The following is a 229210-nucleotide window of genomic DNA, read 5'->3' on the forward strand; positions in this document are numbered from 1 at the left end:
TTCATCAAGGATGCGCTTTCGCGGATCCTTTCGTAACGAACTGATTGCGACACACCTTCGTGCTCGCATGGATGTCATTGATGCTGTCGGGGCACTGCTCTAGCGTGGAGTTAACCGTTCCAGGGAGGACTTCAGATGAATGCGGATGAGCTCGGGGGAGACCCTCAGTTCGTGACCGAACTCCTCTTCACCGACGGTCTGCCGGCGATGGATGACGAGGTCGGCTACCGCGGTGCGGTCGCCGCTCGTGCAGCCGGCATCACGTACCGTCAGCTGGACTACTGGGCCCGCACCGAGCTGGTGGAGCCCACCGTCCGCGGCGCGAGCGGTTCCGGCTCGCAGCGCCTGTACGGATTCCGCGACATCCTGGTGCTCAAGCTCGTCAAGAGCCTGCTCGACACGGGCATCTCGCTGCAGCAGATCCGCACCGCCGTCGAGGAGCTCCGCCGTGCCGGCATCCGCGACCTGGCGGGAACGACGCTCATGAGCGACGGTGCCTCGGTCTACCTCTGCACTTCGAACGACGAGGTCATCGACCTGGTCAGCCGCGGCCAGGGCGTCTTCGGCATCGCGGTGGGCAAGGTTCTGCGCGAGGTCGAGTCCACGCTCGTCGAGTTCGACGCCACGGCACCCGATCCGGTCGACGAACTGTCCGCACGCCGGACCAAGCGCTCCGCCTGACACAACAGGCACCGACGCATCACGAAGAACGGCCACCCTCGATGTCGAGAGTGGCCGTTTCGCTGTGCGCGTGGATGATCAGTTCTGGGCGCCGACTTCCGGGACGGCGATGCGTCCGGTGCGGATGATGCGGTCGAGCAGCTGATCGAAATCTGCGGCGAGCTCCTGCGCGGAGTCACCCGGCCAGATGTGCAACGGCTTCGCGGCGCCCTGCGCCTGCTGCAGCGAGGTGCGTTCAGGAAGCTGGGGTGCGAGCACGAGCGGCCCGAACATGTCGCGCAGTTCCTTGATGCGGAACTGGTGCTCGATCGACTGCGGGCGAACGCGGTTCACCACGATGCCGAGCGGCTGCAGGCGAGGGGAGAGTCCTCTGCGGATCTCCTCGATCGCGCGGAGTGCGCGGTCAGCGGCGGCGACTGAGAACAGGCCGGGCTCCGTGACGACCATGACGCGGTCGCTGGCGGCCCATGCCGTGCGGGTCAGTGCGTTGAGCGAGGGGGCGCAGTCGACGAGCACGAGGTCGTAGTCGGCCTCCACTGCCGCGAGGGCCTCTTCGAGCTTCCAGACGTCACGCACGCTCGGGTGCGGTCCGTCGAAGTTGATGGCGGAGGGGCTGCCGATGAGGACATCGATGGTGCCAGGGTGCACCTTCGCCCATCCGCTGGAGGTGATCGCCTGTCGGACGACCTTCTCCTTCGGGTTCGCCAAGACATCGGCGATGTTGAGACGGCCGGCGACCTGGATGTCCATGCCGGTCGACACGTCGGATTGCGGGTCGAGGTCGACGACGAGGGTGCGGACACCCCTGGCGAAGGCCGCTGAGGCCAAGCCGAGGGTCACCGTGGTCTTGCCGACGCCTCCCTTGAGGGAGCTGACGCTGAGTACGTGCACGGACTCCACGTTACCTTCCTCTAGGCTGAGGGAACACTCAGCCCCGCCCCATGTGCGTCGATTGTGCCGCACATCGAGCTTTCAGAGGTGTGCATGTTCAAGAAGATCCTTGTGGCGAACCGCGGCGAGATCGCGATCCGTGCCTTCCGTGCCGCATTCGAGGTCGGTGCGAAGACAGTGGCCGTGTTCCCGTACGAAGACCGGGGCTCGATGCACCGGCTCAAGGCCGACGAGGCCTACGAGATCGGGGAGCGGGGGCATCCGGTCCGCGCCTACCTGAGCGTGGATGAGATCATCCGCGTCGCGAAAGAGGCCGGCGCAGACGCCATCTACCCCGGCTACGGTTTCCTCTCGGAGAACCCCGACCTCGCCGAGCAGGCGTCCGCGAACGGGATCGTCTTCATCGGACCGCCGGCGAACGTCCTCGAGATGGCCGGCAACAAGGTGGAGGCCAAACGGCACGCCGTCGAGGCCGGTGTGCCGGTGCTGCGATCGACTGAGGCATCCGACGACGTCGAGGAGCTCGTCGCGCAGGCGCAGGACATCGGGTTCCCGCTCTTCGCGAAGGCGGTCGCCGGCGGCGGTGGTCGAGGTATGCGGCGGGTCGAGACCGCCGAGGAGCTCGCACCCGCTCTCGCCGAGGCGATGCGTGAGGCCGCCAGCGCCTTCGGCGACGCGCGGATGTTCCTCGAGCAGGCCGTCGTGCGCCCGCGACACATCGAGGTGCAGATCCTCGCCGACAAGACCGGCGAGACCGTGCACCTGTTCGAACGGGACTGCTCGGTCCAGCGACGCCACCAGAAGGTGGTCGAGATCGCTCCGGCTCCCAACCTCGACGACAGCGTGCGCACCGCTCTGCACGGTTACGCGGTCGCGTTCGCACGCTCGATCGGCTACGAGAACGCGGGCACGGTCGAGTTCCTGCTGGAGACGGCGGGGGAGCGCACCGGCGAGGTCGTGTTCATCGAGATGAACCCGCGTATCCAGGTCGAGCACACCGTGACCGAGGAGGTCACCGACGTCGACCTCGTGCAGAGCCAGATGCGGATCGCCGCGGGCCAGACACTCGCAGAGCTCGGTCTGCAGCAGCAGAACCTGCGTCTGCGCGGAGCCGCCCTGCAGTGCCGCATCACCACCGAGGACCCGACCCAGGGGTTCCGGCCGGACACCGGGAAGATCACCACGTACCGCTCACCCGGTGGAGCCGGCATCCGTCTCGACGGCGGCACCGTGCATCAGGGTGCGCAGATCAGCCCGCACTTCGACTCGATGCTCTCGAAGCTCACCTGCCGCGGTCGTGACTTCCCGGCAGCTGTCGCCCGTGCTCGCAGAGCGCTGGCGGAGTTCCGCATCCGCGGAGTCTCCACGAACATCCCGTTCCTGCAGGCGCTGCTCGAGGATGAGGCGTTCATCGCCGGTGACGTGAGCACCTCGTTCATCGACGAGCGGCCTGACCTGCTGCGCGGACGCGTGTCGAAGGACCGCGGCACGAAGATCCTGAACTGGCTCGTCGATGTCACCGTGAACAAGCCGCATGGTGCGCACCCCGGTTCGGTCGACCCTCGCACCAAGCTGCCGACTGCCGACCTCACAGCCGAGCCCGTTCCAGGGTCACGGCAGCGCCTGCTCGAGCTCGGCCCCGAGGGCTTCGCACGAAGCCTCCGTGAGCAGTCCGCGCTCGCGATCACCGACACCACCTTCCGCGATGCCCACCAATCGCTGCTCGCCACCCGCGTGCGCACCAAGGACCTCGTCGCAGTCGCCCCGTACATCTCGCAGCTGACGCCAGGACTGCTCTCCGTCGAGGCCTGGGGCGGGGCGACCTACGACGTGGCGTTGCGCTTCCTGGGCGAGGACCCGTGGGAGCGGCTCGACAAGCTCAGGGCTGCGCTGCCGAACGTCGCGATCCAGATGCTGCTGCGCGGACGCAACACGGTCGGCTACACGCCGTACCCGACGGCGGTCACGGACGCCTTCGTCGCCGAGGCTGCAGCGAGCGGCGTCGACATCTTCCGCATCTTCGACGCACTGAACGATGTCGAGCAGATGCGGCCGGCGATCGAGGCGGTCCGCCGCACCGGCACCGCCATCGCCGAGGTCGCCCTCTGCTACACCGGTGACCTGCTCGACCCTGCTGAGGATCTGTACACGCTGGACTACTACCTGGCGCTCGCGGATCGGATCGTCGAGGCCGGTGCCCACATCATCGCGATCAAGGACATGGCGGGGCTTCTCCGTCCTGCTGCGGCGGCGAAGCTCGTCGCGGCACTGCGCGAGCGCTTCGATCTGCCGGTGCACCTGCACACGCACGACACCGCCGGCGGGCAGTTGGCCACGCTTCTCGCGGCAAGCGCCGTCGGCGTCGACGCGGTCGATGCGGCATCCGCCCCGTTGTCCGGCACGACCAGCCAGCCGTCGCTCTCGGCGCTCGTCGCCGCGCTCGCGCACACCGAGCGGGACAGCGGACTCGATCTCGGCAACGTCTCGGATCTCGAGCCCTACTGGGAGGCGGTCCGTCACCAGTACGCGCCGTTCGAGTCCGGACTCCCCGGACCCACAGGTCGCGTGTACCACCACGAGATCCCGGGCGGCCAGCTGTCGAACCTGCGCCAGCAGGCCAAGGCTCTGGGACTCGCTGACGACTTCGAGCTCATCGAGGACATGTACGCCGCTGCCGACCGCATCCTCGGCCGTGTGCCGAAGGTCACGCCGTCATCGAAGGTGGTCGGCGATCTCGCCCTGCACCTCGCGGCGGTGAAAGCCGACCCCGCGGACTTCGAGGCGAACCCCGAGAAGTACGACATCCCGGACTCCGTCGTCGGTTTCATGGCCGGAGAACTCGGCGAACTCCCCGGCGGATGGCCTGAGCCGTTCCGCACGAAGGTGCTCGCCGGCAGGACCGTGCGAACAGGACTGACCGACATCACGGCGGAGGACGAGGTGGCACTCGCCGGTGAGAGCCAGGAGCGCCGTGCGCGACTGAACACGTTGCTCTTCCCTGCACCCACGCGCGAGTTCTCGCAGATGCGCGAGCTGTTCGGTGACCTGTCGGTGCTCGACACCGGCGACTACCTCTACGGCCTGGTCGCCGGCCAGGAGCATCTGATCGAGATCGACCGGGGAGTGCAGCTCTTCATCGGGATCGAGGCGATCGGAGACGCGGACGACAAGGGTATGCGCACCGTCATGACGACCCTGAACGGACAGCTGCGCCCGGTCTTCGTGCGCGACCGCTCCGTCTCGGTCGACGCGCACGATGTCGAGAAGGCCGACACCTCCGTTCCCGGTCAGGTGGCGGCACCGTTCTCGGGTGTCGTGACGGTGAAGTCCGAGGTCGGCAGCGCCGTCCGCGCAGGAGAACCGGTCGCATCGATCGAGGCCATGAAGATGGAGGCCGCGATCACGGCCCCCGTCGACGGGGTCGTCGAGCGGCTCGCGATCTCGGCCACGCAGCAGGTCGAGGCCGGCGACCTTTTGCTCGTCATCCGCCCAGCGCACTAATCTTGGGCGGGCGAGGGTCGCGCAGTGCGCACCCGAGACCCCGCACAGGCTTGGAGCGACACCGTGATCTCGAAGAACAACGAAGAACCCCGCGAGGAGGACTCGCTGGGGGTGCTCGATGACACCGCATCCATCGATACGACTGCCATCGGCATCCTCAGCGGGACCGCGCAGGTCAGTGTCACCCTCCCGCAGGAGGAGGACGACGACCTGGCCGACGACGGAGTGCTCGACGGTGAGGTCATCGTCGACCTGATCGTCGACGAGGCCCCGCTCGAAGTCGTGACCCCGGTCGCGGCCGCGAAGCCGGCGGCCATCTCGGTCGCTGCGCCAGTGGTGACCGAGGATCGGATCGAGACGGTCGACGGAGAGATGGCGGATGTCGAGCCCATCGTGAAGCCGACCATGGTGCCCACCGTGAAACCGAGGTCGAAGCACAAGAAGAAGAAGGCTGCGCACGAGCGCACCCCCACCGTGGACCCGGCGGCCGAAGCACCTGCGGAGCAGGCGGAGCTGGAGGAGGCCGCCGGTGAGACGGCACCCGCTTCGGCAGCGCAGCGTGAGAACATCGACGATGCCGTGCTCGTCGACGAGGATCGGCTCCAGGAGCCGGTCATGATCGAGGCGACCTGGATGCCCGCTGCGGAGGTCGTGGAGACCGACGCGGACGTGGACGCCGAGGAGGCTCGTGCATCCGAGGAGCTGCGTGCGGCTGAGGAGGCTCGTGCGGCTGAGGAGGCTCGTGCGGCTGAGGAGGCTCGTGTCGCCGAGGAAGCTCGTGCAGCCGAGGAAGCGCGCGCAGCGGAGGAGCTGCGTGCAGCCGAAGAAGCTCGTGTGGCTGAAGAGGCTCGCGTCGCGGAAGAGGCTCGCGCCGCGGAAGAGCAGCGTGCGGCTGAGCACGCGCGAGCTGCCGCTGACCGAGCTGCCGCTGACCGAGCTGCCGCTGAGCAGCGGTCCGCTGCCGAGTTCCTCGCCAGGGCGAAGGCGGATGCCGTCGTCGAATCGTCCGAGCAGCCAGCATCCGGCGTGGAGACGCCGAGCGAGAAGGAGATCAGTGTCGTGAGCACACCCCCGCAGAAGGCGGTGGCGACCCAGCCGACACGCGCCTCGGCGCGCGCCGACGTCACCCTCACCTCGAAGCGACTCGACGACCTGAGCGAATCCGGCAGAGAGAGCGCCGATCTCCTCACTGCCGATCGTCTGCTCGACCCGCATCGGCTGACCAAGCCGGAGCCCGAGGGAGCGTGGAGCCACTTCCTCTACACGATCTCTGGACGCCGCATCAACATCGGCGACGGACGTCGGGCCAAGGAGCGCAAGGCGCTGTCCGCACGTATCGCGGCACCGCTCATCGGCGGCGCCCGGTTCGTGCCGGTGCTGTCACGCAAGGGCGGCGTCGGCAAGACGACCATCACCGCACTGCTCGGTATGGCGCTCGCGGATGCACGCGATGATCGGGTGATCGCAGTCGATGCCAATCCGGATCGCGGCACGCTCGCAGACCGCGTCGTGCGCCCGAATCACACGAAGTCGGTGCGCGATCTCGTGCGCATCCACGATGAGGTGCGGGGCTACCATGACATCTCCGCGATCGTCGCCCGCGACGCCACGCGGCTCGACGTGCTCGCATCCGACCCGGATCCCCGCATCGCAGAGGCTTTCAGCGATAGCGACTACCGCGATGTCGCAGGGGTCGCAGCGCACTACTACTCCCTCGTGCTCACCGACACCGGCACCGGCATCGTGCATTCCGTGATGTCCGCGACGCTCGATCTCGCCGATCAGATCGTAATCGTGTCCGGCCTCAGCGTCGATGAGGCGCGGCTCGCGTCGGAGACGCTCACCTGGCTCGAGACCAACGGCTATGAGGAGCAGGCGCGTGAGGCGGTCATCGTGCTGAACCAGTCGACGCCCGGCGCACCGCTCGTCCGCCTGAACGAGCTGCAGTCCCACTTCGCCACCAGGGCGAAGCACGTGGTGCGCATGCCGTATGACGCGCAGATCGCAGGCGGTGGCACGATCGTGTTCGCGCACCTGCAGCCAGAGACCCGCGCAGCAGCGCGTGAACTCGCAGCGCTGCTGGTCGAGGGCCTGCGGGCGAAGGCCGCCTGATGACGGTCCGCGAGATCCGCATCTTCGGCGACCCCGTGCTGCGCACCGTCTGCGCGCCCATCGACGTGATCGATGACGGCGTCCGCGCACTCGTCACCGATCTGATCGACACGGTCGAACTGCCGGGACGTGCCGGCGTCGCCGCTCCCCAGATCGGCGTCGCGCTGCGCGCCTTCAGTTACAACATCGACGGTGACATCGGTTACGTGCTCAACCCGGTGCTCACCGAGGTGCGCGGTGAGCCGGTGCCCACGGGTGAGGGATGCCTGTCGGTGCCGGGCCTGTGGCACGATGCGCTGCGGCATCCGTGGGCGCGCGTCGAGGGCATCGATCTCGACGGTCAGCCGGTCGTGCTCGAAGGGGAGGGACTGCTCGCGCAGGCGCTCCAGCACGAGACCGACCACCTCGACGGCAAGCTGTACCTGTCACGGCTGGATGCCGAGACGCGCCGCACCGCGATGCGCGAAGTGCGCGAGAGCACCTGGTTCTGAGGCGGGCCGCTCCACGCTCGTCGCCTCGACTTTGCCGAACGGCCCCTTTTCACGCGAACGGCCCCCGTGTGCGCGTTCGCACGGGGGCCGTTCGGCGCGAAAGGGGTGGGTCGACTGCGGGGCGGTCGACCGGCGAGGTCAGCCCCCGATCGCGACGTTCGTGGTCGAGACGGGCTCGTCGTAGATCGCGGCGATCTCGTCTGCGAAGTCGCTCATGATCACGTTGCGCTTGATCGAGAGCTTCGGCGTCAGGTGTCCCGATGCCTCGGTCCACTCGGAATCGAGCACCGTGAACTTGCGGATGGACTCCGCTCGCGAGACACGCGAGTTGGCAGCATCCACCGCGCGCTGGATCTCGTCGCGCACTGCTGCGTTCTTCGCGGCATCCGCGAGTGACATGTCTGCGGGCAGGCCGTTGTTCGACAACCAGTTCGGGAGCATCTCGGGGTCGAGCGTGACGAGCGCCGAGATGAACGGACGCTGGTCGCCGACCACGACCACCTGTCCGATGATCGGGTTCGCGCGGATCGGGTCCTCGAGCGCGGCCGGAGCGACGTTCTTCCCGCCGGCCGTGACGATGATCTCCTTCTTGCGCCCGGTGATCGTGAGGAAGCCCTCCGAGTCGAAGCTGCCGATGTCGCCGGTGCGGAACCATCCGCCTTCGCTGAACGCCTCGGCCGTGGCGTCCGGGTTGTTCCAGTACTCGCGGAACACGTTGACGCCACGCACCTCGATCTCGCCGTCGTCTGCGAGACGAACGCCGACGCCGGGGAGCGCGGGGCCGACGGTGCCGATCTTGGACTTGTCGGCCAGGTTCACCGTCGCGGGTGCCGTCGTCTCGGTCAGGCCGTACCCCTCGAGGATCACGACGCCGAGGCTGTGGAAGAAGTGGCCGAGGCGCGAGCCCAGCGGCGCGGAGCCGGAGACGGCATAGACGACGTTGCCGCCCATTGCCTCGCGCAGCTTGCTGTAGACGAGCTTGTTGAACAGGGCGAACTTCAGCTTGATGCCGAAGGGGACCTTGCCGCCGGCTTCCACGATCTTCGAGTGCTCGATCGCGACGTCGGCGGCTGCCCGGAAGATCTTGCCCTTGCCGCCGGCTTCCGCCTTCTGCTCGGCGGAGTTGTAGACCTTCTCGAAGACGCGGGGGACTGCGAGGAGGAAGGTCGGCTTGAAGGATCCGAGTGCGGGGAGGAGCTGCCGCGTATCGGGCTGGTGGCCCGTACGCACGCCGGCATGGATGTCGAGGATCGAGATGAACCTGGCGAACACGTGCGCGGTCGTGATGAACAGCAGCGTCGATGCGCCTGGCGTCTGCACGACCGCGTCGAGCGCCTTGGCGGAGTTACGTGACAGCTCGACGAAGTTGCTGTGCGTCAGCACGCAGCCCTTCGGCCGACCGGTCGAACCCGAGGTGTAGATCAGGGTCGCGATGTCCGAGCCGTTGGCGAGCTGGCGGCGACGCTCGATCTCGGCGTCATCGACCGACACGCCCCGGGCGGTCAGGGTGTCGATGGCGCCGAGGTGCAGCTGCCAGGTCTGACGGATGAGCGGGAGTTCGCTGCGCACCTCGTCGACGCGGGCGAAGTGCTCCGGCGACTCGACGATGAGCGCGCTCGCGCCGGAGTCCTCCATGATCCACTGGATCTGGGAGGGGGAGCTCGTCTCGTAGATCGGCACCATCACTGCGCCGGCATAGAAGAGGGCGAAGTCGATCAGCGTCCACTCGTAGGTCGTGCGCGCCAGGAAACCCACCTTCTCGCCGGGCTGGATGCCTGCGGCCACGAAGCCCTTGGCGACAGCGATCACCGCAGTCTGGAAGTCGGCGGCGGAGATGTCTCGCCAGCCGGCGCCATCCGGGACCGAGAACAGCGCACGGTCGGGTGTGGCTTCGACGCGCTTCACCAGGAGGTCGGCGATGTTCGCATCGGGGTCGGCTGGGACGATCGCGGGAACTTCAAACTGGACCACGGCAGCTCCTTCGGTACCGGTCGGAACGGGTTGCGATCGAGTCTAGGGCATGGCACCGGGTCGCACGTCCGGTGGGACTCAGTCGCGGATCGAGGTGCGGATCGAGAACTGCGGAAGCGGATGCCGGGTGCGGCGCTAGACTTCACCTCGATGTTCTACTGGCTGATGAAGTACGTCGTGATCGGCCCGCTGGTCAAGGGGATCTTCCGTCCCTGGATCGTGGGCCGCAACAACGTGCCCGCGAGCGGTGCGGCGATCCTCGCCAGCAACCACCTCTCGTTCGCCGATTCGATCTTCCTGCCGTTGGTGATCGACCGACGGATGTCGTTCCTCGCCAAGAGCGACTACTTCACCGGTCGCGGCCCCAAGGGCTGGGCGACGAAGTTCTTCATGAAGGCGACCGGTCAGCTGCCGATCGATCGATCGGGCGGCAAGGCCTCTGAAGCATCACTCAACACCGGACTCCAGGTGCTCGGCGGGGGAGACCTGCTCGGCATCTACCCCGAGGGCACGCGCAGCCCGGACGGCAAGCTCTATCGCGGCCGCACCGGCATCGCTCGGATGGCGCTCGAGGCACGCGTTCCGGTGGTCCCGGTGATCATGGTCGACACCGACACCGCCATGCCGATCGGTCAGCGCCTGCCTCGCATCGTGCGGGTCGGCATCGTGATCGGGGAGCCACTGGACTTCTCTCGATACGCCGGCATGGAGAACGACCGCTACATCCTGCGATCCGTCACCGACGAGATCATGGTCGCGCTGCAGCGGCTCGGTGAACAGCACTACGAAGACGTCTACGCCTCCACGGTGAAGGACCGTCTCCCGTCCCGCGTCACACAGCGCTCCTGACGCGTCTGGGACCCCCGAGCGACCACTAGGCTGGTGGTCATGCTCCAGCACCACATCGACGCCCTTGACGCGTGGCGCTCGCTCCCCATCAAGCAGCAGCCGCAGTGGCAGGATTCCGCTCGGGTCGCCGACGTCTCCAGCCAGATCGCCGGGCTTCCGCCGCTGGTGTTCGCGGGCGAGGTCGACAACCTCCGCGAGCGCCTTGCTCGTGCCGCATCCGGCCAGGCCTTCCTGCTGCAGGGCGGCGACTGCGCCGAGACCTTCGCGGGCGCGACCGCCGACCAGATCCGCAACCGCATCAAGACGGTGCTGCAGATGGCCGTCGTGCTCACGTATGGCGCCTCGATGCCGATCGTCAAGATGGGCCGCATGGCCGGGCAGTTCGCCAAGCCGCGCTCCAGCGACACCGAGACCCGCGGCGACGTCACGCTGCCGGCGTACCGCGGCGACATCGTCAACGGCTACGACTTCACCGAGCTCTCCCGGCAGCCCGACCCCGGTCGCCTCCTGCAGGGGTACCACACCGCCGCGTCGACGCTGAACCTCATCCGTGCGTTCACGCAGGGTGGCTTCGCCGACCTCCGCGAGGTGCACTCGTGGAACAAGGGCTTCGCGCAGAACCCGGCCAACCAGCGCTACGAGCGGATGGCGGCCGACATCGACCGCGCGATCAAGTTCATGGAGGCCGCCGGCGCGGACTTCGACGAACTCAAGCGCGTCGAGTTCTTCACCGGTCACGAGGGCCTGCTCATGGACTACGAGCGCCCGATGACCCGCATCGACTCGCGCACGGACACGCCGTACAACACCTCGGCTCACTTCCTGTGGATCGGAGAGCGCACCCGCGAGCTCGACGGTGCGCACGTCGACTACTTCTCGAAGATCCGCAACCCCATCGGTGTCAAGCTCGGTCCGACGACCTCGCCAGACACCGCGCTGGCGCTGATCGACAAGCTCGACCCGAACCGCGAACCCGGCCGGCTCACGTTCATCACCCGCATGGGTGCAGGCAAGATCCGCGACGCACTGCCCCCGCTGCTCGAAGCCGTCCGCGACTCGGGCGCCACGCCGCTCTGGGTCACGGATCCGATGCACGGCAACGGCATCACGACGCCCACCGGCTACAAGACTCGTCGGTTCGATGACGTGGTCGACGAGGTGCGCGGCTTCTTCGAGGCGCACCGTGCAGTCGGCACGTTCCCCGGTGGCATCCACGTCGAGCTCACCGGTGACGACGTCACCGAGTGCCTCGGCGGCTCGGAGCACATCGACGAGGCCGCACTCGCGACCCGCTACGAGAGCCTGTGCGATCCCCGCCTGAACCACATGCAGTCCCTCGAACTGGCCTTCCTGGTCGCCGAGGAGCTCGAGAAGCGCTGAGCGCCGATCGGACCGACGACACCGCCCTTCCCGAGCGATCGGGGAGGGCGGTGTCGCGTCACGCAGGCACAGACCGAGGTCACCGCGTGAGCGGGTCGTGATCGGTCGATGACGCGTGGAGCGGCAGGGGTCGACCGCTCAGAACGCTCCGCCGATGGTGAGCGTGATCGTCGTGCCCTTGGGCTTCTTCCCGGTCGCCGACTGCGCCTCGACCCGCGTCATGCCGTTGGGCGCTGCGTCCCAGAAGCGGTTGTAGTCGAATGCGAAGCCGGCGCGCTCGAGCGCGCGCTTCGCCTCATCGCGTGTGAGGTCGACGACGTCGGGTACGGGGAAGAGCTCAGGGCCGAGGGACACGATCAACTGGATGTTGTCGCCTGGGCGCCAGTTGCCTTCTTCCGCGCGATCCGCGTAGCCGATCACGCGGCCCTGAGCGATGCTGTCGCTGTACTGCTCGATGCGCTCGGCGACCACGGTTAGCTGCTTGTCGGTGAGCGCCTGCGTCGCCTGGTCCACGCTCATGTCGGTCACGTTCGGAAGGCCGCCGAGCGAGACCACGAGCGTCGCCGTGTCGTCTTCCAGCACGTCGCAGCCGTCGCCGCAGGTGTATGCCTCTGCGCCGGAGCGTGGCGTGATGCTGGCATTGATCACGACGCCGGCTTCGGCATCCGAATACAGCGGAATGTCGTCCGCCAACTGCAGGTTCAGCGACTCCAGCAGGGTCCGCGCCTCATCGGCGGTCTTCCCGTTCAACGTCTCGACAGAGTGCGAGGCCGGGCCGAGGGAGATGAACACGGTCACCTCGGTGCCCTTGTCGAGCCGCTCACCCGCATCAGGGTCGGAGCGGATCGAGAGCCCCGCATCCACATCGATGGAGTTCTCCTCGGCTCTCACCGGAGTGAATCCGTCCTCGGTGAGCTGGGCCGATGCGTCTTCGAAGCTGAGTCCCTTGACATCGGGCACGGCCACCAGAGAACCGGGACCAGAGCCGAACCACCAGCCGACGCCACCGGCGAGCACGGCGAACAGGAGCACGAGCGTGAGCAGGAAGGCGCCACGTGCTCGTCGCTTCGAGGCACGGCGGCGCAGGATGGTCGCATTGTCGATCGCCTGCGGCGAGGGTGCGGTTGCGCCGGGCATGACCATCGTGCTGCTGCTGGGCATGACCTTGGTGAGGTCGCCCGAGTCGGAGCGTGAGCGCATCGCCTGCGTGGTCGCCGCCGCGCGAGCCGGCGTGATCCCGAGATCGCGTTCGATCTCGCGAAGCCGCTCGAGCATCTGCTGCGCGTCGTCCGGACGTTCGTCGGGCGACTTCTCGGTGGCCCAGAGCACGAGCTCGTCGAGCGGCTCCGGGACGGCGGGGTTGCGCACGCTCGGACGCGGCACCGATTCGGTCGCATGCTGGAAGGCGATCTGCATGGGCTGCTCGCCCTTGTACGGCTGCTCGCCGACGAGCATCTCGTAGAGCATGATGCCGAGGGCGTAGATGTCGCTGCGTGCGTCGGCTGTGCCGCGCGTGACGAGCTCCGGTGCCAGGTAGCCGATGGTTCCGAGCAGCTGCTGGCCGGTGGCCGTGTTCGCCGTGGTCGCCCTGGCCAGGCCGAAGTCGCCGATCTTGATGCGACCGTCCTCGGCGAGGAGGACGTTCTCGGGCTTCACGTCACGATGCACGATGCCGGCGCGGTGCGCCGCTGAGAGCCCGGCGAGGACCGCATCCATGATCGTGATGGTCTGCGGGATCGTGAGCCGCTTCTGCTCGCGCAGGAGTTCGCGCAGCGTGATACCCGGCAGGTACTCCATGACGAGGTAGGCGAGCTCGCCGTCCTGGCCCTGGTCGAAGACGTTGACGACGTGGGGATCGGCCAGTCTCGCCGCCGAGCGGGCCTCCTGGATGAACCGGCTCTGGAAGGCGGAGTCATCGCTGAGGTGCGCGTGCATGACCTTGAGGGCGATGCGACGCTCGAGCCGGAGGTCGGTCGCGACGTAGACCGTGGCCATGCCACCGCGGGCGATCCTGGCTCGTACCCGGTATCTGCCGTCGACAAGCCGCCCGATGAGGGGATCGGCTTGCGAATTCGACGTCACGTCAGAATTCTATTGAGAACTGCCTGGGAGCCTCGGGAACGCCTCACCCCTCGGGGCCCCTGGTTTTCCGTTCGGCTGTCACCCATGCTGGGCGAGCCACGCGTAGGACTGGGTCTCCCACTGTCCGTACCGCTGTGGGAACGCCGAGATCTGCACGGCCTGAGCCGCGTCGGTGAAGGCCATGCTCTCCCACCCAGGGATGTCGAGCAGGCCCCGGGTCGCCGACCCATTGGGGTCGCTCTGACCGCCGTAGAAGACGCGGGTGCTCCGGTCGGCATCGAGGATCTGCTCCGGTGCGCCCCAGCCGGTGCTCGGCCGCTGCTGGAAGATGCCGAGGGAGTCCCGGTCACCCCAGTCGAGATTGCGCATGCCGGATTCGACCATGGCTGTGGCGAGAGCGATCGCCACGCCGCGGTCGGAGACGCCGAGCTCGCGACCGATGCGGATGATGAGTGCGGCGTTCGCTGCCTGCTCAGCAGTCAACGTCGCCTGCAGCTGGCCATTCGGGGCGACGGCGGCAGGGGCGGCGGCAGGAGCCGGAGCCTGGCCGACGATGAGTGTCTGACCTGGGTAGATGATCGACGAGGCATCGAGACCGTTGAGGCTGAAGATCGCCTGCGTGGTCGTGCCGTACTTCTTCGCGATCGCAGACACGGTGTCGCCGGCGACCACCGCGTGCGAGCCGGCGGCAGGGGGCGTGGCCTGCGCGACGGGGGCTGCCGCAGCAGCGGGTGCAGCCTGCGGGGCATTGCCGCCCACGGCGAGCTGCTGCCCCGGGTAGATGACGGATGCCCGAGTGAGCCCGTTGGCGGTCAGGACGGCATCCACAGAGGTGCCGTACTTCCGCGCGATCGCGAACACGCTGTCTCCCGCGACGACGGTGTGGGTCTGTGCCGCGGGCGCGGGCGCGGGCGCTGCGACAGGGAGCGCGGCGGCGGGCGCCTGCAACGTGATCGTCTGTCCGGGGTAGATGACGGATCTCCACGAGAGACCGTTCCAGGTCAGCACGTCGACCGTGCGCAGGCCGAAACGACCCGCGATCGTGGCGATGGTGTCCCCGGCCTGCACCACATAGCTGGCCGGGGCCGTCTGCAGCGGGACCACGCGGCTGGCGCCGCTGAGGCGTTCGATGGGCTGCGTCGAGGCTGCGGTGTCGGCCGCGGCAGGACCGGCGGCCATGGTGCCTGCGAGTGCCCCCAGCACTGCTGCCGGAACCCCCAGGTGCAGATAGCGCGTACGACGCGCGGCGGTGTCGAGTCTCACGACGTCCCCTTTCCGAGCTCCTGACACGCTGACACGGAAGTAAACAGAAGTCAACGCAAGTGACACAAGTGACGAATGTGAAAGAGGTGCCGGAAATGCGCTCATTCCGCAGAGATGAGATAGTTGCAACGTGTCTGAGAACGTTGCTGGAACCCCCGCGCCCGAGTGGCTGACGATGCCCGACCTGGTCGAGGTGCTCGACGACTCACTCGGTCGAGTGCGTCGACTCATCGACGAGCACTACCTGATCGGCTCGCGCCGCACCGGCGTGTTCGCCGTGCCCGCGGTGTTCATCGTCGACGGTCACCCGCTCAGCTCGCTGCGAGGCACGGTCATCGTGATGCAGGATGCCGGGTTCACCGATGACGAGATCATCGACTGGCTGTTCGAGGAAGAGGAGTCGCTCGGCCGCTCGCCGATCGCCGCGCTCCTCGACGGACACAAGAGCGCCGTCCGCCGGTTGGCGCGCACGCTCGCCTGACCCACTCGGCAGCGCAGTGCGCGCTGTCAGGCTGATCTGACGGTGGCTGCGCGAGCCAGGTCGCGAAGGTCGCCCACAGCCGCGTTCTCGAGTCGTGCTCCGCTGAGTGCTCTGTCGGCTTCCTTCGCATAGTCGGCGATCATCGTCTCGACCCTGTCGAGGGCGCCGGAGCCGACGATCGTCGCCTGCAGGAACGACACCTGCTCCGGCGTGAGCTCCGGATCCCCGAGCAGCTCGTCGAGCACCGACCGCGCCGAGGAATCGAGCGCCTCCCTGGTGAGTGCGATGAGGACCGTCCGCTTCCCCTCGCGCAGGTCGTCGCCGGCCGGTTTCCCCGTCACGGACGAGTCGCCGAACACACCCAGCACGTCATCACGCAGCTGGAAGGCCATGCCGACCGGAAGCCCGAAGCTGCTGAGGGCTGACAGCTGCTCGGCGTCTGCGCCGGCGATCGCCGCGCCGAGGCGCAGCGGCTGTTCGATGCTGTAGCGCGCCGACTTGAGGGAGACCACCCGCAGCGCTCGTGCCGCATGTGTGTCGTTCGGGTTGACGCTCCACGCGGACTCCTCGGCGATGTCGAGGTACTGGCCGGTCGTGACGTCGCGCCGCATCCGCGCGTACTCGGAGCGGACTGCGCGAGCGCGTGGGTGGCCGTCGAGGGCCGACTCCAGCAGGTCATCGCTCCATGCGACGAGGAGATCGCCGAGCAGGATGGCAGATGCCCGCCCGAAAGCCTCGGCGTCGCCCGCCCAGGAGGCCGCGCGGTGCGATGCCTCCAATGCGCGATGCGCCGCAGGACGGCCCCTTCGGGTGTCGGAGTTGTCGATCAGATCGTCGTGCACCAGAGCCGCCGACTGGAAGATCTCGAGTGCAGCGCAGACGTCCCAGAGCGTGTCGGTCTCGACGGCGTCACGGTCGGCGAGTCGAGCGATCGTCCGCCACCCGGCATGGCAGAAACGCGCCCGGAGGCGTTTGCCTCCGATCAGGGTGTCGGCGGCTGCCTCGAGGAGAGCGGCGGCATCCGGCCCGTAGTCGAGTGATTCGGCTCGCATCCGCGTCAGGAACAGGTCCAGTCGGGCGGCGACGGCGTCTGCGATGGAGGAGGGGGACGGCACGACTCCCAGCATACGTAAAGCAAGGAGGCATCGAACTGCTAGCCCCCGATGCCGGAGCGCGCGTAGAATGGGGGAACGATACCCGAGGGGGATGAAATGCCACTCTCCGAACAGGAGCAGCGTTTGCTCGACGAGATGGAACGCCATCTCCTCCACAATGACGCCGACGTCGTGAGCGCGCCTTCGGGCGATCGTGCGCTGAGCTACCGCAACCTGGTCTACGGAGCGCTCCTCCTGCTGGTCGGTGTCGGCGGACTGGTCGCCGGAGTGATCCTGGGCGATGTCCTCGGCATCGTGATCGGCGTGATCGGCTTCGCAGCGATGCTGGCCGGCGTCATGTTCGCGGTCACCCCGGTACGACGCACGACTCCGGTCACGCCCAAGGCGAGTCCCTCCGCGAAGCGGCAGGAGTCCGGATCGTTCATGGACCGTATGAACGATCGATGGGATCGCCGCCAGGACGGTCACTGACCTCCACTGCTTCTTCCTGAAGGCCCGGATGCTCTGAGCATCCGGGCCTTTTTGCGTGTTCTGAGGGCACGCGCACGGCGGGGCATGGGGGTGAGAGTTCCCTCCACTGGCCCTCCACCGTCCTCCACCCCGGTTTTCCGCGGATCCTCGCGGCGCACGAGGGGAGCGTGGGCAGCATTCGGCTGATTGGCCGTAGGAATGTGGAGGAAAGTGGAGTAATGTGGGGCGCACCTCGAGTTGGCCGGACGGAGAGGGGGTGATGGCCGATGTTGCTGGGAACGCACTCACCGAAGCTGGACGACAAAGGAAGGGTCATCCTTCCCGCGAAGTTCCGCGAAGACCTCGGTGGCGGCATCGTCGTCACCAGAGGGCAGGAACGCTGCCTCTACGTCTTCAGCACGGCCGAATTCGAGACCATGCACGAGCGGATCCGACAGGCGCCGCTCGCGAACAAGCAGGCGCGTGACTTCATGCGTCTGTTCCTCTCCGGTGCCAGTGCTGAGATGCCGGACAGCCAGAACCGAATCACCATCCCCGCCCACCTGCGTCAGTACGCAGGACTGCAGAAAGAGCTCATCGTCACCGGAGTCGGCGCACACGCCGAGATCTGGGATGCCGAGAGCTGGAACACCTACCTCGCCGCTGGTGAGGAGACCTACGCCGATCTGGAGCAGGAGGTGATTCCGGGACTCTTCTGACCACGGCTGTGATGCCCCGCCGCTCCCGCCCCGACACACTTCCCCGGTGCCGGGTCGCGAAGCGGAGGGGGATCAGAGCCGAAGGTCACCCCGAGAAAGATCATGAACCTCCGAGACATTCACACCCCAGTCCTGCTCGACCGCTGCGTCGAGCTGCTCGCCCCCGCCCTGCAGGCGGACGGCGCGGTCCTCGTCGACGCCACGCTCGGGATGGGCGGCCACTCCGAGGCCCTGCTGGAGCGGTTCCCGCACATCCGGCTGATCGGTCTCGACCGCGACACCGACGCGCTGCGCATCGCGGGGGAGCGGCTCGCCCGCTTCAACGACCGCGTCACCCTCGTGCACACCGTGTACGACGAGATCGGCCTGCATGCGCAGGGCGCCTCCGGCATCCTGTTCGACCTCGGCGTGTCGTCGCTGCAGCTGGACGAGGCCGAGCGTGGCTTCGCCTACTCGAAGGACGCACCGCTCGACATGCGGATGGACCAGACCAAGGGCGTCACCGCGGCAGAGGTCATCGCGACCTACAACGAGGGCAACCTCCGACGCATCTTCGAACGCTACGGCGAAGAGAAGCTGGCCGGACGCTACGCGCGGTTCATCATCGAGGCACGCCAGAAGAAGCCGATCGAGCGCTCCGGCGAACTCGTCGAGATCCTCATCGCCGCCACCCCGGCCGCGGCCCAGCGCGCCGGTCACCCGGCCAAGCGCGTGTTCCAGGCGCTGCGCATCGAGGTGAACACCGAGCTCAACGTGCTCGCCGACGCGATCCCCTCCGCGATGGACGCGCTCACGGTCGGCGGCCGCATCGTGGTGATGTCATACCAGTCGCTGGAAGACCGCCTGGTCAAGCAGGCGTTCGCCGCGGCATCCGCCTCGACCGCCCCGGCAGGGCTCCCGGTGGAGCTCCCCGAGCATGCACCACGCTTCAAGATCCTGACCAAGGGCGCCGAACTCGCCGGCGACGACGAGCGCGCCCGCAACCCCCGGGCGATCCCGGTGCGGCTCCGTGCCGCCGAGAAGCTGCGGGAGACCTCATGAGCCTGAACGCCACCGTCCGGCAACCGGCGCAGCCGCTCGCACCGACCCGCACACCGGAACGACGCCTGCGACCCGTCGCGGAGCCACGGCCGCGCCGTAAGCCGAAGCTCGCCTACGCGCTCGTGGCCCTCGGCGGAGCGCTCGCGATCGGCGCGGTGCAGATCGCGCTCTCCCTGGCCATCACCCAGGACTCCTTCGCGCTCGCGAGTCTCTCCTCGCAACAGCGCGAGCTCAACCTGCAGACCCACGCGCTGCAGGAGGAACTCACCGGGCTCAACTCTCCGCAGGTCCTGGCGACCGAGGCGTCGAAGCTCGGCATGGTCGTCGCGGGTTCGCCCTCCTACCTCCGGCTGAGCGACGGCATGGTGTTCGGCGTCGGTGCCGGCGCGGACTGGACCTCGACCGTCGACCCGAGCGGTGCTGGAGCGGTGAGCAACGCCCTCATCACCGCACCGCCGGCCGAGACACCGGTGAATGCGGACGGCACCCCGACCACGACTCAGGACCTCCCGCCGGCCATCACCGACGGGCTCCCGAGCCCCACCACGCGCTAGCCGACGAACCACGACCACCCACGATCCGACGGAGAGAATCCCATGACGACACGAGCCACCCGCGGACCGCGGCGCCGAACCGTCGTGGCACTCGCCGTGATCCTGGCGGTCCTCGGTGCCTTCGTCGTGCGTCTCGTCGACATCCAGGTCGTCAGCGCCGACGAGCACGTCACCGATTCGCTCGTGCACATCGGCAAGGGCAACACGATCGCCGGTCAACGCGGATCCGTCACCGACTCGAACGGCGTCGTGCTTGCGTCGAGCGTGCTGGTCTACGACGCGCAGCTGAGCCCCCTGGTGATCCGGACCATGGAGGAGAAGGATCCCAAGGTGCCGTGGACCGAGGCATCCGATCAGATCGCAGCGATCACCGGCCAGACCGGCGACGAGGTGCGCGCCCTGGTCGCCGATGCGCTGGCGAAGAACGAGAACAGTCAGTACGCACCGCTCGCGAAGTCGCTCGACACCGAGCAGTACATCGCGTTGCGCGACCTCGACCTGGCGTACCTCCACTTCGAGTCACGCGAGGTCAGGGTCTACCCGAACGGTGCGGTCGCAGGCAACGTCGTCGGCTTCCTCGACGGCAGCGGCACCGCGCAGGCTGGTGTGGAGAAGATGGAGCAGTCCTGCCTCGCCCCGGTGAACGGAGAGCAGACGTACCGCACCGGCAAGGACGGCGTCGTCATCCCCGGCAGCGAGCGCATCGTCGATGCGGTCGACGGAGGCAGCGTGCAGCTCACGATCAACAGCGACCTGAACTGGTACCTCCAGCAGATGATCGCCGAAGAGGCGCAGAAGCAGGGCGCCAAGGGCGGAACCGTCACGGTCGTCGAGGTCAAGACCGGCAAGATCCGGGCGGCGGCGGAATGGCCCTCCCTCGACCCCAACGACCTCAGCACGATCACCGGGGACGGATGGGGAAGCGAGATCTTCCACCACGACTTCGAGCCGGGGTCGACGTTCAAGGCCATCACGGCTGCCGCGGCGATGGAAGGCGCCGGTCTCACACCGCTGAGCACCGTCAGCGCCTCCTCGCGGGAGAAGTTCCCCAACGGCGCCGTCATCAACGACGCCTTCACGCACCCGGCATACAACTACACGCTCGCCGGTGGACTGATCGACTCGTCGAACGTCGCCCTGTCGAAGTTCGGCACGATGGTGAGCCCGGACGTGCGCTACGACTATCTGCAGCGATTCGGTGTCGGCAAGAAGACCATCGACATCCCGTCCGAGGTCGGTGGGACCCTGCACCCGGTGAGCGAATGGGACAACCAATCGCTGTACACCACCACCTTCGGCCAGTACTTCACCGTCACCGCAGCTCAGGTCGCCGGCGCCTACCAGGCGATCGCCAATGGCGGCGAGAAGATCGACCTGTCGTTGATCGAGTCCTGCACGAAGGCTGACGGCACGGTCGTCGCGGCCGACACGCCGGAGCACACGCGGATCATCAAGGAGCAGACCGCAGCCGACATCACCCGCATGCTCGAGAACGTCGCGGTGCAGGGCGGCAATGCCGAGCGCATCCAGGTCCCCGGTTACCGGGTGACCAGCAAGACGGGTACCGCACAGGTTCCCGACGGCAACGGCGGCTACAAGGCTGGCGTGTACTACACGAGCATGGTGGGCTTCGCGCCCGTCGACGATCCGCAGTACGTCGTCGTGGTCACGCTCGACGAGCCGACTAAGGTTGTATCGTCCGCCGCGACCGCATCGGCCTTCCAGAAGGCGATGACGCAGGTGATGAAGACCTATCGCGTGATGCCGTCCTCCGTCCCGATGGACGCGTTGCTTCCCAAGTTCGAATAGCCGGCGAAAGCCGCGCCTGGAGATGTCATGATCGCCCTGTCGCTTGCTGAGATCGCCGAGATCACCGGCGGTGAACTGCGCCTCGCCGGAACCGATTCGGCCGAGACCGTCGTCGACGGCGTCGTCGACACCGATTCGCGGGTGATGGAACCCGGGTCGATCTTCGTCGCCAAGCCGGGTGCCGAGACCGACGGACATCGCTTCGTCGGTTCGGCGATCAAGGGCGGAGCCGTACTGGCCATCGTCGAGCATCCGGTCGACGACGAGGTGACGCAGATCGTCGTCGCCGATGTGATCGATGCGCTCGCAGAGCTGGCGCGCGAGGTCGTCGCCCGCGTCCGTGCGCTCGGCAGACTCCGGATCGTCGGCATCACGGGGTCGAACGGCAAGACCACAACGAAGAACTTCCTCGCCCGCATCCTGCAGGACGATGGCGAGACGGTCGCTCCGATCAACTCGTACAACAACGAGGTCGGCGCCCCGGTCACGATGCTGCGTGTGACGGAGCGGACCCGATTCCTGGTCAGCGAGTTCGGCGCTGCGGCGCCCGGCAGCATCGCCCGCCTCGCGGGGCTGGTCGAGCCGGACATCTCGGTCGTGCTGATGGTCGGCATGGCGCACGCCGGCGGTTTCGGCGGCATCGAGGAGACCGCCAAGGCGAAGGCCGAGCTCGTCGCCGCCGCGCGCCCTGATGGCACCGCCGTGCTCAACGTCGACGATGCCAGGGTCGCAGCCATGCGCGCCCTCGCAGAGTCGCGCGGCATGCGCGTCGTCGGATTCGGACAGAGCTCCGCCGCCGACATCCGCGCCCACGACATCGAGGTCACCGCTGCCGGCACGCACTGCGTGATCGAAGCGCGCGGCGAGCGGTACCCGCTGCACCTGCGCGTGCTCGGCGCGCACCACATCACGAACGCGCTGGCCGCCATCACCGCCGCCGGCGTGCTCGGTGTCTCCACGGCAGACGCCATCGCGCGTCTCGAGACGGTCGAACTCGCAGAACGCTGGCGGATGCAGCCGATGGGCAACGATCGCGTGCGCATCATCAACGATGCCTACAACGCCAGCCCGGACTCGATGGCGGCGGCGCTGCGCACGCTCGCTCAGATCACGGGGCCGGGTGAGCGGACGGTCGCCGTGCTCGGCGCGATGAGCGAACTCGGCGAGAGCGCCGGAGAGGAGCACGACCGGATCGGTCTGCTCGCGGTACGGCTGAACATCCAGCGGATCGTCGTCGTCGGGCACGAGGCGCGGCGGCTCTATCTCTCGGCGGTGGGCGAAGGCTCCTGGGACAGCGAGGCGGTGCACCTGCCCGATCAGGACGCCGCGTTCGAGTACCTCCGCACCGAGCTGCGCGACGGTGATCGCGTGCTCGTGAAATCATCCAATTCCGTGGGCCTCCGGCATCTCGGCGATCGTCTGGGAGAATTGTTCTCGTGAGGTCACTCATCATGGCGGCCGCGATCTCGCTCGCCTTCAACCTGTTCCTGACCCCCGTCTTCCTCCGGCTCTTCCGGAAGTGGGGCTGGGGGCAGGTCATCCGCACCCCTGAGGCGCTCGAGAACCCGAATCACGAGGCGAAGCGCGGCACCCCGACGATGGGTGGCGTGATCTTCATCGTCGGCACCATCGTCGGCTATTTCACCGGCGTCTACGTCGGTGGCGGAGTGCCGGCGCTCTCAGCGCTGCTGGTGATCTGGCTCATGGTCGGCTTCGGCGCAGTCGGGTTCATCGATGACTACATGAAGGTGCGCAGCCAGCGCAGCCTCGGACTCTCCGGCTGGCGCAAGATCATCGGTCAGCTGATCGTGGTCATCCCGTTCGGCATCGTCGCCCTCAACTTCCCGAACAAGTTCGGCCAGACCCCGGCGAGCGAGTCGATCTCGCTCTTCCGTGACATCAGCTGGCTCAACCTCTTCGCGTTCGGCGTGATCCTCGGTTGGGTCCTCTATCTGGCGTGGATCGCCGTGATCGGTGTCGCGACGTCGAACAGCGTGAACCTGACGGATGGTCTTGACGGCCTCGCTGCGGGCGCCGGTGTCATCGTCGTCGGCGCGTACAGCGTGATCGCGTTCTGGCAGTTCAAGCAGCCCTGCGTGGGCGAAGGCGTCGACATGGGCGCCCTCGCCGGGTGCTACGAGATCCGCGATCCGTTCAATCTCGCGATCATCGCAGCGTCGTTCGCCTCCGGTCTCGTCGGCTTCCTGTGGTGGAACGCTCCGAAGGCGAAGGTCTTCATGGGCGATGTCGGGTCCATGGCCATCGGCGGCGTGATCACCGCGATGGCGATCCTGACCCGCACCGAGCTGCTCCTGCTCGTGATCGCCGGTGTCTTCGTGCTGTCGTCCGGTTCGGTGATCCTGCAGCGTGCGTACTTCAAGATCACCCGTGGCAAGCGGCTCTTCCTCATGAGCCCGTTCCATCACCATCTCGAGATGCGCGGGTGGGCCGAGGTGACGATCGTCGTGCGGCTGTGGATCATCGCCGGCCTCCTGGCGGTCTCGGCGGTCGGTCTGTTCTACGTCGAATGGCTGACGCGTGTCAGCTGATCGCCTGCGCACCCTGACCAGTTGGCATGCCGACTGGAAGGGGCTCCGCGTCGCGGTGCTCGGTCTGTCGATGACGGGCTTCTCGGTCGCAGACACGCTGACCGAGCTCGGCGCCGACGTACTGGTGCTGAGCGAGTCCGCCGATGAGGAGTACTCCAAGCTGATCCCGGTCATCGGTGCCCGTCTGGAGCTCACGGCGCTCGATTCGGTGCCGCAGAGCCTGGCGGACTTCGCGCCTGAGGTCGTCATCGCCTCGCCGGGGTTCTCGCCCTCGCACCCGGTGATCCGTTGGGTGCTGGATGCCGGCATCGCTCTCTGGGGTGATATCGAGCTGGCCTGGCGCGTGCGCGACAAGGTGACGCGCGATGACGGTTCCGCCGCCGACTGGGTGCTGATCACCGGAACCAACGGCAAGACCACGACGACGCAGCTGACGGCGTCGCTGCTCGTCGCAGGCGGTCTGCGCGCGGCGCCGTGCGGCAACATCGGCGTGCCGGTACTCGACGCCGTCCGCGACCCGGCAGGATTCGACGTGCTCGTCGTCGAGCTCTCCAGCCACCAGCTCTGGTACCTCGGGCAGTCTGCTGCCGAGGGGGAGCTGTTCCCGCACGCGGCCGTGTGCCTGAACCTCGCCGACGACCACCTCGTCTGGCATGGCAGCGCCGAGGCATACCGCGACGCGAAGGCGCTCGTCTACCGCAACACCCGCGTCGCCTGCATCTACAACAAGGCCGATGAAGCCACCAGGAGGATGGTCGAAGAGGCCGAGGTGGTCGAGGGAGCTCGCGCCATCGGCTTCGATCTCGGCATCCCCGGACCGAGCGACCTCGGTGTCGTCGAGGGGTTGATCGTCGACCGGGCATTCCTGGACGACCGCTCGCGCAGTGCGCTCGAGCTCACCACCCTCGCCGACCTCGATGCCGTCGGCCTCGCAGCGCCGCACATCGTGCAGAACATCCTCGCGGCATCCGCGATCGCCAGGTCGCTGGGCGTCGCCCCCGAAGCGATCCACACCGCCCTGCAGGGGTTCCGCCTCGATGCGCATCGCATCCAGGTGATCGCTCGTCACGGCGGCATCACCTGGATCGACGACTCCAAGGCGACGAACCCGCACGCGGCCGCATCCTCGCTGCGCGCATACCCCGGTGCGGTCTGGGTCGTCGGCGGCGATCTCAAGGGCGTCGATCTCTCCGACCTCGTCTCGGACGCCGGACGAACGGCACGCGCCGCGGTCGTGATCGGTGTGGAACGAGCCGAGGTCATGGCGGCATTCCGACGACACGCGCCCGCGGTGCCGGTGTTCGAGGTGGATGCTGGCGAGACTGGACACGTCATGAATCGCGTCGTGGAGATCGCGGTCGAGATCGTCGACGGTGAGGGAACAGTCCTGCTGGCTCCCGCCGCTGCATCCTTCGACCAGTTCACCAGTTACGCGGATCGAGGCCACCGTTTCGCCGAAGCGGTGCGTGAGTGGATCGACCGGGGGAGCGCCCATGACGCAGGTGGCCCGGCCCCCGCGCTCTGAGTCAGGCGGTCTCGCGGCGCGCGTCTCGCTCGGTCGCCGATTCGTCCCGGTGTCCTCCGAGTTCCTGATGATCACGTCGACGGCGCTGCTGCTGACGCTGTTCGGACTCGTGATGGTGCTGTCGGCCACGAGTGCCGGTGCGATCGAGAGCGGTCAGAACCCGATGAGCGGTGCGCTCCGTCAGGGCATCTTCGCTGTGCTCGGGGTGCCGCTGATGTTCCTGATCAGCCGGCTGCCGGTCAAGTTCCTCAAGCGCATGGCCTGGCCGGCGCTGTTCGGCGCGGTCGCACTGCAGCTGCTGGTGTTCACACCGCTCGGCATCGAAGACGGCGGAAACCGGAACTGGATCTCCATCGCCGGCTTCAGCCTGCAGCCCTCCGAGTTCCTCAAGCTCGCCCTCGCACTGTGGGTCGCGTACGTGCTGCTCCGCAAGCACGCCATGCTCGGCACCTGGCATCAGGTGTTCATCCCGGTGGTGCCGGTGGGCGCCCTCGCGATCGGCACGGTGCTCGGCGGTAAGGACCTCGGTACCGCGATGGTGCTGGTGCTGATCCTGCTCGGCTGCCTGTTCTTCTCCGGCGTGAAGCTGCGCCTGTTCATCATCCCGGTGATCCTCGGGGTCGTCGCGGTCCTCGCCTATGCGCTGTCCAGCGACGACCGGATGCGGCGCATCACCGCCACCTGCGACGACATGAGCCTGTACTACACCGACTGCTACCAGTCGATCCATGGCATCTGGGGCATGGCCAGCGGTGGGATCTTCGGCCTCGGCCTCGGCAACTCCCAGGAGAAGTACGGCTGGCTTCCCGCCGCAGGCAACGACTTCATCTTCGCGATCGTCGGCGAGGAGCTCGGCCTGATCGGCTGCATCGTCGTGCTCGCCCTCTTCACCTTCTTCACGATCGGCGCCTTCCACGTCATCCGCAAGACCGACGATCCGTTCATCCGCGTCGCCGCGGGTGGGATCACGGTCTGGATCGTCGGACAGGCCGTTCTGAACATCGGTGTCGTGATCGGTCTGTTCCCCGTGATGGGCGTGCCTCTGCCGTTCATGTCGCAGGGCGGCACCGCACTGCTCGCGGTGCTGATGGCGTGCGGGGTACTACTGGCGTTCGCCCGCACACTCCCGGTGGAATCCGGCCAGCGCGAATCACGCCCGTCTGCTCGCAGGGCTCCTTCGGCAGGGCGGGGTAGGGTCGCTCAGTGACCTCGTACCTGCTCGCCGGCGGTGGCACCGCCGGCCATGTCAATCCCCTGCTCGCCGTCGCCGACGCCCTTCGTGAACGCGACTCCGCCGCCGAGGTGCTGGTGCTGGGCACCGCTGAAGGACTCGAGTCGCGGCTCGTGCCGGAGCGCGGCTACGAGCTGCTGATCGTGGACAAGGTGCCGTTCCCTCGCCGTCCGAACCGTCAGGCGCTGCGCTTTCCCGGCCGCTTCCGTCGTGCGATCGCCCAGGTGCGCGCGCATATCCGCGAGCACGGGGTCGATGTCGTCGTCGGATTCGGCGGCTATGCCTCGGCGCCCGCCTATGTCGCAGCGCGCCGTGAGCGGATCCCGTTCGTCGTGCACGAGGCGAACGCGAAGCCCGGACTCGCGAACGTGCTCGGCGCCCGCTGGGCCGCAGCTGTCGGCGTCGCATTCACCGGCACCCCGCTGCGCGGTGGTGAGGTCGTCGGCATGCCGCTCCGCCGAGAGGTGATCGGTCTCGATCGGGCCGGCTCGCGCGCTGAGGCGGCTGAGGCGTTCGGCCTCGATGCCGCGAAGCCGGTACTGCTCGCGTTCGGCGGCTCGCTCGGCGCGCAGCGTCTCAACGAGGCTCTCGCCGACTCGTGGCGTGACGTCCTCGACGCCGGCTGGCAGCTGCTGCACGTGACGGGGGAGCGCAGCGATCTTCCCGATCCCGGCATCGAGGGCTATGCCCTGCGTCGCTATGTCGACCGCATGGACCTCGCCTTCGCGCTGGCCGACCTGATCCTGTCGCGCTCCGGTTCCGCCACGGTCAGCGAGGTGAGCGCACTCGGGATCCCGGCGCTCTACGTGCCGTACTCGGTCGGCAACGGCGAGCAGCGGCTCAACGCCGGCTCCGCCGTCGCCGCAGGCGCGGCACAGCTCCTCGACGACGAGACCTTCACGGGCGACGCGGTGCGGGCCACCGTGATCCCGCTGCTCAACGATCGTCCTCGGATCGCCCGGATGGCCGCGGCCGCGGAGCACGTCGGCACCCGCACGGGCACCGAGAACGTGCTCGCGCTCATCGATCGTGCCCTCGGCACCCCGAACTAGACTGGCCTCGACATGATCAGACCCGACCTCACCCTCCCGATCCCCGAGACGATCACCTCCGCGCACTTCATCGGCATCGGCGGTTCCGGCATGAGCGGACTCGCCAGGATGTTCCTCGATGCAGGCATCCGCGTGTCCGGTTCCGACCGTGCAGACAGCGACAACCTGCGGGCACTGGCTGCAGCCGGCGCCACGGTGCACGTCGGCCACGAGGCTGCGCACCTCGGCGACGCCGACACCGTCGTGCACACCGGTGCGATCTGGCCCGAGAACCCCGAGTTCGTCACGGCCAAGGAGCGCGGGTTGCATGTCATCCACCGCTCACAGGCGCTGCACTGGCTGATCGGCTCGCGTCGTCTCGTGTCGGTCGCAGGCGCGCACGGCAAGACCACCTCGACCGGGATGATCGTCACGGCGTTGCATGAGCTGGGCGCAGACCCACACTTCGTCAACGGCGGCGTGATCGAGCAGCTCGGCATCTCGAGCGCGACCGGCTCCGATGAACTCTTCGTGATCGAGGCCGACGAGTCGGACGGCACGTTCCTGCTCTATGACACCGCGATCGCGCTCATCACGAACGTCGATCCCGACCATCTGGACCACTTCGGCTCGGAGGAGGCGTTCCATGACGCATTCGTCCGCTTCGCCGATGCCGCGAGCGAGGCCGTCGTGATCTCCAGTGACGACCCCGGCGCGCTTCGCGTCGGAGCCGGTCTCTCGCATCCTCACGTGCTCTCCTTCGGGCAGGCGGCAGATGCCGACGTGCGTGTGACGGACATCGTCGCCGACGGGCCCGTCGCAGCGACCATCACGCACGGCGACGAGAGCGCACGGATGCAGCTCGCCGTTCCCGGTGTGCACAATGCCATCAACGCCGCGGGCACCGTGACGGTGCTGCGTGCGCTCGGCTACCCGCTCGCCGACGCCGTTCGCGCCGTCGAGGGATTCGCCGGCACGGTCCGCCGTCTGGAGCAGCACGGCGTCGAGCGCGGCGTCACGGTGTACGACGACTACTCGCACCACCCGACCGAGGTCCGAGCGGCCCTCGAGGCGATGCGCACGATCTCCGGCGGCGGGAGGATCATCGCGATCCAGCAGCCGCATACGTACTCGCGGACGCAGCACATGTACCAGGAGTTCGCCGACGTGCTCGAGGAGCTCGCGGACCATACCGTCATGCTCGACGTCTACGGCGCCCGCGAGGACCCGGTGCCCGGCGTCACGGGTGAACTGGTGAGCGGCGCGTTCCGCGACCCGTCGCACGTGCACTTCGTGGCCGACTGGCAGGAGGCGGCCGACTATACGGCGTCGGTGGCCGACGAGGGCGACTTCGTGATCACGCTCGGCTGCGGCAACGTGTACCAGATCATCCCGCAGGTGCTGGAGTCGCTCCGCCGGCCTGTCGAGGCCTAGCCGATGCGACGCCCCCCACCGCTTCCGACCCGGGAGAGCCCAGGGGACGACGAGGCAGTGCCAGGCGCACGCTCTCGTCGACGTTCGTCGTCCGACGGGGTCGTCAGCCCGGTGCCGATCGCCGGACACACGGACGAGGACTCGGCGGCGACGGAGGAGTCCGCTCCCGAGCCCACATCGACGCGTGACGTCTGGCGTGCTGCCCGTGCACGACGGAAGGCCCTGCGCGGCGAGATCCGCCGGTTCACCCAGCGTTCCCGGCGACGCCGGATCGTCTGGCTCAGCAGCATGGGAGCGATCGTCCTGCTGATCGGCGGCAGCGTCGCGGCAGCCTACAGCCCGCTCTTCGCAGTCGAGAAGATCACCGTGGTCGGGGCCGCATCGCTCGATCCGGCCGTGATCGAGGCGGCACTCGCCGATCAGGTCGGCACGCCTCTGGCTCTGGTCGACTCGAGCGAGGTCAAAGCCGCGCTGCTGGCATTCCCGCTCATCGAGACCTATGCGCTCGAGGCCAAGCCGCCGCACGACCTGACCGTGCGGATCGTCGAGCGGACGCCGGTCGGTGTCATCCGATCGGATGCCGGGTACACCCTGGTCGACGCCGCCGGCGTCGCGCTCGCGACGACGACGGATCAGCCGGCCGGTCAACCGCTCCTCGACGTCACCGGCGGGACGCAGTCATCGGCGTTCGAGAGCGCCGGTCTGGTGGTGCGGTCGCTGCCCGCCGACATCCGCGGTCAGCTGACCGGTGTGCGTGCGAGCACGGCGGACGACGTCACGCTCACACTCAGCACCGGCCTCACCGTGGTCTGGGGGAGTGCGGAGGACTCTCCGACGAAGGCGCTCGTGCTCGCGCAGGCGCTGAAGGCGAAGCCGGATGCATCGACGGTCGACGTCTCGTCTGCTGAGACCGCGGTCGTCGGCTGACCCGATCGGGCCGGTTTTCGAGGCATTCCGACGGGAATGAAGCGACACGCCCGTGTCGCTGCGCGCACGCGCTCACGCGGCGCATACCTTCGATCAAGAGAACGCAATACCGGGAAACACTTTACACCTCTAGTTGAGGTTTAAGGTTCAACCCAATCCAAGGCTCGACTAATCGGAGGCCGGCCATGAGCCAGAACCAGAACTACCTCGCCGTGATCAAGGTCGTCGGCGTCGGCGGTGGCGGCGTCAACGCCGTGAACCGCATGATCGATCTCGGGCTCCGCGGAGTCGAGTTCATCGCCGTCAACACCGACGCACAGGCGCTGCTCATGAGCGATGCCGACGTCAAGCTCGACGTAGGTCGTGAGCTCACTCGCGGACTCGGCGCAGGTGCCGACCCCGAGGTCGGCCGTCGCGCTGCGGAAGACCACGCCGAGGAGATCGAGCAGGCGCTGACCGGCGCCGACATGGTCTTCGTCACCGCTGGCGAGGGTGGCGGAACCGGTACCGGTGGCGCACCCGTCGTCGCGCGCATCGCGAAGTCGATCGGCGCCCTGACCATCGGTGTCGTCACCAAGCCGTTCTCCTTCGAGGGACGCCGCCGCCAGAGCCAGGCCGAAGAAGGCGTGGCGAAGCTGAAGGAAGAGGTCGACACCCTCATCGTGGTGCCGAACGACCGTCTTCTCGAGATCAGCGACCGCGGCATCTCGATGATCGAGGCGTTCGCCACCGCCGACCAGGTGCTCCTCGCCGGTGTGCAGGGCATCACCGACCTGATCACCACCCCCGGTCTCATCAACCTCGACTTCGCCGACGTGAAGTCGGTCATGCAGGGGGCGGGTTCCGCGCTCATGGGCATCGGTTCCGCGCGCGGCGCGGACCGCGCGATCAAGGCGGCCGAACTGGCCGTCGAATCGCCGCTGCTCGAGGCGAGCATCGAGGGCGCCCACGGCGTGCTGCTCTCCATCCAGGGCGGATCGAACCTCGGCATCTTCGAGATCCACGACGCCGCGGATCTGGTGAAGGAAGCCGCTCACCCCGAGGCCAACATCATCTTCGGTACCGTCATCGACGACACGCTCGGCGACGAGGTGCGGGTGACCGTGATCGCCGCCGGATTCGACGGCGGGGAGCCTTCGCTGCGTCTCGACCCGATGGTCGTCTCGCGCCCCGCGGCAGCGACCACGCTGCCCGAGGTCGCTCTCCCCGACGAGACGGCGTCCAAGCCCGCTGCCGAGGCTGAGCCGGCGCAGCAGCGCGTTCCGGCGACCAGCATCGAGCCGGCGTTCGCGGATGACGACATCGACATCCCCGAATTCCTGAAGTGACCGATCTGAGGACGCGGCTGTCGGCGATCGATGCACGCATCGCCGACGCCGCGCGCCTCGCCGGTCGGAATCCTGCAGAGATCACCCGCATCGTCGTCACCAAGTTCCACCCGTCGTCGCTCGTTCGCGAGCTGCGGGAACTGGGCGTCTCCGAGGTGGGGGAGAACCGTCAGCAGGAACTCTCGGCGAAGCAGAGCGAACTCGCGGAACTCGACCTGCGTTGGCACTTCATCGGTCAGGCGCAGACCAACAAGGCGTCGGCGATCCGTCGCAGCGCGGACGTCGTCCACTCGATCGATCGCGCCCGGATCGCTGACGCACTCGACCGCGCAGCCGAAGACGACACCCGTCTCGACGTGCTCGTGCAGGTCAATCTGACAGACGACCTCGGTCGAGGCGGTGTCGAGCCAGCGGATGCGATCGCCCTCGCCGAGCACGTGCTCGCGCTGCCCACACTGCGTCTGCGCGGCGTGATGGCGGTGGCTCCACTCGACGAGGAGCCGGCATCCGCCTTCGCTCGACTTCGTGACGTCGCGGACGGCATCCGAACCGTCGACGCAGATGCGACGTGGATCTCCGCCGGAATGACCGGCGACTTCGTGGAAGCCATCGCCGCAGGCGCGACACACCTGCGGATCGGCTCCGCAATCACCGGACCCCGGCCCGACCGGGGTTAACCTCTAACCAGACCACCCGACACGTTCGAACCGGAGGACACGATGGGTAACCCGCTGAAGAAGACCATGGTGTACCTCGGCCTCGCCGACGAGGAAGAGACCTATGAAGACGAGCAGCAGGCTCCTGCCCGCGCTCACCGCGAGCGTGACCGCGACCGTGACCGTGACGAGCCCGCTCCGGCGCCAGTCACGCCGCTGCGCCGTCCTGTCGCCGTCCGCCAGCCTTCGGTGGGCGCTGTGAACGAGATCCTCACGGTGCACCCGAAGCAGTACCGCGATGCTCAGCTGATCGCTGAGAGCTTCCGCGAGGGCGTGCCGGTCATCATCAACCTCTCGCAGATGAGCGATGCCGACGCACGTCGTCTGATCGACTTCGCCAGCGGACTCTCCCTCGGCCTCTACGGCCGCATCGAGCGCGTCACCTCGAAGGTGTTCCTGCTCTCGCCGGAGAACATCGCTGTGTCGGGTCACGGCGGCATCGCCAGCGCAGACGCCGAGTCTGCGGGCTTCGACCAGTCGTAGCCCGTGGGGTTCGTCTCTGTCATCGCAAGCATCGTCCATCTGGTCCTGCTGCTGTACATCTTCGTGCTCTTCGCGCGCCTGATCCTCGACTACATCCCCCTGTTCAACAGGGAATGGCGTCCCAAGGGCTTCGGGCTCGTCGCAGCGGAAGCCGCATACACGCTGACCGATCCGCCCATCCGGTTCTTCCGGCGGATCATTCCTCCGCTTCGTATCGGCACGTTGTCGCTGGACTTCGGGTTCGCGATCACCATGCTGATCGTGCTCATCCTCATGAACATCGTCCGGCTGTTCATCTGATCCGGAGTTCCCCGCTCCCGGGTGTCGTGACATCGCGGCGCAAAGGCGCGGGGACTATGCTGGCACCCAGGCGCGACCCCCGGGTTCGCGCCACATCACGACCACGCCATACAAAACTGGCAACCGAACTCATCGAAAGAGGAGCCACTCATGGCACTTACCCCGGATGACGTCGTCACCAAGCAGTTCCAGCACGTCCGCTTCAAGGACGGCTTCGACCCCGACGAGGTCGACGACTTCCTCGACGAGATCGTCATCGAGTGGCGCAAGGCCCTCGAAGAGAACGTCGAGCTGAAGGCCAAGCTGGCCGCATACGAGTCTGGTGAGACCCCCGCAGCCGAGTCGGCTGCCGCAGAGGCTCCCGCCGCTGAGGTCCCCGCAGCTCCGGCTCCCGTGGTCGAGACGCAGGCCGAGCCCGCGCCGTCCGGCTCCGCCACCGCCACCGCAGGCATCATCGAGCTCGCTCAGCGTCTCCACGACGAGCATGTCGCCGAGGGTGAGGCGAAGCGCAACCAGCTCATCGCCGATGCCGAGAACGAGGTCAACCGCATCCGCAGCGAGGCCGAGGCCAAGCAGCGCGAAGAGGCTGCCCGTCTGGAGCGCGAGCGCAACACGCTCGAGGCCCGCATCACCGAGCTCCGCAACTTCGAGCGTGACTACCGCTCGCAGCTGCGCGGCTACATCGAGGGTCAGCTCCGCGACCTCGACGAGAAGTCGGCATCGACGGACTCCACGCCTGTCTCCGCGATCGGACTGTAGGTCGTAGGTCTTGACACGTAGCCCCCTTCGTCGGTCGGCGGCCGGTGCGCTCGTTGCGGTTCTCGCAGCGTTCGTACTGGCCGCCGATCAGTTTGTGAAGTACCTCACCGTCACGTACCTGCCGTTGCAGGAGCCCGTGCCCGTGCTCGGTGAGTTCCTGCAGCTGTACTCGGTGCGCAACCCCGGTGCCGCGTTCTCGCTCGGTTCCGAGGTCACCTGGATCTTCACGATCGCCCTCGCAGTCGTCGCGGGCGTCATCATCTGGAAGGCCTTCGGACTTCGCTCGCGTCTCTGGGCCGTCGTGCTCGGCTGCCTGCTGGGCGGCGTGCTCGGCAACCTCGGAGACCGACTGTTCCGCGACCCCGGCTTCCCTGTCGGCCACGTCGTCGACATGATCTCGATGCCCTGGATGATGCCGGCGATCTTCAACGTCGCCGACATCTTCATCGTCACTGGCATGATCTCGGTCGCCCTGCTGGTCGTCTTCGGCCTTCGCTTCGACGGCACGCGTGAGCGCGACCACGTGACGGTGGAGACCGAGGAGCAGGCGGAGGCCGTCGCGGTCGCTGAGGCGGAGCAGCGTGCTGCTGAATCCCAGTCGGCCGAGACAGCGGACGACGCGCCAGCCGGTGGCGCCGCACCCACCGCCGGAGGGCGTTGACGGTGGAGTCCCGCTCTCTGCCTGTGCCCGATGGGCTCGAGGGCACCAGGGTCGATGCAGCACTTGCGAAGATGCTCGGATTCTCGCGCACCTTCGCGGCCGATGTCGCCTCGGCCGGCGGCGTTCGGTTGGACGGGGTCACGCTCGACAAGTCCGATCGTCTGCGCGGCGGTGGATGGCTCGAGGTGGAGTGGCAGCCGAAGGAGGGACCGAAGATCGTTCCGATCCCGGTTCCGGATCTCGGGATCGTGTACGACGATGACGACATCGTCGTCGTCGACAAGCCGTCCGGTGTCGCAGCGCACCCCTCGCTCGGCTGGGAGGGACCGACCGTCGTCGGTGCACTCGCGGCCGCCGGGTTCCGCGTCTCGACGAGCGGTGCACCGGAACGACAGGGCGTCGTGCATCGGCTCGACGTCGGCACGAGTGGTCTGATGGTCGTCGCGAAGTCGGAGCACGCGTACACGGTGCTCAAGCACGCGTTCAAGGAGCGCACGGTCGAGAAGATCTACCACGCGGTGGTGCAAGGACATCCCGATCCGCTCGCTGGGACGATCGAGGCGCCGATCGGGCGCCACCCGAACCACTCGTGGAAGTTCGCGGTCGTTCCGGACGGCAAGCCCTCTGTCACGCATTACGAGACGCTCGAGGCGTTCCCGGGAGCGTCGCTGCTCGAGATCCACCTCGAGACGGGGCGCACACACCAGATCCGCGTGCACATGGCAGCGCACCGGCATCCGTGCGTGGGGGATCCGCTCTACGGCGCCGACCCCACGCTGTCCGCCCGGCTCGGACTCACCCGGCAGTGGCTGCATGCGCACCAGCTGGCGTTCACGCACCCGGGCACAGGGGAGTGGGTGCAGTTCGAATCGCCGTACCCTGCAGACTTCGTGCACGCCCTCGACGTGCTGCGCGGGGAGTAGCCGCCCTCGAGGTCTCGAGAGCACGGAGCCGCTTCTTGGCTCGCTGCGCCGCTCCTTGGGTCGCTGAGCTGCCCCTCGGTCCCTGAGCCGCCCTTGGGTCGCTGAGCCTGTCGAAGCGTCAGAGGCATCGGCGACACTGGATCCATGGACATCGAGGTGCGCCCCGCAGTGGAGTTCGACGACGTCGCCGGCGTGTGCGGCACAGCCCGGCGCCCTGATGCGGCTCGATCTGGAGAAGGCTCGGAAGTCGATGAAGAAACCGTGAACCGTTCGACGGGACACGGACAATACACAGCGTGAGCACAGACAGCGAGATCATCCAACGGTCTCTCGAACACCCGCCGGCCTTCGCGCAGCTGTTCGACCGACATTCCCGCGCGATCAACGCCTTCGCGAGCTACCGAATCGGCCGGCATGCGGCTGAGGACGTCTTGAGTGAGACCTTCCTCGTCGCGTTCCGACGTCGCGCAGATTTCGATACGGGCATCGAATCGGCCGCGCCCTGGCTGTTCGGCATCGCCTCGCGCCTGATCCGTCGGCATCGCGCCGTCGAGGCGAAGCACTGGCGGTCATTCGCCGCCGCGGTGACGGGCGAGGAACACACATCGGATGGCGGTGTGGACGAGGCCATGGCGAGGATCGATGCCGAGCGGAAGGTGCAGGCGATGCGGACGCGGATCGCGTCCCTTTCGCCGCGGGACCGCGAGACCCTGCTGCTCTACGCCTGGCAGGGACTCACGTACGAGCAGATCGGGGAGGCGCTCGGTGTTCCGGTCGGGACCGTCCGCTCGCGGTTGAACCGCGTGCGGCGTCGGCTGGACCCAGGGCGCAGGGCACAAGACGTCGCACAGGTCATCGAGATCGTGGAGCAGGGAGAGTCCAATGAACGTGTTTGAGGAAGCGCAGAAGGCCCGTCCCGAGATCGACGGCGCTGAGGAGAACGTGGCGGCCGCGCGAGCGATGCTGATGGCCGAGATCCGCGGAGAGTCGGTTCCGCTCTCGACGCGTGCCAGACGTCGTCCGTGGATCATCGCCGGCAGCGTGCTTGCGGGTGCCGCCGCGGTGACTGCGGGTGTGCTCGTCGTCGGCGGCCTCACGACGCCTGAGCCAAGCGTCGAGGCTGTCCCGACCGTGGTGCCGTCGACAGCGCCGAGCCCGAGCACGGATCCGCAACCCACGCCGCAACCCACTGCTGAACCGCTGACGGTGACGAGTGCGTTCGGTGCCGCGGGAGCTGCAGCCGCCAGCTTCTCGGGGCTCACCGTCGCGCCGGGGCAGTATCTGCGTCTCCAGGTGGCGGTGAACGACATCGTCTTCTTCGAACCGGCGAACGGGTGGGGCGAGTATTCGGCCGATCGCTCGAACGCCACCAGCGCGTGGGGCGTCACAGGGTCGTACGACGTGTACGTCCCGGCAGACCCGTACGCGGACTGGCGATACGCCGGAGGGCCCTCTCAGATCGGCGATCTCTACGGTCCGGACGCCGCCCAGCGCTCCCAGCTCTATCAGCAGGAGACCGCGCACACGTCGTACGAGCCGTACGGCCAGGCCGGCGGCGCCGGTGCCCCGTGGTCGACGGCCGGAGGCGACTCTCTCGCCGCGTTCTTCGATTCGATGCCCAAGGATCCAGCGCAGCTGATCTCCTGGATCGATGAGCATCAGGAGACGCCGCCAGGATCCGACAACTCGAAGGTGGGCTGGTTGCTCATCGAGCTGCTCGCCCGCAACGCAGGATCGTCCGAGGCGCGCGCGGCGATGTATACAGCATTGAGCATGCTCGACGGGTTCGAACTGATCGGTGTCGCGGGCGACGACTTCACTGTCGCCCTCACCACGCCCACAGTCGACATCTCCGGCAACCCGAGCACGGTGCGTCGCACTGCGACGATCGACACGATCACGGGTCTCGTCGAGGAGACGACCGTGACGACCGGCGCAGGGTCTGCAGTGGTGCCCGATGCCATCCCGGACATTCGGCGGACGTACGTGGTGTCCGTCGTCGATGCGGCTCCGTGACGGATTTGGAACCGTTCGTCCGTTCTCGGGCAATACATAGTGTGAGCACAGACAGCGAGATCATTCAGCGGTCGCTCGGACAGCCCCGAGCGTTCGCCGAACTGTTCGATCGGCATGCCGAGACGGTCGGCGGGTACGCCGCCCGTCGTCTCGGCGTCGATGCGGGCGAGGACATCCTGAGTGAGACGTTCCTGGTCGCGTTTGCACGACGGACGTCGTTCGACACGTCATGGGACTCGGCCCTTCCCTGGTTGTACGGGATCGCCTCCCGGCTGATCAGGAAGCACCGGGCGAAGGAAGCGAAGCACTATCGGTCGAGCGTCGCGTCCGCGCATCGCGAGGAGCACATCTCGCACGGGGACCTCGAGGCGACGACCGCTCGCCTCGACGCGGAGATCTCCACCCGGGAGCTGGCACCTCGGATCGCCGGCCTGTCAGTGAAGGAACGCGACACGCTCCTGCTCTACGCGTGGGGCGATCTGACCTATGAGGAGGTTGCACTCGCTCTCCGCGTGCCGGTCGGCACCGTCCGCTCGCGGATGAACCGCATCCGGACCCGGTTGAACCCGGACAGATCGACGGGCCGAGCACGAAACGTGAATGCAGAGAAGGAAGGAGCAGTCGATGGACGTTTTCGAGCGCGTGCGTGAGGTCAACGCAGGAGCAGGACTCACCGAGGACCGCATCTCCGGTGCCCGATCCCGGTTGCTCGACGGGATCGATGCGGGCCGGACCGCGGAGCGGAAGCGGCTCGCGCGGCGGCCGATGCTCGTGATCGCGGGAGCCGTGGCGACGGTCGCCGCCGTCACCGCGACGGTGGTGGTGATCAACCAGCCGGTCGCGCCGGCCCCGCGGGTGGAGGCTGTTCCCGTCTCCCCGGGCGATCCCCGGACGCCCGGGGAGAGGATCCCGAAACCGGTCCCGACCGTCGGGACCGGGGCGACAGAAGTGTTCCCCGGTACGACTCCGCAGCCAGGACAGTATCTGAAGATCACGGCGACGGAGGAGAGCATCTTCTATCGAGACGGCAACGGCGGAGTGAACCAGTGGTTCTCGAATTTCGGGACACCACCGATCGCCGCAGCAGTGATGAGGGGCTACTCAAGCACGACCATGCCGGCTGACCGGTCGGGAGAGTGGATCAGCTCGCGCGGACCGTCGAGCGAGTTCGTTCAGGCCTTCGGCGCGGATGAGGGGACGCTGGGCTCGGCATGGTCGAGTGTGCTCCCATACAGCCCAGCTGTCATCGAGAGCCGCTCCGTCGGTGGACTCGACTACGGATACACACCCGGAGTCGGAGGTCCGAACTACTACGACGCCCAGCCCCGGGACCCGCAGGCGCTCTGGAACTACTGGTACGACTTCTTTTCGCAAGCGCAGAGCGGCAGAGAGGAGTCCGTGCTGTATTCGATTCTGGATGTGCTCAAGTCGAACATCGCCCCTGCCGACGTCCGGTCAGCGTACCTGGAGGCGCTGCAGACATCCGGGCGCGCTGCGGTCGATTCGACGAACGGTTCCGTCGTGACCTATGCGGTGCAGTTCAGCGACGCGGACGCACGTACCGAGCGGATCTCGATCGACACCTCGACGGGCTGGGTGATGGGATACACCATCAAGTATCTGAACGCAGATGGCGGGCTGGTGCCGGGCGGCGTCCCGAACGTCCGGGTAACCTACGCGCTCTCTATCGTGCCCTCCGCACAGTAGCTCTTCGAACTGGCTGAGCCCCGACACCGACCTCCGGTGTCGGGGCTCCGCCGTAGACTCGATGCATGGCATCCGACTCCTTCGCCCACCTGCACGTGCACAGCGAATACTCGATGCTCGACGGTGCTGCGAAGATCGCTGCGATGACCCAGGCAGCCGCCGATTACGGCATGCCGGCCATCGCCGTGACGGATCACGGCAACACCTTCGCCGCGTTCGAGTTCTATAAAGCGGCGAAGAATGCGGGCGTCAAACCGATCATCGGGCTTGAGGCGTACGTCACGCCCGGCACCCATCGCAGCGACAAGTCGCGGGTGCAGTGGGGCTCGCCGGATCAGAAGAGCGACGACGTCTCCGGTGCGGGTGCGTACACCCACATGACGATGTGGAGCGAGACCACCGAGGGGATGCACAATCTCTTCCGGCTCAGCTCCCGGTCGAGCATGGAGGGGTACTACTTCAAGCCCCGGATGGACCGCGAGCTGCTGCAGACCTATTCCAAGGGATTGATCGCGACGACGGGCTGCCCGTCCGGGGAGATCCAGACCCGCCTGCGCCTCGGCCAGTACGACGCAGCGCGCGCGGCCGCCGCCGAGTTCCAAGATCTGTTCGGCAAGGAGAACTACTTCGCCGAGATCATGGACCACGGGCTCTCGATCGAGCGCCGGATCATGACCGACCTGCTGCGTCTCGCGAAGGACCTGAACATCCCGCTGGTCGGCACCAACGACTCCCACTACACGCACCAGCACGAGGCCGACGCCCACGAGGCCCTGCTCTGCGTGCAGTCCGGCTCGACGCTCGACGACCCCAACCGCTTCAAGTTCGACGGCGACGGCTACTACATCAAGACCGCCGCCGAGATGCGACAGTTGTTCCGCGACCACCCAGAGGCGTGCGACAACACCCTGCTGATCGCCGAGCGCTGCGAGGTCGAGTTCAACACCGCGGCGAACTACATGCCGCGATTCCCTGTTCCCGATGGCGAGACCGAGGACAGTTGGCTGATCAAGGAGGTCGAGACCGGCCTCGAGTACCGGTACCCCAACGGCATCCCGGACAAGGTGCGCAAGCAGGCAGAGTACGAGACCGGGATCATCCTGCAGATGGGATTCCCCGGCTACTTCCTCGTCGTCGCCGACTTCATCAACTGGGCCAAGAACAACGGCATCCGTGTGGGGCCAGGGCGTGGTTCCGGTGCCGGATCGATGGTCGCCTACGCGATGCGGATCACCGACCTCGACCCGCTCGAGCACGGCCTGATCTTCGAGCGGTTCCTGAACCCCGACCGTGTCTCGATGCCCGACTTCGACGTCGACTTCGATGACCGTCGCCGCGGCGAGGTCATCGAATACGTGACCAAGAAGTACGGCTCGGAGCGGGTCGCGCAGATCGTCACGTACGGCACCATCAAATCGAAGCAGGCGCTGAAGGATGCCGGACGCGTGCTCGGCTTCCCGTTCAGCATGGGGGAGCGGCTGACGAAGGCGATGCCGCCGCCCGTCATGGGCAAGGACATGCCGCTCGACGGCATGTTCGACTCGGCGCACCCGCGGTACAAGGAAGCGAGCGAGTTCCGCGCACTGATCGAGACCGACACCGAGGCGAAGACGGTCTTCGACCGCGCCCTCGGGCTCGAGGGGCTGAAGCGCCAGTGGGGCGTGCACGCAGCCGGCGTCATCATGTCGTCCGAGCCGTTGCTCGACATCATCCCGATCATGCGTCGCGAGCAGGACGGGCAGATCGTCACGCAGTTCGACTACCCGTCATGCGAGTCGCTCGGCCTGATCAAGATGGACTTCCTGGGGCTGCGAAACCTCACGATCATCTCCGATGCGCTCGATAACATCCGCACGAACCGCGGCGAGGAGCTCGACCTCGAGCACCTCGAGCTCGACGACCGCGGCGCGTACGACCTGCTGGGGCGCGGAGAGTCGCTCGGTGTCTTCCAGCTCGACGGCGGACCGATGCGTGCGCTCATGCGCCTGATGAAGCCGGACAACTTCGGTGACATCTCGGCACTCATCGCGCTGTACCGGCCGGGCCCCATGGGCGCGAACTCCCACACGAACTACGCGCTCCGCAAGAACGGCGCCCAGCCGATCACGCCGATCCATCCGGAGTTCGAGGAGTCGCTCGCCGACATCCTCGACGAGTCCTACGGCCTGATCATCTATCAGGAGCAGGTCATGGCGATCGCCCAGCGCGTCGCCGGGTTCTCGCTCGGCCAAGCCGACATCCTCCGTCGTGCGATGGGCAAGAAGAAGAAGTCCGAACTGGACAAGCAGTTCGAGGGCTTCCAGGCCGGCATGCACGCCAACGGGTATTCGGATGGCGCGGTCAACGCCATCTGGGAGATCCTGCTCCCGTTCTCCGACTACGCGTTCAACAAAGCCCACTCCGCGGCCTACGGCGTGGTCTCCTACTGGACGGCATATCTGAAGGCGCACTACCCCGCCGAGTACATGGCTGCGCTGCTCACCAGCGTCGGCGACTCGAAGGACAAGATGGCGCTGTACCTGAACGAGTGCCGTCGCATGGGCATCAAGGTGCTGCCGCCGGACGTGTCCGAGTCGATCAACTACTTCGCCGCAGTCGGCGACGACATCCGCTTCGGGCTCGGCGCAGTGCGCAACGTCGGCAGCAACGTGGTCGACGGCATCGTGCAGGCCCGCAAGGACGAGCGCTTCACCTCGTTCCATCACTTCCTCGACAAGGTGCCGCTGCACGTCGCGAACAAGCGAACGGTCGAATCCCTGGTCAAGGCCGGAGCCTTCGACTCCATGGGCGACTCGCGTCGCTCGCTCTACGACATCCACGAGGATGCCGTCGAGGCCGCCGTGGACCGCAAGCGCAACGAGGCCCAGGGTGCCATCGGGTTCGACTTCGACAGCCTCTACGACGGCACCGAAGAGGTCGCGCCGGCCAAGGTGCCGGCGAAGCCGGAGTGGGTGAAGAAGGACAAGCTGGCCTTCGAGCGCGAGATGCTCGGACTGTACGTGTCCGACCATCCGCTCGCCGGGCTCGAAGTGCCGCTCGCGAAGCACGCCTCGATCTCGATCCATGACCTGAACAACTCGGAGGACATCCAGGACGGCGACCAGGTCACCGTCGCCGGCCTCGTCACCAGCGTGCAGCATCGCGTCGCGAAGGCCAGCGGAAATCCCTACGGCATGATCACCGTCGAGGACTTCAACGGCGAGGTGACCGTGATGTTCATGGGGAAGACCTACACCGAGTTCCAGCACACGCTGCAGCAGGACTCGATCCTCGCGGTCCGCGGACGCGTGTCGCGCCGCGACGACGGGCTGAACCTGCACGCGCAGTCCGCGTTCGCACCCGACGTCGGCTCGTTCGATGCGGCGGGGCCGTTGTCGCTGGTGTTCGCGGAACAGCGCGCGACCGAGCGCGTCATGACCGAGCTCGCCGAGGTGCTCCGGCGCCACAACGGCGACACCGAGGTCGTGCTCCGCGTGCACCGCGGCGGCACCGCGAAGGTGTTCGAGGTGCCGATGCCGGTGAAGGTGTCGGCCGACCTCTTCGGTGACCTCAAGTCCCTGCTCGGACCGACCTGTCTGGGGTGAACGGGTAGGATCGTGAGCCGTCGGACAGCATGACGGCCCTCCCTGTCATGCACCGCGCCGAAAGGATGACTGATGAGCACCGAACTCCCTGAGATCCCGGATGCCGAGAGCGACACCTTCCTCGACGAGGACGGTGTCCTCTACGACGACGACGTCACGCCCGAGTACGGTGTCCTCGGCTTCACGTTGCGTGAACTGCTGATCGTGGGCGTCTGGGCCGTCTCCTTCATCGTGTCGTTCTTCCCGCTCGCCGGTGGTCCGTCGATCTGGGGCACCGGCATCCAATGGATCCTGCCGATCGGCGTGCCGACCGTCGCCGTGTTCCTCCTGGTGCTGCGTCGTTTCTCGCCGGACGGGATCCGCCGGGTCGGCTCACTGGGCATCGACCAGTTCGCCTCCGTCGCGTTCTCCGTGTCTGCGGTCATCTGGGTCGGGACGCTGTGGAGCGCCGTCGCCGGACTGATCGAGTTCGGTGTCTTCGGGCTGTCGTGGAGCGGGATCGTGCAGCTCGTCGCGTCCCTGGCCCTGGTCGTGCTCACGGTGTTCGCGCCGATCGTCCCCGGGCTGAAGGAAGACTTCCAGGGTCGGCTCGTCACACTCGCGCACCGTAACGCGAACCCTGTGCGCCCCGTCATCGCACGGCCCCGCCCTGAGCCCGAGCCCGCAGTCGACACGAACGAGGCAGAGGTCGCAGCAGGTGCCGAGCAGCCGGGCGATCAGACGGACAGTGGTCTCGCGTCGACGGACGACCGGTTCTCCGGATCGCCCGCAACGGCTGTCACGACCGCCTACGCGCAGCCGGTCGAGCTCGACGTCGAGCTCTCCGGGCAGCAGGCCACCGACGAGATCGCTCGATTCGACGTCGCGGATCAGGTGCCGATCGCCGCGCACGCCTCCGGCGGCGACACCGGTACCGAAGACACGGCGGCCGATGACGAGTACGTCCCGAACTACTCCCGCCGGTCCCGTGGCCAGGAGATCGCGTCAGACACCGCCAGCATCGAAGCCCTCCTGGAGACGGCGCAGACCATCGAGCACACGGGTGCCGTCGAGGGTGATGCCGAGCCGTTCACCGAGACCGAGGACTGGACCGACGACAGCCTTGCGGACGAGGCGAACAGTTCTCGTCACGTCGACCCGGCGCAGCCGTTCTGGATCCTCGCTCCGTCTGAGCGAGACGTGCACGATGAGCGCGGAGAACCGTTGTTCCGAATCGGTCCGAGCGCGTGGGCGCTCGTGATCGAGGATCGCGGCGGCGCTTTCGTGGTCCGCCATGACGACGGCCGCATCGGTTACCTCCACGACATCTCGGACATCACGAAAGGCTGACAGTGCGAACGATCGATCTGCGGGGGCGCGAGCTCTCGCCAGCCGCCATGCTCGCCGCAGTTCCGCGAGCGACCCAGGCTCGCGCTGAGGCACTCGACACGGCGACGCGTATCGTCGACGACGTGCGGGAGCGCGGAGAGCAGGCGCTGCGCGAGCAGGCCGAGAAGTTCGACCGCGTCACCGGTCACGCGATCCGGGTGCCGTCGGATCACATCGACGACGCGCTCGAGCACCTGACCCCCGAGGTCCGCGCCGCGCTGGAAGAGGCGATCCGCCGCGTGCGCCTCGCGTCAGCCGCGCAGGTCCCTGCCCAGCAGGTCACTCAGATCGGCGAAGGCGCGCGCATCACGCAGCGCTGGCAGCCCGTGCACCGTGTCGGCGTGTACATCCCCGGTGGCAAGGCGGTGTACCCGTCGAGCGTCATCATGAACGTCGTGCCCGCGCAGGTCGCAGGCGTCACCGAGATCGCACTCGCCTCCCCGCCGCAGTCGGATCAGGACGGGCGCATCCACCCGACGATCCTCGCTGCGGCAGCGCTCCTCGGTGTGACCGAGGTCTACGCCATGGGGGGAGCCGGGGCGATCGGCGCCTTCGCCTGGGGCGTCCCCGAGGTGGGGCTCGACCCGGTCGACGTGCTCTCCGGGCCGGGGAACAACTACGTCGCTTCGGCGAAGCGTGCGGTGGCCGGCGTCGTCGGAACCGATTCCGAGGCGGGTGCCACCGAGATCCTCGTCGTGGCCGATGCCGCGGCAGACGCGCGACTCATCGCCGCCGACCTGGTCAGCCAGGCCGAGCACGACGAACAGGCGTCGGCTGTGCTCGTGACCGATTCCGAGGAACTCGCAGCCCGCGTCGCCGTGGAGGTCGAGACCTTCGCCCTCGCGACGCGTCACTCCGAGCGTGTCGGTGCCGCACTCGCCGGCCCGCAGTCCGCGATCGTGCTCGTCGATGACCGCGACATGGCGACGGCGTTCAGCAACGCGTATGCGCCGGAGCACCTCGAGCTCCACCTCGCCGATGCAGAGGATGCCGCAGCATCCTTCACCAGTGCGGGTGCCGTGTTCGTGGGCGACCAGACGCCGGTCAGTCTCGGCGACTACATGGCCGGCAGCAACCATGTCCTGCCCACCGGCGGCCAGGCTCGTTACGCGCCGGGACTCGGTGCCTACACGTTCCTTCGTCCCCAGCAGGTCATCTCGTATGACCGCTCCGCCCTCGCCGCCGTGCGGGCAGGCGTCGTCGCTCTCGCCGACACGGAGGTACTGCCGGCGCACGGCGAGGCGATCGAGGCCCGCTTCACGGCGTAGGTTAGACAGATGCACTGCCCGTTCTGCCGTCATTCCGACTCCCGTGTGATCGATTCGCGGACCAGCGATGACGGTCTGTCGATCCGTCGACGCCGACAGTGTCCCGAATGCGGTGGACGTTTCACCACGACGGAGACGGCGAGCCTCAACGTGATCAAGCGTTCCGGCGTGATGGAGCCTTTCAGCCGCGAGAAGGTCATCTCCGGCGTGCGCAAGGCCTGCCAGGGGCGCCCGGTCACCGAGGCGGATCTCGCGATCCTCGCGCAGCGCGTCGAAGAGGCCGTCCGCCAGACCGGAGTGTCGCAGCTCGACACGAACGAGATCGGTCTGGCCATCCTCGGACCGCTGCGTGATCTCGACGAGGTCGCCTTCCTGCGGTTCGCCAGCGTCTATCAGGCGTTCGACTCGCTCGAGGATTTCGAAGCGGCGATCACCGACCTTCGAGCCGATCACTCGGAGCAGGAGCCCGCCGACCGGTAATCTGGGCAGTGATGTATCCGCTGCTCTTTCGCGCTGTCCTGTCGCGCTTCGATCCCGAGTTCGCCCATCACGCCGGCATGGCGGTGGTTCGAGTACTCGGTGTCCAGCCGTTCGCTCGTGCGACCCGTGCCCTCACCGCACCGGATCCGTCGCTTCGGGTCGAAGCGCTCGGGCTGACCTTCCCGTCTCCGTTCGGTGTCGCCGCGGGCTTCGACAAGAACGCTGTCGGCGTTCGGGGCCTCGCCGCGCTCGGTTTCGGTCACGTCGAGGTCGGCACCATCACGGCGATCCCGCAGGAGGGCAATCCCAAGCCTCGACTGTTCCGGCTCGTGGAAGACCGCGCCGTGATCAACCGGATGGGCTTCAACAACAAGGGCGCGGACGCGGCCGCCCGCAAGCTCGCTCGGCTGCGCCGTGGTGCCCCTGACACGGTCATCGGGGTCAACATCGGCAAGAGTCGCGTGGTCGATGTCGAGAACGCGACGGAGGACTATGTCGCCTCCGCCGTGCGTCTCGCGCCGCTCGCCGACTACCTCGCCATCAACGTGTCGTCGCCGAACACACCTGGACTGCGTGGCCTGCAGGCCGTCGAGACCCTGGCTCCGCTGCTTCGCGCCGTGCGCACGGCGGCCGGGAAGACGCCGCTGCTGGTGAAGATCGCCCCCGATCTGCCGGACGAGGAGATCACGGCGATCGCGCAGCTCGCCGTCGCCGAGGGGCTCGACGGGATCATCTCGCATAACACCACGATCAGCCGGGACGGGCTCCTGAGCGATGATGCGGTGGTCGAAGCCGCCGGTGCAGGCGGGCTGTCCGGCGCTCCGCTCAAGGAGCGGTCCCTGCAGGTGCTCCGAGTGGTGCGCGCCGCGGTCCCTGAGGACTTCTGCGTGATCGCGGTTGGGGGAGTCGAGACTGCATCCGATGTGCAGGAGCGCTTGGATGCGGGCGCGACCCTCGTCCAGGGCTACACGGCGTTCCTCTACCGCGGTCCGTTCTGGGGTCGCGAGATCAACCGTGGACTCCTCGGGCGCTGACAGCGCACGCCCGCGCGCGAAGAAGGCCCCTCGCTCCGCAGAGCGAGGGGCCTTCTCGATGACAGGGGGTCAGGCCGGGTACTGACCGCGCTTGACCTGCGGCTTCGGCAGGCGCATGAAGCGCATCTGCAGGGCACGCATCGCCGCATACCAGCCGAGACCGCGCTCGAGACGGTCCTTGCCGAACTTCTCGCCGGCTTTGCGCTTCACACGGAAGGCCAGGAGGATCATGCCGCCGATCGCGATGATCAGGTACGCCATCATGACGAGGTACGCGTAGAAGGCGACCGCCAGTTGCGCGGGCACCAGCGATGCGAGGATCACCAGGACCATGACGGCCATGACGAACTCGGCGGGGTGCCAGCCGGCATCCACGTAGTCACGCACCCAGCGACGCTGCGGACCCTTGTCGCGCACCGGAAGGTACTTCTCCTCGCCGGCGGCCATGCCGGCCTGCGCGCGATTGCGTCGCTCGTTGAGCTCGGCGCGCGCTGCCGCCTTCGCTTCCTTCGTGTTCGCGACGAGCGGGCGACGGCGCGCGGCTTCCTGCTCGGCGCGGCTCGGCGTCGCACGCCCCTTCCCGACACCGGTCGTCTCGGCGTCGTCGTTCGTCGGAGGGGAGACAGGGGAAGTGGCCACGAGAATCCTCGGTTCGCTGAAGGTGGATCACCTTAAGATTACTCGCATGACTTCTCCTGTTCTCCCCAGTTCGTCCGACTCCGCTGTTCTCGAGTCCGTGGCGACCGGAATCCCGGCCGCGCTCTCCGATCTGGGCCACCTCGTGCGCATCCCCGGCATGGCGTGGCCGGCGTTCGACCAGACGCAGCTCGAGCGCAGCGCCGATGCCGTCGCAGCGCTCGCGAAGGACACCGGTGTCTTCGACGAGGTGCAGGTGCTGCGGGCGGCGATCCCCGGCACCGACGAGTACGGGCAGCCAGCGGTGCTGGCCACGCGCGCCGCCCGCAACGGCAAGCCGACGATTCTGCTCTACGCACACCACGACGTGCAGCCTCCTGGAGACGACGCGCTGTGGGAGACGCCGCCGTTCGAGCCGACCGTGCGCGACGGTCGCCTCTACGGTCGCGGTGCGGCAGACGACAAGGCCGGGATCATGGCGCACATCGCTTCGATCCGCGCGGTGTCCGAGGTGCTCGGCGACGACCTCGAGCTCGGTATCGCGATGTTCATCGAGGGTGAGGAGGAGTACGGCTCCCGCTCATTCGCGCAGTTCCTGTCCGACAACAAGGACGCGCTGCGGGCCGATGCCATCGTGGTCGCCGACTCCGGCAATCTGGACTCCGTGACGCCCGGCCTCACCGTCTCGCTGCGAGGGAACGCGCGGTTCACGTTGCGCGTGCGCACTCTGGATCATGCCTCGCACTCCGGCATGTTCGGGGGAGCGGTGCCCGACGCGATGATGGCGACCACGAAGCTGCTGGCGACGCTCTGGAACGACGACGGCTCTGTGGCCGTCGACGGCATGACCGCGCGCGACACCGAGACGCCCGACTACTCCGAGGAGACGCTGCGCGACGAAGCCGGTCTGCTGCCGGGAACCTCGCCGATCGGCGACGGCACGATCCTCAGCCGCATCTGGAACAAGCCGGCCGTCACCGTGATCGGTATCGACGCGACCAGCGTCGCTTCGGCATCCAACACGCTCCTGCCCGAGGTCACCGTCGTGATCAGCTCCCGCGTCGCACCGGGGCAGTCCGCATCCGACGCCTACGACGCGCTGGAGCGTCACCTGCGGGCGCACGCCCCGTTCGGCGCCGAGCTGACCTTCTCGGACCTCGACTTCGGCGACGGCTTCCTCGTCGACACCAGCGGCTGGGCTGTCGGGCTGACCCGCGACGCGATGCGCGACGGCTACGGCGTTCCGCCGGTCGACCTCGGCGTGGGGGGATCGATCCCGTTCATCGCCGACCTCGTCCGCGAGTTCCCGGAGGCGCAGATCCTGGTGACCGGGGTCGAGGATCCCTACTCGCGCGCGCACAGCCCGAACGAATCGCTCCACCTCGACACGTTCCGCAACGCGGTCGCGACCGAAGCGCTGCTGCTCGCCCGCATGAACCGCCGCGAGGCCTGACACCCGTCGACGCGCGCACGGCTCTTTCCCGATCTCGCCGCCTCCGCGACATGCGGCGATAGAATTGCGGGAAAGCCGTGCGACGCGGCCCGTCACAAGGAGCGACATGAGCGACACCACCCTGACCTCAGACACCACCAGCACCAAGGCCCACGGCATCAGCCTGACCGATGCCGCCGCGGTCAAGGTCAAGAACCTCCTCGAGCAGGAGGGCCGCGACGACCTGCGTCTGCGCGTCGCCGTGCAGCCCGGCGGATGCTCCGGCCTGATCTACCAGCTCTACTTCGACGAGCGCTACCTCGAGGGCGACGAGACCGTCGACTTCGATGGCGTCGAGGTCATCGTCGACAACATGAGCGTGCCGTATCTCGACGGCGCATCGATCGATTTCAAGGACACGATCTCGGAGCAGGGCTTCACGATCGACAACCCGAACGCAGCAGGCAGCTGCGCGTGCGGAGACAGCTTCCACTGATCGTTCGTCGGAGGCGCTGAACCCGGCGTCTTTTGCCCAGGACAGCGCCTGATCCGGTCCGTGAACCTGCGTGGTTGGCATGAATCAGGTGTGAGGTTGCTCTAGACTTGGATGTGCCCTGTCCGCAATCTGAAAGGTGCATCGTGCCCTCGAAACACCGCCTTCGTTGGGCCGCTCTCCCTCTGGGAGTCGTGGCAGCCGTGGTCCTGGCGGGATGTACCACCACTGAGTTGAACGGCTATCTCCCCGGGTTCGTGGATGGCGGGCCTGCGGCCACCAACCAGACCGAGCGAGTGTCGTCCCTCTGGGTCAACTCCTGGATCGTCCTCCTCGCCGTCGGCGTCATCACCTGGGGCCTGATGGCCTGGGCCGCGATCGCGTACCGCCGTCGCAAGGGTCAGACCGGTCTCCCGGTCCAGATGCGCTACAACATGCCGATCGAGATCTTCTACACGATCGTGCCGCTCATCCTCGTGCTGGGCATGTTCTTCTTCACGGCCCGCGATCAGGCCGAGATCGAGGCGAAGTGGGACAACCCCGACGTCGAGATCACCGCGATCGCCAAGCAGTGGGCGTGGGACTTCCAGTACGACGCCGACTCCGAAGACGACACCGTCTGGACGATGGGCATTCAGGCCCAGCCAGACAAGGACGGCAACATCGACCAGTCGCAGCTGCCCACGCTGGTGCTGCCGGTCGATCAGAAGGTCACGATCAACCTGCAGTCCCGCGATGTCATCCACTCGTTCTGGATCATCGACTTCCTCTACAAGAAGGACATGTACATCGGGAAGGACAACTCCTGGTCCTTCATCCCGACTCGTGTCGGCGAGTACTCGGGCAAGTGCGCGGAGCTGTGCGGCGAGTACCACTCGATGATGCTCTTCAACGTGAAGGTCGTCGAGCAGGACGAGTACGACGCGTATGTCCAGTCGCTCAAGGAGCAGGGCAACACGGGCGACATCACGGACGAGTACGACCGTCTGTCGAACTTCCCGGGCACCACGCCCCAGACCGACTCCGAGGAAGGAGAGGAGTAAGCCATGTCGACCACTGAAGCCCCCCGCACCGACGAGGCCCCCCGCTCCCGACCCAACGCCCTGCCCGCCCGCCAGGCCGCTCTCATGAGCTCCTCGCGCGTCGAGCAGAAGGGCAACATCGTCGTCAAGTGGATCACCTCCACCGACCACAAGACCATCGGGTACATGTACCTGATCGCCTCGGTCCTGTTCTTCCTCCTCGGCGGTGTGATGGCACTCGTCATCCGTGCTGAGCTCTTCGCGCCGGGAATGCAGATCATCCCGACCAAGGAGCAGTACAACCAGCTGTTCACGATGCACGGCACGATCATGCTGCTGATGTTCGCGACGCCGCTGTTCGCCGGATTCGCCAACGCGATCCTGCCGCTGCAGCTCGGAGCACCTGACGTCGCGTTCCCGCGTCTGAACGCCTTCGCGTTCTGGCTGTTCCTCTTCGGCTCAACGATCGCCGTCGCCGGCTTCCTCACCCCGCAGGGCGCTGCCTCGTTCGGTTGGTTCGCCTATCAGCCGCTCGCGAGCGCCTCGTTCTCGCCGGGTGCGGGTGGAAACCTCTGGATGGTCGGTCTCGGCATCTCGGGCTTCGGCACGATCCTCGGTGCCGTGAACTTCATCACGACCGTGATCACGATGCGCGCGCCCGGTATGACGATGTGGCGCATGCCGATCTTCTCCTGGAACACGCTCATCACGAGCCTCCTGATCCTGATGGCATTCCCGGTGCTCGCCGCCGCGATCTTCGCCGCTGCGGCGGACCGCATCCTCGGCGCACACATCTACGACCCGGCCAACGGCGGCGTCCTGCTCTGGCAGCACCTGTTCTGGTTCTTCGGTCACCCCGAGGTGTACATCATCGCGCTGCCCTTCTTCGGCATCGTCTCCGAGATCTTCCCGGTGTTCAGCCGCAAGCCGATCTTCGGGTACAAGACCCTCGTCTACGCGACGATCGCGATCGCCGCGCTGTCCGTCGCCGTGTGGGCTCACCACATGTACGTGACCGGTTCGGTGCTGCTGCCGTTCTTCGCGCTCATGACGATGCTCATCGCAGTGCCGACTGGTGTGAAGATCTTCAACTGGATCGGTACGCTCTGGCGAGGATCCGTGACCTTCGAGACCCCGATGGTGTTCGCACTCGGCTTCCTGGTCTCGTTCGTCTTCGGTGGTCTGACCGGTGTGATCCTCGCGGCTCCGCCGCTGGACTTCGCGCTCTCGGATTCCTACTTCGTCGTCGCACACTTCCACTACGTCGTCTTCGGCACCGTGGTGTTCGCGATGTTCGCCGGGTTCTACTTCTGGTGGCCGAAGTGGACGGGACGGATGCTCAACGAGCGGCTCGGCTACGTGCACTTCTGGATGCTGTTCATCGGCTTCCACATGACGTTCCTCATCCAGCACTGGCTGGGCGTCGACGGCATGGTTCGCCGGTACGCCGACTACTCGGCAGCCGACGGATGGACCTGGCAGAACCAGGTCTCGACGATCGGCGCCATGATCCTCGGTGCCTCGATGCTGCCGTTCTTCCTGAACGTCTGGATCACGGCGCGCAAGGCGCCCAAGGTCACGGTCAACGACCCGTGGGGCTACGGCGCTTCGCTCGAGTGGGCGACGTCCTGCCCGCCGCCGCGTCACAACTTCACGTCGATCCCGCGTATCCGCAGCGAGCGGCCCGCCTTCGACCTGAATCACCCGGAAGCTGCGGAGTTCGCCACGACGGCTCCCGGCGAGCGAGAGGTCCACTGATCCATGCGCGATAACGTCATCCTCTGGTGGGTGCTGACTGCATTCTTCGCCCTCATCGGCGTCGTGTACACCGGCTGGCACATCCTGGCGACACCGTCCGAGAACTTCGCTGAGCGGATCGAATGGGTCGGTACGGTCGCGCTGTTCTTCGCGGCGTTCATGGGCGCGATGGTGGCCTTCTACCTCGACCGCACGCACACCGCGCAGGGTGGTGAGCTGCCGGAAGACATCCTCACCTCGGACATCGACGATGGTGACCCGGAGCTCGGCGAGTTCAGCCCTTGGTCCTGGTGGCCGATCGTGCTCGCCGGTTCTGCCGCGGTCTTCGTGGTGGGACTGGCCGTCGGTCACTTCCTGCTCCCGATCGGGCTCGCGATCTTCGTGGTCGCGATCGTCGGCTGGGTGTACGAGTACTACCGCGGCAACTTCGCCCGCTGAGACACGATGAAGAAGGCCCCCGGTTCGCCGGGGGCCTTCTTTGTTGTCGTGTCGTGGGCGATCAGGCGTGGGTGCGAATGCGTGCGATCCCGGTGAGCGGATCCACGGGCCGCCGGTGCACGCCATCCGCGTCCTCCACCGGATACCCCTCGCGCACCCAGTATTCGAAGCCGCCGATCATCTCGCGGACGTCGTATCCGAGGCGGGCGAACTCCAAGGCGCCCTTGGCGCCGGCGTTGCACCCGGGGCTCCAGCAGTAGACGACGACTGCGGCATCCTTCGAGATTTCGCGCGGCGCGCGCGTCGCGATCTCGCTGTAATGCATGTGCATCGCCCCGGCGACGCGACCCTGGGCCCAGGCCTCGTCAGAGCGCACGTCTATCACCACGATGTCCTCGCCGGCCGCCCGAGCGGCATGGACGTCGCTGGCATCGGTCTCGGCGGCGAGCTTGGCTGCGTAGAAGTCGGCACGATCCATCATGACCTCAGCCTAGAAGCGTCGGTGGGTTGCGCACCGTTCGGATCCGGTCTTCGTGCGCAGGAATCCGGTCAGAGCTCGACCGTCATCTGCACCCGGCGACCGTAGCGGTCGAGGCCGAGTGCTGCTTCGATCTCGACGAGTCCGCGCAGGAACGCGGTCTCCGGAATGCTCTCGAGGAACCCGCACGAGGAATAGAACGGGGCGTTCCAGGGAATCTCCGCGTAGGTACGGAGCGTGAGCCGCGTGTAGCCGCGCTCACGGGCCTCGTCCATGGCTGCGGTGACCAGGGCTCGTCCGTGCCCGTTGCGCGCCGCAGCCGGCGTGACAGAGAGCTGCTCGAGGTGTGCCAGACCGTCGACGTCGAGCACATGCACGAAGCCGACGGGGGAGCCGGAATCGGAGTCCTCGACCATCAGCACGAAACCGGGGGAGTCGAGTCGGACAGCCCCTGCGTCGGCACGTGGCCAGTCCCAGGCGCCGAGCGCGTCGATGAGGAGTGCATCCGCTTCGGTCTCGATCGCCTGGATCATCTCGGCATCCGAAGCCTCCGCTGCGCGCAGCCGACGGTTCATCAGTCGTCGCCGGCGACCGCGGCGATCGCTTCGATCTCGACGAGCTGGTCGTCGTACCCGAGCACCGTGACCCCCAGAAGCGTGCTCGGGACGTCGTGCGCCCCGAACGCATCGTGGATGACATCCCACGCGGTGACGAGGTCCGCTTGGCGTGTGGAAGCGACCAGGACGCGCGTGCTGACCACATCGGTGAGCTGTGCGCCCGCGGCATCGAGTGCGGTGCGCAGTGTCACGACGCATCGGGCGGCCTGAGCGGCATAGTCGCCGGGAGCGGTCGTACTCCCGTCGTCCTCGAGAGGGCAGGAGCCGGCGAGGAAGATCAGGCGCGAACCGGCCGGAGCGGTCGCGGCATAGGCGTATGGAGCCTCTGCGAGGTCGGAGGAACGGATGAGTCGGACTGCAGACGTCATGCTTCGATCCTTTCACGGACATACGCAGAAGGCCCTGTCCGTCTGGACAGGGCCTTCATACGGGGGAGCGGTGCCGTCAGGCGCCCTCCTCCGACTTCTTCTTCCGCGGCTTCTTGACCGGTTCCGTCGCGATCACCGTGCTCGGCGTGTTCGGTGTCTCGTCGACGTGCGTCTCATCGACCGTGAGCGGAGCGTCCGGGAAGCCGGCGCGCTCGTGAGCGCCCTGGATCTCGGCGGTCTCAGCTTCGGCGGCGTGTGCCGTGACGTGGTGCTGGTGCGCATCGGCAGCTTCGATCTCCGCCTGCGTGAGCGGGGCCAGGCGGTCCTCGAAGAACCAGCGCGAGATCGAGGAACGGAGGTTCTCCGTCCACGAGATCCGGCCCTTGGCGTTCGGGCGAACCACGAGGGGCTCGTATCCGTCAACGTCGATGAGCTTCCAACGGTCGTACTGGTCGACCGGCTGGTGCACCTCGATGAACTCGCCACCGGGGAGGCGCACGATGCGTCCCGACTCGTAGCCGTGGAGCACGATCTCGCGATCCTTCTTCTGCAGCGCGATGCAGATGCGCTTCGTCACGAAGTAGCCGAGCACCGGAGCGATGAAGAGCAGCGCCTGGAGCGTGTGGATCACGCCTTCCATCGTGAGCATGAAGTGCGTCGCGATGAGGTCGGACGATGCTGCAGCCCACAGGACCGCGTAGAACAGCACACCGGCCACACCGATCGCGGTGCGCGTCGCGGCGTTGCGCGGGCGCTGTGCGATGTGGTGCTCGCGCTTGTCTCCGGTGATCCACGCCTCGATGAACGGGTAGATCGCGACGAGCACGATGAAGAGACCGAGCACGACCAGCGGCAGCAGGATACCGAACGACCAGGTGTGGTCGAGGAAGACGATGTCGAGGTTCGACGGCGCCAGACGCAGCGCACCATCGGCGAATCCGATGTACCAGTCTGGCTGGGTACCGGCGGAGACGGGGGAGGGGTCGTACGGGCCGTAGTTCCAGATCGGGTTGATCTGGAAGAACGTGGCGATCAGCACGATCGTGCCGAACACGATGAACAGGTAGCCGCCCATCTTGGACATGTAGACCGGCATCATCGGGTAGCCCACGACGTTCTCGTTCGTCCGGCCGGGGCCGGCGAACTGCGTGTGCTTGTTGATGATCATCAGCATGAGGTGCACGACGATCAGCGCGATGACGAGCATCGGCAGCAGCAGGATGTGCAGCGTGTAGAGGCGTCCGACGATCGCGGTTCCCGGGAATTCGCCGCCGAACAACAGGAACGACGTCCAGGTGCCGATCAGCGGGATGCCCTTGACCATGCCGTCGATGATGCGGAGGCCGTTGCCCGAGAGCAGGTCGTCGGGGAGCGAGTAGCCGGTGAAGCCCTCTGCCATCGCGAGGACGAAGAGGACGAAGCCGATCACCCAGTTGAGCTCACGCGGCTTGCGGAATGCACCGGTGAAGAACACGCGGAGCATGTGCACGCCGATACCCGCGACGAACACGAGTGCAGCCCAGTGGTGGATCTGGCGGACCAGCAGGCCACCACGGATGTCGAAGGAGATGTTCAGCGACGACTCGAGTGCAGCCGACATCTCGATCCCACGCATCGGGACGTAGGCGCCCGTGTAGTGCGTGGGGACCATGGAGGCCTCGAAGAAGAACGTCAGGAAGGTTCCGGAGAGGAACACGACCACGAAGCTCCACAGCGCGATCTCGCCGAGCATGAACGACCAGTGGTCGGGGAAGATCTTGCGGCCGAGCTCCTTGACGAAGCCGGAGAGGCTGGTGCGCTCATCGATGTAGTTCGACGCGGCACCGACGAAGCGACCGCCGAGCGGCGCCTTGGTGTCCTTGTCCTCGTTGGACAGCGTTGCGGTGCTCAATGGCGCTCCCAGAAGCTCGGGCCGACGGGTTCCTTGAAGTCGCTGCGTGCGATGAGGTAGCCCTCGTCGTCGACCGTGATCGGCAGCTGCGGCAGCGGACGTGCTGCCGGTCCGAAGATGACCTTGGCGTGATCGGTGACGTCGAACTGCGACTGGTGGCAGGGGCACAGCAGGTGGTGCGTCTGCTGCTCGTAGAGAGCGACAGGGCAACCGACGTGGGTGCAGACCTTGGAGTACGCGACGATGCCGTCGTACGACCAGTCCTTGCGGTCTTCGGCCTCGATGAGCTGCTCGGGGCGGAGGCGCATCATCAGCACGATGGCCTTCGCCTTCTCCTCGAGGTAGCCGTCTTCGTGACCGAGTTCGACGAGCTCGGCAGGGATGACGTGGAACGCCGAGCCGAGGGTGACGTCAGCAGCACGGATCGGGGTGCCGTCGGGGTCGCGCACCAGGCGCGATCCTTCCTCCCACATCGTGTGCTTGAGCAGGTGCACCGGGTCGCCCGCAGTGGGGTCATCCGGCGTGGAGTGCGGAGCGAGACCACGGAACAGCGTGACGCCGGGGATGATCGACGCGACGACCGCTGCGAACAGCGAGTTGCGGATCATGGTGCGGCGTCCGAAGCCGGACTCCTCGTTCGCCTCGGAGAATGCCTTGATGGCAGCCTCGCGAGTCGCATCGGTGCCGCGCGTCGTGTGGCGGAACTCGATGTGCTCCTTGTCCGACATCAGCGCCTTGGACCAGTGGATCGCGCCGATACCGATGCTGAGCAGGGCCAGCGCGATACCGAGTCCGATGAACAGGTTGTTCTGGCGGATGTCGATGAGCGCGCCGCTCTCGATCGGGAACAGCATGTAGGCGGCGACCGCCCAGATGCTGCCGGCGAGCGACAGGTAGAACAGCGTGTAGACGGTGCGGTCAGCCGTCTTCTCGACGCGGGGGTCCTTGTCGGTCATCCGCGCGCGGTGCGGCGGCAATCCCGGGTTGTGCACGGGATCGCTGACTGCGACGCCCAGCCCCGGCGAGGGCTGGTAGGCCCTGTCGAGAGCCTTCGAGTCGTCGTCGTGTGCCATGGTGCTCCTCGTACGTTCCTCTTCGATGAATAAGCGTCAGTTGGACTTCGCCGTGATCCACACGGTGATGGCGACCAGTGCGCCGATACCGAAGATCCACACGAACAGGCCCTCGGACACGGGTCCGAGCGAACCGAGCGAGAATCCGCCGATCTGCACGGACTGCTGCTGGTAGAGGAGCGCGGAGATGATGTCGCGCTTGTCCTCGTCCGACAGGTTCATGTCGCCGAAGACCGGCATGTTCTGGGGGCCCGTGACCATGGCTGCGTAGATGTGCAGCGCGCTGGTCTCGGTCAGGGCGGGGGCGTACTTGCCCTCGGTGAGCGCTCCACCGGCTGCGGCCACGTTGTGGCACATCGCGCAGTTCACGCGGAACAGCTCGGCGCCGTGGGACACGTCGCCCTTGCCGTCGATGGTCCGCTCCGACGGGAACGTCGGGCCGGGGGCCTCAGCCTGCACGTAGGACGAGATCGCGAGGATCTGGTCTTCGGTGAACTGCGGCTTCTTCTGCGGAGCCTGCGGTCCCTGCATCTGCAGCGGCATACGGCCGGTGGAGAGCTGGAACTCTGTCGCGAGCTCGCCGACGCCGTAGAGGCTCGGTCCGTTCGCGGTGCCCTGCATGTCGAGACCGTGACAGGTGGCGCAGTTGGCCTGGAACAGCTTCTCGCCGTCCTCCACGGTCAGCTGGGTGGTCGCAGCGCTCTGGGTGTCGGTCGCGGCGAACGCGGCAGACGCACCGGCGTACACGGCGCCGGTGATCATGAGTCCTGCTCCGATGAGGGCGACCGCAGCCAGGGGGCTGCGACGACCGTTCGAACGGCGCTTCTTCTCTCGTGCCATCTCGGGGATCAGCTCCGCTCTTATTTCAGGAAGTAGATAACGACGAACAGCACGATCCAGACGACGTCGACGAAGTGCCAGTAGTAGGACACAACGATCGAGGAGGTCGCCTCCTTGTGCCGGAAGTTCTTCACCGCGTATGCGCGTCCGATGACGAGCAGGAACGCGATGAGTCCGCCGGTGACGTGCAGTGCGTGGAAGCCGGTGGTGATGTAGAACGCCGACGCGTAGGAGTCAGCACTGATCGGCATTCCCTCGGCGACGAGCTGGGCGTACTCCCAGACCTGGCCGGAGACGAAGATCGCGCCGAGCGCGAAGGTGAGGAAGAACCACTCGACCATGCCCCAGCCGAACAGGCGGCGACGGCCGGCACCGTTCTTCTGGCCCTTGCCGAGCTTGTAGGCCTGCAGGTCCTCTGCCGCGAACACGCCCATCTGGCACGTGAAGGAGGAGAGGACGAGGATCGCGGTGTTCACGAACGCGAACGGGACGTTCAGGAGTTCGGTCCGCGCTGCCCACAGTTCAGGGGAAGTGCTGCGGAGGGTGAAGTAGATCGCGAAAAGTCCCGCGAAGAACATCACCTCACTGCCGAGCCACACAATGGTGCCGACAGCTACCGGGTTGGGCCGCTTGATGGTTCTCGCCGCCGGGGCATACGTCGCTGAGGTCGTCACCCTTCCATTATGGCCGATCCGCGGGGGTGATTCTTGCACCGCGAGCTCTGTTTTTGGCGACGTTCCACTTAGGTAACCCTAAGAAGACGCTGCGAATCCTCGGTGAATCCGCGGGAAACGGGGGATGCCGACATGGCGGTCACGCGTGAGCAACGATCTGCACGTTTTCCCGCGCCGATAGGATCGCACACATGGCTGATTCCCTGACCTGGTCCGATGTGCTCACTTCTCTGCTGGAGCGTCGCGATCTCAGCGTCTGGGAGTCCACGTGGGCGATGCGTCAGATCATGCGGGGAGACGTCACCGAGGCGCAGCTCGGAGGCTTCCTCATCGCGTTGCGCGCGAAGGGCGAGACGATCGACGAGATCGTCGGGTTCCGTGACGCCATCCTCGAAGCCGCCGTCCCCCTTCCCGTATCGCCGGACGTTCTCGACATCGTCGGCACCGGTGGCGACCGGGTCGGCACGGTCAACGTCTCGACCACAGCCGCGATCATCATCGGCGCGACCGGTATCCCCGTCGTCAAGCACGGCAATCGTGCTGCGAGTTCGGCGTCCGGCTCATCCGACGTCCTCGGCGCACTCGGTCTCGAACTCTCGCTCAACCCCGCGCACGTGGCATCCATCCTCGACCGCACCGGGATCACGTTCGCGTGGGCCGGCGCCTTCCACCCCGGGTTCAAGCACGCCGGCGCCGTCCGGGCTCAGCTCGGTGTCCCGACCGTCTTCAATATGCTCGGACCGCTCTGCAACCCGGCACGCGCCGAGGCCAACGCAGTCGGCGTGGCGCAGCTCGAACGCGTCCCGCTGATCACCGGCGTGTTCCGCACCCGCGGAGCGACCGCTCTGGTGTTCCGCGGTGACGACGGGCTCGACGAGCTCACCACCACCGGGCACAGCCGGATCTGGGAGGTCACCCGTGGTGACATCCACGAGCACGACCTCGACCCTCGCGATCTCGGCATCCCGATCGCCGATCTCGCCGATCTGATCGGTGGATCACCCGAGCACAACGCCGAGATCCTGCGGCGCACGCTCCAGGGCGAGCGCGGCGCGGTGCGCGACATCGTGCTGCTGAACGCAGCAGCCGGCATCGTCGCCTTCGAGCTCTCGCAGGATGCGACCCAGGTGCAGCGCCCCATTCTCGAGCGGCTCCGGGAGGGGCTGGAACGCGCGACGGCTGCCGTCGACGATGGCCGGGCCGCCGCGAAGCTCGACCAGTGGATCGGTGTGAGCCGCGAACTGGCCTCCGCATAGGGCGCGTCATGGACCCCGTCGCCGCTCTGTTCGAGATCGCTTCGCTGCTGGAGCGCGAGCGGGCGTCCCGATATCGGGCGAAGGCGTTCCGTCAGGCGGCGGCCACCCTGCAGACCCTGCCGGAGGATGTGCGATCTGATCCGACGCTTCTGCGCGCGAGCAAGGGCATCGGCGAGTCGACGTTCGCCGTGATCCGCCAGGCGCAGGAAGGCCGTGTGCCGGAGTATCTCGTCGAGCTGCGCGGCGAGGTCGAGCCGGAGAAGGTGTCGGCGTTGCGGGCGAAGCTCCGCGGTGATCTGCACGCGCATACGGATTGGTCGGACGGCACGACACCGATCGCGGTGATGGCTGCGGCCGCCCGTGCGCAGGGGCACGAGTATCAGGCGATCACCGACCACTCGCCTCGGCTGCGAGTCGCGCGTGGCCTCTCGGCTGAGCGGTTGCGCGAGCAGATCCCGCTCGTGCGGGCGGAGTCCGGCAATGGATTCACCCTGCTCGCCGGCATCGAGGTGGACATCCTGGACGACGGGGCGCTCGATCAGGACCCTGACCTGCTCGGCGAACTCGACGTCGTGGTGGCATCGGTGCATTCGAAGCTGCGGATGGATCCGCGTCCGATGACGGCTCGGATGATCGCTGCCGTCTCGCATCCGCGGGTGAATGTGCTCGGCCACTGCACCGGCAGACTCGTGCAAGGCGAACGGGGGACCCGACCGCAGTCCCTATTCGACGCGGCGTCGGTGTTCGCAGCGTGCGCCGAGAACGGCGTCGCGGTCGAGATCAACTCCCGCCCGGAACGCCAGGATCCGCCGGATGAGCTCATCGCGATCGCGCTCGAAGCAGGATGTCTCTTCTCGATCGACTCCGACGCGCACGCGCCGGGTCAACTCTCACTGCTCGACCACGGCGCTGAACGCGCCGAGCGTCTCGGCGTGCCGGCGGCTCGGATCGTGACGACCTGGGGCCTGGACCGGCTGCTCGCCTGGACCGAGTAGCGACTCAGCTCGCCGCGGCGGAGACGGCAGCGATCGCGCGGGTCATCGAGCCCCCGAGATTCCACTTCTCGGCAAGGGCGACCGCCGCGTCGTGCTCTGCGGGGTCGAGTGCGCGCAGGGGAACGCCCGGAGCGGTGATCGGCAGAGACGTGGCGACGGCGACGACGGTCGGTGCGACGTCGAGGTATGCCGCAGCAGCCAGGATCTTCGCGCTCACGCCGGCGCTCATGCCTTCGCCGGCCTCGGCCGCAGCGCGGATGCTGGCGAGGTCGCCGTGGGTCTTGAGCAGGGTCGCCGCTGTCTTCTCGCCGACACCGGCGACGCCGGGGAGGCCGTCGGAGGCGTCACCGCGCATCGTGGCGAAGTCGACATACTGCGAGGGCAGCACGCCGTACTTCGCGACCAGGGTCGCGTCGGTGAAGATCTCGAGGTTGCTCATGCCGCGTGCCGTGTAGATGAGGCGCACGTCACGGGCATCGTCGATGAGCTGGAAGAGGTCGCGGTCGCCCGTCACGATGTCGACGGGCATGTCGGCGTTCGTGGCGAGGGTGCCGATCACGTCGTCGGCCTCGTGTTCGGCGACACCGATGATCGGGATACCGATCGCGGCGAGCGTCTCGCGGATGAGCGGTATCTGGGCCTCGAGCGGATCGGGGACCTCTTCGACATCCGGCCCGGCTGGGACGACCTCGACGACGCGGTGCGCCTTGTAGCTCGGGATCAGGTCGACGCGCCACTGCGGGCGCCAGTCGTCGTCCCAACAGGCGATCACGTGCGTGGGCTCATACAACGTCACGAGCTTGGCGATGATGTCGAGCAGCCCGCGCGCGGCATTGATCGGAGAGCCGTCCGGCGCCGTCACCTTGTCGGGCACGCCGTAGAAAGCGCGGAAATAGAGGCTGGCGGTGTCGAGCAGCATCAGACGATCGGTCACGGGCACAGTTTGTCACGGCCACAGACGCGGCGAGACCCGGCGCGCCACGGTCAGGGCCGCGGCGGTCTGCGGCGGCCGGGAACTTGAGACGGTCCGTTCGCCGTCGACACCAAGAGGCATGACGACATCACTGCGGAGACTCTCCTCGTTCGTGCTCGGCGGAGCGCTTCTCGCCTCCGCGTTGGCGGGATGCGCGACAGCGGCTGGCGGGTCTCCCGTTCCTGAATCCACGGCTGTTCCGAGCGCGGACGCTTCGTACGCACCGCAGGCCGCATGGCTCGACGCATCGTCCATCGCCGTGAAGACCTGGAGCGACGCCTGCGCGCCGCACATCGGCGACTTCATCACCGGAGATCAGTCGATCGAGATCGTGCTGGTCGACGACGAGGATGCCGTCTGTGCGAGCGTGCAGACCGCCCATGGCACATACGTCGGCCTTCCGGCTGGCCTCGACTCGTCGGTTCCGGTGGATCTCATCGTCACCGAGGCGAACGGAAACCGCAGCGAACTCACGCTCCCTGGTCTCGCTGAGGGACAGCTGCAGCCGGCGGATCGGATGTCGGAGATGGTGCCAGCCGCCACCTGGATCACCGACAGCGAACTGGCAGTGCTCACATGGGGATCGTCGACGTGCATGCCCGGCTCGGGTGATTTCCAAGCCCTCGATGCCACGCAGGGCGTCGTCACCTTGCACAGCCACACGGACACCGTCTGCACGATGGATCTCGTACCGCAGATCACATTCGTGTCTGCGGCGGGGGTCCAAGCGGATGCGACGTTGGTCCTCGCGGATCACGTCGACGCTGTCGGCCAGCCGATCATCCTCCAGGTCGCACGTTGAGCGCCTCAGCAGCCTGGTGATGACGGACGCGCTGCGCAGGTGTGCGCGACGAGCGCGGTGTGCGCCTCGAAGATCCGGATCCGGCTCACGGGCCCGTCGGTCGTGAGCTCGCCTGCAACAGGGAACCAGCCATCGCCGAGATCGATCTCGGCGGTGTACCGGACATCGACGTCGGCGAGGTAGGCACCGCGCTGCCGGTAGACGTGGCTGGTGGACGTCGGCGTGAACTGCGCCTGACCCAGCGCGGCCCAGGTCTGACCGCCCGTGCGTGTACTCGCGGAGGACCCGTCGCCGTAGTGGAAGTCGTATCCGGACGGGGTGAATCGCACCATGAGCGGGATGCCGAAGAGCGCGCCGGTCTGCGTGCGGGTGGAGGCCGCGGCCACGAAATTCGTCGGCATGCCGGCGACGCCGAGGTTGCCAGGTTCGCCCACGGTCGTCACGGCGTCGGGCGCGAAGGCGGCGAGGTCGGTCATGGCGATCGCCGGAATCCCTGGCGGCGCGGAAGGTGGCGCATCTCGTTCGAACTTCGGGCGGAAGCAACGGCGCGCGCTGTCCCAGCCGTTCAGGCATTCGTCGAACTCGGTCTCCTCCGCCGATCGCGGGTTCTCGTCGCCTTGATCGGAAACGCCGGACCGCGTCGTGGGCTGGCTATCAGGCGCCTGCCTGCTACCCGAGACAGCGACGGTTGCGCCGTCCGTTCCAATGAGGAAGTCACTACCGCCGTCTCCGCCGTGAGTCGCAAGACTGACGAGCCCGTCAAGCGCAAGCAAGAGGATCAGTATCCGGCGCATGCTTCGTCCTCAGCGCGATTCGATGCATCGATAAGAAGGGAACCATTCAGGTCAATAAACTCAAGGTCGATCGCGTACACGTCTGGTCGATCGGGGTTGACTACCGACGCGCCCTCGACGTTCAGAACCTGAACGTCGCCTACGTCTAAGCAAGCCAGGGCTTTCACGGTGCCGGTTTGGGTGTCCGCGCGCCGTCCTGTGAAGTCAAGGACGACCGCGTCGCCGGCAATGGTCTGACCTTCCGCATGCATCCGCGAGAAGTTCTCCTTGTCCGCTCGCTGGAAACTCCCGCTTGAAAACGCATAGATCGTCTCGAAGGACGTCGGATCTGCGATGTCGACTGCGTTCAGAGCATCGTTGTACGCCCGGTACGTCTCCTCCGCCGCAGCGAACGCCTCATCCTCGGACGCGAACGCCGGTGTCGGACTCGGCGTCGGTGCCGGCGTGGGGGAGCATCCGAGGAGCGTCGAGGCGGCGAAGGTGAGAGTGCACAGGATGAGAGGGCGAAATGGCCTGCTGGAAGTCATCCGGATACGGTAACCAGATCGCACGCGCGGGCGCCGGAGTTATCCACAGGTGTCCGATCGTGACACGACGCACACCCGCATCCGATCTTCTGATAATCTGAAGTGTCACTCGTGGCGTGCACTTGCATGCGCTCGTGACGAGAAAACCAATCCATTCGCTGACGAGCAAGTTGTCGGTCGTGCGCGGCCGTTGCTTCCAGCCTGAGTTCCCATTCAACAAGGACAACCCACTACATGACTACCGCAACGACCGCCCCGGCCACCAAGCAGGTCGCCATCAACGACATCGGATCTGCTGAGGACTTCCTGGCCGCGGTCGAGAAGACCCTGAAGTTCTTCAACGACGGCGACATCATCGAAGGTACGATCGTCAAGATCGACCGCGATGAGGTCCTCCTCGATGTCGGATACAAGACCGAGGGTGTCATCCCCTCGCGCGAGCTTTCGATTAAGCACGACGTCGACCCCAACGAGGTCGTCGCCGTCGGTGACCTGGTCGAGGCCCTCGTTCTCCAGAAGGAGGACAAGGAAGGCCGTCTGATCCTCTCCAAGAAGCGTGCTCAGTACGAGCGTGCCTGGGGAGACGTCGAGAAGATCAAGGAGAACGACGGCGTCGTCACCGGCACCGTCATCGAGGTCGTCAAGGGTGGCCTCATCGTCGACATCGGCCTCCGTGGCTTCCTTCCGGCCTCGCTCATCGAGCTGCGCCGCGTCCGTGACCTCACGCCGTACCTCGGCCAGGAGATCGAAGCGAAGATCCTCGAGCTCGACAAGAACCGCAACAACGTCGTGCTGAGCCGCCGCGCGCTGCTCGAGCAGACGCAGTCGGAGTCGCGCACCACGTTCCTGAACAACCTGCACAAGGGTCAGGTCCGCAAGGGTGTCGTCTCGTCGATCGTCAACTTCGGTGCGTTCGTCGACCTGGGCGGCGTGGACGGCCTCGTGCACGTCTCCGAGCTGTCCTGGAAGCACATCGAGCACGCCTCCGAGGTCGTCGAGGTTGGCCAGGAGGTCACCGTCGAGATCCTCGAGGTCGACCTGGACCGCGAGCGCGTCTCCCTGTCGCTGAAGGCGACGCAGGAGGACCCGTGGCAGGTCTTCGCCCGTACCCACGCGATCGGACAGGTCACGCCGGGTAAGGTCACGAAGCTCGTTCCGTTCGGTGCGTTCGTCCGCGTCGCAGACGGCATCGAGGGCCTCGTCCACATCTCCGAGCTCTCCAGCAAGCACGTCGAGCTGGCCGAGCAGGTCGTCTCCGTCGGCGAAGAGGTCTTCGTCAAGGTCATCGACATCGACCTGGAGCGTCGCCGCATCTCGCTGTCGCTCAAGCAGGCCAACGAGTCGGTCGACCCCAACGGCACCGAGTTCGACCCGGCCCTCTACGGCATGGTCGCGGAGTACGACGAGAACGGCGAGTACAAGTACCCGGAGGGCTTCGACGCCGAGACCGGTGCTTGGAAGGACGGCTTCGACGCTCAGCGCGAGGCATGGGAGCAGGAGTACGCTGCAGCCCAGGCTCGCTGGGAGGCTCACAAGGCTCAGGTCACCAAGGCGGCCGAAGCAGAAGCAGCAGCCGGCGAGGACTTCGGCGGCGGCCAGTCCTTCACCAGCGAGGCCGCAGGCGCGGGCACGCTGGCTGACGACGAGGCACTCGCGGCTCTCCGCGAGAAGCTGTCGGGCGGCAACGCTTAAGCATCACGCTCTGGAACGGGCCGTCACCTTCGGGTGGCGGCCCGTTTCGCGTTCCGTCCCTAGACTTGCTGCATGCCTCTCATCGCACTCACCGGCGGCATCGCGTCGGGGAAGTCGACCATCGCGCGGCGTCTCGCCGAGCACGGAGCCGTCATCGTCGACGCGGACCAGATCGTCAGAGACGTCCAATCGCCAGGCTCACCCGTGCTGCAGCGCATCGCCGAGGAGTTCGGAACCGGTCTCATCACCGCGGACGGTGCGCTCGACCGTGCAGCCCTCGGCGCTGCCGTCTTCGGCGACCCCGAGCGCCTCGCGCGACTCAACGCCATCGTGCACCCGGCTGTGCGAGCCGAGTCGCAGCGCCGGTTCGAGGAAGCTCGCTCTGCTGACCCGGGAGCCGTCGTGATCTATGACGTCCCGCTGCTCGTGGAGGCGCGCGTCGACGACCCGTGGGACATGATCGTCGTCGCCCACGCGCCTCAACCCGAACGGCGCCGGCGGCTGATCGAGATCCGCGGGATGGATGCGCAGGCTGCCGATGCTCGCATCGCAGCGCAGGTGTCCGACGAGCAACGACTTGCGATCGCGGATGTGGTGATCGACACCGCCGGCACGATCGCCGAGACGCGCACGCAGACCGACGCGCTCTGGGAGCGGATCCGCCCGCGGTGACCGCCGAGCCCTTCACCGGCCATGCACCGGGTTCCGGCAGCTACCGTCGCCTGATCGCCGGTCTGTTCTTCGCAGGCGTCGCGACCTTCGCGCAGCTGTACTCCACACAGGCGCTGCTGCCGCAGATCTCCGTCGACCTCCGGATCTCGCCGGCCACCGCCGCGCTCAGTGTCTCCGCCGCGACGCTCGGACTCGCCGCGGCCGTGATCCCGTGGTCGATCGTCGCCGACCGTATCGGACGCATCCCTGCGATGGCGATCGGCGTGATCGCGGCCACGCTGCTCGGGCTGTGTGCGCCGCTGAGCACCGGCATCCCGCTGCTCCTCGTGCTGCGCGCTGCTGAGGGCGTCGCGCTCGGCGCCGTGCCGGCCGTCGCGCTCGCCTATCTGAGCGAAGAGGTGCGCCCGAGGTACGCCGCTGCGGCCGCGGGGAGCTACATCGCAGGCACCACGGTCGGCGGACTGTTCGGCCGGGTCGTGGCCGGCGTCATCGGCGAGATCGCCGGGTGGCGCACCGGCGTCTGGGCGGTCGCGATCGCCTGCGCCCTGGCCGCAGCGCTCTTCCTGTGGCTGACCCCGAAGTCGCAGGGCTTCGTGCCGCACCGGCTCCGCTCCGAGAGCAGTGGGCCGGTGTGGAGCAGGCTGCTCCTCCCGCTGCGCTCGACCACGCTGCTCGCCGTCTACGCCCAGGGCTTTCTTCTGATGGGCGCATTCGTCGCGATGTTCAACTACCTGGGCTTCCACCTCTCGGCTCCGCCGTTCCTCTTGCCTGCCTGGCTCGTCACACTGCTGTTCGTGGCCTACCTCGCAGGCACGGTGTCGTCACCCTGGGCCGGGGGATTGGCATCGCGGCACGGGCGATATCCGGTCATGATCGGATCCACGCTGATCATGGCTTCCGGGGCGCTCCTGATGCTCGTGCCGCAGATCGCCGTCGTGCTGGTCGGACTCATCCTGTTCACGGCCGGGTTCTTCGGGGCGCACGCGATCGCCTCCGGCTGGGCGCCCGTCGCGTCAGCGCCGGAGACCAGGGCACAGGCATCGTCGCTCTACTACTTCGGCTATTACGCGGGGTCGAGTCTGTTCGGATGGGCTCTGGGACTCGTCTTCGGGGGCGTGAGCTGGCTGTGGTTCGTCATTCTGATCACGATCATGTGCGCCGCGGCGGTCACGATAGCCGTCGTCGGGCTGCGATCTGCCGGCACGGGGCGCGTCTGAGCAGCGGCCTCTGGAAGAGTGGGGGAATGACCCACCCCCTCCTCGCGGCATACGACGAACAGCTGCGCACTGATACGGAAACCGCGCAGGCGCTGTCGACCACAGTGAGCGGCCCGTTGCGCATGGCCGTGTTCTCCGGCGGTCGGGGGTTCGTCAGCTACGCAGACCTGCAGGACGCGGATGCCGCGCAGATCGCTGCGCTCGTCGAGATGGCGGTCGAGTACTTCGCTGCGCAGGACGGCATCGTGGAGGTCGAGTGGAAGACCCGAGGTCATGACCGCGCGCCAGGGCTGGTCGAGGCGCTCACCGCACGTGGGTTCGTCGCCGAGGACACGGAGTCGATCATGATCGGCGAGGCGGCGTCGCTGGCTCAGGAGGTCGCGGTACCAGAAGGCATCCGGATCCGCCGCGCCCGCACTGACGCGGACGTCTGGGCGATGGAGGAGATGCAGGGCGCGGTGTTCGGCGATCCGCACTGGCAGGTGCGCGCGGAGACGACCACGCAGCGGCTGCGAACGGATGACGATGTGGAGCTCTGGATCGCAGAGGCAGAGGGTCGCATCGTGAGTGCTGGGCGCCTCGAGCCGGTCGCCGGCACCGAGTTCGCAGGGCTGTGGGGCGGCGCGACGCTGCCGGACTGGCGCGGACGCGGGATCTACCGCGCACTCACGGCGGAGCGGGCGCGTTCTGCGTTGGCTCGTGGCAAGCGCTACCTGCACTCGGACTCGACCGAGTTCTCCCGGCCGATCCTGGAGCGATCGGGGCTCATCAAAGTCTCGACGACGACGCCCTATGTCTGGGTACCTCCGGCCGACTGAGCCTTCGCGCGACGACGGTGCGCGCGCCGTCGAAGCAGCACGACCGCGACGACGACGAGTCCGATCAGCAGGATGCCGGCGACGACCGGCACGATGATGGCCGCGGCCGCGAGCAGGAACGACGCTCCGTCCTCTGCCGTGCTCAGGACCGGCGCCGCGAGACCACCGGTGGTCGCGTTCGCGGCGACGCGCGCCGTCGCCTTCACGACGTGAACGGCCAGCGCGATCAGGATGCCGGAGACGACGGGAACCCACGAACCGTCGGTGAAGAACGACCCGGGGTCGGCGACGGTCTGCGCGCCGGCACCCGCGCCGAAGGCGATGCCACCGGCGGCGGGGCGGATGACACTCTGCGCGATGTCGTTCACCGAATCGAGTGCCGGCACCTTGTCGGCGACGATCTCGAGGAGCAGCAGCGCGCCGATGATCCACAGGGTGATGTCGCTGGACAGCCACGCCCAGCCCCCGGGCAGCTCGACCGCAGGTAACAGCCGGTCTGCGAGTCCGAGCAGGAACAGCGGCATCCAGGCGTTCAGGCCTGCGGCTGCCGCGAGGCTGGAGCCGACGACGAACTCGATCACGCTCTCACTCTAGGTGGGGGGAGTGCTGGTTCCGCTTGATCCCGGGCGTGGGGACGCGCCGGGGGAGAGTCTGCTGGGGATGCTGTTCCGCGAGCCACGGGGAATGCGGGACGCCCTCGACGACGGCGTGACATGCAACCGGCCCCGATGTCGGAGGTGCGGCCTACGCTGGAAGTATGCAACCCACGCGCAGTGTCCGCCCTTTCGAGGTCATCAGCGAATACGCTCCGGCCGGCGACCAGCCGCAGGCGATCGCCGACCTCGCGGCGCGTATCAACGCAGGCGAGACAGACGTCGTGCTGCTCGGTGCCACAGGTACCGGAAAGTCCGCGACGACCGCATGGCTCGTCGAGCAGGTGCAACGCCCGACGCTCGTGCTCGCGCACAACAAGACGCTCGCCGCTCAGCTGGCGAACGAGTTCCGCGAGCTGATGCCGAACAACGCGATCGAGTACTTCGTCTCGTACTACGACTACTACCAGCCAGAGGCATACGTTCCGCAGACGGACACCTTCATCGAGAAGGACTCCTCGATCAACTCCGAGGTCGAACGACTCCGCCACTCGACGACGAACTCGCTGCTCAGCCGGCGCGACGTGGTGGTCGTCTCGACGGTGTCCTGCATCTACGGTCTCGGCGCTCCCGAGGAGTACCTGCGCGCGATGGTGGCGCTGCAGGTGGGGGAGCGGTACGACCGCGATGCGCTGATCCGCCAGTTCATCGCGATGCAGTACAACCGCAACGATGTCGACTTCTCCCGAGGCAACTTCCGGGTGCGGGGAGACACGATCGAGATCATCCCGGTGTACGAAGAGCACGCGATCCGCATCGAGCTCTTCGGCGACGAGATCGAGGCGCTGTATTCGCTGCACCCGCTCACCGGCGAGGTGATCGAGAAGCTCGACGCCGTGCCGATCTTCCCCGCTTCGCACTACGTGGCCGGCACCGACGTCATCCAGCGCTCGATCGGCACGATCGAGCACGAGCTCGAGGAACGCCTCGCCGAGTTCGAGCGCCAGGGAAAGCTCCTCGAGGCGCAGCGACTGCGCATGCGCACGACCTTCGACCTCGAGATGCTCCAGCAACTCGGTTTCTGCTCCGGCATCGAGAACTACTCGCGCCACATGGACGGGCGGATGCCCGGTGAGCCACCGCACACGCTGTTGGACTTCTTCCCCGACGACTTCCTGCTCGTGATCGACGAGTCGCACGTGACCGTGCCGCAGATCGGGGCCATGTACGAGGGCGATGCATCGCGCAAGCGCACGCTGGTCGATCACGGGTTCCGCCTGCCGAGCGCGATGGACAACCGTCCGTTGCGCTGGGACGAGTTCAAGAACCGCATCGGTCAGACGGTCTACCTCTCGGCGACGCCGGGCAAGTACGAGATGGGCATCGCTGACGGCATCGTCGAGCAGATCATCCGTCCGACGGGGCTCGTCGACCCGCAGATCATCGTCAAGCCGTCGAAGGGGCAGATCGACGATCTGCTCGAGGAGATCCGGATCCGCGTCGAGCGTGACGAGCGCGTGCTCGTGACGACGCTGACCAAGAAGATGTCAGAGGAGCTCACCGACTTCCTCGGCGAGCACGGTGTGCGCGTGCGCTACCTGCATTCCGACGTCGACACGCTGCGCCGCGTCGAGCTGCTCAGCGAGCTGCGTGCGGGCGTGTACGACGTGCTGGTGGGCATCAACCTGCTCCGCGAAGGGCTCGACCTGCCTGAGGTGTCGCTGGTGGCGATCCTTGATGCCGACAAGGAGGGCTTCCTGCGCTCCGGTACGTCGCTGATCCAGACCATCGGTCGTGCGGCCCGAAACGTCTCGGGCGAAGTGCACATGTACGCCGACAAGATGACCGACTCGATGGCGAAGGCGATCGACGAGACCGACCGTCGCCGTGAGAAGCAGGTCGCCTACAACCTCGAGCACGGCATCGACCCGACACCGCTGCGCAAGCGCATCGCGGACATCACCGAGGTGCTCGCGCGCGAAGGCGCCGACACGGCCGACATGCTCGCCGGTCGCGGACGCGCGACGGGCAAGGGCAAGTCGCCGACGCCCAATCTGCGCCGCACCGGTATCGCTGCGGAAGGCGCCCAGCAGCTGGAGGCGACGATCCAGGATCTCTCCGACCAGATGCTCGCTGCGGCCGCAGAGCTGAAGTTCGAACTTGCCGGGCGTCTGCGTGACGAGGTGCAGGACATGAAGAAGGAACTGCGAGCCATGGAGCGCGCAGGGCACGCCTGAGTCGAGGACGAGAGGCAGCGGAGATGGACGCATCGGGGGAGGAGCTCGCCGACCGTGTGCGGGCGCTCCTCGGCGTCGGTGACGATGTCGAGGAGAAGCGCATGTTCGGAACGCGTGCGTTCCTCATCGACGGGCACATCCTGGTCGGTGCGCGCTCCGGTGGCGTGCTTCTCGTCCGGGTGCTGGAGGAGAACGGCGCGGCACTGGTCACGCGACCAGGGGTCGCGACCGCGGTGATGGGACCACGTACCATGGGCACCGGATGGCTCGATGTGTCGCCCGAGGCGACCGCCGATGACGAGCTCTTGATGGAGTGGCTCGACATCGCTCGGGAGGATTCCCCACTGCTGCACTGATTCGTGCGTTGCGCATGCAGAGTGTTGCCCTCCGAAGGACTCAGGGGCAGTGCATCAGAGGCTTCGGCCCTGAACGATCGATCTCGTGCTCGCTCATGGGCGCGCCGCACAGCGGGCAGGCACGCTCTGCGCGTTCGGCCGGAGTGGGCGGCGGCGTCTTCTCGTAAGGGCCGACGGATGCTGGGCCCGCGAGGCGGATCAGGTTCGTGTTCACCCAGGCGTACAACCCGCCGGCATCACGGATGCGGTCGCGAAGCGGGGGACGAGTGTGATCCTTGGACATGTTCATTAGTGTACTAATGATTAGTGTCAATGTATAGTTGCCATCGTGACGGCATCCGATGATCTCCTCCGTCTGGAGAACCAGCTCTGCTTCGCGCTCGTGACCGCGGCGCGCAACGTCGTCGCGATCTACCGGCCGATCCTCGAGCCGCTCGGCCTGACCCACCCGCAGTACCTGGTGATGCTGGCGCTCTGGGAGCGGGACCCCCGCACCTTGAATGATCTCGCGGCGGAGCTCGCGCTCGAGCCGGCCACGGCATCGCCGCTCGTGAAGCGGCTCGAGGTCGAAGGATTGATCGCTCGCCAGCGCAGCAGCGAGGACGAGCGCAGGCTCGACATCACCTTGACATCCGCAGGTCGTACGCTGCGCGAGCGGGCGATGGATGTTCCTCGACAGGTCATGTCAGCGGTCGGGATGGACGTCGACGAGATATCCGCGCTCCGCGACGGACTCGGCCCGTTCGTGGGTCGTCGGGTCGAGCTCGGCTGAGGCTCCCAGGCAGGGGCGGCCCCAATGTCGGTGGCCCCTCGTAGACTTGTGCGGTGCCTATCGTCCCCGTCGTCACCCCAGGAAAACTCAGTGTTCGTGGTGCCCGCGTTCACAATTTGAAGAACGTCGACATCGACATTCCGCGCGACTCGCTCGTCGTGTTCACCGGCCTGTCCGGTTCGGGAAAGTCGAGTCTCGCATTCGACACGATCTTCGCCGAAGGGCAGCGTCGCTACGTCGAATCGCTGAGCGCGTATGCGCGCCAGTTCCTCGGCCAGGTCGACCGTCCTGATGTCGACTTCATCGAAGGCCTGAGCCCCGCGGTCTCGATCGACCAGAAGTCCACGAACCGCAACCCGCGGTCGACCGTCGGCACCATCACCGAGATCTACGACTACATGCGTCTGCTCTGGGCGCGCATCGGCATCCCGCACTGCCCCGAGTGCGGCGAGCGGATCCAGCGTCAGACGGTGCAGCAGATCGCCGACCAGTTGATGGAACTGCCCGAGCGAACCCGCTACCAGGTCGTCGCGCCCATCGTGTCGCAGAAGAAGGGCGAGTTCGTCGACCTGTTCCGCGAGCTCGGAGCGAAGGGCTACTCGCGCGCCATCGTCGACGGCGACCTCATCCAGTTGGCCGAGCCGCCGACGCTGAAGAAGAGCTACAAGCACGACATCGCCGTCGTGGTCGACCGTCTCGTCGCCTCCGACGACATCCTCGGCCGCGTCACCGACTCGGTCGAGACCGCGCTCGGCCTCGCGGGTGGTGTGGTGCAGATCAACTACGTCGACGGAGACGGCGACGACGCGTGGCAGACGTTCTCCGAGAAGCTCGCCTGCCCCAACGGGCACGCGCTCACGCTCACCGAGATCGAGCCGCGTACGTTCTCGTTCAACGCTCCGTTCGGCGCGTGCCCCGCGTGCTCGGGCCTCGGCACCCGCATGTCTGTCGACGTCGATCTGATGCTCGGCGACGAAGATCTCTCGATCCGCGAGGGCGTCATCATCCCGTGGACCACGCAGGGCAAGGGACTGTTCCAGTACTACGAGCGGCTGCTCGAGGGACTGTCACGCGATCTCGACTTCTCGCTCGACACCCCGTGGAAGAAGCTGCACTCCGATGTGCAGGACGCCGTTCTTCGCGGCGAGAACTACAAGGTCACCGTCAAGTGGAAGAACCGCTACGGCCGCGAGATGCGCTACGCCTCCGGCTTCGAGGGTGTCGTGCCGTACATCGAGCGCCAGTACCTGCAGGCCGAGTCGGACACGCAGCGTGGCCGCTGGGGCGAGTACCTCCGCGAGGTCCCGTGCCCGGTGTGCAACGGCGACCGCCTCAAGCCCGAGGTCCTCGCAGTGCAGGTGCACGGACACTCCATCGCAGAGGTCTCGCACCTGAGCCTCGCCGACGCGCGAGAGTTCATGGAGAAGCTCCGTCTCACCGACCGAGAGGCGCAGATCGCCGCGCAGGTGCTCCGCGAGATCCGCCTGCGACTCGACTTCCTGCTGCAGGTCGGCCTGTCGTACCTCGACCTCAGCCGTTCAGCGGGCTCGCTCTCGGGCGGCGAGGCGCAGCGCATCCGGCTCGCGACGCAGATCGGGTCGGGCCTCACCGGCGTGCTCTACGTACTCGACGAGCCGTCGATCGGTCTGCACCAGCGCGACAACCGTCGACTGATCGACACGCTCATCAAGCTGCGCGATCTCGGCAACACACTGATCGTCGTCGAGCACGACGAGGAGACCATCGAGGCCGCCGACTGGGTCGTCGACATCGGGCCCGGCGCCGGCGTCAACGGTGGCGAGGTCGTGCACTCGGGCCCGTACTCGGCCCTCCTGGATGACAGCGCGTCGATGACCGGCGAGTACCTGTCGGGACGCCGCGAGATCCCGATGCCGAAGAAGCGTCGCAAGATCGACCGGAAGCGGTTGCTCAGCGTCGTCGGCGCCCGCGCCAACAACCTGCAGAACGTGACGGCTGACTTCCCACTCGGCGTGCTGACCGCCGTCACCGGAGTCAGCGGCTCGGGCAAGTCATCGCTCGTGAACGACATCCTGTACCAGGTGCTCGCATCGCGGCTCAACGGTGCGCGCACCGTCCCCGGCAAGCACACGCGCGTGACCGGGCTCGACAACCTCGACAAGGTCGTGCACGTCGACCAGGCGCCGATCGGCCGCACGCCTCGGTCCAACCCGGCGACGTACACCGGAGTCTTCGACCGCATCCGCTCGCTGTTCAGCGAGACGCCGGAGGCGAAGGTGCGTGGCTACCAGCCCGGACGGTTCAGCTTCAACGTCAAGGGAGGCCGCTGCGAGGCATGCTCCGGTGACGGCACGATCAAGATCGAGATGAACTTCCTGCCTGATGTGTACGTCGACTGCGAGGTCTGCCACGGCAAGCGCTACAACCGCGACACGCTTTCGGTGCACTACAAGGGCAAGAACATCGCCGAGGTGCTCGAGATGCCGATCGAAGAGGCAGCTGAGTTCTTCGAGCCGATTCAGGCGATCCACCGCTACATGAAGACGCTGGTCGACGTCGGCCTCGGATACGTGCGGCTCGGCCAGTCGGCGACGACGCTCTCCGGCGGTGAGGCGCAGCGAGTGAAGCTCGCCACCGAGCTCCAGCGCCGCAGCAACGGTCGCAGCATCTACGTGCTCGACGAGCCGACCACCGGTCTGCACTTCGAAGACGTCCGAAAGCTCCTCGAAGTGCTGAACGGTCTCGTCGACAAGGGCAACACGGTGATCGTCATCGAGCACAACCTCGACGTGATCAAGTCCGCGGACTGGGTCATCGACCTGGGGCCGGAGGGCGGATCCGGCGGCGGCCAGATCCTCGCCACCGGCACGCCGGAGCAGATCGCACGCGTCGAGGAGAGCCACACCGGTCAGTTCCTCGCGGAGATCCTCGGCGAAGGGCGCGCTGCACGGAAGGCCAGTTGATGGCCGACGTGCTCGCGTACAAGCCGAGGCCGGGGGAGATCCCCACGAACCCAGGCGTGTACCGGTTCCGTGATGCCTCCGGGCGTGTGCTGTACGTGGGAAAGGCGAAGAACCTCCGTCAGCGCCTGTCGAACTATTTCGCGCCGCTGCGCACGCTGCACGAGCGAACCCGTCGCATGGTCACGACCGCCTCCTCCGTGGAGTGGACGGTCGTGCCCACCGACGTCGACTCCCTGCAGCTGGAGTACATGTGGATCAAGGAGTTCGATCCGCCCTTCAACGTGCGGTACAAGGACGACAAGTCCTACCCGTTCATGGCGGTGACGCTCGGCGACGAGGCGCCACGCGTGATCGTGACGCGCAACCACAAGATCCCGGGCGCGCGATACTTCGGTCCGTACCCGAAGGTATGGGCCGTGCACGAGACCATCGACCTGATGGTGAAGGCGTTTCCGATCCGCACCTGCAGCGACGCCAGCTACAAGCGCGCGATGCAGACCGGGCGGCCGTGTTTCCCCGGACAGATCGGCAAGTGCGGCGGCCCCTGCTCGATGACGGTGACCATCGAAGAGCACCGGGCGATGGTGAACGACTTCGTCGCATTCATGGCCGGCGGAGACGAGCGGTTCAAGCATGACCTCACGAAGCGGATGCAGGCGGCATCCGCGGCGATGGACTACGAGGCGGCCGCGAAGTACCGTGACAAGCTGTCCGCGATCGATGCCGTGCTCGGCAAGAGCGCCCTCGTGCTCGCTCATGACGAGGACGCTGATCTCTTCGGCATCGCCGAGGACGAGCTGGCTGCGACCGTGCAGCACTTCGTGATCCGTGGCGGCCGTGTGCGAGGTGTACGAGCCCTCACGATCGAGAAGGAGATCGACATCACCCCTGGTGAGCTCGTCGATCAAGTGCTGCAGCGGGCGTACGGCGAGGCGCAGGACGTGCCGCGCCGCATCCTGGTGCCCACGATGCCGGACGACGCAGCGGACCTCGAAGCCTGGCTCCGTGAACGACGCGGGAAGAAGGTCGAGCTCGCCGTCGCGCAACGCGGACAGCGAGCAGATCTCATGCGCACGGCGACCCTGAACGCGCAGCAGGCGTTGATCCGCTACAAGACTCGCCGCACCAGCGACTACGTCGCTCGCACGCAGGCGCTCACCGACCTGCAGGACGCACTCGGCATGGACGAGGCACCGCTGCGCATCGAATGCTTCGACATCTCGCACCTCGGCGGCACGAACGTGGTCGCCTCGATGGTCGTGTTCGAAGACGGGCTGCCCCGCAAAGACCAGTACCGCTCGTTCAACATCGCCGAGACGACCGATGACACCGACTCGATGTATCAGGTACTGCGCCGTCGGCTCGCCTACCTCGACCGCCCGGAACCCATCGTGGTCTCGGATGCTGCGGTCGTCCCCGACTCGGGGGTGCCTGACGCATCGTCCACCGACGCAGTGCTGGTCGAGAACGCGGCGCTGACCCCCGACGGCGTGATCGTCGACGTCACGGCGGACGTGGTGGTGGAGAGCACGGTCAAGCGCAAGCCGCGGTTCGCGTACCCGCCGCAGCTGCTCCTGGTCGATGGTGGCAAGCCGCAGGTGGAGGCCGCCGCCCGCGCGCTCCAAGATGCCGGACACTCCGAGATCGCTGTCTGCGGCATCGCCAAGCGCCTCGAGGAGATCTGGCTGCCTGGGGAGGACTTCCCGGTGATCCTGCCTCGCACGAGCGAGTCGCTCTACCTGCTGCAGCGGCTGCGTGACGAGGCACACCGCTTCGCGATCACGCACCAGCGCAAGCGCCGCCGCAACGACATCACGACCGTGCTGGAAGAGGTCCCAGGGCTCGGCGCATCACGCATCAAGGTGCTGCTGAAGCACTTCGGATCCGTCACTGCGCTGCGTTCTGCGCAGCCCGGCGAGATCGAGGAGGTCCAGGGGATCGGTCCTGTGCTGGCACAGAACATCCACGCGCATCTCTCCACTCGATAGGCTGGTGGCCGGAGGGGGAGAAGGAGCAGGAAATCCATGACTGACAGCAGCGACAAGGGCCAGTTCCTCATTGTCACCGGTATGTCCGGGGCAGGTCGGACCACTGTCGCCAACGCGCTGGAAGACCTCGGCTGGTATGTGGTGGACAACCTCCCGCCGCAGATCCTCAGGCCACTTCTCGAACTCACCGACATGGGTGGCGACGCGTTGCCCAAGGTCGCTGCGGTCGTCGACATCAGGGGCAGGAACCTCTTCGACGACTTCCCAGAGGTGGCGAGGGCGCTGCGCTCCCGTGGCTCGCTCCGCGTGCTGTTCCTCGACTCTGCCGACGACGTGCTGGTACGGCGCTTCGAGTCGGTGCGGCGTCCGCACCCGCTGCAGGGCGACGGCACGCTGCTCGATGGCATCCGCACCGAGCGCAACCGGCTCGCGCCGATCCGCGAGGCTGCCGACATGGTGATCGACACCTCGTCGCTGAACATCCACCAGCTCGCGACCAAGGTCTCCGACCTGTTCTCCGAAGAGGGCGAGGCGAGACACCGCGTGACGCTGCTGAGCTTCGGGTTCAAGTACGGGCTTCCCACCGACGTCGATCTGGTCGCAGACATGCGCTTCCTGCCGAACCCGTTCTGGAACGAGGAGCTCAGAGGACTCACCGGCCAGGACGAGGCCGTCCGCGACTACGTGCTCTCCAGGGAGGGGGCAGGCGAGTTCCTCGAGGCATACTCCGCGGCGCTCGTCCCTGTGCTCGAGGGATACCAACGCGAGAACAAGAGCCACTCGACCGTCGCGATCGGATGCACCGGCGGCAAGCACCGCTCCGTGGCGATGTCCGAGGAGCTCGCGCGTAGGCTGTCCGCGATCCCCGGTGTCGCGGTCAACGTCCGTCATCGGGACCTCGGGCGGGAGTGAGCAGGCCACCGGCCGAGTAGGCTGGAGGTTTGCGCCGCGACCCGGCGCGTGAACGCAGAAGGAGTGTCGTGGCACTAACCACCGACGTCAAGGCTGAGCTCGTCAGCATCCGCAACGCACCCCCCACAGTGCGAGTCGCCGAGGTGACTGCCATCCTCCGGTTCGCCGGTGGATTGCACTCCATCGCGGGTCGGGTGGCCGTGGAAGCAGAAGTCGATGCCGAGACACTGGCTCGCCGCGTCGCACGTGACCTCGCCGAGATCTACGGCGTGCGTCCGGAGATCGCTCAGGTGCAGTCGAGCACCGCCAACGAGGGCGCCCGCTGGGCTGTCCGCGTGATCGGCGCGGGGGAGACCCTCGCGCGCCAGACCGGACTGCTCGACCAGCGTCGTCGCCCCGTCCGCGGTCTGCCCAACCGTCTCACCACCGGCTCGCGTGCGGAGATCGCCGGTCTCTGGCGGGGAGCGTTCCTCGCCGCCGGAACGCTCAGCGAGCCAGGACGCTCCGCCATGCTCGAGGTCGTGTGCCCCTCGTCGGAAGCAGCCATGGCGCTCGTCGGCGCCGCGCACCGGCTCGGCGTCGCGGCGAAGGCCCGCGAGGTTCGGGGCATGCCGCGCGTCGTCGTGCGCGAGGGCGAGGCGATCCGCACGGTGCTCGCCGAGATGGGGGCGCACAAGACCGCCATCGCGTGGGAGGAGCTGCGCCAGCGCCGCGAGGTTCGCGCCGGCGTCAACCGCCTCGTCAACTTCGACGACGCGAACCTGCGCCGCTCGGCTCAGGCCGCCGTCGCCGCATGCGCCCGCGTCGAGCGCGCGCTCGAGATCCTCGCAGACGAGGTCCCTGATCACCTCCGCGTGGCCGGCGAGCTCCGCCTCGCACATCGCGACGCGAGCCTCGACGAGCTCGGGCACCACGCCGACCCGCCGCTCACGAAGGACGCCGTCGCCGGCCGCATCCGACGCCTGCTGGCGATGGCCGACAAGCGCGCTCAGCACGAGGGAATCCCCGGAACCGAGGCAGCCGTCCCCGCCGGTCTCGACGTCTGACCTGCCGCGAACGTCATGGAAGCCGACCCCTGTGGGGGTCGGCTTCCGGCGTCATATGGGGGAAGGTTCGGGTGCCTCGATGCGTTGTCGTCACTAGGATGAGTTAAGTCCGCTCTGCGTCGCACATCGGTGGCGCGGAGGATCGGCAAGCGCCGCGGCGCGGCGCGGATTGGATGAAAGCGACATGGCGATTTACACGCTCCCCGACCTTCCCTACGACTTCGCAGCCCTGGAGCCGCACATCAGCGGCAAGATCATGGAGCTGCACCATGACAAGCACCACGCGACCTACGTCGCCGGCGCCAACACCGCGCTCGAGCAGCTCGCTGAGGCGCGCGACAGCGGCAACCTGGCGAACGTCAACAAGCTCGAGAAGGACCTCGCGTTCAACCTCGGCGGTCACGTCAACCACTCCATCTTCTGGACCAACCTGTCCCCGAACGGCGGAGGCGAGCCCGAGGGCGAGCTGAAGGCCGCGATCGACGAGTACTTCGGCTCCTTCGCGAAGTTCCAGGCGCACTTCACCGCTGCAGCCACCGGCATCCAGGGCTCCGGCTGGGCCGTCCTCAGCTGGGACTCGATCGGCTCGCGACTGATCATCCAGCAGCTGTTCGACCAGCAGTCGAACACGGCGCAGGGCACGATCCCGCTGTTCCAGCTGGACATGTGGGAGCACGCGTTCTACCTCGACTACCTGAACGTCAAGGCCGACTACGTGAAGGCCGCGTGGAACATCGCGAACTGGGAGAACGTCGCCCAGCGCCTCGAGGTCGCCCGTCAGCAGACGAACGGCCTGCTGGTACTGTCGTAATCGGGTCGCGTCCCGACGAGCTTGGCTCGTCGGGACGCCATCTCAGCCAAAAACCCCCCGCGTTCCGCGCCCAGAAATGCCGTGCGGAGCGCATCACGAGAAACAGGGAGACCTGAGTGTCTGTCAAGATCGGTATCAACGGCTTCGGCCGTATCGGACGCAACTACTTCCGCGCGGCTCTCGCGCAGGGAGCGGACATCGAGATCGTCGCGGTCAACGACCTCACCGACAACAAGACCCTTGCCCATCTGCTGAAGTACGACTCCGTGGGCGGTGTCCTCGACGCGCAGATCAGCTACGACGACGACAGCATCACGGTCGACGGCAAGCAGATCAAGGCATTCGCAGAGCGCGACCCCGCGAACCTCCCGTGGGGCGAGCTGGGCGTCGAAATCGTCATCGAGTCGACCGGCTTCTTCACCAAGGCAGACCTCGCACGCAAGCACATCGATGCAGGCGCGAAGAAGGTCCTCATCTCGGCACCGGGCACCGGCGTCGACGGCACGTTCGTCATGGGCGTGAACGAGGACACGTACAACCCGGAGACGGATCACATCATCTCCAACGCTTCGTGCACCACGAACTGCCTGGCTCCGCTCGCGCAGGTCTTCAACGACGCATTCGGCATCGACCGCGGCTTCATGATGACGGCGCACGCCTACACCGCTGACCAGAACCTGCAGGACGGCCCGCACAGCGACCTCCGTCGCGCACGCGCCGCCGCGATCAACATCACCCCCGCCTCCACCGGTGCCGCCAAGGCCATCGGCGAGGTGCTCCCGGAGCTCCAGGGCAAGCTGAGCGGCTCGTCGTACCGCGTTCCGGTTCCCACCGGCTCGATCGTCGACCTGACGCTGATCACGGACCGTGAGAACCTGACGGTCGACGAGGTCAACGAGGCGTACAAGAAGGCTGCTGCCGAGGGTCGCCTCGCCGGCTTCCTGCAGTACAACGAGGACCAGATCGTCTCGAGCGACATCGTGCACAACCCGCACTCCTCGATCTTCGACTCGACGCTGACCAACGTCAGCGGCAACCTGGTCAAGGTCTCCAGCTGGTACGACAACGAGTGGGGCTACTCCAACCGTCTCGTCGACCTGACCGAGTACGTCGCCGAGCGCATCTAAGCTCCGACACATGACTCTGCGCACCCTGGACTCACTGGGTTCGCTCGAGGGCAAGCGCGTCATCGTCCGTTGTGATCTCAACGTCCCGCTCCGGGACGGGATCATCACGGACGATGGCCGTGTCCGCGCCTCGTTGCCGACCCTCAACGCACTCATCAACGCGGGCGCCCGCGTCGTGGTGTGCTCGCACCTCGGACGCCCCGATGGGGCGCCCGACCCCCAGTACAGCCTCGAGCCGGTGGCTCAGCGGCTGTCCGAACTGCTCGGCGCCCCTGTCGCGTTCGCGCGCGACACCGTCGGAGAGTCCGCAAAGGATGCCGTGGAGTCCCTCGAAGACGGCGGAGTCGTCGTCATCGAGAACCTGCGTTTCAACGCGGGCGAGACCGCGAAGGACGACGCGACTCGCGCGGCCTTCGCGGCCCAGCTCGCCGATCTCGGCGACGTGCTCGTGTCCGACGGCTTCGGCGTCGTGCACCGCAAGCAGGCGAGCGTCTACGAGCTCGCCGAACTGCTGCCGTCCGCAGCAGGTCTGCTGATCGCGGCCGAGCTCGACGTGCTCGATCGTCTGACCGAGAACCCGGAGCGCCCGTACGCGGTCGTGCTCGGGGGATCGAAGGTCAGTGACAAGCTCGGCGTCATCTCGCACCTGCTGCCGCGCGTCGACCGCATCCTGGTCGGCGGCGGCATGCTGTTCACGTTCCTCAAGGCGCAGGGCCACGCTGTGGCGTCCAGCCTCTTGGAAGAGGACCAGCTCGAGACCGTCCGCGGTTACATCGCCGAGGCTGCTGAGCGCGGTGTGGAGCTCGTGCTCCCGACCGATGTCGTCGTGGCTGCTTCGTTCGGGGCGGACGCCGCGCATGAGGTCGTCGCGGCCGACGCGATCGAGTCGACCGCGTTCGGTGCATCCGGTATCGGCCTGGACATCGGGCCGGAGACGGCGGCGAACTTCGCCGAGGTCATCCGCGGCTCGAAGACCGTGTTCTGGAACGGGCCGATGGGCGTGTTCGAGTTCCCGGCGTTCGCTGCCGGAACCAAGACGGTCGCACAGGCGCTCACCGAAGTCGACGGCCTCAGCGTCGTCGGCGGTGGCGACTCGGCAGCGGCCGTGCGTCAGCTCGGATTCACCGACGACCAGTTCGGTCACATCTCGACCGGCGGCGGCGCAAGCCTCGAGTTCCTCGAGGGCAAGAAACTACCCGGCCTGGAGGTGCTCGGATGGGCGTAACCGCTCGTACCCCGCTGATCGCGGGCAACTGGAAGATGAACCTCGACCACCTGCAGGCGGTCGCCTTCGTGCAGAAGCTGCACTGGACGCTCAAGGATGCCAAGCACGAGGACGGATCGGTCGAGGTGGCGGTCTTCCCGCCGTTCACCGACATCCGCAGCGTGCAGACGCTGATCGACGCGGACAAGATCCCGTTCGCGCTCGGTGCGCAGGACATCTCGGCGCACGATTCCGGTGCGTACACCGGAGAGGTGTCCGGTGCCTTCCTGGCGAAGCTCGACGCGAAGTACGTCATCATCGGTCACTCGGAGCGTCGTGAGTACCACGCGGAGTCCGATGACGTGGTCGCATCGAAGGTGCAGGCCGCGCTGAAGCACGGGCTCGTTCCGGTCATCTGTGTCGGCGAGACGTCCGAGGACCTCGAGAAGTTCGGCGCGAGCGCGGTGCCGGTCGGTCAGCTCGAGGTTGCCCTCAAGGGGCTCTCGTCCTCGGCTGACATCGTCGTGGCGTATGAGCCGGTCTGGGCCATCGGCTCCGGACAGGCGGCGACGCCGCAGCAGGCGCAGGATGTCTGCGCCACGCTGCGCGGTGTGGTCGCGAAGGTCCTCGGCGACGAGGCGGCGGCACGCACCCGCATCCTCTACGGCGGATCTGTGAAGGCCGCGAACATCGCGAGCTTCATGCGCGAGCCCGATGTGGACGGCGCACTGGTCGGCGGGGCGAGCCTCGTGGTCGACGAGTTCGCGGCGATCATCCGCTTCGAGAAGCACGTCGGCGTATGAGTGCGGCGGGGCTTCGGCCCCGCTGCACCGTATACTTGACCGTTACGGGGGCGCTCCTGCCCCAGCGAAAGGCTCTTTCTCGTGGCAATTCTTGAGTTCGTCCTGCAGGTGGTGCTGGGTATCACCAGCGTCCTGCTGACTCTCCTCATCCTCCTGCACAAGGGGCGCGGCGGCGGTCTGTCCGACATGTTCGGCGGAGGCATGACCTCGGCGGTCGGTTCATCCGGCCTCGCCGAGCGGAACCTCAACCGGTTCACTGTCGTGCTTGCTCTGACGTGGTTCGTCGCGATCGTGGCACTGGGCCTCATCACGAAGTTCGAGGTGATCTGATGGCGACCGGTGGCAACGCAATCCGAGGTACTCGTGTCGGTTCCGGCCCCATGGGGGAGCAGGACCATGGGTATCACGCAGACCGCATCGCGGTGACGTACTGGGACGGGCTCGGCAACGAGACCACCCGCTACTTCGCTGCGGGTCTCCCTGAAGAGGAGATCCCGGAGACGATCGATCACCCGCAGTCAGGTCTTCCTGCAGGTCGCGACAAGGCGAACCCTCCGGCTCTCGCGAAGGCGGAGCCGTACAAGACGCACCTCGCGTATGTGAAGGAGCGTCGCACCGACGAAGAGGCCGTCCAGCTTCTCGACGATGCACTGACCCAGCTGCGCGAGCGCCGGGGTCAGTGACCTCCATCTGACACGAGAACGGGGCCGCCGCGAGTGATCGCGACGGCCCCGTTCCGCGTTCTCCCTCAGCGGCAGCCGGCTGCTGCGTCGATGTAGCTCTGCGGCGGATAGCCGTACGCCCAGACGCCGTTCGCGTCGTCGTTGTAGCCCATGCTGATCGCCCACGCGGTGGCCCACTTCTCGATGCTGTCCTGCGTCGACGCGTCGTACATGTCGGCGCATTTGACGCTGATCGCGTGCCCCACCTCGTGCACGACGAGTGCTTTGCTCCGGTCGGCCGGCCACTGCTCGGCGACAGAGTTGGAGAGCAGGATCACCGCACGTCCTGGTTCATCCCACCACCAGGTCGTGTAGCCGCCCATGCCCCCGTCGTCGCCGTATCCGTTCACGATCGGGGCCCAGTCGAACTCGAGCAGCACGCCGGGGGCGATGGAGCGAGCGAACGCCTCGATCTCGAGGCGGGCGTTGTACAGCGGCCCCGCCTTCTCGGCGAGTTCAGCGTTCTCGGACTCGATGAGCTGCGCCGCCGCAGTCTGCAGGGTGCCGAAGCCGTCTGCCGCCTGCTGGTCGATCACGACCGTGGTGCTCGCGACTTCAGCCGCCTCGCGCAGTGCGATGACGTTGTCGTTGCGTGCAGAGATGTGCGCGGACTCGAGTCCGGTGGCGTTCGCCGCCGCGACGCTGAGCGTCGTGAGACCTGCATCGGTCAGCGACGTCGTGGCACTGTCGATCTCCTCCGACTCCTCGCTGAGACGTGCGGTGAGAGCGTCGAGCTTCTCGCGGTCAGCCGTGAGCGCGTCTGCCTCGCCGTACAACTCCCAGAACCAGGTCGGCTTCTCGCCGGGGGAGGGGATCGGCTCGGCGAGCGTGCTCTCGGCGGCTGCGGCGACCTCGGATGCCGAGGCGCCTGCCGAAGCGAGTGCTTCATGCGTCGCCGCGTCGACGAGCGCACCGGTATCGCTCTCGAGGATGAGGGTCGCGGCATCCGTGCTGCTCACCAGCACCTCGTTCGCATCGCGCACCGTGGTCTTCGCATCGGACGCGGTGGTGGCGGTGTCGCGGAGCTGGGCTTCGGCATCGTCGTAGCGCAGGTTGGAGGTCAGTTGGAGTGCTCCGATCGCCACGACCGCGACGACGGCGCCCAGGATTCCGAACAGGAGACCGGTGTGCTTCTTGCGGGTCTGCGGCGCCGGCGACGGCGAATCGGAGAATCGAGCGGGGAGCGCATGACCGCCGGGCGCGCCATCGAATCGGTTCTCGCTCGGGCTCGCCTCGGTCACAACATCCTCCCCAAGCCCGCGCACGGGACCAGCGCCGACCTTGCGAGAAGTCTAGTCAGGAAGCAGAGAAGCCCTCGCTGACAGCGAGGGCTTCTCTGATGGTGGAGGGGCTGACGAGAATCGAACTCGCATCATCTGTTTGGAAGACAGAGGCTTTACCACTAAGCTACAGCCCCGGATCCGAGTCACTGTCGTGACGTGGAAACCGACCTCTCGATCATAGCGGACTGTCGAGGGCGCTCGCGTCCGTTAGACTCGTTGGGGCTGAATCTGCATGCGGATTCCCCGGGGCGTAGCTCAGTTTGGTAGAGCGCCCGCTTTGGGAGCGGGAGGTCGCAGGTTCAACTCCTGTCGCCCCGACACGGCTCGACAAGCCTTCAAGCCGCGTGTCAGCGCGGAAACCACAAGGAGAACACACCAGCATGGCGAACAGCACCGTCGAGAAGCTGACCCCGACCCGGGTCAAGCTCAGCATCACGGTCACCCCGGACGACCTCAAGCCGAGCATCGCTCACGCATATGAGCACATCGCTCAGGACGTCCAGATCCCCGGATTCCGCAAGGGCAAGGTCCCCGCGCCGATCATCGATCAGCGCATCGGACGCGGCGCGGTCATCGAGCACGCCGTCAACGAGGGCCTCGACAAGTTCTTCCGCGAGGCGAGTGCAGAGCACAAGCTCCGCGTCGTCGGCCGTCCCGCAGCGGACATCACGCAGTGGCCGAACGAGAAGGACTTCTCGGGCGACCTGCTCGTCGACATCGAGGTGGACGTCCGCCCCGACATCGAGCTCCCCTCGTACGACGGCATCACCGTGACCGTCGACGCCGTCGAGGCGGATGACGCAGCACTCGACGCCGAGCTCGACAACATGCGCGCCCGCTTCGGCACGCTCGTCCCCGTCGACCGCCCCGCGGCCAAGGGTGACTTCGTCGAGCTGGACCTCGTCGCCACGATCGACGGCGCCGAGATCGACCGCGCCGAGGGCGTGTCGTACGAGGTCGGCTCCGGCGAGCTGCTCGAGGGCATCGACGACGCGATCGAGTCGCTCACCGCTGGTGAGGACACCACGTTCCGTTCAGCCCTCGTCGGCGGCGACCACGCCGGTTCCGAGGCCGAGGTCTCCGTGAGCGTCAAGGCCGTCAAGGAGCGCGAGCTTCCCGAGGCGGACGACGAGTTCGCGCAGATCGCGAGCGAGTTCGACACGATCGCCGAGCTGCGCGCCAGCCTGGCTGAGCGCGTCGCACAGCAGGGCGTGTTCACGCAGGGCTCGGCCGCCCGCGACAAGCTCGTCGAGGCGCTGCTCGAGCAGATCGAGATCCCGGTGCCGCCGAAGCTGATCGAGGACGAGGTGCACAACCACCTCGAGGGCGAGAACCGCCTCGAGGACGACGTGCACCGCGCCGAGGTCACCGAGGCGAGCGAGAAGCAGTTCCGCACGCAGGTGCTGCTCGACACGATCGCCGAGCAGGCCGACGTGCAGGTCTCGCAGGAGGAACTCAGCCAGTACCTCGTGCAGTCCGCTGCCCAGTACGGCATGGCTCCCCAGGAGTTCGTCGAGGCACTGCAGTCGTCGAACCAGCTGCCGGCCCTCGTCGGTGAGGTCGCGCGTAACAAGGCGCTCGCGATCGCACTCGGCAAGGTGAAGGTGGTCGACACCAACGGCAAGCCCGTCGACCTGTCGGACTTCATCGTCACGGACGATGAGGCAGAGGCAGCAGACGAGGCTCCGGCCGAGGAGAAGCCGGCCAAGAAGGCTCCGGCCAAGAAGCCCGCCGCCAAGAAGGCTCCGGCCAAGAAGGCTGACGCTGCCGAGGCTGAAGAGCCCGCAGCCGAGAAGGCCCCGGCCAAGAAGCCTGCGGCCAAGAAGGCACCCGCGAAGAAGGCCGCCGACAAGGCGGAGTGATCGCGAAGCGATTCTGAGAGGGGCGGATGCTGCGGCATCCGCCCCTCTTTCGTCACAGGAGGAGGACGAACATGAGCAACTGGAATGACCGGATCGCCGAGATCTGGGCCGACGACACGCTGAATGACCAGGAGCGGATCGAGCGGATCGATGCCGTTGCCGCCGAGCGGCCGGACGGCGACGCACGGGCACTGTTCGAGCGCGCTGGCGCACGCGATTCCGCCGGTATCGAGGCCGAGGCCGAGCCGCTCTACCGCGCGGCGCTGACCGCAGGACTCGATGACGAGCATCGTCCACAGGCCGTGATCCAGCTCGCCAGCACCATCCGCAATCTCGGACGTGTCGAGGAGTCGCTCGAGATGCTGCGCGCGGAATACGAGCGTGGCGGGTCCTTCAAGGATGCCGCCGCGGCGTTCTACGCTCTCGCGCTGGTGTCGCGCGGTGATGCCGTGCAGGGAGCTGCGATCGCACTCACCGCGCTCGCGCCGCACCTGCCCAGGTACACGCGATCGGTCACCGGATACGCGAGTGAGCTCACCGGGCCGCCACGCTGATATGCCGACGGCGAACACGGCCTGAGCGCCACGTCGTCGCCGGTAGATTCGAAGCACGAACACGGAAACAGGAGCTGAAATGGCTGCAGAACCCCTTGTCGCGACGAGCGTCTTCGACAGGCTGCTGAAGGATCGCATCATCTGGCTTGGTTCAGAGGTGCGTGACCAGAACGCCAACGAGATCTGCGCGAAGATCCTTCTTCTCGCCGCGGAAGACTCAGAGAAAGACATCTACCTCTACATCAACTCGCCCGGTGGATCCATCACCGCAGGCATGGCGATCTACGACACGATGCAGTTCGTCCCGAACGACATCGTGACCGTCGGTATCGGCATGGCGGCATCGATGGGCCAGCTGCTGCTCACCAGTGGCACCAAGGGCAAGCGCTACATCACGCCGAACGCACGTGTTCTGCTGCACCAGCCGCACGGTGGCTTCGGCGGCACCTCGAGCGACATCCAGACGCAGGCGCAGCTCATCCTCTCGATGAAGAAGCGCCTCGCCGAGATCACGGCATCGCAGACCGGCAAGTCGGTCGAGCAGATCAACGCCGACGGAGATCGCGACCGCTGGTTCACGGCGGACGAGGCCCTCGAGTACGGCTTCGTCGACCACATCCGCGAGCACGCCAGTGATGTCACGGGCGGCGGCGGCACCGCGGACGACGCAGAATAATCCGGATTCGAGAGGACACCATGTACACGCCCACTTTCCAATCCGCAGGCAACATGCCTTCCAGCCGTTACGTGCTCCCGCAGTTCGAGGAGCGCACGGCATACGGGTTCAAGCGTCAGGACCCCTACAACAAGCTCTTCGAAGACCGCGTGATCTTCCTGGGTGTGCAGGTCGATGACGCGTCGGCAGATGACGTGATGGCACAGCTGCTCGTCCTGGAGAGCCAGGATGCCGAGCGGGACATCACGATGTACATCAACTCGCCCGGCGGCTCGTTCACGGCGATGACGGCGATCTACGACACGATGCAGTACGTCGCGCCGCAGATCCAGACGGTCGTGCTCGGCCAGGCGGCGTCCGCTGCATCCGTGCTGCTCGCGGCCGGCGCGCCGGGCAAGCGTCTCGCACTGCCGAACGCACGTGTGCTGATCCACCAGCCCGCGATGGGCGAGGCAGGACAGGGCCAGGCATCCGACATCGAGATCCAGGCGGCGGAGATCCTCCGCATGCGCACCTGGCTCGAGGAGACCATGTCCAAGCACACGGGCCGCCCGGTCGAGAAGGTCAACCGCGACATCGACCGCGACAACATCCTCTCGGCCGAGCAGGCGCTGGAATACGGCATCGTCGATCAGGTGCTCACCACGCGCAAGCGCGTCTGAGGCACGTTCACGAAGGGGCGGCAGTCATCACGACTGCCGCCCCTTCGTCGTGCGTGCGGCAGATGTGCACGCCATTCGGGGCCATCTGCTCATGTGAGCAGAACGATGCACGGAAGGGCGATCCGCCGTACGCTGATCATGGAAGGAGGATGCCGTGAACGAAGAACTGCTGATGGTCCGGATCGCCGAGCTGTACTACGACGAGGACAAGACCCAGGACGAGATCGGCGCCCTCCTGAAGGTATCGCGCTGGAAAGTGGGCCGTCTGCTCACGCAGGCGCGCGAACGCGGCATCGTCCGCATCGAGATCGTGCACCCTCGCGCCCGCCGTCTCGGCCTGGAGCGCCTGCTGGTCGAGCGCTACGGCCTTGCCGAAGCCGTCGTCGTGCCATCGCCGGACGGCGACGAGGGCACGCTCGAGCGCGTCGCGCAGGCTGCCGCCGACTACCTCACGGCGCTCCGTCCCGTTCCCCGCACGCTCGGCGTGAGCTGGGGGCGCACGCTGCGCGCCGTCGCCGAGGCGCTGCCCGACGGCTGGGCCAGCGGTGTCACGGTCGTGCAGCTGAACGGGGGAGTGAGCCTCAACCGCCGCTCCGGCGGCGCCGCGGGTCTTGCGGTCACGATCGCCCAGCGGGCCTCCGGCCACGTGTCGCTGCTGCCGAGCCCGGCGATCCTGGAGCGCGTCGAGACCAAGCAGGCGATCGAGGCTGATCGCACGGTCGCCGGCATCCTCGAGGAGGCGGCTGAAGCGCAGGCGTTCCTGTTCACCGCGGGTCCGAGCGATGCGAGCTCCGCCCACGTCGAGAACGGCTATCTCTCCGTCGAGGACGTCGAGGAGCTTGCCCGTCGCGGAGCGGTCGGGGACGTCCTCGGGCGCTACGTCGACGCCGAGGGCAACATCGTCGACTCGCAGCTCGACGCCCGCACGGTCGGAGTGGGCCTGGATCGCCTGCGCGCAGCGCAGCGTGCGATCTTCGTCACCGCCGGCCGGGCCAAACATGACATCGCGCGCACGGTCGTCGCCAGCGGCCTGTGCAGCGTTCTGGTAACCGATGAGACCACAGCACGAGCATTGTTGGAGGAACAGTGACGACCCAAGAACTGAGCCGCAGGACGGCGGTGGATGTCCTCGGCGGTGAGCCGGACGACGCCACGCTGCGCCGCTTCCTGCACGGACTGCCCGGCGTCGACGCGGTCGGGCTGGAGCAGCGCGCTGCCGGCCTCGGCACGCGTTCGATCAAGACGACGTCGAAGGCCTGGGCCCTCGACACGATCATCAAGCTGATCGACCTCACCACGCTCGAGGGCTCCGACACCCCCGGCAAGGTGCGTTCGCTCGTCGCCAAGGCGAAGAACCCGGATGCCGCTGACCCGTCGACCCCGAAGGTCGCCGCCGTCTGCGTCTACGGCGACATGGTCGGCGACGCGGTGACTGCGCTCGGCGCGATGCACGGAGACCCCGACGACGGGCTGATCTCGGTGGCCGCCGTCGCGACGGCGTTCCCGAGCGGACGCTCCTCGCTCGCGATCAAGCTGGCCGACACGGCAGAGGCCGTCGCGGCCGGTGCCGACGAGATCGACATGGTGATCGACCGCGGGGCGTTCCTGTCCGGTCGCTACGGGCTCGTCTACGACCAGATCGCCCAGGTCAAGGAGGCCTGCCGTCGTGCGGACGGCTCGTTCGCCTCGCTCAAGGTGATCCTCGAGACCGGCGAGCTCAACACCTACGACAACATCAAGCGGGCCTCCTGGCTCGGCATCCTCGCCGGTGGCGATTTCATCAAGACCTCCACCGGCAAGGTGCAGCCGGCAGCGACGCTGCCGACCACGCTGCTGATGCTCGAAACCGTGCGCGACTGGTACCGCGGGACGGGCGAGAAGATCGGTGTGAAGCCGGCCGGCGGAATCCGCGCGTCGAAGGATGCCGTGAAGTACCTCGTCACCGTCGCGGAGACGGTCGGCGAGGAGTGGCTCCAGCCGCACCTCTTCCGCTTCGGCGCATCGAGCCTGCTGAACGACGTGCTGCTGCAGCGTCAGAAGCTCACCACCGGCCACTACTCCGGCCCCGACTACGTCACGATCGACTAGGAGCGCACATATGTCATTCCTGGAATACGCGCCGGCTCCCGAGTCCACCGCGCTCCTGAACCTCAAGGACAGCTACGGCCTGTTCATCGACGGCGAGTTCGTCGACGGCAGCGGCGACAGCTTCACCACCATCTCGCCGGCGACCGAGCAGCGCATCGCGGAGATCGCTTCGGCCAGCGACGAGGACATCGACCGTGCCGTCGCTGCAGCCCGCCGTGCGTACGAGAAGACCTGGTCGAAGATGAGCGGCCGCGACCGCGGCAAGTACCTCTTCCGCATCGCCCGCCTCGTGCAGGAGCGCGCTCGCGAGCTCGCGGTCGCCGAGAGCCTCGACAACGGCAAGCCGATCAAGGAGAGCCGCGACGTCGACGTGCCGCTCGTCGCCTCCTGGTTCTTCTACTACGCGGGATGGGCCGACAAGCTCGATCACGCCGGCCTCGGGGCGAACCCCCGTGCGCTCGGCGTCGCCGGTCAGATCATCCCGTGGAACTTCCCGTTGCTCATGCTCGCGTGGAAGCTCGCCCCGGCTCTCGCAGCCGGCAACACCGTCGTGCTCAAGCCCGCAGAGACCACGCCGCTGACCGCACTGATCTTCGCGGAGATCCTGCAGCAGGCCGACCTGCCAGCAGGTGTCGTGAACATCGTCACCGGCGCGGGCGCCAGCGGGGCATCGCTCGTCCGTCACCCCGACGTCGACAAGGTCGCCTTCACCGGCTCCACCGGCGTGGGGCGCGACATCGCCCGTGCGGTTGCAGGCACGAACAAGAAGCTCACGCTCGAGCTCGGCGGCAAGGCTGCGAACATCGTCTTCGACGACGCGCCGATCGACCAGGCTGTCGAGGGCATCGTCAACGGCATCTTCTTCAACCAGGGGCACGTCTGCTGCGCAGGCAGCCGTCTGCTCGTGCAGGAGTCGATCCACGACGAGGTCATCGACCGACTCAAGTCGCGTCTGTCGACGCTGCGTCTCGGCGACCCGCTCGACAAGAACACCGATATCGGAGCGATCAACTCCGCCGCCCAGCTGGCGCGCATCCGCGAGCTCAGCGACATCGGCGAGGCAGAGGGCGCCGAGCGCTGGACCGCGGACTGCGCGATCCCGGACAAGGGCTTCTGGTTCGCCCCGACGATCTTCACCGGCGTCGAGGCCTCTCACCGGATCGCTCGCGACGAGGTGTTCGGCCCAGTGCTGTCCGTGCTCACCTTCCGCACGCCGGCCGAGGCGATCGCAAAGGCGAACAACACCCCGTACGGCCTGTCCGCCGGTATCTGGTCGGACAAGGGATCGCGCATCCTCGCGGTCGCCGACCGTCTGCGAGCAGGCGTGGTGTGGGCCAACACGTTCAACCGTTTCGACCCGTCGAGCCCGTTCGGCGGATACAAGGAGTCCGGATACGGCCGCGAGGGCGGACGCCAGGGCCTCACCGCGTACCTCAAGGGAGCCGCATCATGAGCAAGCGACTGACCGTGCCGAAGACGTACAAGCTCGCGATCGGCGGGGCGTTCCCGCGCAGCGAGTCCGGCCGCACCTACGAGGTGCTGTCGCCGAAGGGTGCGTTCCTCGCGAATGCCGCCCAGGGATCGCGCAAGGATGCTCGCGATGCGGTCGTCGCCGCACGCGCCGCAGTGAAGGGCTGGTCGGGTGCGACCGCGTACAACCGCGGACAGGTGCTCTACCGCGTCGCCGAGGTGCTCGAGGGCCGTCGCGCGCAGTTCATCGACGAGATCGTGGCACAGGAGGGCGTGTCCTCCTCCGCCGCGGCATCGCAGGTCGACGAGGCCATCGACCTCTGGGTCTGGTACGCGGGCTGGTGCGACAAGTACGCGCAGGTCGCAGGCAACGCGAACCCGGTCTCCGGCCCGTACTTCAACATCTCGGTTCCTGAGCCGACCGGTGTCGTCGCGATCATCGCGCCGCAGGATTCGGCGCTGCTCGGTCTGGTGTCGGTCGTGGCGCCTGCGCTGGTCGCCGGGAACACGGTCGTGGTGGTCGCGAGCGAGCGGCATCCGCTCTCCGCGATCAGTCTCGCCGAGGTGCTCGCCACCAGCGATGTGCCAGGGGGCGTCGTGAACGTGCTCACCGGCTCGCCGGCCGAGATGGCACCGTGGCTCGCCTCGCACCAGGATGTGAACGCGCTCGACCTCGCCGGCGCCGGCAGTCTCGACTGGGTCGACCTGCAGATCGCAGCCGCAGACACGCTGAAGCGAGTGCTCACGCCTGGCGACGTGGTCGCGTCTCCCGAGCGCATCACCGCGTTCACAGAGATCAAGACGGTGTGGCACACCAAGAGCATGGTCTGAGAGATCGGATGCGGAGGGGCCGGGGCGCGCGTGAGCGGGCCTCGGCCCCTCCGTCGTACTCCGACGCGTCACCTCCAAGTCCGCGCCAATGCGTCCTGGTGTCGGATGCAGCGGTTAGGCTCGGATGACGATCTCAGGATCCCCCTAGGAGGACGCGCATGGCCCGTATCGGTGAAAGCGCTGACCTGTTCAAGTGCTCATTCTGTGGAAAGAGCCAGAAGCAGGTGCAGCAGCTCATCGCTGGCCCCGGTGTGTACATCTGCGACGAATGCGTCGAGCTGTGCAACGAGATCATCGAGGAGCGGATGGCCGAGTCCTCCGCCGACGGTGTGGCCGAGTTCGAACTGCCCAAGCCCCGCGAGATCTTCTCGTTCCTCGAGGAGTACGTCGTCGGTCAGGAGCCGGCGAAGCGTGCGCTGTCGGTCGCGGTCTACAACCACTACAAGCGGATCCGCGCCCACGGCACACTGCAGACGGCCGAGCAGAAGGCCGAAGAGGTCGAGATCGCCAAGAGCAACATCCTCCTGATCGGACCCACCGGCTGCGGAAAGACGTATCTTGCGCAGACGCTGGCGAAGCGCCTCAACGTGCCGTTCGCGGTCGCGGATGCCACCGCCCTCACCGAGGCCGGCTACGTCGGTGAAGACGTCGAGAACATCCTCCTCAAGCTCATCCAGGCCGCCGACTACGACGTCAAGCGCGCTGAGCAGGGCATCATCTACATCGACGAGGTCGACAAGATCGCCCGCAAGGCGGAGAACCCCTCCATCACGCGCGACGTGTCCGGTGAAGGTGTGCAGCAGGCGCTGCTGAAGATCATCGAGGGCACGGTCGCCTCGGTGCCGCCGCAGGGTGGGCGCAAGCATCCGCACCAGGAGTTCCTGCAGATCGACACCACCAACGTGCTGTTCATCGTCGCCGGGGCGTTCGCCGGGCTGGAGGACATCGTCTCGTCTCGGGTCGGCAAGCATGGCATCGGCTTCGGCGCCCCGCTGCACGACAAGACCAAGGACCTCGACCTCTTCAGCGAGGTGCTGCCTGAGGACCTGCACAAGTTCGGGTTGATCCCGGAGTTCATCGGCCGTCTGCCTGTCGTCACCAACGTGTCGCCGCTGGACCAGGACGCCCTCATGGAGATCCTCACCGGACCGCGCAATGCGCTCGTGAAGCAGTACCAGCGCATGTTCGAGCTTGACGGCGTGCAGCTCGAGTTCGACGAGGAGGCGCTGCGGTCGATCGCCGATCTGGCCGTCGAGCGCAAGACCGGCGCACGAGGGCTCCGCGCGATCCTGGAAGACGTGCTCGGACCGATCATGTTCGAGATCCCCTCGGCCGACGACGTGGCAAAGGTCGTCATCACCCGCGCCTCGGTCGACGAGGGCGCGCCGCCGACCATCGTGCTGGAGCGCAAGCGCAAAAGCGCGTGACCGCGCGCCCCGAGCCCTGGCAGGTCGTCTCGAGCCAGGTCATCGTGGCGGATCAGTGGGTGCACCTGCGCGCGGATGACTGTCGAACCGTCGATGGCCGACGCATCGAGCCCTATTACGTCCTGGAGTACGGCGACTGGGTGTCAGTGCTTGCCCTCAACGTCGATGGTGATGCGATCCTGGTCGAGGAGTATCGCCACGGGGCCGGCGTCGTCGCGCTCGGCACCATCGGGGGTGGCGTCACGGCCGGCGAGGACGCGCACGATGCTGCGAGACGCGAACTGCGGGAGGAGACCGGTTACGAGGCCGCGGAGATGATCGACCTCGGGGACACGTGGGCGAATTTCGGGAACCAGACGAACCGTGTGCACCACTTCCTGGCGCGCGGGTGCGAGCGGGTCGGTGAGCAGTCGCTCGACGTCAACGAGACCATCGCGGTGCATGTGCTCCCGATGGACCATCTGGGTGACCGCCTGCCGCAGAGCTACCACCAGCTGACCTGGTTCAAGGCCCGGGAGTGGCTCGCCCGCTGACCTCGACTCGCTCGGCCGGGCTCAGACCTCGAGGCCCCGGCGCTTCAGCAGGGGCTCGATGTCGGCCACGCGGCCGCGGAAGTCGTGGTACGCCTCCAGCGGGTCCTTCGAGCCGCCGACGCCGAGGAGTCGCCGCCGGAATCGGTCGCCGTTCTCGCGAGTGAGGCCGTCGTTCTCACGGAACCAGTCGACAGTGTCAGCGTCGAGCACCTCGCTCCAGATGTACGAGTAGTACCCGGCGCTGTAGCCGCCGGAGAACACGTGCGCAAAATACGTTGACGAGTACCGGGTCGGCACGAGCGGGTTGTCGAGACCGATATCCGCGAGGGCTGCTGCCTCGAACGCGACGACGTCGTCGATGTCGGCATCCGTCCCGATGCGGTGCCAGGCCTGATCGAGCCAGGCGGCTGCCAGATACTCGCTCGTGGCATGCCCCTGATCGAAGGTCTGGGTGGCGTGGAGCCTCCGAACGATCGCCGGGTCGAGCGGCTCGCCCGTCTCGAAGTGGCGCGCGTAGTTGTCGAGCACTTCCGGCCAGAGGATCCACATCTCGTTGACCTGGCTGGGGAACTCCACGAAGTCGCGGAACACGTTGGTGCCGGCGAAGTGCGGGTAGGTCACCGTCGCGAAGAGCCCGTGCAGCGCATGGCCGAATTCGTGGAACAGCGTCGTGACCTCGTCGAGCGTGAGCAGCGTCGGTTCGCCGTCGCCGGGCTGGGGCACGTTGAGGTTGTTGACGACGACCGGCGCGGTGCCGCGCAGCCTGGACTGACTGACGATGGGGTTCATCCAGGCGCCGCCGCGCTTCGAGTCGCGCGTGTAGAGATCGAGGATGTACAGGCCGAACGCGGTGCCGTCGGCATCGATCACCTCGAACACCCGTGCCCCCGGATGGTATGCGGGAAGGTCGCTCCGCTCGGTGAAGGTGACGCCGTACAGCTGCGTGGCCGCGAAGAACACGCCGTCGTGCAGCACGCGCTCCGCCTCGAACCACGGGCGGAGCGCGCTCGTGTCGATGTCGTACTCCGCGGTGCGCTGCTTCTCGGTGTAGTACGCCCAATCGTGCGCTTCGATCGTGAACGGCTCACGTTCGGTGGCGTTCACGAGCCGCTGCAAGGCCTCGCCCTCGATGCCCGCGTTCCGACCGGCGGGCGCGGCGAGCGCACGCAGCATGTCCTCCACCGCCTCGGGGGTTCCGGCGGTCTCATCGGCCGTGACGTAGGCGGAGTGCGAGGGGTAGCCCAGCAGTGCGGCACGCTCGGCGCGCAGGCGTACGATCTCGCGCAGGACCGGACGGTTGTCGTTCGCGTTGTCCCGTGATCCGCGAGCCCGTGACGCCTCCATGATGCGCCTGCGGGATGCCCGATCGCGCAGCTGCGCAAGGTACGGGTGTCCGGTGAACAGGGTGAGCGACACGAGGTACTTGCCGTCGAGACCTCGCTCGGCTGCGGAGCGAGCGGCCGCCGAGAGCTCGCCGACACCGAGACCATCGAGCTCTTCAGCCGAATCGAACACGACCGCGAGGTCGTTCGTATCGGTGAGCAGGTTGCGCTCGAACGTGTTGCTGAGGGTGGAGAGCTGCTGGTTGAGCAGGGTCAGGTGCGCCTTCGCCTCGTCGTCCAGTGCCGCGCCGGCATGCGTCATCTCGCGGTGGTGCCGCTCGACGAGGTACCGCTGTTCGTCGTCGAGATCGAGCTCGTCGAGCTGTGCGTGCACGTGCTCGACCCGCCAGTAGAGCGCGCTGTCGAGCCGCACTGCGTCGTCGTGTGCGGCCATGAGAGGTGCGAGCTGTTCATCGACCGCCTGGATCTCCGGCGTCGCGTCCGCCGAGCTCACCGTGTAGAACGCGTGCGCGACTCGATCGAGCAGTTCTCCCGCGCGCTCGATCGCTTCGATCGTGTTCTCGAAGGTCGGCATCGAGCGCACCATCGTGATCCGGGAGATCTCCTGCAGATGCTCGGCGAATGCGGCCTGGAACGCGGGGAGGTAGTGCTCCGGGCGGATCGCCCGGTAGTCCGGGATGCCGTAGGGGAGCGTCGAGGGCTGGAGCAGCGGGTTCGAGGCATCGGTCGTCATGCTCCGAGCCTAGCCACCGTGCCTCGATCCGCGATGCACGCACCGCGTTGCGCGATCACAGCCGCAGGTGCCGCCGAGTCAGTCCTCGAACGGTCGGGCGATCACGTCGCCGGACGCCGTCTGCAGGACCTCCCACCCGGCGTCGAGCTCGGCGATCGCTCGCCCCTCGAGCCAGGTGAGGGTCCAATGCCCGGTCAGGCCCTGTCCCTCGACCTCGGCGATCGCCGGGCGGAGCGAGGCCGGTACCGAAGCGGGTGCCTCGGTACCGGTCGCCCAGCGGGTGCCGAGCTGCATCAGGACTCCTCGACGGGCGCGAGCTCGATCGCGGTGACCGCGAACGCCTCGGCCTCGCTGAACTCCAGCTCGGCGATGCGGCCGACGGCGCGGAGATCGTCTGCCGCCGCGCGCAGCGCCTCGAGCTTCGCCGCCGGAGCAGCGATGGCGGCGCGTGCGACGGGCGTCTTCTGCGAGGCCTTCGCCTCGGTCTTCGCGCGGCGGATGCCGATCAGAGCCTCGCTCGCGGCTGCGAGCACGACTGGGTCGCCCTCGATGCCGAGCGCCTCGGGCCATGCGGCCGTGTGGATCGAGCCCTCCTCGAACCACGACCAGGCTTCCTCGGTCGCGAACGACAGCACAGGAGCCAGCAGGCGCAGCAGAGCGGAGAGCGCGAGACGCAGACCGAGGGCGGCGGATGCCTGACCCACATCGTTCTGGTTGTAGGCACGCTCCTTCACCAGCTCGAGGTAGTCGTCGCAGAACGTCCAGAAGAACGCTTCGGTGAGCTCGAGTGCGCGGGCCTGATCGTAGTTCTCGTACGCGGTGGTTGCGTCGGCGATCACGCGGTCGAGCGTCGCGAGCATCGAGGCGTCCAGCGCGTGGGTGACCTGCGCACCCTCCGGCACGGGGAACGACAGGACGAACTTCGCTGCGTTCAGGACCTTGATCGCCAGACGGCGGCCGATCTTCACCTGCGTGGGGTTCTGCGGGTCGAATGCGGCATCCGTCCCGAGACGGCTCGACGCCGACCAATAGCGGACGGCATCCGATCCGTGAGCATCCAGGATGTCCGCGGGGGTCACCACGTTGCCCTTCGACTTCGACATCTTCTTGCGATCCGGGTCGACGATGAATCCGGAGATCGCGGCATTGCGCCAGGGCGCACGGTCGTCCTCCAGCGTCGAGCGCAGCATGGTCGAGAACAGCCACGTGCGGATGATGTCCTGGCCCTGCGGACGCAGGTCGAACGGTGCCGTGAGGTTCCACAGCTCCTCATCGCGCTGCCAGCCTCCGGCCAGCTGCGGCGTGAGGGATGACGTCGCCCAGGTGTCGAGGATGTCGGCCTCGGCGTCGAAGCCCCCTGCGACGCCGCGCTGGTCCTCGGTGTACCCGGCCGGCACGTCGATCGTCGGGTCGATCGGCAGCGATGCGTGGTCGGGCGTGAGCACCCGGTCGTAGTCGCGGTCGCCGTTCTCGTCGAGTCCGTACCAGAGCGGGATCGGCACGCCGAAGAAGCGCTGACGCGACACGAGCCAGTCCCCGGTCAGGCCGCCGACCCAGTTCTCGTAGCGCACGCGCATGAAGTCGGGGTGCCAGGTGAGCTCCTTGCCGCGGCCGATCAGCTCGTCGCGCAGCTCCGCGTCGCGGGCGCCGTTGCGGATGTACCACTGACGGGTCGACACGATCTCGAGCGGACGGTCGCCCTTCTCGAAGAACTTCACGGCGTGCGTGAACTGCTTGCCCACGGCGGTGATATCGCCGGTCTCCTGCAGCTTCTCGACGATCGCCTTGCGGGCGCTGAACACGGTCTTGCCTGCGAGCTCCGTGGCGTACCAGTCGGCTGCCTCGGCGTTCGCGACGGACTCGGGAGCGGTCGGCAGGAAGCGTCCGTCCAGGCCGATCGTGGTCATGTTCGGCAGGTGGTCGCCGCTCACCGTGCGCAGCTCTCGCCACCACACGATGTCGGTCACGTCGCCGAAGGTGCAGACCATGGCAGCGCCGGTGCCCTTGTCCGGCTGCGCGAGGTGGTGACCGTGGATCTCGATCTCGGCGCCGAAGAACGGCGTGCGCACCTTCGTGCCGATCAGGTGCTTGTGCGGGCCCTCCGGGTGCGTCACGATCGCGATGCACGCGGGGAGCAGCTCGGGGCGGGTGGTGTCGATCGTGATCGAGCCGGAGCCGTCGGCGAAGGGGAATTCGATCGTGTGGTACGCGGCCTGCTGGTCGCGGTCCTCGAGCTCGGCCTGCGCGATCGCGGAGCGGAAGTCGATGTCCCAGAGCGTCGGAGCCAGGTCCTGGTACGCCTCGCCGCGCTCGATGTTGCGCAGGAAAGCGAGCTGGCTCTGGCGGATGCTCTCGTCGGAGATCGTGCGGTAGGTCTGGGTCCAGTCCACGCTCAGACCGAGCTGACGGAAGAGCGCCTCGAACTGCTTCTCGTCCTCGATGGTGAGGCGCTCGCACAGCTCGATGAAGTTGCGTCGGCTGATCGGCACCTGGTCGGCAGCGCGGCTGGACTTGTTGTCGCCGCCCTCGAACGGGGGAGTGAAGTCATCGGTGTAGGGCAGCGTCGGGTCGCACCGTACGCCGTAATAGTTCTGCACCCGGCGCTCGGTCGGGAGCCCGTTGTCATCCCAGCCCATCGGATAGAACACGGTCTTGCCCCGCATGCGCTCGAAGCGCGCCTTCACGTCGGTGTGCGTGTAGGAGAAGACATGGCCGATGTGCAGGCTGCCGGATGCCGTGGGCGGCGGGGTGTCGATCGAGTACACGCCGTCACGACCGGATTCCGCGGCACGCAGGCGGTCGAACAGGTACGTGCCCTGCTCAGCCCAGGAGGTGTCCCACTTCGCTTCGAGACCTTCGAGGGCGGGCTTGTCGGGAATAGACATGACGGTCTCCTTGCGCGATGTGTGCGGCACTGTGTGAGCGTGCCTGAGTGTGGGGTGCCACCAGTCTACCGAGCGGGAGGGATGAGGTGACTCGTCACTCTTCGACCCGGTGCAAGAATCGCCCGTAGACTGGGAGGCATCCCCGACCCGTTCGTCCTGAGGAACTCCCATGCCCGCAAGATCCGTGCGTCGACTCCTGCCCTTCGCCGCCCTCGCCGCCGCCGCCCTGCTGCTCAGCTCGTGCGCGACACCCGCTTCGGACTCCGGCCCGGATGCCGAGGTCGTCTGGTCGATCGAGGGTGCGAACCTCTCGGCAGGGCACATGGACCCGCAGGTCAGCCAGCTCGACGTCTCAGGCATGGTGCAGCGCGCGGTCCTCGACTCGCTGGTCTTCCAGGAAGACGACGGCAGCTTCTCGCCGTGGCTCGCCACCTCGTGGGAGGTCTCGTCCGACAGCACCGAGTACACCTTCACCCTGCGCGACGACGTGACGTTCCACGACGGCGAGCCCTTCGACGCTGCCGCGGTCAAGGCGAACTTCGATCGGATCGTCGACCCTGACACGAAGTCGGCGCAGGCGGCGAGCATGCTCGGAGCCGACTTCTACAAGGGCACCGAGGTCATCGACGACCACACCGTGAAGGTCAGCTTCACCCAGCCCTACGCACCCTTCCTGCAGGCGGCGAGCACGCCGCTGCTCGGCTTCTACTCGCCGGCGGTGCTGTCGACGTCGGCTGACAAGCTGAAGGCCGGAGGCCCGGGGATCACGGTCGGGACCGGTCCGTTCGAGCTGACCGAGTACACGCCCGACCAGGAGATCGTCTACACCCGCAACGACGACTACGCCTGGGGCCCCCATGGGGAGAAGGCACCGGCGTTCGAGACGCTCCGCGTGGAGATCCAGCCGGAGGCATCCGTGCGCGCCGGCGTGATCGAGAGCGGCGAGTCCGACCTCGCCAGCAACATCCCGCCGAACCTCGCCAAGGGCCTCGGCGACGGCATCACGGTGGACTCGATCGAGTACCCCGGCCTGCCCTACTCGCTGTATCTGAATGAGAAGTACGGCGTCTTCGCGGATGAGAAGGTGCGCCAGGCGTTCGCGCGCGGCATCGACATCGATGCGGCCGTCGACGAGATCTTCTTCGGACAGTTCCCGCGGGCGTGGAGCATTCTCGGATCGACGACCCCCGGATACGACCCGGCGATCGAAGGCACGTGGGCATTCGACCCGGATGCTGCGAACGCCCTGCTCGACGAGGCCGGCTGGACGGGCCGCGACGATGAGGGGTACCGCACCAAAGACGGCAAGCGACTGTCTGTCCGCTGGATCGCGTACACGCCGGTACCGGACGACCGCACCACCCTCGCGAACGCGATCCAGGCCGATCTCAAGGGCATCGGCTTCGAGGTCGTGCGCGAGGTGCTCGAGCCCGGTGCCTACAACGAGCAGTATGGTCCGAAGACGTTCGACCTCACCGACTGGGGCTTCTCCGGAGTCGACCCCGACCTGCTGCGCAGTCACCTGCACACCGACGGCTTCCAGAACGCATCGCAGGTCTCCGACCCCGAAATCGACACCCTGCTCGACACCGCAGTGGCAGTGAGCGATCAGGGAGAACGCGACGCGCTCTACACGCAGCTGCAGGAGTGGAATGCAACGCACACCGCGATCGTGCCGCTGTACAGCCCGTCTGCGATCACCGCGGTCGGCGAGCGCATCTCGGGATTGGACTACGACCTGTACGGCCGGCCGCTGTTCTACGATGTGACGGTCGGCTGAGCGCGGGGCGGATCCGCGGCGTGGAGGGGGAGCGGTGAACGCTGTGCTCCTGCGGATCGCCGAGCTGGTCGTCACCGTGGTCGTGGTCCTCTGGGGCGCGGCGACGGTCGCCTTCCTCGCCTTCCGCGTCATCCCCGGCGACCCGGTCGCGGTGATGCTCGGGCCCCAGGCCCAGGTCAGCGAGGCGGTGAAGGACGGCATCCGGGCTGAGCTCGGTCTCGACCGGCCGCCCCTCGAGCAGTACCTGACGTACATGGGTCAGCTCGCCAGAGGAGACCTCGGCGAGTCGTACCAGCTGCGTCTTCCGGTGACCGAGGTGATCGGGAGGCAGATCGGTGCGACGCTGCAGCTCTCGGCTCTCGCGCTGGGCATCGCCGTGGTCGTCGCGCTGGTCGTCGCGCTGCTGGCACGCGGCCACGTGGCCCGGGCGGTGGCCACCGGTGTGGAGCTCGTCGTGTTGTCGTCTCCCGTGTTCTGGATCGGCCTCGTGCTGCTCAGCGTCTTCGCCTTCGGGCTCGGATGGTTCCCGGTGTCGGGCGCTCGCAACCCGGCGACACTCGTCCTCCCGGCGGTGACGCTGGCGCTTCCGGTCGCCGCCCTCCTCGGGCAGGTGCTGCGCGACGGTCTGATCCAGGCGGAGCGGATGCCGTTCGCCGAGACCGTTCGAGCGCGCGGCGCAGGGCGTGGATGGTTCACCGTTCGCCACGGCCTGCGCCACGGAGCATCCGGAGCCATCACGCTCACCGCGTACCTGACCGGCTCGGTGCTCGGCGGCGCGGTGCTGGTGGAGACCGTGTTCGCACGCCCTGGTCTCGGCCGCGTCACGCTCGCGGCGATCAGCGATCGCGATCTGCCGGTCATCTCGGGGATCATCCTGCTCAGCGCCCTCGTGTTCGTGATCGTCAACGTGATCGTCGAGCTCGTGCATCCGCTCATCGACCCGCGCCTGCGCCGGGCGGTGCCGGTGTCGGCGGTGCGGCGATGAAGCGCGCGCAGCGGATCCTCCTGTGGGCTGCCGTCGTCGTGCTCGTGGTGATCGCCTTCGCCGCCGCGGCTCCCGGTGTGCTGGCCACACATGACCCGCTGCAGACCGACGTGCGCGGCGCGCTCCTCCCGCCGAGCGGCGCGCACCTGTTCGGCACGGATCAGAGCGGCCGTGACGTCTACTCGCGGGTGGTGTTCGGCGCGGCGCGGTCGGTCGGCGTCGGTCTGCTCGCGACCGGCATCGCCGTGGTGGTCGGCCTTGCGGTCGGGGCCCTCGCCGGCAGCGCGCCCCGTGGCATCGACGTCGCCCTGATGCGGGTCAACGACGTGCTGATGGCGTTCCCGGAGTTCCTGGTCGCACTCGTGGTGATCGCGATCCTCGGGCCGGGCCCGATCAACGTCGCCCTCGCCGTCACCCTCGCGGCCATTCCCGTGTACGTGCGCCTCGCCAGGGTGCAGACCCGGACACTCCGTGTGGCAGAGCATGTCGAAGCCGCGCGCATCCTCGGTGTGCCGGCATTCCCCGCGTTCACCCGGCATGTGCTCCCCGGTGTGCTCGGGTCGCTCAGCGTGCTCGCGACGATCGGCATCGGTTCAGCCATCCTCGCTGCAGCCGGACTCAGCTTCCTCGGACTCGGTGCCACCGAGCCGACACCGGAATGGGGACTCATGCTCGCCGGAGGGCGCAACGTGCTCGGTCAGGCATGGTGGATCTCGGTGTTCCCCGGGGCGGCCATCACGCTCACGGTCATCGCTGCGACCATCATCGGGCGACTGCTGCGCGCGAGAGCGGAAGGGCGGGGGCGGTGAACCAGGAGACCGTGCTCGACGTGCAGGGCCTGCAGGTGCGATTCGGCGCTGCCGCGGTCGTCGACGGCGTGACGCTGACGGTGGCGAAGGGGGAGTGCGTCGCGATCGTCGGGGAGTCCGGCGCAGGCAAGTCGCTCACGGCCCGCGCCCTTCTCGGACTCACGCCGGACGGCGCCCGAGTGACCGCCGAACGCCTGATGATCGACGGTACAGACGCCCGCGGGCTCGGCGAGGCCGAATGGCGCAGGCTTCGAGGTGCGCGCATCGCGCTCGTGTCGCAGGATGCGCTCGTCGCGCTCGACCCGCTGCAACGCATCGGCAGCGAGGTGGCCGAGGCGTTGCGGCTGCACCCTGAGGCGCGCGCCTCGAGCATCCACGACAGCGTGCAGGCACTGCTGCGCCGGGTCTGGATGCCGGAGCCCGAGCGCCGCGCCGCGCAGTACCCGCCCGAGCTGTCCGGCGGGCTCCGGCAACGAGCCCTGATCGCCTCCGCGCTCGCCGCGGCACCAGCGGTGCTGATCGCTGACGAGCCGACGACCGCCCTTGACGCGACCGTGCAGGCCCGCATCCTGGACCTGCTGCGAGAGATCGCGGACGCCGGCACCGCCGTGGTGTTCATCAGTCACGACTTCGCCGCGGTGGGTCGCCTCGCCGACCGCGTGCTCGTGATGCGTGACGGTGCCGTGCTCGAGTCGGGACCTGTCGCGCGGGTGCTGGAGTCGCCGGAGCATCCGTACACGCGAGAGCTCATCGCCGCGACGATCCACGAACCGCGCGCAGTGGTGGCGGCGGGCGAGGCTGCATCGGCGCTGCGGGTCACAGGGGTGTCGAAAGCGTTCTCCGGGGTGCCTGCCGTGAACGACGCGTCGTTCGAGGTCATGCGTGGCCGGACGCTCGGGATCGTGGGGGAGTCCGGCTCGGGGAAGACCACGCTCGCCCGGATGATCGTCGGGGTGGAGCGGCCCGACTCCGGGGAGCTGCACCGCAGTGGGCGGGTGCAGCTCGTGCACCAGAATCCGCTCGGAGCGTTCGACCCCCGGTGGACGATCGCTCGCTCGCTGCGTGAGGCGCTCGCCGCGGGCGGGGTGCCGCGCGCCGATCGACCCCAGCGGGTGGCCGGACTGCTCGCGGAGGTCGATCTCGATGTCGGACTCGCCGCTCGCCGGCCGGCGGAGCTCTCAGGGGGTCAGCGGCAACGGGCTGCGATCGCGAGGGCGCTCGCCGCCGACCCCGAGCTGCTGGTGCTCGATGAGCCGGTCTCGGCACTCGATCCATCGGTGCGTGAACGCGTCCTGCGGCTCCTGCTGCGTCTGCAACGTGAACGTCAGCTGACCATGATCTTCGTGTCGCACGACCTCGATGTGGTGCGGGCAGTGGCCGATGAGGTGCTCGTGATGCAGGACGGCGCTGTCGTGGAGCAGGGCACGATCGCCGAGGTGTTCGCCGCGCCTCGGCATCCGTTCACCCGCGAGCTGCTGGCTGCGAGCGGAGCCGACCTCGCTCGGTGAGTCGACTCCGGAGCCGGCTCACTCCTTGATCCGGATTCCGAGTCCCGCCGCGATCACCGGGGCGAGCTGCTGCACCTGGAAGCCGGTGAGCGTCGTGCCCCGGAGGCTGTTCGCATCGAGGAACGAGAGGGCGTCGAGGCCGCGCAGATCGACATCGGTCGCCCGCATCCCGCGCGGGTCCACCTCGTCGCAGGTCGACCGGATGAACCGCACGCGCGTCAGCTCGGCCTGCGGGGTGTCGAGGGTGCGGATGCGGCAATCCGACACCTCGACGTCGGCGGCGCGGGCGGCACCCAGGTTCAGATAGTCGATCCGCACATCGCGCAGTTCGAGCTCGGAGATGCGGGCGGTGCTCAGGTCGAGCGTGCCGATGCGCCCGCCGGTGATGCGCAGCCGACGGATGCCCGAGTCACGCAGCCGGAGCGACGCGATACGGAGGTGCGACATCTCGACGTCGAGGATCGTCGAGCCGGTGAGGTCGACCTCGTCGGCGTCGGCCGTGACCGTGCACTGCTCGAGCGAGGCGTACGCCAGATCGACGGTGCCTGCGAGCTCGAGGCTCACCGCGATCAGGTCGGCGTTGCGCGATGGGATGCCCGGCGTGAACTCCTCCGGCAGATCGGGCGGCGAGACGCGCGGTGCGGCGGGGGATTCGGGAGTGCGGGCCATGCTCCGAGGGTATGCGGTGCGGCGGACATCGCCGGTCTGCGTGCGCCGCCCGCGGGCGTTGCCTGCCCTCGTGACCTCGGAGATCTGCGGAATCTCGGATCCGAGCCTCGGATCAGCTCCGAAATTCTGCAGAACTCCGAAAACTGACTGGTCCTGCACGGAGAGCCTCGAGCATGTCAGTGTCCCGGATGACTGCGAAAGACAGGCGGGCGCGGGCGCGAGGAGGAACAGGATCGACGCATGACGGAACGCACGACCCGACTCGTCCAGCAAGTCATGGCCCTCGGAGGTGTGGCAAGGACGGCGACCCTGCGCTCTCGTGGGATCAGTCGGTACGACATCACGCAGGCGCTGGCAGCATCTGCGGTGATCTCTGTGCGGCAGGGGTGGGTCGCTGCGGTTCGGGGAGACCGGATGCTCGTCGATGCGGCCCGGCGTGGTGTGGTGCTGACGTGCGTCACTCAGGCGCGACGGCTGGGTCTGTGGGTGCACGAGGACGATCATCGCCGCCACGTCGGGGCCGCACCGCGGAGCGCTGTTCGAAAGGACGCGAGCGTGCGCGTCCATTGGTCGATCCCGCTGGTGCCGCGGCATCCTGATTCCCTGGTCGATCCGATCGAGAACGTGCTCGCTCTGGTCGCCGACTGCGAACCGCACGAGCGTGCGCTCGCCACCTGGGAGTCGGCGTTCAACAGAGGACTGGTGGACCGCAACGCTCTGGCACGACTGCCTCTGAAGACGGTCGCCCGCGACCTGCTGTCCGACGCCTGGGGTTTCTCTGATGCCGGTCTGGAGACGTATCTGCGACTGCGACTGCGCTGGTTGCGACTTCCGCTCTACTTCCAGACCTGGATCGCCGGGCATCGAGTCGACGGTCTGATCGGTGATCGTCTGGTGCTGCAGATCGATGGCGCAACGCATGTCGGCGCACAACGATCCGAAGACATCCGTCACGATGCGGAGCTGAAGCTGCTCGGGTATCACGTCATTCGCGTCGGATACCGACAGGTGATGGAGCAGTGGCACATCGTGCAGGACCTGCTCATGCGCGCGGTTGCTCAGGGTCTGCACTTGGCGTGAAGTGGCTTCGGAGTTCTGCAACATCTCGGACCGCTGGCGGCAAAGTCATCCTGAATGCTGCAGAACTCCGAAGTGCGAACTGAGGGCGGGCGAACGCGGTCCGCAGGCGCGTACAATGGGACGCACGAGCATGGATCCGGCATCACCGGGGAGCTCTCGGAAGAACAGTCGATCTCTCGCAGGAGGGGCAGGCCCAGTAGAACCGAGCGGGGCAGGCCCGTCACAGCCGCAGTGAGAGTGGTACGACCGAACCGAGAGGGGAGGGCGTGCACGCGAGGTGGTACCGCGGTCCGCGAGGGTCGTCCTCGTGGGAGCATCCGCCACGACGAACACTGCGAGACACGATGACCTACCCCCGCCCTTCGACAAGCTCAGGGACCTCCGCCTTCGGTCCCGCTGCCGACTCTGTCGCGCCCAGCCCCCGCTTCCCGCAGATCGAGGAGGAGGTGCTCGAGTTCTGGAAGAACGACGACACCTTCCGTGCCTCGATCGAGCAGCGCGAGGGCTCGCCCGAGTGGGTGTTCTACGACGGCCCGCCGTTCGCCAACGGACTGCCCCACTACGGCCATCTGCTCACCGGGTACGCCAAGGACGTGTTCCCGCGCTTCCAGACCATGACCGGACACAAGGTCGACCGCGTCTTCGGCTGGGACACCCACGGGCTGCCGGCGGAGCTTGAGGCCATGAAGCAGCTCGGGATCACCGAGAAGGCCGAGATCGAGACCATGGGCATCGACGTCTTCAACGAGAAGGCGAAGAGCTCGGTGCTCGCATACACGCACGAGTGGCAGGACTACGTCACCCGGCAGGCGCGCTGGGTCGACTTCGAGCGGGGCTATAAGACGCTGGACCTCGGGTACATGGAGAGCGTGCTCTGGGCCTTCAAGACCCTCTACGACAAGGGCCTCGCGTACGAGGGCTACCGCGTGCTGCCGTACTGCTGGCGCGACGAGACGCCGCTGTCCGCTCATGAGCTGCGCATGGACGACGACGTGTACCAGATGCGTCAGGACCCGTCCGTCACCGCCACGTTCCCGCTCACGGGTGCGAAGGCAGAGTCCCTCGGACTCACCGGTGTGCGCGCCCTCGCCTGGACCACGACGCCCTGGACCCTGCCGACCAACCTCGCGCTCGCCGTCGGACCCGACATCGAGTACGTCGTGGTGCCCGCAGGCCCCAACGGCGCAGCCGACGTGCACCAGGCGGCGGGAACGACGGATGCCGCTGTCGAGGCATCCGCTCATCGGTACCTGCTCGCCCGCCAGCTCCTCGGCGGCTACGCCAAGGACCTCGGCTACGAGAGTGCAGAGGACGCGCTCGCCGCGGTGGACGCGACGATCCGTGGCGCCGAGCTGCAGGACGTCACCTACGACCGCCTGTTCGACTACTACGCGGATGCCGAGACCTACGGCACCGAGAACGCCTGGCGCATCCTCGTCGACGACTACGTCACGGTCAGCGACGGCACCGGTATCGTCCACCAGGCTCCGGCCTACGGTGAGGACGACCAGCGGGTCGCCGGCGCCGCAGGCATCCCCACGATCCTGTCGCTCGACGACGGCGGACGCTTCCTCCCGAACGTCACCGACGTCGCCGGTGAGCTGTGGATGGACGCGAACACGCCGCTCGTCCGACTGATCCGCGACAACGGCCGCCTGATCCGCCTGCAAAGCTACGAGCACTCGTACCCGCACTGCTGGCGCTGCCGGAACCCCCTGATCTACAAGGCCGTATCGAGCTGGTTCATCCGCGTCACGGACATCAAGGACGACCTGCTCGCCAACAACGAGCAGATCACCTGGGTGCCGGAGAACGTGAAGCACGGTCAGTTCGGCAAGTGGCTCGAGGGCGCACGCGACTGGTCGATCAGCCGCAACCGCTACTGGGGCTCGCCGATCCCGATCTGGAAGAGCGACGACCCGGAGTACCCGCGCGTCGACGCCTACGGCTCGCTGGAGGATCTCGAGCGCGACTTCGGCACGCTGCCGCGCAATCCAGAGGGCGAGATCGACCTGCACCGTCCGTACATCGATGACCTCACTCGTCCCAACCCCGACGACCCCACCGGGAAGAGCACGATGCGGCGCATCGAGGACGTCTTCGACGTGTGGTTCGACTCCGGCTCGATGCCCTACGCGCAGGTGCACTACCCGTTCGAGAACCAGGAGTGGTTCGACTCGCACTCGCCGGCCGATTTCATCGTCGAGTACATCGGACAGACCCGCGGCTGGTTCTACGTCATGCACGTGCTGTCGACCGCGCTCTTCGATCGCCCGGCGTTCACGGGTGTGAGCTGCCACGGCATCGTGCTGGGCAACGACGGCTACAAGATGTCGAAGTCGCTGCGCAACTATCCCGATGTGTCCGAGGTGCTCGACCGCGACGGCTCCGACGCGATGCGCTGGTTCCTGATGTCGAGCTCGGTGCTGCGTGGTGGCAACCTCGCCGTCACGGAGGAGGGCATCCGCTCCGGCGTGCGCGAGTTCCTGTTGCCGCTGTGGAACTCGTGGTACTTCTTCGCGACGTACGCGAACGCTTCGACAGGCTCAGCGCCTTCGGGCGCCGACGGGTACGAGGCCGAGTGGCGCACCGATTCCACGGACGTGCTCGACCGCTACATCCTCGCCAGGCTCGGTGACCTCGTCCGCGACGTGCGCGCCGACTTGGAAGGGCTCGACTCCACCACGGCATCCGCTCGCCTGCGCGACTTCGCCGAGGTGCTGACGAACTGGTACATCCGCCGCTCACGCGACCGCTTCTGGGTCGGCGTGACCGAAGACCCGAAGAGCCGCGAGGCCTTCGACACCCTGTACACGGTGCTCGAAACGCTCACGCGTGTGGCGGCTCCGCTCGTGCCGCTGATCAGCGAGCGCGTGTGGCAGGGGCTCACCGGCGGACGCAGCGTGCACCTGACCGACTGGCCGGATGACACGCAGTTCCCGTCCGCCGACGAGATCCGCGATGCGATGGATGCCGTCCGCGAGCTGTCGAGCGTCGGCAACGCGTTGCGCAAGAAGGAGAAGCTGCGCGTGCGGCTGCCGCTCGCGCGCCTCACGGTCGTGTCGCCGCTCGCCGCATCGCTCGGACAGTTCGAGGACATCCTCCGCGAGGAGCTCAACGTCAAGACGGTCGAGCTCGTCGAGCAGCAGGACTCGGCCGCCGCCGAGTACGGCATCACGCACCGCCTGAGCGTCAACGCACGGGCAGCGGGTCCGCGTCTGGGGAAGAACGTGCAGACGGTGATCAAGGCCGCGAAGGCGGGCGACTGGTCCGAGACCGATGGCGTCGTGACCGCAGGCGGCATCGCGCTGGAGCCCGCCGAGTACGACCTCGCGCTCGAGACCACCGGACGTCCGGAGGGGGAGGCGCTGGCCATCGTGCCGTCCGGGGGATTCATGCTGCTCGACACCGCGATGACGCCGGAGCTGGAGGCCGAGGGACTCGCGCGTGACGTCATCCGAGCAGTGCAGGAGACCAGGAAGAACGCTGGCTTCGATGTGAGTGACCGCATCCGCTTGGATCTGGTCTTCGCGAGCAATGAGGATGCGGATGCCGTCGGGTCGGCCTTCGACGATGCGAACATCGCAGGGGAGACCCTGGCGATCGAACACGGTCTGCATCGCTCGGGCGCAGTTCTGCTCGATGCGGAGTTCACCGCCACGATCCCCGCCGAGACGTACGCCAACCGCGGCGACTTCACGATCGCCGTCTCCAGGATGGGAGCATCAGCATGAGCGCCAAGGACCGGGCGGATGCCGTCTACGAGACCCTGCTGAGCCGCGCCGGCGAGCGATGGGTGCAGCCGCGCAAGGAGCGCACCGCGCGCATCCTGGCGTTCCTGGACGACCCGCAGCGCACGTACCGTGTGGTGCACATCACGGGCACGAACGGCAAGACATCCACCGCCCGCATGATCGAGAGCCTGCTGCGGGCGCACGATCTGCGCACCGGCCTGTTCACGAGCCCGCATCTGGAGCGTTTCACCGAGCGCATCATGATCGACGGGGAGCCGATCGCCGATGAGGCCGTCGCAGACGCCTGGGACGAGGTCGAGCCCTTCGTCGGCATCGTGGACGCCGAGCTCGAGGCCGCAGGCGAGGAGCCGCTCACGTTCTTCGAGCTCCTGACCGTGCTCGCGTTCGTCGCGGTGGCGGATGCCCCGGTCGATGTGCTGGTGCTCGAGGTCGGGATGGGTGGCGAGTGGGACTCCACGAACACCGCCGATGGCGACGTCGCGGTGTTCGCTCCGATCGACATCGACCACGCCGACCGGCTCGGCGACACGATCGCCGAGATCGCGAAGGTCAAGGCCGGGATCATCAAGGAGGGCGCTGCCGTCGTCTCGGCGCAGCAGCCGCCGAAGGCCGCCGCCGTCCTGCGCCGCGTCGCGGCGGAGCGCAACGCCACGATCGCGTTCGAGGGCGATGAGTTCGGTCTCACGGACCAGAAGCTCGCGGTCGGTGGACAGCTGCTCTCGATCCGCGGGCTGGCGGGGGAGTACCCCGAGGAGTACCTGCCGCTCTACGGCGCGCACCAGGGACACAACGCCGCCCTCGCCGTGGCAGCGGTCGAGTCGTTGATCGGCGGAGCGACGAAGAAGATCGCGGGGGACATCATCTCCGATGGACTCCAGGCTTCGACCTCGCCCGGTCGCCTGCAGCTGCTCGGCATCGCACCGACCGTCGTGGTCGACGCCGCGCACAACCCGCACGGCGCGAAGGCGCTCGCCCAGGCCCTCGACGACAGCTTCGACTTCGACGAGTGGGGGCTGGTCCTCGGCGTGCTCGCCGACAAGGACGCCGCCGGCATCGTCGCGCAGCTCGCACCGGCGGTCGCTCATGTGTTCGCGACCGCCCCCGACTCCGAGCGGGCGAGCGATGCGGACGCGATCGCCGACCTCGTGGAGCAGACCGGACGCCGCGCGACCGTGCATCACACGTTGGCCGAGGCCGCGGATGCCGCGCGCGAGTGGGCGTCGTCATCGGATCGCCGAGCCGTCGTGATCGCCGGCTCCGTCGTGCTCGCCGGAGAGGCGATCGCGCAGTCCGAGGAAGAGGACTGGAAGTCGGGGTGGCGCGCATGAGTGCGGATGCCGCTCCCGCGCGACGTCCGCGCCCGCAGCGCTCGTTGGTGCAGAAGCTCGCACCGGTCGTGCTCGGTTTCGAGGCGATCGTGGTCTTCCTCGCCGGCCTCACGGTCTTCGGGTTGAAGACGCTTCCTGCCGGCATTCCCCAGTGGTGGGGGATCGTCGGTGGCGCCCTCGTCGCCCTCGCCTGCATCGCTCTCGCCGGGATGATCACGAAGCCGTGGGCGATCACCGCCGGCTGGGTCGTCCAGGTGATCATCGCGCTCTCGGCGTTCCTCGTCCCGGCGATCCTCCTCGTCGTCCTGATTTTCGGGGGCATGTGGGGATATGCGACGATCATGGGGGCTCGGTTGGACGCACGACGTCCTGCCGCGCCAACGACCGAGACTCAGACCACGCAGATCTCAGACACAGAGAGTGAATGACATGGCCACCGAAGAAACACTCGTCCTCGTCAAGCCGGACGGCGTCGCCCGCGGGCTCACCGGCGCGATCCTCGCCCGCATCGAGGCGAAGGGCTACGCGCTCGTCGACATCCGCCTGGTCGAGCCCGACCGCGATGTGCTCGCCGAGCACTATGCCGAGCACGAAGGCAAGCCGTTCTACGAGCCGCTGCTCGAGTTCATGCTCTCCGGCCCGTCGGTCGCGATCCGCCTCGCAGGCAACCGTGTGATCGAGGGCTTCCGCTCGCTCGCCGGCACCACGGACCCGACCACGGCCGCACCGGGCACGATCCGTGGCGACTTCGGTCGCGACTGGGGCCTCAAGGTGCAGCAGAACCTCGTGCACGGCTCGGACAGCCCTGAGTCGGCCGCCCGCGAACTAGGCATCTGGTTCGCCTGAGACCTGCACGAAAGCCCGTCCTCCTTCGCGGAGGGCGGGCTTTCGTCATGACAGGGCTGCAGGTCAGAAGATGAGCTTCGCCATCTCGCCCAGGAAGTCGAGACCCTGCAGCTGGGCGAGCAGGATGATCACGGCGTAGGCCACGACGGTCGCCAGCGGCACCCAGGGCATCAGCGTGTCCGCGCGCTCGCGAACGCTCTCCTTGCTCGTGAACGTGCCGTTACGTGTCAGATGGAGCATCGTCGCGAAGAACGTCGGGATGGTCACAGCCCAGGTCACCATGCACCAGGGGCACAGGACGAACAGGTCGTAGAGGCTCTGACCGATCAGCCAGCACACGAGCCCGAACGCGAACGTGATGCCGACCCCGAACGCCGCCCAGAACCAGCGGGGGAAGCGAGCCCCGGCCAGGATCGCGACGCCGACCACGAGGGGAGCCATCCACCCGGTGAGGCCGAGCAGCGGGTTCGGGAAGCCGAACACCTCGCCCTGCCACGACGACAGGTTCTTGCTGCACTGGATGAAGGGGCTGATGTCGCAGGAGAGGGGATCCGAGGGGTTCTCGAGGAGGAAGAACTTCTCGACCGTGAGCTGGAAGGCAGCGAACCACCCGACGACGCTCGCGATGATCAACCACACGGCATAGACGGGGCGGGTGCGTTGCTCGCTCATATGTGGAGTATCCCAGTGACTGCTATGGATCGGGCGAAAGCGCACCGGAGAAAACGACGCGATCAGACGGAGATGCCGTGATCCGGCGCTCGAGGTGCGATAATGGCCTGTGATGCGATGAACGGCCCTGCCGCGACACGCATGTGACGCAGACTTCGGGGTCCTATGCCCCACGCGATCAGAGCCATGAGCCGGTCGCACACCGTATGAGTTCGCGACACCCGCGGGTGTCGCATGAGATTTCGCGGAGCACCCAGTGCCCCGCGCGAGGAGCAAGCCAGAGATGGCCGACGAGAACAATGACACCAACATTCCTACCCACGACGCTCCGGTTGACGCCGCAGAGCAGCTGACGGAGCCCATCGCTCCCGACGCCGAGGCGCCGGAGGCCTCCGAGGGGACCGAGCCGGTCGGCGACGATGCAGTCGAGGCTGCGCCCGTCGCGGATGCTGCGCCTGCTCCGGCAGAGGACGCGCCTGCCACCGAGGCTCGCGTCGAGGATGCTCCGGTCGAGGATGCCGCTCCCGCAGAGCCTGCTCCGGCTGAGGATGCGCCGGCAGAAGACGCTGTTCCTGCAGAGGAAGCGCCCGCTGAGGAAGCGCCCGCTGAGGACGCTCCCGCCGAGGATGCTCCCGCCCAGGACGCCGCTCCTGAGGAGAAGCCCGCACCCGGTCCGGTGACCGCGGTCTCGCTGGGTCTGCTTCCCGAGGTCTTCGTGTCGCAGGTGTCGACGCAGCTGCACTTCTACGCCCCCGAGGTCATCCCGCTGCCTGCCCGCCCCGAGCGCGAGCGCATCTTCGACCGTATCGCCGAGCGCGAGCAGCCGCAGGAGGAGTCGACCTCGGCTCGCCGTGGCCGCCGTCGTCGTGGCGGATCCGATGGAGACGACCAGCGCGAAGAGCCGCGTCAGCGTCAGCGCGTCGTCGAGTACATCACCGAGCCGAAGGCGATCAAGGGGTCCACGCGCCTCGAGGCGAAGAAGCAGCGCCGTCGTGACGGCCGTGACGCCGGCCGCCGTCGCCCCGTCGTGACCGAGGCCGAGTTCCTCGCACGTCGCGAGTCGGTCGACCGCATGATGGTCGTCCGCTCGAAGAACGGCCGCACCCAGATCGGCGTCCTCGAGGACGGCGTGCTCGTCGAGCACTACGTCGCACGCAACCAGGATGCCTCGCTGATCGGCAACGTCTACCTCGGACGCGTCCAGAACGTGCTCCCCAGCATGGAGGCCGCCTTCGTCGACATCGGTCGCGGCCGCAACGCCGTGCTGTACTCGGGCGAGGTCGACTGGGACGGTGTCGAGACCGGCAACCAGCCCCGCCGCATCGAGCTCGCCCTCAAGCCGGGCGACCGCGTGCTCGTCCAGGTCACGAAGGATCCGATCGGACACAAGGGCGCCCGCCTCACCAGCCAGATCTCACTCCCCGGCCGCTACCTCGTGTACGTGCCCGGCGGTTCCATGAACGGCATCAGCCGCAAGCTGCCGGACAACGAGCGTGCGCGCCTGAAGCGCATCCTCAAGGAGGTGCTCCCCGAGTCCTCCGGCGTCATCGTCCGCACGGCGGCCGAAGGCGCGACCGAGGATCAGCTCACGCGCGATGTGCAGCGGCTCACGAGCCAGTGGGAGCACATCCAGAAGCAGGTCGAGAACCAGCAGGCTCCCGCATTGCTGCACGCCGAGCCCGACCTGCTCGTCAAGATCGTCCGCGACGTCTTCAACGAGGACTTCACGAAGATGCTCATCCAGGGCGAGGATGCGCAGCAGACCATCCGCGCCTACCTCGAGAGCGTCGCTCCCGACCTGCTCGAGCGGGTCGAGGCGTACGAGGACGAGACCGATCCCTTCGACGCGTTCCGCATCACGGAGCAGATCGAGAAGGCGCTGGATCGCAAGGTCTGGCTGCCCTCTGGTGGCTCGCTCGTGATCGACCGCACCGAGGCGATGACCGTCGTCGACGTCAACACCGGGAAGTTCGTCGGCTCCGGCGGCAACCTGGAAGAGACCGTCACCAAGAACAACCTGGAAGCAGCCGAGGAGATCGTCCGGCAGCTGCGCCTGCGTGACATCGGCGGCATCATCGTGGTCGACTTCATCGACATGGTGCTCGAGTCGAACCGCGACCTCGTGCTCCGCCGCCTGATCGAGTGCCTGAGCCGCGACCGCACGAAGCATCAGGTCGCCGAGGTCACCTCGCTGGGTCTCGTGCAGATGACCCGCAAGAAGCTCGGTCTCGGGCTGCTGGAGACCTTCAGCGAGGCCTGCGAGGTCTGCGCCGGCCGTGGCGTCATCGTGCACCACGACCCGGTCGTCAAGCACCGCAGCAGCAACGGCAACGGCAGCGCGAACAGCAACGGCAACGGCCAGAGCAACCGTCGACAGCGCGGCGGCAACGGTCAGAGCCAGAACCAGGGCCAGAACCAGAACCAGAGCGCCCCACCGGCGGCTGTCGTGACGCACAGCATCCCCGAGGGCGCCAAGTCGGCGCTCGCGCAGATCGCTGCGTCCACACGCGTTCCCAGCGCCGAGACCACGGATGTCCCGGTCGAGGTGCCCGAGGTCGAAGCGGCTCCCGCAGCCGAGCGTCCGAAGAAGCCGCGCAAGAAGCGCGGCGGCGACCGGCAGGGTCCGAAGTCTCCGGCCGAGCAGCTGCTCGACTCCGTTCTCGACGCACTCCCGGAGCCCAAGGCGCCTGGACAGGGTCGTGGGCGTCGTCGCGTGAGCACCGCTGCGCTCACCGGTACCCCGGTGTCGGTGAACGGCGAGTCGTCAGCGCCTGTCGCGAGCGGGGACGCGGAGTCCTGAGGCGATCAGCCGTCGGACCAGCTCCTTGCCTCCGACGTGCTGTGCGCCGCCCATGATGAGCCGGGGGATGATCTCCTCCGGCACGTCGTAGTGGTCGCGGTCGAAGGCGCGAGCGGGCACGTCGTGCGCTCTGGCGAAGGCATGCAGCTCGTCGAGGGTGTCGTCGCTGACCAGGTGCGCCCAGAGTCGTCCGTGGGCGGGCCACTGCGGATCGTCGACGAGTACGCTCATCCATCCAGCCTATGACCGGACACACCGCGTGGCTCACTTTGCGGCATGGTCCGGCATCCGGTAAAGTAGTCCCTTGGTGCGTATGCCGCCCCTTCCTCGTCGGTTGGAGCGGAGAGCCTTGCGTTCGCACCCGCCGCCCTGCGGTGCATGCAAGCAACAGTCTTCCCGTGAGATTCTCGGAGCTCTGCTCCCCAACGAAACAGGTATGAAGTGGTTTACGCAGTAGTGCGCGCCGGTGGGCGGCAGGAGAAGGTCGAGGTCGGCACGATCGTTCAGCTCGATCGTGTCAAGGCCGCCGCGGGCGAGAACATCGAGCTCGCAGCAGTGCTGCTCGTCGATGGCACCTCTGTGACCACCGACGCCGACCAGCTCGCGAAGGTCAAGGTCACGGCTGAGGTCATCGGCAACCTCCGCGGCCCGAAGATCATCATCCAGAAGTACAAGAACAAGACCGGTTACAAGAAGCGTCAGGGCCACCGTCAGGAGCTCACGCGCGTCAAGATCACCGGCATCAAGTAAGCCCGAGGGGACTAGGACATGGCACATAAAAAGGGCGCAAGCTCAACCCGTAACGGTCGTGACTCCAACGCTCAGCGCCTCGGCGTGAAGCGCTTCGGCGGTCAGCAGGTCCTCGCCGGCGAGATCATCGTCCGCCAGCGCGGCACGCACTTCCACCCCGGCGTCAACGTCGGCCGTGGCGGCGACGACACGCTGTTCGCTCTGGCCGCCGGTGCGGTCCAGTTCGGCGCGAAGGGCGGCCGCAAGGTCGTCAACATCGTCGCAGCCGGCGAGTAATCGTCGCACGACACATCATCATCCGGTTCGGGGCGGGCTTCGGCTCGCCCCGTCCGTGTATCTGCCCACGGTAGATACAGGTACCAAGGAGATCGAGACACATGGTCAGCTTCGTCGACACCGTGACGCTGCATCTGCGCGCCGGCAAGGGCGGGAACGGCTGCGTCTCGGTGCACCGTGAGAAGTTCAAGCCGCTGGGCGGACCCGATGGCGGGAACGGCGGAGACGGCGGCGATGTCGTGCTCGTCGCCGACACCCAGACCGGCACCCTGCTGTCGTACCATCACTCGCCTCACCGCACCGCGGGCAACGGCGGGCCCGGCATGGGCGACCACCGCGCAGGGTTCATGGGCGAAGACCTCGAGCTGCCGGTTCCGGTCGGCACCGTCGTGAAGCGCCCCGACGGCACCGTGCTGATCGACATGATCGTCCCCGGTGAGCGCTTCGTCGTCGCCGCGGGTGGTCAGGGCGGTCTCGGCAACGCCGCACTCTCCTCTCCGAAGCGCAAGGCGCCTGGGTTCGCGCTGCTCGGCACGCCGGGCTACGAGGGCGATGTCGTCCTCGAGCTCAAGACCGTCGCCGATGTCGCGCTGGTCGGCTACCCGTCCGCCGGCAAGTCGAGCCTGATCGGCGCGATCTCCGCCGCTCGGCCCAAGATCGCCGACTACCCGTTCACCACGCTGCACCCGAACCTGGGCGTCGTGCAGGCCGGCGAGTCCCGATACACCGTCGCCGACGTGCCAGGACTCGTCGAGGGCGCCAGTGAAGGCCGTGGCCTCGGACTCGAGTTCCTCCGTCACGTCGAGCGCTGCTCGGCACTGCTGCATGTGCTCGACTGTGCGACGCTCGAGCCAGGTCGTGACCCGATCTCCGATCTCGACGTGATCCTCGCCGAGCTCGCCGCCTACGAGGTGCCCGAGGGGCAGACGCCGCTCCTGGAGCGCCCGCAGCTCATCGCCCTGAACAAGATCGATGTGCCCGAAGCCCGCGACCTCGCAGAGCTCGTCCGCCCGGATCTCGAAGCCCGTGGATTCCGCGTGTTCGAGATCTCCACGATCTCGCACGAGGGACTCCGCCCGCTGACGTTCGCCCTCGGCGAGCTCGTGGAGAAGCACCGCGCAGAGACCGCTGTCGAGGTGCCTGAGCGCGTCGTCATCCGTCCGCGCCGCTCCAAGAAGGAGTTCACGATCCGTGTCGAGGGCGGCACGTACGGCAACATCTACCGCATCCTCGGCGAGAAGCCGGTGCGCTGGGTGCAGCAGACCGACTTCCAGAACGAAGAGGCCGTCGGCTACCTCGCCGACCGTCTCGAGAAGGTCGGCGTCGAGGACGAGCTCTTCCGTCTCGGCGCAGTGCAGGGTTCCACCGTCGTCATCGGCGAGGGTGAGAGCATCGTGTTCGACTGGGAGCCGACCATGACCTCGGCTGCCGAGCTCATGACGGCCCCGCGTGGAACCGACCCGCGTCTCGCTCCGAACGCCCGCCGCACCACCTCCGAGCGTCGTGAGAACTACTACGAGCGCATGGATGCCAAGGCCGCGGCCCGTGCGGAGGTCGAGGAGCTGCGCCTCAACGCCTATCGCGGAGACGACGAGTGACCGCACGGTCGCGCGCTGATCTCGCGACCGCTTCGCGCATCGTCGTCAAGGTCGGCTCCTCGTCGATCAGCGGCGACTCGTCGTGGCGCATCCCGGTGATCGTCGAGGCTCTCGCCGCGGCGCACGCGCGGGGTGTCGAGGTCGTGCTGGTGTCGTCCGGCGCGATCGCCAGCGGCATTCCGTTCCTCCGACTCGACGCGCGTCCGACCGATCTCGCGACCCAGCAGGCAGCGGCGGCGGTGGGCCAGAACATCCTGGTGTACCGCTACCAGGAGGCCATGCGGCCGTTCGACATCGTCGCCGGCCAGGTGCTGCTGACCACCGGTGACCTCGAGAACCCGACCTCACGCAGCAACGCGCGTCGGGCGATGGAGCGGATGCTCGGTCTGCGCGTGCTCCCGATCGTGAACGAGAACGATACGGTCGCCACGCAGGAGATCCGCTTCGGCGACAACGATCGCCTCGGCGCGCTCGTCGCGCAGCTGATCGACGCTGACGCCCTGGTGCTGCTCAGCGACATCGAGTCGCTCTACACGCGGCCCCCGTCCGACCCGCGCGCAGAACCGATCGACATCGTCGCAGCGGATGCCGACCTCAGCGGACTCGAGTTCGGGGCGACCGTCGTGAACAGCGTCGGCACCGGGGGAGCAGCGACGAAGGTATCCGCCGCCCGTCTCGCCGCGGCGTCCGGCATCGGCGTGCTCGTCACGAGTGCAGATCTGGTCGACAAGGCGCTCTCGGGCGCTGAGATCGGTACCTGGTTCGAGCCTTCGGTCTGAGCCGACGCGCGCCGGGCGCGACCGGCGTCACACCCGGCTCGACGCCCGCGCCTGCGTTCTAGACTGGGCGGATGACCGACCAGACACCTCAGGTGCGCCTCGAGCGCGCCAAGGATGCCTCACGCGCGACCGCCGCGCTCACCAGCGATGACAAGGGACGGGCGCTGGAAGCGATCGCGATCGCCCTGGAAGCGCAGACAGCCCGGATCATCGAGGCCAACGCGCGGGACATCGCTCGTGGACGTGAAGACGGCATCGGCGAGTCGCTCATCGATCGCCTCAGCCTGGATGAGGGGCGCGTCGGAGCACTCGCGGCGGCGGTCCGCCAGGTCGCGTCGCTCGCCGATCCGGTGGGCCGTGTCGTCGGCGGACACCGCATGCCCAACGGCGTCTCGCTCGAACAGGTGCGGGTGCCCTTCGGCGTGGTCGGCGCGATCTACGAAGCCCGCCCCAATGTGACGGTCGACATCGCAGCGCTCGCGCTCCGTTCCGGCAATGCGGTCGTGCTGCGCGGCGGCAGCGCCGCCCGTGACTCCAACGCTGTGCTCGTCGAGATCATGCGCGATGCGCTGCAGAGCGTCGGCGTGACCGCGGAAGCCATCCAGACGGTCGACGATTTCGGTCGCGACGGAGCGAAGGCCCTCATGCACGGCCGCGGTCTCATCGACGTGCTCGTGCCACGCGGCAGCACGGGCCTGATCGAGACCGTCGTGACCGAGTCCACGGTGCCGGTCATCGAGACCGGCGCGGGCAACGTGCACATCCTGCTCGACGAGACTGCTCCCGATGACTGGGCGCGCGACATCGTCGTGAACGCGAAGGTGCAGCGCCCGAGTGTCTGCAACGCCGTCGAGACCGTGCTGGTGCACCGCCAGGCCGCGCCGAGACTGATCCCGCTGGTCGCGAGCGCGCTGCAGAGCGAGGGTGTCGCGATCCACGGCGACGACATCGTCGCGGGGCTCGTCTCGAACGTCATCCCGGCCACCGAGGAGGACTGGGCGACCGAGTACCTGAGCCTCGACATCGCGATCAAGGTCGTCGACTCGCTCGATGAGGCGCTCGATCACATCCGCCGCTACAGCACAGGGCACACCGAGTCGATCGTGACGACCGATTCCCGCAACGCCGAGCGCTTCCTCGCCGAGGTCGACTCAGCGGTCGTGATGGTCAACACTTCCACGCGGTTCACCGACGGCGGCGAGTTCGGGTTCGGTGCCGAGGTCGGCATCTCGACCCAGAAGCTGCATGCGCGTGGGCCGATGGGGCTGGCCGAGCTGACCAGTACCAAGTGGCTCGCGCGTGGATCAGGGCAGACCCGCGGCTGAGGGCTAGACTGGGTGACGCTGTACCGCCCGGTCACGAAACGGAGTCATGATGAACCTCATCGCACAGATCGCGATGGCCGCTGCTGAAACCGAGCACCACGGAAACGTGCAGCTCGAGACCCTCATCTTCGGTGTCATCGCGGCGCTGGTGTTCGGGTTCCTCGGACTCGTGACGCTCTCGTACCGTCACGTCGCCAACCGTCACTCGGCCAAGGCCGAGGCATGGGCTGCGCAGCACGGCAAGGACGGCCACGAGGCGGGACACGGCCACTAAGGCCCCCATGGACACAGCGACCTCGCGTGCTCCACGCATCGGCGTGATGGGCGGTACGTTCGACCCCATCCACCACGGGCACCTGGTCGCCGCGAGCGAAGTCGCGCACTCCTTCGATCTCGATGAGGTCGTCTTCGTGCCGACGGGTCACCCCTGGCAGAAGTCGGGCGTGACGCCGAGCGAGCACCGCTATCTGATGACCGTGATCGCGACGGCATCCAATCCGCAGTTCACGGTCAGCCGGGTCGACATCGCCCGCGAAGGGCCCACCTACACGATCGACACCCTTCGCGACCTGAAGCGGGACAGACCGGATGCCGAGCTGTTCTTCATCACCGGAGCAGATGCCGTAGCGCAAATTCTCAGTTGGAGGGACCATGATGAGTTGTGGGAGTTGGCCCACTTCGTCGCGGTCTCTCGCCCAGGACACATTCTGAGCACTGACGGCCTCCCGAGCGACAACGTCAGCCAGCTGGAGGTGCCGGCGCTGTCGATCTCGTCGACGGTATGCCGTGAACGTGTTCGTGACGATCAACCGGTCTGGTATCTCGTTCCCGACGGAGTCGTCCAGTACATCGCGAAGCATCATCTGTATCGGAGCAAGGCATGAGTTCATCGGATCAGCAGGAGCAGGGTCCGCTCACACGCAAGCAGCTGCGGGAGATCCGGATGACGGGGTCGACCCCGGTCATCAGCGCGGAGGAAGCCGCCGCGGCGGCCGAACTCGCCGTCCCGCCGGCGCCGCCGCTTCCCGAGGCACCCGAACCCGAGAGTGTCCCTGAGCCCGAGCACACCAGCGACGTCGCAGCAGACGAGAGCGGTGCCGATCAATCGGCCGCGCCGCTCACCCGTCGTCAGGCACGGGCTCGGGAGGGCGCCCGGACGGGATCCGTGCCCGTCACCGAGGAGTCCGAAGCCGACGCGGCGACTGGCGCGGAACAGCCCGCCGAGGCTGCTCCCGAGGTCGAAGAACTCGTCCAGGTCGACGAGCAGGCCACCGATGAGCCGGTGCAGGCCGCCGAGCCCGTGGTGTCGGGTGTCCCTGATTTTGCGAACTCCGCGCCGGTCGTCGATGAAGACGATGACGATGCCGTGGACGACGTCGAGACCATCGTTCCGGTGAGTGCGGCCGCTGCGGCCGAGTCCGTCGGCGACGTGCCGGTCGAGGTCGCCGAAGAGTCCACGGTCGCGGCTGACGAGCACGATGACGTCTCCGCGCTCGGACTGGTGGACGCCCGTGACCCCGACGACGTCCTCGCGGATGTCGACGAGGGCGACGACGACACGATCGATGCGGGCGAGCGCCCCACCGTCAACCCTGCCTTCGGTGTCGGGCTGCTGAATGATCCTGCCGAGTCGCAGAAGCCGTTCACCCCGTCGTTCGACGACCTGCTCACGGTCAACGATTCGACCGGTTCGCAGCACCTCGCTCCCAGCGCACTCATCTTCACGCCGTCGCCCGGCGAGGGGTCGCTCTCCGGCCCTGTCGCATCGACAGGCGAGATCCTGATCACGGGTTCCTACGAGCTGCCGCGAGGCATGGGCTCGCAGGGACACGCGCACGGCACCACCGACGGCAAGGAGGTGGACGCCGTGCTCATCGACGGCGAACTGCCCCCTGCCTCTTCTCCCACCCCGATCGCCGCGAGTTCCGCGGTCAGCACCATCAAGCCCGCCGGCGAGGTCATCCGTACCCCCGCTCCGGAAAAGGGCAGCAAACTCATGCTCATCCTGGCGATCACGGCAGGCGGTCTCGCACTCGCGCTGGCCGTCGTGCTCGTCGTCGCCATCACCACGAATGTGTTCTGATGCAATCACCTGAAACTGCCGAAGAAATGCTGCGGCTCGCCGCAGAAGCCGCCGTCTCGAAGGGCGGCGAAGACCTCATCGCCCTGAACGTCTCCGAGCCGCTCCCGCTCGTCGACATCTTCCTCCTCGTCACCGGAAACAGCGAGCGCAACGTCGCCGCGATCGCCGACGAGATCGAGGACAGGCTCATCGAGTCGGGGCACAAGCGAGTCCGCCGCGAGGGCCGGGCGGAGGCCCGTTGGGTGCTGCTCGACTTCGGCGACCTGATCGTGCACGTGTTCCACCAGGAGGAGCGGGTCTACTACGGTCTTGAGCGCCTCTGGAAGGACTGCCCGGTCGTGCCGATCGAGCTCGCGGAGACCACGGCCACCGCAGCGGAGTGACGACGCGGATCCACTCTTGAGAACAGCCTCACCGGAGACGGTGGGGCTGTTCTCGTCTGTGGGGGCTCTGCCGCGGGAGAGGTGGCGGCCCAGCACCCGACGGAGCCACCGAGGATTGCGCGTCTCGTCGATCGCCTCCGACCTGTCAAGGGGCTGTCGGAATCCGGACTGCCCCCGCACACTCTTCAGAGGGGGAGAGAAGGCTGGAGGGCTGCGAGATGGGTGAAGGACCGAGTCGGCGATGCTCCATGCATCGAGTCGGCGCATCGGAGTGGGTCGTCAACGACCTGCGGTATCCGCCGGGCGACTCTCGTCGCTTCGTCGCTCGGGTTTATGAGCTCGCGCCGACGGAGTTCGAGGTCACCTGGTTGCGTGATCTGCCGCTCGCGATCTCGTACGACAGCACCGAGGCGATCATCGCCGACGTCGACCGCCTGCTCTCGACGAGCCGAGCCACTCGGCCGGTGCCGATTCCCCATCTGCCACCCATGCCCGCGACTCGAAAAGGGCGCTGAGACGACGAACGGCCACCTCGACGATGAGGTGGCCGTCATTCGTGCAGTGCGCTCAGACCGCGTCGTCGCCCGATGCGATGCGGTCGGCATCGGCGCTGTTGATCTGACCGTCGTCGGCGTCAGGGTCGATGGCCTGCTCGCCGTCGACCTCGCGCGTCGGAACGCCGTCAGTGGTGGTGTCGTCGTCGTCCTCGGGGAACGGGAGGATCGGCGGGATGGGTGTGGACATGATCGGATCCTTTCTGTCGGATGCCGCTCACGCTACGTCCACGGCGTCAGAGGGGACGAGACGGTTGACGGTGCAGTCGGATCGCGCTAGCTGCGGTCAGACGGTCTCAGGGCGCTTCTTGCGGAACGGGCGGGCTGGCGTGTCCGGTCCGTCCCACACCGTGATGATCCCCCAGGCGACGGCAGCGAGCGGCACCGACAGCACCGCGCCGACGATGCCGCCGAGGATGGTGCCGGCGGTCAGGGCGAGCAGGATCACCAGGGCGTGCAGCTTGAGGGATCGAGCCATGACGACCGGCTGCAGGAAGTTGCCCTCGAGCTGGTTGACGAGCACGACGATGCCGACGACGATGAGGGCGGCCACCGGTCCGTGGGTCACGAGGGCGACCAGCGCTGCGAGGATGCCGGCCGCAGTCGCCCCGACCAGCGGGATGAACGCCGTGAGGAAGACGATGACCGCGAGCGGGATGGCGAGCGGGATCTGCAGGATCGCGAGGCCGATGCCGATGCCGAGCGCGTCGGCTGCTGCGACGATCGATGTGCCGCGGATGTAACCGCCGAACACGTCAACGGTCTTGTCGCCGACGCGGCGTGCACGCTCGTAGCCCTCGCCGGTGAAGGGACGCAGCAGGAACTCCCAGATGCGAGGGCCGTCCTTGAGGAAGAAGAACAGCACCACGATCATCAGGGCCAGCCCTGTGAAGAAGCTCGCGGTGGCTGAGACACCCGCCAGTGCACCCTGGCCGAAGGAGGCGCTCGTGAGGAAGTCGCCGGCGCTCGCCCAGACGTCATCGAGGTCGATCGAGCCGAAGTCGAACGGCAGGGTGTCGAGCCATGCGGTCACCTGTGTGATGCCGTCGGTGGCTGAGTCGACCAGGTCGTCCCACTGCGAGCGCACGGTGAGGACGATGACCCACACGATCCCACCGAGGATGGCGAGGATGCCGATCAGCGCGATCCAGGTGGCGAGGATCGACGGCATCCCCTTGCGGCGCATCAGCGCCACGAGCGGGTGGATGGCCGAGGCGAGGATCAGCGCGATCGTCACCGGGATGAACACCAACGACAGCTGCGTGATGACGAACACCGCGACCGCCACGAGTGCGAGCACGATCAGCGTCTGCAGACTGCGTGTCGCCACGAACCCGAAGCCGCGTGACCACAGGCCGGGGGCGGCAGGCGTGTCGGAGCTCGTGATGATGAACTCCGGTCGTCGGAACAGTCCCATGGTGCGCCCTCCCAGATCATCGACGCATTCGCGCCGTGACTGTCAAACCTAGCAACCGGGGCGAGCGTGCATGCCTGACACGCGCTGCGTCAGGCGCGGACGGGAGCATGTGCGCTGCGCGAGAGCGCGAGATCGCAGACCGTCGCCAGCCCGACGCCCACAGCGTACGCGACGAGGTCGAGGGGGTCGAATCCGGCACCGAGCACGAGCCTGATCGGCCAGAGAGTCTCCGCCCAGAGGGCCGGCAGCCCGGTCAGCTGGAAGAGCTCGATCAGCGTGCAGATGCCCAGGGCGCCGAGTGCCACGACGAGCGGCCTCGCGCGCGGGAACACGAATGCGATCACGAGGTACACCATCACCGCGTACAGTGCGTCGCCGGCGAGAGCCGCAAGCGGGCCGTTCCCCAGGAAATGCGTGGACAGGCCGACCGTGATGGTGAGGACCACGGCGACCAGCAGCCGGATCCGGCGTCTGCGGCTGCTGGCGCCTGTCGAATGCATCCACTCACCCTAGGTCAGGACGCCGGCGGGGGCGTTGCAGCGATGCACGATGGGGCGAACACAAGAAAACCCGCGATTTCTCGCGGGTTTCGTTGTGGACCTGAGGGGATTCGAACCCCTGACCCCCTGCATGCCATGCAGGTGCGCTACCAACTGCGCCACAGGCCCGGACTGTGCCCCAGTACCGCGGGGCAACTTGAAAAGAGTACTACACGAATCGACGCGAGCACCAATCCGGGCGAGCATCCCGGGCGTGCCGTGCGGCACATGGAACAAGCCGGTGGCGGACGGCGTTCTTCTCGGTGTGAGCATCCTCGACAGCATCGTGATCGGCGCAGGCCAGGCCGGTCTGTCGGCCTCGTATCACCTGTCCCGCCTCGGGATATCGCACGTCGTGCTCGATGCCGATGATGAACCCGGCGGCGCCTGGCGGCATCGCTGGGATGCGCTGACGATGCGTGACGTCCATGGTGTCGCCGAACTCCCGGGAGACACCGCACCGCCGCGAGACGGTGCACGGGCGAACGTCGCGGTGCCCGCGTACTTCGCGGCCTACGAGCGTGCACACCGCCTGCCGATGGTCAGACCCGTCGCCGTGGACCGCGTGGACGATGACGACGGCATACTGGTCGTCCGCGCGGGGGATCGGCACTGGCGCACGCGCACGCTCGTCAACGCCACGGGCACCTGGACGCATCCATTCCTGCCGCACTACCCGGGAATGGAGACGTTCCTCGGCGAGCAGCTGCACACCGTCGACTACCCGGGACCTGCGCACTTCCTCGGCAAACGCGTGCTCGTGGTCGGCGGCGGTGCGTCGGCGGTGCAGTTCATTGGCGCACTCGCCCCACTGACCGAGACACTGTGGGCCACGCGACGTGAGCCGGTGTGGCGGAACGACGACTTCACGCCCGAAGCCGGAGCCGCTGCGGTGGCGCTCGTCGAGCAGCGGGTCGCGCAGGGGCTCCCGCCGCAGAGTGTCGTGAGCGTCACCGGGCTGATGCTGCGCCCGCAGGAGCGGGAAGCGGAGCGCCTCGGCGCGTACGACGCGCGTCGACCGATGTTCGCGCGGATCGAGCCGGACGGTGTGCGGTGGGCCGACGGCTCGTTCGAACGCGTCGACGTCATCCTCTGGGCCACCGGCTTCCGGCCGGCGATCGGTCACCTCGCGCCGCTGCATCTGCGCAGTGCGGCCGGCGGCATCCAGCTCGACCGCGACGGGCGCGGTACCACGGCGGTCAAGGACCCGCGGATCCAGCTCGTCGGCTACGGTCCCTCAGCCAGCACGATCGGCGCGAACCGTGCAGGTCGCTCGGCGGCGAAGGGTGTGCAGCGCGCGCTCGGCGCGGTCCGTGACGCGCCGCTGCAGACCTCCGTCTGAGACATGCGCCATCCTCGGCGCCGGTCGCGGTCGGTACGCTGAAGACATGGTCCGCATCCTCTTCACGGTCATCTGGCTGCTGCTCTCGGCATGGCTGGTGGTCTGGGTGGGTGAGGGGCTCTTCGGCGTGAATCAGCGCGAGTCGATCCTCCCGTTCTCAGGCGAGGACACGCTCGGCGCACCGATCATGATCGGCGTCGCCTGGGGGTTGCTCCTGACATTCGGCGGCATGCTCACCGGGCTCGGACGCCGGAAGAAGCTGCGCGGTGAGACCGAGATCGGTGTCGGACGCATCGTCGAGGTCTCGCGCACCGGCCTGACCGTGAACGACGTGCCCCAGTACGACCTGTTCATCCGGGTGACGCCCCGGGCATCCGAGGAATTCATCGGGCAGCTCCGGATGCTCGTCGATCCCACCGACGTCGGGGCGTTGCAGGTCGGTCTCCCGCTGCCCGTGCGGTACAGCCTCACGGATCAGGACACGGTGCAGATGGCCGACCCGACCGACCCGGCCGTGATCGACGCCATGCTCGCGTGGCGCATCGACCGCGGGCTGATCGATCCCCGACAGGTCAAGGCGCGCACGACGGGGACTGCGGTGCCGGCATCCGTGCTCGAGGTTCGACCGACCGGTCGTCGCAGGGAAGGTCAGAGCGAACTCGCCCTCCGCGTGCTGATGGCACCGGAGGGCGCTGCCACGTGGGAGGCCGAGACGACGGCGTTCGTCTTCCCCGATGTGATCTCGCGCTTCCAGGTCGGGGCGCCGATCTGGGCGTTCTACCGACGTGAGGATCCGCAGACCGTCGCCGTGACACTCGAGAAGGGAGCCGCGCGATGAACCCGATGGACACGCTCATCTGGCTGCTGAACTTCCCGGCATCGCACGGCTACGCGATGGTCTTCATCGCGGGCTTCTCGATCCTCGGTCTCTTCGTGATCTCGGCCCGCGGCATCGGTTCGTCCGGAGACGCCCTGCGACGTATCCGCGAGCGCGAAGGACTGCTCGACCCGCGCCAGCGCGCCACCGGGCACGTGGGCGGACGTGTCCTGCGGATCCTGTTCCGTGTGCTCGCATTCGTGATGCTGGGTTCACTCGTGATCGGCATCCTGAGCCTGACCGGCGTTCCCGTCACGCGGGCGTACATCCACGACAACGGGCGACCGACCACGGGCACCATCGACGGGGATTGGGTCACCTTCACCACCGCCGAGGGCGTCGAGTACACGCTCGAGAGCAACTTCTTCACCCCGGCGGTCTACCCGGATCGCGATGCGTTCATCTCCACCGGGGAACCGGTGGTCGTGCGCTACCTGCCGGGGCACCCACAGGCATTCGTGATCGACAGCTCGCAGACGCCCGGCTGAGATACAGCCGGGCGAACAGAGGAGGAAACCATGTCACGCATCATCGTGTTCGGCGGCCACGGCCGCATCGCACTGCTCCTGGCCCCGCTGCTCGTGGAGCGGGGTGACGAGGTCACCGCCGTCATCCGCAATCCCGACCATGTCGACGAGGTGCAGGCGGGAGGAGCGACAGCGCTCGTCGCAGACATCGAGCAGCTCGACGTGGATGCACTCGCCGACATCATCCGCGGCCACGACGCGATCGTATGGTCGGCCGGCGCCGGCGGCGGGTCTGCCGAGCGCACCTACGCCGTCGACCGCGACGCCGCGATCCGCACCATGGATGCGGCAGCGAAGGCCGGCGTCAGCCGCTACCTGCTGGTCTCGTGGATCGGGTCGACCGCTGATCACGGCGTCTCGCCCGATGACTCGTTCTTCGCGTACGCGGATGCGAAGTGGGCGGCCGACGAGCACCTGCGCGCCACGGACCTCGAGGGCACGATCCTCGCTCCGGGCACGCTGACGTTCGACGACCCCACCGGCCGCATCCAGATCGATCCCGATGGCAAGGGTGAGGTCGCTCGCGCGGACGTCGCCGCCGTCATCGCGGCCGCGCTCCCCGAGACGAGCACGATCGGGCGCACCATCCGGTTCGGCAACGGCACGCCCGAGTCGAGCGTGCCGATCGCCGACGCCCTCGCCGGCTGAGGTCGAAGGTCGGCATGATGCGGTGGCGGCGGGTCTGGGCTGCGAGCGTGGTGACGGTCATCGCCGCCGCGCTGCTCGCGAGCCCGGCCGCCGCTGCCCCCGCACCGCAGCAGCGTGGTGTCGCTGCAGCGGCCCCTGTGAAGAGCGATCAGGTCGTCGCCCACGCCGCGGAGATGGTCGCGCAGATGACCACCGTCGAGCAGGCGACCAGCATCGTGATGGGCCATATCGGCGGGACGGATGCCGCTGCGCTCCGCGCCTACATGCAGTCGGGGCTCGGTGGCTTCATCCTGATGGGCGGCAACATCCCGGGAACCGAGGCTGAGCTCCGCGCGCTCACCGACGCCCTCACGATCGACCCGGCGCTGCCACCGCTCATCGCGGTCGACCAGGAAGGCGGCATCGTGTCTCGCCTGGACGGCGACGACTTCCCTGCGTCCACGTCGTTGAAGGACGCATCGGATGCCGATGTGGCGGCGGCGTTCGCAGCTCGCGCCTCGCTCGTGGCGCGTGCCGGCATCTCCGTGAACTTCGGGACGGTCGCCGATGTGACCGCAGACCCGCAGTCCTTCATCTACGGACGTTCCCTCGGCACGGATCCAGCGGGCGCGGGGGAACGCGTCGCGGCTGCCACGGCCGCGCAGGAGCCGTTCCTCGCCTCCACGCTCAAGCATTTCCCGGGGCACGGCGCTGCGCCCGGCGACTCGCACAGCTCGATCCCGAGCACCGGGATGAGCCTCGACGAGTGGCGTGCGTCGGATGCCGAGCCCTTCGCCGACGGCATCGACGCCGGCGCGTCACTCGTCATGCTCGGGCATCTGTCCTACACCGCGGTCGACCCGCTCCCCGCGACGTTGTCGCCGACGTGGCACCGGATACTCCGAGACGAGCTCGGCTTCGACGGGGTCACCGTGACGGACGATCTGGGCATGCTGCTCTCGTCCGGTGTGCCTGAGTACTCCGACCCGGTGCGCAACGCAGTGCTGTCTGTGGCGGCCGGCAACGACCTCGTGCTGATGATCGCGGGCTCCACGGCGGCGACGGCGGGGGAGATGGCGGCGGGGATCGCTGCGGCCGTCGACAGCGGAACGCTGCCGGCTGATCGCCTTGCCGAAGCCGCGACACGCGTGCTGGCACTGCGCCTCGAATCCTCGACTGCGACAGCCGACTGGAGCGTCTGCGCGGAGTGCCGACCCGCAGGCTGATCGACGTGGCGGATGCTCAGGCCGCGTGCGAGACGGCGGGCGCTCCGAGCCACGCCTCGAGCAGCGAGGCACGCAAGGCAGCACCGCGCTCCGCGAACCCGCGCTGCTGACGCACGTACTCGGCCTTGCCCTCGGGCGTCTCGATGGGGACCGGTGTCACGTCCCAGGCGCTGAGGTCGTACGGGGCGGCCTGCATGTCGAGCAGGCGGATGTCGCGGGCGAGCTCGAACGAGTCCAGCAGCAGCTCACCGGGGATCAGCGGGCCGAGCTTCGTCGCCCACTTGTAGAGATCCATGCCCGCATGCAGGCACCCAGGCTGCTCGAACAGCGACTGCTCGTCGCGTGTCAGAGGCGAACGGTTGCGCGGCACCGCTTCCGGGGTGAAGAACCGGAACGCGTCGAAGTGCGTGCATCTGAGGTCGTGGTTCTCGACGACTGCGTCGGTGCCGGCGCGGCCGAGTCGCAGCGGTACGGCGTGCCGGTGCTCGTCCGCCCGGTAGACCATGGCCCACTCGTGCAGCCCGAAGCAGCCGAATTGCCCTGGACGCGAGGCGGTGCGCCGCAGCATCCGCTCGCTGAGTCCGGCGAGCTCCGACTTCTCGGTGCCGAACAGCGAGGCATCCGGGACGACGGCATCGGGTGCGGTGCCTGGCGAGTACCAGCGCCACCCCGTGCGCTCCGGCGCCTCGGCCAACTCGACGCCGGCACCGGGATGCCAACGACGCAGCTGCGCAGGCTTGTAGCCGTAGTACGTGAAGAGGAAGTCCCACACCGGATGCTTCTCACCACGGCGAGCGCGCTCGCGGTGCGCTGCGGTCAGTACGTCCGCCCGCTCCTGATGCGCCTGTTCACGGGTCAGCCACTCGCTGCGATCGAGCGTCATGTCAGTGCAGGATGCCGGCTTCGCCGAGCAGATCGCGCAGCCCGGCGCCGTCCTCGGCACTCACCCACGGGGCGGTGTCCGGCGAGTGCGGTTCGCGACCGGCACGGCCTCCGGCCATGACGGCCTCGGCAGGCAGCAGTCGACGGATAGCGACACCGGCGACCGCCTCTGGGTGCTCGTCCATGAACTGGGTGTAGATCGATTCGTCGTGCTGTCCGTCGTCACCGATGAGCAGCCACTTGACGTTCGGGAATTCCGCTGCGAGTCGACGGAGGTTCGTGAGCTTGTGGTCGCGTCCGCTGCGGAACCAGCGGTCGTGCGTGGGGCCCCAGTCGGTGAGCAGCATGGAGCCTGCGGGGAACAGGTGGCGTCCGAGGAAGCGCCAGAGGGTCGGTGCGACGTTCCAGGCCCCCGTGGAGAGATAGACCATGGGGGAGCCGGGGTGCTGGCGCAGCAGCTGGTCGAGGAGCACGGCCATGCCTGGCACCGGGATGCGGGCATGCTCGTCGAGGACGAACGAGTTCCAGAATGCGATGAACGGGCGGGGGAGCGCCGTGACCATCACGGTGTCGTCGACGTCGGAGAGCACGCCGAACGTCGTCGACTCGGCGACGATGAAGGCGCGTGCCTCCACCGGGTCCTGGCCGTCGACCGAGAGCGTGAAGGTCTGCCAGCCGGGTTCGAGGTCAGCCGAGATGCGGATGTCGACCACGCCGCCGCGGTCGGCGACCACGTGATGTGTCGTGTCGCCGATATGCACGTCGACCGAGGCGAAGCTCACCGGGATGCCGACGAAGCTGCGCCAGCCACGCACGCTCGCGAGCTCGCCGTCCTCGGTGCGGCGCTGCGCGGGAACGATCAGGACGCGACCGACGACGCGCACCCAGCCTGGGCCGCCATAGCCGGGGAAGGGGACGATCGTGGCGGTGCGGCCACGACGGCGCGCTCGACCTTCACGCCACACGTGGATGCGGTGTTCGAGACGGGCGAACCAGTGGATCCGGGGCGCCGAGGGTGCGGAAGCCATTGCTTCAGTCTTTCACGTCGCTCTCGGGCTGTGTGTCGACCGCGTCGAGATGACGCGATTCCAGTCGGGTGATCAGCTTCTTGCCGAAGAAGATCAAGAGCAGGAACAGCGCGATCACGCCCACGAAGATGTAGCCGGCGAAGTGCACGCGGTCGACGAGCTCACGGAATCCGCCGGCGGCGAGCGATGTCACCGAGACGTAGGCGGTGGCCCAGATCAGGCACGCGGGTGCGGTCCAGGCGAGGAAGCGCCGGTAGGAGTAGTGGCTCATGCCGACGGTGAGGGGCACGAGGGAGTGCAGTACGGGGAGGAAGCGCGACAGGAAGATCGCCACACCACCGCGCCGCTGCAGATAGCGCTCCGCTCGAACCCAGTTGTGCTCGCCGATCCGGCGACCCAGCCAGGAGTGACGGATGCGCGGACCCAGCCAGCGCCCGAGGAGGAAGCCGATGCTCTCACCCAGCAATGCGCCGATCACCACGGCGATGACCATGAACACGCCCTCGAGCAGTGACGTGACGCCCATGGAGGCGATGATCACGATGGTGTCGCCGGGAACGACGAGGCCGACCAGCACGCTCGTCTCGAGCAGCACAGCGAATCCGGCGATCAGCGTACGGGCGACCGGATCGATGGACTGCACGAAGTCGAACATCCACAGCAGCAGGTCATCCACCCCTCCGAGAATACGGGAGTGCGCCGGTCGTAGGCTGGGCAGGTGCCTGATCATCTGAGCGCCCGGCTGCTCCCCGCCTGGGTCGAGCCCCTCGCCGTGTTCCGGATGCTCGAGACCCGGGCTGCGGATGTCTTCTGGCTGGACGCCGGTGACGGCGCCGCCGAGGGGTGGAGCTTCATCGGCACGGGGACGGTGTCATCGCTGCCGGCAGATGTGCGGATCGACGTGCCGGCGGCGGATGACGGGCTGCCGCCGTTCCGCGGTGGGTGGATCGGCTGGCGTGACTACGAGCAGGGAGCACGCGACGCCGGGGCGCCCGTGACGACCGAGAGAGACGACCGTCCCTCCTGGGTGCTGGCGACGCACGTCGTCGCGATCGATCATGCCGGCCGGCGCGTGTGGGCGCTCGCCGACGAGGGAGAGCTGGATGCCTGGGCATCCGTGGTCGAGGGTGTGCTTCCATCCGACGCCGATCACGATGCGCCGCCCAGCCGCATCGCGGTGGCCAGGCACGACCCGCAGGAGTATGCCGGGCTCATCCAGGAGTGCCGCGAGCTGATCCGAGCGGGCATCGCCTACCAGCTGTGCCTCACCACGCGCTTCACCGTGCCGGGCCAGCACGACGCCGTCGCCGCCTACCTCCGCCTCCGGGCCGCGACGCCCGCCCACCACGGAGGATTCGTGCGCATCGGAGACAGGACACTGCTCAGCGCCAGTCCTGAACAGTTCCTGCACGCCGAAGGCGGTGTCATCCGCACTCGTCCGATCAAGGGGACCAGACCGCGCGGCGCGACTCCTGCGGACGACGCCGCGCTCGCCGCAGAGCTCGCGGTGAATCGGAAGGAGCGCGCCGAGAACGTCATGATCGTCGACCTCATGCGCAACGACCTCTCGCAGGTGTGCGTGCCCGGATCGATCCGCGTCGACGGTCTCTGGGTCGTCGAGACGTATCCAGCAGTGCATCAGCTGGTCAGCACGGTCAGCGGCACCGCGGTCGTCGGAACGACGGTGGGGGAGCTGTTCCATGCCGCGTTCCCCGCCGGCAGCATGACCGGAGCGCCCAAGCTCTCGGCCATGACCCGGCTGCACGCGCTCGAGGGCGGACCACGTGGCATCTACGCCGGTTGCTTCGGATACATCGGGGTCGACGGGACGCTCGACCTCGCGATGGTGATCCGCAGCATCGTGGTCGAAGAGCGGCAGGCCGTGGTGGGCGCCGGTGGCGGGATCACCTGGGGATCGGACCCGGATGCCGAGGTCGCAGAGGTCGCGACGAAGGCCGCCGCACCGCTGGCCGCCCTCGGCGCCGTCCTGCCGGTGCTCTGGCAGTCCGATATCCTGAACTGATCCCGTTTTTTCCTTCAGATTGGTCGTGTGTTCGTTGTCTGAGAACCTGTCCACAGCTCCTGCCGAGGACGAGTCGTCGTCGGCGCATGCCATCCAGGCCAAATGGCAGAAGTACTGGGCAGAGAACGAGACCTTCCTCACGGGCGGCGATGACGACACTCGCCCTCGTCGTTACGTCCTCGCGATGTTCCCGTATCCCTCCGGTGACCTGCACATGGGGCACGCCGAGAACTACCTGTACTCCGACATCGTGGCGCGTTTCTGGCGTCACCGCGGGCACAACGTCCTGAACCCGATCGGGTGGGACTCGTTCGGGCTGCCCGCCGAGAACGCGGCGATCCGTCAGGGTGCCGACCCGCGCGAGTGGACGTACCAGAACATCGCGCAGCAGAAGAAGGCGTTCCAGTCGTACGGCGTCTCGTTCGACTGGTCGCGAGTGCTGCACACGTCGGACCCCGAGTACTACCGCTGGAACCAGTGGCTCTTCCTGAAGCTGCACGAGCGCGGTCTCGCGTACCGCAAGAAGAGCGCGGTGAACTGGTGCCCGAATGACCAGACGGTGCTCGCGAACGAGCAGGTCGTCGACGGCCGCTGCGATCGCTGCGGCGCCGAGGTCGTGAAGAAGAAGCTCACGCAGTGGTACTTCAAGATCACCGACTACGCCGACCGTCTGCTCGACGACCTGAACCAGCTCGAGGGGTTCTGGCCGCACAAGGTGCTGCAGATGCAGCGCAACTGGATCGGCCGCTCCATCGGCGCTGACGTCGACTTCCGCATCGAGGGGCGAGAGGAGCCGGTCACCGTCTTCTCGACGCGCCCCGACACGCTGCACGGCGCCACGTTCTTCGTCGTCGCCCCCGACTCCGACCTGGCCGCAGAGCTCGCAGCGGATGCTCCTGAGGACGTGCGTCAGCGCTTCCAGGAGTACCTGGCGAAGGTGCAGAAGGAGACCGACATCGATCGGCAGTCCACGGACCGCCCGAAGACCGGCATCTTCCTCGAGCGCTACGCGATCAACCCGGTCAACGGCGAGAAGCTGCCCGTCTGGGCGGCCGACTACGTGCTGGCCGACTACGGCCACGGCGCCGTCATGGCCGTGCCGGCGCACGACCAGCGCGACCTCGACTTCGCCCGTGCGTTCGACCTCCCCGTGAAGGTCGTCGTCGACACCACCGCCCCGATCACCGGAGCGATGCAGGTCATCGAGGTCGATGACGACGGCGTGCCGATCGATCCGGATGCCGCGCTCGACGAGCAGAACCCGGCGTCCACCGGTGTCGCGCTCACCGGTGAGGGCCGGATGATCAACTCCGGACCGCTCAACGGTCTCTCGAAGCGCAACGCCATCGCACGTGCGATCGAGCAGCTGGTCGCTGCCGGCACCGGCCGCGCAGCCAAGAACTACCGCCTGCGTGACTGGCTCATCTCGCGCCAGCGTTTCTGGGGCACGCCCATCCCGATGCTGCACGCCGAGGACGGGCGGATCATCCCGGTGCCAGAGGACCAGCTGCCGGTGAAGCTGCCCAGCGTCGAGGGACTCGACCTGAAGCCGAAGGGCGCGTCGCCGCTCGGCGCAGCAGAGAGCTGGGTGCAGACCATCGACCCGGTCTCCGGTGACCCTGTCCTGCGCGACCCCGACACCATGGACACGTTCGTCGACAGCTCCTGGTACTTCCTGCGCTTCCTCTCGCCGAACAGTGACACCGTGGCCTTCGAGCCTGCACAGGCAGACCGCTGGGCGCCGGTGGACTCGTACATCGGCGGCGTCGAGCACGCGATCCTGCACCTGCTGTACGCGCGCTTCATCACCAAGGTGCTGTTCGACATGGGGCTGATCGATTTCACCGAGCCCTTCTCGAACCTGATCAACCAGGGCATGGTGCTCCTCGACGGCGCGAAGATGTCGAAGAGCAAGGGCAACCTGGTGCTGTTCGAGGAAGAGCTCGACGCCTACGGTGCTGACGCGCTCCGGGTCGCTCTGGCGTTCGCCGGTCCGGTTGAGGACGACAAGGACTGGGCCGACGTCTCGACGACCGGCGCGCAGAAGTTCCTGGCACGCGCCCTGCGCATCGCCGGTGAGGTCTCGAGTGCGGTGGACGTCGTCTTCGACGGCGGGGATGCCGCGCTGCGTCGCGCCACGCACAAGCTGCTGTCCGAGGCGCCTGCGCTCGTCGAGCAGACGAAGTTCAACGTGCTCGTCGCGCGCCTGATGGAGCTCGTCAACATCACGCGCAAGACGATCGACGGCCAGGCCGGTGCGGCCGACCCCGCGGTCCGGGAAGCCGCCGAGACGATCGCCGTGATGCTCGACCTGATCGCCCCGCACACCGCGGAGGAGATGTGGGAGATCCTCGGTCACGAGCCCTCCGTCGGTCTCGTCACCTGGCGCTCGGCGAACCCGGCACTGCTCGTCGAGGACTCGGTCACCGCCGTCGTCCAGATCGGTGGCAAGGTGCGGGCGCAGCTCGAGGTGCCGGCGCGTATCGGCGAGGCCGAGCTGGAAGCCCTGGCCCGCGCAGACGATCGTGTGATCCGCGCGCTCGGCGACAAGGAGATCGTCAAGGTCATCGTGCGCGCACCGAAGATCGTGAGCTTCGTCGTCAAGGGCTGAGCAGACGTTCCGGAGGCGGTCGGTCAGGGTGTTCGCACTCGGGCCGGCCGCTTCGTCGTCGTCCGGGCAGTGCGAGCACTGACCCTGCACGAGGACCGCGAGAGATCCGTTGTGCACTGTCGTTGATGCGCTGGTCGGATGCCGCGGCCGGGGCGACCTAGCGTGGCGGGATGTCTTCGTCCGAGCCGAGTCCCTCCGCGGTCGCGCCGCCTCCGCCGGTCGTCGTACCGCCACGTTCACGGCGACTGTCGTTGAGCGTCGGCGCGGCCGTGGTGCTGGCACTGGTGGTGCTCTCGGGCGCGGTCGGACTCGGGATCCTCCGGGGTCAGGCGGCGCCCGTCGAGTCCGTGTCCGTCGATGGGACGGCTGCGTCTCCCGTGCCCTCGGGTGAGCTGTACGTGCATGTGCTCGGCGCGGTCGAGCATCCCGGGCTGTACGTGCTCGACCTGGACGCGCGGTTGGTCGATGCCCTGGCTGCGGCGGGCGGAACGACGGATGACGCAGACCTGGCTTCCGTGAACCTCGCTCGCCTGCTGACCGACGGTGAGCAGATCGTCGTGCCGGTGACGGGTACGGCCGGGACCGTCCCCGGTGCGGCGGCGCCAAGTGACGACCGCATCGACCTGAACACGGCTGACCAGGCCGCGCTCGAGACGCTTCCACGCATCGGACCGGCGATCGCCGAGCGGATCATCGCGTGGCGCGAGGAGAACGGTCGGTTCCAGTCCGTCGACGATCTGCTCGCGGTTCCCGGGATCGGCGAGAAGCTCTTGGAAGGGATCAGAGACGGGGCGAGAGTATGAGCGGCCTCCTCGCCTCAGGCCGAATCGAGTGCTCGCTCGTATGCGGGGATGTCTGCTCGCGTCTCGGCCGTGACCAGCAACCCATCGGATGTGAGGCGTCGGGTGTACTCGCCCCGACAGGGAATCGTGACGATCTTCGCGATCCCGCCGCGCCACGCGCGCGTGAGCGCGGTCACGGCTCGACGCTCAGGGCTGTGCTCCAGCACGTCGCGCCGGGTCGACATGTGCGCGTCGATCATCGCCTGGTCCCAGTCCGTGTACGACGGGTCATCGAAGGCGTCGCGGCCCATCTCGTCGCCCCAGTTCGGTCCGAACATCTGCCGGAGCAACGCCTCACGCTCGGGCGAACCGTCGAGCGTGCCCTGCAGCTGCTCGAACAGCGCAGGGTCGTACTCGCGGCACGCGTGACTTGCTGCGCCCTGCCAGAGCCGGGTCCACGCCGCCTCCCACGTGCGTCGAGTCGCTGGATCGAGCGTCGTCGCAGCCGGAGCCGGGGTGCGCTCCAGCATTGGAGGCAGGTCGTCACCGACTGGGACGAGCGAATACGCCTCACGGATCCAGAGGAGCTCGAAGAGCGTCATCGGACGGTCGTCGACCGTGATCCTCATGTCGCGAGGCCATGGATCGCCAGGAATCGGATGCGCGGACTGCATCCGTCCAGTTCATCGGATTCTGCGGGGATTCGGAAGGGGGCATAAGCGGGGCGTGATCACTCCGGCCGGGTTCCATGGTGCTGTCGCGACCTCATACAATCGCGGTGAGGGCGAGGCGCCGGGAGTGGGTTCCCGCACCGGTGCGAGGGAGGGGTCGGAATGTTCGGTTCGAAGAAGAAGCAGAAGGTCAGTCTCAACGATCTGGTGTCGCAGCTCAGGCCCGACCTGAGTCGGGAGTCGCTCGGAGTCGGGCCCGAATTCCCCGGAGTCGCGCCGAACCCGCTGCTCAGTGGTGCCGCCCGAAGGCGGGCTGCGGAGCTGCGTGCCGGGGTGCTCGCTCTGGGCGTGCTCGTCGACTGGCGTGAGGTCAGCAACGACGGCAGCCCACGCGTGGTCCTGATGCTCGACGTCGAGACCGCCGATGGCGTCTCATTCCGCGGCATTGCAGATGAAGACCTCACGATCACCGAACTCGTCCGACTCGCCGCAGGGCAGACGCTGCCCGTGCGCTACCGGCCGGCGGTGATGGACCACTACGTCGCTCTTGCCAAGGATGCGGATCCCGCAGAGGTGCAGCGGCTCGCCGACGAGATCGCGAACCGCACGCAGAGCTGACCGCAGCTCGTACCGAGCCGCCCCGGACCTGCCCGGTGCGTTCAGGTCTTGTCGAGGAAGACCCCGATGCGGTCGCCGTTCAGCACGAACTGCAACGCGGTGCCTTCCGGGTATCGGGCGCGCAGGGAGTCCGGGGAGTCCGCGTCGATCGGCACCTCGACGGTCGCCGGGAATGCTCCGACGCTGCAGTCCGAGAAGATCTGTCCTTCGAAGCTCCATGACGACGAGTCGAACTCCTCCAACGGCGGCACCTGGTCGCTGTTCACGACGGCGAAGCACCGCTCTTCCCCGTCGAAGGCGCCGACGTTCGGGGCGTAGTCGCTCTCGAAGAGCGTCAGCCCATAGAACTCGAACACCGCGGCATCCGCAGCCGCTCCGAACCACTGGGGCGGCACCTCGAGTCCAGGGTCGGGCTCCAACGTGGCGACCTGCGCCGCGCCCGCCGAGACCGGAACGGGCAGGATCCAGGTCGAGGCAGCGGTGATTCCCGCGGCCAGCGCCGAGGCCGCGACGATCGCGCAGACCCAGAGTCCTGTCCGCCGGTGCGAGGACCGATCGGCCGGCGCGGACGAATCATCTCCGGTGCCAGCGGGGGATGACGGCAGCAAGCCGAGGTCGCTGAGCGTCTGATCGCGCTCCGGATCGGTCTCCGTCGCCTGGTCCTCTTCCGCACGCAGCACCGAAGGCGATGGCTCGGTCGTCGGGGTGTGGACCGCTGGTGCCCGTCGGTTGCGCGCCTCCAGCTCCTGCAGACGGCGGACCGCTTCCGGATCCTGCTGGATGTCCGCTGCCGGACCGTATGCGCGGGCTCGGAGTCTGCGGAGTTCTTCGTCGGTCGCGGCATCCATCCTTGGAATCGTCTCACGACGGGTGCGTGGACCGCTGCACCTGCACCATCCTGACCCCGAGTCCCACCGGAACCAGGGGAGTCGCGGCCGCCGCCTTCGGAGGCGGCGAAGCTACCGTGCGCTGAGGACGAATGCCAGGACCGTTCCCAGTACAGTCCCGAGGAACAATGCGACCGCCGTCCATCCGACGATCCGACGTCGGTCGTGCTCGCGCTTGGACGCGCGGAGCCCGGCTCCGACGCCACCGGCGAGTGCCGCCGCGATCGAGATACCCGCGACCAGCGCCTGGATGCCGTAGTCCGGCGTCGGTGGCGCCGGACTCACCAGCGGGACGTCGAAGCGGTAGGCCATGAGGAGGGCGAGGCTGGCGACCGAGACGGCGGTCATCGCTGCGATCAGGAACCAGGCTGTCGAGGTGCGCATCACTTCATCATGTCGGCCGGAGCGATCATTCGGCCAGCACGCGGAGGATCGAGATGAGGGCGACCAGCAGGCTTGGTCTGCACGTCGGCGACTGGAGCTGAGTTCTCCGAGTGGCCGTCACCTCGATGCTGTCGCGTCGCGCGTGGCTTCTAGCGTGGCCGGATGCCGTTGCCGCAGAGACCGAGCGCCCCCGCTGCCTTCGTGATGGCGCGCGAATGAAGCGTCAGGATGTGCGACTGCTTCCGCTGGCTGTCGGGGTGTGGGGTGCCGCGTCGGTGTGCGTGTTCTGCCCGGCGGGAGGGCGGTGGGTCGCAGGGGGCTGTGCGCTCTGCATGGGAGTGGTGCTCGCTCGTGCCGGCATGCGTCGGCGGCGGAACGGAACGCTGCTGGCAGTCGCTACGGCGGGGCGTACGGGTGCTACGACAACCTCTCGCTGACGACGAACACCAACGGAACCCCAGCTGCCGGTAACGGCGATAGCGGCGGGCCGGTGTACATGGCCTCAGGCTCGAACGCCTACGCTGCAGGGTTCATTAGCGGGATTCAGAACGGCACCACCACGTGCACCGGTGATCCCGGAAGCGGTACCAGGAACTGCAGCTACAAAGTGATCTACGCGCCAATAATCGACATGTTCAACGCGGGATACGGCATCAGCGTCATCCCATAACCACTCAGTCAGCCGCGACCTGAACGGTGTATCCGCTCAGGTCGCGGCCGGCGTCGAGCTCGAACGTCCGAGGGACACTATCTGCGGTGCAGGCACCTTGCGAATTTGGGACGCTCGTCGTGAGCGAAACAAGCTGGTGCCCGTCATCGATCTCATCGATGACGGGCACCGAGGGGCAGGATCCTGAGCCGGTAGTCGTGACAATCAGCAGATCACCATCAGACCAGGCGCGGATGTCCGACCCATCTGTTCTGTCCACGGTCAGGGGCTGTCCAGCTGCTGTTGGTTCTCCGGCGTATCCCGGCGATTCAGCGACGGCGCAGCCAGATGCAGAGACGGCCAAGGTGGCGATGACGAGGGCGGCAATTGTTGCCCGTCTGAGTAGTCTTCCGCTGTCCATGTCTGCATCCTCGCATCGGTTCGACGTGTTTCGTCAAGGATAGGACCCGCGCGTACGTCGGCACTTGCCGTCAGACGCGGGCGTCGAAAATCTGGAAGTCGAGGCCGTCCTCGTGCCGCCAGTGGGTTGCGATGCCGAGGGAGCGCTTCTTCAGCTCGTCTCGAAACGCATGGACGTCGTCCTTCGAGAACAGCCACGCGCGCTCCGAGGAGCCACATGGCCGGCGCCGTGGGCACGGTGTCTCCCTCTACATCAGTTCTCGAATCACTCGACTGACGTGAAGCTCGCCGACTCGGTCTCCACAATGCCGACGTGCACGGTGGGTGTCTCGTGGTGCGGTACTTGCGCATGATCGGCACTTTCGCCGCGCCCTAGCGTTGTCGGATGCTGAAGATCCCTCCGCCCGTTCGCGCATGAGACGTCGGGACTTCCGCCTGCTGCCGTTGGCGGCCGGTGTCTGGGCTGCGGCGCTGCTGTGCGTGTTCGTGCCTGCTGTGGCGGGGTGGGTGGCCGCGGGATGCGCGGTTGGCGCCTGCGTCGTGATCTGGCTTGCTCGGGTTCGCGGCCGGTCGCGCGCCGCGATGATGACCGGTGGGCTGGCCGTGGTGCTGTTCGCGGCCATGGCAGCCGCCGCGATCACCGTGACCCTGTCGATTCAGGCTCGTGAGCAGGCGGCGGCGTCGGCGGGGCGCGTGGTGGAGGTGACCGCCACTGTCACGTCGTCGGCAGCGGTCGGGCAGGACGGGCGGCTGTGGTTCGAGGCGCAGACGAGCAGCATCGGGCTCCGGAGCGAGGGGCGTCCGGTCTCGGTGCCGGTGCGAATCGGGGTGGACCCTGCCGATGGCTTCGACCTCGGTGCTGGGTTGCGGGTGGTCGGCGAGGCGGCGGTGACGGATGCGGGGGAGCGCTCTGCCCTCGTGATCTTCGCGACTAAGGCGGAGGTGATCCATCCGGCGGACGGTGTGTTCGGTGTGGCGGCGGACGCGCGGCGGGCGTTCATCGAGCGGTCGACGCGACTGCCCGAGCCTGGTGCCGGCCTGCTGCCCGGGCTCGCGGTCGGTGATACCCGTGCCGTTTCCGAGGAACTGAACGACGACATGCGCACGACGGGCCTCAGCCATCTGACCGCCGTCAGCGGTGCGAACTGTGCGATCGTGGTCGGCGCGATGTTCTGGCTGACCTCGCTGTGCGGCGGCGGCCGAGCGGTGCGGGTCATCGTGGCAGCGACGTCGCTCGCCGGCTTCGTCGTGCTCGTGACGCCGGAGCCGAGCGTGATCAGGGCTGCCGTGGTGGCGGGGGTCGCGATGCTCACGATCCTGCTCGGCCGCCCGCGAGCAGGCGCGGCGATGCTCGCCCTCTGCGTGGTCGGCATCCTCGTCGTCGATCCGTGGCTGGCCGCCACTCCAGGATTCGCGCTGTCGGTCGCCGCATCGGCGGCACTGATCCTCCTCGCCCCGCCGTTGACGCGTGGAATGCGGCGATGGATGCCGGCGCCGATCGCCCTCGCCATCGCGGTTCCGCTCGCAGCGCAGCTCGCGTGCGGTCCGATCATCGCGCTGTTCGCCGAACAGCAGTCGCTCATCGGCGTCGCCGCGAATCTCCTGGCCGCACCGGCGGCGCCGATCGCGACGGTGATCGGGTTGCTCGCCTGCCTGACCGCGCCGATCCCGCCCGTCGCCGATCTGCTCGCGGCATCGGCTTGGCTTCCCGCCGCGTGGATCGCCACGACCGCGACGACGGCCGCCGACCTTCCGATCGCTCAGATCCTGCTGCCTGCGGGAATCGGCAGCGCTCTGCTCGTCCTGGGGGTGAGCACCGCGCTGGCGTTGGTCATCCTGCGACCCCGGGTGGAAGACGCGACGTCGGAGCGCCCCCTGATGTGGAACCTCCGCCGCGCCGCCGCAGCCGCGCTCATCATCGTCCTGGCTCTCGGTGGGGCCCGTGCGCTGCTCGACGGGCCCCTCGCAACGGCGAGCACACCCGAAGGATGGTCGATCGCTGCATGCGACGTCGGACAGGGCGATGCGCTGGTGGTGCGATCCGAGGGGGTCGTCGCGCTGATCGACACAGGACCGGAGCCCGAACCGTTGGCGAGGTGCCTCCGCTCGCTCGGTGTCGAGCGCATCGACCTGCTCGTACTCACCCACTTCGATCTCGATCACATCGGGGGCGTGGCGGCGGTTCAGGGAAAGGTCGGTGTCCTGCTCCACGGACCTCCTGACGGTCCGGACGATCAACGCGTCCTCGACGCGCTGTCCGAAGGGGGTGCGTCATCGACCGACGCCGAGACAGGGATGCGGGGCAAGCTCGGTGCGAGCAGTTGGCGGGTTCTGTGGCCGCAGCGAGCATCCGTCGCCTTCCCGAAAGGAAACGATGCGAGCGTGGTGGTGGAGTTCAGCGGGGGAGACGTGCCGAGATCGCTGTTCCTCGGTGATCTCTCGGCAGCGCCGCAGCGGATGCTGATGCGCACCGCCCGGCTGTCCGGCGGGTATGCCGTGGTCAAAGTCGCCCATCACGGGAGCGCCGATCAGGACCCGGGGTTGTATCAGGCGCTCCGCCCGATGATCGCGCTGTTCAGCGTCGGCGCCGACAACGACTACGGCCATCCGCGCGACGAGACGCTCGACCTTCTCGGCGCGACCGGCGCACACGCCTTCCGAACGGACCGGCAGGGGCGGATCCTGATCCGACTGGACGACGGGGAGCTGCGGGTGTGGACCGAGGCGAGCGTCGGACGCCCCCGGTAGTCTTGGAGCATGGCAGCTCCGCGTTCCTCCTCCCGTGGCGGAGCCAAGCCCACCAAGGTCCCGCAGGTGTCCTGGCGTGAACCCCGTCCTGCGCCGATCGTGCTGGTGTCCGGCCCGGAGGAGATCTGCGCCGAGCGAGCGATCGCCGGTGTGCGCGACTATCTGCGCGCCGAGGATCCAGCCCTCGAGGTCACCGACGTGCGAGCCGACGACTATGCGCCTGGCACGCTCCTGGCACTCACCTCGCCGTCGCTGTTCGGCGAACCGCGTCTCGTGCGGGTCTCGGGTGTGGAGCGCTGTTCCGACGCCTTCATCCAAGAGGCCGTCTCCTACCTCGACCACCCGCAGGACGGAGCGACCGTCGTGCTGCGGCACACCGGAGCGAGCGTACGGGGCAAGAAGCTGCTCGATGCGATCCGGGCAGGAACCGGTGGCGGCATCGAGATCGCCTGCCCCGCGATCAAGCGAGACGGCGACCGCGTCGACTTCGCAGCGGGGGAGTTCCGTACGGCGAAGAAACGCATCGCCCCGCCGGCGCTCCGTGCACTCGTCTCGGCCTTCGCCGACGACCTGACCGAGCTCGCAGCTGCCTGCCAGCAGCTCATCGGCGACGTCGAAGGAGACATCTCCGAAGAGGTCGTGACGAAGTACTACGGAGGACGCGTCGAGGTGTCAGCGTTCGTCGTCGCCGACACCGCGATCGCCGGGCGCTATGGTGAGGCACTGATCGCGCTGCGCCACGCACTGGCCTCCGGCGCAGATCCCGTGCCGATGGTGGCGGCTTTCGCCATGAAGCTGCGCACCATGGCGCGCGTCGCGGGTAACCGGGAGCCCAGCAGGCAGCTCGCCCAGCGTCTCGGTATGAAAGATTGGCAGGTCGACCGGGCCCGCCGCGATCTCGCCGGGTGGAACGAGCGATCGCTCGGCATGGCGGTGCAGGCGACGGCACGGGCGGATGCCGAGGTCAAGGGCGCAGCCCGAGACCCGATCTTCGCGCTCGAGCGCATGGTGACGGTCATCGCGACCAGGCAGGCATTCGGCGAAGAGCGCGCCTGACCCACGTCCGTTCGGGCTCACCCCAGAACGCAGCGCACACGAAGAAGGCCCGCTCCGAAACGGAACGGGCCTTTCTCAGCTGGTGCGTCTCAGAGAGAAGCGACGTGCTTGGCGAGAGCCGACTTGCGGTTCGACGCCTGGTTCTTGTGCAGGACACCCTTGCTGACGGCCTTGTCGAGCTTGACGGACGCCTTCTTGAAGCTGGCCTCTGCAGCCTTCTTGTCGCCGGCGGTGACGGCCGTGCGGGTGGAGCGGATGAGGGTCTTGAGCTCGCTCTTGACGGCCTTGTTGCGCTCGTTCGCCTTGATGTTGGTCTTGTTGCGCTTGATCTGCGACTTGATGTTTGCCACGTGTGGACGCTTTCTGTACAGGAGTGATTCGGAAATGCCGGCAGCAGAAGAGGGCTGCTGCTCAGCGATCGTGAGGGAAGAACCCACACGCAAGCCAAGAAACAACTCTACCAGCAGTCGGTCGGTTCCCGCGAAACGGCGGTGGAGCGCGGCGTCTGCATCCGCGAATCCCGGAAACTCGGTCGCGCTGACGATGGCACCGGGTGCAGAATCAGGTCTATCCGACATCGACGTCAAGGAGCGACATGAGCCCTGATTGCCCTTGGTCCCGGACGCCTGCGGGCATCCGTCGCCCTTCGAGCGCCCGCGTCGTGTCGATCGCGACGTCCCGGTGACCGCCCCGACCAGGGTCGGCGCCAGGTGGATGTCGATCTTCACCCTCGCCTGGCTCGCGATCTGGACCGTGCAGCTCACACCGGTGCAACTGCTGCTCCCGTTGCAGCTCGACACCCCGGAGGACGACTGGATCCGCGGTGTCGTGTCGTCGGGCATCGTGCTCGGCATCGGGGGCCTCGCCGGTGTCATCGCCGGACCCGCTGCCGGCGCACTCTCCGACCGTGCAGCCGCGGGAACGCACCGACGACGGCCGTGGGCGCTGGGCGGTGTCTGGTTCACCGCTCTGTGTCTGGTGCTCTCGGGCTTCGCCACCGGACCGTTTGCCGTCGGCCTCGGCTGGGTGGGGGTGTCGATCGGTGTGGCAGTGTCATCCGCCGCATTCACAGCCCTCATCGCCGATCAGCTCCCCTCGACGCAGCGTGGTGCGGCATCCGCTGCCGTCGGATCGAGCCAGGCCGTCGGCATCGTCCTCGGCGTCGGACTCGTCGTGCTGCTCGGGCTCGACATCGTGACCGGCTACCTGTTGCTCGCCGGCATCATCCTGGTGATCGGCACCGGATCCGCCCTGCTGCTGCCTGATCCGACGGGAACCGCGGCGATGCGTCCGCCGAGGGTCAAACGCCGCAGACTCGCCTCGCTGCGGGATCGAGACTTCGCCTGGATGCTGTCCGGGCGTCTGGTCACGAACATCGGCAACGCCCTCGGAACCGCGCTGTTCCTCTTCTTCCTGCTGCACGGTCTCGGCCAGCCGAGTGCCACCGCCCAGGACAACCTGCTGCTGCTGATCGTCGTCTACACCCTGTTCGTGGTGATCGCCTCGGTGCTCAGCGGGATCATCTCCGACCGCACCGGCAACCGGCGGGGCCTCGCCATCGCGGCCACGCTCGTGCAGGCGGCCTCCGGCGTCGCGATCGCGGTCGTGCCGACCTTCGAGATGACGATGGTCGCCGCCGCGCTCATGGGCGTCGGCTACGGCGCCTTCTCCACCGTCGGGCTCGCATTCGCGGCAGATCTGCTCCCCGATGCGCAGGACCACGCACGCGACCTCGGCATCGTCACCGTGACGGCGGCGCTCGGGCAGCTCATCGGTCCGGTGCTGGGAGCGCTCCTGGTCGCGCTGGTCGGCGGGTTCTGGCTCGTCTTCGTCGCCGCGGCGGTGCTGTCAGTGCTCGGCGGCGTGCTCACCGCGTGCGCGCGGCAACCCGCCCGCCTCTGATTCGAGCGTCGCGATGCCCAAGCGGATCGCGGCGTTGAAGATGCGCGGCCGCATGACGGTGACGAGATGCGTCGTCCGCGGCACGATGACGAGCTCCGCGTGCGGCGCGAGGCGCTGGAACAGCCGCTCGTTCACGCGCAGCTGGTCGTACTGGCCGTTCACGAACCAGAGCGGAACGCTGATCCGTCGCAGCGCCGCCGGGATGTTCAGCTCGGCCAGACTCGCCAGCGCCCGATCCTGTACCTCGAGGGCGTAGCCGCCGGCACCGAAGTCGGCCCTGGTCTCGCTGGGGACGGTCGTGGCGAGGATGCCTCTGGTGATCCACATGCCGTCCCCTGGAAGCGACTTCACCGCCCGGAAGAGCATCCGGTAGAGCGTCAACCCTGCACCACGGGGGAGCGAGGTGCAGGCGGCGGCGAGCAGGCCGGCGACCGGTGGTGTCGAGGCGCCGCCCGTATAGGCGATCGACAGCAGTCCGCCCATCGAGTGGCCGACGAGCAGCACCGGGCCGCGTTCGGCGGCGGCCCGCACCGCGTCATCGATCGCCTGCAGCGCTGCATCCAGCGTGAATTCCTCGTGGATTCTCGCGCCGTGCCCTGGCAGGTCGATGGCCGTGCATCCGTATCCGTGCGCTTCCAGGTGCGCGACCTGCGACCGCCACATGGTGGCGGACGTACGGATTCCGTGGACGAGGACGACCTGGACGCTCACTCGCCAAGCATACGAAAGCGGGGCCGGTGGATGAACCACCGACCCCGCTTCCATCGTGCAGGAAGTGCTTACTTCTCCCAGCCCACGTTCTCCACCGGCGAGACGCCGAAGAGGTCGAGGCCCACGTAGGGCTCGGGGGTCAGGTTGGCGAGGCCCTTCTTGGCCGTGAAGATCGAGGGACCGTTGTAGAGCGGGATGACGCCCCAGGTCTCCTTGATGATCTCCGGCTCGAGCTTCATCGTCGCGGCGGTCCAGTCAGCGGCCGTCGTGGTCGACTCGACCTGATCCTTGATCTTCTCGTCGATGTCGGCGTTGCCGGTACCGGAGAGGTTCAGGCTGCTGTCAGAGCAGTAGAGCTGGCAGAAGTACAGCGGTCCGAACGGGTCGGAGTCGGTGAAGCGCAGGGAGAATGCGTCCCAGTTCTTCGTGCTGAAGTCGGTCGAGAAGTCCGCGGGAGCGCGCTTCTCGATCTTCAGGTCGATGCCGATGGCCTTCTCCTGCTGCTGCAGTGCCTTGGCCAGGGCCTCGATCGTCGGGTCGTCGCTGTGCACCGGGTAGACGATCTCGAGCTTCACGCCATCCTTCTCGCGGATGCCGTCGTCGCCCGCGGTCCAGCCGGCGTCCTCGAGCAGCTTCTTGGCGCCGTCGACGTCGAACTTCAGTCCGGCTTCGGAGAACGAGTCCTTGTAGCCGTCCTGGAAGTCGTACATGTTCAGCGATCCCGCAGGAGCTTCCTCGTAGTCGAGGCCGTTCCACGCGATCTGCTTCTGCTGGTCGATGTCGATCGCCATGAAGAACGCCTGACGGACGTCGAGGTCCTTCAGCTGCGGCTTCTCGGCGTCGAGGATCACGATCGTCTTGGCCGTCTGCTGCGAGCGGTAGGTGACGACATCCTTCATGTCGGCGACCTGCGCGAGGCGGTCCTTCGTGTTCGTGCCGACGATGTCGATCTCACCGTTCTTGAAGGCGTTGATCGATGCGGCAGCGTCGAGACCCGTGAAGGTCACCTTCTCGAGCAGCGGCTTGTCGCCCCACCACTTCTCGTTCGGCTCGAACGTGACGGACTGGCCGTTCACGTCGTAGTCGGTGAGCTTGTACGGTCCAGCGCCCCACTCGGGGTGCGCGTTCTCGATGTAGGCGGTGTTGAAGACCTCCGGCGAGTTGACCGCCGGGTTCAGGATGCCGTTGAGGAACGGCATCTTCGGCCAGGCGAACTCACCCTTGAACGTGACGATGACGTCCTTGTCGGTCGCGCCCTTGGTGACGGACTCGATCTCCTTGTAGCCGTCGGTGGAGCTCGTCTCGTACGCCTCGTCCTGGCCGCTGTTGGCCTTCCACGTGGTCTCGAATGCGGTGTAGTCGATCGGCGTGCCGTCGTTCCAGACCGCCTTCTCGTTGACCTTCATCGTGATGACGGTCTTGCCGTCCTTCGTGGAGATGTCCCACTCGTCGAGGTAGGCCGGGTTCGCGGAGACGTCGCCCTCGGGCGTCATCAGGAACACCTGCGGGTTGTACCACTGAGCGAGACGCGTCGTGTCGGCGCTGGCGTTGCCGTTGAACGGGTTCATCTGAGGCGTGACCTCGTTGATGCCGAAGTTGACCACGCCCCCCTCCTTGAGGTTCTCGCGCGGCTGCGGGTTGTAGTCCGCCTGCTTCGTCTCCTGGGGCTTGTTGCCGCCATCGGTGCCGCCGTTGTCGCCGCCCGCTGCACATCCGCTGATCACGAGTGCGAGAGCGCCGCTGAGGGCGATGATGCCCGTCAGCTTCGTGGTGCTTTTCATGGTGCTCCTTTCGCCTTTCGGCGTAGTCATAAAGGGGAGGTTAGTTCGCTTTTGGCCGAAAGGCTCGGGTGTGCGAGTGAATATCGCTTAACCGTTACCGGACGGTGACCGAGGAGCCTCAGGAGACCAGTGGCTGCGTGGTCATCGTCTTGGCATCGAAGACCACCCGCTGGCGCGTGCGCTCGATGTCCGGGTCGGGAACCGGGATCGCCGACAGCAGCGCCTTCGTGTACGGATGCTGCGGATTGTCGAAGACCTCGTCGACGTCGCCGTGCTCGACGAATTCTCCGAGGTACATCACGGCCACGCGGTCGGCGATGTGCCTGACCACTGACAGATCGTGGGCGACGAACAGGTACGACAATCCCAGCTTGACCTTGAGCTCGTCGAGCAGGTTGATCACGCCGGCCTGGATCGACACGTCGAGCGCCGACACGGGCTCGTCGAGCACCACGATCTTCGGGTTCGTCGACAGGGCACGGGCGATGCCGATGCGCTGTCGCTGCCCGCCCGAGAACGCGCTCGGGAAGCGATCGAGGTGCGCGGGGTTGAGCCCGACGAGGTCCATCAACTCCTGCACGCGCACGTAGGCATCGGCGCGCGAGGTCCCGATCGCGGTCATCGGCTCGGCGATGATGTCGGCCACCGTCATCCGGGGGTCGAGCGCTGCCATCGGGTCCTGGAACACGATCTGGATGTCGCGACGGAGCTCGCGCTCCTGACGGCCACTGGTGATGTCGCCGACGCTGGTGCCTGCGATGACGATGTCGCCGTCGGCCTGCTTCTCGAAGTCCATGATCTGCAGCAGGGTCGTCGTCTTGCCCGAGCCCGATTCGCCGACGATGGCCATGGTCTCGCCCTCGCGCACGTCGAAGCTGATGCCCTTGACCGCGTGCACCTCGCCCACCTTGCGCTTGAACACAGCCCCCTTCATGAGGGGGAAGGACTTGGTCATGTTGCGCACTTCAAGCGTGACCGGGCGCTCCTCCCGCGGCGTTCGCGTGAGGTCGCTCTCGGGGATCACCGGGAGCGGGTAGACGGGGAGTCCGCCGATCAGGCCGCCGTCCTCGATCTCGTTCGCTCGGATGCACGCCGCGCTGTGTGCCGCGGTGGTGCCGGTGGACACGGGAAGGAGCTCGGGCTCCTTCGTCAGGCAGGCGTCCATCACGATCGGGCAGCGATCTGCGAACGGGCATGCATCCGGCAAGCCGATCAGCAGTGGCGGATTCCCCTTGATCGGAACCAGCGGCTGCTTCTCGGACTTGTCGACGCGAGGGATCGCGCCCAGCAGACCGATCGAGTACGGCATCCGCGTGCGGTGGAAGAGCTCGCGGGCCTCCGCGTGCTCGACGGGCTTGCCGGCGTACATCACGATGACGTCGTCGGCCGTCCTGGCCACGACGCCCATGTCGTGCGTGATCATGATGACGGCGGCACCGGTCTCACCCTGCGCCTTCTCGATCAGGTCGAGGATCTGCGCCTGGATCGTGACGTCGAGGGCTGTGGTCGGCTCGTCGCAGATGATGAGCTTCGGGTTGTTGGCCATGGCGATCGCGATGACGACGCGCTGCCGCATACCCCCCGAGAACTCGTGCGGGAACGCCTTCATGCGCTTCTCCGGCTCAGGGATGCCGACCAGCGAGAGCAGCTCGACCGAGCGATCCCAGGAGTCCTTCTTGGAGAGGTTGCGGTGGACGGTCAGTGCCTCGATGAGCTGGTCGCCGATCGTGAAGACCGGCGTGAGCGAGGTCAGCGGGTCCTGGAAGACCATGGTCATCCCGTTGCCGCGGATCATCGACATCTGCTTGTCGGTCTTGCCCAGCAGCTCCTGGCCGTCGAAGACGACCGATCCGGTGACCTTCGCGTTGTCGTCGAGCAGCCCCATGATCGCGAGCGAGGTCACGGACTTCCCCGACCCCGATTCACCGACGATGCCGAGGGTCTTGCCCGCCTGCAGGTCGAAGGAGACGCCGCGGACGGCGTCGACGCGACCGGCTTCGGACGGGAAGCTGACGTGGAGGTCGCGGACGGACAGGACGGTGGATGCAGGTGTGGTGCTCATGCGCGGCCTCCAGCCGCTGAAGTGGGATCGAGCGCATCGCGCAGGCCGTCGGCGACGAGCGCCATCGACACGGTGAGCAGGGTGAGTGCAGCAGCGGGGAAGTAGAAGACCCACGGTGCGCTCGTGATGGTGTTCGCGCCGCTGCCGATCAGGGAGCCGAGCGAGACGTCGGGGATCTTCACGCCGAAGCCGATGAACGACAGCCCGGTCTCGGTGAGCACAGCCGCCACGACGCCCAGCGTGAAGTTGATGACGAGGAGCGAGCCGATGTTGGGAAGCAGGTGCCGGAGCACGATCCTCATACCGCGCACACCCATGTAGCGCGCGGCATGCACGTACTCACGCTCGCGCAGGGACAGCGCCATGGTCCAGATCACCCGAGCGGGGAAGAACCAGCCGATGAAGATCAGCGCGAGGGCGATGATGCGCCAGTCACCACCGGCGCTGTTGGACACGAGCGCCAAGATCAGGAAGGTCGGGATCACCATCAGGAAGTGGATGATCAGGAGGGTCGAGCGCTCGAGGAGACCGCCGAAGTAGGCCGCTGCGGTGCCGACGATCGCGGAGATCACGGTGGTGCCGATCGAGACGGTCACCGCGATCATGAGCGAGCGCTGCAGACCGATCGACACCTGGGCGAACAGATCGTTGCCGGCGGGCGTCGTGCCGAACCAGTGCTCGGCTGTCGGCCCGGTGCCGAGGTTCAGGAAGTCGAGGTAGATGTGGTCGTACTTCGCGACCATCGGCCCGATGATCGAGAACAGGATCAGGGCGATGAAGATGAAGACGCCGAAGACCGCAGGGCGGTTGCGCATGAACCGGCGGTAGTAGAGCCCGAACACCGAGGTCCGCTTGCGCTGCGCGACAACGGGGGCGGCAGCGTCTGCCTGCGGGTGGAGCGTGGGGTCGATCATTTCGGTGCTCATGTCAGCTCACTCTCACTCGAGGATCGAGGACCACGACGGCGATGTCCGCCAGGATCGCGCCGATGGCGGTCAGCACGGCACCGAAGGCCGCGATCGCCACGACGCCGTGCACATCGTTCTTGCCGATGGTGTCGACGAAGTACTTGCCCATGCCGTTCCAGCCGAAGATCGTCTCGGTGAGGATGGCTCCGGTGAACACCGTCGGGATCGTGAACGCCAGCTGCGTGGCGACCGGGATCAGCGAGGGGCGCAGCGCGTGCTTGCGGATGGCCTGCTGCTTGGTCAGACCCTTCGCTCGCGCCGTGCGGACGTAGTCCGCCTTGATGTTGTCGAGCAGCAGCGACCGCTGCAGCAGGTGGTAGCTCGCGTATCCGGTGATCACGAGGGCGATCGTCGGCAACGTGATGTGCTGCAGCTTGTCGATGAGGTACGGGAAGAACCCCTCGACTCCCTTGCTGCCCGCCCCGGTGACGTAGAACACGCGCACGCCGACCCAATCGTTGAACGAGATCGCGAGGAGCACGATGCCGAGGGCGGCGACGACGATCGGGATGTTCATCGTGATGATCGATGTCGCCTGGCCGATGCGGTCGCCGAGCTTGTACTGACGTGACGCGGTGTAGACGCCGAGGCCGATGCCGAGCACGGCGCCGAGGATCGTCGCACCGATCACGAGTTCGCCCGAGATCAGGGCGCGATAGGCGATCTGGTCGTTCACCGACTGGCCGACCGGGCTCTGGCCCCAGTCCCACCGGAACAGGATCCCGCTGAACCAGACCCACCAGCGCTCGAGGAGCGGAACGGTGTCGCTGAGGTTGAGCGGCACGAGCATCCTCGTGATCTCATCCGTCGAGAGCGGAGGACGGCGACCGACGTAGTTGCTCCGTGGATCCAGGAACGACCAGGCCAGGAAGTACGTGACGTTGGTCGCGACCACGATCATGAGCAACCAGCCCAGTGAGCGACGCAGCAGGTATTTGATCAAGGTGGGTCGTCTCTCTCTTCATCAGAACCCAGCCCGGGATCGCCGGTGCGAGGCTGAGTCGTACGTGCTTCACGCCGCGAATGTGCTTCGTCGCGCATCTCGGCATATCAATATTCTGGATCGTCAGAAAAATGTTATCCGGTCTGCTCACGAGTGGGACTGAGTCTCGCGGGCGGCCCTGGACCTCGGCGACATTACCACCAGAATTGACCGAATCTTCATTCGGTTCGCCTCACCGTAGAATCGAGTGGACATGTCTCCACGCGCTCTCACTCCGCTTCAGCCTGCCGCCACGCCCGCGAAGCAGATCCGCAACTTCTGCATCATCGCCCATATCGACCACGGCAAGTCGACCCTTGCCGACCGCATGCTGCAGATCACCGGCGTGGTCTCGGACCGCGACATGCGTGCGCAGTACCTGGATCGGATGGACATCGAGCGCGAGCGCGGCATCACGATCAAGAGCCAGGCGGTGCGGATGCCCTGGGAGATCGATGGCGAGACCTTCGCGCTCAACATGATCGACACCCCCGGCCACGTCGACTTCACCTACGAGGTGTCGCGCTCGCTGGCCGCGTGCGAGGGCGCGATCCTTCTCGTCGACGCCGCGCAGGGCATCGAGGCGCAGACGCTCGCGAACCTCTACCTCGCGCTCGAGAACGACCTCCACATCATCCCGGTGCTGAACAAGATCGACCTGCCGGCCGCTGACCCGGAGAAGTACGCCAAGGAACTCGCATCGCTGATCGGCGGCAAGCCGGAGGACGTGCTCCGGGTGTCCGGCAAGACCGGTGTGGGCGTCGAAGAACTGCTCGACCGGCTGGTGAAGGAGATCCCGGCTCCGGTCGGCGATGCGGATGCTCCGGCCCGCGCCATGATCTTCGACTCGGTCTACGACGCCTATCGCGGCGTCGTGACCTACGTGCGCATGGTCGACGGCAGTCTGTCGCCCCGTGAACGCATCCAGATGATGTCGACCGGCGCGAACCACGACGCGCTCGAGGTCGGCGTCTCCAGCCCCGAGCCGATCCCGTCCAAGGGTCTCGGCGTCGGCGAGGTCGGCTACCTCATCACCGGCGTGAAGGACGTGCGTCTCTCGAAGGTCGGTGACACGATCACCGCAGCGCGCAAGCCCGCGACCCAGGCTCTCGCCGGATACACCGACCCGAAGCCGATGGTGTTCTCGGGCATCTACCCGATCGACGGCAGCGACTACGCGGAGCTGCGCGAGGCGCTCGACAAGCTCAAGCTCTCCGACGCCTCGCTGCAGTACGAACCCGAGACCTCGGTCGCCCTCGGCTTCGGCTTCCGATGCGGCTTCCTCGGCCTGCTGCACCTCGAGATCATCACCGAGCGCCTTGAGCGCGAGTTCGGTCTCGACCTCATCACCACCGCTCCCAGCGTGATCTACGAGGTCTTCACCTCCGACACTGCGGAGACGGTGACCGTGACGAACCCGAGCGAGTACCCCGACGGGCGCATCGGCTCGGTGTCCGAGCCGATGGTGAAGACGGCGATCCTGCTGCCCAAGGACTACGTCGGCACCGTGATGGAGCTCTGCCAGTCCCGCCGCGGATCGCTGCTGGGCATGGAGTACTTCTCCGAGGAGCGCGTCGAGCTCCGGTACATGATGCCGCTCGGTGAGATCGTCTTCGACTTCTTCGACCAGCTCAAGTCCAAGACCCAGGGCTACGCGTCGCTCGACTACGAGCCGGCAGGCCAGCAGGAAGCAGACCTCGTGAAGGTCGACATCCTGCTGCAGGGCGAGAAGGTCGACGCCTTCAGCTCGATCGTGCACCGCGACAAGGCCTACGCGTACGGCACGATGATGGCCGAACGGCTGCGCAAGCTCATTCCGCGTCAGCAGTTCGAGGTGCCGATCCAGGCGGCCATCGGTGCCAGGATCATCGCCCGCGAAACCATCCGCGCGATCCGCAAGGACGTGCTCGCGAAGTGCTACGGCGGTGACATCACCCGCAAGCGCAAGCTCCTCGAGAAGCAGAAGGAGGGCAAGAAGCGCATGAAGATGGTCGGCCGTGTCGAGGTTCCCCAGGAGGCGTTCATCGCTGCACTCTCGGGCGACGTCGACAGCAAGGACAAGAAGTAGGGATGCCGTTCCCGGCGTACGAGCGAGGGATGACACGTCGCCCGCTCGTCTCGGTCCCGGCGGGACTGCGCGGAGCCGAACGCTCGGTGGCCGTACCGGCTGAGGCGCGCGCCGCGGTCGCCGCGCTCATCAGCAGCTGGGAGTTCAAGCGCCGTGCCGGATTCGAGGTGCCGTCGGCAGCGCCGTCGCCCGGCGCCGATGGTGTGCTCGCGAAGCGGTTGTTCGGCATCCGATTCGCTGAGCCTGTGCGCGTGGTCTGGGCGGATGAGCACGGCTTCGGCTACGAGACGAGGCCGGGGCACCCGCTCTACGGCGAGGAGTCGTTCGTGCTCGACGAGCACGGCGTATTCACCGCGCGATCCGTCTCGTGCCCGTCGAACCTGTTCTGGCGGTGCTGTACGCCGGCGCTGCGACTCCTGCAGCGGTCCGTCTTCCGGCAGTACATGCGCATCGTGCGGGACGCTGCTGCGTCACCCATAGATGTGACCCTGGACGGCGAGTGAGGGTGTTCACTCAGGCAACCCCAAGTAGGCTGGATCTCATGCGGCGCGGGACTTTCCGAGACGGCACGGTGGACTATGCGGCCGTGGGTGCGACCCACGCCCCCGATCTGATGCATTACCCGCCGGAGCGCAGCATCCCGGCGGAGAACTCATGGCGCATCGGCAGCGGACTCGAACGGTTCCAGACCGCCGGTGAAGCGCTGCTGTCGTGGACCGCGCAGCGCGCATCCGGGCTGAGCGTGGAAGACGTGCGCCCGGCCCCGGGTCCTGCGTACGCCGGCGTCAGCTTCGACGCCGAGGGCAACCCGATCGCTCCGAGCAAGCGCGACGTCGAGCCCCGCTACGACGCGGAGGGCATGCCCTTCGTCGGGCCCGGCATGACGCTGCACCTCCGCGGACGTGTCGCGAACATGCGGGCCGACGCCGAGCTGCGCGTCATCTCGGTCACCGAGGAGACCCGTCGGATCGGCTTCGTCCTCGGCACCGTCGGCGGCTCGGTCGTCAGCGGCGAGGAGTCCTTCGACCTGGACTGGCGTGAGGACAACGACGAGGTCTGGTTCACGGTGCGCGCCTTCGACGCGCCCACCTCCCTGCTCTACCGCACGGTTCCCGCGCTCGTGAAGCGCCGGCGGCGTGAGCTCTTCGCGCGATACCTCCGCGCGATCTCCCCGCTGTACGCCACCCCCGTCTGATGGCGGGACCGCTTCCCCTGGGTGACCCGGCTCCGACCGACGGGCGACTTCCCGGCGATCTGCCGATCGACACGAGCGTGCCGTTCTCGGCGTACCTGCATGTCCCGTTCTGCCGTGTGCGCTGCGGCTACTGCGACTTCAACACCTATACCTCGAGCGAGCTGCGCGGCGCGAAGCAGGAGGACTACGCCACCACCCTGATCACCGAGATCGATCTGGCGCGGCGGGTGCTCGGCGACGTCGGCGCGCTGCGCCCGATGGACACCGTGTTCTTCGGCGGGGGCACGCCGACGCTGCTCCCGGCCGGGGACCTGGCCCGGATGCTCGACGCTGCCGTCTCGGCCTTCGGCCTGGTGGACGGTGCCGAGGTCACGGTCGAGGCGAACCCCGACACCGTGACCCCGGAGGTCGCCCGCACGCTCGCAGCCGCGGGGGTCACTCGCCTGTCCGTCGGCATGCAGTCAGCCGTGCCGCACGTGCTCGCAGCTCTCGACCGCACGCATCAGCCGGAGAACGTCCGCACCGCGGTGGCCGCTGCCAAGGACGCTGGTCTCGCGGTGAGCGTCGACCTGATCTACGGTGCCCCTGGAGAGTCGCTCGCCGACTGGGAGGCATCGCTCGACGCGGCCTTGGCGCTCGAGTCCGACCATATCTCCGCATACGCGCTCATCATCGAGGACGGCACGAAGCTCGCGCGGCAGATCCGCCGAGGCGAGGTGCCCACACCGGACGACGATCTGCAGGCCGACATGTACGAGCTCGCGGATGCGCGTCTCGCCGCGGCCGGATTCGACTGGTACGAGGTCAGCAACTGGGCGCGCCCTTCGACGGGTGCAGGAGCCGGAGACAGCGCGAGCGGCATGGACAACCGCTCCCGGCATAATCTCGCCTACTGGCGGGGGAATGACTGGTGGGGCTTCGGTCCCGGCGCGCACAGCCATGTCGCCGGGCTCCGGTGGTGGAACGTGAAGCATCCGGCTGCCTATGCGCAGCGACTCGCGGCATCCGAATCCCCGGCCGCAGGCACAGAGCGACCGGACCCGGAGGCGCATCTGCTCGAACGGGTGCTCCTGTTGAGCCGTCTCGCCGAGGGCATCGCCATCGCCGAGCTGCCGGATGCCAACCGTTCGCGCGTGGCAGGGCTCATCGCCGACGGGCTGGTCGATCCCGCAGCTGCACTGCGTGGCCGGATCACGCTCACGTTGCGGGGGCGACTGCTCGCCGACGCCGTCGTGCGCGAACTCACCGACTGAGCGCCCGGCCGAAGCATCACCCTGGGAGCAGGTCCAGGCCCGTGGTTCGACGCTGGGCGACGGTCGAACTGGTCTCGTCGAACAGCCGCGTCTGTCGGGAAGGCCCGTAGACCGGCCAACCGGGATCGCCGGTCGTGACGAATGCGATCCAGGCGGCGTGCATCTCGTCGGCCAGCGCCTGCGGTGCGTCCGGTCCGGCGAGGCGCTGCGTCTCGGGATCGTCGAGTCGATCGAACACGAATCCCAGCTCGAGCGCGTGCGCCGCACGCAGATCGCGCACCGGGCTCGGCCAGGCGAACTCGTACACGTGGGTCGTCGCAGGCCGCGACCTGGCGACCCCGGTCATCGCGCGCCGGAGCATCACGTCGGTCGCGAGCTGACCGAAGATCTCGCCCGTGGAGGCGGAGGGCCACTCAGCGCGGTACTCCGCAACTGCTCGGCGCGGGATCCGGAGTGCCAGCGTCGCGAGGAAGAGCTTGAGCCTGCTGATGCTGCTGAGCGCTTCAGGTGGGAACCACAGCCGGTACTCGTCGGTGTTCGTCCCGATGAGCAGTGGTGTGTCGATACGACCCAGCACCTCGTGCGGCGATCTGGGCATGCTGTCGGCATCGATCGCCGGCTGGTAGCCGGGTGCTCCACCGAGCGGTGACGAGCCGGCCGACTGCTGTCGACGGATCTCGAGCAGGTGATGCGGCGAGACTGCAGCGAACGATTCACGATCCGCACGGATCCCCAGCCGCTTCGCCATCTGCGTGGTCACCCGGCCGGCCTTCTCGGCTGTCTGGGCCTCGAGCGGTCCGGACTCGATGATCGCGCGGGAGATCAATCGACGCGAGTCGTCCCTGGTCAGCAATGCGGCGACGAGTGCGCCGCCGGCGGACTCGCCCATCGCCGTGATCCGGTCGGGGTCGCCGCCGAATGCCGGGACCTCGCGGTGCACCCATTCGAGTGCGGCGGCCGCGTCGCGTAGACCGAGATTGCGGGGCGCGTTCTCGAGCACCGAGAAGCCCTCGGCGCCGAGGCGGTAGTTGATCGAGACGAAGACGATGCCGGCGCGAGCGAACGCCGCCCCGTCGTAGAGCGAGAGCGCTGCGGTGCCCCGCTCGAGCGCGCCCCCGTGAATCCACAGCATCACGGGGGCTGCCGTGGCATCGGCCGGTGCCCAGACGTTCGCGGTGAGGATGTCGTCGCCCTCGATGTGCACGGAGCCGAGGAGTTCGCCGGTCGCGCCGGTGTACGGCACCTGTGGCGCGGTCGGGCCGAACTCGAGCGCGTCGCGCACGTCGGCCCACGGTGTCACCGGCTGCGGTTCACGGAACCGGTTCTCACCGAACGGCGCCGCGGCGTAGGGGATGCCGAGGAACCGGACGATCCCGCCGTGGGCTGAGCCCCTGATCGTTCCGGAGGAGAGGGTGACGGTGGGGGAGTCGGCCATGAGCGCCATCCTAGGGTCCGTCGTCCCGCAGTTCGGAGGTTCCCCGGTCGCACGGGGTAGGATTGGCACTCTGAACGTCCGAGTGCCAGCGGAAGGGAAGGCGATGGTCACAGATCGAGGACTCCAGGTTCTCCGCGCGATCGTGCAGGACTACGTCGAGACCCATGAGCCCGTCGGAAGCCGCTCCATCGTCGACCGGCATTCCTTCGGCGTCTCCGCGGCGACCATTCGCAACGACATGGCGCTGCTCGAGGATGAAGAGCTGATCACCGCGCCGCACACATCGTCAGGTCGCGTCCCGACCGACAAGGGCTACCGCGTCTTCGTCAACCACCTCGCACAGCTCCGCCCGCTGTCGACGGCGCAGCGCTCGGCGATCGAGTCCTTCCTCGGCACACCGGCCGACCTCGACGACCTCATGGTGCGGACCGTGCGCGTGCTGACCCAGCTGACCGGTCAGGTCGCGCTCGCCCAGTACCCGTCGTTCGCACGTGCGCGAGTCACGCACGTGGAACTCGTCGGGCTGGCGCCGAATCGGCTGCTGATCGTGCTGGTCACCGATGCGGGTGGTGTCTCCCAGCGCATCGCCCAGCTCGGGGTCGATGTCGACGAGACCGGGCTCGCGCTGCTCCGTGCCCGCATGTCGGAGTTGATCACCGGTCGGGCGATCGGCGAAGCATCCGACCGCCTGCAGTCGCTGCTCGACGGTGAGGAACTACCCAGCGAGCGGGCGCTCCGCACGCTCGCTGGCGTCGTCATGGACGAGCTGGGCGGGTTCCGGCAGGAGCGCCTCGTGATGGCGGGTGCGGCCACCCTGGCGCGCCGCGAACACGACTTCCGCGGCAGCATCCACCCGCTTCTCGAGGCGATCGAGGAGCAGGTCACCCTCCTGCGACTCATGAGCGAGATGGTGACCGATGAACACGGCTTGGCCGCGAGCATCGGCACGGAGAACGCGTCGTTCGGACTCGGCGAGGCGTCGATCGTGACCAGCAACTACGCCGCTCCCAGCGGCATGGCGCGCGTCGGCGTCATGGGGCCGACGCGCATGGACTACCCGAGCAATCTCGCCGCGGCGCGGGCTGTGGCCCGCTACCTCACGCGGATGCTCGACGAAGACGAGGCGAGCCGCTGACGCGGCTCCCCACACGAACACACGCAGAAAGGCGATTGTGGCGGACCACTATGAGGTTCTCGGGGTGTCCCGGGACGCGTCCATCGACGAGATCAAGAAGGCCTACCGACGGTTGGCCCGGCAGCTGCACCCGGATGTGAACCCGGGGGAGGATGCCGCGGAGAAGTTCAAGCTCGTCACGCACGCGTACGACGTGCTGAGCGACTCCGATTCCCGTCAGCGCTACGACATGGGCGGCGGAGACGGTGCCGCCGGCAACTTCGGCGGGTTCGGCGGCTTCGGGGACATCTTCGAGACGTTCTTCGGCGCGGCCCAGGGTGGCGGACGCGGTGGACGCCCTCGCTCCCGCCGCGAGCGCGGCCAGGATGCGCTCGTGCGCGTGACCCTCGACCTCGGCGACGTCGTGTTCGGCGCGCATCGCGACATCGAGGTCGACACCGCTGTGCTGTGCGAGACCTGTCAGGGCTCCTGCTGCCAGGAGGGCACGTCACCCGTGACCTGCGACATCTGCGGCGGCTCCGGTCACGTGCAGCGCCAGGTGCGCAGCCTGCTCGGCAACGTCGTCACCTCGCAGCCCTGCGGCACGTGCGAGGGCTACGGCACCACGATTCCGTACCCCTGCGGCACCTGCGGCGGCCAGGGTCGTGTCCGTTCGCGTCGGACCGTGTCGCTCGACATCCCGGCCGGCGTCGAGACCGGACTGCGTCTGCAGCTCCCCGGCTCCGGCGAGGTCGGGAAGGCCGGTGGCCCGAACGGCGACCTGTACGTCGAGGTGACGGTCAATCCGCACCCCGCGTTCAGCAGGGACGGCGACGATCTGCTCGCGACGCTCGAGGTGTCGATGACCGACGCCATCCTCGGCACCGAGACCGAGATCCAGGGCCTCGACGGTGCGGTGGACCTCGAGATCCGTGCTGGTGTGCAGTCCGGTGATGTGCTCACCATCAAGGGGCGAGGCATCACGCCGCTGCGCGGTTCGCAGCGCGGAGACCTCCGGGTCGGTGTGCAGGTGGTGACGCCGACCAAGCTCGATTCCGCACAGCGTGCCCTGATCGAGGACTTCGCGAAGAAGGCCAAGGCGCCGGAGCCGCAGCTCGCGCAGTTCCAGCAGGGGCTGTTCTCGAAGCTCCGCGACCGCTTCCGTTCGCACTGATCCATGGCGCTGCACTTCCTCGTCGAATCATCGTCGGATGCCGCGGTCGGCGACCTCGTGTCGCTGACCGGGGCCGAGGCGAAGCACGCAGCGGTCGTCCGGCGATTGCGCGTGGGCGAAGCGATCACGATCGGCGACGGGGCCGGAGTCTGGCTCAGCGGCGTCGCAGAGGCGGTGTCGCCGTCACAGGTCGACGTGCGGATCTCCGAGCGCACGGCGCAGCCGGCACCGGTGCCGCGCATCGTGCTGGTGCAGGCCCTGGCGAAGGGCGATCGCGACGAGCTCGCCGTGCAGGCGGCATGTGAGCTGGGCGTCGACGAGATCGTGCCGTGGCAGGCGAGCCGGAGCATCTCGCGCTGGGAGGGTTCGAAGGCCGTGAAGGGCCGAGAGCGATGGGCGTCGATCGTGCGAGAGGCGGCGAAGCAGGCGCACCGGGCCTGGGTGCCCCAGGTCGCGGCTCCGGTGTCGACCGCGCAGCTCGCGACGCGCGCGGCGAGCCAACGACTGCTCCTGCTCGACCCGACCGCCGAGACGCGGTTGTCGGAAGTCGCGCCGGACGGCCGAGACCTCGTGCTCGTCGTCGGCCCAGAGGGCGGCATCACGCCGGAGGAGCTCGCCAGGCTGACGGATGCCGGTGCCGAACGCGTCCTCCTGGGCGACACCGTGCTGCGCACCTCGACGGCAGGCCCTGCGGCGATCGCGGTGCTCTCGGTCGCCCTCGGCCGGTGGTGACGCCTTCGCTCGGTTCCGGGACCCTTCGACACGCGCAGGAGACGAGCTATCGGCGTGCTGAGCCTGTCGAAGCATCCTCGACGGCCGCGTGTCTGCACCGATCAGTAGACTTGGACTCATGACGGACACCTCGATCTTCACGCGCATCCTGAACGGTGAGATCCCCGCCGAGATCGTCGGTGAGACCGAGCGTCTCTTCGCGATCCGCGACATCGCGCCGCAGGCTCCGGTGCATCTCCTGGTCATTCCGAAGACCGCCGAATACGGCGATGTCACCGAGCTGGCCGCCGGCGATCCCGCGCTGCTCGCCGAGCTCATCGCCTTCGCGAAGGAGCTGGCGGCGCAGCACACCGATGACGGCGACTTCCGCCTCGTGTTCAACACGGGCGCGAATGCGGGACAGACCGTCTTCCACGTCCACGCGCACATCCTCGGCGGCGGACTGACCGAGAAGAGCGTCGGTGCCTGACCACGACATGCCCGTGAACATCACTCCGGACGACGGCGAAGCCCGTGAGCCGCAGGAGCGCACACTGAACCGTCCGGCCCCCGAGGCCGTCGACAGGATCGCCGTCGATGGCGTCGCGATGGTGCAGCTGCTCGGACCGCAGGATCGTCTGCTGCGCATCCTCGAGAAGGAGCACGGCGATGTCCAGGTGCTCGTGCGGGGCAACGAGATCACGCTGAGCGGAACACGCGCTGATGTCGTGAAGGCCAGGCAGCTGGTCGACGAGCTTCTGGAGATGACCAGAGCCGGCCAGAACCTCGCACCGAGTGACGTCGCCAGCTCCGCCCGCATGCTCAGGGTGGAGGGCGGCCCTCGTCCGAGCGAGGTGCTCGGCGAAGCGATCCTCACCACGCGCGGCAAGGTGATCCGTCCGAAGACCCTCGGTCAGAAGGAGTACGTCGACGCGATCGAGGAGAACACGATCGTGTTCGGCATCGGCCCGGCCGGTACCGGCAAGACGTATCTCGCGATGGCGAAGGCCGTGCAGGCACTGCAGCGCAAGGAAGTCACGCGCATCATCCTCACCCGTCCAGCCGTCGAGGCGGGGGAGCGGCTCGGGTTCCTGCCCGGCACCCTGACCGACAAGATCGATCCGTACCTGCGCCCGCTCTACGATGCGCTGAACGAGATGATGGACCCCGAGATCGTGCCGCGCCTGATGGCCACCGGGACGATCGAGGTCGCGCCGCTCGCGTACATGCGCGGCCGCACGCTCAACGACTCCTTCGTGGTGCTCGATGAAGCGCAGAACACGACGCCGGAGCAGATGAAGATGTTCCTGACCCGGCTCGGGTTCGGCACGCGCATGGTGGTCACCGGCGACATCACCCAGGTCGACCTTCCGGCCGGCGCCTCCGGACTGCGAACAGTGACCCGAGTGCTGAGCGACATCGATGACATCCACTTCTCCCGCCTGACGAGTGCAGACGTGGTGCGCCACTCGCTGGTCGGCCGCATCGTCGATGCATACAGCGAGTATGACGAACAGCGCACCGCCCAGCGGTTCGAGCGCGAGCAGGCGGCGGAGTTCGCCAATCGCGCCGAGCGTCGAGGCGGCGCCCCCAGACCCGGACCCCGCGACCGGATGCCGAAACGAGGACTCTCATGATCGAGATCAACAACGAGTCGGCCATCGAGGTCGACGAGACCGTGCTGCAGCGACTGACCGACTACAACCTCGAGCAGCTGCACGTCAGCGCCGATGCCGAGGTCGCGATCGTGCTCGTCGATGAGGGCGCGATGGAAGCGCTGCACGTGCAGTGGATGGATGAGCCCGGTCCGACCGACGTGCTCAGCTTCCCGATGGACGAGCTGCGACCCGGCACCGAAGACCGTCCGACGGCTCCCGGCCTGCTCGGCGACATCGTCCTCTGCCCGCAGGTCGCCGAGACGCAGGCGCAGGCCGCCGGTCACACGCTGATGGACGAGCTGATCCTGCTCACGACGCACGGGCTGCTGCACCTGCTCGGATTCGACCATGCCGAGCCCGACGAGGAGCGTGAGATGTTCGGGCTGCAGAAGGAGCTGATCCAGGGGTTCGCTGTGGCTGAACGCCGCCGATGACAGCAGTCTTCCTCCTCGCCGGCGCGGTCCTGCTGGTCGCGTTCGGCGGCCTGATGGCCGCGATCGACGCAGCATTCGGCGTGAACTCGCGATCCGATCTCGAGGAGATGGGCTCGGAGGGCCGCAACGCGGCGCAGCTCGCGCGAATCGCCGCCGACCCTGAGGCGCATGTGAACGCGGTGGCGTTCATCCGTGTGCTCGCCGAGACCGCCGCCGCGGTGCTCGTCACGGTCGCGTTCATGTTCCTGATCGACAACATCTGGTGGGCGATGCTCGCCGCCGCCGTCTTGATGACGGGGATCTCGTTCGTGCTGGTCGGGGCGAGCCCTCGAAAGTTCGGTCGGCAGCACGCCGACGGCATCCTGCGGGCGAATGCGCCGATCGTGCGAGGGGTGCGGATGATCCTCGGCCCGCTCGCGCAAGGACTCGTCGTGCTCGGCAACCGGGTGACGCCGGGCACCGGCCGGAGCTCGTTCAGCTCGGAGGAGCAGCTGTTGAGCATGGTCGACGAGGCTGCCTCGAACGACCTGATCGAGGCTGACGACCGCGACCTGATCCACTCGGTCTTCGACTTCACCGACCAGTTCGTGCGCGCCGTCATGGTGCCCCGCACCGAGATGGTCACCGTCGATGCGACCTCCACCACGAGCGAGGCCATGTCGCTGTTCCTGCAGCGCGGCGTCTCTCGCATGCCGGTCGTCGACGACGAGGCCGACGACGTCGTGGGGGTGCTGTACCTCAAGGACCTGGTGCAGTTCGCCTTCCGCGACGAGAACGCCTGGCGCACGGCATCCATCGGTCCGATCGCACGACCGGCGACCTTCGTCCCCGAGTCGATGCGCGCCGAGACCCTGCTGCAGCAGATGAAGCGAGACGCCGTGCACGTGTGCCTCGTGATCGACGAGCATGGCGGGATCTCGGGCCTCGTGACCCTCGAGGACCTGATCGAGGAGCTCGTCGGCGAGATCTCCGACGAGTACGATCGGGTGTCGGCCGAGTTCGTGGACCTGGGCGACGGACGGTATCGCGTGAGCGCACGACTGTCGCTCGAAGACGTCGGCGACCTGTTCGGCCTCGAGCTCGAGGACGAGGAAGTCGATTCCATCGGGGGACTGCTCGGCAAAGCGCTCGGACAGGTGCCGCAGCCCGGTGCGACCGCGGTCGTCGATGGCCTGGTCCTGACCGGGGGCGCGTCACGAGGACGCGGCAGGGGAATCGCCACGGTGTTCGTCGAACGAGCGGCCATCGACACGGATGCAACTGAACATGAGGGAGATGGACGCGATGACTGACCAGACACGGAGCGGCTTCGTGACGTTCGTCGGACGCCCGAACGTGGGCAAGTCCACACTCACGAACGCCCTCGTGGGCGAGAAGATCGCCATCACCAGCGAGAAGCCGCAGACCACGCGGCGGGCGATCCGCGGCATCGTGAACCGCCCTGAGGGGCAGCTCGTGATCGTCGACACCCCTGGCATCCACAAGCCGCGCACCCTGCTCGGCGAGCGCCTGAACGACCTGGTCGACCAGGTGCTCGGCGACGTCGACGTGATCGGCTTCTGCGTGCCGGCCACCGAGAAGGTCGGGCCGGGCGACCGCCGCATCGCGGCTTCGCTCGACGGGTACCCGCGTGCGAAGAAGGTCGCGATCGTCACGAAGACCGATGCGGCTGGCCGCGACGAGATCACCGAACGGCTGCTCGAGGTCGACGCCCTCCGTGAGGACTGGGCAGCGGTCGTGCCGCTCTCGGCGCTCACCCGTGATCAGCTGGAGGTGCTCGCGGACGAGCTGCTGACGCTGATGCCCAAGGGCCCAGCGCTCTACGCCGAGGGCATCACCACTGATGAGTCCGACGAGGACCGCATCGCCGAGATGATCCGTGAAGCCGCGCTCGAGGGCGTTCGTGATGAGCTGCCGCACTCGATCGCGGTGATCATCGACGAGGTGTCGGTGCGCGAGGACAACAGCAACCTCACGGATGTGCACGCGCAGATCGTCGTCGAGCGCGACAGCCAGAAGGCGATCATCATCGGACACAAGGGCAAGCGCCTTCGCGATGTCGGCGCGCGAGCGCGGGTCGGCATCGAGGAGCTGCTCGGCACGCGGGTCTTCCTCGGCCTGCACGTCAAGGTCGCGAAGGAATGGCAGCGCGACCCGAAGCAGCTGGGCAAGCTCGGGTTCTGACCCGCTGACCGGATGACGGAAGCAGGACCGTGATGATCGCACGACACTGGATCGCCCCGACGTGGGGTTCGCCGGAGGCCTGGGAGTTCGTCGAGGACGAGGTGCCTCCGCCCCGCACGGGCGAGGTCACGATCCGTGTCCACGCCGCCGGCGTCAACCCAGCGGATGCCAAACACGTTGCGGCTCCGCGTGACGACCTCGCGCTGCCGGTACCGATCGGATACGAGATCTCGGGGGAGATCACCGCGATCGGCCCGGACACGGCGATCGGATCGGGCCCGGCGGTGATCGGCGACGAGGTGATCGCGTTCCGTGTGTACGGCGGATACGCCACCGAGATCACGGTGGCGGCATCGAAGGCGTTCGCGAAACCGTCGACGCTGACGCATCCGGAAGCGGCGAACCTGCTGCTCGCCGGCACGACCGCCGCTGAGATGCTCGCGGTCACCGGAGCCGCACCGGGCGAGACGATCGTGCTGCACGGCGCCTCGGGCGCGGTTGGCGTGAGCGTGCTGCAGCAGGCGCGGCTGCGCGGCATCCGTGTGATCGGCACCGCGAGCGAGAACCGCTTCGACGTCGTCCGACAGTTCGGGGGCGTCCCGGTGGTCTACGGGTCGGGCCTGGAGAAGCGCATCCGGGACGCAGCGGACGCACCGATCGCCGCCTCGCTCGACGCTGTCGGCACGGACGAAGCCGTCGACGTCTCGTTGGCGCTGGTCGCCGACCGGGCTCGCATCGTCACGATCGCCGCGTTCGGACGGGCCTCGGCCGACGGCATCCGGGCCATCGCCGGCTCCATGCCCGACAGCGCGCGGTTCCGCGACGAGGCGCGCGGAGCATTGACCGCCCTGGCGCAGAACGGCGACCTCGTCGTGCCCGTCGCCCGCACGTTCCCGCTCGACCGGGCGCCCGCCGCCCATCGATTCCTGGCGACCGGCCACCCAGGTGGCAAGCTCGCGCTGATCCCGTGAGTCAGTCGATCTCCCGGAGCGCCGAGCTCACCACGACCACATCGTCGCCGTACTGGGCATCCGCGGCATCCTGGATCGTGCCGTCGTCCCACACGACCTGCACCCAGACGTAGCCGCGTTCTGTCGACACGGTCAGCGCGTCGTTCCCGAGGCGAGACGTCACGTCGTCCTGCACGCTGGCGAGCTCGGCGGCGTCCGTGGTGCCGTCGACGCCGTCGGTGGGATCAGCCGGCGCGATCGGGTCGAACAGGGCGAGCATGATGGGCGGATCGGTGTTCGTGTACCGCTCACCGTCGTATGTGCCGTACACGGCATATGTTCCCCAGGTCGTATCGCCGCTGGTCTCGCTGCCGTCGACGCCGTCCCACGTCCAAGCGTCCAGCGGGATGCCGGTGCACTGCGGCGGGTACGACTCGGCGACTGCACCGAGGCAGAGCTGCACATCGCCGGCGACATCCATCACGGTGCCGGTGGCGATGACCCTGCCGTCCGGCAGACCAGGGCGCGCAGCCTCGATACCCGCGCCGACCGGGGCGCCGGTGCTGGTCGGGGCTGGGGAGCTGCCAGGGCCGGCGGCGCAGGCGCTCAAGACGAGGAGCCCGACGATGGATGCGGCGGAGGCGAAGACGAGGCGACGCTGCAGTGTGCTCATGCTCAGGAGTGTCAACCGTCGCAGGATCGTCTCAACACGGTCTGACGTGGGTGGGCTTCCCTGCTAGCATGACGACATGCCTTTCGGCGGTCTGCTTCTTCTTAGCTGCCGCGACGAGTCCTAAGAGCTAGGGCCTTCCTCGTCGCGGCGCTTGTGTTGGCCCGTTTATCTTGACGAAGAGAAGAAGCCCAATCATGCAGAACACTCAGCGCCCGTCCGCGATGCCGATCCACAAGTATCGGCCGTTCCACGAGCAGATCACCGTCCACCTGCCTGACCGCACGTGGCCCGATGCCCGCATCACCGAGGCGCCGCGCTGGTGTGCGGTCGACCTCCGCGACGGCAATCAGGCACTCATCGACCCGATGTCGCCCGAGCGCAAGCGCGTGATGTTCGAGCTCCTCGTGAGCATGGGGTACAAGGAGATCGAGGTCGGCTTCCCCTCGGCGAGTCAGACCGATTTCGACTTCGTGCGGCAGCTCATCGAAGAGAACCTGATCCCGGACGACGTCACGATCCAGGTGCTGACACAGGCGCGCGAGCACCTGATCGAGCGCACGTACCAGTCGATCGCCGGCGCGAAGCAGGCGATCGTCCACCTGTACAACTCGACCAGCGTGCTGCAGCGCGAGGTCGTCTTCCGCACCGACAAGCAGGGCATCATCGACATCGCGCTCGAGGGCGCCAGGCTGTGCCGCAGGTTCGAGAAGACGATCCCCGAGACCCAGGTCTTCTACGAGTACTCGCCCGAGAGCTACACGGGCACCGAGCTCGAGTTCGCCGTCGACATCTGCAACCAGGTGATCGAGGTCTTCGAGCCGTCGCCCGAGCGCAAGGTCATCATCAACTTGCCCGCAACGGTTGAGATGGCATCACCGAACGTCTACGCCGACTCGATCGAGTGGATGAGCCGTCACCTCGCGCACCGCGAGAACGTGATCCTGTCGCTGCACCCGCACAACGACCGTGGCACGGCGATCGCCGCCGCTGAGCTCGGCTACATGGCCGGTGCCGACCGCATCGAGGGGTGCCTGTTCGGCAACGGTGAGCGCACCGGCAACGTCGACATCGTCGCACTGGGCATCAACCTGTTCACGCAGGGCATCGATCCGCAGATCGACTTCAGCGACATCGACCAGGTCAAGCGCACGGTCGAGTACTGCAACCAGCTCCCCGTGCCGGAGCGCAGCCCATGGGCGGGCGACCTCGTCTTCACGGCGTTCAGCGGCTCGCACCAGGATGCGATCAAGAAGGGCTTCGAGGCCATGGCGGTTCGCGCCGAGGCCGAGGGCGTCACCGTCGACGACATCGAGTGGGCCGTGCCCTACCTGCCGATCGACCCGAAGGATCTCGGCCGCTCGTACGAGGCCGTGATCCGCGTCAACTCCCAGTCGGGCAAGGGCGGAGTCGCCTACCTGTTGAAGGCCGATCACGCGATCGACCTGCCCCGCAAGCTGCAGATCGAGTTCTCCGGTGTCGTGCAGGCCAAGACGGATGCCGAGGGCGGCGAGGTCACCAGCGAGCAGATCTGGTCGATCTTCAACGACGAGTACCTGCCGGCGGCCGACACGGCAGCCAAGTGGGGCCGTTTCGAACTGCTCGCGACCCAGACCCGCAGCGACATGTCCGGTGACGTCGCACTCGACGTGGTGCTGCGCGATGACGACCAGCAGATCTCCGTGACCGGCAACGGCAACGGTCCGGTCGCGGCGTTCGTCGAGGTGCTGCGCGGCCAGGGCTTCGACATCACGGTGTACGACTACGTCGAGCACGCACTCAGTGCGGGTGGCGACGCGCAGGCCGCTGCCTATGTCGAGCTGCAGGTCGGCGACCAGCGCCTGTGGGGCGTCGGCGTCGACGGCGACATCTCGACGGCATCCCTCAAGGCGATTGTCTCGGGCGTGAACCGATCGATCCGCACGCGCCAGCAGGAGCTCGCGGCCGTCTGACGCTGGGGCCCTTCGACGGGCTCAGGGACCCAGCAAGTGGGTCGCTGAGCCTGTCGAAGCGTGCGACGGGCTCAGGGCTTGACGATCGCGATGGCGCCCGTCTCGGCGGCGACTTTGCGGCGATAGATGCGACGCTGCTCCGGCAGCGAGACGTCGAAGGTGACCGCGAGGATGCGGATGACAGTGGTCACGGCTATGCCGGCGACGGCCGCGATCGTGATGGGCATCCCCAGTGCCACGGCGATCACGATGAACGTGCATCCTGCACCCGCGGCGACCGCGTAGAGCGAGCCGACGTGCATGATCGCGGTCGGGAGTCCCATCAGCATGTCGCGGAGCACGCTCCCACCGACGGCGGCGCAGACGCCGATGAAGACAGCCGGCACCTCGGGGATGCCGAAGGCGAGCGCCTTGCTCGTCCCGAAAGCGCCGAACATCCCGATCACCACGGCGTCGAGCACCACGATCGCCGTGTTCAGTCGGGTGAAGAGTCCCGCGAGCAGCATGCCGAGCAGCGCTGCTCCACCGGCGGTGACCAGGTACCACTGATTCTGCAGCGTCGCGGGCGTCTGACCGAGCAGGATGTCGCGGATGAGTCCGCCGCCCATGCCGATCATGATCCCGATGATGGCGACGCCGAGCCAGTCGAGCCGTCGCTGCCCCTGGAAGCCCGACGCGAACATCGCGCCCTGCACTCCGCCGAGGCCGACGCCGAGCAGGTCCGCCCAGAGCGGAATGGTGAAGAGCGGTTCGGTCACCCGTCCATTGTCGCGCACGGAGGATAATCGAACAGTGCCGACCTACCGAGACGAAGCGGTGATCCTGCGCACCCACAAACTGGGTGAGGCGGATCGCATCGTGATCATGCTGTCTCGGCGGCACGGCAAGATCCGCGCCGTCGCGAAGGGCGTCCGTCGCACCTCGTCGAAGTTCGGGTCTCGCCTCGAGCCGTTCATGGTGGCCGATGTGCAGCTGTATCAGGGACGATCGCTCGACATCGTGCAGCAGGCGGAGTCGCTCGGTGCGTATGGCTCCGAGATCGCCGTGCACTACGACCGCTACACCGCAGCGAGCGCGATGGTCGAGACCGCCGACCGGCTCAGCGACTCCGAAGCGACGTCCGATCAATACCTGCTGCTCGTGGGCGGACTCCGGGCGCTCTCACGCGGCGAGCATGTGCCGCGCAGCATCCTGGATTCGTATCTGCTGCGCGTCATGGCGCTGTCTGGCTGGGCGCCCTCGTTCGACGACTGCGCCCGCTGCGGGACCCCCGGCCCGCACACCACCTTCGTCGCGCAGCTCGGCGGGGTCGTCTGCAGCCAGTGCGCGCCGGCCGGAAGTCCCCGCGTGGCCGAGAAGACGCTCGAACTGCTCCGGTCGCTGCTCCGCGGCGATTGGGATGCCGTCGACGCGGCGAGCGTGGCTGAGACGTCGGCCGCATCCGGCCTCGTCGGCGCCTATGCGCAGTGGCATCTGGAGCGCGGCATCCGCTCGTTGGCACACGTCATCGACCAGTCAGGAGAAGCCCGGTGAGTCCGAAGTCCTACACGCACAAGGATGCCGTGGCGTACCGCCCGCTCGACTGGACGGGGAAGTACCCACCCGAGTTCCCGGCGGTGCCCGACCACGTCGCGGTCGTCATGGACGGCAACGGCCGCTGGGCGAACCGTCGAGGACTCAGCCGCATCGAGGGGCACAAGGCGGGGGAGGAGGTGCTGCTCGATGTGGTCGCCGGCGCGATCCAGGCGGGCGTCAAGCATCTCTCCGTGTATGCGTTCTCGACCGAGAACTGGGCGCGCTCTCCCGAGGAGGTGCGCTTCCTCATGGGCTACAACCGCGACGTGCTGCACCGTCGGCGCGATCAGCTCAACGAGTGGGGAGTGCGCGTGCGTTGGGCCGGCCGCAAGCCCCGGCTCTGGGGCAGCGTGATCAAGGAGCTGCAGTATGCGGAGCAGCTGACGCGCGGTAACGACGTGTTGACGCTCACGATGTGCGTCAACTACGGCGGACGGGTGGAGCTCGTCGATGCGATGCGGGCGATCGCCGCTGATGTCGCAGCCGGTCGGGTGAAGCCGAATGCGATCAGCGAGAAGATGATCCGCCGGAACCTCTACGTGCCGGACATGCCCGATGTCGATCTGTTCCTACGGAGCTCCGGCGAGCAGCGCACCTCGAACTTCCTGCTGTGGGAGTCCGCGTACGCCGAGATGGTCTTCCTCGACACCCTGTGGCCGGACTTCTCACGCGAGGAGCTGTGGCGCGCGATCGCCGTCTATCTCTCTCGCGACCGTCGCTTCGGCGGCGCGATCGACGTGCCGGACGCGCCGGCCTGAGCCTGGAGCCAGCGCTCCGCCTCGCGGGGGTGCCGGAGCCGCACGACCGTGAGGTGCGGGAACTGCGCGGTGACCTCGGGCATCCGTTCGTGCCACTTGTGCAGCGTCTTGGTCTGCCACGCGAGGATGTTCTCCTCCGGGTCGCCCCGGAACATCCGCCAGATCGGCTTCTCCACGTTGTCGTTCCACATCCTGGTGCGCAGGATGCTGCGGCTCAGCGTGCGTCGGAGCAGCCGAGTCCGCACGACCCGGTACGGGTAGTCCAGCCAGATCGCGAGGTGCGCTCGAGGGGTGAGGATCTCGTCGGTTCCCTTGCTGGTGTACTGCCACTCGGTGACCCAGCGGTCCTCCGCCGCGAACGCTCGCACGTCGTCGATGAACTCGGGACGAGGCGTCCAGTCGGGGCCGTGGAAGAGCCCGTCGATCTCGACGTGACGGAGGTCCCACAACTCGGCGATCCGTCCGGACAGCGTCGTCTTGCCGGATCCGGTGACCCCGGCGACGAGCACCCGCTCCGGCCTCATCGGCAGCGGATCATCGGCAGAGAGCATCCGAGCATCCTATCCGCGGCGGGCCTCCACGGAATAGCTCAGGGGCGCATGGGGTTGGATGGTGGTGTGAGCCAACCCATCTCGATCGACATCTGGTCCGACATCGCCTGCCCGTGGTGCTACATCGGCAAGCGCAACCTGGAGAAGGGGCTCGAAGCCGTCTCCGCCGACGACGACGCCCCCGAGGTGAACGTCACATTCCACTCGTTCGAGCTGTCTCCCGACACTCCCGTCGACTTCGACGGTGACGAGATCGACTTCCTCGCCGGCCACAAGGGCATGCCCCGCGACCAGGTCGAGCAGATGCTGTCGAACGTGACCGGTGTCGCGAAGGGCGCTGGGCTCGAGTACCGCTTCGACCTGCTGCAGCACACGAACACCGTCAAGGCGCATGAGCTCCTGCACTTCGCGAAGGCTGCCGGCCGGCAGCACGAGATGGAGGAGCGGCTCATGTCCGCCTACTTCACCGAGGGCAAGCACGTCGGCCGCATCGACGATCTCGTGGCTCTCGCCGCCGAGGTCGGACTCGACGCGGATGCCGCGCGCGAGGCACTCGAGTCGGCACGCCACCTGCCCGACGTCCGCCAGGATCAGGATCAGGCCCGCGCCTACGGCATCCAGGGCGTGCCGTTCTTCGTGATCGACGGGCAGTACGGCATCAGCGGCGCCCAGCCGCCTGCAGCCTTCGAGAACGTCCTGCGCGACCTCTGGTCGAAGCGCGGCCAATCCGAAGACCAGGCTGCCGCGGTCTGACACCGCCCACACGAACGCGCCCCCGCCACCTGTCGTCCAGGCGGAGGGGGCGCGTTCTGTCGTCAGGGGGTCAGCGTGTGAGCGCGCCCTCGATCGCGGTGACGATCTCAGGGTCGTTCGGCTTCTGCTTCGGACGGAAGCGGAGCACCTCGCCGTCGGGCAGCACGAGGAACTTCTCGAAGTTCCACTCGACGCGCCCGGCCTTGCCGCCGGCATCCGGGGCCTCCTTGAGCGCCTTGTAGAGGTCTGCGGCGTTCCTGCCGTTGACCTTCACCTTGTCGTTGACGGGGAAGCTCACGCCGTACGTCGTGGAGCAGAACTCCAGGATCTCGTCGACCGACCCGGGCTCCTGGCCGAAGAACTGGTTGCACGGGAACCCCACGACGGAGAAGCCCCGGTCGCCGTACAGACGCTGCAACTCCTCGAGCTGCTCGTACTGCGGAGTCAGCCCGCATTTCGAGGCGACGTTGACCACGAGCACGACATCCGCGCCGAGATCATCGAGGGTCTTCTCATTGCCCTGAGCGTCAGTGAAGGGGATCGAACGGAGGGTGGAATCGGTCATAGTGCACAGCTTAGATCGATGGGGCACCATGGGCTCCGGGTCTGGGAGAATGGACAGGATATGACTCTCGCCACCACCCCCGCACGCACGCTCAGCATCGGTCCGATCGACCTCGATGTGCCGGTCGTCCTCGCACCCATGGCCGGGATCACGAACACCGCCTTCAGACGTCTCTGCCGTGAGTACGGCGCCGGGCTCTACGTGAGCGAGATGATCACGTCCCGCGCCCTGGTCGAACGCAACGAGACGACGATGCGGCTGATCCGGCACCATGAGTCCGAGACGCCTCGCTCGATCCAGCTCTACGGCGTCGACCCGAAGACCATCGCGGATGCCGTGCGCATCATCGTCGCCGAGGACCACGCCGACCACATCGACCTGAACTTCGGCTGCCCGGTGCCGAAGGTCACGCGAAAGGGCGGGGGAGCGGCGCTCCCATGGAAGAGCTCGCTGTTCTCCGACATCGTCACGCAGGCCGTGAAGGCCGCGGGCGACATCCCGCTCACGATCAAGATGCGCAAGGGCATCGATCGTGACCACCTCACGTTCCTCGACGCAGGGCGCGCAGCCGAGGACGCCGGAGTCGCCGCCATCGCGCTGCATGCGCGCACGGCAGGCGAGTACTACTCAGGGCACGCCGACTGGAACGCGATCGGTGAACTCAAGCAGGCCGTCACGAGCATCCCGGTGCTCGGCAACGGCGACATCTGGTCGGCCGACGACGCCGTGCGCATGATGGAGCAGACCGACTGCGACGGCGTGGTCGTCGGCCGCGGATGCCTCGGACGTCCCTGGCTCTTCGGCGAGCTGGCGACGGCCTTCGGCGGCGAGGGCAAGACGGTCGATGCGACACTCGGCTTCGTGGCCGACGCGTTCAAGCGGCACGCGGAACTGCTCGTCGAGTTCTTCGAGGACGAGGATCGCGGGTGCCGCGACATCCGCAAGCACGTGTCCTGGTACTTCAAGGGGTATCCGGTCGGCGGCGACATCCGCACCGGCCTCGCCACGTCGTCCAGCCTCGCCGAGATCGACGAGCTGCTGGCCCGTCTCGACCACTCCGCCCCATACCCCGGTGCCGACGCCGAGGGACAGCGCGGCCGTGCGGGGCACGCCAAGCGCACGGCCCTGCCGGACAAGTGGCTGGAGTCGCGCGAGATCGCGGCGTCGACCTCGGAGATGATGCGTGGAGCGGAGATCGAGAACAGTGGCGGTTGACCCTTCGACCGGTTCGGTGCGCACACGCGCCGACGGCTACGACCCGCGCGATGCGGAGCGCTTCATCGCCGAGAACCACCGGTCGGAGCGCAACGACTTCGCCAGGGACCGGGCACGGGTGCTGCATTCGGCAGCACTGCGCCGACTCGCGGCGAAGACGCAGGTGCTCAGCCCTGCCAGCACCGCCGACTTCGCGCGCAACCGGCTCACCCACTCGCTCGAGGTGGCCCAGGTCGGGCGCGAGCTCGCCACGGCGCTCGGCGTCTCCGCCGACGTCGTCGACACGGCCTGCCTGAGCCATGACCTCGGCCACCCGCCGTTCGGTCACAACGGCGAGCGGGCGCTCAACGAATGGGCGGAGAACATCGGCGGCTTCGAGGGCAATGCCCAGTCGCTGCGCATCCTCACGCGTCTCGAGGCGAAGGTCCTCGACGGTGATGACCACTCCGTCGGACTCAACCTCACGCGTGCGAGCCTCGACGCCACCTGCAAGTACCCGTGGACCGTCGACAGCCCGGTGCCCGACCCGGGAGGGCGCCTGAAGTTCGGCGTCTACCCCGAGGACGAGGCCGTGTTCCGGTGGATGCGCGAGGGAGCCCCAGGACGCCTGCGCTGCATCGAGGCGGAGATCATGGACCTCTCCGATGACATCGCGTACTCGGTGCACGACTTCGAGGATGCGATCGTCAACGGCTACGTCGACGTCGCGCAGCTCTCCGATCCGCGCCAGCATGAGGCGCTTCTCGGACGTATCCAGCAGTGGGTCGGCTACGACTTCACGCGGGATGAACTCGCCGATGCGCTGTACCGTCTGGCCACGCAGTCGATGTGGCTCGGCTCGTTCGACCGCTCCCGGCAGGACCTCGCCCGTCTGAAGAACCTCACGAGCGACCTGATCGGCCGGTTCGCGAAGGCGGCGGTCTCCGCCACCCGCGAGGCGTACGCCGGACCAGCCCTCGTCCGTTACAACGCGCACGTCGTCGTGCCGCGCGTGATCGAGGTCGAGATCGCGGTGCTCAAGGGCATCATGGGCCAGGCCATCGTCACGATCGATGCCCGAAAGGGCGTGTACAAGGAGCAGCGACGGGTGCTGAAGCGCCTCGCCGACGTGCTCTGGTCGACCGACGCACTCTGGTCGGCCGGCGCCGACGTGCTCGAGCCGGCGTTCGCCGCCGACTTCGTCGCCGCGGACACCGACGCAGAGCGTTCCCGTGTGGTCGTCGATCAGATCGCGAGCTTGACCGATCAGAGCGCGATCGACTGGCACAACCGGCTGGTCGGCGAGATCGATCCTGCCGAGGTCGGGATCTGGACGCCGCGCAACGCGCGTCACACTCGTCCTGCAGTGCGAGGCGGCGCCGAGAGGCAGGCCGTCGCCGAAGGAGCCGTCTGATGCCGCGCATCCGACAGGCCGATGTCGACGAGGTCAAGGCCCGCACGAACATCGCCGACATCGTCGGAGAGCGCGTCGCGCTCAAGTCGGCCGGGGTCGGCTCTCTCAAGGGGCTGTGCCCGTTCCATGACGAGAAGAGCCCGAGCTTCCACGTGCGACAGCAGGTGGGCTACTACCACTGCTTCGGATGCGGCGAGTCGGGCGACGTGTACTCCTTCCTCCGCGAGATCGACCACGTCAGCTTCACCGAGGCGGTCGAGCGTCTCGCCGGTCGCATCGGCTACACGTTGCACTACGAAGACGGGGGAGCTGCCCCTGAGACCAGCGGCCGAAGCCGTCTCTACGCCGCGAACACGGCAGCGGCGGAGTTCTTCCGCGCACAGTTGCTCTCGCCCGACGCTGAGGCCGGCCGCCGGTTCCTCGGCGAACGCGGCTTCGACGCGGGTGCTGCCGCGCACTTCGGCGTCGGCTTCGCACCGCGCGGCTGGGACGGGATGCTGAAGGCCCTCACGGCGCAGGGCTTCACGCGCGAGGAGCTCAGCACTGCCGGCCTCGTCTCGACGGGGCAGCGCGGCGTGTACGACCGGTTCCGCGGGCGCCTGGTGTGGCCGATCCGCGACGTGTCAGGACAGACGATCGGATTCGGCGCCCGCAAGCTCTTCGACGACGATCAGGGCCCCAAATACCTGAACACCCCGGAGACGCCGATCTACAAGAAGGCGCAGGTGCTCTACGGACTCGACCTCGCCAAGCGCGACATCGCGAGAGGCGACCCTCGCCGCGTCGTGGTGGTCGAGGGATACACCGACGTCATGGCGTGTCACCTCGCCGGCCTCACGACCGCGATCGCGACCTGTGGCACCGCTTTCGGCACCGACCACATCAAGGTGCTGCGTCGCGTGATGGGCGACGACAACGCCTCGGGTGAGGTCGTGTTCACCTTCGACGGTGACGAGGCGGGGCAGAAGGCTGCGCTGCGCGCCTTCACCGAGGACGATCGGTTCAACGCCCAGACGTTCGTCGCCGTCGCGCCGGACGGCATGGACCCATGCGACCTGCGCCTGCAGCGCGGAGATGCCGCCGTTCGCGGGCTCATGGACGCCAAGGTGCCGATGTTCGAGTTCGCGATCGACCGCAGACTGGCCGGCTTCGACCTCTCGACCGTCGAGGGTCGGGTGGGTGCGCTGCGAGCGGCAGCGCCGATCGTCGCCGAGATCCGCGACCAGCTGTTGCGCCCGGGCTACGAACGCGTGCTCGCGCGGAGGTTGGGGATGGACCCGACCGAGGTGCGTCATGAGGTCGAGCGCGCAGCGCGCGGCGGCTCGTCGGCACCCGCTGCCCGCCGGGAGTCTGCACCGATCGACCCGTCGACCGGCGCTCCGGGCATCGCACCGGTCACCCTCGCCTCGCTGCCAAGGTCGCCGGACGTCGCGGTCGAGCGTGACGCGCTGATGGGTGCGCTGCAGTACGGGCACCAGGTCGATCAGACGCTGCTCAACCGGGCGCTGTCCGCGCCCTTCCGTACCCCCGCGCTCGACGCGGTCCGCGAGGCCGTGGCATCCGCTCCTGATCGCTCGAGGGCCGGATGGGTGACCGAGGCCGTGAACAGTGTGCGCGAGCCCTACCGCTCGCTCGGCGGTGAACTGTTGATGACGCCGTTCCCCGCTCGCGACGAGGAACGAGCGGTCGCCACCGTCGCCGACCTCGCGCGACGCCTCATCCTGCGCCAGCTCGAGGTCGAGAAGCAGGAGATGCTCGGTGCCGTGCAGCGTGTGCCGGCCGATTCCGACGGCGGACGCGCGCTCCGCATGCGGCTGCGTGACATCGACGCCGAGCGTCAGCGGTTCGCCGAGTCGTAACGCGACTCGTCTCCCGCGGCACGGCAGGATGGACTCATGTCCAGACGGCAGGAATCCCTCAACGCGATCGAGTGCTCCGATCTGGTCATCGACCGCATCGGCCACGGGCTGCCGACGCGCGCCGTCGACGGGGTGACGTTCTCGCTCGCCCCCGGAAACCTCATCTGCGTCGCCGGTCCGACCGGGTCAGGCAAGTCGACGCTGGTGGCGGCACTGGCAGGCTCCACCGACCCCTCGGTGAAGATCACCGGAGGCAGCGCGTTCGTGTGCGGTGTCGACGTGCGCCGCCCCGGCCGCAAGCACCGCATCCTCACCTACCGCACCGGCTTCGTCCCGCAGGGCGCCGGCGCTGACCTGCCACCGCGGCTCACGGTGAACGAGGTCATCGCCGAGCCCATCCTGATCCGCGAGAAGCGCGTGAACTCGAAGGCGCTGTCGATCCGCGTTGCAACGCTCCTCGACGAGCTGCATCTCCCGCTCGGCACCGCAGCGAAGTTCCCGTACGAGCTGAGCGCGGGGATGCGCCAACGCGTCGCGATCGCGCGTTCGTTCATCCTGGAACCACAGGTCCTCATCGCAGACGAGCCCCTGGCGAACCTCGACCTCGAGGTGCGGCCGGTCGTCTTCGATGCGATCACGAGGCGCCGCAAAGAGCAGGGGATGGGCGCGCTGCTGGTCACCAACGACGCCGCCTTCATCCGCGAGTTGAACGCCGAGACGCTCATGCTCCGGAGCGGTCATGTGGTCGCGCGCGGGGTCGGCAAGGATCTGCTCTGGGCGCCGAACGCAGAGGCTGACTCGCAGCGCTGACCACGACACGCCCGGCGACCCGGAAAGCGCGCCCGGTGTCACGAGCACGGCTCCGAGTTTGCTAAGCTTGTGGAGTTGCCCGCGCAGCGGAGCACATTCCTCGGTAGCTCAATTGGCAGAGCAGCCGGCTGTTAACCGGCAGGTTCTTGGTTCGAGTCCAAGCCGGGGAGCCAAGACAAGAAGCCGCATCACGTGTTCGCACGGGATGCGGCTTCTTCCCTTTTCGGCGGGCGTTCGCACGACGTTCCGGATGCAGCGGAGGCCCCGTCGAATGAACGACGGGGCCTCCGCTGCGGGTGGCGCCGGCTCAGCGGGCAGCGCCTGCGAGCGAGCCGGTGACCGGGCCGGCAGGGTCGGAGATGACGCACTGCACGATGCGGTCGTTGTACTGGTCCCAGGTGTCCTTGGTCGGGGTGATCGGGTACACATCGAGCGTGGACTCGTCCCAGATGACACCGACGAAGCTGGTGAAGGCGTCGCCGACGCACTCCTGCGACGCGGCATCGACGGCCTCGTCGGAGAACTCGCCGTCGTCCATCGTGATCTCGTAGTAGACCTCTTCGTCGTGCGGCTCGCCGCACGGAACGACGTCGGCGTCCTGGATCAGACCGCTGGCGCTCTCCATCTTGCAGTCGCCGACCTTCAAGGCGAAGATGTCGATGTTCGAGCTCTCGGTGACCTGGCCAGTCTCCTCGTCACGGTCGGCGTCAGCCGGACCGCCGCTGAGAATGCTGTTGATGGCGCTGCAGCCGCTCAGCGCGACAGTGAGTGCCAGGGCAGAACCCGCGAGCACCAGCGCGCGTCGCTTGCGCATTTTCATCATGGTTGTTTCCCCTCCAGAGGCTGTGGTGAGCAGGCTCGAGACACCCGCCTCGAAAACGCTATCCGCCGGAGAGTCTGTGACGCAACTTCAAGAATGCTGTGATTCTGCTGGACGCAGGTCAAGAATGCCCCGCAGGGCGGTCAGCCTTCGAGGTCGTCGACTCCGGGCATCCAGCTGGCGCCGGGGCGGCCCCACCCGCGCTTGCGAGCGATCTTCTGGACGGTCTTCCAGTCGCCGTCCGACAGACGATCGACGTAGAGGATGCCGTCGAGGTGATCGAACTCGTGCTGCATGATGCGCGCACGCCAGCCGTCGACGTCGATCTCGACCTCCTTGCCGTCGAGATCGGTCGCGGTGACGCGGGCTCGCTCGGAGCGGCGCAGCGGGAACCGCTCGCCGGGGAACGACAGGCATCCCTCGGACTCGAGATCGGGATCGGGGCTGCCCGGCTCCGGTGGCGTGATCCAGAGCACCGGGTTGATGAGGACGCCGCGCCACGGCTGATCGTCATCGTCGACGTACGAGTAGGTGTAGATGCGCAGCGGCACGCCGACCTGCGGCGCAGCGAGACCCACGCCGGGTGCGGCGTCCATGGTCTCGAACATGTCGGCGACGAGCGTGCGGACATCGTCCGTGATCTCGTCGACGGCCGAGGCGGGGGAGTGCAGAACGGGGTCGCCCATGATGCGAATCGGAAGTACAGCCACGTCATAACCCTAACGTGCGGGGTACGCCGGGTAGGGTCGTAGGGTGAGCGCAGGGGACTGGAAGTGAACGGTGTCGAAGACGTCGGCGAGCAGCTCGTCGGTGTCTTCCAGAACCCAGGACTGCTGCTCGGCATCCCTCTCGCCCTCGCCGGCGCGGTCTTCATGTCGCTCGGCGCGCAGTACCAGCACCGTGGCGTCGAGAAGGTCGAGCTCCTGAGTGGTGCACAGGGCACGAGCGGGCTCAGCCTCGATCAGCTCCGTCGCCTGCTGACGAGACCGTCGTGGCTCATCGGCACGCTCATGCTCGGTCTCGCGATCGTGTGTCAGCTCGCCGCGCTGGTCCGGGCCCCACTCATGGTGGTGCAGCCGCTCGGCGCGATCGCGCTGGTCATCACGACCCTGCTCAACGCTCGGATCTCCGGCCACTCGCCGACGAAGAAGTCGATCAGGGCCATCGTCTGCTGCGTCGGCGGTATCTTCCTCTTCGTCTTCTTCGCCGCGCTCTTCGCCACGGAGCAGGAGGTGGCGGACCGTGAGCTCTTCGTGATCCTCGCGCTGCTCCTCGTGGTCATCATCGTGCTCGGCGCCTGCTGGCTGATCCTCCGTCAGCGGATGCGTGCGCTGTTCTACGTCATCGGCGCCGGCATCCTGTACGGTTTCGTCGCGACGCTCGCGAAGGTCGTCATCAAGCGCATCGAGGCCGGTCACTTCGAGTGGATCACGGCGGTCTGCGTGCTGGCGCTGGTCGCCGCAGCCGCGGTCGGTGCGTACTTCGTGCAGACGGCGTACAGCTCCGGACCGCCGGACCTCGTGATCGCCGGTCTCACGGTCGTCGACCCGCTCATCGCCGTGCTCATCGGCATGGTGATCCTCGGCGAAGCTGCTGCTGCACCGCCGTGGGCGCTCGTGATCTATGGCGTCGCCGGCGCGATCGCCGTCTTCGGGGTCGTCGAACTCGCCCGCTATCACCCGCAGGTGATCAGCGAGAGTCAGGATCTCGGCATCGTCCGAGGCAGCGACGGTTCGACCAACGGGCAGCGTCCGGACAGCGACGGCCAGCGCCCTGAAGCGCCGAACGCCGGCTAGCGGCCGGCGTTCGGCGGGAAGCTCAGTACGCGGGGTCGATCAGGTCGGGCGAGACCTCGGATGCCGCTGCCTCGTCGACGAAGAACACCGTGCGCTTGCGTCCCTTGGCGCCGGCCGCTGGCACACTCGTGTAGCTCGCCCCGGCGAGGGCGAGGCCGAGCGCTGATGCCTTGTCGGCGCCGGTGAGCACCAGCCAGACGCGCTTCGAGGAGTTGAGGACGGGCCTGGTGAGCGTCACGCGCTCCGGCGGGGGCTTCGGGGAGTTGCGAACCGGCAGCGCGGCCACGTCGGTGACGGTGACCTCTTCGCGATCGGGGAACAACGATGCGATGTGTCCATCCGGTCCGACCCCGAGGAAGCAGACCGCGAACGACGGCCACGCGTGCTCCTCGGTTCCGAACTCGGCGAGCTCTGCCGCATAGGCCGTCGCGGCCTCGTCGAGGCTGAGCCCGCTGTCGGAGGCGGCGACCTCGTGCACGTTCTCAGCAGGCACCGGGATGTGATCGAGCAGCGCCGCGCGCGACTGCAGGGCGTTGCGGTCGGCGTCATCGCGTGCGACGAACCGTTCGTCACCCCACCAGAAGTGCACGAGCGACCAGTCGATCTTCGCTGCGCGAGGGTGCTCAGCCGCAGCGCGCAGCACGGCCGCGCCCATCGACCCTCCGGTGAGGGCGATGTGTGCGATGCGTCCGTTCCGGGTGCGCGCACGCACCCGGGTCAGGAAACGATCGGCCACGCTGGTCGCGAGGGCTGCGGGGGTGGCTTCGACCACGACCCGCTTCTCTGCGGACGGTGCCTGCATCTGACTCACGCTCCTGTCTCGGGCGGACCCAGCTTCTCCCAGCCCTCCGCGATCACTCGACCGTACAGGAGGTCGGGGTCGAGACGACGCAGCTCCTCCGCGAGGCACTCACGCAGCGTCCTCCGCGGCAGGTGCAGGTCGTGGTTCGGCTGACCGGGCTGTGTGAGCACCGCGACGCCCGGCGTCGGACGCTCGAGCAGGATGTCGCCGTCCGCCCGGGTGAGGCGCACCGACTTGATGCCCTCCTCCCAGCTCTTCGGGTCTTCGTACGACCAGACCACTGGCATTTCGAGCGCCATCTGCAGCCACGCCGCGAGCAAGGCGGTCGACGGCGAGGCGGCCGCGCCACGGACCTCGACACCGGTGATCTCCTCGTACGGCGGCTGGTCGAGCACGGCCGCGAGCTGCTCACGCCAGTGCGTGAGCCTCGTCCACGCGAGGTCGGTGTCGCCGGGAGCGTGCGTCTCGCCCAGCAGAGCCAGACGGTCGCGCACATCGGTCGCCGTGGCGGCATCCGTGATCCGGCGCTGGGCGATCTTGCCGAGCGGCGACTTCGCCGGTGCGTACGGCGCCTCTTCCGGCCACCATGCGACCACAGGAGCGTCCGGAAGTAGGAGGCCCGTGATGAGGCTCTCCTCGTTGCTCGCGGCGTCGCCGAAGGCGCGGAGCACCACGACCTCGCTCGCGCCGGCGTCGCCGCCGACACGGATCTGCGCGTCGAGGCGCGATTCGCCCTCACCGGTCGTGAGCACGATGACGCGCATCGGGTGCTCGCGGGATGCATCGTTGGCGGCGTCGATGGCCGCCTCGGCCACGCCGTTTCGCGCCGAGATGACCAGGGTGAGCACGCGTCCGAGGGCGACAGCGCCGCCCTCTTCGCGTACCTTCACCAGCTGCTTCGCGACCTGGCTGACCGTCGTGTCGGGAAGGTCGATGATCACGGGCGTCTCCAGACTCGTCCGTCGCGGGCAAGCAGGTCGTCGGCAGCTGCCGGTCCCCACGAGCCTGGCGCGTACTGTTCGACTGGACCGCCCTCGGCAGCCCAGAACTTCTCCACCGGGTCGAGGATCTTCCAGGAGAGCTCGACCTCTTCGTGCCGCGGGAACAGCGGCGGGTCGCCCAGGAGGACGTCGAGGATCAGCCGCTCGTACGCTTCGGGGCTCGCCTCGGTGAACGCGTGCCCGTAGCCGAAGTCCATCGTGACGTCGCGCACGTTCGTGCCGTTGCCCGGCACCTTGGAGCCGAAGCGGATGGTCACGCCCTCGTCGGGCTGCACACGGATCACGAGGGCGTTCTGGCCGAGTTCCGAGGTGTTGCTGCGCCCGAAGAGATGTTCCGGCGCGCGCTTGAACACGACGGCGACCTCGGTCACACGACGGCCGAGACGCTTCCCGGTGCGCAGGTAGAAGGGCACACCCGACCAGCGGCGGGTGTCGATCTCGAGCTTGATGGCCGCGTACGTCTCCGTGGCGGACTCAGGGTTCATGCCCTCCTCGTCGAGGAAGCCGGTGACCTTCTCGCCGCCCTGCCACCCGCCCGCGTACTGACCGCGGGCAGTCGCCTGGGAGAGGTCGTCCGGCACGTGCACAGCGGCAAGCACCTTCTCCTTCTCGGCACGCAGGTGCTCGGCGGAGAGGCTGATCGGCTCTTCCATCGCGGTGAGAGCGAGCAGCTGCAGCAGGTGGTTCTGGATGACGTCGCGTGCTGCGCCGACGCCGTCGTAGTAGCCGGCGCGTCCGCCGACGCCGATGTCCTCGGCCATCGTGATCTGCACGTGGTCGACGTAGTTGCGGTTCCAGATCGGCTCGTACAGCTCGTTCGCGAAGCGCAGCGCCAGGATGTTCTGGACCGTCTCCTTGCCGAGGTAGTGGTCGATACGGAAGATCGAGTCGGCGGAGAACGCCACCTCGAGTGCCTTGTTCAGCTCGCGGGCGGATTCGAGATCGTGACCGAACGGCTTCTCGATCACGACGCGACGCCAGCGATCCTCGCCCTCTTCGTCGCCGACGAGACCGGAGTCCTTGAGCTGCTGAGCGACCACCGCGAACGACTTCGGCGGGATCGACAGGTAGAAGGCGTGGTTCCCCATGGTCCCGCGCTCCACGTCGAGCTGATCGACGGTCTCGCGGAGCTTGACGAACGACTCCGGATTGTCGAACTCGCCGGACACGAAGCGGATGCCCTGCAGCAGCTGCTCCCACGTCTCCTCGCGGAACGGGGTGCGTGCGTGCTGCTTGACCGCGTCGTAGACGACCTTGGCGAAGTCCTGGTCCTCCCAGTCCCGTCGGGCGAACCCGACGAGAGCGAATCCGGGAGGGAGGAGTCCGCGGTTGGCGAGGTCGTAGACCGCGGGCATGAGCTTCTTGCGTGAGAGGTCCCCGGTGACGCCGAAGATCACCAGGGCGCTGGGCCCTGCGATCCGGTTCAGGCGGCGATCGTCAGGGTCACGCAGCGGGTTGTGCCCGCGCGAGATGGGAACAGACATCGGTGAGGGATACTCCTGCGGTTACTTCTGTGCGGCTTCGAAGAGGGCGAGCACGTCGGCCGAGGAGTCCGTGATCGTCAGGGACACGACGGGACGGCCGTGCTCGGCGAGGACCGCGGCATCGCCCGCGGCCTGCGCCTCGATGAGCTGCCCGAACGTGAAGGGGCGCTCGGGGATCTCGAGGTCGACGTCGGTGCGCTCGAGGATCTGCAGGAACACGCCCTGCGCCGGTCCGCCCTTGTGGTACTGGCCGGTCGAGTGCAGGAACCGCGGGCCCCAGCCGAACGTCGTCGGACGACCGGAGTCGGCGGCGACCAGCTCTCGGAGACCCTGCAGCTGCGGGACCTCGAGGCGGTTCACGTAGGCCTGGATCGACACGTAGCCGTCATCGGCCAGCTGCGCCCAGAGCGCGTCGAGCACGCCTTCCACGGTGCCGGATGCCGCGAGGGCCGCGTCGGAGACACGCACCTCGACGCCGTTCTCGACGAACGCAGGAGCGGTGGGCTCAGGCCGTGCGTCGAGGAGGCCGCGTGCCGCGACCTTGGCCGACTCCACGTCCGGCTGGTCGAAGGGATTGATGCCGAGCAGGTGACCGGCGATCGCCGTGGCGTACTCCCAGACCATCAGCTGCGCGCCGAGGCTGCCGCTCACGAGGATCTCGCCCTGATGACGTTCGTGCAGGTGGAACTCGTTCGCGTCGTCGACGAGACGGACGATCTGGAGATCCGACGGCACGGCGTCGAGCTCGGGGGAGACCGGAAGGAGCACGACCGGGAGGATACCGGTGCCGTCCTTTCCGGTGGACTCGGCGATCAGCTGCTCGATCCAGTCGGGCAGGCCCTTGATGTGGGTGCCGTCGGTGATCAGGCCGAGCTTGTCGCGCCGCGGGTTCGTCGCCGCGATCGCGGCGGCGAGGCGGAGCGCCGGGTTGTCGGCCGAGTCGATCGCGACCTCGAGCAGCGAGGCCTCTGCCTCGTTCAGCAGCTCGTCGATGTCGACGCCGGCAAGGCCGGAGGGCACGAGACCGAAGGCCGTGAGCGCCGAGTAGCGGCCGCCGACGTTGGGGTCCGCGTTGAAGACGCGGTAGCCGGCCTCACGTGCCGACGTGTCGAGCGGGGAACCCGGGTCGGTGACCACGATGATGCGCTCGGTCGGCTCGATGCCGAGGTCGCGGAACGCCGCCTCGAAGGTGCGTCGCTGCGAGTCGGTCTCGACCGTGGAGCCGGACTTCGACGAGACCACGAGCGCTGTGTCGGCGAGTCCCTCGTCGAGCGCTGCCAGCACCTGGCCGGGCGCGGTCGAGTCGAGGATCGTCAGCGGCACGCCGGCCGTCTGCGCGATGACCTCGGGTGCGAGCGAGGATCCGCCCATGCCGGCGAGCACGAAGCGGGTGACGCCCTTGGCGGCCAGCTCGTCACGAAGCGCGGTGATCTCGGCGACCAGCGGGCGCGAGACCGTGACGGCCTCGATCCAGCCGAGGCGGACAGCCGCCTCGGCCTCTGCCGCCGGGCCCCAGAGCGTGCTGTCGCCGCCGGTGAGGCGCGACGCGATGAGCTCGCTGACCAGACGGGGGACCGTCTCGTCGATCGCGGCGCGCGCGGCGCCGGACGTGTGGATCGAGAAGGTCATCGCTGCGCCTCCAGCGCCTCGGACACCTGCGCCAGCAGATCGTGCCAGGAATCGATGAACTTCGCGACGCCCTCGTCCTCGAGCACCTGGGTGACATCGGTCAGGTCGACGCCGACAGCGGCGAGCTGGTCGAACACCTCGTGGGCCTCTGCATAACCGCCGGTGATCGTGTCGCCGGTGATCACGCCGTGGTCGAAGGTGGCCTCGAGGGTCTTCTCCGGCATGGTGTTCACGACGCCATCGGCCACCAGCTCGGTCACGTAGAGCGTGTCGGGCAGGTTCGGGTCCTTGACGCCGGTCGAGGCCCACAGCGGACGCTGCAGGTTCGCACCGAGCTTGATGAGGTCCTGCGCGCGCTGCTCGCCGAACTTCTGCTCGAAGAGCTCGTAGGCGAGACGCGCGTTCGCGAGACCGGCCTTGCTCTTGAGCGCGAGTGCCTCGTCGGTGCCGATCGCCTCGAGGCGCTTGTCGGTCTCGGTGTCGACCCGTGACACGAAGAACGAGGCGACCGAGTGGATGCTCGACAGGTCGAAGTCGGCGCTGTGCGCACGCTCGAGGCCGGTCAGGTACGCGTCGATGACCTCTGCGTAGCGCTCCAGGCTGAAGATCAGGGTGACGTTGACGCTGATACCGGAGGCGATGGCCTCGGTGATCGCGGGGAGCCCTGCCTTGGTCGCCGGGATCTTGACGAGCAGGTTCGGGCGGTCGACCTTGGCCCACAGCTGCTTCGCGGACGCGACGGTGCCCTCGGTGTCGTGTGCGAGGTCGGGGGAGACCTCGATCGAGACCCGGCCGTCGACGTGACCTGACTGCTCCCACACGGGGCGGAAGATGTCGAGCGCTGCGGCGACGTCCTGCGTCGTGGCGGCAAAGACGGCATCTTCAGCGCTGGTGCCGGCGGCGGCGAGCTCGGTGAGCTGCGCGTCGTAGGACGTGTCGTTCTTGTCGGTGATCGCGTTCGCGAAGATCGTCGGGTTTGTGGTGACGCCAACGATGTTGCGCGACTCGATGAGCTCGGCGAGGTTGCCCGTCGAGATGCGCGAGCGGGAGAGGTCGTCGAGCCAGATGCTGACGCCGGCGGCGGCGAGCTGTGCGGTGGGGGTGCTCATGCGTTCTCCTTGGTGCTGTTGGCCGCGAGGGTCTCGCGGACGGCCGCGATGACGGCCTCGGTGGTGATGCCGAACTTCTCGAACAGGGTCTTGTAGTCGGCGGAGGCGCCGAAGTGGTCGATGCCGACGGAGCGGCCGCGGTCGCCCACGATGCCGCGCCAGGTGAGCACGGAACCGGCCTCGACCGAGACGCGGGCGGTGACGGATGCCGGGAGGACCGACTCGCGGTACGCCTCGTCCTGCTCGTCGAACCACTCGAGCGACGGAGCCGACACGACACGGACGCCGATGCCCTCGGATGCCAGTGCTGCGCGGGCCTCGACGGCCAGCTGCACCTCGGAGCCGGTGGCGACGATGATCACATCGGGGGTGCCCTCCGGTGCCTCGGCGAGCACGTATGCGCCCTTGGCGGTGTTGGATGCGGCAGCGAAGGTCTCGCCGGATGCCGCGCCGTCTCCGCGCTCGAACACCGGGATGTTCTGGCGGGTCAGGGCGATACCTGCGGGGCCCTCCTGGCGACGGAGGATCTCGAGCCAGGCTTCGGCGGTCTCGTTGGCATCCGCCGGGCGGACGACCGCGAGGTTCGGGATCGCACGGAGCGTCGCGAGCTGCTCGATCGGCTGGTGGGTCGGTCCGTCCTCACCCAGGGCGACCGAGTCGTGCGTCCAGACGAACACGCTGGGCACGTTCATGAGAGCTGCGAGACGGACTGCGGGACGCATGTAGTCGCTGAAGATCAGGAAGGTGCCGCCGAACGCGCGGGTCGGGCCGTGGAGCACGATGCCGTTGACGATGGCGCCCATGGCGTGCTCGCGGATGCCGAAGTGCAGCACGCGACCGTAGGGGTTGCCCGACCACTCGTGGGTCGACCATTCCTCGGGGATGAAGGACGCTGCACCCTTGATCGTGGTGAGGTTCGACTCGGCGAGGTCGGCCGAGCCGCCCCAGAGCTCGGGGAGCTGCGCGGCGAGGGCGTTGATGACCTGGCCGGACGCGGCGCGGGTCGAGACGTCCTTGCCTGCCTCGAACACCGGGAGAGCGGTCGAGATGTCAGACGGCAGCTCGCCGGCCTCGAGGCGGTCGAGGAGCTGCTTGCGCTCCGGGTTCGCAGCAGCCCAGGCATCGAAGGCGGTCTGCCACTCGGCGCGTGCGTCGGCTGCGCGGGCGACCAATCCACGGGTGTGGGCGATCACGTCGTCGGCGACCGCGAAGTGCTGCTCCGGGTCGAAGCCGAGCACCTTCTTGGTGGCGGCGAGCTCGTCTGCGCCGAGCGCGGAGCCGTGGATCTTGCCGCTGTTCTGCTTGCCGGGCGAGGGCCAGCCGATGATGGTCTTGAGGATGATGAGCGAGGGCTTCGAGGTCTCGCCCTTGGCGGCCTCGATCGCCGCATACAGCTCTGCGACGTCTTCGACGTACTCGCCCGACTTCTTCCAGTCGACGACCTGCACCTGCCAGCCGTACGCCTCGTAGCGCTTGGCGACATCCTCGGTGAAGGCGACGTTGGTGTCGTCCTCGATCGAGATCTGGTTGGAGTCGTAGATGGCGATCAGGTTGCCGAGCTGCTGGTGACCGGCGAGCGAGGATGCCTCGCTGGTGATGCCTTCCTGCAGGTCGCCGTCACCGGCGATCGCGTACACGAAGTGGTCGAACGGGCTCGTGCCGGGCGCCGCGTCCGGGTCGAACAGACCGCGCTCGTACCGGGCGGCATACGCGAAGCCGACGGCGGACGCGAGGCCCTGGCCGAGGGGACCGGTCGTGATCTCGACGCCCTTGGTGTGGCCGTATTCCGGGTGACCGGGAGTGAGCGAGCCCCACGTACGCAGAGCCTTGAGGTCATCCAGCTCGAGGCCGAACCCTCCGAGGTACAGCTCGACGTACTGCGTGAGGGAGGAGTGTCCCACCGACAGGATGAAGCGGTCGCGGCCGAGCCAGTCGGTGTCGGTCGGGTCGTGGCGAAGCACGCGCTGGTAGAGGAGGTAGGCAGCGGGAGCAAGGCTCATCGCGGTGCCGGGGTGGCCGTTCCCGACCTTCTCCACGGCGTCTGCCGCCAAGATCCGCGCGGTGTCCACCGCGCGTCGATCGATTTCTTCCCACTGCAATTCCGACACGTCCATGCCCTTTCCGACAGTTTCAAGGGCGCCGTTATTCCCTGGCGCATCCGCATCTGCCCACACAGGACCACCTGATGGAAGAAGGGGATCACAGCGCTGGGCGCGAGTGATTTCAGCATAGCGCTGTGCCCTTTCCGTCTGACGCTGTCTTACGTCCTGCGGCAGCGGTGGGCGGGGACGGAGCGGGCAGTCGCGGTGCCCTAGACTGGAAGGGCTGTCATGACGCGTGTGGAGGAGGCGATCGAGATCTCGACGATGTCTGATCAGACCGTGAGGACGCAGTCCGTCGGTCGCACGGTGAAGGCCTACGTCGCCCTCACGAAGCCGCGCGTCCTCGAACTGCTGCTCGTGTCGACGGTTCCGGTGATGTTCCTCGCCCAGGGTGGACTCCCCGACATGTGGCTCGTCCTCGCGACGGTCATCGGCGGGTCCCTGAGCGCCGGCTCAGCCGCCGCGTTCAACATGTACCTCGATCGCGACATCGACGCCCACATGCACCGCACCGAGAACCGTCCGCTCGTGACGGGCGAGATCTCGCCGCGCGGCGCGCTGATCTTCTCCTGGACGCTCGCGGTGCTCTCCACCGTCTGGCTGTTCTTCACGACGAACTGGTTGGCAGCGGCGCTCTCCGCCGGCGCCATCTTCTTCTACGTCGTGATCTACACGATGATCCTCAAGCGCCGTACCGAGCAGAACATCGTCTGGGGCGGCATCGCCGGCTGCTTCCCGGTGCTGATCGGCTGGGCCGCGGTGACCGGTTCGCTGGACTGGCCGGCATTCATCCTGTTCCTGCTGATCTTCCTCTGGACGCCGCCGCATTACTGGCCGCTGTCGATGAAGTACCGCGACGACTACGACGATGTCGACGTGCCCATGCTCGGCGCCACGCGCAATGCCTCGCAGGTCGGCCTCCAGGTCATCCTGTACGCCTGGGCGACCATCGCCTGCTCGCTGCTGCTCGTGCCGATCGCGAACATGGGCCTCGTCTACACCGTCTCAGCGCTCGTCTTCGGAGGCTGGTTCCTCTACGAGTCGCACCGTCTCTACAACCAGGCGGTGCGGGGGAACGAGGCGCGGCCCATGCGTGTGTTCCACGCCTCGATCACCTACTTGACGTTGATCTTCGTCGCGGTCGCGGTCGATCCGCTGCTTCCGTTCTGATCCTCATCGTCCTCGGTCCGCTCGACGATGGTCGCGTCGGCATCCGTTGACGCGGACGTGACCGTCTCGACGACGGCGTCTGCGCCTGCCTGAGGAGCGTCGTCCTGGACGGCCCAGTCGATGGGCTCGACGACCACCGGGGTCGGCGTCGGGATGAGCGCCTGCACTGCGGTGAGGGCGATCGCGATCAGGATGCCGATGATGCCGGCGCCGAGCACCGCGGCTCCGACGACCACGAGTGACTGACCGACGTAGACCTCGACGCCGGTCGCTGTGCCGTCGGTGAGGGTGGTGGTCATCGTGCCGAGCTGGCCCGAGATGAGCCACGCTCCCACACCGGTCGCCGCGAGGGACAGGGCGAGGAGGAGCCAGAAGCCGATGCTGCGTGTCAGTGACTTGTTCATGGCCACCACGTTCGCCCACGCGTCGATGAACGCGTGATGCGCGAGCTATGGATCGCCTGTGCGGCGATCCGACGGGAGGCTCAGCGGGCGGTCTCCACCGGCCGCTTCAAGTGCAGCACGACCACGGTGTAGGTCGCTGCGGAGAGTGAGGCGAGCACCATGTGGATCCCGACGAGCAGAGGAGGGAGCCCGTCACGCGCCTGCAGCACGCCGACGGCGACCTGCACCGCGATCGCCACGATCAGCACGAGCAGCCACTTGCGCGGCTCGAGACGGAGCACCCAGGCCGAGATCGTCAGCGCCAGGACGAGCACGGCCAGAATGTAGCCGGGCCAGGAGTGCACGTGCGCCAGCACTGTCGCGTCGAAGCCGTGGCGGAGCACGTCGGGGTCTCCGGAGTGCGGACCGGAGCCGGTGGTGAGCACACCGAACAGGATCGTGACCGCGAGTGCGAGTCCGGTGACATGGCTGAGGATGCTGAACCACGCGGGCACGGCGCGCTCGCGCGGGCCGGGAGCCGCGGACAGGCGCACCAGGAACGCGGCGGTGACGCACACGAGCAGCAGTGACGAGGTGTAGTGGAAGCCGACGATGAACGGGTTCAGCCCGGTGAGCACCGTGATGCCGCCGACGAGCGCCTGTGCGACGACGCCCGCCAGGACGATCCATGCCAGGGCGACGAGGTCGCGTCGGGCGGCGGTCGTACGCACCGAGTAGACCGCGGCCGCGACGATGGCGAGGAGGAGGACGCCCGTGGCAAAGGGAAACGCGAGGAGAGCCGGTCCTGCTGCAGCCAGGCCGTAGAAGAAGGTCGCGACGAAAAACGTGAGAGCGGCCCCGGCGATGCCGCCGACAGCGAACCACAATGCGCGGACGAGCCCGCGCTTGCCGCTGAAGTGATGCAGCACGAGGAGCACGACTGCGAGGGCGATGATGCCGACGACGCCCGTCATCAGGCGGTTGCCGAACTCGATGAACCCGTGGATGCCCTGATCGGCGTAGATCGGAACGAGCGATTCCGGCGTGCAGAGCGGCCACTCGGAGCATCCGAGGCCCGATCCGGTGAGGCGAACCGCGCCACCGGTCCCGATGATGATCGTCTCGCTGATGAACGACAGCCACGCGAACACGCGCAGCGCGCGGCTCCAGAGGGTGCGGTGCGTCATCGGAGCGCGAACGCCGGCGGCGTCGGTCGAGGAGGAGATCGTCGTGTCGGGCATGGGGCCTCCGGACCGCGGGTGGCGGTGCGGGCACGGCCCAGTCGCCAGGCGGAACCTGTAGAATCGGATTGTTGTGATGAGCGCTTCCCGCGCTGAAGCATCGTCAACAGTTTAGGCGCGATGGATGCGCTGGTGATGAGGGCCCTTTCGAGGCACCGGCTCCCCGCAGACTCGACGGGGGATCAGGTGCGTCGGAGCGGATGACACCGTTGAGGCCTAACAAGGAGAGTGTGTGATGTCGGATGTGCTGATCGACCGCCCGGAGCTGGACAGCCTGGGGGTGTACGAATTCGGCTGGCACGACGCGGACGCCGCGGGTGCCATCGCGAAACGCGGAATCTCCGAAGAGGTCGTCCGAGGGATCTCGGCGCTCAAGAACGAACCCGAATGGATGCTGAAGACCCGTCTCAAGGGGTATCAGCTCTTCGGAAAGAAGCCGATGCCGACCTGGGGTGCGGACCTCAGCGAGATCGACTTCGACAACATCAAGTACTTCGTCCGCTCCACTGAGAAGCAGGCGCAGACCTGGGAAGACCTTCCCGAGGAGATCCGCGAGACCTACGAGCGTCTCGGCATCCCGGAGGCCGAGCGCCAGCGCCTGGTCGCCGGCGTCGCCGCGCAGTACGAGTCCGAGGTCGTCTACCACCAGATCCGCGAGGACCTGGAGCAGCAGGGCGTCATCTTCATGGACACCGACACTGCGTTGCGTGAGCACCCCGAGTTCTTCGAGGAGTACTTCGGCACCGTGATCCCCGCCGGTGACAACAAGTTCGCCGCGCTGAACACGGCCGTCTGGTCCGGTGGCTCGTTCGTCTACGTCCCCAAGGGCGTGCACGTCGAGATCCCGCTGCAGGCGTACTTCCGCATCAACACCGAGAACATGGGCCAGTTCGAGCGGACCCTGATCATCGCCGACGAGGACAGCTACATCCACTACATCGAGGGCTGCACGGCTCCGATCTACAAGTCGGATTCGTTGCACTCGGCCGTCGTCGAGATCATCGTGAAGAAGAACGCCCGCGTTCGCTACACGACGATCCAGAACTGGTCGAACAACGTCTACAACCTCGTCACCAAGCGTGCGATCGCCCATGAGGGCGCCACGATGGAATGGGTCGACGGTAACATCGGCTCGAAGGTGACGATGAAGTACCCGTCGATCTACCTGATGGGCGAGCACGCCAAGGGTGAGACGCTCTCCGTCGCCTTCGCCGGCCCCGGTCAGCACCAGGACGCCGGCGCGAAGATGATCCACATGGCCCCGTACACGCAGTCGTCGATCATCTCGAAGTCGATCGCCCGCGGTGGCGGTCGTGCGGGCTACCGCGGCGAGGTCCGCGTCGACGCGAACGCGCACCACTCGGCGAACACCGTCCGTTGCGATGCGCTGCTCGTGGACACGAAGTCGCGCTCCGACACCTATCCGGCCATCGACATCCGCGTGGATGACGTGCAGCTCGGCCACGAGGCCACGGTCTCGAAGGTGAGCGAGGAGCAGCTGTTCTACCTGCAGTCCCGCGGCATGCCGGAGGACGAGGCGATGGCGATGATCGTGCGCGGCTTCATCGAGCCGATCGCACGTGAACTGCCGATGGAGTACGCGATGGAGTTGAACAAGCTCATCGAGATGGGCATGGAAGGATCGGTCGGCTAGATGGCGGCCCAGGCGACAGCGTCCGCAGAGACGCAGGAATCGAACGCGCACATCGACCCGGCGGCCCAGGTGGCCGCGGCGGGTTTCACCCCGGTGCAGACCCGCTCTGAGCGACCGCACTCCTTCGAGCCGGATGACTTCGGTGCCCCCACCGGGCGCGAGGTCAACTGGAAGCACACGCCGGTCGCGAAGCTGACCTCGTTGTTCGCGGTCGCGGCGCCGAACGATGGCGTGCGCTATGACGTCCGCTCGGGCGAGCAGTACTTCGCCGCTCCGCTCGCGGCGGGAACCGCTCCGCGCGGCGAGGTGTTCCTCGCTGAGGACGTCACGGCCGCCGTGGCGTGGCAGGGCGCGACCGACGGGCTGCACATCCGCATCCCGCGCGACGAGGAAGTGGCAGAGCCGGTCTTCGTCGCGATCAAGGGCCTCGGTGCTGATCGTCGTGCTGACGCGCACATCGTGATCGAGGCGCTCGAGCACAGCGTCGCGACGGTCGTGCTCCAGCACACCGGTGCAGCGCAGTACGCCCAGAACGTCGAGATCATCGCTCGGGCGGGCTCGAAGCTCACCGTGATCAGCCTGCAGCAGTGGCAGGACGAGGCAGTGCATGCGTCGTCCCATCAGGCGCGTGTCGGAGCGGACGCGGTGTTCAAGCACTTCGTCGTCAGCTTCGGCGGCGGTGTCGTGCGCGTGAACCCGAACGTCGAGCTCGCGGGCGCAGGATCCGAGGGCTACCTCTACGGGCTCTCCTACGCGGATGCAGGACAGCACCTGGAGAGCCAGGTCTACATGCACCACAAGGGCCCGCACACCAAGGGCGACGTGCTCTACAAGGGCGCGCTGCAGGGCAAGGGCGCGCACAGCGTCTGGATCGGCGACGTGCTCATCGGACCGGATGCCACCGGCACCGACTCCTACGAGGCCAACCGCAACCTGGTGCTCACCGAGGGCGCTCGCGCCGATTCGATCCCGAACCTCGAGATCGAGACAGGCGACATCCAGGGCGCCGGCCACGCCAGCGCGACGGGTCGTTTCGACGACGAGCAGCTGTTCTACCTGCAGGCCCGCGGCATCAGCGAAGACGAGGCTCGTCGCCTCGTCGTCCTCGGGTTCCTCACCGACATCGTGCAGCGCCTCGGCATCCCTGCGCTGGAGACCGAGCTGCTCGATGCGATCGAGACCGAGCTCGCGGCGGTGAACGCATGACCGCAGAGCGAGTCTGCGGGGTCGCCGACCTCCAGCAGGACATGCCGCTGCGTGTCGACCCGGCCGGCGTTCCCATCACCGTCATCAAGGACGGCGAAGGCGTCATCCACGCGATCGGCGACACCTGCACGCACGGCGAGATCTCGCTGTCCGAGGGCTTCGTCGAGGGCGACACGGTGGAGTGCTGGGCGCATGGCTCCGCCTTCTCCCTGCTCACCGGCATGCCCGGAAACCTCCCCGCTTACGAGCCCGTCCCGGTCTACGTCGTCGTGATCGACGGCGACGACGTGCTCATCGACCCGACCGTGATTAAGGAAGTCTGAATGTCTGTTCTCGAGATCCGCGACCTGTACGTGACGGTCGAGACCGAGTCGGGGGCCACCCCGATCCTCAACGGGATCACCCTCACCATGAACACCGGTGAGACCCACGCGATCATGGGCCCGAACGGGTCCGGCAAGTCGACCCTGGCGTACACGATCGCCGGTCATCCCAAGTACACCGTCACCGGCGGCTCCATCACCTTCGACGGTGAGGACGTGCTGGCGATGAGCGTCGACGAGCGCGCACGCGCCGGGCTGTTCCTCGCGATGCAGTACCCGGTGGAGATCCCCGGCGTCACCGTGACGAACTTCCTCCGCACCGCCAAGACGGCACTCGACGGCGAAGCACCGGCGATCCGCGGCTGGACCAAGGACGTCAAGGCGGCCATGGCGAACCTGCGCATGGACCCGAAGTTCGCTCAGCGCAACGTCAACGAGGGCTTCTCCGGCGGTGAGAAGAAGCGCCACGAGATCCTGCAGCTCGAGGTGCTCAAGCCGAAGTTCGCGATCCTCGACGAGACCGACTCCGGTCTCGACGTCGACGCGCTGAAGATCGTCTCCGAGGGTGTCAACCGCGCGAAGGAGTCCACCGGACTCGGCGTGCTGCTGATCACGCACTACACGCGCATCCTCCGCTACATCCGCCCCGACTTCGTGCACGTGGTCGTCGCGGGCAAGATCGTGGAAGAGGGCGGACCGGAGCTCGCCGACCGGCTCGAGGACGAGGGATACGACCGTTTCCTCGACCCCGCGGCACCCATCGAGGCGTAGGCTGACGGCATGACCGCGACGCTCACCGACCAGAAGTACGACGAGGTCACCGAGGCACTCAAAGACGTCATGGACCCCGAGCTGGGGATCAACGTCGTCGACCTCGGTCTCATCTACGATCTCGCCTGGGATGACGAGAACGATGCGCTCGTCATCCACATGACGCTGACCAGCGCCGGCTGTCCGCTCACCGATGTGCTCGAGGACCAGACGGCTCAGGCGCTCGACTCGGTCGTCGACCGATTCCGGATCAACTGGGTCTGGATGCCGCCGTGGGGTCCGGAGAAGATCACCGACGACGGGCGCGACATGATGCGCGCGCTCGGCTTCGCGATCTGAGGATGCTGCCGGTCACGGCGCTGTCTCTCGAGGAGCTCCGCGAGCGGACCAGTGCGAAGTGGCGGGAGTACCCCGCTGATGTGCTGCCGTTGTTCGTGGCCGAGACGGATTTCCCGTTGGCACCCATGATCACGGCAGCGCTGCAGCGTGCGGTCGCGATCGGGGACACCGGCTACAAGGCGTCGCGGACACCACTCGCGGCGACCTACGCGGCCTTCGCTCAGCGTCGCTTCGGCTGGCAGGTCGATCCCGCGCGCATGCGCAGCACGGCAGACGTCAGCATGGGCATCGTCGAGATCCTGCGCCGGGTGACCAGCCCAGGAGATCGCGTCGTCGTCACGCCACCGGTGTACCCGCCGTTCTACGAGCTGGTGCACGAGGCCGGCGCTGAGCCCGAGCGCGTGCCCCTGCTCGACACGGGCGAGCGGTGGGAGCTCGATCTCGACGGCATCCGCTCGGCATTCGAGGCCGGAGCCAGGGCGATCCTGCTCTGCAACCCGCACAACCCGACCGGCACGGTGCATTCCCGTGAGTCGCTGACTGCTCTTGCAGCCGTCGCCGCCGAGTACGGAGCCAGCGTGATCTCGGATGAGATCCATGCGCCGCTTGCCCAGCCGGGTGCCGGATTCACGCCGTTCCTCTCGGTCGGCGAGCACGCCGAGCGCGTCGGCTACGCCGTCGTCAGCGCGAGCAAGGCCTTCAACCTCGCCGGACTCAAGTGCGCGCTCATGGTCACTGCCGGCGATGAGACGTCAGCCCTCGTGCGCGGCATGCCCGACGAGGTCGAATGGCGCACCGGTCAGTTCGGTCTGCTCGCGGCGGTCGCCTCGTTCTCCGAGCAGAGCGACCCATGGCTCGACGGGCTCCTGCACACCCTGGACCAGAACCGGACGCTGCTCCACGAGCTGCTGTCGCGCCACATCCCGGGGGCCCGCTATCGGATCCCGGATGCCGGGTACCTCGCCTGGATCGACCTCAGCGATCTGGGCTGGGGCGACAACCCGGCCCGCCGGATCCTCAAGGAGGCGCGGGTGGCGCTGCACTACGGACCGGCCTTCGGCGACGAGGGCAACGGTCACGTGCGCCTGAACTTCGGCACCAGCCCCGAGATCATCACAGAAGCCGTCGAGCGCATCGCCGCGCTCGTGCGGTCATGACCGACGAGGTCGACACGGTCTCGATCTGGGACCGCGAACGCATCTGGGTGACCCTCGGTGCGGTCGCGCTGATCTTCCTCGCGGCCATCGAGTCGCTCGCCGTGACGACCGTGATGCCGGTGGTGAGCGCGGCACTCGACGGCGAGGCGCTCTACGCCGTCGCGTTCGCCGGCACCCTCGCGACCAGCGTGATCGGGATGGTCGCGGCCGGAGCCTGGTCGGACGCCCGGGGGCCACGTGGCGCGCTCTACGGCGCCGTGACCCTGTTCCTGGTCGGGCTCGTGATCTCGGGCATCGCGGTGACGATGCACCAGTTCCTCGTCGGCCGTCTCGTGCAGGGGCTCGGCACCGGCGGACAGACCGTCGCACTGTATGTCGTGGTGGCCCGGCTCTATCCGCCGCACCTGCACGGCCGCGTGTTCGCTGCATTCGCCGCGGCCTGGGTGGTGCCGTCGATGATCGGTCCGTTCCTCGCCGGGGCGGTGACCGAGCTCCTGGACTGGCGCTGGGCATTCCTCGGGGTGGCCGTGCTCACCGCTGCCGCCTTCGCGATGGTCGCGGTGCGCCTGCGAGGTGTCGACCTCGGACACGGTGGGCCGCAGGATCGACGGGTCGTGGTGACTCGGCTGCTGCTCGCGGTCGTGGTGGCCGTGTTCGCGGTGCTGATCGGGTTCTCGGCCGGCATGACGCCGCCGGTCGGCTGGCCGGTCGCGCTCGGTGCGATGGTGGTGATCGGCGTCGCCCTGCTGCCCCTAATGCCGAAGGGCACGCTCAGGGCCGGTTCCGGACTGCCGAGTGTCGTCCTGATGCGCGGGCTGGTGGCCGGGGCGTTCTTCGCCGCTGAGGCGTACATCCCGTACCTGCTGATCGCGAAGTTCGACTTCACGGTGACCTGGGCCGGCCTCGCGCTCATGCTCGCGGCCTTCGCGTGGGCCGGCGCATCCGCGTTGCAGGGCCGCTACGGCGAGCGACTCGGCAACCGCAGGATCGTCGGGATCAGCCTGACCCTGTTGTCGATCGCGCTCACCTGCGTGCTGTCGTCTGCAGTCTGGGGCTTGACCCCGATCCTGGTGATCGTCGGCTGGGCCTTCGCCGGCGGCGGCATGGGACTGCTCTACCCGCGGCTGACGGTGCTCACGCTCGCGTACTCGGGCACGGGGGAGCAGGGGTTCAACTCCTCAGCGCTCTCGATCTCGGATTCCACCGGTTCGGCGGTCGCGATCGCCTTCGCCGGTCTCGCGGTCGCGACGCTCGGCGGGGGCGCCGGGGCGTTCAGCATCGTGTTCCTGTTCTGTGTCGGCCTGGTGCTCCTCGCGGCGATCCCTGGGCTCAGGCTCGGTCACGCAGCGGAGCTGCAGACGCGCTGACCGCGCCGGCGAGGGCGGTCACCCCGAGGTCGAACACGCGGTCGAGACCGGCGGTGATGTCGTGCTCTTCGTCTGCGCCGTCGCCGACGAGCACGGCGCCGTGGCTGTCCGCGTGCATGCGCTGCTGCACCAGCGTCGCGTGGCCAAGGATGAAATGCAGCATCGCCGTTGCGCGTGCGGATGCATCTTCGGCGCCGGCGGCCTGGAGGGCGTCGGTCAACGCCTGTTGCGCAGGCGATGAGCCGAGGCGCAGCGCTGACGTGCTGAGCACGAGCTCCGCGCCGTCGCGATGCGCGAACAGCGCATCGCGGATGCCACGAGCGGTCTCGAGGACCGAGGCGTCGCCGCGGGGGATGCCTGCGGTGATCCGATCGGCGAGTTCGGCGAGCAGCTCCTGCTTGCTTGCGAAGTGCCAGTAGAGTGCGCTCGGCTGCACATCGAGTCGCGCGGCGATGCGCCGCATCGAGAGATCGGCCAGTCCGACCTCGTCGAGCAGTGCCAGCGCCACGGCTGCGACGCCATCGCGGTCGTGGCGGGTCGAGTTGTGTGCCGGGGTCATGTCCTCACTATACTGAACGCCGTTCACGTGAACACCGTTCAGGAAGCCTCGAAAGGACCCAACATGGCAGAGAAGCGCACGGACATCGGTCGCGATCTCGGACGTATCGCGATCTTCGCGGCGCTCATCGTGGTGTTCGGCATGGTCACCGTGCCGCTGCCCGGTGGTGTGCCCATCACCGCGCAGACGCTCGGCGTGATGCTCGCAGGCGCAGTGCTCGGCCCGCGGCGCGGACCGCTGGCCGTGCTGACCGTGCTCGTGCTGGCTGCGGTCGGGCTGCCTGTGCTGGCCGGCGGGCGAGGCGGGCTCGGCGTCTTCGTGGGACCGACGGCCGGCTACCTGATCGGCTGGATCGCCGGTGCGTTCGTCATCGGACTGATCGTGCACGGCGGCCGGATCACCTGGTGGCGCACAGCCCTCGGCGCTGTGGTGGGAGGCATCCTCGTCGTGTACCTCTTCGGCATCCCGGTGCAGTCGCTCGTGCTCGGCGTCGATCTCGGACCGACCGCGCTCTCCAGCCTGGCGTTCCTCCCCGGCGATCTGCTGAAGGCAGCAGCAGCCACGGCACTCACCCTCGCGCTTCGCCGGGCATACCCGCCGGCATTCGGCATCCGTTCCTTCGCTGCGCAGCCCTCGACGCATGCCGGCTGAGACAGCCCTCGCAGCGATCTCGCTCGACAGGGTGGGGGTCGAGATCGACGGATACGTCGTGCTGAGCGATGTGTCCGTCGAACTCACCGCGCCGCGCATCGCCGTGATCGGGGCCAACGGTTCGGGCAAGTCGACGTTCGCTCGACTGCTCAACGGACTCACGGGACCCAGCTCCGGCAGCATCACGGTGCACGGCTTCGACAGCGTGGCCGATCGAGCGGCACTGCGCCGCCGAGTCGGCTTCGTGTTCACGAATCCCGAGGCGCAGATCCTGATGCCGACGCCGGCGGAGGACCTCGCGCTCTCGCTGCGGGGGCGTCCGAAAGCGGAGATCGCCCGCCGGGTGTCGGCCGCGCTCGAAGCCCACAGCCTGGCGACGCATGCCGATGCCCCGTCCTCGAGCCTCTCCGGTGGGCAGAAGCAGATGCTCGCTCTGGCGTCGGTGCTCATCACCGAGCCCGACCTGATCGTCGCGGATGAGCCGACCACCCTGCTCGATCTGCGCAACGCCAGGCGCATCGGAGACGTGCTGCTGTCGCAGCGCGCTCAGGTCGTGCTGGTGACGCACGACCTCGAGCTCGCCGCCCGATGCGATGTCGCACTGCTGTTCGACGGCGGTCGACTGGTCGGTGCCGGTGAACCGGCGGCGATCATCGACCGCTACCGGCGCGAGTGCGCATGATCCAGCTGTATCGACCGGGAACCGGCCTGCTGCACCGCACGCCGGTCGGGGTGAAGCTGGCGCTGCTCGCAGCGGTCGCTCTGCTGCTCTCGTTGCTCCCGCAGGATGCCGTGAGCATCGGTGCGACTCTGCTCGGCGTCGTCGGGCTGTATCTGGCCGCCGGGTTCCCGATCGGGGTGCTGGGCATCGAGCTGTGGCGCATCCGCTGGCTGATCCTCGTGCTCGGCGTCGCGCTGGCCGTGTTCGTCTCACCCGTGACCGCGTGGATCAGCACTGGCCGCGTGATCGCCCTGCTGCTGCTGGCTGGGCTGCTGACGTCGACGACCAGGATGGCTGACCTCCTGGACGCCCTGCATCGGATGCTGCGTCCGCTCCGTCGGATCGGCGTCGATGCGGATGCCGTGGCGATGACGCTCTCACTCACTCTCACGATGATCCCTGTCGTCGCAGGGTTCGCCGACCGGGTGCGCGACGCGCAGCGTGCTCGCGGCGTCCGGCTCGGCGTGCGGGCCGTCGTGCCACTCCTCGTGCTCGCGCTGCGCCACGCCGACGAGGTCGGGGATGCCCTGGTCGCTCGCGGTCTCGGCTGACGGGCTCATGCGGCCACCGCGACCACGACTGCGGGGCGGGTCAGCCGGAGCGACGCGGCGATCAGCGTGACCGCGATGGCGATGGTGGCGACCGAGCTGCCGAGGACCAGCAGGAGCAGCAGTCCGACGAGCCCGGCGAGCACAGCGACCGCGACCCGACCGGCCGATCCGACCGACGCAGGAGTCGGGTGGCGCTCGAAACGGGCAGCGACCACGGCGACGAGCCCGGTCAGCGCCAGTGCGACCGCGAGCCACATCGGCCGGGCGGCCCACCATCCGATGCTGTCGAGCGGTGGCAGCTCGACTCCGGTGCGCATCGAGAACATGGCGGTGGCTCCGGCCATGACGAGCAGGACCGGCATGTGCCACAGGTAGATCGTCATGGCGCGCGGAGTCACGAAGGAGGTGAAGGCGCTGGCGGCCGCAGCGCGGCTCCATCGTGCGATGCGCTCGCGGAGCAGCGACACCGCGCTCGTGTGCACGACGCCGACCAGGAGCAGGGCGGTCGTCGGTGGGTTGATGTTCGCGATCAGGTCAGGGGAGTGCACGCCGGACAGGAAGGACCAGATCAACAGGGCGAGCGCGCCAAGACCGGCGATCGCGCGTGTGCGTCGGCGCAATGCGTCGATCCGACCGTCGGCGAGGAAGAAGCCCAACTGCTGCAGCGCGAGCCACACGAAGGCGAGGTTGAGGAACCCCACGGCGTCGATGCCGCTCACGGCACGGAGCGCGTCGACGCCGACGGCCGCGGCGACGAGTGCTGCGACGGTGAGGAACGGTGCTCGTTCGTGCGCAGCTGCGAAGGCGGGCAGGAGCGCCTGGCACAGCAGGAAGACCGCGAGGAACCACAGCGGCTGGCCGTACCTGAATCCGGCGACCTCGAGGAGATCTGCGGGGACTCCAGCGATCGTGAGGAGCGCGAGCGCGATTCCGACGACGCCGATCGTGATGATCGCCGGCCGGAGGAGGCGATGGAGTCGGCCGACGATGAACGAGTGGGCGGTGCCCCCGCGCTGACGCGAGCCGCGGTAGGCGAGCAGGCCGGAGAACCCGCCGATCACGAAGAACAGCGGCATGACCTGGAGCAGCCAGCTGAGCGGTGCGATCCAGGCGGTGCCGTCGCTCGCATTCGCGAACACCGGGCTGCCGTCGACGACCGTGACGCCGACCATGATCGCGTGCAGCAGGACGACACCGAGCACGCAGCACGCGCGAACGAGGTCGATGCCGGTGTCGCGCCCGAGGCGACGAGGCGGGGTCGGCACGGTGGTGAACGGTGCTGCGGCGATGGCCATGAGTCCTCCTGTGGAACGTGTGTTCCAGGAGACTATGGACGCGGTGCCGTGCCGGACATCACTCTCAGGTGCTGTCCTGACCCCTACCGTGGAGGGAGTCAGGAGGGCTCGACGAGACCCGTGTCGTAGGCCAGGATCACGGCGTGCACGCGGTCGCGCAGCTGCAGCTTCGCGAGCACCTTGCCGACGTGCGTCTTCACCGTCTGCTCGGCGATGAACAGATCGGCGGCGATCTCGGAGTTGGAGCGCCCGCGCCCGATCAGCACCAGCACCTCACGCTCCCGATCGGTGAGGTCGGCGAGGGCCGTGCTCGAACGGTGCGCCGACGGGCGGCGGCCGGCGAACTGCTCGATCATGCGCCGGGTGACGCTCGGAGCCAGCAGCGCATCACCGGCGGCGACGACCCGAACCGCGTGCACGAGCTCCTCCGGAAGTGCGTCCTTCAGCAGGAAGCCGCTGGCGCCCGCGGCGAGGGCGTCGTACACGTAGTCGTCGATGTCGAAGGTCGTCAGCATCAGGATCCGCGGCACGTGGGCGGCAGGATACGAGGAGCCGAGGATGCGGCGAGTGGCCTCGATGCCGTCGAGCTGCGGCATCCGCACGTCCATCAGGATCACATCCGGATCGAGGCGCGCGGCGAGCGTGACCGCCTCGGCACCGTCGGCCGCTTGACCGACGACACGGATACCGTCGTGCGCATCGAGGAGCGCAGCGAATCCGGCACGCACCATGGCCTGGTCGTCGGCGATGAGGACGCTGATGGTCACAGGGGCTCCTTCTCGGGGGAAGCGGGCGGATCCGCCGGAGTCGTCGGCACGTCGAACAGCAGGGGGAGCGTGGCCTCGACGGTCCAGCCGCCGTCGCGGTCGGGTCCAGCGCTGAGGCTGCCGCCGAGGAGTTCGGCGCGCTCGCGCATGCCGCGGAGTCCGTAGCCGCCGCCGGTCTCGGTGCTCGTCGTCGAGGAGGCCGCGTTGTGCACGCGGACGAGGATCGAGCGCTCGTCGACCTGTACCCGGACGACCACCCGTGAGCCGGGGGAGTGACGCACCGCATTGCTCAGTGCCTCCTGCACGATGCGGAACGTCGCGATCTGCACGGACGACATCGCGAGCGATGCGGCGCCACCGCCTTCGATCGCGAGTCCGACGTCGACGCCGGCGCGACGGATGCTGTCGACGAGCGCCGGGATGTCGTCGATGCCGTGCTGCGGGGCGAGCTCTGCCGACTGGTCCTCGGTGCGCAGGACGCCGAGCATCCGGCGCATCTCGGCGAGAGAGGTCCGCGCGGTCGCGGCGATGTCGTCGAACTCGGATGCTGCGACGTCGCCGATCTCGGGCAGGCGGTAGCGAGCGGTCGACGCCTGCACCTGGATGACCGACATGCTGTGCGCGACGACGTCGTGGAGTTCTCGGGCGATGCGCGTGCGCTCTTCGACGAGCGCTCGACGTGACTCCTCGAGCGCACTGTGCTCGCGTTCGCGGGTCAGTTCGGCGCCGAGACGCACCCGTCCGGCGACCAGGGCGGCGATCACGTACATGGCGACCGCGACGGACGACGTGACGATCAGATCGGCCGTGGCGCTGCCGGAGGATGCGGCGGTCGCCACCATGTCTGGACGGATGAGCGGTGCCAGGAGCGAGGAGATCACGCCGGTGATCAGCGCGAAGGCGCCGAGCCTGCCGCCGTGCTGGAACGTCACGACACCCACGAGCAGCACGAACGTGAGCAGTGCAGGGACCGACCAGGGCCAGGGCGCGGAGATGGCCATCGTCGTGTCGACCGCGATCGACAGCATGAACGTCGAGACGCAGAACACCGCGATCGCGATGCGCGGGCGGGAGAGCGAGAGCAGGGGAGCGCCGCACGCCGCAGCACCGAGGATGAATGACAGAGCGAGTGGTGTTCCCGACAGGTTCGTCTGCAGCGGCACCAGGGTCGCGAAGAGTGCGATGGTCGCCGCGCCGAGTGCCCCGAGGGCGCCGGTGCGGCGAGTGAGCCAGGGGATACGACGTGCACGAGGGGTGCGTGCTTCGCGTGGCACTCGGGGTGCGCGCTGTCGGCGGGATGCCATATCTGTCATCCTGCCAGTTGCGGCACGGACGCCCGACGTCGTCTGACGGCGGCGACGCGATCGATCACGAGTCCGACGAGCAGCGCGATCACGATACCGAGGCCCGCGCTCATCAGCGGCTGGTCCTTGAGCCACGCGCCGGCCAACAGTCCGATGGCGAGGCTGAACACAGCCCAGCTGGTTCCGCCGACGATGCTCAGTGGCACGAAGCGACGCCACGGGAAGCCGAGCGCGCCGGCTGACATGTTCACGGCGACGCGGCCGACCGGGATGTATCGGGCGCCGAGGATGAGCACGGCACTGCGGTGCTCGAGTGATCGTTGCGCTGCGGTGAACGCCGCCACCACTCGTCGACGGCGCATCCAGGCGAACCGGGTCGTGCCGACCGATCGGCCGATCAGGAAGGCGATGTTGTCGCCGAGCGCAGCGCCGATGGCAGCGATGACACCGAGCAGCACCAGGTTCGCGCCTCCCGCAGAGGTCGCCACCGCGGCAGCCGCGACCAGCACGGTCTCGCTCGGCACCGGCGGGAAGAACCCATCGATCACCGTCACGATGAACAGGACGAGATACAACCAGGGCGAGGCGACCGCCTGCATGATGAGTTCATTGATGACATCCACTCCTGAACCGTACGAAGGGGATGCTGTCGACGGCATCCCTCTCCGGTATCGACCCCGTCACTCTGCGGGGTGATCTTCCTGAGCGCGCACGCGGTCAGCGCCCAGCCGCAGCCGCTTATACTGGGAGGCTGGCCCCTCGGCCGACTTCCACCCCAGAGAACGGATATCCCGCTGTGCTTGCCGTGCACGACCTCGAGATCCGCGTTGGCGCGCGACTCCTCATGGAGAACGTCTCCTTCCGCGTCGCCGATGGCGACAAGATCGGTCTGGTCGGCCGCAACGGGGCAGGGAAGACCACGCTGACCAAGGTGCTCGCGGGCGACCTGCTCCCCGCCGATGGCACTGTCACGCGTTCGGGCGAGCTCGGCTACCTGCCGCAGGACCCCCGTTCGGGAAACCCCGAGGACCTCGCACGCACGCGCATCCTCGACGCGCGTGGCCTGGGACAGCTGAACCTCGGCATGACCGAGGCATCGCTCGACATGGGGTCGGACGACCCGGCCGTGGCAGCTAAGGCCATGAAGCGCTACGGACAGCTGACCGAGCAGTTCGAGGCACAGGGCGGATACGCTGCTGAGGCGCAGGCCGCATCGATCGCGCACAACCTCTCGCTGCCCGACCGCATCCTCGACCAGCCGCTGTCGACGCTCTCGGGTGGCCAGCGTCGCCGCATCGAGCTCGCCCGCATCCTGTTCTCGGACGCGCAGACGATGATCCTCGACGAGCCCACCAACCACCTCGACGCCGACAGTGTCGTGTGGCTGCGCGAGTTCCTCAAGGGCTACAAGGGTGGACTGATCGTGATCAGCCACGATGTCGAGCTGGTCGGCGAGACCGTCAACCGCGTGTTCTATCTCGACGCCAACCGTCAGATCATCGACACCTACAACATGAACTGGAAGAACTACCTGCGCCAGCGGGTGGCCGACGAGGAGCGCCGCAAGAAGGAGCGCGCCAACGTCGAGAAGAAGGCGACGACCCTGCAGCTGCAGGCAGCCCGCTTCGGTGCGAAGGCCTCGAAGGCTGCGGCCGCCCACCAGATGGTCGCCCGTGCCGAGAAGATGCTCGCCGGGCTCGACGACGTGCGTCAGGAAGACCGCGTCGCGAAGCTGCGGTTCCCGAAGCCCGCCCCGTGCGGCAAGACGCCGATGATGGCATCGGGTCTGTCGAAGTCCTACGGTTCGCTGGAGATCTTCACCGACGTCGACCTCGCGATCGACCGCGGCTCGAAGGTCGTCGTGCTCGGCCTCAACGGTGCCGGCAAGACGACGCTGCTGCGCATGCTCGCGGGCGTCGACCAGCCCGACACGGGTCAGCTCGAGCCTGGGCACGGCCTCAAGGTCGGCTACTACGCGCAGGAGCACGAGAATCTCGACGTGAACCGTTCGGTGCTCGAGAACATGGTCTCCGCGGCACCGCACATCACCGAGACCGAGGCGCGCAAGGTGCTGGGCTCGTTCCTGTTCACCGGCGACGACGTGCTCAAGCCCGCCGGCGTGCTGTCGGGTGGCGAGAAGACGCGTCTGTCGCTTGCGACGCTCGTGGTGTCATCCGCGAACCTGCTCCTGCTCGACGAGCCCACGAACAACCTCGACCCCGCCTCACGCGAGGAGATCCTCGGTGCGCTGGCGCACTACGAGGGTGCCGTGGTGCTCGTCTCGCACGACCCTGGCGCGGTGCAGTCGCTGAACCCCGAGCGCGTGCTGATCCTGCCGGACGGTGTCGAGGACATCTGGAGCCAGGAGTACCAGGACCTGATCGAACTCGCCTGAGTCGACGTCGATCCGCGCTCACCGGTCGTGTTCGCTGATCCACACGAGTCATGATGCGGATCGCGTCAGGGAACGGTCGAGCTCGCGAGTGCGACGACGGTCGATCGTCCGCGCGCGCCCGTCCATGATCTCGACACTCATGTCCTCGTCGGAATCGCGGGGGTGGTCTCCCGTCCTGTGGTTCGTCGACACTGGTCGTGGCTCGACCTGGCAGAGTGGAGACCATGACGTCGAGCACCGAACACGCGGGCATCGCATCCCTCAACGACTGGCTTCGCGGGCGGCACGCGCTCACGGGTGCGACCCCACGATGGGACCTCGAGGCGCTGCCCGAGGACCCGCTGGTGCTCTTCGAAGAGTGGATCCTGCGCGCCGAGGCCGACGGGGTGCCGGAGCCGCACACTGCGACGCTGGCTACGGTCGACGTCGATGGCATTCCCGACGCCCGAACGCTCATCCTGAAGCGTGCGGATGCGAGAGGGTGGGCGATCGCGAGCAAGCGCTCGTCACGCAAGGGTGCTCAGCTGGAGGCCGTCGCGGCCGCGGCACTGAACTTCTGGTGGCAGCCGCAGGTCCGCGCCGTGCGTGTTCGTGGGGCCGTCGTCGAGGCGACGCCGGAGGAGAGCGCGGCGGATCTCGCAGCCCGATCGGCTGCTGCACGCGCCGACGTGCAGGACGGAGACTGGGTGCTCTGGCGGATCGTGCCGACGCGCATCGAATTCTGGCAGGGATCGCGTGATCGACGACACACCCGTGTGGTCTACGAGCGCCCCGATGGCGCGTGGACGCACGGCGTGCTGCGCGACTGATCGCGATCTGTCAGACGTTCGCGTCGAGGAGTTCGTCCTCGACGTCGGCATCCTTGTCGCGGCGACGAGGTGCCTTCACCGGTGCGGGGATGCCCTCGACCTCTTCGCGGTGCTTCACGATCTCGGTGCGGATGATGTAGCCGATGAAGATGAACCCCATGATGGCGAAGAGGATCCACTGGATGGCGTACGACAGGTGCGGGCCGGGGTCATCCGTCGGCGAGGAGAATCCGCCGAGTGCGGTGTTCGCCGCCGGCTCTTCGCTGATCAGCTGCCCGTAGGCGCCTGTGATCACGTCGCCGCCGACGAGCTCGGCGATCGTCGGAAGGTTGATCGTCGGCACCTGCCCTTCTGGGGCGCCTCGACCGGATGCCGGTACCTGCTCGCCCGGCCGCAGCCGCACGATGACCTCGACGTCGCCGGAGGGCGGCGCTGCCACCGAGTCGGGGGAGTCTCCGTCGCCCGGCGGCACCCAGCCTCGATCCACGATGAAGACTCGACCGTCGGCATCCTGGAATGGGACGAGCACCTCGAAGGCACTCGTTCCGCCGTGCGGACGGTTGCGCACCAGCAACTGCTCGTCGACCAGGTACTCGCCGCGCAGCACCACCGGGTGCCATTCGTCGTCAGGCTGCAGTTCACCGTCAGCGCCGATGAGATCAGCGAGCGGCACAGGGTCGGCGTCGTAGTTCTGATCGACGAGAGCGATCTGCTCTTCTCTCGTCGCGTTCCTGTCGAACTGCCACTGCGACAGGAAGACGCAGGCGATGGCGAAGCCGATCGCGATCAGCACGTAGACGGCCCATCGAGTCATCCGACTGCTCATGCGGGAACACCTTCACGGACGGAGACGGGGAAATCGCGGGCGGCGAGATAGTCGTGCAGGAAGTCCACGTGCTCGTCGCAGGCGAGCCAGATCTTCTCGCGATCGGCCGCATGGATGCGCGGATTGCGCCACACCACATGCTTGGTCGCCTCGCGCCGACAGCCGGCTCGCGAGCATTCGAATTCGGTCACGCGTCGTCCCGTCGGGCCTCGGTGATCCGGAACACCTGCGGGTCGCTGATGTCGATCGGCTCTGGGACGACACGCGGCGCGTCCAACTGCAGCGTCGGCGACTCGGCGACGGTTTCAGTGCTGTCGCTGCCCGCGTTCGCGAACACGACGGCGATGTACGGGAGCACCGCTGCAGCGGCCGCGAACACCCAGGTGTACCAGCCGTACGGCTGCACGAGCATCATCAGGGCGAAGCATGCGATTCGGATCGACATCGTGATGGCGTACCGGCGCACTCGGTGGTCGCCCTCGACCTGCGGAGACTCCGGCAGCGAGGTGACGGCGGGTACGGCGCGCTTGCTCTTCACGATGCCTCCAGCCTACGCCGGTACGGCCGCACCGGCGTGCCGTACCGCTTCCTCAGCTGTTGACGAGGAAGGGGACGGTGAAGGCCCCGAAGAAGATCGCGCTGATGACGGCGAACGCGATCCCGAGGGCGAGGAACCCGAGCATGATGTAGCCGATGATGAGACCGGCGAAAGCCATGCCTCGCCCGCCGACTGCAGGGTTCGCCTTCGTCTGCTTGAGTGCCATGTGACCGGTGATCACCGCGACGACGGCTGCGAGGATCGGGAAGGCCAACCAGCTGAACACGACGCTGGCGAGCGCACAGATCAGTGACGTGATCGCGAGACCGCTGGTCGGACGGGCGACTGGATAGTTCGGGGTGCCATAGGCCTGGTAGCCGGGCTGCTGATAGCCGGGCTGCTGATACCCGGGCTGCTGCACCGCACCGTAGGGCTGCTGCGTCGGTGCGCCGTAGTTCGGCTGGGTCGGTGCCGCACCGTAGCCCGGCTGGGCGGGCGGCGGTGCAGAGACGGGGTACGCCGGCTGCTGGCCATACGCGGGAACGGCGCCAGGATACGCCTGCGTGGGATACGAGGGTGTGCCGGGGTACGGCGGTGCAGGAGGAGCAGGCGGGATGTTCTGTGCCGCGGGAGGAACTGGCGGCTGCTCGCCTGCAGAAGGAGGGATGCTGTTGTCGCTCACGCGGATGCCTTTCGTCCCGTTCAGCGTTCCAGCCCACCCCCGTCCTGTCAAACGTCGAGCAGCGGAACGGGTGGAGCATCCTCGCTAGGATCGAGGAGGTTCCGTCGCGGAACCATCGGCTACATCAGGAGTGATACCCATGAGTGCTCAGCGCGTCGTCCTCGTCACCGGCGGCAACCGCGGCATCGGCCGTGCGATCGCGGAGCGCTTCGTGCGCGACGGGTATCGCGTCGCGGTCACCGCGCGCAGCGGCGAAGGTCCGGAGGGCACGCTGACGGTCCGCGCGGACGTGACGGATGCAGCAGCCCTCGACGCCGCGTTCACCGAGGTGGAACAGCAGCTCGGCCCGGTCGAGATCGTCGTGGCGAACGCCGGCATCACGAAGGACACGCTCCTCCTGCGCATGAGCGAGGACGATTTCGACAGCGTCGTGGCGACCAATCTCGGAGGCACCTTCCGGGTCGTCAAGCGAGCCTCGAAGGGCATGCTGCGCGCCCGTTTCGGCCGCGTCATCCTGATCTCGAGCGTCGTCGGTCTCTACGGGTCGGCCGGACAGGTCAACTACTCGGCATCCAAGAGCGCCCTCGTCGGCTTCGCCCGCTCGCTGACCCGCGAGCTCGGCGGACGCGGCATCACCGCGAACGTCGTGGCGCCCGGCTTCATCGAGACCGACATGACCGCCGAGCTGCCCGAGGAGACGCAGAAGCAGTACAAGGCGAACATCCCTGCAGGACGCTTCGCGACGCCTGACGAGGTCGCTGGCGTCGTGACGTGGCTGGCTGGTGACGATGCCGGATACATCTCCGGCGCCGTGATCCCCGTCGACGGCGGCCTTGGGATGGGGCACTGAGGTCCTGACTCAGACCCCCTTCGTCAGCGCTCGATCGCGGCGATGAGCAGTTCGGCCAACCGTGCAGGCACCGTGAACTGCGGCCAGTGCGCTGAGCCGATCCGCACGACCTCGGCATCTGTGATCGCCCGGTACTCGGTCTCGTAGGACCCCCATTCCCCGATCATCCCGTCGAACTCCTGCTCGTCGAGCCCGCCCATCAGGAGCGTGACCGGCACGTCGTACCGCGCCCGATCGGTGAGCTGGATCGGATCAGTCGGCACCCGAGCCGGCACGCTGTGCGTCAGCGGCAGGGTGCGAGCCCTGGTCTCCGCGTCGATGTCGTGCACGTCTTCCTCGGGGAAGAAGTCCCAGCCGGGGAAGGGGATGACGCCGTCGACGACCTCGAACTCGCTGATCCCCACCCCGGACGGCGGCGGCACGGTGTCGACGAACACGACTCGCGCGACGCGATCCGGTCGGGCGTCCGCCACACCCCAGGCGACGTTGCCTCCGCCGCTGTGACCGACGACGACGGATCGGCCCGGCGCTGCGTCGACGGCCTGCACTGCGGCGTCCACCCAGTCCGCGATGCCGACCTCAGACGATGACGATGCGTCGGCTCCGACGCCTGGCATGGTCAGCGGGTGTACACGGTGTCCGGCCTGCTCGAGTGCGGGGATCACGTCGTCCCAGCTGGACGCGTCGAGCCAGAGACCGGGGATGAGGATGATGTCCATGTGCCGACGTTACCGTCGGCTGCCGACATTCTCGACGGGTCGCCGGCACCTCACAGCGTCGCGAGCGCGTGCGCCCAGATCGCCGCATGCTCATCCAGGTAGCGGGCGACACCTCGCCAGTGCGCACCGTGGAAGTCCGTGTACATCGATCCCCACGGCTCTCGCCCATCGCGGTGCGCAGTCTCGAGGAGGTCATGCATGGCCCAGGCGCGGCGCGAGAGCACATCCGCCAGCTCGGTCCGCAGTGCGGCATCCGCCTCGTACCCGCGGACGAACGCCTGCAGATCCTCCGCGGCACGGTCGGGGTCGGACGTCGCGTCGTTGAGCGTGAACGCCTGCGCCGAGTACGCGAGGTCCCAGACGCGGGTGCTCGCTGCCGCGCCGTCCCAGTCGATGAAGACCCAGCGTTCTCCGGTGAGCAGATTCCAGGGGGTGAGGTCGCCGTGGCAGACCAGGTCGGCTCCGGCGACGGGGATCAGCGCCGGCCCGAGCCCGAGTGCATCGGCGTCGAGACCTCGACTGGCGTCGTGGATGGCCCGAACCATCGCGCCGACGCGTGCGAACTGCAGCCCGGTCAGCGGAGCGTCGTGCATCGCGAGCGGTCCGACGACGAACTCGGTCATCATCCGGCCCTGCGAGTCCTGCCCCAGAGGAGCGGGGAGATCGATCCCGCGTGCGCGGAGGATACGCATGTAGTCGAGTACGCCGGGGGAGTGCTCGGTCCAGGGCTTGCGCACCGTCTCGCCGACGCGGACCACGCCGGCGCTGGCGTTGCCACCGGACAGTGGAATCTCCTGCTGCATCCGATCAGCCTACGCAGGACCCGTTCGGGGCCGTCCCGACCGATCTGTTCAGCGGCCGTCCGTCACGGGAGGAGCGGGATCACTTCGGAGAGATCCTGCGGCCCGATCACCAGGCTCGCGGCTGCGCGCACGGCAGGCTTCGCGTTGAACGCCAGACCGAGCCCGGCGGCCGCCATCATCTGCAGATCGTTGGCGCCGTCGCCGATCGCGATCGTCGCGCCGGGACGCACTCCGAGCTCGTCTGCCCAGTCGCGCAGCGTCGAGGCCTTGGCAGCCGCATCGACGATCTCACCGTCGACCTCGCCGTTCAGCGCGCCGTCGACGAGCTGCAGGCGGTTGGCCCGCCAACGGTCGACGCCGAGTGCTGGCGCGATGTGGTCGAGGATCTCGTGGAACCCGCCGGAGACGACGCCGACGACGCCGCCGCGCTCGTGCACCGCCGCAGTCAGCTCGAGCACGCCGGGCGTCGGCTCGATGCGTGCTCGAACCCGCTCGAACGACTCGACGGGGACCCCCCGCAGCGCCGCCACGCGTGAACGCAGGCTGGTGGCGAAATCGACCTCGCCGCGCATCGCAGCCTCGGTCGCGGCCTGCACCTCTTCGCGCCGCCCCGCCTCGTCGGCGAGCAGCTCGATCACCTCGTTGCGGATGAGCGTGGAGTCGGCATCGAGAACGACGAGGAAGCGCGCAGTGGTCACCTGAACGAGCCTAGCGAGCGTGCCGCCGATAGGAGACCGCGTGACGCTCAGCGCTCGATGAAGACGCCCTTGCCGACGACCGTGATGCCCGACTCGGTGACCGTGAAGCCTCGAGCGAGGTCGCGCTCGCGGTCCACGCCGACCGTCGCACCGTCCGCCAGGACGACGTTCTTGTCGAGGATCGCTCGGTGCACTCTCGAGCCTGCGCCCACCTGCACGTGATCGAAGACCACGGAGTCGGTGATGGTCGATCCGCCGCCGGCCAGCGTCCACGGCCCGACGACGCTCCGCTCGAGATGCGTGCCCGAGAGCACCGAGCCGAGCGAGACGATCGAGTCGATCGCGTTGCCGATGCGGCCGACCGAATCGCGGACGAACTTCGCGGGCGGCGAGTTCACCGCCTGCGAGTGGATCGGCCACTCCATGTTGTAGAGGTTGAAGATCGGCAGGGTCGAGATCAGGTCTCGATGCGCGTCGTAGAAGGAGTCGATCGTCCCCACGTCGCGCCAGTACGACCTGTCGCGTGGCGAGGATCCGGGGACCTCGTTCTGCTTCATGTCGTAGTAGCCGGCTTCGCCGCGGTCGACGAAGTAGGGGACGATGTCGCCGCCCATGTCGTGGCCGGATGTGGGGGATTCGCCGTCGGCCTCGACGGCGGCGATCAACGCATCAGCGTCGAAGATGTAGTTGCCCATCGAGGCGAGCACCTCGTGCGGGGAATCCTCCAGGCCGGCCGGGTCGCTCGGCTTCTCGAGGAACTGCTTGATGCGTCCCGTTCCGGCATCCGCATCGATCACGCCGAACTGCGAGGCGAGCGAGATCGGCTGGCGGATGCCGGCGACCGTGGCCTTCGCACCGGACGCGATGTGCGCGTCGAGCATCTGACGGAAGTCCATCCGGTAGACGTGGTCCGCTCCGATCACCACGACGATGTCGGGCTTCTCGTCATTGATGAGGTTCATGCTCTGCAGGATCGCGTCGGCGGATCCGGAGAACCATCGCTTGCCGAGTCGCTGCTGCGCGGGGACCGACGTGACGTAGGAGTCGAGCAGCGCCGACATGCGCCACGTCTGCGAGATGTGACGGTCGAGGCTGTGCGATTTGTACTGCGTGAGCACGACGACCTGGCGGAGCCCCGAATTGATGAGGTTCGAGATCGCGAAATCGATCAATCTGTACTGTCCGCCGAACGGAACTGCGGGTTTTGCGCGGTCTGCGGTGAGGGGCATGAGCCTCTTGCCCTCACCACCGGCGAGGATGATCCCGAAAACCTTCTTTGGAGCCGACATGGCTCCACCATAGATGCCTTCTGGCTCGCTGTACTAGCGTTCAGACATGCGAGTTGAAATGATCACCAAGGAGTACCCGCCGGAGATCTACGGCGGCGCCGGTGTGCACGTCGCCGAGCTCGTCACCGCCCTGCGGCAGAGCATCGACGTGCAGGTCAGAGCGTTCGGCGCAGCCCGCGACGAGGCCGGCACGTTCTCGTACCGCGCACCCGTCGAGCTCGCCTCCGCGAACGCCGCGCTGCAGACGCTCGGCACGGATCTCGAGATCGTCTCCGCGATCTCGGATGCCGACATCGTGCACAGTCACACCTGGTACGCCAACTTCGCCGGTCACCTGGCCTCGCAGCTCCACGGCATCCCCCATGTGCTGACCGCGCACAGCCTCGAGCCGCTGCGGCCGTGGAAGGCCGAGCAGTTGGGTGGCGGGTACGCGGTGTCCAGCGGCATCGAGAAGCTCGCGTACGAGAATGCCGCCGCGGTCATCGCGGTGAGCGCCGGGATGCGAGCCGACATCCTCCGCAGCTACCCGCAGGTCGACCCCGAGCGCGTGCGCGTGATCCACAACGGCATCGACGTGGAGCGCTGGCGCCCGGTCGAGAACCCGGCCTTCCTCGAGTCCATCGGCATGGACCCCGCACGGCCGTCGGTCGTCTTCGTCGGACGCATCACGCGGCAGAAGGGGCTGCCGTACCTGCTGCAGGCTGCGCGGCTGCTGCCGCCCGAAGTGCAGCTGGTGCTGTGCGCCGGCGCCCCCGACACCCCCGAGATCATGGCGGAGGTGCAGGAGGGCGTCCGTCTGCTCCAGCAGACCCGCGACGGGGTCATCTGGATCGAGCGGATGCTGCCCCGCGACGAACTCTCCGCGATCCTCACCGCGGCCACCACCTTCGTCTGCCCCTCGGTGTACGAACCGCTCGGCATCGTGAACCTCGAGGCCATGGCGTGCGGCGCTGCGGTCGTGGGCACGGCGACCGGCGGCATCCCCGAGGTCGTGGCCGACGGCGTCACCGGACGACTCGTACCGATCGACCAGGTGCAGGACGGCACCGGGACGCCGGTCGACCCTGAGCGCTACGTCGCCGATCTCGCCGCTGTTCTCACCGAGGTGGCGATGGACGCCGAACGGGCGAAGCAGTACGGTGCCGCCGGCCGGGAGCGGGCTCGGACCGACTTCAGCTGGGGCGCGATCGCCGACACGACCCGCGCGCTGTACGCGGAGCTCACCGCGTGAGTCGATAGGCTTGGAGCATGTCGAGCGCCCTGGAATTCACTGACGTCGTCGTGCGCCGCGAAGGGCGCAACATCATCGATCACGTGACCTGGCAGGTCGCGGACGATCAGCGCTGGGTGATCCTCGGACCGAACGGTGCGGGCAAGACCACGCTGCTGCAGCTCGCCGACACGCTCATGCACCCGACCTCCGGCACGGTCACCGTGCTCGGCGAGACGCTCGGGCGCACCGACGTGTTCGAGGTGCGTCCGCGCATCGGCTTCGCGTCGTCGGCGATGGCCAAGCGCGTGCCGCGCGACGAGACCGTGCTGAACACGGTGCTCACCGCCGCGTACTCGGTGCTCGGCCGGTGGAACGAGACCTACGAGGCCATCGATGAGCGTCGCGCACTGCGTGTGCTCGGCGAGTGGAAACTCGATCACCTCGCGGAGCGTACGTTCGGCACGTTGAGCGACGGCGAGCAGAAGCGTGTGCAGATCGCTCGCGCCGTGATGACGGACCCCGAGCTGCTGCTGCTCGACGAGCCGACGGCATCCCTCGATCTCGGTTCCCGCGAGGAGCTGCTCGCGCTGCTCGCCGGCTACGCATCGTCGCCGACCACGCCCGCGATGCTGATGGTCACGCACCACGTCGAGGAGATCCCCGTCGGTTTCACGCACGTCATGCTGATCCGTGAGGGCAAGGTGGTCGCGGCAGGACCGATCGAGCAGACGCTCACGGCGGACTCGCTCACGGAGGCGTTCGGCATGCCGATCGTGCTCAGCAGCGACGGCGGCCGCTACGCCGCACGCGCAGCCTCCTGAGATTCGGTTCCTGAGGCTGTCGAAGGCCTGGTAGACTCGACCCTTGGCGCTGTCTGCGCCACAGACTTCCCCGTCCCTGGCACAATCCAGGGCAGCAACGAAGGAATCCCATGAAGACTGACATTCACCCCGAGTACCGGGCCATCGTTTTCCGTGACCTCGGTTCGGGCGAGACGTTCCTCACCCGCTCCACCGTCACGAGCGACAAGACCATCGAGCTGGACGGCATCGAGTACCCCGTCATCGATGTCGAGATCTCCTCTGCGTCGCACCCGTTCTACACGGGCAAGCAGCGCATCATGGACTCGGCCGGTCGCGTCGAGAAGTTCAACCAGCGCTTCAAGGGCTTCGGCGGCTCCTCCAACTGAGGTCCGTCCCCACGAAGGCCGCGTACTCCACGGAGTGCGGGGCCTTCGTCATGCTCGGGCTGAGCGAACGGCGTGCAGGTGGCGGCGCGCAGGTGGCGCATCCGGCCGCGTCATCCAGGCAGATGCGACCATCTGCGACACCTGCGATCCGGCAGGTGTCGCACGTGGCCGCCTGCTCGCCCGAGAGGCGGCCATTCGCGACACCTTCTGGCGTGCATCCGGGCCGGCTTGGGGGCTCAGAGATCGATCAGCGGATGCGGCGGTGGTGCGCGAGGTCGATGAGCCGGCTCAGCACCGGACCCGACCGCAAGCCGTTGTGCTCGTGCTCGCTGGTCACCCAGAGCTGCACGCCCGGCAGCAGTGCTGCGGTCTCGAGCGAGTACTCCAGCGGTACGTACACGTCGTTCACGTACACCGCGGCAGCGCCGGTGGCACCGGATGCCGCGATCGCGTCCGCGTCATAGATCTGCGGCCACTCGAACTCGGCCAGCTCGCGAGCGACATCGCGCCACGGCTGGAACGCCGGCACCGTCTCGGTCCATTCGCTGCGGATGTGCTCACCGGTGAAGAGCGTGACGTCGTCGCGGAAGTCCGCAGGCTCGGTGCGCTCGGCCGACCAGCGAGTGGCGTGGCCGTCCGCATAGCTCGACTCGTGGAACGCGAAGTACAGCGGGTTGCGGCCGCCGTAGGGCATCGCGTGGGCGAGGTCGTGGCGGAAGGCGTTGGAGCGGGGGTCGCGCTCCAACAGCGACCACACGGTCTGCCAGCCGTCGTCCGTGCCGAGTGCCGAACCCATCGAGCGCAGTCGCGACGGGGAGACGATCTCGCCGTCAGGCAGCACGATGTCGCCAGAGGCCGCCCGATCGACCAGGCGTCGCATCGCGTCCCGATGCTCGGGGAATCGGCGGTAGTACTTCTCGGAGGCAGTGCGCATCTTGTCGTAGCAGAGTGCGTAGACATCGTCGGGGTGGCGGCCGACCGCGCTCAGGCCACCGGTGATGAACACGTCGGTGAGCGAGGAGCTGTCGGTCGACAGATAGGCGAGCGTCGTGAAGCCGCCGAACGACTGTCCGAGCACGCTCCACCGATCGACTCCCAGGTGCTCGCGCATCGCCTCGCAGTCGCGCACGATCGCGTCGGCGCGCAGATGCGTGAGGTATTCGGCGACGACCGACGAGCCCTGACCAAGGTCGTCATCGCCGACCGGCGTCGAGCGCCCGGTGCCGCGCTGGTCGAGCAGCACGAGCCGGTAGTGGGCGAGCGCCTCGTCGAGCCAGCCGGGAGATGCAGGGCCGTGGAACGGCCGCGGCGCCTCGTGGCCAGGTCCGCCCTGCAGGAACACCAGGAAGGGGAGCGTCTCGCCGCCCTCGCGGGAGACCACCGAGGCGAAGATGTCCATCGTGCGGGTGTCGGCTGGATCACCCCAGACGAGGGGAACGGTGAGCGTGTGCTCTTCGACGGTCAGATCCAGCAGATGACGGACTACAGTGCTCACCTGTCGAGCCTAACGCGGGCGAACCGCTGTCACATCACGTTGCCGATGTAGGAGTACTTGACGAACACCTCAGCGGCGATCCCCGACTCCTCGATGACGCCCTGCACCGCGCTCATCATGTAGTTGGAGTCCCAGCCCATGTAGAGGAAGTGCGCGTCATCCAGCGCATCCCACTGGCCCTTCCAAGCCATCTCGTCGTAGATCGGTCCACCGTGCGCAGCGCAGTATGCGCGGGCGGCATCCGTGGTGTCGGTCCAGGCGCGGCGGAAGACCCGGTTGAAGAGGTACTTGACGTCGGGGACCTCCCACCGTTCGCCGCGGTACTCGACGTAGTCGAACTCACGCTCCCAGCCGGCCGGCCAGCCTCGGCGACGAACGGCGTCGAGGATCGGGGTGAGTCCGTCGTCGTCGATCTCGGGCAGCGCGGGGCGAGCCCAGATGCGCAGGAGGTCGGCGGTCAGCCGAACCGTCCGCGCAGAGATCGCCGCAGTGTCCCAGACGGTGACATCGGCGAGCTCGCGGGTCGCTGTGACCGAGCTGCGCGCGTACGCCTCATCGCGCTTGACGGGGAACGAGGAGCCGAAGACGCGCTCCGTGAGTTCCTGCTCCAACAGCGTCACGTTGCCGAGGGTCGGCGCGAGAGCGCGGTGGCTGTTCTGCTCGTCATCGCTGTAGTCGATCCACGGCCGCACGCCGTCGCCGGACCAGGCGTCCCCGGGCACCGGTGGCACGACGTGCTCGACGTCGAACCCGGCGGTGTCGTCGATGCCTTGGAGGCGTCCGAGCACGTATGCGGCGTGGGGGAGTTCGCTGTACTTCAGCACTGCGCTCACACGCTCATCCGATGGTGTGATGCGGGCGAAGGCACGGGCCAGTGCGTCACGGCCGTCGAGACGGGCGCGGCACAGCCGGGCGACGAGCCGCTCATTCGGCAGGTTCACGAGCGTGCGGCGCAGGTACAGCGCCTGAATCCACTCGAGCGTCTCGAGGAACTCGGCGCGGTCGATGACGCCGCGGCGGTGGTCGCTGTAGGCGGCGAGGACGAGCGGATAGGCGGAGCGTCCGAAGGTGTTCACGTGGCGCAGCTGCCGAGCGATCTCGGCATCCGGCTCCGTCGTCGGGTCGAGCAGGATGCCGTAGATCTCGGCGTAGTGCCGCCACACCTCGGCGTGCGCCTGCAGGTGCTCGAGGTCGACGTGCGGGAACGAGTGCCGGAACGCGCTGTAGACGCCGTGCTCGCCGTTCGCTGCGACCTCGCGACCCGTCGTCATGACGAGGAAGTGGCGCCAGAACGCGCCGATCGCCTCACCGGTGTGGCGTTCGATCGGCAGCCAGAAGCGGGCCTCCACATCCAGCTGCTCCGAGTGCGTGAGCCCCATCAGGATGTAGTTGTGGATGAGCTCGTGATCGCGCAGCGGTTCGCCGGTCGAGTTCAGGCTCTCGAAGATCTGCTGCGCGTTCGCCTGTGCGCCGAGTGTGATGGAGACGTGCTCGAGCCGACGCAGGCCGCGCCAGATCGACGGTACCTCATCAGCGTGGATCTGGCTGCGGAAGAACGCGTAGTTGTCGTCGAACCGGGACTCGCGGTCCGCGTCGTCGCGGCGGTCGAGCACCACGGACTCGTAGAGTTCGGCCCAGGCGTCGTGCGGGCGCAGCTTGGTGCGGGTCGGGTCGTCCTGGCGGACCAGCACCCGCTCGAGCTCGGCGGCGAGCGTCGGATCGGAATCCTTGACCGCGTGGTGCAGCGAGGCCACCAGGAGCATGAGTGTCGTGATGCGCTGCTGTCCGTCGATCAGGATCAGATCGCTCTCCGCTGCCGTGTCGTGCGCCGACAGGATCGAGCCGATGAAGTGGCGGTGGGCATCGTCTTCCGCGGCGACGGCGCGGACGTCCGACAGCAGGCGTTCGCACCCGCCGATGTCCCAGCGGTACTGCCGCTGATACACCGGGACGACGATGGTGGTGGAACCGGCTGCGAGCCACTCGATCGTGTTGACTGCTGTCGCCTCGACGTTGGTGGCAGTGCTCATGCTGGTCTCTGATCCTCCCGTATCGCCGTGCGCCGAGGACTCGCCTGGCGCCCGGATCAGTCTATTCGCTTATTCACGGCGACCCTCTGATGCGCGCTCGGGGGTCGCTGTTAGGCTTGCCTTATCAGGGCCTGTTAAAACGTGCTGGCCCCCGATGAAAGGAACATGACTCGCTCATGGGATACATCAAGTCCGCCGCGCTCGAGGAGAAGGGTTTCGTCGTCCTCGACAGCTACAACCAGGAACTCGACCCCAAGGAATGGCTCGACATCGAGTACAACGACTGGAAGTCGTCGGGTGACACCCGCTTCGCTCCGCTCGCCAGCGCCTTCGGCGACATCGAGTGCAACGGCTTCTGGAACCACAAGCCGCCGCGCACCGACAAGGACGGCGTGTGGATCGACTCGCAGATCGAGAAGGCCCCGAACCTGACGCGTCGCGCGCAGGAGCCCGGTGCGAACGTCGGCCGCTGCCGCGTCATCGAGCTGCAGCCCACCCCGTACGGTGAGTGCCTCTACAACCTCCACCAGGACGACAACAACCGTTTGAACCCCGACGGCACCGGCTGGGTCGTCCGTGGTTTCTTCAACCTGACGGACGACAAGGACAGCTACTTCGTCCTGCGCGAGAACCGCACCGACCCGAGCATCGAGTACCGCCTCGCGCTGCCGGCCGGTGCTCAGCTCATCGTCGACACCCAGCGTCTGTGGCACGCCGCGACGCACAACGGTACCGACCCGCGCTACTGCCTGATCACCTCGTGGACGTCGGGCCCCGAGCTCGACGCGTACATCGAGAAGTACCACGGCACCGACGACGTGCCCAACGTCGAGGTTCCGCAGGACGTGCTCGAGCACGGCTATGCCGAGCAGGCGCGCAAGGATGCCGCGCGCGCGGCGTACTACGCGGCGAAGGGTCAGCAGGTCAAGCAGGCGATGAGCGAGGCCTGAGCCTCATCTGAGCCGATCCCGCTGGGTCGCTGAGCCGATCCCGCTGGGTCGCTGAGCCGATCCCGATGGGTCGCTGAGCTCGTCGAAGCGCCCCAGCGAACACATGAAGGCCCCGGTCATCCGACCGGGGCCTTCGTCGTATGAATCACACGCTTGTGATTTCCTCCGGACTGGGCGAGAATGGGCCCACAACCGCATATCGCCGCCACTCTTTGCATGAGGTCGTTGGGGAAGACGCACCTGATGAACGGAGAGATCATGGCGACGGCTTACGCACGCGGAGTGGTGTATATCCACTCGGCACCTCGCGCGCTCTGCCCGCACCTCGAATGGGCGGTCGGACGCGCTATCGGTCGCGCAGTGAATTTCGACTGGAGCGACCAGCCAGTGCTCGACGGCGCGCGCCGTGCCGAGTTCTACTGGGACGGCCCGGTGGGTACCGGCGCCGCACTCGCCACCGCGATCCGCGGCTGGGAGCACCTCCGCTTCGAGGTGACCGAAGACCCGACGCCGCGCAGCGATGGCGGTCGTTGGCTGCACACCCCTGACCTCGGCATCCACTACGCCCAGGCTGACGCGGCCGGCAACATCGTGATCGGCGAGGACCGCATCCGCTACGCGATGGAGATCGCTGCGGGCAACGCGTTCGAACTGCAGCGCGAACTCGACATCGCCCTGGGCTCTGCCTGGGACGAGGAGCTCGAGCCCTTCCGCCATGCCAGCGACGACGCGCGCGTCGTCTGGCTCCACAAGGTCGGCTGAGTCCGACCCGAGACCTGGAGCGCGGGAGGCCGAGTACCGGATGCCGGTGTTCATCCCGGACGCTGAGAAACGTATCCTCGCTCCATTCGACGAGAACCCCGCCTCTGTCCGCAGAGACGGGGTTCTCGTCGTTCGGGGCGATGCCGTCAGATCACGGCAGCATGGGTCGCGACGACGGGACGAGCGGATGCGCCCTCACGGAGGTCGTGCCAGGCGAGCCGCAGTCGTTCCATGGCCTCTGCGGTGCGCTCGGGTGGATACGTGATCGGGATGCGAAGGTAGCGCTCGAGCACTCCTCCGGTGGAGAACCGAGGTCCTGGTGGCGCGATGAGCTGTCGATCGCGGGCAGCGAGCGAGAGTCGCGTCGAGATCGGCGCTCCCAGGTCGATCCAGGCGGACAGCCCGCCTGGGGTGCGCGGCATCTGGAGGTCGCCGATCGCCTCGAGCCCGGCCGTGACCGCCGTGCGGCCCGCGTGCAGGCGCGAGCGGACGTGTTCGCTGAGTGCCGGCATCTCATCGAGCAGTTCGACCGCGATGCACTGGTCGAGCAGCGCGGTGCCGAGCTCGAACGACGGGCGTACCGCGAGCAGGCGCGAGATGAGCGACCGTTCGGCCCTGATCCACCCGAGTCGCAATCCTCCCCATGCGATCTTCGACATCGAGCCGACCGTGATCACCTGCGGGCTGAACGCGGCCATCGGCAGCGGCGACCACCCGCGGTCGATGTCGAGCTCGGTGGTCGTCTCGTCCGCGATGAGGTGCGTGCCGGTGCTGCGGGCGGTGGCCGAGACGCGATCGCGATCGGCATCCGTCATGGTGGCCCCGGTGGGGTTGTGGAAGTCGGGGATCAGGTAGGCGACGAGCGGCCGGCCCCGCAACAGCAGCTCGGTGAGATGAGGGATGTCCCACCCCTCGACGCCGACCGGAGTCGGCGTCAGCCGGTAGCCGTTGCGGTGCAGAGCGTCGAGGACGTGCGGGAAGGACGGCTGCTCGACCACCGCGCGCTCACCGCGGCGGCCGATCGTCGCGAGCACGAGATTGACCGCATTGAGGGCGCCCGAGGTGATGATGATCTCCTCGGCGGTCGTGGGCACCCCGCGCTGCGTGTAGCGTCGCGCCACCGCGTCGCGCAGCTCCGGCAACCCCTGCAGGGAGTATCCGGAGGTGCTGCGGAGGGCCGCGAGCCGCGGGAGCGAGCGCACGGTGGCGTCGTAGAGACCCGGCGTTGAGTCCATCGAGGCGATCGACAGGTCGATCGCCGAGTCGTCGTCGGCACCCATGACCACATGGTCGGCGTGGGGGAGTGCGACCCGCGTGCTGCCGCCGTGCAGGCGCGAGACGTAGCCGTCGCTCTCCAGCAGGCTGTAGGTGCGGGTCATGGTCGAGCGCGATCGGCGCAGCTCGAGCGCCAGCGCCCGTTCGCTCGGCAGTCGCTCGCCCACCGTGAGGCGTCCGTCGAGGATGAGCGCGCGGATCTGGCCCGCGAGCTCGGCCGCAGTCGACCCAGCGGCGTTCTGCGCGCCGAGCTGCTCCACGAGTCGTGATGTCATGGATCCAGCATGCCGCAAAGTGGCCTCATATCTGCAGACCACTTTTCGATGACTGGTCTCGTGTTCTCGGGACCGCCGCCATCCACGATGGAAGGATGCAGCTGCGCTCCGTGTTCATCCCCGTCACCGCCACGAGCCGACGGGACCTTGTCGAGCGCCTCGTGCAGCTGCTCGTCGGACTGTTCCTCTACGGCGTCTCACTCGGACTCATGGTGCGTGGCGGCATCGGTGTCGCTCCTTGGGATGTGCTTGCCCTCGGCGTCTCCGGGCAATCCGGCATCGGATACGGCACCATCACCGTGCTCGTCTCGGTGGTCGTGCTGCTGTTGTGGATCCCGTTGCGTCAACGCGTCGGCGTCGGCACCCTGCTGAACTCGCTGCTCGTCGGCCCGAGCGCCGACCTCACACTCGCCCTCATCCCCGCACCGCCCTCGATCTGGATCGGGGCACCGATGTTCGTGGCCGGCCTTGTGCTGCTCGCGTTCGCCACCGGCCTGTACATCGCGGCGAGCTTCGGCCCCGGACCTCGTGACGGGCTGATGACGGGCCTCGTGCGCGTCACCGGATGGAAGGTGTGGATCGTCCGCACGCTCATCGAGGGGAGCGTGCTCCTCGTGGGCTTCCTGCTCGGCGGACCGGTGGGCGTCGGCACCGTGCTGTTCGCGCTGGGAGTGGGACCGCTCGTCGGTTGGTTCCTGCCGGCCATCACACGTCTGCGCGAGGAGCGCTCCCGCCGACTCGCTCCGGTGCGGTCGCACTGACGCGGTCATGACATGAAGAAGGCCCCGGGAATGCTCCCGGGGCCTTCCTCGTGCGATCTGCGGTCAGTCGGCGCTCGCGACGGCGAGGACGGCGTTGTGGCCACCGAAGCCGAACGAGTTGCTGATCGCGATCTGGGGCCCGTCGCCGAGCGGCGTCGGCTCGCCGGAGAGGCGGAACGGCACAGCGGGGTCGGGCTCGGTCATGTTGATGGTCGGCGGTGCGACGCGGTCGCGCAGCGCGAGCAGGGCGAAGATCGCCTCGAGTGCACCGGTGCCGCCGAGGAGGTGGCCGGTCGAGGCCTTCGTCGCGGAGACGGGGATCTCGGGGAGGCGATCGCCGAACACGCGCTGCAGGGCGACGTACTCGTTCGGGTCACCGACGGGCGTCGAGGTCGCGTGCGCGTTGATGTGCGTGACCTGGTCGGCGGTGATGCCGGCCTCTTCCAGCGCGTGCGTGACGGCGCGAGCTGCTCCTGTGCCCTCCGGGTCGTTGCCCGTGATGTGGTACGCGTCGGCTGTGACGCCACCGCCGAGGACGTACCCGTAGATCTTGGCTCCACGCGCCTTGGCGTGCTCCTCGGTCTCGAGGATCAGCACCGCGGCGCCCTCGCCCATGACGAAGCCGTCACGGTCGATCGCGCCGGGGCGGGAGGCGTGGGCGGGGTCGTCGTTCCGACGAGACAGCGCCTGCGCCGAGGCGAAGGACGCCATGGTGATCGGGTGGATCGCCGACTCGGCTCCACCGGCGATCACGACATCGGCGAGACCGTCCTGCAGGTGGTGGAAGGCGTGGATGATCGACTCGGTGCTCGAGGCGCATGCGCTCACGACGGTCTGCGCGTAGGCGCGGGCGTGGAACTGCAGCGACAGGTTGCCTGCTGCGGCGTTCGGCATCAGCATCGGCACGGTCAGCGGCATGACGCGACGCGGACCCTTCTCGCGCAGGGTGTCCCAGGCGTCGAGGAGCGTCCAGAGGCCGCCGATGCCGGTGGCGAAGTCGACGCCGAGCCGTTCGGGGTCGACATCGGGAGAGCCCGCGTCCTCCCAGGCCTCGCGCGCTGCGATCAGTGCGAACTGCGAGGACGGGTCGAGCCGCTTCGCCTCATGGCGGGGCAGGACCTCTTCTGGACGGACGATCGCCTCAGCGGCGAAGGTGACAGGGAGGTCGTACTGCTTCACCCAGTCGTGCTCGAGGGTGCGGGTACCGGACATGCCCGCGAGCAGGTTGGTCCAGTTCTCCGGAGCTGTCCCGCCGATGGCGGAAGTGGCGCCGATGCCGGTGACGACGATGCGCTTGGTCATGGTGTGGTTCCTTGTCGGGCGGGTCGAGCGGATTGTGCGGGCAAGGCGGAGGATGCCACGCCCCGCAGGCGCGGGGGTGGCATCCTGCGTGGATTACTCCTGGCCTGCGACGATGAAGTTGACGGCGTCGCCGACGGTCTTGAGGTTCTTGACCTCGTCGTCGGGGATGGTGACGCCGAACTTCTCCTCGGCGTTGACGACGATCGTCATCATCGAGATGGAGTCGATGTCGAGGTCATCCGTGAACGACTTCTCGAGGGCGACCTCGGAAGCGTTGATGCCGGTCTCATCGGTGATCAGCTCTGCGAGGCCGGCGAGGACCTCATCGTTGGTGAAAGCCATGTGGTCTTCCTCTTTCTTGCGGGTTGTTATCGGAACCGTGGAACAGTCTAGAGAAGGTCGGGTCGTTCTCAGGGGAGGACGACGACCTGGGCGGCGAACACGAGGCCGGCACCGAAGCCGATCTGCAGGGCGAGACCGCCCGAGAGCTCGGGGTGCTCGGCCATCAGCCGGTGACTGGCGAGCGGGATCGAGGCTGCCGAGGTGTTGCCCGTCGTCTCGATGTCGCGCGCGATGACGGTCGTCTCCGGCAGCTTGAGCTGCTTCGCGAACTCGTCGATGATGCGCATGTTCGCCTGGTGCGGGATGAACGCGGCGATGTCCGATGGCTCGACACCGGCGCGATCCAGGGCCTCGCGGGCGACCTTGGCCATCTCCCACACGGCCCAGCGGAACACGGTCTGGCCCTCCTGACGGAGCGTCGGCCACGGCACCTCGCCATCGCGGAACTGGGTCAGGGTGCCGTTCATGCCGACGGCATCGGCCTTCGAGCCGTCGGAACCCCAGACTGCCGGGGAGATGCCCGGCGTGTCGCTCGGGCCGATCACGGCCGCACCGGCGCCGTCACCGAGCAGGAACGAGATGCTCCGGTCGGCAGGGTCGACGACGTCCGAGAGCTTCTCTGCGCCGATCACCAGCGCGTAGTGCGCTGCACCGGCACGGATGAGGGCATCGGCCTGCGCGACCGCGTAGGAGTACCCGGCGCACGCGGCATTGATGTCGTAGGCGGCTGCCGGGTTGGCGCCGACGCGGTCGGCGACGATCGCGGACACCGACGGCGACTGCTTCGGGTTGCTGATGGTCGCGACGATCACGAGGTCGATCTGGTCAGCGGCGATGCCCGACTTCTCGATCGCTTCCGCGCCGGCTGCTGCGGCGAGGTCGATCGCATCGGTGTCCTTGTCGGCGCGGACGCGGGTGATGATGCCGGTGCGCTGGCGGATCCACTCGTCGCTCGAGTCGATCGGGCCGATCAGGTCGTCGTTCGGCACGGCGTTCTCGCCGCGCGCCGCACCGTAGGAGTAGATGCGCGTGTAGGCGGGGCCCGTGATCTGGGTCAGGGTGGCGCTCATGCGGCTTCTCCGTTCAGCAGCGCGACGGCTGCGTCGAGGTCTTCGGGGGTCTTCACTGCGACCGTCGGCACGCCGCGCAGCCCGCGCTTGGCGAGACCGGTGAGTGCACCAGCGGGGGCGAGTTCGATCAGACCGGTGATGCCGTGCTCGGCGAAGGACTCCATGCACTTGTCCCAGCGGACCGGCGACGAGACCTGGTCGACCAGGTACGAGAGGGCGGTCGCGCCGTCGGACACCGTCGAGCCGTCGCGGTTGGTCCACAGGGTGACCTGGGGGTCGCGCGGAGTGACCGTGGCGACGGCATCCTTGAGCGCGGCGACGGCCGAGGCCATGTATGCGGTGTGGAAGGCGCCGGCGACCTGCAGCGGGATCACGCGGGTGCCCTTCAGCGGCTCCTCGGCGAACGCCGCCAGGGCGGGGAGCGCACCGGCCACGACCAGCTGGCCGCCGCCGTTGTAGTTCGCGGGGGACAGCTCGAGTTCGGCGAGTCGGGCCAGCACGGCCTGCTCGTCGCCGCCGAGCACGGCACTCATGCCTGTGGGCGTCTGCGCCGCGGCATCCGCCATCGCGCGGCCGCGGATGCCGACCAGACGCATGCCGGTCTCGGCATCGATCACGCCGCTGCCGACCAGTGCGGCGATCTCGCCGACGGAGTGCCCCGCGATGCCGTCTGCCGCTCGCCCTGCACGAGCATGCAATGCGTCGGCGGCGATCAGCG

The 229210-nt window shown here is 67.6% G+C and carries 222 protein-coding genes and 4 tRNA genes (2 of these 226 running past the window's edge); 148 read left to right on the forward strand and 78 right to left on the reverse strand.

Annotated elements, in window-relative coordinates:
* Window positions 1-36: the final stretch of a MerR family transcriptional regulator gene (locus tag RS83_RS12830; RefSeq protein WP_045279937.1), read on the forward strand. It extends 651 nt beyond the left edge of the window; the window shows 36 of its 687 coding nt (coding positions 652-687); its start codon lies beyond the left edge, outside the window; its stop codon occupies window positions 34-36.
* Between the two features lie 99 nt (window positions 37-135).
* A complete protein-coding gene (locus tag RS83_RS12835) occupies window positions 136-681 on the forward strand; it encodes a MerR family transcriptional regulator (protein WP_045279938.1) in 546 nt (181 codons plus the stop codon).
* A 78-nt stretch (window positions 682-759) separates the two neighbouring features.
* Here RS83_RS12835 and RS83_RS12840 read toward each other — a convergent pair whose 3' ends face one another.
* Entirely contained in the window at window positions 760-1572 is an 813-nt protein-coding gene (locus RS83_RS12840) for a ParA family protein (RefSeq protein ID WP_045280814.1), read from the reverse strand.
* A gap of 93 nt (window positions 1573-1665) precedes the next feature.
* On the opposite strand from RS83_RS12840, the gene RS83_RS12845 reads away from it, so the two are divergent.
* The 3 genes from RS83_RS12845 to def (RS83_RS12855) are packed head-to-tail and all read left to right on the forward strand — an operon-like array spanning window position 1666 to window position 7676.
* Window positions 1666-5073 (forward strand): pyruvate carboxylase, encoded by a 3408-nt coding sequence (locus RS83_RS12845; RefSeq protein ID WP_045279939.1) that lies wholly within the window; start codon window positions 1666-1668, stop codon window positions 5071-5073.
* 24 nt (window positions 5074-5097) lie between these two features.
* On the forward strand, window positions 5098-7185 hold the full coding sequence (locus RS83_RS12850) for a MinD/ParA family ATP-binding protein (RefSeq protein WP_231587784.1): 2088 nt from the start codon (window positions 5098-5100) through the stop codon (window positions 7183-7185).
* On the forward strand, window positions 7185-7676 hold the full coding sequence (def, locus tag RS83_RS12855) for a peptide deformylase (protein WP_045279940.1): 492 nt from the start codon (window positions 7185-7187) through the stop codon (window positions 7674-7676). The genes RS83_RS12850 and def (RS83_RS12855) overlap by 1 nt, the downstream gene beginning before the upstream one ends.
* Window positions 7677-7814: 138 nt before the next feature.
* Here the strand turns inward: def (RS83_RS12855) and RS83_RS12860 are convergent, their stop codons facing one another.
* On the reverse strand, window positions 7815-9647 hold the full coding sequence (locus tag RS83_RS12860; RefSeq protein ID WP_045279941.1) for an AMP-dependent synthetase/ligase: 1833 nt from the start codon (window positions 9645-9647) through the stop codon (window positions 7815-7817).
* Window positions 9648-9797: 150 nt separating this feature from the next.
* Here RS83_RS12860 and RS83_RS12865 point away from each other — a divergent pair, with 150 nt between their 5' ends.
* Window positions 9798-10496 carry a lysophospholipid acyltransferase family protein gene (locus tag RS83_RS12865; protein WP_045280816.1) on the forward strand — a complete coding sequence of 233 codons (699 nt, stop codon included), beginning with the start codon at window positions 9798-9800 and terminating at the stop codon, window positions 10494-10496.
* A 39-nt stretch (window positions 10497-10535) separates the two neighbouring features.
* Window positions 10536-11876 (forward strand): class II 3-deoxy-7-phosphoheptulonate synthase, encoded by a 1341-nt coding sequence (locus RS83_RS12870; protein ID WP_045280817.1) that lies wholly within the window; start codon window positions 10536-10538, stop codon window positions 11874-11876.
* 138 nt (window positions 11877-12014) lie between these two features.
* Here RS83_RS12870 and pknB read toward each other — a convergent pair whose 3' ends face one another.
* Together pknB and RS83_RS12880 are read right to left on the reverse strand one after the other, a co-directional pair.
* Window positions 12015-13958: a Stk1 family PASTA domain-containing Ser/Thr kinase gene (gene pknB, locus RS83_RS12875; RefSeq protein ID WP_045279942.1), complete on the reverse strand. Its 1944-nt coding sequence runs from the start codon at window positions 13956-13958 to the stop codon at window positions 12015-12017.
* 78 nt (window positions 13959-14036) lie between these two features.
* Window positions 14037-15221: a LysM peptidoglycan-binding domain-containing protein gene (locus tag RS83_RS12880; protein ID WP_052679114.1), complete on the reverse strand. Its 1185-nt coding sequence runs from the start codon at window positions 15219-15221 to the stop codon at window positions 14037-14039.
* 130 nt (window positions 15222-15351) lie between these two features.
* On the opposite strand from RS83_RS12880, the gene RS83_RS12885 reads away from it, so the two are divergent.
* Window positions 15352-15702 (forward strand): Rv2175c family DNA-binding protein, encoded by a 351-nt coding sequence (locus RS83_RS12885; RefSeq protein WP_045279943.1) that lies wholly within the window; start codon window positions 15352-15354, stop codon window positions 15700-15702.
* A gap of 26 nt (window positions 15703-15728) precedes the next feature.
* Here RS83_RS12885 and RS83_RS12890 read toward each other — a convergent pair whose 3' ends face one another.
* Window positions 15729-16829, reverse strand: a complete 1101-nt coding sequence (locus RS83_RS12890; protein ID WP_045279944.1) for a polyprenyl synthetase family protein — start codon at window positions 16827-16829, stop codon at window positions 15729-15731.
* An 84-nt stretch (window positions 16830-16913) separates the two neighbouring features.
* Here RS83_RS12890 and RS83_RS12895 point away from each other — a divergent pair, with 84 nt between their 5' ends.
* The 29 genes from RS83_RS12895 (at window position 16914) to RS83_RS13030 (ending at window position 46714) form a co-directional block, all read left to right on the forward strand.
* Window positions 16914-17288, forward strand: coding sequence for a DUF3040 domain-containing protein (locus tag RS83_RS12895; protein WP_045279945.1), 375 nt, complete (start codon window positions 16914-16916; stop codon window positions 17286-17288).
* A 266-nt stretch (window positions 17289-17554) separates the two neighbouring features.
* Complete coding sequence (gene mraZ / locus RS83_RS12900) at window positions 17555-17986, forward strand: division/cell wall cluster transcriptional repressor MraZ (protein ID WP_045279946.1); 432 nt, start codon at window positions 17555-17557, stop codon at window positions 17984-17986.
* Between the two features lie 102 nt (window positions 17987-18088).
* Window positions 18089-19027: a 16S rRNA (cytosine(1402)-N(4))-methyltransferase RsmH gene (gene rsmH, locus RS83_RS12905; RefSeq protein WP_045279947.1), complete on the forward strand. Its 939-nt coding sequence runs from the start codon at window positions 18089-18091 to the stop codon at window positions 19025-19027.
* The gene (locus tag RS83_RS12910; RefSeq protein WP_045279948.1) at window positions 19024-19581 is read left to right on the forward strand and encodes a hypothetical protein; all 558 of its coding nucleotides are present in this window, start codon (window positions 19024-19026) and stop codon (window positions 19579-19581) included. The genes rsmH and RS83_RS12910 overlap by 4 nt, the downstream gene beginning before the upstream one ends.
* A gap of 42 nt (window positions 19582-19623) precedes the next feature.
* The gene (locus tag RS83_RS12915; protein ID WP_045279949.1) at window positions 19624-21390 is read left to right on the forward strand and encodes a peptidoglycan D,D-transpeptidase FtsI family protein; all 1767 of its coding nucleotides are present in this window, start codon (window positions 19624-19626) and stop codon (window positions 21388-21390) included.
* 27 nt (window positions 21391-21417) lie between these two features.
* Window positions 21418-22830 carry a UDP-N-acetylmuramoyl-tripeptide--D-alanyl-D-alanine ligase gene (locus RS83_RS12920; RefSeq protein ID WP_045279950.1) on the forward strand — a complete coding sequence of 471 codons (1413 nt, stop codon included), beginning with the start codon at window positions 21418-21420 and terminating at the stop codon, window positions 22828-22830.
* Window positions 22827-23939, forward strand: a complete 1113-nt coding sequence (gene mraY / locus RS83_RS12925) for a phospho-N-acetylmuramoyl-pentapeptide-transferase (protein ID WP_045279951.1) — start codon at window positions 22827-22829, stop codon at window positions 23937-23939. Before RS83_RS12920 ends, mraY begins: the two co-directional genes overlap by 4 nt.
* Window positions 23929-25464, forward strand: coding sequence for a UDP-N-acetylmuramoyl-L-alanine--D-glutamate ligase (murD, locus tag RS83_RS12930; RefSeq protein WP_045279952.1), 1536 nt, complete (start codon window positions 23929-23931; stop codon window positions 25462-25464). Before mraY ends, murD begins: the two co-directional genes overlap by 11 nt.
* A complete protein-coding gene (gene ftsW / locus RS83_RS12935) occupies window positions 25433-26671 on the forward strand; it encodes a putative lipid II flippase FtsW (RefSeq protein WP_045279953.1) in 1239 nt (412 codons plus the stop codon). The genes murD and ftsW overlap by 32 nt, the downstream gene beginning before the upstream one ends.
* Window positions 26668-27747, forward strand: coding sequence for a UDP-N-acetylglucosamine--N-acetylmuramyl-(pentapeptide) pyrophosphoryl-undecaprenol N-acetylglucosamine transferase (locus tag RS83_RS12940; RefSeq protein WP_045279954.1), 1080 nt, complete (start codon window positions 26668-26670; stop codon window positions 27745-27747). Before ftsW ends, RS83_RS12940 begins: the two co-directional genes overlap by 4 nt.
* 12 nt (window positions 27748-27759) lie before the next feature.
* Window positions 27760-29160 (forward strand): UDP-N-acetylmuramate--L-alanine ligase, encoded by a 1401-nt coding sequence (gene murC, locus RS83_RS12945; RefSeq protein WP_045279955.1) that lies wholly within the window; start codon window positions 27760-27762, stop codon window positions 29158-29160.
* A 3-nt stretch (window positions 29161-29163) separates the two neighbouring features.
* On the forward strand, window positions 29164-30087 hold the full coding sequence (locus RS83_RS12950) for an FtsQ-type POTRA domain-containing protein (protein WP_045279956.1): 924 nt from the start codon (window positions 29164-29166) through the stop codon (window positions 30085-30087).
* Between the two features lie 185 nt (window positions 30088-30272).
* Window positions 30273-31415 (forward strand): cell division protein FtsZ, encoded by a 1143-nt coding sequence (gene ftsZ, locus RS83_RS12955; RefSeq protein ID WP_045279957.1) that lies wholly within the window; start codon window positions 30273-30275, stop codon window positions 31413-31415.
* Window positions 31412-32092, forward strand: a complete 681-nt coding sequence (locus RS83_RS12960) for a YggS family pyridoxal phosphate-dependent enzyme (RefSeq protein WP_045279958.1) — start codon at window positions 31412-31414, stop codon at window positions 32090-32092. Before ftsZ ends, RS83_RS12960 begins: the two co-directional genes overlap by 4 nt.
* Before the next feature lie 42 nt (window positions 32093-32134).
* The gene (locus tag RS83_RS12965) at window positions 32135-32614 is read left to right on the forward strand and encodes a cell division protein SepF (protein WP_045279959.1); all 480 of its coding nucleotides are present in this window, start codon (window positions 32135-32137) and stop codon (window positions 32612-32614) included.
* A gap of 3 nt (window positions 32615-32617) precedes the next feature.
* Window positions 32618-32914 carry a YggT family protein gene (locus RS83_RS12970; RefSeq protein ID WP_045279960.1) on the forward strand — a complete coding sequence of 99 codons (297 nt, stop codon included), beginning with the start codon at window positions 32618-32620 and terminating at the stop codon, window positions 32912-32914.
* A gap of 150 nt (window positions 32915-33064) precedes the next feature.
* A complete protein-coding gene (locus RS83_RS12975) occupies window positions 33065-33673 on the forward strand; it encodes a DivIVA domain-containing protein (protein WP_045279961.1) in 609 nt (202 codons plus the stop codon).
* 94 nt (window positions 33674-33767) lie between these two features.
* Window positions 33768-34334 (forward strand): signal peptidase II, encoded by a 567-nt coding sequence (locus RS83_RS12980; RefSeq protein ID WP_052679115.1) that lies wholly within the window; start codon window positions 33768-33770, stop codon window positions 34332-34334.
* A 2-nt stretch (window positions 34335-34336) separates the two neighbouring features.
* Window positions 34337-35257 carry an RluA family pseudouridine synthase gene (locus RS83_RS12985; RefSeq protein WP_045279963.1) on the forward strand — a complete coding sequence of 307 codons (921 nt, stop codon included), beginning with the start codon at window positions 34337-34339 and terminating at the stop codon, window positions 35255-35257.
* Window positions 35258-35401: 144 nt separating this feature from the next.
* The gene (locus RS83_RS18835; protein WP_156153212.1) at window positions 35402-35557 is read left to right on the forward strand and encodes a hypothetical protein; all 156 of its coding nucleotides are present in this window, start codon (window positions 35402-35404) and stop codon (window positions 35555-35557) included.
* On the forward strand, window positions 35554-36153 hold the full coding sequence (locus RS83_RS12990) for an RNA polymerase sigma factor (RefSeq protein ID WP_045279964.1): 600 nt from the start codon (window positions 35554-35556) through the stop codon (window positions 36151-36153). Before RS83_RS18835 ends, RS83_RS12990 begins: the two co-directional genes overlap by 4 nt.
* Complete coding sequence (locus RS83_RS12995) at window positions 36140-37273, forward strand: hypothetical protein (protein WP_045279965.1); 1134 nt, start codon at window positions 36140-36142, stop codon at window positions 37271-37273. The genes RS83_RS12990 and RS83_RS12995 overlap by 14 nt, the downstream gene beginning before the upstream one ends.
* A gap of 41 nt (window positions 37274-37314) precedes the next feature.
* Window positions 37315-37923: an RNA polymerase sigma factor gene (locus RS83_RS13000; protein ID WP_052679116.1), complete on the forward strand. Its 609-nt coding sequence runs from the start codon at window positions 37315-37317 to the stop codon at window positions 37921-37923.
* A 115-nt stretch (window positions 37924-38038) separates the two neighbouring features.
* Window positions 38039-38980 (forward strand): hypothetical protein, encoded by a 942-nt coding sequence (locus RS83_RS13005; RefSeq protein ID WP_197072132.1) that lies wholly within the window; start codon window positions 38039-38041, stop codon window positions 38978-38980.
* 65 nt (window positions 38981-39045) lie between these two features.
* On the forward strand, window positions 39046-42564 hold the full coding sequence (dnaE, locus tag RS83_RS13010; protein ID WP_045279967.1) for a DNA polymerase III subunit alpha: 3519 nt from the start codon (window positions 39046-39048) through the stop codon (window positions 42562-42564).
* 72 nt (window positions 42565-42636) lie between these two features.
* Complete coding sequence (locus tag RS83_RS13015; protein ID WP_045279968.1) at window positions 42637-43893, forward strand: hypothetical protein; 1257 nt, start codon at window positions 42637-42639, stop codon at window positions 43891-43893.
* A 2-nt stretch (window positions 43894-43895) separates the two neighbouring features.
* Complete coding sequence (gene hisD, locus RS83_RS13020) at window positions 43896-45200, forward strand: histidinol dehydrogenase (RefSeq protein WP_045279969.1); 1305 nt, start codon at window positions 43896-43898, stop codon at window positions 45198-45200.
* A gap of 9 nt (window positions 45201-45209) precedes the next feature.
* Entirely contained in the window at window positions 45210-45680 is a 471-nt protein-coding gene (nrdR, locus tag RS83_RS13025; RefSeq protein ID WP_045279970.1) for a transcriptional regulator NrdR, read from the forward strand.
* 11 nt (window positions 45681-45691) lie between these two features.
* A complete protein-coding gene (locus tag RS83_RS13030) occupies window positions 45692-46714 on the forward strand; it encodes a quinone-dependent dihydroorotate dehydrogenase (RefSeq protein ID WP_045279971.1) in 1023 nt (340 codons plus the stop codon).
* Window positions 46715-46783: 69 nt separating this feature from the next.
* Here RS83_RS13030 and RS83_RS13035 read toward each other — a convergent pair whose 3' ends face one another.
* On the reverse strand, window positions 46784-47353 hold the full coding sequence (locus tag RS83_RS13035) for a DUF3043 domain-containing protein (protein WP_045279972.1): 570 nt from the start codon (window positions 47351-47353) through the stop codon (window positions 46784-46786).
* Between the two features lie 46 nt (window positions 47354-47399).
* On the opposite strand from RS83_RS13035, the gene RS83_RS13040 reads away from it, so the two are divergent.
* From RS83_RS13040 to RS83_RS13060, 5 genes are all read left to right on the forward strand, one after another.
* Window positions 47400-48803, forward strand: coding sequence for a dipeptidase (locus RS83_RS13040; protein WP_045279973.1), 1404 nt, complete (start codon window positions 47400-47402; stop codon window positions 48801-48803).
* 106 nt (window positions 48804-48909) lie between these two features.
* Complete coding sequence (erpA, locus tag RS83_RS13045) at window positions 48910-49278, forward strand: iron-sulfur cluster insertion protein ErpA (RefSeq protein WP_045279974.1); 369 nt, start codon at window positions 48910-48912, stop codon at window positions 49276-49278.
* 143 nt (window positions 49279-49421) lie between these two features.
* The gene (coxB, locus tag RS83_RS13050) at window positions 49422-50318 is read left to right on the forward strand and encodes a cytochrome c oxidase subunit II (RefSeq protein ID WP_045279975.1); all 897 of its coding nucleotides are present in this window, start codon (window positions 49422-49424) and stop codon (window positions 50316-50318) included.
* Between the two features lie 3 nt (window positions 50319-50321).
* Window positions 50322-52055: a cytochrome c oxidase subunit I gene (ctaD, locus tag RS83_RS13055; RefSeq protein ID WP_045279976.1), complete on the forward strand. Its 1734-nt coding sequence runs from the start codon at window positions 50322-50324 to the stop codon at window positions 52053-52055.
* A 3-nt stretch (window positions 52056-52058) separates the two neighbouring features.
* Window positions 52059-52493, forward strand: a complete 435-nt coding sequence (locus tag RS83_RS13060; RefSeq protein ID WP_045279977.1) for a cytochrome c oxidase subunit 4 — start codon at window positions 52059-52061, stop codon at window positions 52491-52493.
* 61 nt (window positions 52494-52554) lie between these two features.
* Here RS83_RS13060 and RS83_RS13065 read toward each other — a convergent pair whose 3' ends face one another.
* From RS83_RS13065 to RS83_RS13095, 7 genes are all read right to left on the reverse strand, one after another.
* On the reverse strand, window positions 52555-52974 hold the full coding sequence (locus tag RS83_RS13065) for a rhodanese-like domain-containing protein (RefSeq protein WP_045279978.1): 420 nt from the start codon (window positions 52972-52974) through the stop codon (window positions 52555-52557).
* Between the two features lie 68 nt (window positions 52975-53042).
* A complete protein-coding gene (locus RS83_RS13070; RefSeq protein WP_045279979.1) occupies window positions 53043-53546 on the reverse strand; it encodes a GNAT family N-acetyltransferase in 504 nt (167 codons plus the stop codon).
* Window positions 53546-53956 (reverse strand): RidA family protein, encoded by a 411-nt coding sequence (locus RS83_RS13075; RefSeq protein ID WP_045279980.1) that lies wholly within the window; start codon window positions 53954-53956, stop codon window positions 53546-53548. Before RS83_RS13075 ends, RS83_RS13070 begins: the two co-directional genes overlap by 1 nt.
* A 76-nt stretch (window positions 53957-54032) precedes the next feature.
* The gene (locus RS83_RS13080; protein WP_045279981.1) at window positions 54033-55847 is read right to left on the reverse strand and encodes a cytochrome b; all 1815 of its coding nucleotides are present in this window, start codon (window positions 55845-55847) and stop codon (window positions 54033-54035) included.
* A complete protein-coding gene (locus RS83_RS13085) occupies window positions 55844-56920 on the reverse strand; it encodes a ubiquinol-cytochrome c reductase iron-sulfur subunit (protein ID WP_045279982.1) in 1077 nt (358 codons plus the stop codon). Before RS83_RS13085 ends, RS83_RS13080 begins: the two co-directional genes overlap by 4 nt.
* Window positions 56921-56956: 36 nt before the next feature.
* Window positions 56957-57760 (reverse strand): c-type cytochrome, encoded by an 804-nt coding sequence (locus tag RS83_RS13090; protein ID WP_045279983.1) that lies wholly within the window; start codon window positions 57758-57760, stop codon window positions 56957-56959.
* 20 nt (window positions 57761-57780) lie between these two features.
* Window positions 57781-58434 carry a cytochrome c oxidase subunit 3 gene (locus RS83_RS13095; protein ID WP_156153214.1) on the reverse strand — a complete coding sequence of 218 codons (654 nt, stop codon included), beginning with the start codon at window positions 58432-58434 and terminating at the stop codon, window positions 57781-57783.
* Window positions 58435-58625: 191 nt separating this feature from the next.
* Here RS83_RS13095 and trpD point away from each other — a divergent pair, with 191 nt between their 5' ends.
* Together trpD and RS83_RS13105 are read left to right on the forward strand one after the other, a co-directional pair.
* Window positions 58626-59690 carry an anthranilate phosphoribosyltransferase gene (gene trpD, locus RS83_RS13100; protein WP_045279984.1) on the forward strand — a complete coding sequence of 355 codons (1065 nt, stop codon included), beginning with the start codon at window positions 58626-58628 and terminating at the stop codon, window positions 59688-59690.
* An 8-nt stretch (window positions 59691-59698) separates the two neighbouring features.
* The gene (locus RS83_RS13105; RefSeq protein ID WP_045279985.1) at window positions 59699-60685 is read left to right on the forward strand and encodes a PHP domain-containing protein; all 987 of its coding nucleotides are present in this window, start codon (window positions 59699-59701) and stop codon (window positions 60683-60685) included.
* Between the two features lie 4 nt (window positions 60686-60689).
* Here RS83_RS13105 and RS83_RS13110 read toward each other — a convergent pair whose 3' ends face one another.
* A complete protein-coding gene (locus tag RS83_RS13110; RefSeq protein WP_045280821.1) occupies window positions 60690-61619 on the reverse strand; it encodes a 5'-3' exonuclease in 930 nt (309 codons plus the stop codon).
* A 118-nt stretch (window positions 61620-61737) separates the two neighbouring features.
* On the opposite strand from RS83_RS13110, the gene RS83_RS13115 reads away from it, so the two are divergent.
* A complete protein-coding gene (locus RS83_RS13115; protein ID WP_045279986.1) occupies window positions 61738-62460 on the forward strand; it encodes a hypothetical protein in 723 nt (240 codons plus the stop codon).
* A 5-nt stretch (window positions 62461-62465) separates the two neighbouring features.
* On the opposite strand, the gene RS83_RS13120 is transcribed toward RS83_RS13115, so the two are convergent.
* Both RS83_RS13120 and RS83_RS19005 read right to left on the reverse strand, forming a co-directional pair.
* A complete protein-coding gene (locus RS83_RS13120; protein ID WP_156153215.1) occupies window positions 62466-62936 on the reverse strand; it encodes a hypothetical protein in 471 nt (156 codons plus the stop codon).
* Between the two features lie 302 nt (window positions 62937-63238).
* Complete coding sequence (locus RS83_RS19005) at window positions 63239-63781, reverse strand: hypothetical protein (RefSeq protein ID WP_045279987.1); 543 nt, start codon at window positions 63779-63781, stop codon at window positions 63239-63241.
* A 234-nt stretch (window positions 63782-64015) separates the two neighbouring features.
* On the opposite strand from RS83_RS19005, the gene rpsA reads away from it, so the two are divergent.
* The 4 genes from rpsA to RS83_RS13145 all read left to right on the forward strand — a co-directional run bounded on the left by rpsA (window position 64016) and on the right by RS83_RS13145 (window position 68180).
* Window positions 64016-65473, forward strand: a complete 1458-nt coding sequence (gene rpsA, locus RS83_RS13130) for a 30S ribosomal protein S1 (protein ID WP_045279988.1) — start codon at window positions 64016-64018, stop codon at window positions 65471-65473.
* A gap of 72 nt (window positions 65474-65545) precedes the next feature.
* Window positions 65546-66145, forward strand: coding sequence for a dephospho-CoA kinase (coaE, locus tag RS83_RS13135; protein WP_045279989.1), 600 nt, complete (start codon window positions 65546-65548; stop codon window positions 66143-66145).
* A complete protein-coding gene (locus RS83_RS13140) occupies window positions 66142-67362 on the forward strand; it encodes an MFS transporter (protein ID WP_045279990.1) in 1221 nt (406 codons plus the stop codon). Before coaE ends, RS83_RS13140 begins: the two co-directional genes overlap by 4 nt.
* A 26-nt stretch (window positions 67363-67388) precedes the next feature.
* A complete protein-coding gene (locus tag RS83_RS13145) occupies window positions 67389-68180 on the forward strand; it encodes a GNAT family N-acetyltransferase (RefSeq protein ID WP_045279991.1) in 792 nt (263 codons plus the stop codon).
* On the opposite strand, the gene RS83_RS13150 is transcribed toward RS83_RS13145, so the two are convergent.
* The gene (locus RS83_RS13150) at window positions 68153-68761 is read right to left on the reverse strand and encodes a DUF4126 domain-containing protein (RefSeq protein ID WP_045279992.1); all 609 of its coding nucleotides are present in this window, start codon (window positions 68759-68761) and stop codon (window positions 68153-68155) included. The two genes, RS83_RS13145 and RS83_RS13150, sit on opposite strands and share 28 nt — an antisense overlap.
* Window positions 68762-68937: 176 nt before the next feature.
* Between RS83_RS13150 and uvrB the strand changes: the two genes are divergently transcribed.
* Window positions 68938-71010 carry an excinuclease ABC subunit UvrB gene (uvrB, locus tag RS83_RS13155; protein WP_045279993.1) on the forward strand — a complete coding sequence of 691 codons (2073 nt, stop codon included), beginning with the start codon at window positions 68938-68940 and terminating at the stop codon, window positions 71008-71010.
* Between the two features lie 23 nt (window positions 71011-71033).
* A complete protein-coding gene (locus RS83_RS13160; protein ID WP_045279994.1) occupies window positions 71034-71366 on the forward strand; it encodes a TfoX/Sxy family protein in 333 nt (110 codons plus the stop codon).
* Between the two features lie 40 nt (window positions 71367-71406).
* Here the strand turns inward: RS83_RS13160 and RS83_RS13165 are convergent, their stop codons facing one another.
* A complete protein-coding gene (locus RS83_RS13165) occupies window positions 71407-71649 on the reverse strand; it encodes a hypothetical protein (RefSeq protein WP_419760988.1) in 243 nt (80 codons plus the stop codon).
* 45 nt (window positions 71650-71694) lie between these two features.
* Here RS83_RS13165 and RS83_RS13170 point away from each other — a divergent pair, with 45 nt between their 5' ends.
* The 11 genes from RS83_RS13170 to RS83_RS13220 all read left to right on the forward strand — a co-directional run bounded on the left by RS83_RS13170 (window position 71695) and on the right by RS83_RS13220 (window position 83654).
* A complete protein-coding gene (locus RS83_RS13170) occupies window positions 71695-72138 on the forward strand; it encodes a MarR family winged helix-turn-helix transcriptional regulator (RefSeq protein ID WP_045279996.1) in 444 nt (147 codons plus the stop codon).
* 53 nt (window positions 72139-72191) lie between these two features.
* Window positions 72192-75080 (forward strand): excinuclease ABC subunit UvrA, encoded by a 2889-nt coding sequence (uvrA, locus tag RS83_RS13175; protein ID WP_045279997.1) that lies wholly within the window; start codon window positions 72192-72194, stop codon window positions 75078-75080.
* The gene (uvrC, locus tag RS83_RS13180; RefSeq protein WP_045279998.1) at window positions 75080-77068 is read left to right on the forward strand and encodes an excinuclease ABC subunit UvrC; all 1989 of its coding nucleotides are present in this window, start codon (window positions 75080-75082) and stop codon (window positions 77066-77068) included. Before uvrA ends, uvrC begins: the two co-directional genes overlap by 1 nt.
* 36 nt (window positions 77069-77104) lie before the next feature.
* Window positions 77105-77980, forward strand: a complete 876-nt coding sequence (rapZ, locus tag RS83_RS13185; RefSeq protein ID WP_045279999.1) for an RNase adapter RapZ — start codon at window positions 77105-77107, stop codon at window positions 77978-77980.
* 68 nt (window positions 77981-78048) lie between these two features.
* Window positions 78049-79026, forward strand: a complete 978-nt coding sequence (whiA, locus tag RS83_RS13190) for a DNA-binding protein WhiA (protein ID WP_045280000.1) — start codon at window positions 78049-78051, stop codon at window positions 79024-79026.
* Window positions 79027-79210: 184 nt separating this feature from the next.
* Entirely contained in the window at window positions 79211-79837 is a 627-nt protein-coding gene (locus tag RS83_RS13195; RefSeq protein WP_045280001.1) for a superoxide dismutase, read from the forward strand.
* A gap of 116 nt (window positions 79838-79953) precedes the next feature.
* Window positions 79954-80964: a type I glyceraldehyde-3-phosphate dehydrogenase gene (gap, locus tag RS83_RS13200; protein ID WP_045280002.1), complete on the forward strand. Its 1011-nt coding sequence runs from the start codon at window positions 79954-79956 to the stop codon at window positions 80962-80964.
* 10 nt (window positions 80965-80974) lie between these two features.
* Window positions 80975-82189 carry a phosphoglycerate kinase gene (locus RS83_RS13205; protein WP_045280003.1) on the forward strand — a complete coding sequence of 405 codons (1215 nt, stop codon included), beginning with the start codon at window positions 80975-80977 and terminating at the stop codon, window positions 82187-82189.
* Window positions 82180-82971, forward strand: a complete 792-nt coding sequence (gene tpiA, locus RS83_RS13210; protein WP_045280004.1) for a triose-phosphate isomerase — start codon at window positions 82180-82182, stop codon at window positions 82969-82971. Before RS83_RS13205 ends, tpiA begins: the two co-directional genes overlap by 10 nt.
* Before the next feature lie 81 nt (window positions 82972-83052).
* On the forward strand, window positions 83053-83301 hold the full coding sequence (secG, locus tag RS83_RS13215; protein ID WP_029261623.1) for a preprotein translocase subunit SecG: 249 nt from the start codon (window positions 83053-83055) through the stop codon (window positions 83299-83301).
* A complete protein-coding gene (locus RS83_RS13220) occupies window positions 83301-83654 on the forward strand; it encodes an RNA polymerase-binding protein RbpA (protein ID WP_045280005.1) in 354 nt (117 codons plus the stop codon). Before secG ends, RS83_RS13220 begins: the two co-directional genes overlap by 1 nt.
* Window positions 83655-83719: 65 nt before the next feature.
* Here RS83_RS13220 and RS83_RS13225 read toward each other — a convergent pair whose 3' ends face one another.
* Window positions 83720-84934, reverse strand: coding sequence for a hypothetical protein (locus RS83_RS13225; protein WP_045280006.1), 1215 nt, complete (start codon window positions 84932-84934; stop codon window positions 83720-83722).
* Window positions 84935-85036: 102 nt separating this feature from the next.
* Window positions 85037-85110 (reverse strand) — tRNA-Gly (locus tag RS83_RS13230).
* Between the two features lie 110 nt (window positions 85111-85220).
* Here RS83_RS13230 and RS83_RS13235 point away from each other — a divergent pair.
* From RS83_RS13235 to RS83_RS13285, 11 genes are all read left to right on the forward strand, one after another.
* A tRNA-Pro gene (locus RS83_RS13235) sits at window positions 85221-85294 on the forward strand.
* A gap of 62 nt (window positions 85295-85356) precedes the next feature.
* On the forward strand, window positions 85357-86838 hold the full coding sequence (gene tig / locus RS83_RS13240) for a trigger factor (RefSeq protein WP_045280007.1): 1482 nt from the start codon (window positions 85357-85359) through the stop codon (window positions 86836-86838).
* 71 nt (window positions 86839-86909) lie between these two features.
* Window positions 86910-87392, forward strand: a complete 483-nt coding sequence (locus tag RS83_RS13245; protein WP_045280008.1) for a tetratricopeptide repeat protein — start codon at window positions 86910-86912, stop codon at window positions 87390-87392.
* A 79-nt stretch (window positions 87393-87471) separates the two neighbouring features.
* Complete coding sequence (locus RS83_RS13250; protein WP_045280009.1) at window positions 87472-88068, forward strand: ATP-dependent Clp protease proteolytic subunit; 597 nt, start codon at window positions 87472-87474, stop codon at window positions 88066-88068.
* Between the two features lie 20 nt (window positions 88069-88088).
* Window positions 88089-88730, forward strand: coding sequence for an ATP-dependent Clp protease proteolytic subunit (locus RS83_RS13255; RefSeq protein WP_045280010.1), 642 nt, complete (start codon window positions 88089-88091; stop codon window positions 88728-88730).
* Between the two features lie 154 nt (window positions 88731-88884).
* A complete protein-coding gene (locus RS83_RS13260) occupies window positions 88885-89820 on the forward strand; it encodes a sugar-binding transcriptional regulator (RefSeq protein WP_045280011.1) in 936 nt (311 codons plus the stop codon).
* 29 nt (window positions 89821-89849) lie between these two features.
* The gene (deoC, locus tag RS83_RS13265) at window positions 89850-90818 is read left to right on the forward strand and encodes a deoxyribose-phosphate aldolase (protein ID WP_419760996.1); all 969 of its coding nucleotides are present in this window, start codon (window positions 89850-89852) and stop codon (window positions 90816-90818) included.
* A gap of 10 nt (window positions 90819-90828) precedes the next feature.
* On the forward strand, window positions 90829-92271 hold the full coding sequence (locus RS83_RS13270; protein ID WP_045280012.1) for an aldehyde dehydrogenase family protein: 1443 nt from the start codon (window positions 90829-90831) through the stop codon (window positions 92269-92271).
* A complete protein-coding gene (locus RS83_RS13275) occupies window positions 92268-93119 on the forward strand; it encodes an aldehyde dehydrogenase family protein (protein WP_045280013.1) in 852 nt (283 codons plus the stop codon). The genes RS83_RS13270 and RS83_RS13275 overlap by 4 nt, the downstream gene beginning before the upstream one ends.
* Before the next feature lie 158 nt (window positions 93120-93277).
* Window positions 93278-94546: an ATP-dependent Clp protease ATP-binding subunit ClpX gene (gene clpX / locus RS83_RS13280; RefSeq protein ID WP_045280014.1), complete on the forward strand. Its 1269-nt coding sequence runs from the start codon at window positions 93278-93280 to the stop codon at window positions 94544-94546.
* On the forward strand, window positions 94543-95079 hold the full coding sequence (locus RS83_RS13285) for an NUDIX hydrolase (protein ID WP_052679117.1): 537 nt from the start codon (window positions 94543-94545) through the stop codon (window positions 95077-95079). Before clpX ends, RS83_RS13285 begins: the two co-directional genes overlap by 4 nt.
* A 21-nt stretch (window positions 95080-95100) precedes the next feature.
* On the opposite strand, the gene RS83_RS13290 is transcribed toward RS83_RS13285, so the two are convergent.
* From RS83_RS13290 to valS, 3 genes are all read right to left on the reverse strand, one after another.
* Window positions 95101-97155, reverse strand: a complete 2055-nt coding sequence (locus RS83_RS13290) for a M3 family metallopeptidase (protein ID WP_045280015.1) — start codon at window positions 97153-97155, stop codon at window positions 95101-95103.
* A 78-nt stretch (window positions 97156-97233) separates the two neighbouring features.
* On the reverse strand, window positions 97234-97449 hold the full coding sequence (locus RS83_RS13295) for a hypothetical protein (RefSeq protein ID WP_045280016.1): 216 nt from the start codon (window positions 97447-97449) through the stop codon (window positions 97234-97236).
* Complete coding sequence (gene valS / locus RS83_RS13300) at window positions 97449-100040, reverse strand: valine--tRNA ligase (protein WP_045280017.1); 2592 nt, start codon at window positions 100038-100040, stop codon at window positions 97449-97451. Before valS ends, RS83_RS13295 begins: the two co-directional genes overlap by 1 nt.
* 169 nt (window positions 100041-100209) lie before the next feature.
* Between valS and RS83_RS13305 the strand changes: the two genes are divergently transcribed.
* From RS83_RS13305 to RS83_RS13320, 4 genes are read left to right on the forward strand one after another with little or no spacing between them, the layout of a single operon-like run.
* On the forward strand, window positions 100210-101820 hold the full coding sequence (locus tag RS83_RS13305; RefSeq protein WP_045280018.1) for an ABC transporter substrate-binding protein: 1611 nt from the start codon (window positions 100210-100212) through the stop codon (window positions 101818-101820).
* 34 nt (window positions 101821-101854) lie between these two features.
* The gene (locus RS83_RS13310; RefSeq protein ID WP_045280019.1) at window positions 101855-102805 is read left to right on the forward strand and encodes an ABC transporter permease; all 951 of its coding nucleotides are present in this window, start codon (window positions 101855-101857) and stop codon (window positions 102803-102805) included.
* On the forward strand, window positions 102802-103614 hold the full coding sequence (locus RS83_RS13315; RefSeq protein ID WP_045280020.1) for an ABC transporter permease: 813 nt from the start codon (window positions 102802-102804) through the stop codon (window positions 103612-103614). The genes RS83_RS13310 and RS83_RS13315 overlap by 4 nt, the downstream gene beginning before the upstream one ends.
* On the forward strand, window positions 103611-105122 hold the full coding sequence (locus RS83_RS13320) for an ATP-binding cassette domain-containing protein (RefSeq protein WP_052679118.1): 1512 nt from the start codon (window positions 103611-103613) through the stop codon (window positions 105120-105122). Before RS83_RS13315 ends, RS83_RS13320 begins: the two co-directional genes overlap by 4 nt.
* Before the next feature lie 18 nt (window positions 105123-105140).
* Here RS83_RS13320 and RS83_RS13325 read toward each other — a convergent pair whose 3' ends face one another.
* The gene (locus RS83_RS13325) at window positions 105141-105791 is read right to left on the reverse strand and encodes a pentapeptide repeat-containing protein (RefSeq protein ID WP_045280826.1); all 651 of its coding nucleotides are present in this window, start codon (window positions 105789-105791) and stop codon (window positions 105141-105143) included.
* A gap of 240 nt (window positions 105792-106031) precedes the next feature.
* Between RS83_RS13325 and RS83_RS13330 the strand changes: the two genes are divergently transcribed.
* The 5 genes from RS83_RS13330 to ndk all read left to right on the forward strand — a co-directional run bounded on the left by RS83_RS13330 (window position 106032) and on the right by ndk (window position 112800).
* The gene (locus RS83_RS13330) at window positions 106032-106871 is read left to right on the forward strand and encodes an endonuclease domain-containing protein (protein WP_045280021.1); all 840 of its coding nucleotides are present in this window, start codon (window positions 106032-106034) and stop codon (window positions 106869-106871) included.
* A 344-nt stretch (window positions 106872-107215) separates the two neighbouring features.
* On the forward strand, window positions 107216-110605 hold the full coding sequence (gene ileS, locus RS83_RS13335; RefSeq protein WP_045280022.1) for an isoleucine--tRNA ligase: 3390 nt from the start codon (window positions 107216-107218) through the stop codon (window positions 110603-110605).
* A complete protein-coding gene (locus RS83_RS13340) occupies window positions 110602-111954 on the forward strand; it encodes a bifunctional folylpolyglutamate synthase/dihydrofolate synthase (protein WP_045280023.1) in 1353 nt (450 codons plus the stop codon). Before ileS ends, RS83_RS13340 begins: the two co-directional genes overlap by 4 nt.
* Window positions 111951-112382 carry a DUF4233 domain-containing protein gene (locus RS83_RS13345; RefSeq protein ID WP_045280827.1) on the forward strand — a complete coding sequence of 144 codons (432 nt, stop codon included), beginning with the start codon at window positions 111951-111953 and terminating at the stop codon, window positions 112380-112382. The genes RS83_RS13340 and RS83_RS13345 overlap by 4 nt, the downstream gene beginning before the upstream one ends.
* Before the next feature lies 1 nt (window position 112383).
* A complete protein-coding gene (gene ndk / locus RS83_RS13350) occupies window positions 112384-112800 on the forward strand; it encodes a nucleoside-diphosphate kinase (protein WP_045280024.1) in 417 nt (138 codons plus the stop codon).
* A gap of 63 nt (window positions 112801-112863) precedes the next feature.
* On the opposite strand, the gene RS83_RS13355 is transcribed toward ndk, so the two are convergent.
* Window positions 112864-113472, reverse strand: coding sequence for a vitamin K epoxide reductase family protein (locus RS83_RS13355; protein WP_045280025.1), 609 nt, complete (start codon window positions 113470-113472; stop codon window positions 112864-112866).
* Between the two features lie 283 nt (window positions 113473-113755).
* Between RS83_RS13355 and RS83_RS13360 the strand changes: the two genes are divergently transcribed.
* The gene (locus tag RS83_RS13360) at window positions 113756-116272 is read left to right on the forward strand and encodes an Rne/Rng family ribonuclease (RefSeq protein ID WP_045280026.1); all 2517 of its coding nucleotides are present in this window, start codon (window positions 113756-113758) and stop codon (window positions 116270-116272) included.
* On the opposite strand, the gene RS83_RS13365 is transcribed toward RS83_RS13360, so the two are convergent.
* Window positions 116237-116503 carry a DUF4031 domain-containing protein gene (locus RS83_RS13365; protein WP_045280027.1) on the reverse strand — a complete coding sequence of 89 codons (267 nt, stop codon included), beginning with the start codon at window positions 116501-116503 and terminating at the stop codon, window positions 116237-116239. The genes RS83_RS13360 and RS83_RS13365 overlap by 36 nt on opposite strands.
* Before the next feature lie 210 nt (window positions 116504-116713).
* Here RS83_RS13365 and rplU point away from each other — a divergent pair, with 210 nt between their 5' ends.
* The 10 genes from rplU (at window position 116714) to RS83_RS13415 (ending at window position 123981) form a co-directional block, all read left to right on the forward strand.
* On the forward strand, window positions 116714-117022 hold the full coding sequence (gene rplU / locus RS83_RS13370) for a 50S ribosomal protein L21 (RefSeq protein ID WP_197072134.1): 309 nt from the start codon (window positions 116714-116716) through the stop codon (window positions 117020-117022).
* Between the two features lie 18 nt (window positions 117023-117040).
* Window positions 117041-117298, forward strand: a complete 258-nt coding sequence (gene rpmA, locus RS83_RS13375) for a 50S ribosomal protein L27 (protein ID WP_045280029.1) — start codon at window positions 117041-117043, stop codon at window positions 117296-117298.
* A 101-nt stretch (window positions 117299-117399) separates the two neighbouring features.
* A complete protein-coding gene (gene obgE, locus RS83_RS13380; protein ID WP_045280030.1) occupies window positions 117400-118896 on the forward strand; it encodes a GTPase ObgE in 1497 nt (498 codons plus the stop codon).
* On the forward strand, window positions 118893-119675 hold the full coding sequence (gene proB, locus RS83_RS13385) for a glutamate 5-kinase (protein ID WP_045280031.1): 783 nt from the start codon (window positions 118893-118895) through the stop codon (window positions 119673-119675). Before obgE ends, proB begins: the two co-directional genes overlap by 4 nt.
* 71 nt (window positions 119676-119746) lie before the next feature.
* Complete coding sequence (locus RS83_RS13390) at window positions 119747-121000, forward strand: glutamate-5-semialdehyde dehydrogenase (protein WP_045280032.1); 1254 nt, start codon at window positions 119747-119749, stop codon at window positions 120998-121000.
* A gap of 49 nt (window positions 121001-121049) precedes the next feature.
* Window positions 121050-121274, forward strand: a complete 225-nt coding sequence (locus RS83_RS13395) for a hypothetical protein (RefSeq protein ID WP_045280828.1) — start codon at window positions 121050-121052, stop codon at window positions 121272-121274.
* Between the two features lie 7 nt (window positions 121275-121281).
* Window positions 121282-121884, forward strand: a complete 603-nt coding sequence (gene nadD / locus RS83_RS13400) for a nicotinate-nucleotide adenylyltransferase (protein WP_045280033.1) — start codon at window positions 121282-121284, stop codon at window positions 121882-121884.
* Window positions 121881-123083 carry a hypothetical protein gene (locus RS83_RS13405; protein ID WP_045280034.1) on the forward strand — a complete coding sequence of 401 codons (1203 nt, stop codon included), beginning with the start codon at window positions 121881-121883 and terminating at the stop codon, window positions 123081-123083. Before nadD ends, RS83_RS13405 begins: the two co-directional genes overlap by 4 nt.
* Window positions 123083-123466 (forward strand): ribosome silencing factor, encoded by a 384-nt coding sequence (gene rsfS, locus RS83_RS13410; RefSeq protein WP_045280035.1) that lies wholly within the window; start codon window positions 123083-123085, stop codon window positions 123464-123466. Before RS83_RS13405 ends, rsfS begins: the two co-directional genes overlap by 1 nt.
* Window positions 123467-123714: 248 nt before the next feature.
* The gene (locus RS83_RS13415) at window positions 123715-123981 is read left to right on the forward strand and encodes a hypothetical protein (RefSeq protein ID WP_230113780.1); all 267 of its coding nucleotides are present in this window, start codon (window positions 123715-123717) and stop codon (window positions 123979-123981) included.
* A gap of 52 nt (window positions 123982-124033) precedes the next feature.
* Here RS83_RS13415 and RS83_RS19010 read toward each other — a convergent pair whose 3' ends face one another.
* The 4 genes from RS83_RS19010 to RS83_RS13430 form a co-directional block, all read right to left on the reverse strand.
* A complete protein-coding gene (locus RS83_RS19010; protein ID WP_197072135.1) occupies window positions 124034-124210 on the reverse strand; it encodes a hypothetical protein in 177 nt (58 codons plus the stop codon).
* Between the two features lie 96 nt (window positions 124211-124306).
* On the reverse strand, window positions 124307-125437 hold the full coding sequence (locus RS83_RS13420; protein WP_045280037.1) for an AI-2E family transporter: 1131 nt from the start codon (window positions 125435-125437) through the stop codon (window positions 124307-124309).
* A gap of 89 nt (window positions 125438-125526) precedes the next feature.
* Complete coding sequence (locus tag RS83_RS13425; protein ID WP_045280038.1) at window positions 125527-125937, reverse strand: DUF2809 domain-containing protein; 411 nt, start codon at window positions 125935-125937, stop codon at window positions 125527-125529.
* A gap of 95 nt (window positions 125938-126032) precedes the next feature.
* A tRNA-Ala gene (locus tag RS83_RS13430) sits at window positions 126033-126105 on the reverse strand.
* A 136-nt stretch (window positions 126106-126241) separates the two neighbouring features.
* On the opposite strand from RS83_RS13430, the gene RS83_RS13435 reads away from it, so the two are divergent.
* Genes RS83_RS13435 through RS83_RS13455 form a run of 5 tightly spaced genes read left to right on the forward strand, consistent with a single transcriptional unit; the run spans window position 126242 to window position 130575 of the window.
* Complete coding sequence (locus RS83_RS13435; protein WP_045280829.1) at window positions 126242-127318, forward strand: NAD(P)-binding domain-containing protein; 1077 nt, start codon at window positions 126242-126244, stop codon at window positions 127316-127318.
* Window positions 127319-127364: 46 nt separating this feature from the next.
* Window positions 127365-128156 (forward strand): hypothetical protein, encoded by a 792-nt coding sequence (locus RS83_RS13440; protein WP_045280039.1) that lies wholly within the window; start codon window positions 127365-127367, stop codon window positions 128154-128156.
* Window positions 128153-128683, forward strand: coding sequence for a hypothetical protein (locus RS83_RS13445; RefSeq protein ID WP_156153216.1), 531 nt, complete (start codon window positions 128153-128155; stop codon window positions 128681-128683). Before RS83_RS13440 ends, RS83_RS13445 begins: the two co-directional genes overlap by 4 nt.
* A 30-nt stretch (window positions 128684-128713) precedes the next feature.
* Window positions 128714-129370 (forward strand): SDR family oxidoreductase, encoded by a 657-nt coding sequence (locus tag RS83_RS13450; protein ID WP_045280041.1) that lies wholly within the window; start codon window positions 128714-128716, stop codon window positions 129368-129370.
* A gap of 14 nt (window positions 129371-129384) precedes the next feature.
* The gene (locus RS83_RS13455; protein ID WP_045280042.1) at window positions 129385-130575 is read left to right on the forward strand and encodes a glycoside hydrolase family 3 N-terminal domain-containing protein; all 1191 of its coding nucleotides are present in this window, start codon (window positions 129385-129387) and stop codon (window positions 130573-130575) included.
* Between the two features lie 16 nt (window positions 130576-130591).
* On the opposite strand, the gene RS83_RS13460 is transcribed toward RS83_RS13455, so the two are convergent.
* Genes RS83_RS13460 through RS83_RS13470 form a run of 3 tightly spaced genes read right to left on the reverse strand, consistent with a single transcriptional unit; the run spans window position 130592 to window position 133161 of the window.
* A complete protein-coding gene (locus tag RS83_RS13460) occupies window positions 130592-131458 on the reverse strand; it encodes a hypothetical protein (RefSeq protein ID WP_045280043.1) in 867 nt (288 codons plus the stop codon).
* Between the two features lies 1 nt (window position 131459).
* A complete protein-coding gene (locus tag RS83_RS13465) occupies window positions 131460-132485 on the reverse strand; it encodes an App1 family protein (protein WP_045280044.1) in 1026 nt (341 codons plus the stop codon).
* 4 nt (window positions 132486-132489) lie between these two features.
* Entirely contained in the window at window positions 132490-133161 is a 672-nt protein-coding gene (locus RS83_RS13470) for a DedA family protein (RefSeq protein WP_045280045.1), read from the reverse strand.
* A 42-nt stretch (window positions 133162-133203) separates the two neighbouring features.
* On the opposite strand from RS83_RS13470, the gene RS83_RS13475 reads away from it, so the two are divergent.
* The 3 genes from RS83_RS13475 (at window position 133204) to RS83_RS13485 (ending at window position 137922) form a co-directional block, all read left to right on the forward strand.
* Window positions 133204-134508: an anthranilate synthase component I family protein gene (locus RS83_RS13475; RefSeq protein ID WP_156153217.1), complete on the forward strand. Its 1305-nt coding sequence runs from the start codon at window positions 133204-133206 to the stop codon at window positions 134506-134508.
* 34 nt (window positions 134509-134542) lie between these two features.
* Window positions 134543-137119 (forward strand): leucine--tRNA ligase, encoded by a 2577-nt coding sequence (leuS, locus tag RS83_RS13480; protein ID WP_045280046.1) that lies wholly within the window; start codon window positions 134543-134545, stop codon window positions 137117-137119.
* 170 nt (window positions 137120-137289) lie between these two features.
* The gene (locus tag RS83_RS13485) at window positions 137290-137922 is read left to right on the forward strand and encodes a ComEA family DNA-binding protein (RefSeq protein WP_045280047.1); all 633 of its coding nucleotides are present in this window, start codon (window positions 137290-137292) and stop codon (window positions 137920-137922) included.
* Between the two features lie 14 nt (window positions 137923-137936).
* Here the strand turns inward: RS83_RS13485 and RS83_RS13490 are convergent, their stop codons facing one another.
* Window positions 137937-138530 (reverse strand): hypothetical protein, encoded by a 594-nt coding sequence (locus RS83_RS13490; RefSeq protein WP_045280831.1) that lies wholly within the window; start codon window positions 138528-138530, stop codon window positions 137937-137939.
* 204 nt (window positions 138531-138734) lie between these two features.
* On the opposite strand from RS83_RS13490, the gene RS83_RS13495 reads away from it, so the two are divergent.
* Complete coding sequence (locus RS83_RS13495) at window positions 138735-139190, forward strand: hypothetical protein (protein ID WP_045280048.1); 456 nt, start codon at window positions 138735-138737, stop codon at window positions 139188-139190.
* A gap of 41 nt (window positions 139191-139231) precedes the next feature.
* Here RS83_RS13495 and RS83_RS13500 read toward each other — a convergent pair whose 3' ends face one another.
* The 3 genes from RS83_RS13500 to RS83_RS18845 all read right to left on the reverse strand — a co-directional run bounded on the left by RS83_RS13500 (window position 139232) and on the right by RS83_RS18845 (window position 141531).
* On the reverse strand, window positions 139232-140038 hold the full coding sequence (locus RS83_RS13500; protein WP_045280049.1) for a hypothetical protein: 807 nt from the start codon (window positions 140036-140038) through the stop codon (window positions 139232-139234).
* A 111-nt stretch (window positions 140039-140149) separates the two neighbouring features.
* Complete coding sequence (locus RS83_RS13505; RefSeq protein WP_045280050.1) at window positions 140150-140461, reverse strand: hypothetical protein; 312 nt, start codon at window positions 140459-140461, stop codon at window positions 140150-140152.
* Window positions 140462-141135: 674 nt separating this feature from the next.
* A complete protein-coding gene (locus tag RS83_RS18845) occupies window positions 141136-141531 on the reverse strand; it encodes a hypothetical protein (protein WP_156153218.1) in 396 nt (131 codons plus the stop codon).
* A 413-nt stretch (window positions 141532-141944) separates the two neighbouring features.
* On the opposite strand from RS83_RS18845, the gene RS83_RS13510 reads away from it, so the two are divergent.
* Entirely contained in the window at window positions 141945-144278 is a 2334-nt protein-coding gene (locus RS83_RS13510) for a ComEC/Rec2 family competence protein (protein WP_045280051.1), read from the forward strand.
* A gap of 9 nt (window positions 144279-144287) precedes the next feature.
* The gene (gene holA, locus RS83_RS13515) at window positions 144288-145334 is read left to right on the forward strand and encodes a DNA polymerase III subunit delta (protein WP_045280052.1); all 1047 of its coding nucleotides are present in this window, start codon (window positions 144288-144290) and stop codon (window positions 145332-145334) included.
* Between the two features lie 89 nt (window positions 145335-145423).
* Here holA and rpsT read toward each other — a convergent pair whose 3' ends face one another.
* Window positions 145424-145684, reverse strand: a complete 261-nt coding sequence (gene rpsT, locus RS83_RS13520) for a 30S ribosomal protein S20 (protein ID WP_045280053.1) — start codon at window positions 145682-145684, stop codon at window positions 145424-145426.
* A 256-nt stretch (window positions 145685-145940) separates the two neighbouring features.
* On the opposite strand from rpsT, the gene RS83_RS13525 reads away from it, so the two are divergent.
* Window positions 145941-147236: an MFS transporter gene (locus tag RS83_RS13525; RefSeq protein WP_231587786.1), complete on the forward strand. Its 1296-nt coding sequence runs from the start codon at window positions 145941-145943 to the stop codon at window positions 147234-147236.
* Here the strand turns inward: RS83_RS13525 and RS83_RS13530 are convergent.
* The 5 genes from RS83_RS13530 to RS83_RS13550 all read right to left on the reverse strand — a co-directional run bounded on the left by RS83_RS13530 (window position 147183) and on the right by RS83_RS13550 (window position 153701).
* Window positions 147183-147947, reverse strand: coding sequence for an alpha/beta fold hydrolase (locus RS83_RS13530; protein WP_045280054.1), 765 nt, complete (start codon window positions 147945-147947; stop codon window positions 147183-147185). The genes RS83_RS13525 and RS83_RS13530 overlap by 54 nt on opposite strands.
* Before the next feature lie 68 nt (window positions 147948-148015).
* Window positions 148016-149728 carry an ABC transporter family substrate-binding protein gene (locus RS83_RS13535; protein ID WP_045280055.1) on the reverse strand — a complete coding sequence of 571 codons (1713 nt, stop codon included), beginning with the start codon at window positions 149726-149728 and terminating at the stop codon, window positions 148016-148018.
* Window positions 149729-149846: 118 nt separating this feature from the next.
* Window positions 149847-151790 (reverse strand): ABC transporter ATP-binding protein, encoded by a 1944-nt coding sequence (locus tag RS83_RS13540; RefSeq protein ID WP_045280056.1) that lies wholly within the window; start codon window positions 151788-151790, stop codon window positions 149847-149849.
* Entirely contained in the window at window positions 151787-152716 is a 930-nt protein-coding gene (locus tag RS83_RS13545; RefSeq protein WP_045280057.1) for an ABC transporter permease, read from the reverse strand. Before RS83_RS13545 ends, RS83_RS13540 begins: the two co-directional genes overlap by 4 nt.
* Window position 152717: 1 nt before the next feature.
* A complete protein-coding gene (locus RS83_RS13550; protein WP_045280058.1) occupies window positions 152718-153701 on the reverse strand; it encodes an ABC transporter permease in 984 nt (327 codons plus the stop codon).
* Window positions 153702-153954: 253 nt separating this feature from the next.
* On the opposite strand from RS83_RS13550, the gene lepA reads away from it, so the two are divergent.
* Genes lepA through hemW form a run of 4 tightly spaced genes read left to right on the forward strand, consistent with a single transcriptional unit; the run spans window position 153955 to window position 158256 of the window.
* Complete coding sequence (lepA, locus tag RS83_RS13555; protein ID WP_045280059.1) at window positions 153955-155808, forward strand: translation elongation factor 4; 1854 nt, start codon at window positions 153955-153957, stop codon at window positions 155806-155808.
* 29 nt (window positions 155809-155837) lie between these two features.
* Window positions 155838-156311, forward strand: a complete 474-nt coding sequence (locus tag RS83_RS18365; RefSeq protein ID WP_231587787.1) for a DUF1990 family protein — start codon at window positions 155838-155840, stop codon at window positions 156309-156311.
* 38 nt (window positions 156312-156349) lie between these two features.
* Complete coding sequence (locus tag RS83_RS13565; RefSeq protein ID WP_045280060.1) at window positions 156350-157003, forward strand: DUF1990 family protein; 654 nt, start codon at window positions 156350-156352, stop codon at window positions 157001-157003.
* Window positions 157003-158256 (forward strand): radical SAM family heme chaperone HemW, encoded by a 1254-nt coding sequence (gene hemW, locus RS83_RS13570; RefSeq protein ID WP_045280061.1) that lies wholly within the window; start codon window positions 157003-157005, stop codon window positions 158254-158256. Before RS83_RS13565 ends, hemW begins: the two co-directional genes overlap by 1 nt.
* A gap of 16 nt (window positions 158257-158272) precedes the next feature.
* Here the strand turns inward: hemW and RS83_RS13575 are convergent, their stop codons facing one another.
* Entirely contained in the window at window positions 158273-159691 is a 1419-nt protein-coding gene (locus tag RS83_RS13575; RefSeq protein ID WP_045280834.1) for a carboxylesterase/lipase family protein, read from the reverse strand.
* 103 nt (window positions 159692-159794) lie between these two features.
* Between RS83_RS13575 and hrcA the strand changes: the two genes are divergently transcribed.
* From hrcA to RS83_RS13620, 9 genes are all read left to right on the forward strand, one after another.
* Complete coding sequence (gene hrcA, locus RS83_RS13580; RefSeq protein ID WP_045280062.1) at window positions 159795-160826, forward strand: heat-inducible transcriptional repressor HrcA; 1032 nt, start codon at window positions 159795-159797, stop codon at window positions 160824-160826.
* Between the two features lie 37 nt (window positions 160827-160863).
* On the forward strand, window positions 160864-161979 hold the full coding sequence (dnaJ, locus tag RS83_RS13585) for a molecular chaperone DnaJ (protein WP_045280063.1): 1116 nt from the start codon (window positions 160864-160866) through the stop codon (window positions 161977-161979).
* Window positions 161980-161982: 3 nt separating this feature from the next.
* The gene (locus tag RS83_RS13590) at window positions 161983-162711 is read left to right on the forward strand and encodes a 16S rRNA (uracil(1498)-N(3))-methyltransferase (protein WP_045280064.1); all 729 of its coding nucleotides are present in this window, start codon (window positions 161983-161985) and stop codon (window positions 162709-162711) included.
* A 118-nt stretch (window positions 162712-162829) separates the two neighbouring features.
* Complete coding sequence (locus RS83_RS13595) at window positions 162830-163180, forward strand: histidine triad nucleotide-binding protein (RefSeq protein ID WP_045280065.1); 351 nt, start codon at window positions 162830-162832, stop codon at window positions 163178-163180.
* 118 nt (window positions 163181-163298) lie between these two features.
* Entirely contained in the window at window positions 163299-164327 is a 1029-nt protein-coding gene (locus RS83_RS13600) for a PhoH family protein (RefSeq protein WP_230113839.1), read from the forward strand.
* Window positions 164324-164782, forward strand: a complete 459-nt coding sequence (gene ybeY / locus RS83_RS13605; RefSeq protein ID WP_045280066.1) for an rRNA maturation RNase YbeY — start codon at window positions 164324-164326, stop codon at window positions 164780-164782. Before RS83_RS13600 ends, ybeY begins: the two co-directional genes overlap by 4 nt.
* A complete protein-coding gene (locus RS83_RS13610; protein WP_045280067.1) occupies window positions 164779-166074 on the forward strand; it encodes a hemolysin family protein in 1296 nt (431 codons plus the stop codon). The genes ybeY and RS83_RS13610 overlap by 4 nt, the downstream gene beginning before the upstream one ends.
* A complete protein-coding gene (gene era, locus RS83_RS13615) occupies window positions 166067-166966 on the forward strand; it encodes a GTPase Era (RefSeq protein ID WP_045280836.1) in 900 nt (299 codons plus the stop codon). Before RS83_RS13610 ends, era begins: the two co-directional genes overlap by 8 nt.
* A gap of 32 nt (window positions 166967-166998) precedes the next feature.
* The gene (locus RS83_RS13620; protein WP_045280068.1) at window positions 166999-167937 is read left to right on the forward strand and encodes an NADP-dependent oxidoreductase; all 939 of its coding nucleotides are present in this window, start codon (window positions 166999-167001) and stop codon (window positions 167935-167937) included.
* A 1-nt stretch (window position 167938) separates the two neighbouring features.
* On the opposite strand, the gene RS83_RS13625 is transcribed toward RS83_RS13620, so the two are convergent.
* A complete protein-coding gene (locus tag RS83_RS13625) occupies window positions 167939-168589 on the reverse strand; it encodes a hypothetical protein (protein ID WP_052679122.1) in 651 nt (216 codons plus the stop codon).
* 194 nt (window positions 168590-168783) lie between these two features.
* Here RS83_RS13625 and leuA point away from each other — a divergent pair, with 194 nt between their 5' ends.
* Window positions 168784-170538: a 2-isopropylmalate synthase gene (leuA, locus tag RS83_RS13630; RefSeq protein WP_045280069.1), complete on the forward strand. Its 1755-nt coding sequence runs from the start codon at window positions 168784-168786 to the stop codon at window positions 170536-170538.
* Window positions 170539-170609: 71 nt separating this feature from the next.
* Here the strand turns inward: leuA and RS83_RS13635 are convergent, their stop codons facing one another.
* Window positions 170610-171296: a trimeric intracellular cation channel family protein gene (locus RS83_RS13635; RefSeq protein WP_045280070.1), complete on the reverse strand. Its 687-nt coding sequence runs from the start codon at window positions 171294-171296 to the stop codon at window positions 170610-170612.
* Window positions 171297-171330: 34 nt separating this feature from the next.
* On the opposite strand from RS83_RS13635, the gene recO reads away from it, so the two are divergent.
* Both recO and RS83_RS13645 read left to right on the forward strand, forming a co-directional pair.
* The gene (gene recO, locus RS83_RS13640; protein WP_045280071.1) at window positions 171331-172071 is read left to right on the forward strand and encodes a DNA repair protein RecO; all 741 of its coding nucleotides are present in this window, start codon (window positions 171331-171333) and stop codon (window positions 172069-172071) included.
* Window positions 172068-172871, forward strand: coding sequence for an isoprenyl transferase (locus tag RS83_RS13645; protein WP_045280072.1), 804 nt, complete (start codon window positions 172068-172070; stop codon window positions 172869-172871). The genes recO and RS83_RS13645 overlap by 4 nt, the downstream gene beginning before the upstream one ends.
* Here RS83_RS13645 and RS83_RS13650 read toward each other — a convergent pair.
* A complete protein-coding gene (locus RS83_RS13650) occupies window positions 172811-173422 on the reverse strand; it encodes an ATPase AAA (RefSeq protein ID WP_045280073.1) in 612 nt (203 codons plus the stop codon). The genes RS83_RS13645 and RS83_RS13650 overlap by 61 nt on opposite strands.
* Before the next feature lie 66 nt (window positions 173423-173488).
* Here RS83_RS13650 and RS83_RS13655 point away from each other — a divergent pair, with 66 nt between their 5' ends.
* Window positions 173489-174175, forward strand: a complete 687-nt coding sequence (locus RS83_RS13655; protein ID WP_045280074.1) for a DsbA family oxidoreductase — start codon at window positions 173489-173491, stop codon at window positions 174173-174175.
* Window positions 174176-174245: 70 nt separating this feature from the next.
* On the opposite strand, the gene RS83_RS13660 is transcribed toward RS83_RS13655, so the two are convergent.
* Window positions 174246-174740 (reverse strand): glutathione peroxidase, encoded by a 495-nt coding sequence (locus RS83_RS13660; RefSeq protein ID WP_045280075.1) that lies wholly within the window; start codon window positions 174738-174740, stop codon window positions 174246-174248.
* A 60-nt stretch (window positions 174741-174800) separates the two neighbouring features.
* Between RS83_RS13660 and dusB the strand changes: the two genes are divergently transcribed.
* The 5 genes from dusB (at window position 174801) to RS83_RS13685 (ending at window position 180190) form a co-directional block, all read left to right on the forward strand.
* Window positions 174801-175955 (forward strand): tRNA dihydrouridine synthase DusB, encoded by a 1155-nt coding sequence (dusB, locus tag RS83_RS13665; RefSeq protein ID WP_045280076.1) that lies wholly within the window; start codon window positions 174801-174803, stop codon window positions 175953-175955.
* Window positions 175945-177348, forward strand: a complete 1404-nt coding sequence (locus RS83_RS13670; protein ID WP_045280077.1) for a deoxyguanosinetriphosphate triphosphohydrolase — start codon at window positions 175945-175947, stop codon at window positions 177346-177348. The genes dusB and RS83_RS13670 overlap by 11 nt, the downstream gene beginning before the upstream one ends.
* Window positions 177348-179207: a DNA primase gene (gene dnaG / locus RS83_RS13675; protein ID WP_045280078.1), complete on the forward strand. Its 1860-nt coding sequence runs from the start codon at window positions 177348-177350 to the stop codon at window positions 179205-179207. Before RS83_RS13670 ends, dnaG begins: the two co-directional genes overlap by 1 nt.
* 36 nt (window positions 179208-179243) lie before the next feature.
* Window positions 179244-180017 (forward strand): ATP-binding cassette domain-containing protein, encoded by a 774-nt coding sequence (locus RS83_RS13680; protein ID WP_045280079.1) that lies wholly within the window; start codon window positions 179244-179246, stop codon window positions 180015-180017.
* Window positions 180018-180114: 97 nt separating this feature from the next.
* Window positions 180115-180190, forward strand: a tRNA-Asn gene (locus RS83_RS13685).
* A 134-nt stretch (window positions 180191-180324) separates the two neighbouring features.
* Here the strand turns inward: RS83_RS13685 and RS83_RS13690 are convergent.
* Both RS83_RS13690 and def (RS83_RS13695) read right to left on the reverse strand, forming a co-directional pair.
* Complete coding sequence (locus tag RS83_RS13690) at window positions 180325-180831, reverse strand: septum formation family protein (protein ID WP_230113810.1); 507 nt, start codon at window positions 180829-180831, stop codon at window positions 180325-180327.
* Window positions 180832-180980: 149 nt separating this feature from the next.
* Complete coding sequence (def, locus tag RS83_RS13695; RefSeq protein ID WP_082071671.1) at window positions 180981-181547, reverse strand: peptide deformylase; 567 nt, start codon at window positions 181545-181547, stop codon at window positions 180981-180983.
* A 63-nt stretch (window positions 181548-181610) separates the two neighbouring features.
* On the opposite strand from def (RS83_RS13695), the gene RS83_RS13700 reads away from it, so the two are divergent.
* Window positions 181611-182633: a DMT family transporter gene (locus RS83_RS13700; RefSeq protein ID WP_419760989.1), complete on the forward strand. Its 1023-nt coding sequence runs from the start codon at window positions 181611-181613 to the stop codon at window positions 182631-182633.
* A gap of 22 nt (window positions 182634-182655) precedes the next feature.
* On the opposite strand, the gene pgl is transcribed toward RS83_RS13700, so the two are convergent.
* From pgl to tkt, 6 genes are read right to left on the reverse strand one after another with little or no spacing between them, the layout of a single operon-like run.
* Window positions 182656-183435, reverse strand: a complete 780-nt coding sequence (gene pgl / locus RS83_RS13705) for a 6-phosphogluconolactonase (RefSeq protein WP_045280083.1) — start codon at window positions 183433-183435, stop codon at window positions 182656-182658.
* Between the two features lie 5 nt (window positions 183436-183440).
* On the reverse strand, window positions 183441-184376 hold the full coding sequence (locus RS83_RS13710; protein ID WP_045280084.1) for a glucose-6-phosphate dehydrogenase assembly protein OpcA: 936 nt from the start codon (window positions 184374-184376) through the stop codon (window positions 183441-183443).
* Window positions 184373-185920, reverse strand: coding sequence for a glucose-6-phosphate dehydrogenase (zwf, locus tag RS83_RS13715; protein WP_045280085.1), 1548 nt, complete (start codon window positions 185918-185920; stop codon window positions 184373-184375). Before zwf ends, RS83_RS13710 begins: the two co-directional genes overlap by 4 nt.
* A gap of 21 nt (window positions 185921-185941) precedes the next feature.
* Window positions 185942-187549 (reverse strand): glucose-6-phosphate isomerase, encoded by a 1608-nt coding sequence (locus RS83_RS13720; protein ID WP_045280086.1) that lies wholly within the window; start codon window positions 187547-187549, stop codon window positions 185942-185944.
* The gene (tal, locus tag RS83_RS13725) at window positions 187546-188658 is read right to left on the reverse strand and encodes a transaldolase (RefSeq protein WP_045280087.1); all 1113 of its coding nucleotides are present in this window, start codon (window positions 188656-188658) and stop codon (window positions 187546-187548) included. The genes RS83_RS13720 and tal overlap by 4 nt, the downstream gene beginning before the upstream one ends.
* Window positions 188655-190766 carry a transketolase gene (gene tkt, locus RS83_RS13730; RefSeq protein WP_045280838.1) on the reverse strand — a complete coding sequence of 704 codons (2112 nt, stop codon included), beginning with the start codon at window positions 190764-190766 and terminating at the stop codon, window positions 188655-188657. Before tkt ends, tal begins: the two co-directional genes overlap by 4 nt.
* A gap of 243 nt (window positions 190767-191009) precedes the next feature.
* Here tkt and RS83_RS13735 point away from each other — a divergent pair, with 243 nt between their 5' ends.
* Window positions 191010-191930, forward strand: coding sequence for a heme o synthase (locus RS83_RS13735; RefSeq protein WP_419760997.1), 921 nt, complete (start codon window positions 191010-191012; stop codon window positions 191928-191930).
* Here RS83_RS13735 and RS83_RS13740 read toward each other — a convergent pair.
* Entirely contained in the window at window positions 191876-192334 is a 459-nt protein-coding gene (locus RS83_RS13740) for a hypothetical protein (protein WP_231587788.1), read from the reverse strand. The genes RS83_RS13735 and RS83_RS13740 overlap by 55 nt on opposite strands.
* An 80-nt stretch (window positions 192335-192414) precedes the next feature.
* Complete coding sequence (locus RS83_RS13745) at window positions 192415-193554, reverse strand: COX15/CtaA family protein (protein ID WP_045280088.1); 1140 nt, start codon at window positions 193552-193554, stop codon at window positions 192415-192417.
* Window positions 193555-193789: 235 nt separating this feature from the next.
* Between RS83_RS13745 and sufB the strand changes: the two genes are divergently transcribed.
* The 7 genes from sufB to RS83_RS13780 are packed head-to-tail and all read left to right on the forward strand — an operon-like array spanning window position 193790 to window position 200371.
* Complete coding sequence (gene sufB, locus RS83_RS13750; RefSeq protein WP_045280089.1) at window positions 193790-195208, forward strand: Fe-S cluster assembly protein SufB; 1419 nt, start codon at window positions 193790-193792, stop codon at window positions 195206-195208.
* On the forward strand, window positions 195209-196414 hold the full coding sequence (gene sufD / locus RS83_RS13755) for a Fe-S cluster assembly protein SufD (protein ID WP_045280090.1): 1206 nt from the start codon (window positions 195209-195211) through the stop codon (window positions 196412-196414).
* Window positions 196411-196737 carry a Rieske 2Fe-2S domain-containing protein gene (locus RS83_RS13760; RefSeq protein ID WP_045280091.1) on the forward strand — a complete coding sequence of 109 codons (327 nt, stop codon included), beginning with the start codon at window positions 196411-196413 and terminating at the stop codon, window positions 196735-196737. Before sufD ends, RS83_RS13760 begins: the two co-directional genes overlap by 4 nt.
* On the forward strand, window positions 196738-197508 hold the full coding sequence (gene sufC, locus RS83_RS13765) for a Fe-S cluster assembly ATPase SufC (RefSeq protein ID WP_045280092.1): 771 nt from the start codon (window positions 196738-196740) through the stop codon (window positions 197506-197508).
* A 9-nt stretch (window positions 197509-197517) separates the two neighbouring features.
* Complete coding sequence (locus RS83_RS13770) at window positions 197518-197847, forward strand: metal-sulfur cluster assembly factor (RefSeq protein WP_045280093.1); 330 nt, start codon at window positions 197518-197520, stop codon at window positions 197845-197847.
* A 2-nt stretch (window positions 197848-197849) separates the two neighbouring features.
* Entirely contained in the window at window positions 197850-199004 is a 1155-nt protein-coding gene (locus RS83_RS13775; protein ID WP_197072137.1) for a MalY/PatB family protein, read from the forward strand.
* Window positions 199001-200371, forward strand: a complete 1371-nt coding sequence (locus RS83_RS13780; protein ID WP_045280094.1) for an MFS transporter — start codon at window positions 199001-199003, stop codon at window positions 200369-200371. The genes RS83_RS13775 and RS83_RS13780 overlap by 4 nt, the downstream gene beginning before the upstream one ends.
* On the opposite strand, the gene RS83_RS13785 is transcribed toward RS83_RS13780, so the two are convergent.
* Window positions 200334-200930, reverse strand: a complete 597-nt coding sequence (locus RS83_RS13785) for a TetR family transcriptional regulator (RefSeq protein ID WP_045280095.1) — start codon at window positions 200928-200930, stop codon at window positions 200334-200336. The genes RS83_RS13780 and RS83_RS13785 overlap by 38 nt on opposite strands.
* Window positions 200931-200993: 63 nt before the next feature.
* On the opposite strand from RS83_RS13785, the gene RS83_RS13790 reads away from it, so the two are divergent.
* From RS83_RS13790 to RS83_RS13800, 3 genes are read left to right on the forward strand one after another with little or no spacing between them, the layout of a single operon-like run.
* On the forward strand, window positions 200994-201581 hold the full coding sequence (locus tag RS83_RS13790) for a biotin transporter BioY (RefSeq protein ID WP_045280096.1): 588 nt from the start codon (window positions 200994-200996) through the stop codon (window positions 201579-201581).
* Entirely contained in the window at window positions 201571-202263 is a 693-nt protein-coding gene (locus tag RS83_RS13795; RefSeq protein ID WP_045280097.1) for an energy-coupling factor ABC transporter ATP-binding protein, read from the forward strand. The genes RS83_RS13790 and RS83_RS13795 overlap by 11 nt, the downstream gene beginning before the upstream one ends.
* On the forward strand, window positions 202260-202853 hold the full coding sequence (locus tag RS83_RS13800; protein ID WP_045280098.1) for an energy-coupling factor transporter transmembrane component T family protein: 594 nt from the start codon (window positions 202260-202262) through the stop codon (window positions 202851-202853). Before RS83_RS13795 ends, RS83_RS13800 begins: the two co-directional genes overlap by 4 nt.
* A gap of 5 nt (window positions 202854-202858) precedes the next feature.
* Here the strand turns inward: RS83_RS13800 and RS83_RS13805 are convergent, their stop codons facing one another.
* From RS83_RS13805 to RS83_RS13820, 4 genes are all read right to left on the reverse strand, one after another.
* Complete coding sequence (locus RS83_RS13805) at window positions 202859-204148, reverse strand: acyltransferase family protein (protein WP_052679123.1); 1290 nt, start codon at window positions 204146-204148, stop codon at window positions 202859-202861.
* A gap of 98 nt (window positions 204149-204246) precedes the next feature.
* On the reverse strand, window positions 204247-204915 hold the full coding sequence (locus RS83_RS13810; protein WP_045280099.1) for a response regulator: 669 nt from the start codon (window positions 204913-204915) through the stop codon (window positions 204247-204249).
* Window positions 204912-206219, reverse strand: coding sequence for a sensor histidine kinase (locus RS83_RS13815; RefSeq protein WP_052679124.1), 1308 nt, complete (start codon window positions 206217-206219; stop codon window positions 204912-204914). Before RS83_RS13815 ends, RS83_RS13810 begins: the two co-directional genes overlap by 4 nt.
* Window positions 206220-206224: 5 nt before the next feature.
* Complete coding sequence (locus tag RS83_RS13820; RefSeq protein ID WP_045280100.1) at window positions 206225-206842, reverse strand: DedA family protein; 618 nt, start codon at window positions 206840-206842, stop codon at window positions 206225-206227.
* 173 nt (window positions 206843-207015) lie between these two features.
* Here RS83_RS13820 and RS83_RS13825 point away from each other — a divergent pair, with 173 nt between their 5' ends.
* Window positions 207016-208614: an ABC-F family ATP-binding cassette domain-containing protein gene (locus RS83_RS13825; RefSeq protein ID WP_045280101.1), complete on the forward strand. Its 1599-nt coding sequence runs from the start codon at window positions 207016-207018 to the stop codon at window positions 208612-208614.
* A gap of 224 nt (window positions 208615-208838) precedes the next feature.
* A complete protein-coding gene (locus RS83_RS13830; RefSeq protein ID WP_045280102.1) occupies window positions 208839-209423 on the forward strand; it encodes a pyridoxamine 5'-phosphate oxidase family protein in 585 nt (194 codons plus the stop codon).
* 10 nt (window positions 209424-209433) lie between these two features.
* Here the strand turns inward: RS83_RS13830 and RS83_RS13835 are convergent, their stop codons facing one another.
* From RS83_RS13835 to RS83_RS13850, 4 genes are read right to left on the reverse strand one after another with little or no spacing between them, the layout of a single operon-like run.
* Window positions 209434-210249, reverse strand: coding sequence for an SURF1 family protein (locus RS83_RS13835; RefSeq protein ID WP_045280103.1), 816 nt, complete (start codon window positions 210247-210249; stop codon window positions 209434-209436).
* Window positions 210246-210440, reverse strand: coding sequence for a hypothetical protein (locus RS83_RS13840; protein ID WP_045280104.1), 195 nt, complete (start codon window positions 210438-210440; stop codon window positions 210246-210248). Before RS83_RS13840 ends, RS83_RS13835 begins: the two co-directional genes overlap by 4 nt.
* Entirely contained in the window at window positions 210437-210787 is a 351-nt protein-coding gene (locus tag RS83_RS13845; protein WP_045280105.1) for a DUF3099 domain-containing protein, read from the reverse strand. The genes RS83_RS13840 and RS83_RS13845 overlap by 4 nt, the downstream gene beginning before the upstream one ends.
* A gap of 52 nt (window positions 210788-210839) precedes the next feature.
* Window positions 210840-211469 (reverse strand): DUF4190 domain-containing protein, encoded by a 630-nt coding sequence (locus tag RS83_RS13850; protein WP_052679125.1) that lies wholly within the window; start codon window positions 211467-211469, stop codon window positions 210840-210842.
* Window positions 211470-211608: 139 nt separating this feature from the next.
* Here RS83_RS13850 and RS83_RS13855 point away from each other — a divergent pair, with 139 nt between their 5' ends.
* On the forward strand, window positions 211609-212319 hold the full coding sequence (locus RS83_RS13855; RefSeq protein WP_045280106.1) for a beta-ketoacyl-ACP reductase: 711 nt from the start codon (window positions 211609-211611) through the stop codon (window positions 212317-212319).
* A gap of 23 nt (window positions 212320-212342) precedes the next feature.
* On the opposite strand, the gene RS83_RS13860 is transcribed toward RS83_RS13855, so the two are convergent.
* The 4 genes from RS83_RS13860 to glgC all read right to left on the reverse strand — a co-directional run bounded on the left by RS83_RS13860 (window position 212343) and on the right by glgC (window position 215828).
* Window positions 212343-213038, reverse strand: a complete 696-nt coding sequence (locus tag RS83_RS13860; protein WP_045280107.1) for an alpha/beta fold hydrolase — start codon at window positions 213036-213038, stop codon at window positions 212343-212345.
* A gap of 50 nt (window positions 213039-213088) precedes the next feature.
* Window positions 213089-213841: a phosphotransferase gene (locus tag RS83_RS13865; RefSeq protein WP_045280108.1), complete on the reverse strand. Its 753-nt coding sequence runs from the start codon at window positions 213839-213841 to the stop codon at window positions 213089-213091.
* A 62-nt stretch (window positions 213842-213903) separates the two neighbouring features.
* Window positions 213904-214539, reverse strand: coding sequence for a phosphoserine phosphatase SerB (gene serB, locus RS83_RS13870; protein WP_045280109.1), 636 nt, complete (start codon window positions 214537-214539; stop codon window positions 213904-213906).
* Window positions 214540-214586: 47 nt separating this feature from the next.
* Window positions 214587-215828, reverse strand: coding sequence for a glucose-1-phosphate adenylyltransferase (glgC, locus tag RS83_RS13875; protein ID WP_045280110.1), 1242 nt, complete (start codon window positions 215826-215828; stop codon window positions 214587-214589).
* A gap of 46 nt (window positions 215829-215874) precedes the next feature.
* Here glgC and glgA point away from each other — a divergent pair, with 46 nt between their 5' ends.
* The 3 genes from glgA (at window position 215875) to RS83_RS13890 (ending at window position 218230) form a co-directional block, all read left to right on the forward strand.
* Window positions 215875-217059: a glycogen synthase gene (gene glgA, locus RS83_RS13880; protein ID WP_045280111.1), complete on the forward strand. Its 1185-nt coding sequence runs from the start codon at window positions 215875-215877 to the stop codon at window positions 217057-217059.
* A gap of 17 nt (window positions 217060-217076) precedes the next feature.
* Window positions 217077-217862 carry an ABC transporter ATP-binding protein gene (locus RS83_RS13885; protein ID WP_045280112.1) on the forward strand — a complete coding sequence of 262 codons (786 nt, stop codon included), beginning with the start codon at window positions 217077-217079 and terminating at the stop codon, window positions 217860-217862.
* 110 nt (window positions 217863-217972) lie between these two features.
* Window positions 217973-218230, forward strand: a complete 258-nt coding sequence (locus tag RS83_RS13890) for a type B 50S ribosomal protein L31 (protein WP_045280113.1) — start codon at window positions 217973-217975, stop codon at window positions 218228-218230.
* A gap of 247 nt (window positions 218231-218477) precedes the next feature.
* Here the strand turns inward: RS83_RS13890 and RS83_RS13895 are convergent, their stop codons facing one another.
* Both RS83_RS13895 and RS83_RS13900 read right to left on the reverse strand, forming a co-directional pair.
* Window positions 218478-219725 carry an alpha/beta fold hydrolase gene (locus tag RS83_RS13895; RefSeq protein WP_045280114.1) on the reverse strand — a complete coding sequence of 416 codons (1248 nt, stop codon included), beginning with the start codon at window positions 219723-219725 and terminating at the stop codon, window positions 218478-218480.
* A gap of 29 nt (window positions 219726-219754) precedes the next feature.
* Complete coding sequence (locus tag RS83_RS13900; protein ID WP_045280115.1) at window positions 219755-221755, reverse strand: DUF262 domain-containing protein; 2001 nt, start codon at window positions 221753-221755, stop codon at window positions 219755-219757.
* A gap of 176 nt (window positions 221756-221931) precedes the next feature.
* Between RS83_RS13900 and RS83_RS13905 the strand changes: the two genes are divergently transcribed.
* Both RS83_RS13905 and RS83_RS13910 read left to right on the forward strand, forming a co-directional pair.
* Window positions 221932-222705: a hypothetical protein gene (locus RS83_RS13905; protein ID WP_045280116.1), complete on the forward strand. Its 774-nt coding sequence runs from the start codon at window positions 221932-221934 to the stop codon at window positions 222703-222705.
* Window positions 222706-222963: 258 nt separating this feature from the next.
* Window positions 222964-223467 (forward strand): DUF3145 domain-containing protein, encoded by a 504-nt coding sequence (locus RS83_RS13910; protein ID WP_045280845.1) that lies wholly within the window; start codon window positions 222964-222966, stop codon window positions 223465-223467.
* A gap of 146 nt (window positions 223468-223613) precedes the next feature.
* Here the strand turns inward: RS83_RS13910 and RS83_RS13915 are convergent, their stop codons facing one another.
* Entirely contained in the window at window positions 223614-225017 is a 1404-nt protein-coding gene (locus tag RS83_RS13915; protein ID WP_045280117.1) for a PLP-dependent aminotransferase family protein, read from the reverse strand.
* A gap of 95 nt (window positions 225018-225112) precedes the next feature.
* Between RS83_RS13915 and RS83_RS13920 the strand changes: the two genes are divergently transcribed.
* Window positions 225113-225778 carry a YczE/YyaS/YitT family protein gene (locus RS83_RS13920; protein WP_045280118.1) on the forward strand — a complete coding sequence of 222 codons (666 nt, stop codon included), beginning with the start codon at window positions 225113-225115 and terminating at the stop codon, window positions 225776-225778.
* Window positions 225779-225841: 63 nt separating this feature from the next.
* On the opposite strand, the gene RS83_RS13925 is transcribed toward RS83_RS13920, so the two are convergent.
* The 4 genes from RS83_RS13925 to RS83_RS13940 form a co-directional block, all read right to left on the reverse strand.
* Window positions 225842-227080, reverse strand: coding sequence for a beta-ketoacyl-[acyl-carrier-protein] synthase family protein (locus RS83_RS13925; protein ID WP_045280119.1), 1239 nt, complete (start codon window positions 227078-227080; stop codon window positions 225842-225844).
* Between the two features lie 93 nt (window positions 227081-227173).
* On the reverse strand, window positions 227174-227422 hold the full coding sequence (locus RS83_RS13930; protein WP_017202249.1) for an acyl carrier protein: 249 nt from the start codon (window positions 227420-227422) through the stop codon (window positions 227174-227176).
* Window positions 227423-227490: 68 nt separating this feature from the next.
* Window positions 227491-228492 (reverse strand): beta-ketoacyl-ACP synthase III, encoded by a 1002-nt coding sequence (locus RS83_RS13935; RefSeq protein WP_045280120.1) that lies wholly within the window; start codon window positions 228490-228492, stop codon window positions 227491-227493.
* On the reverse strand, window positions 228489-229210 hold the 3' portion of the coding sequence (locus RS83_RS13940) for an ACP S-malonyltransferase (RefSeq protein ID WP_045280121.1). Its footprint extends 199 nt past the window's final position; only the last 722 of its 921 coding nucleotides appear in the window; its start codon lies off the right edge, out of view — the gene reads right to left on this strand; it ends in the stop codon at window positions 228489-228491. The genes RS83_RS13935 and RS83_RS13940 overlap by 4 nt, the downstream gene beginning before the upstream one ends.

The sequence above is a fragment of the Microbacterium oxydans genome, assembly GCF_000956525.1.
Taxonomy (GTDB): Bacteria; Actinomycetota; Actinomycetes; order Actinomycetales; family Microbacteriaceae; genus Microbacterium; species Microbacterium oxydans_A.

Bases quoted from the DNA above. Each gene is read 5' to 3' on its own strand.
- RS83_RS12835 (WP_045279938.1), top strand. From the start codon at position 136: ATGAATGCGGATGAGCTCGGGGGAGACCCTCAGTTCGTGACCGAACTC.
- RS83_RS12845 (WP_045279939.1), top strand. From the start codon at position 1,666: ATGTTCAAGAAGATCCTTGTGGCGAACCGCGGCGAGATCGCGATCCGT.
- def (WP_045279940.1), top strand. From the start codon at position 7,185: ATGACGGTCCGCGAGATCCGCATCTTCGGCGACCCCGTGCTGCGCACC.
- RS83_RS12865 (WP_045280816.1), top strand. From the start codon at position 9,798: ATGTTCTACTGGCTGATGAAGTACGTCGTGATCGGCCCGCTGGTCAAG.
- RS83_RS12870 (WP_045280817.1), top strand. From the start codon at position 10,536: ATGCTCCAGCACCACATCGACGCCCTTGACGCGTGGCGCTCGCTCCCC.
- RS83_RS12890 (WP_045279944.1), bottom strand. From the start codon at position 16,829: ATGCTGGGAGTCGTGCCGTCCCCCTCCTCCATCGCAGACGCCGTCGCC.
- RS83_RS12895 (WP_045279945.1), top strand. From the start codon at position 16,914: ATGCCACTCTCCGAACAGGAGCAGCGTTTGCTCGACGAGATGGAACGC.
- mraZ (WP_045279946.1), top strand. From the start codon at position 17,555: ATGTTGCTGGGAACGCACTCACCGAAGCTGGACGACAAAGGAAGGGTC.
- rsmH (WP_045279947.1), top strand. From the start codon at position 18,089: ATGAACCTCCGAGACATTCACACCCCAGTCCTGCTCGACCGCTGCGTC.
- RS83_RS12910 (WP_045279948.1), top strand. From the start codon at position 19,024: ATGAGCCTGAACGCCACCGTCCGGCAACCGGCGCAGCCGCTCGCACCG.
- RS83_RS12915 (WP_045279949.1), top strand. From the start codon at position 19,624: ATGACGACACGAGCCACCCGCGGACCGCGGCGCCGAACCGTCGTGGCA.
- RS83_RS12920 (WP_045279950.1), top strand. From the start codon at position 21,418: ATGATCGCCCTGTCGCTTGCTGAGATCGCCGAGATCACCGGCGGTGAA.
- ftsW (WP_045279953.1), top strand. From the start codon at position 25,433: ATGACGCAGGTGGCCCGGCCCCCGCGCTCTGAGTCAGGCGGTCTCGCG.
- murC (WP_045279955.1), top strand. From the start codon at position 27,760: ATGATCAGACCCGACCTCACCCTCCCGATCCCCGAGACGATCACCTCC.
- RS83_RS12950 (WP_045279956.1), top strand. From the start codon at position 29,164: ATGCGACGCCCCCCACCGCTTCCGACCCGGGAGAGCCCAGGGGACGAC.
- ftsZ (WP_045279957.1), top strand. From the start codon at position 30,273: ATGAGCCAGAACCAGAACTACCTCGCCGTGATCAAGGTCGTCGGCGTC.
- RS83_RS12965 (WP_045279959.1), top strand. From the start codon at position 32,135: ATGGGTAACCCGCTGAAGAAGACCATGGTGTACCTCGGCCTCGCCGAC.
- RS83_RS12975 (WP_045279961.1), top strand. From the start codon at position 33,065: ATGGCACTTACCCCGGATGACGTCGTCACCAAGCAGTTCCAGCACGTC.
- RS83_RS18835 (WP_156153212.1), top strand. From the start codon at position 35,402: ATGGACATCGAGGTGCGCCCCGCAGTGGAGTTCGACGACGTCGCCGGC.
- RS83_RS12995 (WP_045279965.1), top strand. From the start codon at position 36,140: ATGAACGTGTTTGAGGAAGCGCAGAAGGCCCGTCCCGAGATCGACGGC.
- RS83_RS13005 (WP_197072132.1), top strand. From the start codon at position 38,039: ATGCTCGTGATCGCGGGAGCCGTGGCGACGGTCGCCGCCGTCACCGCG.
- dnaE (WP_045279967.1), top strand. From the start codon at position 39,046: ATGGCATCCGACTCCTTCGCCCACCTGCACGTGCACAGCGAATACTCG.
- RS83_RS13015 (WP_045279968.1), top strand. From the start codon at position 42,637: ATGAGCACCGAACTCCCTGAGATCCCGGATGCCGAGAGCGACACCTTC.
- nrdR (WP_045279970.1), top strand. From the start codon at position 45,210: ATGCACTGCCCGTTCTGCCGTCATTCCGACTCCCGTGTGATCGATTCG.
- RS83_RS13030 (WP_045279971.1), top strand. From the start codon at position 45,692: ATGTATCCGCTGCTCTTTCGCGCTGTCCTGTCGCGCTTCGATCCCGAG.
- RS83_RS13040 (WP_045279973.1), top strand. From the start codon at position 47,400: ATGACTTCTCCTGTTCTCCCCAGTTCGTCCGACTCCGCTGTTCTCGAG.
- erpA (WP_045279974.1), top strand. From the start codon at position 48,910: ATGAGCGACACCACCCTGACCTCAGACACCACCAGCACCAAGGCCCAC.
- ctaD (WP_045279976.1), top strand. From the start codon at position 50,322: ATGTCGACCACTGAAGCCCCCCGCACCGACGAGGCCCCCCGCTCCCGA.
- RS83_RS13060 (WP_045279977.1), top strand. From the start codon at position 52,059: ATGCGCGATAACGTCATCCTCTGGTGGGTGCTGACTGCATTCTTCGCC.
- RS83_RS13065 (WP_045279978.1), bottom strand. From the start codon at position 52,974: ATGATGGATCGTGCCGACTTCTACGCAGCCAAGCTCGCCGCCGAGACC.
- RS83_RS13070 (WP_045279979.1), bottom strand. From the start codon at position 53,546: ATGAACCGTCGGCTGCGCGCAGCGGAGGCTTCGGATGCCGAGATGATC.
- RS83_RS13075 (WP_045279980.1), bottom strand. From the start codon at position 53,956: ATGACGTCTGCAGTCCGACTCATCCGTTCCTCCGACCTCGCAGAGGCT.
- RS83_RS13085 (WP_045279982.1), bottom strand. From the start codon at position 56,920: ATGGCACACGACGACGACTCGAAGGCTCTCGACAGGGCCTACCAGCCC.
- RS83_RS13090 (WP_045279983.1), bottom strand. From the start codon at position 57,760: ATGGCACGAGAGAAGAAGCGCCGTTCGAACGGTCGTCGCAGCCCCCTG.
- trpD (WP_045279984.1), top strand. From the start codon at position 58,626: ATGGCTGATTCCCTGACCTGGTCCGATGTGCTCACTTCTCTGCTGGAG.
- RS83_RS13105 (WP_045279985.1), top strand. From the start codon at position 59,699: ATGGACCCCGTCGCCGCTCTGTTCGAGATCGCTTCGCTGCTGGAGCGC.
- RS83_RS13115 (WP_045279986.1), top strand. From the start codon at position 61,738: ATGACGACATCACTGCGGAGACTCTCCTCGTTCGTGCTCGGCGGAGCG.
- RS83_RS13120 (WP_156153215.1), bottom strand. From the start codon at position 62,936: ATGACCGACCTCGCCGCCTTCGCGCCCGACGCCGTGACGACCGTGGGC.
- RS83_RS19005 (WP_045279987.1), bottom strand. From the start codon at position 63,781: ATGACTTCCAGCAGGCCATTTCGCCCTCTCATCCTGTGCACTCTCACC.
- rpsA (WP_045279988.1), top strand. From the start codon at position 64,016: ATGACTACCGCAACGACCGCCCCGGCCACCAAGCAGGTCGCCATCAAC.
- coaE (WP_045279989.1), top strand. From the start codon at position 65,546: ATGCCTCTCATCGCACTCACCGGCGGCATCGCGTCGGGGAAGTCGACC.
- RS83_RS13145 (WP_045279991.1), top strand. From the start codon at position 67,389: ATGACCCACCCCCTCCTCGCGGCATACGACGAACAGCTGCGCACTGAT.
- uvrB (WP_045279993.1), top strand. From the start codon at position 68,938: ATGCAACCCACGCGCAGTGTCCGCCCTTTCGAGGTCATCAGCGAATAC.
- RS83_RS13160 (WP_045279994.1), top strand. From the start codon at position 71,034: ATGGACGCATCGGGGGAGGAGCTCGCCGACCGTGTGCGGGCGCTCCTC.
- RS83_RS13165 (WP_419760988.1), bottom strand. From the start codon at position 71,649: ATGTCCAAGGATCACACTCGTCCCCCGCTTCGCGACCGCATCCGTGAT.
- uvrC (WP_045279998.1), top strand. From the start codon at position 75,080: ATGGCCGACGTGCTCGCGTACAAGCCGAGGCCGGGGGAGATCCCCACG.
- rapZ (WP_045279999.1), top strand. From the start codon at position 77,105: ATGACTGACAGCAGCGACAAGGGCCAGTTCCTCATTGTCACCGGTATG.
- RS83_RS13195 (WP_045280001.1), top strand. From the start codon at position 79,211: ATGGCGATTTACACGCTCCCCGACCTTCCCTACGACTTCGCAGCCCTG.
- RS83_RS13205 (WP_045280003.1), top strand. From the start codon at position 80,975: ATGACTCTGCGCACCCTGGACTCACTGGGTTCGCTCGAGGGCAAGCGC.
- tpiA (WP_045280004.1), top strand. From the start codon at position 82,180: ATGGGCGTAACCGCTCGTACCCCGCTGATCGCGGGCAACTGGAAGATG.
- RS83_RS13220 (WP_045280005.1), top strand. From the start codon at position 83,301: ATGGCGACCGGTGGCAACGCAATCCGAGGTACTCGTGTCGGTTCCGGC.
- tig (WP_045280007.1), top strand. From the start codon at position 85,357: ATGGCGAACAGCACCGTCGAGAAGCTGACCCCGACCCGGGTCAAGCTC.
- RS83_RS13245 (WP_045280008.1), top strand. From the start codon at position 86,910: ATGAGCAACTGGAATGACCGGATCGCCGAGATCTGGGCCGACGACACG.
- RS83_RS13250 (WP_045280009.1), top strand. From the start codon at position 87,472: ATGGCTGCAGAACCCCTTGTCGCGACGAGCGTCTTCGACAGGCTGCTG.
- RS83_RS13255 (WP_045280010.1), top strand. From the start codon at position 88,089: ATGTACACGCCCACTTTCCAATCCGCAGGCAACATGCCTTCCAGCCGT.
- RS83_RS13270 (WP_045280012.1), top strand. From the start codon at position 90,829: ATGTCATTCCTGGAATACGCGCCGGCTCCCGAGTCCACCGCGCTCCTG.
- RS83_RS13275 (WP_045280013.1), top strand. From the start codon at position 92,268: ATGAGCAAGCGACTGACCGTGCCGAAGACGTACAAGCTCGCGATCGGC.
- clpX (WP_045280014.1), top strand. From the start codon at position 93,278: ATGGCCCGTATCGGTGAAAGCGCTGACCTGTTCAAGTGCTCATTCTGT.
- RS83_RS13290 (WP_045280015.1), bottom strand. From the start codon at position 97,155: ATGACGACCGATGCCTCGAACCCGCTGCTCCAGCCCTCGACGCTCCCC.
- RS83_RS13295 (WP_045280016.1), bottom strand. From the start codon at position 97,449: ATGCAGCTCGGCACCCGCTGGGCGACCGGTACCGAGGCACCCGCTTCG.
- valS (WP_045280017.1), bottom strand. From the start codon at position 100,040: ATGTCTATTCCCGACAAGCCCGCCCTCGAAGGTCTCGAAGCGAAGTGG.
- RS83_RS13305 (WP_045280018.1), top strand. From the start codon at position 100,210: ATGCCCGCAAGATCCGTGCGTCGACTCCTGCCCTTCGCCGCCCTCGCC.
- RS83_RS13315 (WP_045280020.1), top strand. From the start codon at position 102,802: ATGAAGCGCGCGCAGCGGATCCTCCTGTGGGCTGCCGTCGTCGTGCTC.
- RS83_RS13325 (WP_045280826.1), bottom strand. From the start codon at position 105,791: ATGGCCCGCACTCCCGAATCCCCCGCCGCACCGCGCGTCTCGCCGCCC.
- RS83_RS13330 (WP_045280021.1), top strand. From the start codon at position 106,032: ATGACGGAACGCACGACCCGACTCGTCCAGCAAGTCATGGCCCTCGGA.
- ileS (WP_045280022.1), top strand. From the start codon at position 107,216: ATGACCTACCCCCGCCCTTCGACAAGCTCAGGGACCTCCGCCTTCGGT.
- RS83_RS13340 (WP_045280023.1), top strand. From the start codon at position 110,602: ATGAGCGCCAAGGACCGGGCGGATGCCGTCTACGAGACCCTGCTGAGC.
- RS83_RS13345 (WP_045280827.1), top strand. From the start codon at position 111,951: ATGAGTGCGGATGCCGCTCCCGCGCGACGTCCGCGCCCGCAGCGCTCG.
- ndk (WP_045280024.1), top strand. From the start codon at position 112,384: ATGGCCACCGAAGAAACACTCGTCCTCGTCAAGCCGGACGGCGTCGCC.
- RS83_RS13355 (WP_045280025.1), bottom strand. From the start codon at position 113,472: ATGAGCGAGCAACGCACCCGCCCCGTCTATGCCGTGTGGTTGATCATC.
- RS83_RS13360 (WP_045280026.1), top strand. From the start codon at position 113,756: ATGGCCGACGAGAACAATGACACCAACATTCCTACCCACGACGCTCCG.
- RS83_RS13365 (WP_045280027.1), bottom strand. From the start codon at position 116,503: ATGAGCGTACTCGTCGACGATCCGCAGTGGCCCGCCCACGGACGACTC.
- rpmA (WP_045280029.1), top strand. From the start codon at position 117,041: ATGGCACATAAAAAGGGCGCAAGCTCAACCCGTAACGGTCGTGACTCC.
- obgE (WP_045280030.1), top strand. From the start codon at position 117,400: ATGGTCAGCTTCGTCGACACCGTGACGCTGCATCTGCGCGCCGGCAAG.
- RS83_RS13390 (WP_045280032.1), top strand. From the start codon at position 119,747: ATGACCGACCAGACACCTCAGGTGCGCCTCGAGCGCGCCAAGGATGCC.
- RS83_RS13395 (WP_045280828.1), top strand. From the start codon at position 121,050: ATGAACCTCATCGCACAGATCGCGATGGCCGCTGCTGAAACCGAGCAC.
- nadD (WP_045280033.1), top strand. From the start codon at position 121,282: ATGGACACAGCGACCTCGCGTGCTCCACGCATCGGCGTGATGGGCGGT.
- RS83_RS13405 (WP_045280034.1), top strand. From the start codon at position 121,881: ATGAGTTCATCGGATCAGCAGGAGCAGGGTCCGCTCACACGCAAGCAG.
- rsfS (WP_045280035.1), top strand. From the start codon at position 123,083: ATGCAATCACCTGAAACTGCCGAAGAAATGCTGCGGCTCGCCGCAGAA.
- RS83_RS13415 (WP_230113780.1), top strand. From the start codon at position 123,715: ATGCATCGAGTCGGCGCATCGGAGTGGGTCGTCAACGACCTGCGGTAT.
- RS83_RS19010 (WP_197072135.1), bottom strand. From the start codon at position 124,210: ATGTCCACACCCATCCCGCCGATCCTCCCGTTCCCCGAGGACGACGAC.
- RS83_RS13420 (WP_045280037.1), bottom strand. From the start codon at position 125,437: ATGGGACTGTTCCGACGACCGGAGTTCATCATCACGAGCTCCGACACG.
- RS83_RS13425 (WP_045280038.1), bottom strand. From the start codon at position 125,937: ATGCATTCGACAGGCGCCAGCAGCCGCAGACGCCGGATCCGGCTGCTG.
- RS83_RS13440 (WP_045280039.1), top strand. From the start codon at position 127,365: ATGGTCCGCATCCTCTTCACGGTCATCTGGCTGCTGCTCTCGGCATGG.
- RS83_RS13445 (WP_156153216.1), top strand. From the start codon at position 128,153: ATGAACCCGATGGACACGCTCATCTGGCTGCTGAACTTCCCGGCATCG.
- RS83_RS13450 (WP_045280041.1), top strand. From the start codon at position 128,714: ATGTCACGCATCATCGTGTTCGGCGGCCACGGCCGCATCGCACTGCTC.
- RS83_RS13455 (WP_045280042.1), top strand. From the start codon at position 129,385: ATGATGCGGTGGCGGCGGGTCTGGGCTGCGAGCGTGGTGACGGTCATC.
- RS83_RS13460 (WP_045280043.1), bottom strand. From the start codon at position 131,458: ATGACGCTCGATCGCAGCGAGTGGCTGACCCGTGAACAGGCGCATCAG.
- RS83_RS13465 (WP_045280044.1), bottom strand. From the start codon at position 132,485: ATGGCTTCCGCACCCTCGGCGCCCCGGATCCACTGGTTCGCCCGTCTC.
- RS83_RS13485 (WP_045280047.1), top strand. From the start codon at position 137,290: ATGTCTTCGTCCGAGCCGAGTCCCTCCGCGGTCGCGCCGCCTCCGCCG.
- RS83_RS13490 (WP_045280831.1), bottom strand. From the start codon at position 138,530: ATGAGGATCACGGTCGACGACCGTCCGATGACGCTCTTCGAGCTCCTC.
- RS83_RS13495 (WP_045280048.1), top strand. From the start codon at position 138,735: ATGTTCGGTTCGAAGAAGAAGCAGAAGGTCAGTCTCAACGATCTGGTG.
- RS83_RS13500 (WP_045280049.1), bottom strand. From the start codon at position 140,038: ATGGATGCCGCGACCGACGAAGAACTCCGCAGACTCCGAGCCCGCGCA.
- RS83_RS13505 (WP_045280050.1), bottom strand. From the start codon at position 140,461: ATGCGCACCTCGACAGCCTGGTTCCTGATCGCAGCGATGACCGCCGTC.
- RS83_RS18845 (WP_156153218.1), bottom strand. From the start codon at position 141,531: ATGGACAGCGGAAGACTACTCAGACGGGCAACAATTGCCGCCCTCGTC.
- RS83_RS13510 (WP_045280051.1), top strand. From the start codon at position 141,945: ATGAGACGTCGGGACTTCCGCCTGCTGCCGTTGGCGGCCGGTGTCTGG.
- holA (WP_045280052.1), top strand. From the start codon at position 144,288: ATGGCAGCTCCGCGTTCCTCCTCCCGTGGCGGAGCCAAGCCCACCAAG.
- RS83_RS13535 (WP_045280055.1), bottom strand. From the start codon at position 149,728: ATGAAAAGCACCACGAAGCTGACGGGCATCATCGCCCTCAGCGGCGCT.
- RS83_RS13540 (WP_045280056.1), bottom strand. From the start codon at position 151,790: ATGAGCACCACACCTGCATCCACCGTCCTGTCCGTCCGCGACCTCCAC.
- RS83_RS13545 (WP_045280057.1), bottom strand. From the start codon at position 152,716: ATGAGCACCGAAATGATCGACCCCACGCTCCACCCGCAGGCAGACGCT.
- lepA (WP_045280059.1), top strand. From the start codon at position 153,955: ATGTCTCCACGCGCTCTCACTCCGCTTCAGCCTGCCGCCACGCCCGCG.
- RS83_RS18365 (WP_231587787.1), top strand. From the start codon at position 155,838: ATGACACGTCGCCCGCTCGTCTCGGTCCCGGCGGGACTGCGCGGAGCC.
- RS83_RS13565 (WP_045280060.1), top strand. From the start codon at position 156,350: ATGCGGCGCGGGACTTTCCGAGACGGCACGGTGGACTATGCGGCCGTG.
- hemW (WP_045280061.1), top strand. From the start codon at position 157,003: ATGGCGGGACCGCTTCCCCTGGGTGACCCGGCTCCGACCGACGGGCGA.
- RS83_RS13575 (WP_045280834.1), bottom strand. From the start codon at position 159,691: ATGGCCGACTCCCCCACCGTCACCCTCTCCTCCGGAACGATCAGGGGC.
- hrcA (WP_045280062.1), top strand. From the start codon at position 159,795: ATGGTCACAGATCGAGGACTCCAGGTTCTCCGCGCGATCGTGCAGGAC.
- RS83_RS13590 (WP_045280064.1), top strand. From the start codon at position 161,983: ATGGCGCTGCACTTCCTCGTCGAATCATCGTCGGATGCCGCGGTCGGC.
- RS83_RS13595 (WP_045280065.1), top strand. From the start codon at position 162,830: ATGACGGACACCTCGATCTTCACGCGCATCCTGAACGGTGAGATCCCC.
- RS83_RS13600 (WP_230113839.1), top strand. From the start codon at position 163,299: ATGGTGCAGCTGCTCGGACCGCAGGATCGTCTGCTGCGCATCCTCGAG.
- ybeY (WP_045280066.1), top strand. From the start codon at position 164,324: ATGATCGAGATCAACAACGAGTCGGCCATCGAGGTCGACGAGACCGTG.
- RS83_RS13610 (WP_045280067.1), top strand. From the start codon at position 164,779: ATGACAGCAGTCTTCCTCCTCGCCGGCGCGGTCCTGCTGGTCGCGTTC.
- era (WP_045280836.1), top strand. From the start codon at position 166,067: ATGACTGACCAGACACGGAGCGGCTTCGTGACGTTCGTCGGACGCCCG.
- RS83_RS13620 (WP_045280068.1), top strand. From the start codon at position 166,999: ATGATCGCACGACACTGGATCGCCCCGACGTGGGGTTCGCCGGAGGCC.
- RS83_RS13625 (WP_052679122.1), bottom strand. From the start codon at position 168,589: ATGAGCACACTGCAGCGTCGCCTCGTCTTCGCCTCCGCCGCATCCATC.
- leuA (WP_045280069.1), top strand. From the start codon at position 168,784: ATGCAGAACACTCAGCGCCCGTCCGCGATGCCGATCCACAAGTATCGG.
- RS83_RS13650 (WP_045280073.1), bottom strand. From the start codon at position 173,422: ATGCTCTCTGCCGATGATCCGCTGCCGATGAGGCCGGAGCGGGTGCTC.
- RS83_RS13660 (WP_045280075.1), bottom strand. From the start codon at position 174,740: ATGACCGATTCCACCCTCCGTTCGATCCCCTTCACTGACGCTCAGGGC.
- dusB (WP_045280076.1), top strand. From the start codon at position 174,801: ATGACTCTCGCCACCACCCCCGCACGCACGCTCAGCATCGGTCCGATC.
- dnaG (WP_045280078.1), top strand. From the start codon at position 177,348: ATGCCGCGCATCCGACAGGCCGATGTCGACGAGGTCAAGGCCCGCACG.
- RS83_RS13680 (WP_045280079.1), top strand. From the start codon at position 179,244: ATGTCCAGACGGCAGGAATCCCTCAACGCGATCGAGTGCTCCGATCTG.
- RS83_RS13690 (WP_230113810.1), bottom strand. From the start codon at position 180,831: ATGCGCAAGCGACGCGCGCTGGTGCTCGCGGGTTCTGCCCTGGCACTC.
- pgl (WP_045280083.1), bottom strand. From the start codon at position 183,435: ATGCAGGCACCGTCCGCAGAGAAGCGGGTCGTGGTCGAAGCCACCCCC.
- zwf (WP_045280085.1), bottom strand. From the start codon at position 185,920: ATGTCTGTTCCCATCTCGCGCGGGCACAACCCGCTGCGTGACCCTGAC.
- RS83_RS13720 (WP_045280086.1), bottom strand. From the start codon at position 187,549: ATGACCTTCTCGATCCACACGTCCGGCGCCGCGCGCGCCGCGATCGAC.
- tal (WP_045280087.1), bottom strand. From the start codon at position 188,658: ATGAGCACCCCCACCGCACAGCTCGCCGCCGCCGGCGTCAGCATCTGG.
- RS83_RS13740 (WP_231587788.1), bottom strand. From the start codon at position 192,334: ATGAACAAGTCACTGACACGCAGCATCGGCTTCTGGCTCCTCCTCGCC.
- RS83_RS13745 (WP_045280088.1), bottom strand. From the start codon at position 193,554: ATGCCCGACACGACGATCTCCTCCTCGACCGACGCCGCCGGCGTTCGC.
- sufB (WP_045280089.1), top strand. From the start codon at position 193,790: ATGTCGGATGTGCTGATCGACCGCCCGGAGCTGGACAGCCTGGGGGTG.
- sufD (WP_045280090.1), top strand. From the start codon at position 195,209: ATGGCGGCCCAGGCGACAGCGTCCGCAGAGACGCAGGAATCGAACGCG.
- RS83_RS13760 (WP_045280091.1), top strand. From the start codon at position 196,411: ATGACCGCAGAGCGAGTCTGCGGGGTCGCCGACCTCCAGCAGGACATG.
- sufC (WP_045280092.1), top strand. From the start codon at position 196,738: ATGTCTGTTCTCGAGATCCGCGACCTGTACGTGACGGTCGAGACCGAG.
- RS83_RS13770 (WP_045280093.1), top strand. From the start codon at position 197,518: ATGACCGCGACGCTCACCGACCAGAAGTACGACGAGGTCACCGAGGCA.
- RS83_RS13775 (WP_197072137.1), top strand. From the start codon at position 197,850: ATGCTGCCGGTCACGGCGCTGTCTCTCGAGGAGCTCCGCGAGCGGACC.
- RS83_RS13780 (WP_045280094.1), top strand. From the start codon at position 199,001: ATGACCGACGAGGTCGACACGGTCTCGATCTGGGACCGCGAACGCATC.
- RS83_RS13785 (WP_045280095.1), bottom strand. From the start codon at position 200,930: ATGACCCCGGCACACAACTCGACCCGCCACGACCGCGATGGCGTCGCA.
- RS83_RS13790 (WP_045280096.1), top strand. From the start codon at position 200,994: ATGGCAGAGAAGCGCACGGACATCGGTCGCGATCTCGGACGTATCGCG.
- RS83_RS13795 (WP_045280097.1), top strand. From the start codon at position 201,571: ATGCCGGCTGAGACAGCCCTCGCAGCGATCTCGCTCGACAGGGTGGGG.
- RS83_RS13800 (WP_045280098.1), top strand. From the start codon at position 202,260: ATGATCCAGCTGTATCGACCGGGAACCGGCCTGCTGCACCGCACGCCG.
- RS83_RS13805 (WP_052679123.1), bottom strand. From the start codon at position 204,148: ATGGCCATCGCCGCAGCACCGTTCACCACCGTGCCGACCCCGCCTCGT.
- RS83_RS13815 (WP_052679124.1), bottom strand. From the start codon at position 206,219: ATGGCATCCCGCCGACAGCGCGCACCCCGAGTGCCACGCGAAGCACGC.
- RS83_RS13830 (WP_045280102.1), top strand. From the start codon at position 208,839: ATGACGTCGAGCACCGAACACGCGGGCATCGCATCCCTCAACGACTGG.
- RS83_RS13835 (WP_045280103.1), bottom strand. From the start codon at position 210,249: ATGAGCAGTCGGATGACTCGATGGGCCGTCTACGTGCTGATCGCGATC.
- RS83_RS13855 (WP_045280106.1), top strand. From the start codon at position 211,609: ATGAGTGCTCAGCGCGTCGTCCTCGTCACCGGCGGCAACCGCGGCATC.
- RS83_RS13860 (WP_045280107.1), bottom strand. From the start codon at position 213,038: ATGGACATCATCCTCATCCCCGGTCTCTGGCTCGACGCGTCCAGCTGG.
- RS83_RS13865 (WP_045280108.1), bottom strand. From the start codon at position 213,841: ATGCAGCAGGAGATTCCACTGTCCGGTGGCAACGCCAGCGCCGGCGTG.
- glgC (WP_045280110.1), bottom strand. From the start codon at position 215,828: ATGTCGGCTCCAAAGAAGGTTTTCGGGATCATCCTCGCCGGTGGTGAG.
- glgA (WP_045280111.1), top strand. From the start codon at position 215,875: ATGCGAGTTGAAATGATCACCAAGGAGTACCCGCCGGAGATCTACGGC.
- RS83_RS13885 (WP_045280112.1), top strand. From the start codon at position 217,077: ATGTCGAGCGCCCTGGAATTCACTGACGTCGTCGTGCGCCGCGAAGGG.
- RS83_RS13890 (WP_045280113.1), top strand. From the start codon at position 217,973: ATGAAGACTGACATTCACCCCGAGTACCGGGCCATCGTTTTCCGTGAC.
- RS83_RS13900 (WP_045280115.1), bottom strand. From the start codon at position 221,755: ATGAGCACTGCCACCAACGTCGAGGCGACAGCAGTCAACACGATCGAG.
- RS83_RS13905 (WP_045280116.1), top strand. From the start codon at position 221,932: ATGGGATACATCAAGTCCGCCGCGCTCGAGGAGAAGGGTTTCGTCGTC.
- RS83_RS13910 (WP_045280845.1), top strand. From the start codon at position 222,964: ATGGCGACGGCTTACGCACGCGGAGTGGTGTATATCCACTCGGCACCT.
- RS83_RS13915 (WP_045280117.1), bottom strand. From the start codon at position 225,017: ATGACATCACGACTCGTGGAGCAGCTCGGCGCGCAGAACGCCGCTGGG.
- RS83_RS13920 (WP_045280118.1), top strand. From the start codon at position 225,113: ATGCAGCTGCGCTCCGTGTTCATCCCCGTCACCGCCACGAGCCGACGG.
- RS83_RS13925 (WP_045280119.1), bottom strand. From the start codon at position 227,080: ATGACCAAGCGCATCGTCGTCACCGGCATCGGCGCCACTTCCGCCATC.
- RS83_RS13930 (WP_017202249.1), bottom strand. From the start codon at position 227,422: ATGGCTTTCACCAACGATGAGGTCCTCGCCGGCCTCGCAGAGCTGATC.
- RS83_RS13935 (WP_045280120.1), bottom strand. From the start codon at position 228,492: ATGAGCGCCACCCTGACCCAGATCACGGGCCCCGCCTACACGCGCATC.